Annotated in this window: 222 protein-coding genes, 1 tRNA gene and 2 pseudogenes (2 of these 225 only partly in view); 103 read left to right on the forward strand and 122 right to left on the reverse strand. The window is 45.5% G+C overall.

What is annotated here, in order from left to right:
- From trpS to ACOGW3_RS11490, 14 genes are all read right to left on the reverse strand, one after another.
- Positions 1–755 carry the 5' portion of a tryptophan--tRNA ligase gene (gene trpS, locus ACOGW3_RS11425; RefSeq protein ID WP_419903089.1) on the reverse strand. 274 nt of this gene lie to the left of the window's left edge, so only the first 755 of its 1029 coding nucleotides appear in the window; it begins with the start codon at positions 753–755; its stop codon lies beyond the left edge, outside the window.
- Positions 756–943: 188 nt separating this feature from the next.
- Complete coding sequence (locus ACOGW3_RS11430; protein WP_419903090.1) at positions 944–2593, reverse strand: amidohydrolase; 1650 nt, start codon at positions 2591–2593, stop codon at positions 944–946.
- An 86-nt stretch (positions 2594–2679) separates the two neighbouring features.
- Positions 2680–3612 (reverse strand): AraC family transcriptional regulator, encoded by a 933-nt coding sequence (locus ACOGW3_RS11435; protein ID WP_419903091.1) that lies wholly within the window; start codon positions 3610–3612, stop codon positions 2680–2682.
- Between the two features lie 195 nt (positions 3613–3807).
- A complete protein-coding gene (locus tag ACOGW3_RS11440; protein WP_419903092.1) occupies positions 3808–5286 on the reverse strand; it encodes a TIGR01777 family oxidoreductase in 1479 nt (492 codons plus the stop codon).
- Complete coding sequence (locus ACOGW3_RS11445) at positions 5270–5998, reverse strand: DUF4166 domain-containing protein (protein WP_419903093.1); 729 nt, start codon at positions 5996–5998, stop codon at positions 5270–5272. Before ACOGW3_RS11445 ends, ACOGW3_RS11440 begins: the two co-directional genes overlap by 17 nt.
- Positions 5999–6081: 83 nt before the next feature.
- Positions 6082–6606: a GbsR/MarR family transcriptional regulator gene (locus ACOGW3_RS11450; RefSeq protein WP_419903094.1), complete on the reverse strand. Its 525-nt coding sequence runs from the start codon at positions 6604–6606 to the stop codon at positions 6082–6084.
- Positions 6607–6766: 160 nt separating this feature from the next.
- Positions 6767–8476 (reverse strand): ABC transporter substrate-binding protein, encoded by a 1710-nt coding sequence (locus tag ACOGW3_RS11455; RefSeq protein ID WP_419903095.1) that lies wholly within the window; start codon positions 8474–8476, stop codon positions 6767–6769.
- 75 nt (positions 8477–8551) lie between these two features.
- The gene (locus ACOGW3_RS11460; protein ID WP_419903096.1) at positions 8552–8830 is read right to left on the reverse strand and encodes a DUF2160 domain-containing protein; all 279 of its coding nucleotides are present in this window, start codon (positions 8828–8830) and stop codon (positions 8552–8554) included.
- 12 nt (positions 8831–8842) lie between these two features.
- Positions 8843–9640 (reverse strand): carbohydrate ABC transporter permease, encoded by a 798-nt coding sequence (locus tag ACOGW3_RS11465; RefSeq protein ID WP_419903097.1) that lies wholly within the window; start codon positions 9638–9640, stop codon positions 8843–8845.
- Between the two features lie 3 nt (positions 9641–9643).
- Positions 9644–10513, reverse strand: a complete 870-nt coding sequence (locus ACOGW3_RS11470) for a carbohydrate ABC transporter permease (RefSeq protein ID WP_419903098.1) — start codon at positions 10511–10513, stop codon at positions 9644–9646.
- A gap of 2 nt (positions 10514–10515) precedes the next feature.
- Positions 10516–11595: an ABC transporter ATP-binding protein gene (locus tag ACOGW3_RS11475; RefSeq protein ID WP_419903099.1), complete on the reverse strand. Its 1080-nt coding sequence runs from the start codon at positions 11593–11595 to the stop codon at positions 10516–10518.
- Positions 11595–12689, reverse strand: coding sequence for an ABC transporter ATP-binding protein (locus tag ACOGW3_RS11480; RefSeq protein WP_419903100.1), 1095 nt, complete (start codon positions 12687–12689; stop codon positions 11595–11597). The genes ACOGW3_RS11475 and ACOGW3_RS11480 overlap by 1 nt, the downstream gene beginning before the upstream one ends.
- A gap of 51 nt (positions 12690–12740) precedes the next feature.
- Positions 12741–14258 (reverse strand): glycerol-3-phosphate dehydrogenase, encoded by a 1518-nt coding sequence (gene glpD / locus ACOGW3_RS11485; RefSeq protein WP_419903101.1) that lies wholly within the window; start codon positions 14256–14258, stop codon positions 12741–12743.
- A gap of 139 nt (positions 14259–14397) precedes the next feature.
- Positions 14398–15168, reverse strand: a complete 771-nt coding sequence (locus ACOGW3_RS11490) for a DeoR/GlpR family DNA-binding transcription regulator (RefSeq protein WP_419903102.1) — start codon at positions 15166–15168, stop codon at positions 14398–14400.
- 265 nt (positions 15169–15433) lie between these two features.
- Between ACOGW3_RS11490 and ACOGW3_RS11495 the strand changes: the two genes are divergently transcribed.
- Positions 15434–16033, forward strand: a complete 600-nt coding sequence (locus ACOGW3_RS11495) for a 2-hydroxychromene-2-carboxylate isomerase (protein WP_419903103.1) — start codon at positions 15434–15436, stop codon at positions 16031–16033.
- A gap of 104 nt (positions 16034–16137) precedes the next feature.
- Here ACOGW3_RS11495 and murJ read toward each other — a convergent pair whose 3' ends face one another.
- Positions 16138–17772 (reverse strand): murein biosynthesis integral membrane protein MurJ, encoded by a 1635-nt coding sequence (gene murJ / locus ACOGW3_RS11500; protein ID WP_419903104.1) that lies wholly within the window; start codon positions 17770–17772, stop codon positions 16138–16140.
- A gap of 208 nt (positions 17773–17980) precedes the next feature.
- Entirely contained in the window at positions 17981–18184 is a 204-nt protein-coding gene (locus tag ACOGW3_RS11505; protein WP_419904074.1) for a hypothetical protein, read from the reverse strand.
- Here ACOGW3_RS11505 and ACOGW3_RS11510 point away from each other — a divergent pair.
- Positions 18129–18656 carry a LysE family translocator gene (locus ACOGW3_RS11510; RefSeq protein WP_419904043.1) on the forward strand — a complete coding sequence of 176 codons (528 nt, stop codon included), beginning with the start codon at positions 18129–18131 and terminating at the stop codon, positions 18654–18656. The genes ACOGW3_RS11505 and ACOGW3_RS11510 overlap by 56 nt on opposite strands.
- Before the next feature lie 13 nt (positions 18657–18669).
- Here ACOGW3_RS11510 and ACOGW3_RS11515 read toward each other — a convergent pair whose 3' ends face one another.
- From ACOGW3_RS11515 to ACOGW3_RS11530, 4 genes are all read right to left on the reverse strand, one after another.
- Positions 18670–19221 carry a PAS domain-containing protein gene (locus ACOGW3_RS11515; protein WP_419903105.1) on the reverse strand — a complete coding sequence of 184 codons (552 nt, stop codon included), beginning with the start codon at positions 19219–19221 and terminating at the stop codon, positions 18670–18672.
- A 144-nt stretch (positions 19222–19365) separates the two neighbouring features.
- Positions 19366–22134, reverse strand: coding sequence for a [protein-PII] uridylyltransferase (locus ACOGW3_RS11520; RefSeq protein WP_419903106.1), 2769 nt, complete (start codon positions 22132–22134; stop codon positions 19366–19368).
- A gap of 200 nt (positions 22135–22334) precedes the next feature.
- Positions 22335–24980 (reverse strand): DNA mismatch repair protein MutS, encoded by a 2646-nt coding sequence (gene mutS / locus ACOGW3_RS11525; protein WP_419904044.1) that lies wholly within the window; start codon positions 24978–24980, stop codon positions 22335–22337.
- 238 nt (positions 24981–25218) lie between these two features.
- Positions 25219–26649 carry an ATP-binding protein gene (locus ACOGW3_RS11530; protein ID WP_419903107.1) on the reverse strand — a complete coding sequence of 477 codons (1431 nt, stop codon included), beginning with the start codon at positions 26647–26649 and terminating at the stop codon, positions 25219–25221.
- A gap of 390 nt (positions 26650–27039) precedes the next feature.
- Here ACOGW3_RS11530 and ACOGW3_RS11535 point away from each other — a divergent pair, with 390 nt between their 5' ends.
- The 9 genes from ACOGW3_RS11535 to ACOGW3_RS11575 all read left to right on the forward strand — a co-directional run bounded on the left by ACOGW3_RS11535 (position 27040) and on the right by ACOGW3_RS11575 (position 38584).
- Positions 27040–29331, forward strand: coding sequence for an NADP-dependent malic enzyme (locus ACOGW3_RS11535; protein WP_419903108.1), 2292 nt, complete (start codon positions 27040–27042; stop codon positions 29329–29331).
- Positions 29332–30274: 943 nt separating this feature from the next.
- Entirely contained in the window at positions 30275–30973 is a 699-nt protein-coding gene (locus tag ACOGW3_RS11540) for a sensor histidine kinase (RefSeq protein WP_419904045.1), read from the forward strand.
- Positions 30974–31317: 344 nt separating this feature from the next.
- Positions 31318–32349 carry a PstS family phosphate ABC transporter substrate-binding protein gene (locus ACOGW3_RS11545; protein ID WP_419903109.1) on the forward strand — a complete coding sequence of 344 codons (1032 nt, stop codon included), beginning with the start codon at positions 31318–31320 and terminating at the stop codon, positions 32347–32349.
- Positions 32350–32451: 102 nt separating this feature from the next.
- On the forward strand, positions 32452–33834 hold the full coding sequence (pstC, locus tag ACOGW3_RS11550) for a phosphate ABC transporter permease subunit PstC (protein WP_419903110.1): 1383 nt from the start codon (positions 32452–32454) through the stop codon (positions 33832–33834).
- Positions 33827–35113, forward strand: coding sequence for a phosphate ABC transporter permease PstA (gene pstA, locus ACOGW3_RS11555; protein ID WP_419903111.1), 1287 nt, complete (start codon positions 33827–33829; stop codon positions 35111–35113). The genes pstC and pstA overlap by 8 nt, the downstream gene beginning before the upstream one ends.
- Positions 35114–35143: 30 nt before the next feature.
- Positions 35144–35944: a phosphate ABC transporter ATP-binding protein PstB gene (gene pstB, locus ACOGW3_RS11560; RefSeq protein ID WP_419904046.1), complete on the forward strand. Its 801-nt coding sequence runs from the start codon at positions 35144–35146 to the stop codon at positions 35942–35944.
- An 11-nt stretch (positions 35945–35955) separates the two neighbouring features.
- Positions 35956–36696 carry a phosphate signaling complex protein PhoU gene (phoU, locus tag ACOGW3_RS11565; protein ID WP_419903112.1) on the forward strand — a complete coding sequence of 247 codons (741 nt, stop codon included), beginning with the start codon at positions 35956–35958 and terminating at the stop codon, positions 36694–36696.
- A gap of 25 nt (positions 36697–36721) precedes the next feature.
- A complete protein-coding gene (phoB, locus tag ACOGW3_RS11570; protein ID WP_419903113.1) occupies positions 36722–37417 on the forward strand; it encodes a phosphate regulon transcriptional regulator PhoB in 696 nt (231 codons plus the stop codon).
- 360 nt (positions 37418–37777) lie between these two features.
- Positions 37778–38584 carry a trypsin-like serine peptidase gene (locus ACOGW3_RS11575; RefSeq protein ID WP_419903114.1) on the forward strand — a complete coding sequence of 269 codons (807 nt, stop codon included), beginning with the start codon at positions 37778–37780 and terminating at the stop codon, positions 38582–38584.
- Positions 38585–38982: 398 nt separating this feature from the next.
- On the opposite strand, the gene ACOGW3_RS11580 is transcribed toward ACOGW3_RS11575, so the two are convergent.
- Positions 38983–39594 carry a hypothetical protein gene (locus ACOGW3_RS11580; RefSeq protein ID WP_419903115.1) on the reverse strand — a complete coding sequence of 204 codons (612 nt, stop codon included), beginning with the start codon at positions 39592–39594 and terminating at the stop codon, positions 38983–38985.
- Between the two features lie 464 nt (positions 39595–40058).
- Here ACOGW3_RS11580 and istA (ACOGW3_RS11585) point away from each other — a divergent pair, with 464 nt between their 5' ends.
- Positions 40059–41567 (forward strand): IS21 family transposase, encoded by a 1509-nt coding sequence (istA, locus tag ACOGW3_RS11585; protein WP_419901087.1) that lies wholly within the window; start codon positions 40059–40061, stop codon positions 41565–41567.
- Positions 41564–42376: an IS21-like element helper ATPase IstB gene (gene istB, locus ACOGW3_RS11590; protein ID WP_419901088.1), complete on the forward strand. Its 813-nt coding sequence runs from the start codon at positions 41564–41566 to the stop codon at positions 42374–42376. Before istA (ACOGW3_RS11585) ends, istB (ACOGW3_RS11590) begins: the two co-directional genes overlap by 4 nt.
- Before the next feature lie 207 nt (positions 42377–42583).
- Here istB (ACOGW3_RS11590) and ACOGW3_RS11595 read toward each other — a convergent pair whose 3' ends face one another.
- Positions 42584–43816 (reverse strand): ISL3 family transposase, encoded by a 1233-nt coding sequence (locus tag ACOGW3_RS11595; RefSeq protein ID WP_419901077.1) that lies wholly within the window; start codon positions 43814–43816, stop codon positions 42584–42586.
- Here ACOGW3_RS11595 and ACOGW3_RS11600 point away from each other — a divergent pair.
- Positions 43803–43997 carry a hypothetical protein gene (locus tag ACOGW3_RS11600; protein ID WP_419903116.1) on the forward strand — a complete coding sequence of 65 codons (195 nt, stop codon included), beginning with the start codon at positions 43803–43805 and terminating at the stop codon, positions 43995–43997. The genes ACOGW3_RS11595 and ACOGW3_RS11600 overlap by 14 nt on opposite strands.
- Positions 43939–44880: a tRNA dihydrouridine synthase gene (locus ACOGW3_RS11605; protein WP_419904047.1), complete on the forward strand. Its 942-nt coding sequence runs from the start codon at positions 43939–43941 to the stop codon at positions 44878–44880. The genes ACOGW3_RS11600 and ACOGW3_RS11605 overlap by 59 nt, the downstream gene beginning before the upstream one ends.
- On the opposite strand, the gene ACOGW3_RS11610 is transcribed toward ACOGW3_RS11605, so the two are convergent.
- Together ACOGW3_RS11610 and ACOGW3_RS11615 are read right to left on the reverse strand one after the other, a co-directional pair.
- Entirely contained in the window at positions 44877–46022 is a 1146-nt protein-coding gene (locus tag ACOGW3_RS11610) for an FAD-dependent monooxygenase (RefSeq protein WP_419903117.1), read from the reverse strand. The two genes, ACOGW3_RS11605 and ACOGW3_RS11610, sit on opposite strands and share 4 nt — an antisense overlap.
- Complete coding sequence (locus ACOGW3_RS11615) at positions 46023–47402, reverse strand: AmpG family muropeptide MFS transporter (protein ID WP_419903118.1); 1380 nt, start codon at positions 47400–47402, stop codon at positions 46023–46025.
- Between the two features lie 225 nt (positions 47403–47627).
- Between ACOGW3_RS11615 and ACOGW3_RS11620 the strand changes: the two genes are divergently transcribed.
- On the forward strand, positions 47628–47771 hold the full coding sequence (locus ACOGW3_RS11620) for a hypothetical protein (RefSeq protein WP_419903119.1): 144 nt from the start codon (positions 47628–47630) through the stop codon (positions 47769–47771).
- Between the two features lie 2 nt (positions 47772–47773).
- On the opposite strand, the gene ACOGW3_RS11625 is transcribed toward ACOGW3_RS11620, so the two are convergent.
- Positions 47774–49006, reverse strand: coding sequence for an ISL3 family transposase (locus tag ACOGW3_RS11625; RefSeq protein ID WP_419901077.1), 1233 nt, complete (start codon positions 49004–49006; stop codon positions 47774–47776).
- 102 nt (positions 49007–49108) lie between these two features.
- Between ACOGW3_RS11625 and ACOGW3_RS11630 the strand changes: the two genes are divergently transcribed.
- Complete coding sequence (locus ACOGW3_RS11630; RefSeq protein WP_419903120.1) at positions 49109–49507, forward strand: gamma-butyrobetaine hydroxylase-like domain-containing protein; 399 nt, start codon at positions 49109–49111, stop codon at positions 49505–49507.
- A gap of 27 nt (positions 49508–49534) precedes the next feature.
- On the opposite strand, the gene ACOGW3_RS11635 is transcribed toward ACOGW3_RS11630, so the two are convergent.
- The 3 genes from ACOGW3_RS11635 to ACOGW3_RS11645 form a co-directional block, all read right to left on the reverse strand.
- On the reverse strand, positions 49535–50110 hold the full coding sequence (locus tag ACOGW3_RS11635; RefSeq protein WP_419903121.1) for a TetR/AcrR family transcriptional regulator: 576 nt from the start codon (positions 50108–50110) through the stop codon (positions 49535–49537).
- An 84-nt stretch (positions 50111–50194) separates the two neighbouring features.
- The gene (locus ACOGW3_RS11640; RefSeq protein ID WP_419903122.1) at positions 50195–50842 is read right to left on the reverse strand and encodes a hypothetical protein; all 648 of its coding nucleotides are present in this window, start codon (positions 50840–50842) and stop codon (positions 50195–50197) included.
- 26 nt (positions 50843–50868) lie between these two features.
- Positions 50869–51018, reverse strand: a complete 150-nt coding sequence (locus ACOGW3_RS11645) for a hypothetical protein (RefSeq protein WP_419903123.1) — start codon at positions 51016–51018, stop codon at positions 50869–50871.
- Between ACOGW3_RS11645 and ACOGW3_RS11650 the strand changes: the two genes are divergently transcribed.
- Entirely contained in the window at positions 51005–52237 is a 1233-nt protein-coding gene (locus ACOGW3_RS11650) for an ISL3 family transposase (protein ID WP_419901077.1), read from the forward strand. The two genes, ACOGW3_RS11645 and ACOGW3_RS11650, sit on opposite strands and share 14 nt — an antisense overlap.
- Positions 52238–52239: 2 nt before the next feature.
- Here the strand turns inward: ACOGW3_RS11650 and ACOGW3_RS11655 are convergent, their stop codons facing one another.
- The 5 genes from ACOGW3_RS11655 to ACOGW3_RS11675 form a co-directional block, all read right to left on the reverse strand.
- Entirely contained in the window at positions 52240–52572 is a 333-nt protein-coding gene (locus ACOGW3_RS11655) for a fasciclin domain-containing protein (RefSeq protein WP_419903124.1), read from the reverse strand.
- Positions 52573–52664: 92 nt separating this feature from the next.
- Complete coding sequence (locus ACOGW3_RS11660; RefSeq protein ID WP_419903125.1) at positions 52665–53387, reverse strand: anti-sigma factor; 723 nt, start codon at positions 53385–53387, stop codon at positions 52665–52667.
- Between the two features lie 8 nt (positions 53388–53395).
- A complete protein-coding gene (locus tag ACOGW3_RS11665; protein ID WP_419903126.1) occupies positions 53396–53950 on the reverse strand; it encodes a sigma-70 family RNA polymerase sigma factor in 555 nt (184 codons plus the stop codon).
- 83 nt (positions 53951–54033) lie between these two features.
- Positions 54034–54468: an IS200/IS605 family transposase gene (gene tnpA / locus ACOGW3_RS11670; protein WP_419901154.1), complete on the reverse strand. Its 435-nt coding sequence runs from the start codon at positions 54466–54468 to the stop codon at positions 54034–54036.
- A gap of 206 nt (positions 54469–54674) precedes the next feature.
- On the reverse strand, positions 54675–55256 hold the full coding sequence (locus ACOGW3_RS11675) for a TetR/AcrR family transcriptional regulator (protein WP_419903127.1): 582 nt from the start codon (positions 55254–55256) through the stop codon (positions 54675–54677).
- Positions 55257–55446: 190 nt separating this feature from the next.
- Between ACOGW3_RS11675 and ACOGW3_RS11680 the strand changes: the two genes are divergently transcribed.
- On the forward strand, positions 55447–55806 hold the full coding sequence (locus tag ACOGW3_RS11680) for a hypothetical protein (protein ID WP_419903128.1): 360 nt from the start codon (positions 55447–55449) through the stop codon (positions 55804–55806).
- A 29-nt stretch (positions 55807–55835) separates the two neighbouring features.
- On the forward strand, positions 55836–57218 hold the full coding sequence (locus ACOGW3_RS11685) for a CoA transferase (protein WP_419903129.1): 1383 nt from the start codon (positions 55836–55838) through the stop codon (positions 57216–57218).
- A gap of 36 nt (positions 57219–57254) precedes the next feature.
- On the opposite strand, the gene ACOGW3_RS11690 is transcribed toward ACOGW3_RS11685, so the two are convergent.
- From ACOGW3_RS11690 to ACOGW3_RS11705, 4 genes are all read right to left on the reverse strand, one after another.
- Complete coding sequence (locus ACOGW3_RS11690) at positions 57255–59165, reverse strand: TRAP transporter permease (protein ID WP_419903130.1); 1911 nt, start codon at positions 59163–59165, stop codon at positions 57255–57257.
- A 93-nt stretch (positions 59166–59258) separates the two neighbouring features.
- Complete coding sequence (locus ACOGW3_RS11695; RefSeq protein WP_419903131.1) at positions 59259–60260, reverse strand: TAXI family TRAP transporter solute-binding subunit; 1002 nt, start codon at positions 60258–60260, stop codon at positions 59259–59261.
- A gap of 34 nt (positions 60261–60294) precedes the next feature.
- On the reverse strand, positions 60295–61485 hold the full coding sequence (locus tag ACOGW3_RS11700; RefSeq protein WP_419903132.1) for a CaiB/BaiF CoA transferase family protein: 1191 nt from the start codon (positions 61483–61485) through the stop codon (positions 60295–60297).
- Between the two features lie 23 nt (positions 61486–61508).
- Complete coding sequence (locus tag ACOGW3_RS11705) at positions 61509–62297, reverse strand: IclR family transcriptional regulator (protein WP_419903133.1); 789 nt, start codon at positions 62295–62297, stop codon at positions 61509–61511.
- Positions 62298–62518: 221 nt separating this feature from the next.
- Here ACOGW3_RS11705 and ACOGW3_RS11710 point away from each other — a divergent pair, with 221 nt between their 5' ends.
- Together ACOGW3_RS11710 and ACOGW3_RS11715 are read left to right on the forward strand one after the other, a co-directional pair.
- Positions 62519–63187, forward strand: a complete 669-nt coding sequence (locus ACOGW3_RS11710; RefSeq protein ID WP_419903134.1) for an adenylate/guanylate cyclase domain-containing protein — start codon at positions 62519–62521, stop codon at positions 63185–63187.
- 26 nt (positions 63188–63213) lie between these two features.
- Positions 63214–64200, forward strand: coding sequence for an isoaspartyl peptidase/L-asparaginase family protein (locus tag ACOGW3_RS11715; protein ID WP_419903135.1), 987 nt, complete (start codon positions 63214–63216; stop codon positions 64198–64200).
- A 4-nt stretch (positions 64201–64204) separates the two neighbouring features.
- Here ACOGW3_RS11715 and ACOGW3_RS11720 read toward each other — a convergent pair whose 3' ends face one another.
- A complete protein-coding gene (locus ACOGW3_RS11720; RefSeq protein ID WP_419903136.1) occupies positions 64205–65386 on the reverse strand; it encodes a JmjC domain-containing protein in 1182 nt (393 codons plus the stop codon).
- A 422-nt stretch (positions 65387–65808) separates the two neighbouring features.
- Between ACOGW3_RS11720 and ACOGW3_RS11725 the strand changes: the two genes are divergently transcribed.
- Positions 65809–68304 carry a methyl-accepting chemotaxis protein gene (locus ACOGW3_RS11725; RefSeq protein WP_419903137.1) on the forward strand — a complete coding sequence of 832 codons (2496 nt, stop codon included), beginning with the start codon at positions 65809–65811 and terminating at the stop codon, positions 68302–68304.
- A 246-nt stretch (positions 68305–68550) separates the two neighbouring features.
- Here ACOGW3_RS11725 and ACOGW3_RS11730 read toward each other — a convergent pair whose 3' ends face one another.
- Positions 68551–69783 carry an ISL3 family transposase gene (locus ACOGW3_RS11730; protein ID WP_419901077.1) on the reverse strand — a complete coding sequence of 411 codons (1233 nt, stop codon included), beginning with the start codon at positions 69781–69783 and terminating at the stop codon, positions 68551–68553.
- On the opposite strand from ACOGW3_RS11730, the gene ACOGW3_RS11735 reads away from it, so the two are divergent.
- The 9 genes from ACOGW3_RS11735 (at position 69770) to ACOGW3_RS11775 (ending at position 76523) form a co-directional block, all read left to right on the forward strand.
- Positions 69770–70000, forward strand: coding sequence for a hypothetical protein (locus tag ACOGW3_RS11735; protein WP_419903138.1), 231 nt, complete (start codon positions 69770–69772; stop codon positions 69998–70000). The genes ACOGW3_RS11730 and ACOGW3_RS11735 overlap by 14 nt on opposite strands.
- 13 nt (positions 70001–70013) lie before the next feature.
- Entirely contained in the window at positions 70014–70322 is a 309-nt protein-coding gene (locus tag ACOGW3_RS11740; RefSeq protein ID WP_419903139.1) for a hypothetical protein, read from the forward strand.
- A 204-nt stretch (positions 70323–70526) separates the two neighbouring features.
- On the forward strand, positions 70527–72104 hold the full coding sequence (locus ACOGW3_RS11745; RefSeq protein ID WP_419903140.1) for a SulP family inorganic anion transporter: 1578 nt from the start codon (positions 70527–70529) through the stop codon (positions 72102–72104).
- 145 nt (positions 72105–72249) lie between these two features.
- Entirely contained in the window at positions 72250–73095 is an 846-nt protein-coding gene (locus tag ACOGW3_RS11750) for a hypothetical protein (RefSeq protein ID WP_419903141.1), read from the forward strand.
- Between the two features lie 60 nt (positions 73096–73155).
- Positions 73156–73572, forward strand: coding sequence for a GFA family protein (locus tag ACOGW3_RS11755; protein ID WP_419903142.1), 417 nt, complete (start codon positions 73156–73158; stop codon positions 73570–73572).
- Positions 73573–73610: 38 nt separating this feature from the next.
- Complete coding sequence (locus ACOGW3_RS11760) at positions 73611–74060, forward strand: N-acetyltransferase family protein (protein ID WP_419903143.1); 450 nt, start codon at positions 73611–73613, stop codon at positions 74058–74060.
- An 11-nt stretch (positions 74061–74071) separates the two neighbouring features.
- Complete coding sequence (locus ACOGW3_RS11765) at positions 74072–74542, forward strand: DUF523 domain-containing protein (RefSeq protein ID WP_419903144.1); 471 nt, start codon at positions 74072–74074, stop codon at positions 74540–74542.
- 110 nt (positions 74543–74652) lie between these two features.
- A complete protein-coding gene (locus ACOGW3_RS11770) occupies positions 74653–74838 on the forward strand; it encodes a Flp family type IVb pilin (protein ID WP_419903145.1) in 186 nt (61 codons plus the stop codon).
- Between the two features lie 161 nt (positions 74839–74999).
- The gene (locus ACOGW3_RS11775) at positions 75000–76523 is read left to right on the forward strand and encodes a YifB family Mg chelatase-like AAA ATPase (protein WP_419903146.1); all 1524 of its coding nucleotides are present in this window, start codon (positions 75000–75002) and stop codon (positions 76521–76523) included.
- A 17-nt stretch (positions 76524–76540) separates the two neighbouring features.
- On the opposite strand, the gene ACOGW3_RS11780 is transcribed toward ACOGW3_RS11775, so the two are convergent.
- Positions 76541–76789, reverse strand: a complete 249-nt coding sequence (locus tag ACOGW3_RS11780) for a ParB N-terminal domain-containing protein (protein WP_419903147.1) — start codon at positions 76787–76789, stop codon at positions 76541–76543.
- Between the two features lie 384 nt (positions 76790–77173).
- Here ACOGW3_RS11780 and ACOGW3_RS11785 point away from each other — a divergent pair, with 384 nt between their 5' ends.
- Positions 77174–78730, forward strand: coding sequence for a PAS domain-containing sensor histidine kinase (locus ACOGW3_RS11785; protein ID WP_419903148.1), 1557 nt, complete (start codon positions 77174–77176; stop codon positions 78728–78730).
- A gap of 78 nt (positions 78731–78808) precedes the next feature.
- Here the strand turns inward: ACOGW3_RS11785 and ACOGW3_RS11790 are convergent, their stop codons facing one another.
- From ACOGW3_RS11790 to hisB, 7 genes are all read right to left on the reverse strand, one after another.
- Positions 78809–79165 (reverse strand): histidine triad nucleotide-binding protein, encoded by a 357-nt coding sequence (locus ACOGW3_RS11790; protein WP_419903149.1) that lies wholly within the window; start codon positions 79163–79165, stop codon positions 78809–78811.
- A gap of 97 nt (positions 79166–79262) precedes the next feature.
- Complete coding sequence (locus tag ACOGW3_RS11795) at positions 79263–79601, reverse strand: phosphoribosyl-ATP diphosphatase (protein WP_419903150.1); 339 nt, start codon at positions 79599–79601, stop codon at positions 79263–79265.
- 31 nt (positions 79602–79632) lie between these two features.
- Positions 79633–80394 carry an imidazole glycerol phosphate synthase subunit HisF gene (hisF, locus tag ACOGW3_RS11800; RefSeq protein WP_419903151.1) on the reverse strand — a complete coding sequence of 254 codons (762 nt, stop codon included), beginning with the start codon at positions 80392–80394 and terminating at the stop codon, positions 79633–79635.
- A 104-nt stretch (positions 80395–80498) separates the two neighbouring features.
- The gene (gene hisA / locus ACOGW3_RS11805) at positions 80499–81224 is read right to left on the reverse strand and encodes a 1-(5-phosphoribosyl)-5-[(5-phosphoribosylamino)methylideneamino]imidazole-4-carboxamide isomerase (RefSeq protein WP_419903152.1); all 726 of its coding nucleotides are present in this window, start codon (positions 81222–81224) and stop codon (positions 80499–80501) included.
- Positions 81225–81236: 12 nt separating this feature from the next.
- Positions 81237–81773: an N-acetyltransferase family protein gene (locus tag ACOGW3_RS11810; protein WP_419903153.1), complete on the reverse strand. Its 537-nt coding sequence runs from the start codon at positions 81771–81773 to the stop codon at positions 81237–81239.
- Between the two features lie 14 nt (positions 81774–81787).
- Positions 81788–82429 carry an imidazole glycerol phosphate synthase subunit HisH gene (hisH, locus tag ACOGW3_RS11815; RefSeq protein WP_419903154.1) on the reverse strand — a complete coding sequence of 214 codons (642 nt, stop codon included), beginning with the start codon at positions 82427–82429 and terminating at the stop codon, positions 81788–81790.
- A gap of 61 nt (positions 82430–82490) precedes the next feature.
- A complete protein-coding gene (gene hisB / locus ACOGW3_RS11820; protein WP_419903155.1) occupies positions 82491–83078 on the reverse strand; it encodes an imidazoleglycerol-phosphate dehydratase HisB in 588 nt (195 codons plus the stop codon).
- Between the two features lie 445 nt (positions 83079–83523).
- On the opposite strand from hisB, the gene hslV reads away from it, so the two are divergent.
- The 5 genes from hslV (at position 83524) to msrA (ending at position 86731) form a co-directional block, all read left to right on the forward strand.
- Positions 83524–84081, forward strand: a complete 558-nt coding sequence (gene hslV, locus ACOGW3_RS11825) for an ATP-dependent protease subunit HslV (protein ID WP_419903156.1) — start codon at positions 83524–83526, stop codon at positions 84079–84081.
- Positions 84081–85415 (forward strand): ATP-dependent protease ATPase subunit HslU, encoded by a 1335-nt coding sequence (gene hslU / locus ACOGW3_RS11830; RefSeq protein WP_419903157.1) that lies wholly within the window; start codon positions 84081–84083, stop codon positions 85413–85415. Before hslV ends, hslU begins: the two co-directional genes overlap by 1 nt.
- Before the next feature lie 21 nt (positions 85416–85436).
- Positions 85437–85610 carry a DUF1737 domain-containing protein gene (locus tag ACOGW3_RS11835; protein ID WP_419903158.1) on the forward strand — a complete coding sequence of 58 codons (174 nt, stop codon included), beginning with the start codon at positions 85437–85439 and terminating at the stop codon, positions 85608–85610.
- Between the two features lie 167 nt (positions 85611–85777).
- The gene (gene msrB, locus ACOGW3_RS11840; RefSeq protein ID WP_419903159.1) at positions 85778–86224 is read left to right on the forward strand and encodes a peptide-methionine (R)-S-oxide reductase MsrB; all 447 of its coding nucleotides are present in this window, start codon (positions 85778–85780) and stop codon (positions 86222–86224) included.
- Positions 86225–86731 (forward strand): peptide-methionine (S)-S-oxide reductase MsrA, encoded by a 507-nt coding sequence (msrA, locus tag ACOGW3_RS11845; protein WP_419903160.1) that lies wholly within the window; start codon positions 86225–86227, stop codon positions 86729–86731.
- Positions 86732–86841: 110 nt separating this feature from the next.
- Here the strand turns inward: msrA and ACOGW3_RS11850 are convergent, their stop codons facing one another.
- The 4 genes from ACOGW3_RS11850 to ACOGW3_RS11865 all read right to left on the reverse strand — a co-directional run bounded on the left by ACOGW3_RS11850 (position 86842) and on the right by ACOGW3_RS11865 (position 90164).
- Positions 86842–87231, reverse strand: a complete 390-nt coding sequence (locus tag ACOGW3_RS11850; protein ID WP_419903161.1) for a helix-turn-helix domain-containing protein — start codon at positions 87229–87231, stop codon at positions 86842–86844.
- Between the two features lie 56 nt (positions 87232–87287).
- A complete protein-coding gene (locus ACOGW3_RS11855) occupies positions 87288–87896 on the reverse strand; it encodes a Smr/MutS family protein (protein WP_419903162.1) in 609 nt (202 codons plus the stop codon).
- Between the two features lie 205 nt (positions 87897–88101).
- Positions 88102–89214 (reverse strand): murein transglycosylase A, encoded by a 1113-nt coding sequence (locus tag ACOGW3_RS11860; protein WP_419903163.1) that lies wholly within the window; start codon positions 89212–89214, stop codon positions 88102–88104.
- A 200-nt stretch (positions 89215–89414) separates the two neighbouring features.
- Positions 89415–90164 carry a Tim44/TimA family putative adaptor protein gene (locus ACOGW3_RS11865; RefSeq protein WP_419903164.1) on the reverse strand — a complete coding sequence of 250 codons (750 nt, stop codon included), beginning with the start codon at positions 90162–90164 and terminating at the stop codon, positions 89415–89417.
- A gap of 114 nt (positions 90165–90278) precedes the next feature.
- On the opposite strand from ACOGW3_RS11865, the gene ACOGW3_RS11870 reads away from it, so the two are divergent.
- Positions 90279–90794 (forward strand): FxsA family protein, encoded by a 516-nt coding sequence (locus ACOGW3_RS11870; RefSeq protein WP_419903165.1) that lies wholly within the window; start codon positions 90279–90281, stop codon positions 90792–90794.
- Between the two features lie 47 nt (positions 90795–90841).
- Here the strand turns inward: ACOGW3_RS11870 and ACOGW3_RS11875 are convergent, their stop codons facing one another.
- Genes ACOGW3_RS11875 through istA (ACOGW3_RS11890) form a run of 4 tightly spaced genes read right to left on the reverse strand, consistent with a single transcriptional unit; the run spans position 90842 to position 94523 of the window.
- Positions 90842–91432 (reverse strand): thioredoxin family protein, encoded by a 591-nt coding sequence (locus ACOGW3_RS11875; RefSeq protein WP_419903166.1) that lies wholly within the window; start codon positions 91430–91432, stop codon positions 90842–90844.
- 44 nt (positions 91433–91476) lie between these two features.
- The gene (locus ACOGW3_RS11880; RefSeq protein WP_419903167.1) at positions 91477–92145 is read right to left on the reverse strand and encodes a hypothetical protein; all 669 of its coding nucleotides are present in this window, start codon (positions 92143–92145) and stop codon (positions 91477–91479) included.
- 60 nt (positions 92146–92205) lie between these two features.
- Positions 92206–93018, reverse strand: coding sequence for an IS21-like element helper ATPase IstB (istB, locus tag ACOGW3_RS11885; RefSeq protein WP_419901088.1), 813 nt, complete (start codon positions 93016–93018; stop codon positions 92206–92208).
- On the reverse strand, positions 93015–94523 hold the full coding sequence (istA, locus tag ACOGW3_RS11890; protein ID WP_419901087.1) for an IS21 family transposase: 1509 nt from the start codon (positions 94521–94523) through the stop codon (positions 93015–93017). The genes istB (ACOGW3_RS11885) and istA (ACOGW3_RS11890) overlap by 4 nt, the downstream gene beginning before the upstream one ends.
- A gap of 526 nt (positions 94524–95049) precedes the next feature.
- Between istA (ACOGW3_RS11890) and ACOGW3_RS11895 the strand changes: the two genes are divergently transcribed.
- Positions 95050–95616, forward strand: coding sequence for a histidine phosphatase family protein (locus ACOGW3_RS11895; RefSeq protein ID WP_419903168.1), 567 nt, complete (start codon positions 95050–95052; stop codon positions 95614–95616).
- Positions 95617–95752: 136 nt separating this feature from the next.
- Complete coding sequence (secB, locus tag ACOGW3_RS11900; protein WP_419903169.1) at positions 95753–96253, forward strand: protein-export chaperone SecB; 501 nt, start codon at positions 95753–95755, stop codon at positions 96251–96253.
- Between the two features lie 73 nt (positions 96254–96326).
- Here the strand turns inward: secB and dnaQ are convergent, their stop codons facing one another.
- The 5 genes from dnaQ to ACOGW3_RS11925 are packed head-to-tail and all read right to left on the reverse strand — an operon-like array spanning position 96327 to position 100042.
- Positions 96327–97025: a DNA polymerase III subunit epsilon gene (dnaQ, locus tag ACOGW3_RS11905; protein WP_419903170.1), complete on the reverse strand. Its 699-nt coding sequence runs from the start codon at positions 97023–97025 to the stop codon at positions 96327–96329.
- Positions 97026–97048: 23 nt separating this feature from the next.
- Complete coding sequence (gene coaE / locus ACOGW3_RS11910) at positions 97049–97690, reverse strand: dephospho-CoA kinase (protein ID WP_419903171.1); 642 nt, start codon at positions 97688–97690, stop codon at positions 97049–97051.
- Positions 97691–97750: 60 nt separating this feature from the next.
- A complete protein-coding gene (locus ACOGW3_RS11915; protein WP_419903172.1) occupies positions 97751–98599 on the reverse strand; it encodes a shikimate dehydrogenase in 849 nt (282 codons plus the stop codon).
- Positions 98599–99228, reverse strand: coding sequence for a Maf family protein (locus ACOGW3_RS11920; protein WP_419903173.1), 630 nt, complete (start codon positions 99226–99228; stop codon positions 98599–98601). The genes ACOGW3_RS11915 and ACOGW3_RS11920 overlap by 1 nt, the downstream gene beginning before the upstream one ends.
- Positions 99221–100042 carry a pyruvate, water dikinase regulatory protein gene (locus ACOGW3_RS11925; protein ID WP_419903174.1) on the reverse strand — a complete coding sequence of 274 codons (822 nt, stop codon included), beginning with the start codon at positions 100040–100042 and terminating at the stop codon, positions 99221–99223. The genes ACOGW3_RS11920 and ACOGW3_RS11925 overlap by 8 nt, the downstream gene beginning before the upstream one ends.
- Positions 100043–100281: 239 nt before the next feature.
- On the opposite strand from ACOGW3_RS11925, the gene ACOGW3_RS11930 reads away from it, so the two are divergent.
- From ACOGW3_RS11930 to rho, 4 genes are all read left to right on the forward strand, one after another.
- Entirely contained in the window at positions 100282–101958 is a 1677-nt protein-coding gene (locus tag ACOGW3_RS11930) for a diguanylate cyclase (RefSeq protein ID WP_419903175.1), read from the forward strand.
- Positions 101959–102429: 471 nt separating this feature from the next.
- Entirely contained in the window at positions 102430–103461 is a 1032-nt protein-coding gene (hemE, locus tag ACOGW3_RS11935; RefSeq protein ID WP_419903176.1) for a uroporphyrinogen decarboxylase, read from the forward strand.
- Positions 103462–103481: 20 nt separating this feature from the next.
- Positions 103482–103925: a protoporphyrinogen oxidase HemJ gene (gene hemJ, locus ACOGW3_RS11940; protein ID WP_419903177.1), complete on the forward strand. Its 444-nt coding sequence runs from the start codon at positions 103482–103484 to the stop codon at positions 103923–103925.
- A gap of 264 nt (positions 103926–104189) precedes the next feature.
- Complete coding sequence (rho, locus tag ACOGW3_RS11945) at positions 104190–105446, forward strand: transcription termination factor Rho (protein WP_419903178.1); 1257 nt, start codon at positions 104190–104192, stop codon at positions 105444–105446.
- Between the two features lie 73 nt (positions 105447–105519).
- On the opposite strand, the gene ACOGW3_RS11950 is transcribed toward rho, so the two are convergent.
- Together ACOGW3_RS11950 and ACOGW3_RS11955 are read right to left on the reverse strand one after the other, a co-directional pair.
- Positions 105520–106503 carry a quinone oxidoreductase family protein gene (locus ACOGW3_RS11950; protein WP_419903179.1) on the reverse strand — a complete coding sequence of 328 codons (984 nt, stop codon included), beginning with the start codon at positions 106501–106503 and terminating at the stop codon, positions 105520–105522.
- Between the two features lie 69 nt (positions 106504–106572).
- Positions 106573–107076, reverse strand: coding sequence for a methylated-DNA--[protein]-cysteine S-methyltransferase (locus ACOGW3_RS11955; protein WP_419903180.1), 504 nt, complete (start codon positions 107074–107076; stop codon positions 106573–106575).
- A 153-nt stretch (positions 107077–107229) separates the two neighbouring features.
- Here ACOGW3_RS11955 and ACOGW3_RS11960 point away from each other — a divergent pair, with 153 nt between their 5' ends.
- From ACOGW3_RS11960 to ACOGW3_RS11995, 8 genes are all read left to right on the forward strand, one after another.
- A complete protein-coding gene (locus ACOGW3_RS11960) occupies positions 107230–107976 on the forward strand; it encodes a phosphatase PAP2 family protein (RefSeq protein WP_419903181.1) in 747 nt (248 codons plus the stop codon).
- A 128-nt stretch (positions 107977–108104) separates the two neighbouring features.
- A complete protein-coding gene (locus tag ACOGW3_RS11965) occupies positions 108105–108371 on the forward strand; it encodes a DUF6489 family protein (protein WP_419903182.1) in 267 nt (88 codons plus the stop codon).
- A gap of 112 nt (positions 108372–108483) precedes the next feature.
- Positions 108484–109830 carry a tRNA uridine-5-carboxymethylaminomethyl(34) synthesis GTPase MnmE gene (mnmE, locus tag ACOGW3_RS11970; protein WP_419903183.1) on the forward strand — a complete coding sequence of 449 codons (1347 nt, stop codon included), beginning with the start codon at positions 108484–108486 and terminating at the stop codon, positions 109828–109830.
- Between the two features lie 216 nt (positions 109831–110046).
- Positions 110047–110235 (forward strand): YqaE/Pmp3 family membrane protein, encoded by a 189-nt coding sequence (locus ACOGW3_RS11975; RefSeq protein ID WP_419903184.1) that lies wholly within the window; start codon positions 110047–110049, stop codon positions 110233–110235.
- A 97-nt stretch (positions 110236–110332) separates the two neighbouring features.
- The gene (mnmG, locus tag ACOGW3_RS11980) at positions 110333–112201 is read left to right on the forward strand and encodes a tRNA uridine-5-carboxymethylaminomethyl(34) synthesis enzyme MnmG (protein WP_419903185.1); all 1869 of its coding nucleotides are present in this window, start codon (positions 110333–110335) and stop codon (positions 112199–112201) included.
- The gene (gene rsmG / locus ACOGW3_RS11985) at positions 112191–112829 is read left to right on the forward strand and encodes a 16S rRNA (guanine(527)-N(7))-methyltransferase RsmG (RefSeq protein WP_419903186.1); all 639 of its coding nucleotides are present in this window, start codon (positions 112191–112193) and stop codon (positions 112827–112829) included. The genes mnmG and rsmG overlap by 11 nt, the downstream gene beginning before the upstream one ends.
- A gap of 10 nt (positions 112830–112839) precedes the next feature.
- Positions 112840–113682: a ParA family protein gene (locus tag ACOGW3_RS11990; RefSeq protein WP_419903187.1), complete on the forward strand. Its 843-nt coding sequence runs from the start codon at positions 112840–112842 to the stop codon at positions 113680–113682.
- A gap of 102 nt (positions 113683–113784) precedes the next feature.
- Complete coding sequence (locus tag ACOGW3_RS11995) at positions 113785–114714, forward strand: ParB/RepB/Spo0J family partition protein (RefSeq protein ID WP_419903188.1); 930 nt, start codon at positions 113785–113787, stop codon at positions 114712–114714.
- 3 nt (positions 114715–114717) lie between these two features.
- Here ACOGW3_RS11995 and holA read toward each other — a convergent pair whose 3' ends face one another.
- The 5 genes from holA to ACOGW3_RS12020 form a co-directional block, all read right to left on the reverse strand.
- Complete coding sequence (holA, locus tag ACOGW3_RS12000) at positions 114718–115749, reverse strand: DNA polymerase III subunit delta (RefSeq protein ID WP_419903189.1); 1032 nt, start codon at positions 115747–115749, stop codon at positions 114718–114720.
- 56 nt (positions 115750–115805) lie between these two features.
- A complete protein-coding gene (gene lptE / locus ACOGW3_RS12005; RefSeq protein WP_419903190.1) occupies positions 115806–116363 on the reverse strand; it encodes an LPS assembly lipoprotein LptE in 558 nt (185 codons plus the stop codon).
- Positions 116350–118911: a leucine--tRNA ligase gene (gene leuS / locus ACOGW3_RS12010; protein ID WP_419903191.1), complete on the reverse strand. Its 2562-nt coding sequence runs from the start codon at positions 118909–118911 to the stop codon at positions 116350–116352. Before leuS ends, lptE begins: the two co-directional genes overlap by 14 nt.
- A gap of 138 nt (positions 118912–119049) precedes the next feature.
- Positions 119050–119583 (reverse strand): DUF3576 domain-containing protein, encoded by a 534-nt coding sequence (locus ACOGW3_RS12015; RefSeq protein ID WP_419903192.1) that lies wholly within the window; start codon positions 119581–119583, stop codon positions 119050–119052.
- 123 nt (positions 119584–119706) lie between these two features.
- Positions 119707–120747, reverse strand: a complete 1041-nt coding sequence (locus ACOGW3_RS12020) for a porin (protein ID WP_419903193.1) — start codon at positions 120745–120747, stop codon at positions 119707–119709.
- Positions 120748–121192: 445 nt separating this feature from the next.
- On the opposite strand from ACOGW3_RS12020, the gene ACOGW3_RS12025 reads away from it, so the two are divergent.
- Both ACOGW3_RS12025 and ACOGW3_RS12030 read left to right on the forward strand, forming a co-directional pair.
- Positions 121193–122038 carry a sulfotransferase domain-containing protein gene (locus tag ACOGW3_RS12025; protein ID WP_419903194.1) on the forward strand — a complete coding sequence of 282 codons (846 nt, stop codon included), beginning with the start codon at positions 121193–121195 and terminating at the stop codon, positions 122036–122038.
- A gap of 26 nt (positions 122039–122064) precedes the next feature.
- Positions 122065–122742: a YggS family pyridoxal phosphate-dependent enzyme gene (locus tag ACOGW3_RS12030; protein ID WP_419903195.1), complete on the forward strand. Its 678-nt coding sequence runs from the start codon at positions 122065–122067 to the stop codon at positions 122740–122742.
- A gap of 46 nt (positions 122743–122788) precedes the next feature.
- Here the strand turns inward: ACOGW3_RS12030 and ACOGW3_RS12035 are convergent, their stop codons facing one another.
- The 6 genes from ACOGW3_RS12035 to istA (ACOGW3_RS12060) all read right to left on the reverse strand — a co-directional run bounded on the left by ACOGW3_RS12035 (position 122789) and on the right by istA (ACOGW3_RS12060) (position 129210).
- Positions 122789–123352 carry a hypothetical protein gene (locus tag ACOGW3_RS12035; protein WP_419903196.1) on the reverse strand — a complete coding sequence of 188 codons (564 nt, stop codon included), beginning with the start codon at positions 123350–123352 and terminating at the stop codon, positions 122789–122791.
- An 84-nt stretch (positions 123353–123436) separates the two neighbouring features.
- Complete coding sequence (locus ACOGW3_RS12040) at positions 123437–123967, reverse strand: L,D-transpeptidase family protein (protein ID WP_419903197.1); 531 nt, start codon at positions 123965–123967, stop codon at positions 123437–123439.
- An 80-nt stretch (positions 123968–124047) separates the two neighbouring features.
- A complete protein-coding gene (locus ACOGW3_RS12045; RefSeq protein ID WP_419903198.1) occupies positions 124048–125142 on the reverse strand; it encodes a hypothetical protein in 1095 nt (364 codons plus the stop codon).
- Between the two features lie 225 nt (positions 125143–125367).
- Positions 125368–126501, reverse strand: a complete 1134-nt coding sequence (gene ribA, locus ACOGW3_RS12050) for a GTP cyclohydrolase II RibA (RefSeq protein WP_419903199.1) — start codon at positions 126499–126501, stop codon at positions 125368–125370.
- A gap of 391 nt (positions 126502–126892) precedes the next feature.
- Entirely contained in the window at positions 126893–127705 is an 813-nt protein-coding gene (gene istB / locus ACOGW3_RS12055) for an IS21-like element helper ATPase IstB (protein ID WP_419901088.1), read from the reverse strand.
- Positions 127702–129210: an IS21 family transposase gene (istA, locus tag ACOGW3_RS12060; RefSeq protein ID WP_419901087.1), complete on the reverse strand. Its 1509-nt coding sequence runs from the start codon at positions 129208–129210 to the stop codon at positions 127702–127704. Before istA (ACOGW3_RS12060) ends, istB (ACOGW3_RS12055) begins: the two co-directional genes overlap by 4 nt.
- A gap of 496 nt (positions 129211–129706) precedes the next feature.
- Between istA (ACOGW3_RS12060) and ACOGW3_RS12065 the strand changes: the two genes are divergently transcribed.
- From ACOGW3_RS12065 to ACOGW3_RS12075, 3 genes are all read left to right on the forward strand, one after another.
- Complete coding sequence (locus ACOGW3_RS12065) at positions 129707–130402, forward strand: response regulator transcription factor (protein WP_419903200.1); 696 nt, start codon at positions 129707–129709, stop codon at positions 130400–130402.
- Positions 130403–130466: 64 nt separating this feature from the next.
- Positions 130467–131306 carry an MBL fold metallo-hydrolase gene (locus ACOGW3_RS12070; protein WP_419903201.1) on the forward strand — a complete coding sequence of 280 codons (840 nt, stop codon included), beginning with the start codon at positions 130467–130469 and terminating at the stop codon, positions 131304–131306.
- Positions 131307–131459: 153 nt separating this feature from the next.
- Positions 131460–132782, forward strand: coding sequence for an adenylate/guanylate cyclase domain-containing protein (locus ACOGW3_RS12075; RefSeq protein ID WP_419903202.1), 1323 nt, complete (start codon positions 131460–131462; stop codon positions 132780–132782).
- Positions 132783–132840: 58 nt separating this feature from the next.
- Here ACOGW3_RS12075 and ACOGW3_RS12080 read toward each other — a convergent pair whose 3' ends face one another.
- The 11 genes from ACOGW3_RS12080 to ACOGW3_RS12130 all read right to left on the reverse strand — a co-directional run bounded on the left by ACOGW3_RS12080 (position 132841) and on the right by ACOGW3_RS12130 (position 144575).
- The gene (locus ACOGW3_RS12080; protein WP_419903203.1) at positions 132841–134001 is read right to left on the reverse strand and encodes an ABC transporter permease; all 1161 of its coding nucleotides are present in this window, start codon (positions 133999–134001) and stop codon (positions 132841–132843) included.
- Entirely contained in the window at positions 133998–134996 is a 999-nt protein-coding gene (locus tag ACOGW3_RS12085) for an ABC transporter permease (protein ID WP_419903204.1), read from the reverse strand. The genes ACOGW3_RS12080 and ACOGW3_RS12085 overlap by 4 nt, the downstream gene beginning before the upstream one ends.
- A 2-nt stretch (positions 134997–134998) precedes the next feature.
- Positions 134999–136912 carry an ABC transporter ATP-binding protein gene (locus ACOGW3_RS12090; protein ID WP_419903205.1) on the reverse strand — a complete coding sequence of 638 codons (1914 nt, stop codon included), beginning with the start codon at positions 136910–136912 and terminating at the stop codon, positions 134999–135001.
- A 62-nt stretch (positions 136913–136974) separates the two neighbouring features.
- Positions 136975–137526, reverse strand: coding sequence for a hypothetical protein (locus tag ACOGW3_RS12095; protein WP_419903206.1), 552 nt, complete (start codon positions 137524–137526; stop codon positions 136975–136977).
- Positions 137519–138676 (reverse strand): glycosyltransferase family protein, encoded by a 1158-nt coding sequence (locus ACOGW3_RS12100; RefSeq protein WP_419903207.1) that lies wholly within the window; start codon positions 138674–138676, stop codon positions 137519–137521. Before ACOGW3_RS12100 ends, ACOGW3_RS12095 begins: the two co-directional genes overlap by 8 nt.
- Complete coding sequence (locus ACOGW3_RS12105) at positions 138666–139331, reverse strand: histidine phosphatase family protein (protein ID WP_419903208.1); 666 nt, start codon at positions 139329–139331, stop codon at positions 138666–138668. The genes ACOGW3_RS12100 and ACOGW3_RS12105 overlap by 11 nt, the downstream gene beginning before the upstream one ends.
- Positions 139328–140515, reverse strand: coding sequence for a glycosyltransferase family protein (locus tag ACOGW3_RS12110; RefSeq protein ID WP_419903209.1), 1188 nt, complete (start codon positions 140513–140515; stop codon positions 139328–139330). Before ACOGW3_RS12110 ends, ACOGW3_RS12105 begins: the two co-directional genes overlap by 4 nt.
- A 6-nt stretch (positions 140516–140521) precedes the next feature.
- A complete protein-coding gene (locus ACOGW3_RS12115) occupies positions 140522–141643 on the reverse strand; it encodes a glycosyltransferase family 4 protein (RefSeq protein ID WP_419903210.1) in 1122 nt (373 codons plus the stop codon).
- 79 nt (positions 141644–141722) lie between these two features.
- A complete protein-coding gene (locus ACOGW3_RS12120; protein WP_419903211.1) occupies positions 141723–142949 on the reverse strand; it encodes a glycosyltransferase family 4 protein in 1227 nt (408 codons plus the stop codon).
- A 98-nt stretch (positions 142950–143047) separates the two neighbouring features.
- On the reverse strand, positions 143048–144283 hold the full coding sequence (locus ACOGW3_RS12125) for a glycosyltransferase family protein (protein ID WP_419903212.1): 1236 nt from the start codon (positions 144281–144283) through the stop codon (positions 143048–143050).
- A gap of 145 nt (positions 144284–144428) precedes the next feature.
- Positions 144429–144575: a hypothetical protein gene (locus ACOGW3_RS12130; RefSeq protein WP_419903213.1), complete on the reverse strand. Its 147-nt coding sequence runs from the start codon at positions 144573–144575 to the stop codon at positions 144429–144431.
- Here ACOGW3_RS12130 and ACOGW3_RS12135 point away from each other — a divergent pair.
- The 3 genes from ACOGW3_RS12135 (at position 144562) to ACOGW3_RS12145 (ending at position 149313) form a co-directional block, all read left to right on the forward strand.
- A complete protein-coding gene (locus ACOGW3_RS12135; protein ID WP_419903214.1) occupies positions 144562–145794 on the forward strand; it encodes an ISL3 family transposase in 1233 nt (410 codons plus the stop codon). The genes ACOGW3_RS12130 and ACOGW3_RS12135 overlap by 14 nt on opposite strands.
- A gap of 314 nt (positions 145795–146108) precedes the next feature.
- On the forward strand, positions 146109–148826 hold the full coding sequence (locus ACOGW3_RS12140) for an ABC transporter transmembrane domain-containing protein (protein WP_419903215.1): 2718 nt from the start codon (positions 146109–146111) through the stop codon (positions 148824–148826).
- Positions 148827–148848: 22 nt separating this feature from the next.
- On the forward strand, positions 148849–149313 hold the full coding sequence (locus tag ACOGW3_RS12145; RefSeq protein WP_419903216.1) for a cyclic nucleotide-binding domain-containing protein: 465 nt from the start codon (positions 148849–148851) through the stop codon (positions 149311–149313).
- Positions 149314–149346: 33 nt separating this feature from the next.
- On the opposite strand, the gene xth is transcribed toward ACOGW3_RS12145, so the two are convergent.
- Both xth and ACOGW3_RS12155 read right to left on the reverse strand, forming a co-directional pair.
- Positions 149347–150144, reverse strand: coding sequence for an exodeoxyribonuclease III (gene xth / locus ACOGW3_RS12150; protein WP_419903217.1), 798 nt, complete (start codon positions 150142–150144; stop codon positions 149347–149349).
- Between the two features lie 517 nt (positions 150145–150661).
- Positions 150662–151432 (reverse strand): gamma-glutamyl-gamma-aminobutyrate hydrolase family protein, encoded by a 771-nt coding sequence (locus ACOGW3_RS12155; protein ID WP_419903218.1) that lies wholly within the window; start codon positions 151430–151432, stop codon positions 150662–150664.
- A 208-nt stretch (positions 151433–151640) separates the two neighbouring features.
- Between ACOGW3_RS12155 and ACOGW3_RS12160 the strand changes: the two genes are divergently transcribed.
- Complete coding sequence (locus tag ACOGW3_RS12160; protein ID WP_419903219.1) at positions 151641–152462, forward strand: sterol desaturase family protein; 822 nt, start codon at positions 151641–151643, stop codon at positions 152460–152462.
- Here ACOGW3_RS12160 and ACOGW3_RS12165 read toward each other — a convergent pair.
- From ACOGW3_RS12165 to amt, 4 genes are all read right to left on the reverse strand, one after another.
- Positions 152459–153145 carry a LolA family protein gene (locus ACOGW3_RS12165; RefSeq protein ID WP_419903220.1) on the reverse strand — a complete coding sequence of 229 codons (687 nt, stop codon included), beginning with the start codon at positions 153143–153145 and terminating at the stop codon, positions 152459–152461. The genes ACOGW3_RS12160 and ACOGW3_RS12165 overlap by 4 nt on opposite strands.
- A 105-nt stretch (positions 153146–153250) precedes the next feature.
- On the reverse strand, positions 153251–155629 hold the full coding sequence (locus ACOGW3_RS12170; RefSeq protein WP_419903221.1) for a DNA translocase FtsK: 2379 nt from the start codon (positions 155627–155629) through the stop codon (positions 153251–153253).
- On the reverse strand, positions 155629–156897 hold the full coding sequence (locus tag ACOGW3_RS12175) for an aminotransferase class I/II-fold pyridoxal phosphate-dependent enzyme (RefSeq protein WP_419903222.1): 1269 nt from the start codon (positions 156895–156897) through the stop codon (positions 155629–155631). The genes ACOGW3_RS12170 and ACOGW3_RS12175 overlap by 1 nt, the downstream gene beginning before the upstream one ends.
- Positions 156898–157218: 321 nt before the next feature.
- Positions 157219–158592, reverse strand: a complete 1374-nt coding sequence (gene amt, locus ACOGW3_RS12180) for an ammonium transporter (RefSeq protein ID WP_419903223.1) — start codon at positions 158590–158592, stop codon at positions 157219–157221.
- Between the two features lie 586 nt (positions 158593–159178).
- Between amt and ACOGW3_RS12185 the strand changes: the two genes are divergently transcribed.
- A complete protein-coding gene (locus ACOGW3_RS12185) occupies positions 159179–160429 on the forward strand; it encodes a UbiH/UbiF/VisC/COQ6 family ubiquinone biosynthesis hydroxylase (RefSeq protein WP_419903224.1) in 1251 nt (416 codons plus the stop codon).
- A gap of 168 nt (positions 160430–160597) precedes the next feature.
- Here ACOGW3_RS12185 and ACOGW3_RS12190 read toward each other — a convergent pair whose 3' ends face one another.
- On the reverse strand, positions 160598–161830 hold the full coding sequence (locus ACOGW3_RS12190; RefSeq protein ID WP_419901077.1) for an ISL3 family transposase: 1233 nt from the start codon (positions 161828–161830) through the stop codon (positions 160598–160600).
- On the opposite strand from ACOGW3_RS12190, the gene ACOGW3_RS12195 reads away from it, so the two are divergent.
- From ACOGW3_RS12195 to ACOGW3_RS12205, 3 genes are all read left to right on the forward strand, one after another.
- On the forward strand, positions 161817–162053 hold the full coding sequence (locus ACOGW3_RS12195; protein WP_419903225.1) for a hypothetical protein: 237 nt from the start codon (positions 161817–161819) through the stop codon (positions 162051–162053). The genes ACOGW3_RS12190 and ACOGW3_RS12195 overlap by 14 nt on opposite strands.
- Complete coding sequence (locus tag ACOGW3_RS12200; protein WP_419904048.1) at positions 161962–162177, forward strand: fasciclin domain-containing protein; 216 nt, start codon at positions 161962–161964, stop codon at positions 162175–162177. The genes ACOGW3_RS12195 and ACOGW3_RS12200 overlap by 92 nt, the downstream gene beginning before the upstream one ends.
- Positions 162178–162359: 182 nt before the next feature.
- A complete protein-coding gene (locus ACOGW3_RS12205; RefSeq protein WP_419903226.1) occupies positions 162360–162809 on the forward strand; it encodes a GFA family protein in 450 nt (149 codons plus the stop codon).
- 4 nt (positions 162810–162813) lie between these two features.
- On the opposite strand, the gene ACOGW3_RS12210 is transcribed toward ACOGW3_RS12205, so the two are convergent.
- Both ACOGW3_RS12210 and ACOGW3_RS12215 read right to left on the reverse strand, forming a co-directional pair.
- Positions 162814–163347, reverse strand: a complete 534-nt coding sequence (locus ACOGW3_RS12210; protein ID WP_419903227.1) for a cytochrome b — start codon at positions 163345–163347, stop codon at positions 162814–162816.
- A 138-nt stretch (positions 163348–163485) separates the two neighbouring features.
- Entirely contained in the window at positions 163486–164253 is a 768-nt protein-coding gene (locus ACOGW3_RS12215; RefSeq protein ID WP_419904049.1) for an isocitrate lyase/PEP mutase family protein, read from the reverse strand.
- Between the two features lie 140 nt (positions 164254–164393).
- Here ACOGW3_RS12215 and ACOGW3_RS12220 point away from each other — a divergent pair, with 140 nt between their 5' ends.
- Positions 164394–164945, forward strand: coding sequence for a bifunctional transcriptional activator/DNA repair enzyme AdaA (locus ACOGW3_RS12220; protein ID WP_419903228.1), 552 nt, complete (start codon positions 164394–164396; stop codon positions 164943–164945).
- A 14-nt stretch (positions 164946–164959) separates the two neighbouring features.
- Here ACOGW3_RS12220 and ACOGW3_RS12225 read toward each other — a convergent pair whose 3' ends face one another.
- Positions 164960–165562 (reverse strand): hypothetical protein, encoded by a 603-nt coding sequence (locus ACOGW3_RS12225; RefSeq protein WP_419903229.1) that lies wholly within the window; start codon positions 165560–165562, stop codon positions 164960–164962.
- 209 nt (positions 165563–165771) lie between these two features.
- Here ACOGW3_RS12225 and ACOGW3_RS12230 point away from each other — a divergent pair, with 209 nt between their 5' ends.
- Entirely contained in the window at positions 165772–166026 is a 255-nt protein-coding gene (locus ACOGW3_RS12230; protein WP_419903230.1) for a hypothetical protein, read from the forward strand.
- Between the two features lie 47 nt (positions 166027–166073).
- On the opposite strand, the gene ACOGW3_RS12235 is transcribed toward ACOGW3_RS12230, so the two are convergent.
- On the reverse strand, positions 166074–167306 hold the full coding sequence (locus ACOGW3_RS12235) for an ISL3 family transposase (RefSeq protein WP_419901077.1): 1233 nt from the start codon (positions 167304–167306) through the stop codon (positions 166074–166076).
- Here ACOGW3_RS12235 and ACOGW3_RS12240 point away from each other — a divergent pair.
- A complete protein-coding gene (locus tag ACOGW3_RS12240) occupies positions 167293–167424 on the forward strand; it encodes a hypothetical protein (RefSeq protein ID WP_419903231.1) in 132 nt (43 codons plus the stop codon). The two genes, ACOGW3_RS12235 and ACOGW3_RS12240, sit on opposite strands and share 14 nt — an antisense overlap.
- 91 nt (positions 167425–167515) lie before the next feature.
- Here ACOGW3_RS12240 and ACOGW3_RS12245 read toward each other — a convergent pair whose 3' ends face one another.
- Both ACOGW3_RS12245 and ACOGW3_RS12250 read right to left on the reverse strand, forming a co-directional pair.
- Positions 167516–167734, reverse strand: a complete 219-nt coding sequence (locus ACOGW3_RS12245) for a hypothetical protein (RefSeq protein ID WP_419903232.1) — start codon at positions 167732–167734, stop codon at positions 167516–167518.
- Between the two features lie 126 nt (positions 167735–167860).
- Positions 167861–168592: a helix-turn-helix domain-containing protein gene (locus ACOGW3_RS12250; protein ID WP_419903233.1), complete on the reverse strand. Its 732-nt coding sequence runs from the start codon at positions 168590–168592 to the stop codon at positions 167861–167863.
- 134 nt (positions 168593–168726) lie between these two features.
- Between ACOGW3_RS12250 and ACOGW3_RS12255 the strand changes: the two genes are divergently transcribed.
- Genes ACOGW3_RS12255 through ACOGW3_RS12265 form a run of 3 tightly spaced genes read left to right on the forward strand, consistent with a single transcriptional unit; the run spans position 168727 to position 171917 of the window.
- The gene (locus ACOGW3_RS12255; RefSeq protein WP_419903234.1) at positions 168727–170061 is read left to right on the forward strand and encodes a sterol desaturase family protein; all 1335 of its coding nucleotides are present in this window, start codon (positions 168727–168729) and stop codon (positions 170059–170061) included.
- Positions 170058–171698 carry a GH3 auxin-responsive promoter family protein gene (locus ACOGW3_RS12260; RefSeq protein WP_419903235.1) on the forward strand — a complete coding sequence of 547 codons (1641 nt, stop codon included), beginning with the start codon at positions 170058–170060 and terminating at the stop codon, positions 171696–171698. Before ACOGW3_RS12255 ends, ACOGW3_RS12260 begins: the two co-directional genes overlap by 4 nt.
- Entirely contained in the window at positions 171699–171917 is a 219-nt protein-coding gene (locus ACOGW3_RS12265) for a hypothetical protein (protein WP_419903236.1), read from the forward strand.
- 6 nt (positions 171918–171923) lie between these two features.
- Here ACOGW3_RS12265 and ACOGW3_RS12270 read toward each other — a convergent pair whose 3' ends face one another.
- Positions 171924–173156: an ISL3 family transposase gene (locus ACOGW3_RS12270; protein WP_419901077.1), complete on the reverse strand. Its 1233-nt coding sequence runs from the start codon at positions 173154–173156 to the stop codon at positions 171924–171926.
- Here ACOGW3_RS12270 and ACOGW3_RS12275 point away from each other — a divergent pair.
- The 4 genes from ACOGW3_RS12275 to ACOGW3_RS12290 all read left to right on the forward strand — a co-directional run bounded on the left by ACOGW3_RS12275 (position 173143) and on the right by ACOGW3_RS12290 (position 176515).
- Positions 173143–174153, forward strand: coding sequence for a mandelate racemase/muconate lactonizing enzyme family protein (locus ACOGW3_RS12275; protein ID WP_419903237.1), 1011 nt, complete (start codon positions 173143–173145; stop codon positions 174151–174153). The two genes, ACOGW3_RS12270 and ACOGW3_RS12275, sit on opposite strands and share 14 nt — an antisense overlap.
- Complete coding sequence (locus tag ACOGW3_RS12280) at positions 174150–175643, forward strand: CocE/NonD family hydrolase (protein ID WP_419903238.1); 1494 nt, start codon at positions 174150–174152, stop codon at positions 175641–175643. The genes ACOGW3_RS12275 and ACOGW3_RS12280 overlap by 4 nt, the downstream gene beginning before the upstream one ends.
- 95 nt (positions 175644–175738) lie before the next feature.
- On the forward strand, positions 175739–176173 hold the full coding sequence (gene tnpA / locus ACOGW3_RS12285; RefSeq protein ID WP_419901154.1) for an IS200/IS605 family transposase: 435 nt from the start codon (positions 175739–175741) through the stop codon (positions 176171–176173).
- Positions 176174–176251: 78 nt separating this feature from the next.
- On the forward strand, positions 176252–176515 hold the full coding sequence (locus ACOGW3_RS12290) for a CocE/NonD family hydrolase (protein WP_419903239.1): 264 nt from the start codon (positions 176252–176254) through the stop codon (positions 176513–176515).
- A gap of 278 nt (positions 176516–176793) precedes the next feature.
- Here the strand turns inward: ACOGW3_RS12290 and ACOGW3_RS12295 are convergent, their stop codons facing one another.
- Entirely contained in the window at positions 176794–178869 is a 2076-nt protein-coding gene (locus ACOGW3_RS12295; RefSeq protein WP_419903240.1) for a hypothetical protein, read from the reverse strand.
- A gap of 183 nt (positions 178870–179052) precedes the next feature.
- Here ACOGW3_RS12295 and ACOGW3_RS12300 point away from each other — a divergent pair, with 183 nt between their 5' ends.
- Positions 179053–179262 carry a hypothetical protein gene (locus ACOGW3_RS12300; RefSeq protein ID WP_419903241.1) on the forward strand — a complete coding sequence of 70 codons (210 nt, stop codon included), beginning with the start codon at positions 179053–179055 and terminating at the stop codon, positions 179260–179262.
- Between the two features lie 294 nt (positions 179263–179556).
- Here the strand turns inward: ACOGW3_RS12300 and ACOGW3_RS12305 are convergent.
- Positions 179557–179633: transfer RNA gene (locus ACOGW3_RS12305), tRNA-Arg, on the reverse strand.
- 442 nt (positions 179634–180075) lie between these two features.
- On the opposite strand from ACOGW3_RS12305, the pseudogene ACOGW3_RS12310 reads away from it, so the two are divergent.
- Positions 180076–180677 (forward strand): annotated as a pseudogene (locus tag ACOGW3_RS12310) (septation protein A).
- Positions 180678–180692: 15 nt separating this feature from the next.
- Here the strand turns inward: ACOGW3_RS12310 and ACOGW3_RS12315 are convergent.
- From ACOGW3_RS12315 to ACOGW3_RS12325, 3 genes are all read right to left on the reverse strand, one after another.
- On the reverse strand, positions 180693–181904 hold the full coding sequence (locus ACOGW3_RS12315) for a serine hydrolase domain-containing protein (protein WP_419903242.1): 1212 nt from the start codon (positions 181902–181904) through the stop codon (positions 180693–180695).
- Between the two features lie 60 nt (positions 181905–181964).
- Entirely contained in the window at positions 181965–183008 is a 1044-nt protein-coding gene (locus ACOGW3_RS12320; RefSeq protein ID WP_419903243.1) for an alpha/beta fold hydrolase, read from the reverse strand.
- 86 nt (positions 183009–183094) lie between these two features.
- Positions 183095–184042 (reverse strand): ABC transporter ATP-binding protein, encoded by a 948-nt coding sequence (locus ACOGW3_RS12325; protein WP_419903244.1) that lies wholly within the window; start codon positions 184040–184042, stop codon positions 183095–183097.
- A 283-nt stretch (positions 184043–184325) separates the two neighbouring features.
- Between ACOGW3_RS12325 and ACOGW3_RS12330 the strand changes: the two genes are divergently transcribed.
- From ACOGW3_RS12330 to ACOGW3_RS12345, 4 genes are all read left to right on the forward strand, one after another.
- Positions 184326–184505, forward strand: a complete 180-nt coding sequence (locus tag ACOGW3_RS12330; protein WP_419903245.1) for a zinc-finger domain-containing protein — start codon at positions 184326–184328, stop codon at positions 184503–184505.
- Positions 184506–184686: 181 nt separating this feature from the next.
- Positions 184687–185544 carry a DUF4344 domain-containing metallopeptidase gene (locus ACOGW3_RS12335; RefSeq protein ID WP_419903246.1) on the forward strand — a complete coding sequence of 286 codons (858 nt, stop codon included), beginning with the start codon at positions 184687–184689 and terminating at the stop codon, positions 185542–185544.
- Between the two features lie 163 nt (positions 185545–185707).
- Positions 185708–186238, forward strand: coding sequence for an RNA polymerase sigma factor (locus ACOGW3_RS12340; protein WP_419903247.1), 531 nt, complete (start codon positions 185708–185710; stop codon positions 186236–186238).
- 2 nt (positions 186239–186240) lie between these two features.
- The gene (locus ACOGW3_RS12345) at positions 186241–187014 is read left to right on the forward strand and encodes a hypothetical protein (RefSeq protein WP_419903248.1); all 774 of its coding nucleotides are present in this window, start codon (positions 186241–186243) and stop codon (positions 187012–187014) included.
- Positions 187015–187083: 69 nt separating this feature from the next.
- Here the strand turns inward: ACOGW3_RS12345 and ACOGW3_RS12350 are convergent, their stop codons facing one another.
- Together ACOGW3_RS12350 and ACOGW3_RS12355 are read right to left on the reverse strand one after the other, a co-directional pair.
- Entirely contained in the window at positions 187084–187434 is a 351-nt protein-coding gene (locus ACOGW3_RS12350) for a hypothetical protein (protein ID WP_419903249.1), read from the reverse strand.
- 108 nt (positions 187435–187542) lie between these two features.
- The gene (locus ACOGW3_RS12355) at positions 187543–188865 is read right to left on the reverse strand and encodes a molybdopterin-dependent oxidoreductase (protein WP_419903250.1); all 1323 of its coding nucleotides are present in this window, start codon (positions 188863–188865) and stop codon (positions 187543–187545) included.
- A gap of 223 nt (positions 188866–189088) precedes the next feature.
- On the opposite strand from ACOGW3_RS12355, the gene polA reads away from it, so the two are divergent.
- Complete coding sequence (gene polA, locus ACOGW3_RS12360; RefSeq protein WP_419903251.1) at positions 189089–191869, forward strand: DNA polymerase I; 2781 nt, start codon at positions 189089–189091, stop codon at positions 191867–191869.
- An 86-nt stretch (positions 191870–191955) separates the two neighbouring features.
- Here polA and ACOGW3_RS12365 read toward each other — a convergent pair whose 3' ends face one another.
- From ACOGW3_RS12365 to ACOGW3_RS12380, 4 genes and pseudogenes are all read right to left on the reverse strand, one after another.
- Positions 191956–192729 carry an HAD-IIA family hydrolase gene (locus ACOGW3_RS12365; protein WP_419903252.1) on the reverse strand — a complete coding sequence of 258 codons (774 nt, stop codon included), beginning with the start codon at positions 192727–192729 and terminating at the stop codon, positions 191956–191958.
- A 170-nt stretch (positions 192730–192899) separates the two neighbouring features.
- The gene (locus ACOGW3_RS12370) at positions 192900–193334 is read right to left on the reverse strand and encodes a hypothetical protein (RefSeq protein ID WP_419903253.1); all 435 of its coding nucleotides are present in this window, start codon (positions 193332–193334) and stop codon (positions 192900–192902) included.
- Positions 193335–193435: 101 nt separating this feature from the next.
- Positions 193436–193690, reverse strand: a complete 255-nt coding sequence (locus ACOGW3_RS12375) for a DUF2470 domain-containing protein (protein ID WP_419904050.1) — start codon at positions 193688–193690, stop codon at positions 193436–193438.
- Between the two features lie 45 nt (positions 193691–193735).
- Positions 193736–194017: pseudogene (locus ACOGW3_RS12380) on the reverse strand (heme iron utilization protein); the annotation flags it as partial.
- 403 nt (positions 194018–194420) lie between these two features.
- Here ACOGW3_RS12380 and ACOGW3_RS12385 point away from each other — a divergent pair.
- The 3 genes from ACOGW3_RS12385 to ACOGW3_RS12395 are packed head-to-tail and all read left to right on the forward strand — an operon-like array spanning position 194421 to position 197588.
- Positions 194421–194984 carry a recombinase family protein gene (locus tag ACOGW3_RS12385; protein WP_419901194.1) on the forward strand — a complete coding sequence of 188 codons (564 nt, stop codon included), beginning with the start codon at positions 194421–194423 and terminating at the stop codon, positions 194982–194984.
- 10 nt (positions 194985–194994) lie between these two features.
- A complete protein-coding gene (locus ACOGW3_RS12390) occupies positions 194995–196614 on the forward strand; it encodes an IS481 family transposase (protein WP_419902480.1) in 1620 nt (539 codons plus the stop codon).
- Between the two features lie 2 nt (positions 196615–196616).
- Positions 196617–197588, forward strand: coding sequence for an AAA family ATPase (locus tag ACOGW3_RS12395; protein ID WP_419901193.1), 972 nt, complete (start codon positions 196617–196619; stop codon positions 197586–197588).
- A gap of 125 nt (positions 197589–197713) precedes the next feature.
- Here ACOGW3_RS12395 and ACOGW3_RS12400 read toward each other — a convergent pair whose 3' ends face one another.
- Entirely contained in the window at positions 197714–197980 is a 267-nt protein-coding gene (locus ACOGW3_RS12400) for a hypothetical protein (RefSeq protein WP_419903254.1), read from the reverse strand.
- Between the two features lie 397 nt (positions 197981–198377).
- Between ACOGW3_RS12400 and ACOGW3_RS12405 the strand changes: the two genes are divergently transcribed.
- Positions 198378–198593 carry a cold-shock protein gene (locus ACOGW3_RS12405; protein WP_419903255.1) on the forward strand — a complete coding sequence of 72 codons (216 nt, stop codon included), beginning with the start codon at positions 198378–198380 and terminating at the stop codon, positions 198591–198593.
- A 339-nt stretch (positions 198594–198932) separates the two neighbouring features.
- Here the strand turns inward: ACOGW3_RS12405 and ACOGW3_RS12410 are convergent, their stop codons facing one another.
- Complete coding sequence (locus ACOGW3_RS12410) at positions 198933–199952, reverse strand: NAD(P)/FAD-dependent oxidoreductase (protein ID WP_419903256.1); 1020 nt, start codon at positions 199950–199952, stop codon at positions 198933–198935.
- A 417-nt stretch (positions 199953–200369) separates the two neighbouring features.
- On the opposite strand from ACOGW3_RS12410, the gene ACOGW3_RS12415 reads away from it, so the two are divergent.
- From ACOGW3_RS12415 to ptsP, 8 genes are all read left to right on the forward strand, one after another.
- Positions 200370–201068, forward strand: coding sequence for a response regulator transcription factor (locus ACOGW3_RS12415; protein WP_419903257.1), 699 nt, complete (start codon positions 200370–200372; stop codon positions 201066–201068).
- A 68-nt stretch (positions 201069–201136) separates the two neighbouring features.
- Positions 201137–201637: a hypothetical protein gene (locus tag ACOGW3_RS12420; protein WP_419903258.1), complete on the forward strand. Its 501-nt coding sequence runs from the start codon at positions 201137–201139 to the stop codon at positions 201635–201637.
- Positions 201638–201676: 39 nt separating this feature from the next.
- Positions 201677–203329: a stimulus-sensing domain-containing protein gene (locus ACOGW3_RS12425; RefSeq protein WP_419903259.1), complete on the forward strand. Its 1653-nt coding sequence runs from the start codon at positions 201677–201679 to the stop codon at positions 203327–203329.
- Positions 203330–203782 (forward strand): HPr kinase/phosphorylase, encoded by a 453-nt coding sequence (locus tag ACOGW3_RS12430; RefSeq protein ID WP_419903260.1) that lies wholly within the window; start codon positions 203330–203332, stop codon positions 203780–203782. It begins immediately after the preceding gene.
- Positions 203783–204091: 309 nt separating this feature from the next.
- Positions 204092–204991 (forward strand): RNase adapter RapZ, encoded by a 900-nt coding sequence (rapZ, locus tag ACOGW3_RS12435; RefSeq protein ID WP_419903261.1) that lies wholly within the window; start codon positions 204092–204094, stop codon positions 204989–204991.
- A gap of 140 nt (positions 204992–205131) precedes the next feature.
- Positions 205132–205524 carry a PTS sugar transporter subunit IIA gene (locus ACOGW3_RS12440; RefSeq protein WP_419903262.1) on the forward strand — a complete coding sequence of 131 codons (393 nt, stop codon included), beginning with the start codon at positions 205132–205134 and terminating at the stop codon, positions 205522–205524.
- Positions 205525–205584: 60 nt separating this feature from the next.
- The gene (locus ACOGW3_RS12445; RefSeq protein WP_419903263.1) at positions 205585–205851 is read left to right on the forward strand and encodes an HPr family phosphocarrier protein; all 267 of its coding nucleotides are present in this window, start codon (positions 205585–205587) and stop codon (positions 205849–205851) included.
- Between the two features lie 79 nt (positions 205852–205930).
- Complete coding sequence (gene ptsP / locus ACOGW3_RS12450) at positions 205931–207697, forward strand: phosphoenolpyruvate--protein phosphotransferase (protein ID WP_419903264.1); 1767 nt, start codon at positions 205931–205933, stop codon at positions 207695–207697.
- A 17-nt stretch (positions 207698–207714) separates the two neighbouring features.
- On the opposite strand, the gene ACOGW3_RS12455 is transcribed toward ptsP, so the two are convergent.
- Entirely contained in the window at positions 207715–208410 is a 696-nt protein-coding gene (locus ACOGW3_RS12455; protein ID WP_419903265.1) for an ureidoglycolate lyase, read from the reverse strand.
- A 129-nt stretch (positions 208411–208539) separates the two neighbouring features.
- Between ACOGW3_RS12455 and ACOGW3_RS12460 the strand changes: the two genes are divergently transcribed.
- The 8 genes from ACOGW3_RS12460 (at position 208540) to trxA (ending at position 221718) form a co-directional block, all read left to right on the forward strand.
- Complete coding sequence (locus ACOGW3_RS12460; protein ID WP_419903266.1) at positions 208540–209397, forward strand: LysR substrate-binding domain-containing protein; 858 nt, start codon at positions 208540–208542, stop codon at positions 209395–209397.
- Positions 209398–209567: 170 nt separating this feature from the next.
- Complete coding sequence (gene ahcY / locus ACOGW3_RS12465; RefSeq protein ID WP_419903267.1) at positions 209568–210863, forward strand: adenosylhomocysteinase; 1296 nt, start codon at positions 209568–209570, stop codon at positions 210861–210863.
- A gap of 188 nt (positions 210864–211051) precedes the next feature.
- Positions 211052–213496, forward strand: coding sequence for an ATP-binding protein (locus ACOGW3_RS12470; RefSeq protein ID WP_419903268.1), 2445 nt, complete (start codon positions 211052–211054; stop codon positions 213494–213496).
- A gap of 34 nt (positions 213497–213530) precedes the next feature.
- Positions 213531–214037: a tRNA (adenosine(37)-N6)-threonylcarbamoyltransferase complex ATPase subunit type 1 TsaE gene (gene tsaE / locus ACOGW3_RS12475; RefSeq protein ID WP_419903269.1), complete on the forward strand. Its 507-nt coding sequence runs from the start codon at positions 213531–213533 to the stop codon at positions 214035–214037.
- The gene (locus tag ACOGW3_RS12480) at positions 214038–214790 is read left to right on the forward strand and encodes a nucleotidyltransferase family protein (RefSeq protein ID WP_419903270.1); all 753 of its coding nucleotides are present in this window, start codon (positions 214038–214040) and stop codon (positions 214788–214790) included. It abuts the gene before it with no gap.
- A 14-nt stretch (positions 214791–214804) separates the two neighbouring features.
- Complete coding sequence (addB, locus tag ACOGW3_RS12485; protein ID WP_419903271.1) at positions 214805–217816, forward strand: double-strand break repair protein AddB; 3012 nt, start codon at positions 214805–214807, stop codon at positions 217814–217816.
- A complete protein-coding gene (addA, locus tag ACOGW3_RS12490) occupies positions 217813–221292 on the forward strand; it encodes a double-strand break repair helicase AddA (protein ID WP_419903272.1) in 3480 nt (1159 codons plus the stop codon). The genes addB and addA overlap by 4 nt, the downstream gene beginning before the upstream one ends.
- Before the next feature lie 102 nt (positions 221293–221394).
- Complete coding sequence (gene trxA / locus ACOGW3_RS12495) at positions 221395–221718, forward strand: thioredoxin TrxA (RefSeq protein ID WP_419903273.1); 324 nt, start codon at positions 221395–221397, stop codon at positions 221716–221718.
- Positions 221719–221869: 151 nt separating this feature from the next.
- Here the strand turns inward: trxA and ACOGW3_RS12500 are convergent, their stop codons facing one another.
- The 10 genes from ACOGW3_RS12500 to pyrF all read right to left on the reverse strand — a co-directional run.
- Positions 221870–222145: a 2-hydroxymuconate tautomerase gene (locus ACOGW3_RS12500; RefSeq protein ID WP_419903274.1), complete on the reverse strand. Its 276-nt coding sequence runs from the start codon at positions 222143–222145 to the stop codon at positions 221870–221872.
- 60 nt (positions 222146–222205) lie between these two features.
- A complete protein-coding gene (locus ACOGW3_RS12505) occupies positions 222206–223492 on the reverse strand; it encodes a bifunctional folylpolyglutamate synthase/dihydrofolate synthase (protein ID WP_419903275.1) in 1287 nt (428 codons plus the stop codon).
- A gap of 52 nt (positions 223493–223544) precedes the next feature.
- Positions 223545–224477, reverse strand: a complete 933-nt coding sequence (accD, locus tag ACOGW3_RS12510) for an acetyl-CoA carboxylase, carboxyltransferase subunit beta (RefSeq protein ID WP_419903276.1) — start codon at positions 224475–224477, stop codon at positions 223545–223547.
- A gap of 26 nt (positions 224478–224503) precedes the next feature.
- Complete coding sequence (gene trpA / locus ACOGW3_RS12515; RefSeq protein ID WP_419903277.1) at positions 224504–225334, reverse strand: tryptophan synthase subunit alpha; 831 nt, start codon at positions 225332–225334, stop codon at positions 224504–224506.
- Between the two features lie 14 nt (positions 225335–225348).
- A complete protein-coding gene (gene trpB, locus ACOGW3_RS12520) occupies positions 225349–226560 on the reverse strand; it encodes a tryptophan synthase subunit beta (RefSeq protein WP_419903278.1) in 1212 nt (403 codons plus the stop codon).
- Between the two features lie 87 nt (positions 226561–226647).
- The gene (locus tag ACOGW3_RS12525) at positions 226648–227553 is read right to left on the reverse strand and encodes a phosphatase PAP2 family protein (RefSeq protein WP_419903279.1); all 906 of its coding nucleotides are present in this window, start codon (positions 227551–227553) and stop codon (positions 226648–226650) included.
- Positions 227553–228200 (reverse strand): phosphoribosylanthranilate isomerase, encoded by a 648-nt coding sequence (locus tag ACOGW3_RS12530; RefSeq protein ID WP_419903280.1) that lies wholly within the window; start codon positions 228198–228200, stop codon positions 227553–227555. The genes ACOGW3_RS12525 and ACOGW3_RS12530 overlap by 1 nt, the downstream gene beginning before the upstream one ends.
- 77 nt (positions 228201–228277) lie before the next feature.
- Positions 228278–229216 carry a hypothetical protein gene (locus ACOGW3_RS12535; RefSeq protein ID WP_419903281.1) on the reverse strand — a complete coding sequence of 313 codons (939 nt, stop codon included), beginning with the start codon at positions 229214–229216 and terminating at the stop codon, positions 228278–228280.
- Between the two features lie 151 nt (positions 229217–229367).
- Positions 229368–230300 (reverse strand): hypothetical protein, encoded by a 933-nt coding sequence (locus ACOGW3_RS12540; RefSeq protein ID WP_419903282.1) that lies wholly within the window; start codon positions 230298–230300, stop codon positions 229368–229370.
- 26 nt (positions 230301–230326) lie between these two features.
- On the reverse strand, positions 230327–230686 hold the 3' portion of the coding sequence (pyrF, locus tag ACOGW3_RS12545) for an orotidine-5'-phosphate decarboxylase (RefSeq protein ID WP_419903283.1). The gene runs 351 nt beyond the window's last position; only the last 360 of its 711 coding nucleotides appear in the window; its start codon lies beyond the right edge, outside the window — the gene reads right to left on this strand; its stop codon occupies positions 230327–230329.

Consider the following 230686-nt stretch of genomic DNA (forward strand, 5'->3'; position numbering starts at 1 on the left):
GCTTCCGGGCGTTCTTTGCGAATCTCAGCAGGAAGAGCGCCATGTTCATCCAAAATATCCGCACCCGGAATCAGATGCTGATCACTGGTCGCTTTCCGAATTTTTTTGGCAACGGTATCAGCGTCATCCATCATGGTAATTCGACTGTAGTCAGAAGGGTCAGATTTACTCATCTTCTTACTGCCATCACGCAAGGACATGATTCTGGTTGCCGCCCCAAAGATCAATGGCTCAGGTACCGGGAACAAATCAACATTGAAATCATTGTTAAACTTGATCGCAATATCACGGGTGAGTTCAAGATGCTGCTTCTGGTCTTCGCCAACAGGTACGTGTGTCGCTTTATAAGCCAAAATGTCAGCGGCCATTAGGTTTGGATAAACGTATAGTCCTGTCGAAGCCTTTTCACGGTTCTTACCGGCTTTATCCTTGAACTGCGTCATGCGGTTGAGCCACCCAATCCGGGATACGCAGTTAAAAATCCAACCGAGTTCTGCGTGAGCAGATACCTGAGACTGATTGAAAATGATATGCTTTTTAGGGTCAACGCCGGCTGCAAGATAAGAGGCAACAACTTCACGTGTGTTATCAACTAATTGCTTTGGATCTTGCCAGACAGTAATGGCATGCATATCCACAACACAGAATATGCACTCATAATCGTCTTGCAGGCGCACAAAATTGCGAATAGCCCCAAGATAGTTACCAAGATGTAGGTTCCCTGTAGGCTGTACGCCCGAGAAGATACGCTTCATGGGAAAAGATCCGTTCAATAGCGATTTTATAGACAAAATTTTAGAGGTGGCTTTATCGCCCTTCAACCTCTCAGGGTCAAGGGAGGACAGGCATTGATAGTACGCCTCCGCTCCTCCCTGACCTCCCATTTCGCATTCCGACTTCCCCCTCTCGCAACCGAAAGCCCGAGCTGGAAGAAATTTAATGATTAATCAAACAAGCCCTTGGGGTCATATATTGCCTCCCCTTCAAGAAGCGTTACCGCTACATTAGTAGTGCCTATTTGGTTGACGGGAATGTTAAAAATATTGCGGTCCAGAACCACAAAGTCAGCGAGTTTTCCCTTCTCAATCGATCCGGTCTTGTCTTCGTGGTGCAATAGTTTGGCAACGTTGATGGTCATCAGCTCTATGACTGTAGCCACATCATCAAAACTACCGTTTCTCTGCGTTAAAACCGCTTCGATTTTCTTTAATGGAGATAGCTCTTCTGCGTCCCAATCACTGCTTAAAACCAAATCGACACCCGCTTCATATAGCCTACGAGCAGGCATGAGATGATTTGAACGGTTGCCGACAATCTCAGCGAGATAACGTTTGGTATCGGCATTGGTCGAACTTGGCGATAATTGGAAGTCCGTCACCACATCCAGCTCTTGAAACCTCGCGACATCCTTATCAGCAACAAGATAGAGATGGGTAATACGGTGCCGCATATCACTCTGGGAGTTTATATTCTTCGCATGCTGTAAAGCATCAAGCGCCAACCCGACACCGCGATCACCCGTGGCATGAAAGTGAAGTTGGAAACCAGAGGCTTCTAGTTCCGTAACATATTTGAACAGAGTTTCCTCATCGAAATAGAGAAAACCTTTTTTAAATTCACGTGGAAGATCCAAATCTCGCTCATAGGGCTGATAAAGTGCACCAGTCGCTTGAGACAAAATTCCATCAATATAGATCTTCGCCTGGTTAAAGCGTAAGAGGCTATCTTGATCATTCATATAGCGGCTTTGAAACTCTGATATCTGCTCTTCAAAAGGAAGGTCGGGATAAAGATATAGCGCATTGCTGGCCCTAACCGTAAGCTCATTTTCACGTTCGGCCCGGACCCAGGCCTCTTGGTGCCCTCTGGGCCAATACCCCCCGGCATCGCTGACGGTTGTAATGCCATTTTCAGCCAAAACATTCAGCGCACTAAGCAAACTTCTATAGGCAAACTCAATATTTTCTTTTGTTGGCGGGAGAGCTGCATTGCGTAGTTTTTGCTGGGCATTTTCAAAGACAACACCCGTTAAATCCCCACTATAGGGGTCTCGATCAATGATTCCGCCCGGCGGGTCGGCCTTCAAATCCAAATATCCCACCGCCTGCATGGCTTTTGAATTGGCCCAGGCCCCATGACCGAGGTTATCCAAAATCACGGCAGGGCGGTCCGGGATCAGCTGATCTAAAAGGGCCATCGGAGAATCAACCGTTTCCAGCAACTCTGGCATAGAAACACCTGCACCGAGAAACCAAGCTGCATTGCCTTGATCCTTTAGACAGTACCCGATCTCTTCACGGTAAGTATTCGCCGTTCCTTCTGCGGGCAGAAAACAGGCGGTTTCATTAATGCCTGCTTCAAGCGCATGAAGATGAGGATCCTGGAAACCGGGTAACAGCATACGCCCTCCGAGATCCACAATTTTATAGTTATCCTCGGCCAGATTTCTGAGTTTGTCTTCCTGACCGACTGCAGTTATCACCCCTTTATCGACCAGAATTGATTCAGCCCAGGGCATATTGGGATCTACAGTATAAATATTAGCGTTTACAATAAGATAACTATTATCAGATGCATTGCCCAGAGACGGCATGCCAAAAATCATTATCATCACAATAGTACTGATCTTAAACCTCACAGATCTTAGATAGTTATTGAACACTATTTTTTCGTATAGCTTCATGATCTTGCCACCAATGGAATGCGAATTTCGGTTAGGAGTTCATCTTCATTAACGTCCAGTGGATCGTTATGATATAGCTCTATGGCGGGCTGATCCGCGGCTTCGTGACCAGAATCTGGCATCCACCCCCCATAAATCCAGTCATATGCTACGCTCAAATTATCATAAGCACCGGTAAAATGGGCCACTGCGAATTGCCCCTCGGCAATTGATTGTTTTTTCATTTCGCCAACGTCACAAGACATGTCCGGTATCACGACCCCTGCGTCGGCTCTCAAATATTTGCTCTCTGTAATATTGGGGTCATCATGAGAGACCATAACAATTTCGGTTTCTTCGTGTAGTATATTGGCTTTCTCTGCAAGCTCGAACAGCTTATCAAAAACAGGTTCCATATCTTCATAGGCTCCCTGATGTTGAACATAGGCAATGTGCATTTTATCATGCGTTTCAATCTGAACATTTAATTTCACGGGTCTATCCTTATCATCCCACAAGCGATCAAATTGGAAATTCATCGCAGTGGTCCAAAGCCCTCTGGGCGCGGTATCAGGAAGGCAAAAACCACTTTCCTGTCGATAACGGCTGGGAGTAACACCAAATGTTTTTTTAAAAGCACGACTAAAAGATTCGAGGGTTTCAAACCCCGCATCAAATGCAGCCTCCGTTACTGATTGCTGAGAATAGAGCAAATCACTCGCTGCTCGCTCCAACCGCAATCGCTTCACGTGAACCGCAAGACTCTCTCCAACCATACCCCGAAAAATTCGATGAAAATGGTAGGGGGAGAAATTTGAGATGTTTGCCAATTGAGGCAAATCCAAATCTTGGTCAAGGTTCTGTCGAATATATGCCAATACGCGTTGAAGACGACGTTCGTAATCTTTTCTTGTCACGTTTTTAACGGATGTCACTGCTGTCATCGACATATATTTAGGTCACTCCTTTGCGTTAAAAGCACCCTAGATGATCGCATTTATAAAAACCTGACCATTTTTGCTAACTATAACACACCGTATTTTTCCCAATCAGCATTTCGATGAGGAGAAAACCCAAAGGGCAAAGCGAATGTTTTAAATCAACTTTGCCCTCTTCAATTAGGTCAAGGCCCCCATAATTAGGAACTATAAAGCCGCTCGTACTGACTGGTTTTGTTGTCTGGGAAACAGGTCCTTCAGTGCCAAATCAAGGGTTGGATACTGGAATCTGTATCCTAACTCAATCGCTCTTGATGGAGAAACCTTCTGCCCTTCGAGGAAAATTCCAGACATCTCCCCAAGCATTGATTTGAGGATAATTGCCGGGATAGAAAATAATACAGGTCGATGAAGCACCGTACCTAGCTCGGCTATAAAGTCCTGGTGTCTTAAAGCCCCTGGCGCCGTAGCGTTAATCACATCACCTGCATTAGAATTATTCAATGCAAAATCAATCAATCCAAGTACGTCCAGGATGTGTATCCAAGGCATCCACTGCTTACCATTTCCCATTATCGTTCCCAATCCGAAACGAACAGGCGTCGCCAAACTTGGCAAAGCGCCACCACCACTTCCGATTACAATGCCCAGACGTAATATGGATACTCTGACACCATGTTGTGTTGCCCCTTGCGCTTCATCTTCCCACTGCTGGCAAAACTCTGACATAAAGACCTGCTGTCCCTCACTGCTCTCATCCAATAAGCATTCACCACCATCGCCGTAATATCCCACAGCAGACGCGCTGACCAAAACCTTTGGTTTAGTCTCCAACCGCGCAATGAGAGAAATTAGGGAACGGGTCGTATCCATTCTACTGGAGACAATGCGTGTACGCCGGGTTTTGGTCCAAGGGAGGCCTATTACAGGTTCACCAGCCAAGTTAACGATGGCATCAATTTGTCTGTCATTAGGAATTTCATCTAACTTTTCGACCACATCGACATGGAAACCAAAAGCATCTCTTGCTTTCATTATATCTCTGGTGAGAACAATTATGTTTTCTCCACGGGAAAGCAGGTTTCTGACCAAGGCTTTACCTATAAATCCCGTGCCTCCGGTAACCAAAACAGTTTTGGAAACTCTTGTTTCTCCCACAGATATTGGGTCTCTTAAATGCTCTGCTACCTGCAAAGGCCCTAACTTTATAACGGCGTATAAATCTCTCATTCCCCAAAAGAAGACCCCGATACCATAAAGGGTCATCACCCAGGAAAGAATGCCGTAATCGGCGCCCTTAATAACACTTTCATCCAAACTCCACGCCCATAGAATTGGTAAGAACAAAATCAAAACAGCACCGTAGTTCATAGCAAGAACGGTATGTAGTACCCGTTCTAACGGTGGTAACTTCCGGGTCATGTCTTCTTCGATAAAGTCCCACAAGGTAATCCCGACCTCGACCAACAACAATACCATGACAACAATACCAAACAGTCCGTGCCACGTTGCCCAACCCAGCATGATAAAGAGGATGGCATAGATAAATTCTCTCGCGGTATGAAGCATCAACTCCTTTCGTGCACTCGGCTTGGAGGGAAGAGCTTCCGTTATTTCATGATGCCAAAAATTATCAAAAGCCCCCATAAGGCCCTGGACAACAAGCAAGCTAAGCACGAGTAGCATTTTTCATCTCCTCTTCTTTGAAATAACCATCCTGAAATGCAAGTTGACCGAGCAAGGGATGGCAAACCTTTAACATGAATTGGAACCAATTATTGCCAACATCCCGGTGAGTAACATGCAAGGTACCCGGACTGATTAAACGGGGCAGCGCGATACGACGACCAAAGATCTGGAGATAAAAACTTGTAGAGATGAAATGAAGCGCGCCGTCTTCCTCTATGAGTTTTAGCTTCATGCCAAAGTGTTTACCGAAACACTCAAGCAAGCCTTCCTTTTGACTAACCAGTTTTGTCGTACGTGCAATTTGGATTTTTTCCGGCGTAAAGTGGTAGTGGCGCTCCCATACCACTCCACCGTCACGTTCGGGATCGTCAAACGTTATTACATCACAAGGAATTTCACTGCCCCTGGACCAAGCCATCGGTGTACCAATCAAACGGGCCACCTGAGCCATCACCAGCCCAAGGGCTGTCGCTTCAACCTTGTCCATCTTACCTCGGTAGAGATGCGTGCTACCCAACTTAGCGTCACACCCAAAACGCTTGCGAATAGCGGGGCGTAATCTCAGCCAAGCGGCATCACCAAGTAATTCTCGAATATGGAGAGGGTCATCATCCTGATCGTCAAACTTGAAACGAGCGTGAGGACAAGAAGCTAAAAATGGGGCCCGTTTAACAGGAGAGGTTTTTCTATGCTGGTTAACATTTGGCATCTCAATTCCTCTATTTCTGTAATTTCTGTCCAAACAGAAATTAGTAAGCTTAAAATAAGGCGAATCCGACACCCGCCTTTAGATTATTTACCGACGAATTTTGCTACCTTTGCCCCCAGCATCATGATTTTTATCAACGTTTTTGTCGGTAATCGGCTTATTTGCTCATACCAGGTCGTCAAGTTAGTAATAAAATCAAGCATGTCTTGCATACGCTTGAGACTTTCAGCTGGGATGTCACTTTCTTCTGAACCATCAAGCACGCATTTACGCAATGTAGAGAGTGTCGGCGCAATTTCGCGTTGCTTCCGGGCATTGGCAATTGTCAGCAACATTTCCCATAGATCATGGGTTGCTTCGAAATGGTCTCTTCGATCGCCGAGAACATGATGGAGATGAATAAGCTCCCAGCCCTGAAGCTCTTTCAAACTCGTGCTGACATTGGATCTTGCAATGTTCAGAGTTTCGGAAATTTCCTCTGCATGCATTGGCCTAGCCGCTAAATACAACAGGGCATGGATCTGTGATACTGATCGGTTAACTCCCCACCGAGATCCCATTTCGCCCCAATGTAAGACGTATCGTTCCATTGTTGGTGTGAGCTTCATAATTCTTTTCCGTAATTTCTGTCATTACAGAAATAGAAGAAATTAATATCAAAGTCAAGCAAGGTACGAATTTGCTCTAAGCATAAAAAAAGGGCCGGAAGAAAAATCCTCCGACCCCCTACCTCACCCTTTATATTAAAGGGAAAAGCTTTTTAGTAGATTAGTTCCAGCTAGCAACTAGCTCATCATAATCAACAGTTTTACCCTGTGGCTTCTCGTTAGCCAATTTGGCTTTCGGAGAACCAGGCTGGTTCAGCCAGTAGCTGGCTTCTTTCTCTTCGTTCAACTTTGGACCACATGCGCCCTGAACGCCTGCGCGCTCGAGACGACCCAGAACTTTATCCTGAGCTGCTGCGAGTGAATCCATAGCTGCTTGAGGTGTTTTCGCACCAGAGCTGGCATCACCAATGTTCTGCCACCATAGCTGCGCAAGTTTCGGATAATCCGGAACGTTGATACCTGTTGGTGTCCACTGTAGACGTGCTGGTGAACGATAGAATTCGATCAAACCACCAAGTTTAGGTGCACGTTCTGTGAAGGAAGCGTGCTGGATGTCACTTTCACGAACGAAAGTAAGACCAACGTGACTTTTCTTCAGAGAAACAGTTTTAGCAACAGTGAACTGAGCGTAGAGCCAAGCAGCTTTACGACGATCAACCGGTGTGGATTTCATAAGAGTCCATGAACCAGCATCCTGATAACCAAGCTTCTGACCTTCTTCCCAATAAGGACCGTGTGGGGAAGGTGCCATACGCCATTTAGGTGAACCATCTTCGTTCACTACAGGAATGCCATCTTTAACCATGTCGGCTGTAAAGGCAGTGTACCAGAAGATTTGCTGAGCAATTGAACCCTGCGCAGGAACCGGGCCAGCTTCACCGAAGGTCATACCCGGTGCTGATGGAGGAGCATAGGCTTTCAACCAATCAACATATTTGGATACGGAGTAAACAGCAGCTGGGCCGTTTGTCGCGCCACCACGGGAAACAGAAGATCCAACTGGGCTACAGCCTTCCATACGAATACCCCATTCATCTACAGGGATACCGTTAGGAATGTTTTTGTCGCCTGCACCAGCCATGGAGAGCCATGCATCGGTGAAACGCCAGCCGAGTGATGGATCTTTTTTACCGTAATCCATGTGGCCATATACTGGCTTACCGTCGATTTCTTTCACGTCATTTGTGAAGAAGTCAGCGATATCTTCATAAGCAGACCAGTTAACCGGAACACCTAGATCGTAGCCATATTTAGCTTTAAATTTCGCTTTGATATCTGGATCAGAGAACCAGTCATAGCGGAACCAGTATAGGTTTGCGAACTGTTGATCAGGAAGCTGATAAAGCTTTCCGTCTGGGCCAGTTGTAAACGATGTACCAATGAAATCGCCAATGTCGAGATCAGGGTTACTTACATCAGAACCTTCACCCGCGATCCAGTCAGTAAGAGGAACAACCTGCTGGTAACGATAGTGCGTACCGATCAGATCAGAATCGTTGATGTAAGCATCATAGATGTTTTTACCGGACTGCATTTGTGTCTGCAGCTTTTCAACAACATCACCCTCACCGATCAGGTCATGATTAACCTTGATACCTGTGATTTCGTAGAACGCTTTAGCAAGAGTTTTTGATTCGTACTCATGCGTTGTAATGGTTTCGGAAACCACATTGATTTCCATGCCTTTGAAAGGCTCAGCGGCTTTTGCAAACCACTCCATTTCGTTCATTTGCTCAGCTTTAGACAGTGTCGAAGGCTGAAACTCGTTGTCGACCCAGTTTTTTGCAGCAGCTGAATCCGCTTGAGCTGCTCCTGCTGAGAGGACTAAAGCAACGGCTGTAAGCGCGCCACCAATATAACGGTACTTCATTATTATATCTCCCTGTTTATTTAATCAGTATACGAGAAGGATCTTCTCGCTACCCCACACATTGCCCTCTATGCCTCACACCCATCGAAAAACGATGAATGCATAGGCAGCACTTACGACGAGGGCCCACCAGAGCTGGATATCTAAAAAGAAAAGCCAGCCGAGGTGAATAAAAGCGCTACCAAGCAAAGTAATGAACAGTCGATCCCCGCGTGTGGTTGGAATATGAAGTATCCCAACCCGTTCTCTTTCCGGAAATTTGACTGCCAATACTGTCATCACAACAAGCGTTGTTGCGATAATGAGAAAGAAGATTGCCGTCGGCCAAGTCCAGGCCATCCAGTTCAATTCCATGATACGGACTCCTTATACCCGGCCTAGGGCAAAGCCCTTGGCGATGTAGTTACGAACAAAATAGATCACTAAAATTCCTGGAATGATGGTCAGGATACCCGCAGCAGCAAGTACTCCCCAATCAAGGCCTGATGCTGAAACCGTACGGGTCATCGTCGCAGAAATAGACTTTGCATCGACAGACGTCAGAGTTCTTGCAAGCAAAAGTTCAACCCACGAGAACATGAAGCAGAAGAACGCTGCGACCCCAATTCCAGAAGAAATCATCGGTGTGAAAATCCGCGTGAAGAAACGTGGGAATGAATAACCATCAATATAGGCTGTTTCATCAATTTCACGCGGCACGCCGGACATAAATCCTTCGAGGATCCACACCGCCAATGGAATGTTAAACAGACAGTGTGCCAATGCCACAGCTATGTGAGTATCAAAGAGACCCACGGATGAATAAAGCTGGAAGAACGGCAGAGCAAAGACTGCGGGTGGTGCCATACGGTTGGTAAGCAGCCAGAAAAACAGATGCTTGTCGCCCGTAAAGTTATAGCGGGAGAAAGCATAGGCTGCGGGGAGTGCCACCAAGAGAGTGATAATGGTGTTTAACACCACATAGATGGTGGAGTTTATATACCCGTTATACCAACTCGGATCCGTAAAGATGACAATGTAATTGGCAAATGTCAGATCCTGTGGCCACAAACTGAACGTACTCAGAATTTCTTCGTTTGTCTTCAACGACATGTTTAACAGCCAATAAATCGGCAATAACAAGAAGACAATGTAAAGAACGGTGACGAGAGCTTTGGTTTTCATAGCTTAGTTCTCCGCTCTGTCGAGATAGCTCATAACTGTAAAGAAAACCCAGCTGAAGAGCAGAATGATAAGGAAGTAGATCAGGGACATTGCTGCAGCAGGACCAAGATCAAACTGACCAATCGCCATCTGTACCAAATCAATCGAAAGGAACGTGGTGTCATTACCTGGACCACCGCCGGTTACGACAAACGGCTCGGTGTAGATCATGAAGCTGTCCATAAATCTCAGTAGAACTGCGATAAGAAGGACCCGGTTCATTTTCGGTAACTGAATATAGCGGAATGTTGCCCATTTGCTGGCGCCGTCAATTCTTGCGGCCTGATAATAAGCATCAGGAATTGACTGAAGACCGGCATAACAAAGCAAAACAACAAGCGACGTCCAGTGCCACACATCCATGACGACAAGGGTTACCCAAGCATCAATAGTATTTTGAGTGTAGTTGTAATCAATGCCAAGACCGTCGAGAACCGCACCAAGCAAGCCGATATCAATACGGCCAAAGATTTGCCAGATTGTACCGACCACATTCCATGGAATGAGGAGCGGTAAAGCCATGAGGATCAAACAGAAGGGTACCCAAAAGCCTTTGCGCGGCATTGCCAGCGCAATACCAATGCCAAGTGGTATCTCTATTGAAAGAATGATAAAAGAAAACAGGAACTGCCGTCCCATGGCGCCATGGAAACGATCAGAACGCAGTATTTCTCTAAACCACTCCAGACCTGCCCAAAAGAACTCATTGTTGCCAAAGGTATCTTGAAAGGCGTAGTTCACGACTGTCATCAAAGGGATAACAGCTGAGAATGCAACAATCAAAACCACGGGCAATACAAGCCACCAGGCGCGGTTGTCAGACCATTTATTCATGATCAGGCCTCCTCTACCAAATGGCTGTTGGCATACAAATTCACATGCGTCGGATCTACGATAAGCCGGGCCCCGTCTGCAGGGACTTCCTGGTCTTCATCGACCATGACTTTAAACTCGTGATCTTCCAATCGAACACTTGCCACTCTGAAACGGCCAAGATCTTCCACCTTTTGGATCGACACCGCAGGTCCATTACCATCGCGTGAAAGCGACAGGAATTCAGGACGAATACCAACTTCCAAAGAAGCATCTTCTGGCACCTTAGAGAAACCTTGCGCCATAGAGAAAGCGTGTCCAGCAACCATGGCTTTATCGCCATCGATATGACAAGGCACCACGTTCATACCCGGAGAACCGATAAAGTAACCCACAAATGTGTGTTTAGGGCGTTCAAACAATTCTTCAGGTGTCCCCATCTGGACCACCGCGCCGTCATACATAACCACGACTTTATCAGCAAAGGTCAGAGCCTCTGTCTGATCGTGCGTTACATACACCATGGTATAGTTAAAGCGCTTGTGAAGATGTTTAAGCTGAGAGCGCAATTGCCATTTAAGGTGCGGATCGATCACCGTCAAAGGCTCATCAAAAAGGATCGCCGACACATCAGCTCTCACCAGGCCACGACCTAGGGATATTTTTTGTTTTGCATCTGCGGTAAGACCACTGGCTTTATGCTTGAGGCTATCGCCGAGTTCAAGTAGCTCAGCGATTTCTCGAACACGTCCGTCAACTTCGCTTGCACCTACACCACGATTACGGAGCGGGAAGGCCAAATTGTCGTACACTGACATCGTGTCATAGACGACAGGAAACTGGAAAACCTGTGCAATATTACGGTCTTCAGTCGCTTTATTGGTGACAGCATTACCGTCAAACAGGATTTCGCCGTGTGTCGGTGTCAACAACCCTGAGATAATATTTAGTAGCGTGGTTTTACCACAGCCAGAAGGGCCGAGGAGCGCATAGGCACCACCGTCTTCCCACACATGATTTAACTCTTTAAGAGCAAAATCCTGAGCTTCTTGAACCTGAGGCATATAAGAATGCGCGAGGCCATTTAATTCAATTTTCGCCATTAGCCTTGCTCCCCACCTGATGACCAAGGGCCAGCCAGGAGCTTGCCTGAGGTATCAAAAACGAAGCACTTGGATGGCTCCAGATATACGTCGATATTACTATCGATATCAACTTCCCGAACACCATGGGTCAGGCTTACCCAACGATGATCAGCAAAATCAACGTGGACAAAACTTTCAGATCCTGTGATTTCTGTAACCGCAACACGCGTATTCAAAGGAATCATATTGTCACTATGCTTGCGCAGGTGTAGGTGATTGGGGCGGAAGCCCAATGTGTAGTCACCGTCTGATACCTTAGAGAGAACATCTGTTGCCGGCGCAGAGAATTTTTCTCCGTGACTGACAACACCTCCCCGAATTGATACGGGCAGCGTGTTCATCGGTGGATCAGAGAACACATCGGCGGTTAAAAGGTCGCCAGGATTACGATAGATGTCCAACGTAGATCCAAACTGGGTCACACGCCCTTCGTGCAAAGTGGCCGTATTTCCACCCAGAAGCAGGGCTTCAGTCGGTTCCGTTGTTGCATAAACAAACACCGCACCTGATTCTGCAAAGACGCGCGGAAGCTCTTCGCGTAATTCTTCACGTAGTTTGTAGTCCAGATTGGCCAAGGGCTCATCAAGAAGAACAAGATCAGCGCCTTTCACCAAAGCACGCGCCAAGGCCGTACGCTGCTGCTGACCACCGGATAGCTCCAGAGGTGTTCGATCAAGCATTGGTTCAAGCTTCATCATGGCAGCAGCTTCGCGAACTTTCCGATCTATTTCATCAGCAGGCGCACGCGCAATCCGCAAAGGAGAAGCAATGTTCTCATACACTGTCAAAGCCGGATAGTTGATAAACTGTTGATAGACCATAGCAACTTTACGATCCTGAACCCGGACCCCTGTTACATCCTGACCATCAAACAAGACACGGCCTTTGGTTGGCTTATCCAAGCCTGCCATCAATCGCATCAAACTGGTTTTGCCTGCGAGTGTCGGTCCTAAAAGAGTATTGAGCGTACCGCGCTCTAGGCTAAGATTAGCCTCAGCGATATGTACCTCGTCTCCGACCGTCCTCCAGACATTTTCAAGAGTTAACGTCATTCAAACCCCACACGAATTCAACTTTTGTTGATTCTGCTTATTAATTTTTATCTAACTGGCTTGTGCCAGTAATTTTGTTTCCGACGCCATCCATTCTGATAGCGCTTCCTTATCTGCTGCCTTAATTCGCAACCCTAATTTACTCCGTCTCCAAAGCACATCTTCCGCTTTCTGCGCCCATTCATGGATCATCAGATAACGCACTTCTATTTCATAGAGATCGGCTCCGAAATTCCGACCTAGATCTTTGGATGACTTAGAATTGCCAAGAAGAAGAGAGAAACGCGTACCATAACTGCGAATCAATCTTTCTGCATGGTTTTTCTCTATAAACGGGTATTCTTCTAGTAGTTTTGAAACTTGATCCGCGGCCTTGTCACAAGGGAAATCTCCCCCTGGGAGCGTAGCCCCTTCTGTCCAAGTTTCGCCCATCTCTGGGAAATATTTTGATAGCTTTTCCAACGCAGATTCTGCAAGCCGTCTGTAGGTCGTGATTTTTCCGCCGAAAATATTCAACGCAGGTGCGCCATCGAGTTCATCAACCTTAAGCACATAGTCGCGGGTCGCTTCTTGAGCTTGACTTGCGCCATCATCATAAAGCGGGCGAACACCTGAATAGGTATGAACAACCTGGTTGGAAGAGATCGAAGTCTTGAAATAGCTATTGGAAAGACGACAAAGATATTCGATTTCATCTTGAGAAATCGCTACATCTGCGGGATCTCCCTGGAAATCTTCATCCGTGGTACCGATGAGGGTAAAGTCTTTTTCATAAGGAATAGCAAAAACAATACGCTTGTCATCATTTTGAAAGATATAACAACGATCATGATCAAACAGTTTAGGCACCACAATATGGCTGCCTTTAACCATCCGTATGGAATGATGCGAGGAACTTTCCATTTCTTCGTTTAAAAATTTCGAAACCCACGGGCCGGAAGCATTAATCAGAACCTTGCCGTGGATTTCCTGTTTTTCGCCACTATCCCTGTTTTCACAGGTGAGGTTCCACATACCATCCTTAACCGTTGCGTCGACACAACGGGTACGGCAATGAATGTCTGCACCATTATCTCTGGCATCGATTGCGTTGAGAGCAACGAGACGCGCATCATCAACCCAGCAATCTGAATATTCAAACCCCTTTGTGAAACCCTCTTTTAAAGGATCTCCCGCAGCATCTTTTAATAAATTGAGGCCACTGCTTGCGGGTAGTTTTTTACGCCCGCCCAAATTGTCATAAAGGAAAAGGCCAATACGTATCAACCAACCGGGGCGTTGTGATTTGTTATGCGGAAGAACAAAACGTAGAGGCCATATAATGTGGGGCGCCATTGCCCAAAGGGTTTCGCGCTCAATCAGGGCTTCGCGTACTAACCGAAACTCATAATGTTCAAGATAGCGTAACCCACCATGGATCAACTTTGTACTGGCAGAACTAGTAGCACTTGCTAGATCGTTCTGCTCTACAACGCATACTGATAGTCCACGTCCGACAGCATCTCTTGCAATGCCGCATCCATTAACGCCACCACCAACGATGACAAGGTCATAAGTTTGACCGCCCACGATACCTCCTCGACGCAATGCTCATTTATGTAGCTGGCATTGCAATTTTCGAATCTTTCGAAACTGGTTTCCTTTTAGTTTCGGTTTGAACGCTATTCGAAGATTTGGAGGTTCGCAAGCGAAAATTTTTGTTACATTTTTATGACATCTCAGACTCAATGAGGCGAACCCCTTGATCTGAACAGATTTTACGAAGGTTTTCCGACTCTAAACGGTCTGTAACAAAAGTGTTTATTTGATTAAATTCCGCCACTCTTACGGGTGCGGTTCGTTTTAATTTCATCTGATCCGCACAAAGGATTACATGATGGGCATTCTCAATAATGGCTTGGGCTACCTTCGCTTCACGTAGGTCGAAATCAAGTAGCGTGCCATCTTCGTCTACGGCAGAGGTTCCAATAATAGCAAAATCAACTTTAAACTGCTTTATGAAATCCACAGCAGTTTCCCCGACAACCCCACCATCCGAACGACGAACCATCCCACCCGCGATAATGACATCAATCGAAGGTGCAGGCCGTAAAATATTGGCAACATTAATATTATTTGTAATAACCAGCAGATCCTTTTTTCGTAACAGACTTTGCGCGACTTCTTCAGTCGTGGTTCCAATGTTAATAAAAAGGGAACAGTTATCCGGCACCAAATCAGCCGCAGCAGAACCAATGCCGCGCTTCTCATCCTGGGCAATCATTCTTCTCGCATCATAGCGAAGGTTCTCAACACCCGCGGCGAATACAGCGCCGCCATGGATTCTTTTCAGGATTGCGCGGGCGCATATTTCATTGAGATCTTTACGAATTGTCTGGAGAGATACATCAAACTGAGCAGCCAATTCCTCGACTAAAACACGCCCCTCTTCACGAGCAAGCCCAACAATTTCCCGTTGCCTGGCATTAAGGGTATCCATCTCGATCTCTCCTGAATTCATTTATAATCTGTACCATTAAATTTAGTTTAAGCCCTACAAAACGAAAACGAAAGAGCAAAGCTTTCGCTTTTCGAAAATCGAAACAAAAAACCCCTCCCCAATAACAAAGGCTATTTCATCAAAGAGAGCAATAACCACTATCACGCAAAGATGATCATTTCGGACTGGACCAATGGATTATTCAAGTCGATGCTAAAAGCAGGTACTATATCTTCACCAACAACATTAGCTGCAGAGTATTCCCATGAGCAAAGTCATCGACTATTACCATTTCCTGCTTTCTCCCTGGAGCTATCTGGGGATCAAGCACTTCAATGAGGTAGTTACCAAACACGGAGCAACAGTGAATTACAAGCCCATTTCAGTGATGGATACTTTCGAAAATATGGGTGGTACTCCACCGGCAAAGCGTCACCCCTCTCGACAACGTTTTCGTATGGATGAGCTAAAGCGGTGGTCTTCTCACCTTGGGGTACCCATGAACTTTGAACCTACTTTTTGGCCTGCGGATCAAACCCTTGCAGCACAAATGGTACTTGCCGTTCAAGCCGCCAATGGTAACGCTGGTAAACTAAGCGACGCTCTATTAACCGCCGTCTGGGCAGAAGAACGTAACATTGCGGATGAAGAAACCCTTGCCTCCATTGCCAAAGAATGCGGTTTCGATGCAAACGCGCTTATCGCCCAAGCCCAAAGCGACGTTATAATAGAGGCATACAAAACTACCACTGCCGAAGCCCATGAACGCGATGTCTTTGGCTCACCTACCTATATATATAAGGGTGAAAATTTCTGGGGACAGGATCGTATAGATTTTCTGGATAGAGCATTAGCTGCTTCCTAACAGAAATCCTTATGTAAGGCAGAACGGTCCCAACATGAGGGGGCGTTCTGTTTGCGCCCCCTGTTCTTGCCTAGAAAATGTATCTGCATGATCTCTATCAGGCGCTAGTGGGATTTTTTTCTCCGAAACATATCTGAAAAGTCAGACGGGCGAACAGCTCCAAGCATTAATGTCAGCAAGGTATAGCTAAGCATACCACCACCAATAAGCACTGATAAAGCCGCAACCTTTTCATAAAGAACCCCATCAAACCAAGGATGTAGCCAGCGCATCCCGGACCATAAAGCCCCGCCCATTACAACGGAAGCTGCGAGTATCTTTGGCAAGCGCGAAACAAAACGGCCATCAAGTTTGATGTGCTCCTTACGAACCAATACAATCCATAACATTAAAACGTTCAACCATGAAGAAATCGCAGTAGCCAAAGCGATGCCAACGTGTTGCATAAACTGAAACAAAACAAGGCTTAAGCCAATATTGGCCAGAATTGAAACAACCGCCAATTTAAAGGGTGTAACAGTATCTTCACGTGCGTAAAAAGCTGGTTGTAGTATTTTCACAAGCACATAAGCGGGCAACCCTGATGCAAAGGCCATCAGAGCGAATGTCGTGGCTTCTGATGCTTCACGCGTAAATTTCCCATATTCAAACAACGTCACCACGATTGGCCACGGCATTACGACAAGAGCAACCGTTGCTGGCAACGTAAGAAGCAATGCCATTTCCATTCCACGGTTCATCGTCCGCATTGCGCCTGTGTGATCATCAGCTTTTAGTCTTCTTGCTAGTTCAGGAAGGAGAACAACACCAAAAGCGATACCAATCATACCCAACGGTAATTGATATACCCTTTCCGCATAATACAAAAACGATACCCCTGCCTCATGAAAGGTTGATATAGCAGTACCGATAACAACATTTATTTGCATCGCCCCTGCAGCAAGTACTCCCGGCACCATCCGGCGCATAAGTGTCTTCACATCACTAGTTAATCTAGGAAGACGCATTTTGATGCGAAGACCAGCGCGCTTTAATGCGATATATATCAAGAGTAATTGGCCAAAACCTGCCGCAGTTACGGTCCAAGACAAAGCTAAACCAGGGTCTTGAACTCTGGGAACAATACCAATCAAAGTGATAATAAAAAAAACATTGAGAAGAATTGGTGCTCCAGCGGCGGCGGCAAATCGCCCCAAGCTGTTTAACATTCCTGAAAATAAGGCAACAAGCACCATAAAAAACAAATACGGAAATGCAATAAACGTGAGAGGAACAGCGTATTCCAACTTGGAAATATACCCCTCTGGTATTGGCAGCGGGATCTCAATACCTTTAGGCTTAAGTTCTATCCACTCCATTGTCGCTAACGCTACCGCAGCGGAATCCTCAAAACCAGGTGCCAAGGCATAAGTTACCCAAGGCATTGCTGCCATGGCTGCTACAGTCAATACTGTCATAAAAGTAAACATGACCGCATGGGTCTGTTCTGCAAAGGTTTGGGCTGCTTCAGCCCCTTCAGCCTCTATTTTACCGGCATAAAGTGGAACAAAAGCGGCATTAAAAGCACCTTCAGCAAAGAGCCGTCTGAAAAGATTTGGTAACCTGAAAGCAACAAAGAACGCATCCGTAATGGGTCCTGCCCCAACGAATACAGCAATAGAGATATCCCGAACAAATCCGAGAATTCTACTAATACCGGTGAAGCCACTAACGGTTGCCAGATTTTTAACCAACGACATTCAGATTCCTCGCCCAAAAACCCATACAGGTAATTGGTCTGTTTTCCTTTATGGATACTATGTATATCCCCAAACAAACTAGCGACCTTTTTAGTGGAAGGTCCCTCTCTTGGGAAGAGAGTCTTATCCGATTGTCTTTTTAATCGTTGAGTAATTCATTAACAACACACAATTAATTTCCTCTTGAATCATCACTGATTGATATTTATCAACTTATCATCCGCATCAGAGTTAGATTTTTATTTATTCCTGAAAGTAATACCGTGCCTTTTGAAACCTGGTTGATTTTTGTCCTTACCACTTGCGTTGCATCCATGACGCCAGGGCCAAATATGTTGCTTTCGATGACAGTCGGCATGAACAAAGGTAAGCGTGCGGCAGCCGCCAGCTCACTTGGCGGCGTTTCAGCCATGTTGATCATGCTCTTTGCATCGGTAGCCGGACTGAGCGCAATTCTGGCAACATCTTCGCAGGCTTTCACTTTCATTAAGTGGGGCGGTGTCGCCTACCTTCTCTATCTTGGCATTAAGGCTTGGCACAGCCCAGCTATTGGGTTGAGTGACCCCAAAGATGGCACTGTCAAAAAATACAATTCAATTCAATTATTCCGCCAGGCTTTTATCGTCGGCATCAGTAACCCCAAAGCCATGATTTTCTTTGCTGCGTTCCTCCCCCAGTTCATAGATCCAGCCCTTCCCCAAGTCCCTCAACTGATCATCCTGTCAGGGAGCTTTACTGTTATCGAACTTTTTTGGCTGATGAGCTATGCGACCGGCGGCAATCAACTCGTTCCAATCCTAAAACGTTCAGGGAAAATTAAGCTGATAAACCGCATTAGTGGTGGAGCCTTGATTGGCGCAAGTGCCTTACTGGCAAGTAGATAGACGATCCCAAAGACTATCCGGCGAGTGGAACGCCAAATCCAATATCGATATAATCGCGTTGTTTGATTTTATAGTATTCAAGCTGCTTATCATATTTTTGATGCCATTCAATTTTCTCAATCAAATCATCTACGAATATAATCAGGGGATGACCATCTCTATTCGCACTTAACGGATAGCCCAGGGCCTCGGATATATGGGTTTGCCCCGATTGATAGCGCCCTTCAACCACGACCCTCATACCACACGGAAAAGATGCTGTTTTAAAGAGCTCATTGTAGGCTTCTTCTTTTCGGTCCTCGGAGACAAATTCCACGTAATCTCGCCCCGTAGGATCAAACCCCAATCGATCCACAACTCCTGTTCCAACCAACCGTAATATTGAGCGCCCAGGTGTCCCTAAATCATGCATTAGAATATGGGGTAAAATATCCTTTACAGCAGCCGGATCAAAATCCGATCTCTTTGGCACGGTTTGATCCGAGGAGTGTTTGATCTCCCACCAGTAATCATGAAGCCGTTGACAAAGCGAGCTATGAAAATCAAGCGAAACCCCCGTTTTCATCAAGATCTCATACATTAAGAATTAATACGGACACCCAGGATAAATAATCACAATAACACAAACGAATTATAACGATCACTCATACCAAAGCTAGCCTATCATTACCGATCAAAGTTACTCTTTGGTAAAACCTTGTTCAAACCTCTAAACTTTTAGTACCTCAAGCAATTTTTTCTGAACGCTTTTAACCTTCTGCTCGCTAGAGACCTTATCACCCAAGGCTGACTGAACGTAAAATACATCGACGGCCCTCACGCCATAAGTCGCAATTCGAGCTGAATGCACCAAAAGTCCCAACTTCGTAAAAGCTTGTGTAAGATGGTAGAGCAAACCAGGTCTATCCTGCCCATTGACTTCAATAACCGTATAGCTGGCACTCGCTTTGTTATCGATAAGAACACGAGGCTTTACCTTTAATGCTTTATGTACCCTGCTTGGTAATCTTGTCGGCAGGGTTTTCAGTAATTTTGCAGCTTTGAGCTCGCCTGTGAGTGACTTCTCAATTGCAGCTTCTATTGTTACAAGTCGCTCAGGTTCTTTGATCAGTCCTTTACTGTGCGCATCGGCAATATAAAAACTATCCAACGCCATACCATTGCGTAACGTATGAATAGTCGCCCCTTCAATTGATGCTCCTGATACGGCCAAAGCCCCCGCAACACGACTAAAGAGTCCGGGGTGATCTGCTGCATATATGGTCACTTCCGTTACCTGCCGGTAATGATCAACTCGAACATCTGCTGTATAAGGTGCCTTTTCTTTTTCCGCCTGGTTTATCAGCTCGGCATGGCGGCGTTGAGTTTCAGCATCGGTCGATATCCAATAAGAAACCGTCCCTCGCTCTAAATGTTTAGCAACTTCCTGGGGGGGCCAATGTGATAGAATTTTTGTTAACTCTTCCCAGGCCACCTGAACTCTACGCTCCTGGCCCTCTGCGGCTAGCCCACCCGACAAGAGCTCTTCTGTGCGCCAGTAGAGATCTCTGAGCAGAGCTGCTTTCCACGCATTCCAGACATTTGGACCAACCGCACGAATATCCGCAACAGTTAGGACCAACAACAGGCGGAGACGTTCTGGAGACTGCACAATTTCAGAGAAATCCTGAATGGTTTTGGGATCGTCAATGTCTCGAGAAAAAGCCGTTTCGCTCATCGTCAGATGATATCTTACCAGCCACGATACGGTTTCGGTTTCTTCGGGGGTCAAACCCATGCGAGGGCAGATTCTCAACGCGATTTTCGCCCCCTCTACGGAGTGATCACCCTTCCGTCCCTTGGCAATATCGTGCAAGAACACCGCAACATAAAGAACCTTACGAGAGAGCACTTTGTGAATGACTTCACTTGCAATAGGCGCCTCTTTCTTAAGCAGCCCCTTTTCAATTTGATGCAATATACCAACGGCAAATAACGTATGCTCATCAACCGTGTAGTGATGATACATGTTAAATTGCATCAGAGCCTCGACCTTACCAAAATCAGGTATTAAACGCGCGAGAACCCCTGATTCATTGAGTCGACGCAGAGCCTTTTCCGGATCCTTGGGAGAAGTCAGGATATTCAAAAATAAATGGCTAGCGGCCTCGCTTTCTCTAAGATCTTTTTTAATCAACCGTAAGCTCTGCGTTATTTTTCTCAGCGCTGCAGGGTGGATATCAAGATCGTGTTTTTGAGCAACATGAAATATACGCAACATCTCTATTGGTGACTTTTCAATAGAATCATCTGCCTTGAAAGTTAGGCGATCCCCCTCAAGCCTGAACTTTTCAACTGCGCGCCGGCGCTTGAGAAAGGGTAGAGGAAGACGGAACCCCGAACGGCGATTATGTTCGGCTTCAAGTGTGGCGCAGAAGATACGCGTCAAACCGCCGATTTCCTTAGCAACGATGAAGTAGTGCTTCATCATGCGCTCTACGCCTTTGGTCCCGGCGTGATCCGTATAGTGCATCCAATCTGCAAGTTCAGTCTGAACATCAAAGGAAATACGCTCTTCAGCCCGGTTCGTCAGATAGTGCAAAGCGCATCGTAGAGACCAGAGAAATGCCTGCGCCTTCGCAAATTGGCGTACTTCCTGTCGGGTAAAGACTCCCTTTTTAACAAGACTGGAAATATCGTCGACCTGATAGATAAACTTTGCGATCCAGAACAGAGTATGCAGGTCCCTTAGACCTCCTTTGCCCTCTTTAATATTGGGCTCGAGGATATACCGGGAGCCACCAACTTTCTTGTGTCGGTCACTCCGTTCAGTCAGTTTTTGCTCAATGAAAGAGGCACCATTACCAGATCGAACGACCCGGTCATAAGTTTTTCGTAGCTTCGTGAATAAAGCGACATCACCACAAAGATAACGTGCTTCTAGAATTGACGTATTAATTGTTAAATCAGATTGAGAGCTGCGGATGCACTCCTTGACGTTACGAACGGAGTGACCAACTTTAAAATTTAAATCCCAAAGAAAGTACAACATCGTTTCCACAACTTGCTCAGTCCTTGGTACTTTTTTGTATGGCAAGAGAAACAGCAGATCGACATCAGAATGGGGTGCGAGCTCTCCACGTCCATAGCCACCTACGGCAACGACCGTAAAGCTTTCCCCCTTTGAAGGGGCACCTGTAGGGAAGAGCTCTTCATCCACAAAGCGAAAAACAAGCTTTAAGATTTGATCGACAAGGAAACAGTTTGCCCGAACAACCATTGTCCCGGAAGCTTTCTCATCAAAGCGCTTGCGAACCTCCGCCCGGCCATTCTTCAAAGCGTCACGCAGCAGAGCAAGAACCTCGTTCCGCTTTACCAGGTCTTTCTTTTTTTGCGCGCTGATTTCAACTATTTTCTCTTCTAGTTCAGAAGCGGGAAAAATAGCGTTCTTATTCTTAACGTCTTGATCATAAGCGTAATCGAGAGATGTTATTGGCATGCATTCCTGCTTTTTCTGGAGCTCTTATTTTTCCCTAACTGAGTACCAACCCCGAACAAGATGCTCGAACATAATTGATGGTACTCAATTTTGACCTGATATTATCGTCTGGCTTTTGCTGAATTTTCACCCGTTTTCATAAGCTATACCAGTTTCTTTTAAGTCAGTATTCCAGGATTTTTATATTCCCAACCCTCTGTTCACTCCTCCATCTCTTTTAACTCGTAGAGTAATTCCAGCGCCTGGCGCGGAGATAAATCGTCCAAATTAACTTCTTTAAGCCGCAGATCGACCAAGGATGTTCCATTGGAACCCGTCTCGCTGACCGCATCAGAAGTTGGCAGATTAGCAAAGAGAGGTAAATCCTCTGCCAGGTGGGCCAAATTACCAGCCTGGCCATCCTTCTCCAGTGTTTCCAGCACCTGCTCAGCACGCGTGACAGCTTTGACAGGTAGTCCCGCTAATTTTGCAACGTGGATACCATAGGAACGATCCGCTGCTCCCGAAGTCACTTCGTGTAAGAACACGACCTCCCCCTGCCACTCTTTCACGCGCATTGAATGACAAGACATCGACGATAGCTTAGAGGTCAAACTGGTGAGTTCGTGATAATGGGTAGCAAAAAGTGCACGCGACTTATTCGCTTCATGCAAGTGTTCTACACAGGCCCACGCAATAGAAAGGCCATCATATGTCGCGGTTCCACGGCCAATTTCGTCAAGAATTACCAGTGATCTTTCCGTTGACTGATTAAGGATCACCGCAGTCTCGACCATCTCTACCATGAAAGTCGACCGCCCCCGCGCCAGATCATCCGCTGCGCCAACGCGACTGAACAGACGATCAACAGACCCGATATGGGCGGCTTCAGCTGGAACAAACGACCCCATTTGGGCAAGCACTGCAATCAAAGCATTTTGGCGTAAAAAGGTTGATTTACCCGCCATATTCGGACCCGTAATCAACCAAAGTCTCTGTCGGTCTTCCAGGGAACAGTTATTGGCCACAAAAGGACCTTCCGACGTCTTGGCAAGCGCTGCCTCAACGACCGGATGGCGTCCGCCAATAATATCGAAAGACAAACTGTCGTCTATTTTGGGCCGGTTCCAACGCTCTTCAATTGCAAGTTCAGCCAAAGACGAAGTCACATCTAATTCCGCAAGCGTCCGAGCAACCAGGGCAATGCCCTCTGCATGGCCTACAACCTCAGCAACAAGCTTTTCATAGAGTTCAAGCTCAATAGCCAAAGCCTTCCCTGCAGCACCGGATATCTTCTGCTCAAGATCAGAGAGCTCTACCGTTGTAAACCGCATGGCTGAGGCTAATGTTTGACGGTGGATAAACTCTGAATCAGCATCCGTATTGACCTTGGATGCATTCGTCGGGCTGACCTCGATAAAATAGCCAAGAACATTATTGTGTTTAACCTTAAGAGTACTAACCCCTGTTTTTGCCGCGTAGTCGGCCTGAAGACCTGCAATAAGCTTACGGCTATCATCACGTAACTGTTTAAATTCATCCAGCTCGGGAGCATAGCCGTTAGCAATAAACCCGCCATCCCTGGCCAGAAGCGGTAGCTCATCCAGCAAAGCAGATTTAAGCGTGGCACATAAAGAGTTGTGATCTCCCAAGTCCTCGAGGCACTTTGTAATACCCACAGGGATTTGATCCGGATGAGCGACAGATAGTAGTGATTTAAAGCGATCTGCTTCGCGTAAAGCGTCTCTAATTCCAGCCAGGTCTCTGGGGCCGCCTCGGCCAACGGTTAACCTTGAAAGGCCACGCTCGATATCTGGACACTGTCGAAGGCCCGCCCGCAAATCCATCCGACGTCCATCTTCTTGGATCAACCAGGACAGCATGTCCAATCGACCAGCGATATCACTGGGGTCTGTCAAAGGCGCAGCAAGGCGAGCCCCGAGCATACGGGCACCAGCACCTGTAACCGTCCGGTCAATCGTTGCCAACAAGCTGCCTTTACGCCCGCCTGTCATCGACTGGGTTAATTCCAGATTACGGCGGGTCGCCGCATCAATTTCCATCACCGCACCAGAGCGAACTCTTTTGGGTGACGAAAGGCGTGGCAGCTTTCCTTTTTGGGTTAATTCAACATAATCCAAAAGCGATCCCGCTGCCGACACTTCTGCACGAGAAAATTCTCCAAAAGCATCTAAAGCTTTAACAGAGAAAACTTCTTCAAGGCGGCGACGGGCATTTTCACTATCAAACCTTGATGATGGAAGCGGCGAAACAATGGAGCGCCATTCATTGATAACATCGGTTAATTCTTCACGGAGAAACAAGCGCTCGGGGAGAAGAAGTTCACCGGGGCTCAAACGGGCGAGAGCTGCGAGGAGTACGCCTGGTAAATTATCTGTGGTTGTTTGAATAGGTTGGGCATAAAAGTCACCCGTGGACATATCAAGCCAAGAGAGCCCATATTCGCCAGCAGCATCTGTCAAAGACGCAAGGTAATTGTGACTTCGGGCATCCAAGAGCTCGTCTTCGGTTATGGTCCCAGGGGTAACCAGACGAACAACACCTCTTTTAACAACAGATTTCGGCCCCCGTTTTTTTGCTTCGGCAGGATTTTCCATCTGCTCACAAATGGCAACTTTGAACCCTTTGCGTATCAATCTGGATAAATAACCATCCGCCGCGTGAAAAGGAACCCCGCACATAGGAATATCATCACCTTTGTGATGGCCACGTTTAGTAAGGGTTATATCCAAGGCTTCAGAGGCATCTACTGCATCTTGAAAAAACAATTCGTAAAAATCACCCATGCGATAAAATAAAAGAGAATCTGGATGATTTTCTTTTATTTCAAGATATTGCGCCATCATTGGCGTCACTTTTTCGACACCCTTTTTAGCTGGCTTGGCAGATTGGCTTACGGAAGATTCAGATTTATCGGTAATGCCTGAATCAGATTGAACCCGATCTTCTACTCGCGGGGAAATGGTCGTCGTTTCGGTCACAGAAAAGATATACTCTACAAAGAAAAAAGCTGGGAGTGGAAACTACCACAGTCGCAAACTCCAGCAAAGTAGCCTTACCCAATACGGCGATCTTTTTTTTGAGCTAATTTACGTTCAATTTAGAAATTTCTCTTGTCCGGTCCGCAGGGAAAACCATTGTAACTTTTGTTCCTCGATTTAATTCACTTTCGAGAATCAACTCTCCGTCGTGTAATTCCATAAATGTCTTGGAAAGCGGTAGCCCAAGCCCTGTCCCTTCGTGTTGACGAGTCAAATGGCTGTCCACCTGGATGAAGGGCTTCAATACTTCTGCAATTTTTTGTTCAGGGATACCGATACCATTATCCTCAATCGAAATCTCTATTTGAGACCTTTCATTGAGGCCTGCTGACAAAGTAATTTCACCACCTTCGGGAGTGAATTTGACCGAATTGCTCAATAAATTCAAAAGCAACTGACGCAAACGCGTATTATCTCCATAAAGATAAGGGCAATCTGGGGCTATATTAGATATCAAAGAAATGCGATTTCGTTCCGCACGACCACTGATAATCTTGAAACAAGAGGCTGTGATTTCCCCCAAATCTACTACTTCGTTCTGAAGGTTTAGTTCTCCAGCTTCAATCTTTGACATATCAAGAATATCATTAATGATTTCTAGAAGTAATGTACCGCTACTATAAATATCATCGGCATATTCACGGTATCTGGGCTCATCAATTTTCCCCAGCATCTCGTATTTAATCATTTCCGAAAAACCGAGGATGGCGTTTAGGGGGGTACGGAGCTCATGGCTCATATTCGCCAGAAAATAAGTTTTTGCTCTGTTGGCTGCTTCAAGCCCCTGGACATAGACAAGTTGCTGCTTTTCATGCTGCTCCAACTTATCAATCATACGGTTATAACCCTCTATTAAATCCCCAACTTCGTCAGTGGATTTAATGGGGATTTTGTGTCGAAGCTCTTTTTGGTCGAAGGTGGAAAAGCCTTGGTTCAACTCTTTCATCGGCTTAAGTAAAAACCGTCGAGTTGCGAATATAATGATGGTCATCAAACAAAGTACCAACAATATATTTTCAGGGATTTCTTCCAATAAACTGTTCAACAGTCTCGTTGATACATCTGTATGAGTAACAACAAGGACAAACTTACCGATTTTACGGTTTACGAAGGGGTCTTGGTAAACAATATCCAAGGTGAAGCTCTGAAGGTTTGTAGAAACATCACTTTCAAGTCCAGCATTTGAAATTAGGTTATCTTTTTCATCAAATACTTTGGCACTATGAACTTCTGAAAACTCCACAAGACTTTCAAGGTGAGATCCAATAGCTTCCAGATCGAAGTTCCAAAGATACCCCGAAACGACATTAGCCTGTGTTGTAGCAAGGTTTTGCCATTGCTCCGTGACCCGTTCCTGCTCCGCTTCATAATCCAAATAATTGTCGATAAACGCTTCAAACATGGAAACAAGAAAAACGGCTGGCACGATTAGATACAGCAGCTTGGCATTTATGGTTTTAACCGGTTTAAGCATCTAAATATTCACTAAATAGCCGTACCAACAGTGTCGAGGGATCTCACTCAGAACACTCTTCTTTAAATTGAGTATGCATAAGTCTAAGCAACTGAACACATAAAATCATAAAATCACGTTATTTTCCATGCTGTTCAATAAGTTCTTTCCACAAAATAATAGATACATCTTCTTTCACATTTTCTTAATTGTGCCCAATAAGAAATTACTCAGAATAATATAATTAGCCGTTAGGTTGTATATTCGGACATTTTTGAACAATTTCCCTTCCCAATCGGGTTATTGCAATGCAGTATAGCCACCAAGAACCGTTTAACAGGTTTATTTCATACCAATGACAGACCTAAATCACCCTGATGACGACAATTAATTAATAGCGGAGAGAAACCCGTGCCTAAGCACAATTCCCGGACTACTGACGCAGAAGCGCTGGATTTTCATGCCTCGGGACGTCCCGGTAAACTAGAAATCAAAGCAACCAAACCTCTCACGACTCAGAGAGATCTCTCGCTCGCCTACTCGCCCGGTGTCGCGGTCCCCTGTTTGGAAATCGCAAAAAACCCCTCAGCGGCTTATGACTACACAGCAAAAGGCAACCTCGTTGCTGTAATCTCAAACGGAACAGCCGTATTGGGACTGGGTAATCTTGGTGCCCTTGGATCCAAACCTGTAATGGAAGGTAAAGCTGTCCTCTTTAAACGCTTTGCCGATGTTGATGGAATTGACCTTGAAGTAGATACAGAAAACGTCGATGAATTTGTTAACTGCGTTCGTTTCCTTGGAAAAACCTTTGGCGGCATTAATCTGGAAGACATCAAAGCACCAGAGTGCTTCATCATCGAACAAAGACTTCAAGAGCTCCTGGATATCCCCGTATTCCATGACGACCAGCATGGAACGGCTATTATCGCCGCAGCAGGCCTGCTAAGTGCGTTAGATATAACGGGCAAAGATCTTAAAAACATCAAAATGGTCGTAAATGGTGCGGGATCAGCGGGCATTGCTTGCACAGAGCTCGTTAAAGCCCTGGGCGTCCCTCATGAAAACATTTTACTGTGTGACACTAAAGGCGTGATTTATCAGGGGCGTGCCGAAGGTATGAACCAATGGAAATCCGCCCACGCAGTACCAAGTGATGATCGCAGTCTTGCAGATGCTATGGCCAACGCTGATGTGGTCTTTGGCCTTTCTGTCAAAGGGGCTTTTACCACTGAGATGATTAAAAGCATGGCCCCAAATCCTATTATTTTTGCCATGGCCAATCCTGATCCAGAGATCACGCCTGAAGATGTAGCCAAAGTTCGCGATGATGCCATTGTGGCAACAGGACGGTCTGATTATCCCAATCAGGTCAACAACGTTCTCGGCTTCCCTTATATTTTCCGCGGTGCACTCGATGTCCGTGCCTCAAGCATCAACATGGAGATGAAGGTCGCAGCCGCCAAAGCTCTTGCGAATTTAGCGAAAGAGGATGTTCCAGATGAAGTTGGCAAGGCCTATGCTGGAAGACAACTAAGATATGGTCGCGACTATATTATTCCTGCACCATTTGATCCGCGCCTTGTAGCTGTTATTCCACGTGCCGTTGCTGAGGCTGCAATGGAAAGTGGTGTCGCGGGTAAAAATATCGAAGACCTTGATGCCTACGAACGGGAACTCTCTGCCCGTCTTGACCCTGCTGCAACAACCTTTATGCGCATCGCACAAAAAGTTCGCAGTCACCCTAAACGCGTCGTCTTTGCGGAAGGCGAAGAAGAATCTGCTATTAGAGCAGCGGTGGCGTTCCACAATGCGGGCTACGGCACCCCTCTTCTTGTTGGTCGCGAAGAAACCATCAAGAACACGATGAAAAATATTGGCATTAATGGTGATTTCATCGAAATCCATAACGCCACAATCTCAGAGCATCGTGAACGCTATACTGACTACATCTATAGCCGCCTACAACGTAAAGGTAAGCTATACCGAGATTGCCAACGTATGGTGAACCAAAATCGGAATATTTTTGCTTCCTGTCTGGTAACAGACGGCATTGCTGATGCTATGGTCACGGGCCTTACCCGGAGCTTCGCGGTTTCTCTTGATGACGCAATGCGCGCCATCAACTGTAAGCCAGGAAAGCGTGCCATGGGCATGTCGATGATGATTATCGATGGCAAAGCGATTTTTGTCGCCGATACCTCTGTGAACGAAGTCCCAAGTTCCGAACAGCTTGCAGACATTGCAATTCAAGCCTCTTCACATGTCCAGGCCATGGGGTACGAACCACGGGTCGCTTTCCTGAGTTTCTCTAACTTTGGAAATCCTACTCGAGAAACAACCACCCGCATAAGGCGTGCTGTCTCCGTTTTGGATACCATGAATGTGAACTTCGAATACGAAGGTGAAATGCAAGCCAACCTGGCTTTGGATTTCGACCTTCAAAAAAGACTGTTCCCCTTCTCTCGTTTAACTGGTCCAGCTAATATTCTTATTATGCCTGCACTACATTCTGCCAACATAACCACCAAACTTATTCAAAAAGCAGGTGGCAGTACCGCGGTGATCGGTCCGATGTTGGTTGGCTTGGAAAAGCCGGTTCAAATCGTTCCAATGGGGGCAACGGTTACCGATCTTGTTACCATGGCTGCCCTTGGCGCATACGAATCAGCAACGAATGAAATGGAAAAACCATACCTTTAAGTTAAAGTTTGGGGTTTATTCATTACACTCTTGTTAAAATAACAATGGCTTCTGGATTTGCATATCCAGAAGCCATTGAAATAAAACAATCTTTATCTACGTCTTCAAACTGTCATGAAGGCAGGCTAACTATAGCGTAATTGGCTGCACTTTTTTAGCCGCTCCTTGCAAACATACTCGGGTCATTATGCCAGTTCGACAGGATAAATATAATCGACTGTTCACGTCGTCACTCATCCTTGCTTCTCCAAGCATTGCAGTGCTTTTTGCTTTGGTTATCTTCCATTTGGTACCTTGGCAAGCGGCTGTTGTCGCGGGCTTATCCATCCTTATTGGCACAGGATACATATTAAGTAGTCACTACAATCACGTAGAACGCCTCAAAGAATACATCACCGCGCTTAGGCAACTGAAGGGCAAGGACTCCCTCCCCGAAACGCCATCAGCGGTAGGAAGTTTCCTCTACCCCGAATTAAACATAACTCTTTCGCATATGGCACAAGAGCGCCAACAGTATCGACGCCAACTAGAGGCCGTAACTGAAGGCAATGAAGCCATTCTAAGGTCTCTACCCGACCCCTTGATTATGCTCGGTAGCAAACGAAAGATTATCCGCGGCAACCCCGCAGCAGAAGCAATATTTGAAGACACCCTTACTGATAAAGAACTCTCTACGGTACTTCGCAACCCCTCCATTTTAGCTACCATTGATGAAATCGAACACAGCACTAAGGATATCTCTCGCTTTGTTGACTTCAAAATCCATGGAAGAGTCGAACGATATCTGCAAGCGCGTATTGCACGGATGACTGAACAAACTTGGGACGGCACAAAAATAATTGTCAGTTTACACGACCTGACCTCCGCGAAAAGAGTAGAACAAATGCGGGGCGATTTTGTCGCCAATGTCAGCCACGAGTTAAAAACTCCTCTCGCAAGTCTGATGGGCTTCATTGAAACTTTGAAAGGTCCTGCCAAGGACGATCCAGAGGCACAACAACGCTTCTTGAAGATCATGCAGGACCAAGCCGAAAGAATGTCCCATATTGTTTCGGACCTATTAAGCCTTTCAAAAATCGAGCTCTTAGAACATACGCCACCGACAAGCGTTACCGATCTGAGTGAGTCCATCACGAATATTATCGAAGGTTTGCATACCCAAATCGAAAATAAAGAAATCACCATCAGGCGGGATATGGATAAAGTCATTCCCGTCTTGGGTGACGATGAAGCCCTGACCCAGGTTTTTCAAAATCTTCTCGAGAATGCCATCAAGTACGGCCACAATGGCACAACTGTTACGATCCGCTGTAAAACATATGGACCTGGAAGCCAAGGAATGCGACGGCTGGGCAGGCCCTCTGTCGCAATCTCTGTCATTGACCAAGGCGATGGCATTGCCCGCGAACACCTACCACGCCTGACAGAGCGGTTTTACCGGGTAGATCCTGCAAGATCTCGGCAACTCGGTGGTACTGGGTTGGGGCTTGCGATTGTTAAACACATCGTAAATCGGCATCGCGGCGTTCTGACCATTGATAGCGAAGTCGGTAGGGGCTCTACTTTTACTGTTTATTTGCCTCAGGCTGTCATTACAGAAAATGAACCTGCACAGCTCGGATCTCAAAAGTTAGATTTTTAATAATACCGGGGCGAAACTTGGGTTATTTAACAAAACCTTCAAATTACAATTTTTAACCCATATCTCTGCATCAATTAAAACATTAAGGCATATATTGTTTAAAATCAGCATGTTAGTTTTCATAAATATCCAACTTTTCTCAGTTTTACCTTTTTTCTGTGTAACCAAATTGTAACACCAGAGTCACAGAAATATCGTCGTTGGTGGATATGTTTGCCCTCGTCGAATGATCGACAACGCATGAAACACTCTCGGCAATGAGGAAAAATTTTGCCCCATGAGAGCCTGTAAACCCAGGGAATGCGAATTGAGATTTATAAACGCTATAAAGCGGAGATACGAACGTGATCAAAAAAGTTCTCACTGCGACAGCACTTGCTGGAATGATGATGGCAGTAGCTGGCGCTGCTCAAGCACGCGACCAGATCCGCATCGTCGGTTCATCAACGGTTTTCCCATTCTCTACAACAGTGGCTGAAACCTTCGGTAAAACAACTGGCTTCAAAACTCCAGTTGTAGAAAGCACCGGTTCCGGTGGTGGTATGAAGCTTTTCTGTGCTGGTGTTGGTGTTGAACACCCAGACATTACAAACGCTTCTCGCCGTATTAAGGCTTCAGAATATGAAAAATGCACCAAAAATGGTGTGTCTATCACCGAAGTTAAAATCGGTTTTGACGGAATCGTTCTCTCTAACTCTAAAAAGAGCGATCGCCTGACCCTTACCAAAAAACAAATCTTCCTCGCACTTGCTAAGCAGGTTCCTGTTGACGGTAAAATGGTTGATAATCCATATCAGAAATGGAGCGATATCGACAAAAGCCTTCCAAACAGCAAAATTGAAGTTCTTGGCCCTCCGCCAACATCTGGTACTCGTGATGCCTTCGTTGAGCTCGCCATGGAAGGTGGTGCAAAGAAATTCGAAAACCTAAAAGCGCTACGTAAAGCTGACAAAAAAGCTTTCAAAGTAATAGCACACACAATCCGTGAAGATGGTGCTTATGTTGAAGCTGGCGAGAATGACAACCTGATCATTCAGAAACTAGAAGCCAACCCACAGGCACTTGGTATCTTTGGTTTCAGCTTCCTTGACCAGAATGCAGACAAAATCCAGGGTTCTATCGTTGAAGGCGCTGAGCCAACATTCGAAAACATCGCTGCTGGTGACTATGGCGTATCACGCTCACTCTATTTCTACGTTAAGAAAGAGCACGTCGGTTCCGTACCTGGTATCGAAGAGTTCGTAAAAGCTTTCACAAGCGAAGATGCTTGGGGTGATGAGGGTTATCTGGCTGACAAAGGCCTTATCCCGCTACCTGCTGCTGATCGTGAGCAAACTAAAAATTCTGCTCGTGGCCTTCAGTCACTAAGCATGTAAGTTTAAGTAGTTACAGGAATACTGGCGGCTTGATTACAAGTCGCCAGTTTCTTGTTTTTTTGTTACACATAAAAATGGTTTCCCTCACGGGTTTAGAAACAAATGGAACAGTTGGCTCTTTTCTTCGCTTTGCTCTTCCTCACAGTACTGGGATTTATCCTGGGAAAAGGGCGAGCGGTAGCGCTATCTGGTCGGACAGATCAACCTCTGCACTCTAGATTACCTTATTATGGGCTATATACCGCCTTATGGTGCGGATTACCAAGCCTCATAGTTATGGCTGGGTGGATGATCTTTGAACCCCAGATTGTCGAAATGCTGATCGCATCTCAGGTAAAAGATATCTATGCCACAATTTATCCTGATAAACTCGCTCTTTATATCAATGACGTTGTAAATTTGGCATCTGGCGGCATTCTCAGCCGGGAACCAGATGAGGCCTTGCTTTCTGCAGCAGAAAGTTACTCTCTTTATCGACAGATTAGTTATTTTGCCATGGCCGTCGTTGCCATCGCTTTATCTCTTCTGACCCTTTTTTCCAGTTTAAAGAAAATCAATCCCGACCTCAGGGCGCGTAATCAGGTCGAGAAAGTCATCTCTATTATCATGATGATTTCCTCCCTTATTGCCATTTTAACAACGGTTGGCATTGTCCTGTCCTTAATTTTTGAAACTCTTCGTTTCTTTGACAAGGTACCCTTTCTTGACTTCCTCCTTGGCACTCATTGGAGCCCTCAAACGGCTCTGCGAAGTGATCAAGTCGGGGGTTCTGGTTCTTTTGGGGCCATACCACTTTTCGCAGGAACAATGCTCATCACCTTCATTTGTATGGTTGTGGCTATTCCTGTCGGCCTTCTCTCGGCGATTTACATGTCCGAGTATGCCAGCAAAAGATTCAGAGCTTTTGCAAAACCTGTTCTCGAGATTCTCGCGGGAATCCCGACGGTTGTTTATGGTTTCTTCGCCGCTCTGACCGTCGCGCCCTTTTTCCGGGAAAGCGGGACGCTGCTTGGATTGAGTGTTTCTTCTGAATCGGCTCTGGCTGCGGGTATGGTCATGGGGATTATGATTATCCCGTTTATCTCTTCTCTCTCTGATGATGTCATGAACTCAGTCCCCCAATCCTTGAGGGATGCTTCTTACGCCATGGGCGCCACCAAGTCAGAAACTATCACCAAAGTCATTATGCCCGCGGCTCTTCCCGGCATTGTCGGTGCCGTGCTCCTCGCCATGAGTAGAGCTATTGGGGAAACGATGATTGTGGTAATGGCCGCTGGCCTTGCTGCGAATTTGACAGCTAATCCACTAGAAGCCGTAACAACCGTTACGGTACAAATTGTAACCCTACTGGTCGGTGATCAGGAATTTGATTCAGCAAAGACGCTTGCCGCTTTTGCCCTTGGGTTACTGCTCTTCATTGTTACCCTTGCTATGAACGTTGTAGCCCTAAGAGTGGTCCGTAAATATCGTGAAAAATATGATTGATAACACGTCACATCTAAAAATCGATCCAGCTCTGCTGAAACGTCGTAACGCTGCTGAAAAACGATTCCGTTTTTATGGTCTTGCTGCCGTAATGACAGCTGTATTCGTTCTGTGTTTATTGCTGACATCCATCATATCCAAAGGTTACACAGCCTTTGAACAAACCTATATCTTAATTGATGTTCGTTTAACGGCTGACACCATAGACCCCAAAGGTACGAACAGGGTCGAAGATCTGGCTGCTGCCAGTTACAAAGGGCTATTGCGAAACGCCCTTAGAGAGCAGTTTCCAGGTGTAGAGGGAAGACGGGAAAAGCGATCTCTTTACGGTATCGTTGGTACCGCAGCGGACTTTGATGTCAGAGATGCCGTTTTGGATAACCCAAAACTGGTTGGTACAACCGCAACAATTGCTGTCAAAGCATCCGATGATGTCGATAGTTACATCAAGGGATATATCTCTCGCGATGTGCCCGAGTCCAACCGCAAAGTGGATGATCGTGAACTCGCTTGGCTCGATACGCTAGAGGCAGATGACCGTATTATCAAAAAGTTTAATGTGGACTTTTTCTCTAATGGTGATTCCCGCGAGCCCGAAGAAGCAGGTATTCTAGGGGCCGTTATCGGTTCCATTTATACTCTGGGCATTACATTGGTTTTGTGTTTTCCAATCGGTGTTCTAACGGCAATTTACCTGGAAGAATTCGCTCCGACCAATAAATGGACGGATATGATTGAGATTAACATCAACAATCTTGCTGCGGTTCCCTCTATCGTTTTTGGCCTATTAGGTCTTGCGATTTTCTTGAATTTTATGGGTCTGCCAAGATCTGCCCCTTTAGTAGGGGGCATGGTTCTCGCTTTAATGACTTTGCCAACAATCATAATTGCATCACGTGCTGCGCTTAAGGCTGTTCCTCCTTCAATCCGAGAAGCTGCCCTGGGAATAGGTGCATCACGAATGCAAACCGTTTTCCACCACGTATTGCCACTGGCAATGCCGGGAATTCTCACCGGAACAATTCTGGGCATGGCTCAGGCTTTGGGTGAAACCGCGCCTCTTTTGATGATCGGTATGGTGGCCTTTATCGCCGACATCCCGGGATCAATGACCGATGCCGCAACAGTACTTCCGGTCCAGATCTACCTTTGGGCTGACAGTCCGGAACGTGGATTTGTCGAAAAAACATCCGCAGCCATTATGGTGCTGCTGGCTTTTCTCGTCGTTATGAACGCAATCGCAGTTATATTGCGTAAGCGTTTTGAACGTCGTTGGTAAGTTTTAAGGAAAATAGGAATGTCCTACGCCATGGATATGCAAACTTTTAACACCCAGAATGAAACCGCTACCTCAGAGCCAAAGATTACGGCCCGTGACGTGAACGTTTTTTACGGCCCTAGTCAGGCGTTGAAATCCATCCAACTGGATATCAGTGCAAATGAAGTTACCTCCCTGATCGGGCCTTCTGGGTGTGGTAAATCTACTTTTCTCCGGTGCTTAAACCGTATGAATGACGTGATTGAAAATTGCGTTGTTGAGGGTCGTATCAGTCTGGATGGAGTAGATATTTACAACTCCGGCCTAGATCCGGTACTTCTTCGTGCCCGGGTGGGTATGGTATTTCAGAAACCAAATCCCTTCCCTAAATCGATCTATGACAACATTGCCTACGGCCCCAAATTACATGGAACAGTGAGCAATAAAGACGAGCTAGATGAGCGGGTAGAAAAAAGCCTCCGTCGCGCTGGCCTTTGGGAAGAAGTCAAAGATCGCCTCGACAAGCCGGGTACCGGTCTGTCTGGCGGTCAGCAGCAACGGCTTTGCATTGCTCGGGCTATTGCCATCAATCCAGAGGTCATCCTTATGGATGAGCCTTGTTCAGCTTTGGATCCGATAGCAACAGCGAAAATTGAAGAATTGATCGACGAACTTCGTGAAAGATTTACGATTGTCATCGTTACGCACTCAATGCAACAGGCGGCTCGTGTTTCACAAAAAACAGCATTCTTCCATTTGGGAGAACTGGTTGAAGTCGGCGAAACAGACAAACTCTTCACAAGTCCCCAAGACGACCGCACCCAAGGGTATATTACTGGACGTTTTGGTTAAGGAATATGGATATGCCAGATACACAAGAACATATCGTCAGCTCTTTTGATAAAGAACTCCGTACCATACACGAGATTATCATTCGTATGGGCGGCATGGCTGAAAACCAATTATCTGAGGCCGTTGACGCCCTTGTGCAACGCGATAGTGCAAAGGCAGAACTTGTCAGAGCAGAAGACGCTAAAATTGATGCGCTTGAAGAAGAGTTGGAGTCTGCTGTCGTTCAATTAATCGCTCTTCGCCAACCCGTTGCAAATGACCTCCGAGCGGTTATTTCAGCCTTGAAGATCTCATCTGATCTCGAACGCATTGGTGATTACGCTAAAAATATCGCAAAACGTAGTATCGCGATCAATCAAATGCCGCCGCAAAAGTCGGTAACCAGTATTATGCGTATGTCACGCCTGGTTCAGGAAATTGTTAAGGACACCCTTGATGCCTTTTCGACCAGCGACAAGGACCGTGCAATTGATGTCTGGCACCGAGACGAAGAAGTCGATGAAATGTACACTTCTTTGTTCCGTGAGCTCCTCACTTACATGATGGAAGATCCGCGAAACATCAGCGCCTGTACCCACATGCTGTTTATTGCAAAAAACATCGAACGCATGGGTGACCATGCGACCAACATTGCCGAAACAATTTACTACCTATCGACAGGCGAACGCCTGGAAGGCAAACGCCCGAAAGGGGATAGAACCTCCTTTCAGGTACTCGCCCCCGATAGTGATGATGGCGAAATAGAGATATAATGTAATGGAAAAAAAGGACCTTTCCATGAAGCCCCTAGCTTTGATCATTGAAGATGAAATCGCACTGACAACCTTGCTCCGGTACAATCTGGAAAAAGAAGGTTTTCGTGTTAACGAAGCCCATGATGGCGAAGAAGCACTGCTCCGTGCAAAAGAAGAAGCCCCGGACCTAATCCTACTTGATTGGATGCTTCCCCTGCTTTCAGGCATTGAAGTTTGTCGTCAGCTCCGCCGGTTGCCCGAAACCAAAGGCGTTCCAATCATCATGTTAACAGCACGTGGTGAGGAGACAGACAAAATCAGAGGCCTGGATTCTGGTGCAGATGACTATATGACCAAGCCTTTCTCCCCAGCAGAACTCGTCGCCCGTATTCGTGCGATTATGCGTCGGAGCAAACCGGAAACCGTAACTGAGTCGCTGTCATTTGAAGACATCAATATGGACCTTGCAGCCTACAAAGTATATCGCGGCGAACGCGAAGTACACCTCGGCCCAACCGAGTTCAAACTTCTCCGTCACCTGATGCAAAACCCGGGTCGCGTCTTTAGCCGGGAACAACTTTTGGATTCAGTCTGGGGTCACGATGTTTATGTCGAACCGCGTACCGTTGATGTCCACATCCGGCGTCTGCGCAAAGTCTTGAACGAAGGCCCAGAGCTTGATCTCATCCGTACGGTACGTTCGGCAGGCTATTCCCTGGATCGGGCTCAAGCTGCCTAATATTTTCGATGAAATCTGATCAATGAGATCAGATCATTATAGTGATACATTAGGGCTACGGATTTCCGTGGCCCTTTTGTTGTCCGTAATTGTTTAGTAGCCGCGCAATGCAAGACACTCTATACCTAATAGTTATCAAGGATTTGTGTCCAAATAACCCACAAGATAATTCAGAAATGACCCAGGAGTGACAACATGAAGTGCAAACTTTATCTACCCCTAGTCTCCATGGTCATTACACTTGTAATTTCCGGCTGTAGCACCCAACCTCAGCAACCACCTCAGCCTTCACAACCAAGTCCTCCTAGTCCTGAGGCAACACCTCTTTCTGAAAGTCCCGGCTTTCTCACCGATAATAAAATGGCCCAACTTGAAGCAAGGGAATATCCTTGGAGTTCACTTGGCCGTCTTAATGTGGCAGGGCGCCACTTTTGCAACGGTGTTATGGTTGGTAAAAACAATCTGCTAGCCCCAGCGTCATGTCTTTATGACTTGGTCGAAGGCAGATGGTTTCAGCCTAAGGAAATGGTATTTGTCGCAGGTTATCAAAGGGATGATTCGACAATCTTTTCAACCGCTGACAGTTATCAGATTGCGCGGGGATTTGTTCCTCAAAACAAGAGTCTGAAATCCCTGTTGAACAATTGGGCGCTAATCCGGCTTTCTCTTCCCCTGGGGGATCACACGGGTTGGGTCGGTGTAAGAAATTCCGTTACCACCCAAGATTTGACGATGATGGCCGGCTATCGTCGCGGTTGGGAACACGTACAAGCCCTTTTTCCATTATGTAACCAATCCGATGTTCAAAAAAACAAGTGCCCGCAACGAAGTGATGGCCCCTTGAACCGCTATATTATTGAAGAGAACGGTCTTTCCCTGGCACCAAATCACCCAATCTCTCCTCAAACCTTTGCTCTGTGGAACTTGCCTGCGTCTCCCCAGTCACCCCGTAAATTTCAATATGTCTCCCCGCTCCCCCAAAATAGCGTAACCCGCCTATTGGTCGACCTGGGCTATCTCGAGAGCCCCTCATCAGAGATAAAATCCTCAACACGCGCAGCACAATATGAACTTGGATTTGAGCAAACCGGACAGGCCAATATAAGCACGCTTTACTTACTACTGAGAGAATTAAATAGAGTCCGTAATGGTAGACCGGTCTCATAAGACTGAGGCTTTGCTGTCATTTCAGGAAGCTTGTAGGTTTATTAGGTGGTGTTTGGATGAGTTAAGGAAACTATGTATTTTTAAAAATACGAATTTGAATTAGGGCACAAGGACTAAATACTTCAGTTTTTCATTTTATTACAGAAAAATATGCTTATATACTTAAGGAAGATGTACCGTAATTTTGGTTTAGTTTGGTCAGAATTATTGACTTTTCACCTGTTTTAAGGGTATACTTGACCTCGAAAACACCATTTTAGCTAAACTTAATTAGGAGATTTAAAATGCGTGGACCTAGAGACGAAGTTCTAATTAATAGTTAGCTTTTGAATTTTTTATACATTTTTTTAAATAATAGTTAAACTCCCTCCAGTGAAAAATTGGAGGGCGTTTTTCTATTAGTACCAAGTATATTTTTTATTATACCATTTTCGTAACTTATATTGAAATTTAAATAGTTTATAGCACAGCCTATGCTTCATATAGCACAATTTTAGCTTCTTATCTCCGTTGATATTAAGGTTCTCTAAGTGTAATACTAGCTCTTCACTTGCCTCTTGAAGCTTTTCATTACTATCGAGCAAAAAATCTAAAATTTGTTTTTTTCGAGTTTGATCTAAACTTTTATACTCTACGGATGAAATTGCGATTATATAGGCTGTAGACGCTTGATCAGCTTTTTTTAATTTCGTTATATACCGTATGGTCTCATTGGGAATTAAGTAAAGCTCATCTATGGCCTTTCTGAAAAGGTGATCTGGACTAGGATGGCTTGCAAGGAATGGACAATAATCCGGATCATTATCAATTTTTTGTTTTACGTTGTCATAATTACTGTTCTTGAGATGTTTTCTAACACCCTTACAGGCTTCAAACGTTTCTACGTAAATTGCACGTAATGTGTTTTTGGTTTTCTTATTCTCTCTCCACAAGTAAGCGCCCATCGCTCCTAGTGCGATAAGAGCGGTAACAGCAACACCAGCAAGTTTTATTACATCATCACTTTCCATTACCCCCCCTAAAATCCACTACTTATGATTGTTGTTGTTAAATAACATTAATTCATTAGCAGGTTACTATCTACTAAGTTTTTTTTATCTGGTAGATAATAACTGAAGGTTTGAGTTTGCTTAAATGCCTATACGCTTTCAGAGGCAGGATAGAATGGTAAATTAAGCATCACGCTCCTGAAATAAGTGGAGATATCACAGGAGCATAACGTCTGGAGACTTTAGCAGATGAAAATATAGACACTGCAGGCCTATAACCTCATTGGATTTTTGACTCACAAGCCTGTTCAGCGACAATAACCTTGGCCGGTTGCGACAACCACCTTGGCCGGTGGATCTGATCATTAAAAAGGGCGTGCCCGTTTGATAATCAGATCCACCGGCCAAGGCTTAATTTGGTGTTAGTTACAAGCTGCTGTGAGTTGATAAATTAGGAACCTCTAGATGTAATTGGAGGAACCTGTTTGCCGTATAAATTTATCACAGATGAACAACTGAGACTTTACATGACAGATAGAAAAACTCATGGTCAACGAACCGCCGCTGCCCGCGCAGGGTTTAGCGAACGCACGGCCCGCCGATTTGACGTTGATGCGACTTTACCGTCACAACGCAATATAAAGCGAGGGCGAACAGTTTCTGATCCGCTTGAAGATATCTGGGATAAGGACATCCTTCCCATTTTGGATAAAGACAACTCGGTCAAACCCATTACTTTGTTGCGCCACATACAGAGCCTCTATCCGCTCCGTTTTCCCGATGACCGTGTCAAGCGCACGTTAGAGCGCCGAGTTCGGGGATGGCGGGCTCTGAATGGCCCTGAAAAGGATATCATTTTCAGGCAAACACCTGAGCCGGGTTACATGGGCCAATCAGATTTCACGGATGCAGCCGACTTAAGTATTACCATTGCAGGAGATCCTTTGGTGCATCGGCTCTATCATTTTGTTCTGGTATATAGCCGATGGGAACATGTTGGGGTCGTACTTGGCGGTGAGAGTTTTACAGCCCTTGCGGAGAACTTACAAAATGCGCTTTGGTCCTTGGGGGGCGCTCCTGAAAACCACCGGACCGACAGCCTGTCTGCGGCCTTTCGGAATTTGAGCGTTGAGGAAAAGGAGGACATTACCAAACGTTATTCTGCTTTTGTTGAGCACTACGGTATGGAGGCCAGTCGAAATAACAGAGGGGAATCACACGAGAACGGTGCCATTGAATCTCACCACGGTCACCTTAAGACTGCGATAAAGCAGGCCCTGATTTTGCGTGGCAGTAATGACTTTGACACTTTGGATGAGTATCGGCGATTTTTGGACGAGCTGATTGCTAGACGGAACAAACATCGTGACCAAGATATCCAAACAGAGTTGAAATCTCTCAAGGCGTTACCTCCTCGGCGAACAACAGATTACACTGAAGTCGTGTCGAGAGTTACCAAAACAAGTGGTTTTTTAGTTAAGCAGGTTTTTTATAGCGCCCCTTCTCGCCTAATTGGTCAACGCTTGCGTGTCCATATTTACGATAACCGGATAGAAGCCTATCTAGGCAGCACTCATGTCGTCAGCCATTCTCGTGAGCGGGGGCACGGCAAAGGCCCCCGCATTCATGTTATCAATTATCATCACGTCATTCATGCTCTCAAACGTAAACCTCAGGCACTCGCCAATTCTATTTATCGTGACAGTATTTTTCCAAGAACCGAGTACTCCCTGGCCTGGACATTGTTTCAGAAAAAGTTGTCCCGCAGAGATGCGTGTCGTCAGATGGTTGGGATACTTTTCCTTGCGCACGAAGAGGCTTGTGAGGCCGAAGTCGCGCACCTGATTTCGAGAGAAATCAATGCAGGAAGGCTACCTTGCGCAAAAAAACTTAAGCTGAATATCACAAAAAAGAACACGGATTTACCTCCTGATATTCCCGTGGTTCAACCTTCATTATCAGTCTTTGATACTCTGTTGGAGGATCGGGCATGACAAACATTGAAGTGGATCAGCACAAGCTGCCTCTTATGCTAACTGACTTACGATTACCCAGCTTTCACAAACACTGGCAAGATATCGCAATCCAATCCGACAAGGAGGGCTGGTCAGCAGCCAGGTTCCTTGCCGTTTTGGCCGAATATGAATTGGCCGAAAGGGACACGCGACGCATTCAACGCCATCTCAACGCATCAAACCTGCTGGGCGGAAAAACTCTGGCCACTTTTAACTTCAAGCGGCTGCCTAACGTGAAAAAGGCGCAGGTCGAAGCCTTGTCTGCCGGTGACTGGATTGACGCAAGAGCAAATCTGATTGCCATTGGAAATTCAGGGGGAGGAAAAACTCATCTCCTATGCGCCGTAGGTTATGCTCTTATAGAGGCTGGATACCGTGTGCTCTATACGCAAACCAGTGATCTGGTGCAAAAACTCCAGGCTGCCAGACGTGAACTTATGCTCGAAAACGCCCTCGCAAAACTCGATAAATTTGATCTCATCATTCTCGATGATATTACCTATGCACAAAGGGATATATCTGAAACATCCGTGCTCTTTGAATTGATCGCCAGACGATATGAGTACCGAAGTATTGCAATTGCTGCCAATCAACCTTTTAGCGGATGGGACAATATTTTTCAAGATAAGGCCATGACCGTTGCAGCAATCGATCGTCTTGTTCACCACTCAACCATTCTTGAGATGAATATCGACAGCTACAGACAATGGGAAGCCGCCCAAAATCTCAAAAAAATGTTGCGGAAAACCACAAACAAAAAGGTGAAAAATATGCCTGAAGCATCGTAAATAAACGTCAGATCACAGCCGCATCAAAAGCGGCCAAGGTGGTTGACGCAACCGGACAAAGTGGTTGACGCTCTACACAAGCCTATAGAACGGTAAAAATCCACTCAGCTATCGGTCATCAAAGGGTAAGTAGCCATCAGAAAGGACCGATTCTTGTCAATTTTGAGAGTTCAATATTGTGGCACTTCTCCGCTTTGTTGAGTAGATTTAGGATTTCAAATAGAGCATAGATTGATTATCTGGAATGGATGATTGTCTAATTTTGAGTTTGAAGTATTCGGTATCCTTGATGCCTCTGGCTCGCTTACGGATCATTCCTATACTGACATTACCAGCCTCTATCCTGGCGCTTGTGAGCTTGTGTTTGGCGTAGTTGCAGATGCCCACACAATGTTTCCGTAGGGATTTCGCGAACTTTTTTAGATAGAGCATCTGTGACTGATCTGCTATCAGGCACCAACGTTCCAGTTGCTCCGCCATCGCCTCAAATGAAGCGGCACTCCACAGCAGCTGAAGCTGTTCTTTCAAGACGTAAAGTGCATTCAGGTTGCTATTGCTCTCCAGCAACCTTTGCAGCTTGTCACTTTGTTTTTCACTCAACTTATCCGCATTTTTGAGCAACAGATAATGTGTCCCTTTCATCAACTCTTTACCACTTGGATCGGCCTTTCTGAACTCAAGTCGACGCTGATTATGGATAGCTTTGCTGTAGTTTTTCATGACGTGGAAACGGTCAAATACTATGTCGGCCAACGGCAAGGACTCTCTGACAGCCTTTTGGTAGGCAGGCCCCATATCCATCGCTACGGCCTTTATTTTGCAGGCTGTATCTGGTTGCAGTTGTTTCAAAAACCTTGAAAAAACCTCGGCAGTTCGGCCTGCTTCAACCCAGATCAGATGACCGCCAACCATATCGTAGACCACCGTCATGTAGTCATGACCTTTCGCCCGGGCAACTTCATCTACACCAATATATTCCAAGCCAGTTAGCTCTGCAGGATCAAGCGTAGGGAGAGTTTCAATAAGGTATGCCCTGTCGATATTCTTGACCGTTTCCCATCGTATATCCAAATGTCTGGAAACCGCTTGAATAGACATATGCCGACATAATCCACTGATCAGTCGGCAAAATCGGTGAGTGAAACGGCACCCTTTATCAACAAAATCACACCCCTCAATGCGGCGTTCGCCCTTGTTAATATAAACCTGCGCCAGCTCAATCTCGACCACACAAGGATACCCAAAAAGGGGGATGTCGTTTACTTGTCGGCGGACATGCTGGTTGATGCTTCCCTTCTGGCCTGTAGCAGGGTCTATAGCCCTCCTACGCGCGTCTCGGCTGCAGTGAATGACAATCTTAACACCGCCGTCATCCAGTTTAATTTCATTTACACGTTGCCCTTTGAGGCCTAAAATATGCTGCGAGATGTTGATTGTCATATACCTGCTCTATGTAAAGTTATCAGAAACCATACATATCAACAGGTTACTTGGCGGTCGGCATCTTTTTCTACTCAACAAAGCGGAGAAGAGCCAATATTGTGACGTTAATCCTGGCCCCTATGGAGGGGCTCGTCGATGCTCAGATCCGCGAAATACTCACCGCCATAGGTGGGATTGATCGCTGTGTGACAGAGTTTATCCGGGTTAACGACCAAGTCCTGCCGCCAAAGATCTTTTATCGTTTCGCACCAGAGCTTCACAATAAGTGTCGCACCGCATCGGGCACTCCAGTCGCGATACAGCTTCTCGGCAGCAACCCATCTGTTTTGGCTGAAACGGCCCACCTTGCGGTTCAACTCGGCGCACCTGCAATTGATTTGAATTTTGGCTGCCCGTCGAAAACCGTCAACAGAAATAAGGGTGGATCTGTCCTCCTCAAAGAGCCGGAGCTTATTCACACCATTATAAAGGCCGTTAGAAGCGCCGTCCCTTCACACATCCCAGTAACGGCTAAGATGCGGTTGGGGTACGAAGACAAGTCTTTGGCTTTGGATAATGCCTGGGCGATACAGGATGCTGGCGCGACTGAGGTTTGTGTTCACGCCAGAACCAAAGTTGAAGGTTATAAACCTCCTGCTCACTGGGAATGGATTGCGCGTATCAGGGAAGCCGTGAAGATCAATGTCGTCGCCAATGGTGATATTGGCTCTCTAGAGGATTATCTCCGCTGCAGATCCATCAGTGGCTGCGATGACGTTATGATCGGGCGCGGTCTGATGGCTTTTCCAGATCTTGCATCAATCATTGCCAACCATCAAAGCGGCAAAGCAATAAACCCCATGACCTGGGAACGCTTGCTTCCGGTTATTCAGACGTTTTACCAAGAAACCAGCAAACAGCTGCCTCCCAAACACGGCCCGGGCCGCCTAAAACAGTGGCTTAAGTTTCTGAGGAATCAATACCCTGAAGCCCAAACCCTGTTTGATACCATCAGAGGCATAAAAGAACCGCAAGACATCGCCGATATTCTGGAGCCCCAGGCTTTGAAAAAAGCAGGCTAGAAGTCCTGGTCTATCAATGGCCGCCAGCCTGAAGCCAGGATCTTTGCCCCAGCAGCTTTCATCAGTTTATTTCGAAGGAAGATAAGGGTCCGGGCTTTAAGTCGGGCTAAACCCATACGTTTTAAGGATTGATGCTGTACCCATTGTGCTCTTTCTATCCTGCGTGTTTGATAAGCTGCCAATGCCTTTTCAATAGAGGACTTGGCATCTAGCTCTTCCGCAAGGACCAGGGCATCTTCCATGGCCATACTTGCTCCCTGAGCCATGGTCGGCAGCGTACCATGCGCCGCATCCCCGACAAGAACACAGGCCCCCTTCACCCACTCCGGAACCAGCATCTGCTGAAGCTGACCCGGCAGAACAGGTCCGTCCTGTTCCAACCTTTTGAGTATATGGGGAACTGCACCGCCAAATTCAGCAAACTCCCGTCGGATCACATCATTATTGACCGCTTCATTATTAAGGGAAGCATACTTGCCGTTAGGATCTGTAATCGAGGCAAAAACATAAGCTCTGCCAGAGCTTATCGGCATCAGAAGAAGAATCTTCCCCCGTCCCAGCATAAAGTGGGGCTCTGATAGGCCTTCGATTTCTGTTATCCAGCGCCAGCAGGTAATTCCGGCAGATTGGGGCTGTAGCTCAGACCCAAAGAGCATCCCACGTGTAGCTGAATTGATCCCATCTGCGGCAATGACGAGGTCATATTCGACGGTTTTACCGTCAGAGAACTCAACTTTAGAAAGAGAATCCGGTGAGCCCTCCTCTTGAGAAAGAGTTTTTATTTCTATACCGAAACGAACAGGAACATTACCTGCTTTTTCGACCAGTATTTTGTGAAAGGTATCACGTGAAATCGCCTGAAAGGCAGGCCAAGAACCATCGGAGAGATCTAAGCTAAAAAGCTTGCTATCCTTCTGATCGCAATAGCGAATTTCAGGAAAGGCAAAGGATTGGCTTTCCACGTCCGTCCGGATACCAAGCCGTTCCATCGGAACAACAGCGTTCCCCGGTAAATGCAGTCCAGCCCCACCAGAACGCCAGCTCGAAGCTTTCTCAATGATCTCGGCTTCTATGCCCTTCTGCTTAAGAGCTATAGCTGTAGAAAGTCCCGCGATACCACCGCCAACAATAAGAACCTGCACTTATTCACCAGCCTCTACTAATGATTTCTTTTTCTGCCGATACTGATAGTTCATCAGGAAAAGCACTAATAAAATGGCAGGAACACCCATCAGTGACGAGTAGGTGAAAAATGATACATACCCATAAGAATCAACAATTAAGCCTGAAAAACCAGCAAGAATTTTACCCGGTAAGGACATGAAAGAGCTAAACAACGCGTACTGCGTGGCCGCGAAAGAAGAGCTGGTTAAACTAGAAAGGTACGCAATAAGAACTGTTCCGGCAAAACCAGCAGTAAAATTATCTAGTGTTATCGTAACCACAAAAACGGGCATGCTGTTACCTGATATAGCCAGGTACGCAAATACAAGGTTAGTGGATGCAACAAGAATTGCGCCAAGCAATAGCATTCTCATGATACCAAACCTCATGACCATGGTACCGCCAACCACAGTACCAACGACAATCATCACAGCACCAAAAATCTTGGTTACATTGGCAATGTCACCAAGAGAGAACCCCAAATCGATGTAAAGGGGAATTGCCATAACACCCATGACAATATCGCTAATCCGATAGAGGCCAATCAGGACAAGAATTACAATCGCAATCCAACCTAGACGCCCTGAAAATTCTGAGAAGGGACGAATAACAGCCTTAAAAAACCACTCTGAAACCTGTCGGCTCTTACCATCAAGGTGAGAGAAACGTTCACTTACCTCTTTTTCCCATTCGAATTTGTTACTCTCTGCTTGAGGGTCATTTACTCTTTTTGGTTCCCGTATGATAAATACGGTAATAATCCCAACTGACATACAAGCAGCCATTACCTGATAAGTTAGAGACCAAGTAAAGTTTTCAGCAATGTGAAATGCACCAGCTCCAGCAACGATAACAGCTAAACGATATCCAAGCTGATATGTCGCTGCCATGGCACCTTGGTACTCACGATCCATGGCTTCTATTCGATAGGCATCAAGACTTATGTCCTGTGTTGCTGAAAAGAACGCGACCATAAACGTAAAAACGGATAATAAGAATAAGCTCTCAGCAGGGCTGGTTGATGACATACCCACTAAACCGCAGATTACTCCCACCTGAGCTAGTAACATCCACGAACGGCGTTTACCCAACTTATTTAATAATGGCAGTTGGATATGATCAACTATTGGCGCCCATAAGACCTTTATCGAATACGTTATACTTATCCATGCAAAGAAACCAATTTCAGTGCGCTCAACCCCGACGTCACGCAGCCAACCGCTGAGCGTACTAAACACGAGTAGAAATGGGAGGCCTGCTGAGAACCCAAGGAACAACATGCCAATAACCCGTGGTTTAAGATAAACCTCTACGGATTCTCTCCAGCTGTGTTTGCGTTTAACAACCTGCTCAGTCATAAATTCACGGTCCTTGAAGTACCCAGATATTAGATCTCTATTACGATAGATATAGAGCAGGCTAAAGTAATTAACAATTCAGACAATTATAAGTCACAGAGCATTAATCTATCTCTGTTGGTTTCTGAGCCAAGATTATTATTTTGCCTATTACGATCGAAGTCTCAGTGTTAAAGTTTTTACCAAGAAGTAAATAATCAAAAATACAAACAGGATTAAGCTCTCATGTCAGAAAATTCCAAAAAAATTGTCACCAAATATCCAACACCGCTAAGGGGCGAACTTACTTCTGACATGAAGCAGTTCTTTGATGACAACGGGGTTCTGGTTCTAGAGAATTTTGTGGCACTTCTCCGCTTTGTTGAGTAGATTTAGGATTTCAAATAGAGCATAGATTGATTATCTGGAATGGATGATTGTCTAATTTTGAGTTTGAAGTATTCGGTATCCTTGATGCCTCTGGCTCGCTTACGGATCATTCCTATACTGACATTACCAGCCTCTATCCTGGCGCTTGTGAGCTTGTGTTTGGCGTAGTTGCAGATGCCCACACAATGTTTCCGTAGGGATTTCGCGAACTTTTTTAGATAGAGCATCTGTGACTGATCTGCTATCAGGCACCAACGTTCCAGTTGCTCCGCCATCGCCTCAAATGAAGCGGCACTCCACAGCAGCTGAAGCTGTTCTTTCAAGACGTAAAGTGCATTCAGGTTGCTATTGCTCTCCAGCAACCTTTGCAGCTTGTCACTTTGTTTTTCACTCAACTTATCCGCATTTTTGAGCAACAGATAATGTGTCCCTTTCATCAACTCTTTACCACTTGGATCGGCCTTTCTGAACTCAAGTCGACGCTGATTATGGATAGCTTTGCTGTAGTTTTTCATGACGTGGAAACGGTCAAATACTATGTCGGCCAACGGCAAGGACTCTCTGACAGCCTTTTGGTAGGCAGGCCCCATATCCATCGCTACGGCCTTTATTTTGCAGGCTGTATCTGGTTGCAGTTGTTTCAAAAACCTTGAAAAAACCTCGGCAGTTCGGCCTGCTTCAACCCAGATCAGATGACCGCCAACCATATCGTAGACCACCGTCATGTAGTCATGACCTTTCGCCCGGGCAACTTCATCTACACCAATATATTCCAAGCCAGTTAGCTCTGCAGGATCAAGCGTAGGGAGAGTTTCAATAAGGTATGCCCTGTCGATATTCTTGACCGTTTCCCATCGTATATCCAAATGTCTGGAAACCGCTTGAATAGACATATGCCGACATAATCCACTGATCAGTCGGCAAAATCGGTGAGTGAAACGGCACCCTTTATCAACAAAATCACACCCCTCAATGCGGCGTTCGCCCTTGTTAATATAAACCTGCGCCAGCTCAATCTCGACCACACAAGGATACCCAAAAAGGGGGATGTCGTTTACTTGTCGGCGGACATGCTGGTTGATGCTTCCCTTCTGGCCTGTAGCAGGGTCTATAGCCCTCCTACGCGCGTCTCGGCTGCAGTGAATGACAATCTTAACACCGCCGTCATCCAGTTTAATTTCATTTACACGTTGCCCTTTGAGGCCTAAAATATGCTGCGAGATGTTGATTGTCATATACCTGCTCTATGTAAAGTTATCAGAAACCATACATATCAACAGGTTACTTGGCGGTCGGCATCTTTTTCTACTCAACAAAGCGGAGAAGAGCCAGAAAATATGACCCGTTCTATTAATGAAGATAATGCTCAGGAATTTAAAACAGAGCACTGGCCCACTGATATAAAATACAAATCAGAGGAAAGGGCGCTTCATATTTCATTTGATAATGGTGAAAATTTTGTTCTTCCTGCTGAGTATCTTCGTGTTGAGAGCCCATCTGCAGAAGTTCAAGGACACCACCCAAGCCAGAAGAAAGTGCTTTCGGGAAGACGTATGGTTGGCATCATGGGCATTGACCCCGTGGGAAATTACGCTGTTAAAATAACCTTCGACGATCTACACGATACCGGCATATTCTCATGGCAGTACCTTTATAAATTAGCTACCGAACGCGATGTTTTGTGGCAAAAATATTTGGCTGAACTTGAGTCTCGCGGCTTATCTCGCGATCCCTGATATTTTTAGGGGATACTCTTAAGCAACCTATTGAGCTGCCAACAACAGGGTTGCTGCTATTTTTTTTGCACGTATCGCCGCTTCTAAATCCCCACTGACCTGGGCAGTAACAATTGCCCCCTCTTTCAACAAGAGCAACTGTGAAGCCAGTTCTTCTGGCTCTTTAAAACCTGCTTCCTCCACGACTTTGCTATATTTCGCTAACAAAGATATTTTATGCCTTGATGCAACTTTGTGGGCTTCTTGCTCTAATCCAGAATACTCGGCCGCAGCGTTAATAAACATGCAGCCAGAGAATTTTTGCTCCGGAAAAGCCTCTCCCTTGAACCAGAGATCCAAGGCATCAAAAAGTCCCAGCAGCTGATCTCGCGCATTAGTATACTGAGCAATATAGTTAAATATCCACTCGCAAAAATTTTCATCGCGCCTCTCCAATGACGCAATAATCAAATCTTCTTTTGAAGGAAAATGCTTATAGAACGTCATCCGGGCAACGCCAGCGTCCGAAATTATCTGATCAACCCCAGTGGCGTGAAAACCCTGTCGGTAAAAGAGCTGCAAGGCAGTTTCGATCAATTGTTCTCGTTTTTTCGAACGGCGCACAACCTTACCTTTTCCTCTAAGCATTTAACCCCGTAATTGGAAATTACTCATTGGTAATCAACTCTATATTCCAATTTGGATATTCTAGTTTGGTGCTTTTATGACGATGACGGAAGGTTTGTTATTCAATTTTGCTAAAATTGTATCCCAATCCGCGCAGGTATATTGTTTGGAATTTAGCTTACATGCACCCACCGAGCTTATGCTTGAATAGGCCTGTATCATAGCTTCGTCAGTCACAGGCTTCGCACCTATTTCAAACTCAGGAACTCTGAATACACGCTGAATAAGGTAGGCTGCACTCTGACCGATTAGGGCCCTAAAGAGTGATACCTCACCACTGTTGCGAGTTAAATCACGGGTACAGTTAATCAACCGAAAACCTGTCAAAAAACCGTTAACCTGATCCTTCAACAAAGGAGTAGCGCCGCTAACTTCACAATTTTGTTTGTATATATCGGCCAGGCCATCGAGGAAAATGCTCACGTCACCCTCTGCCCATCCAGGAAAGACCTGTACAGTGATCATATCCGTCCAGTTCTCAACAGTTTGTCCCGGAGGAAGCCATTCAGCTGAGGTCTGTTGTGCTTCGGTCGCCCGCGGCAATGCCTGCCAGCCATCTGGAATAGCAGCCATAAAAAACTCACCATTCCCACCTTGCCCCACGGCATGATCACCAGCTGCACTTGCGGCTGAAATAGTAACAATTAATATCGTTACAGCAGCAATCACACCCTGAAACCAAGCCCGACACGACCTTACCAACTGCATTGACATCTCTCTAAAACAAAACAATTTCGGCTCTTCTCCGCTTTGTTGAGTAGAAAAAGATGCCGACCGCCAAGTAACCTGTTGATATGTATGGTTTCTGATAACTTTACATAGAGCAGGTATATGACAATCAACATCTCGCAGCATATTTTAGGCCTCAAAGGGCAACGTGTAAATGAAATTAAACTGGATGACGGCGGTGTTAAGATTGTCATTCACTGCAGCCGAGACGCGCGTAGGAGGGCTATAGACCCTGCTACAGGCCAGAAGGGAAGCATCAACCAGCATGTCCGCCGACAAGTAAACGACATCCCCCTTTTTGGGTATCCTTGTGTGGTCGAGATTGAGCTGGCGCAGGTTTATATTAACAAGGGCGAACGCCGCATTGAGGGGTGTGATTTTGTTGATAAAGGGTGCCGTTTCACTCACCGATTTTGCCGACTGATCAGTGGATTATGTCGGCATATGTCTATTCAAGCGGTTTCCAGACATTTGGATATACGATGGGAAACGGTCAAGAATATCGACAGGGCATACCTTATTGAAACTCTCCCTACGCTTGATCCTGCAGAGCTAACTGGCTTGGAATATATTGGTGTAGATGAAGTTGCCCGGGCGAAAGGTCATGACTACATGACGGTGGTCTACGATATGGTTGGCGGTCATCTGATCTGGGTTGAAGCAGGCCGAACTGCCGAGGTTTTTTCAAGGTTTTTGAAACAACTGCAACCAGATACAGCCTGCAAAATAAAGGCCGTAGCGATGGATATGGGGCCTGCCTACCAAAAGGCTGTCAGAGAGTCCTTGCCGTTGGCCGACATAGTATTTGACCGTTTCCACGTCATGAAAAACTACAGCAAAGCTATCCATAATCAGCGTCGACTTGAGTTCAGAAAGGCCGATCCAAGTGGTAAAGAGTTGATGAAAGGGACACATTATCTGTTGCTCAAAAATGCGGATAAGTTGAGTGAAAAACAAAGTGACAAGCTGCAAAGGTTGCTGGAGAGCAATAGCAACCTGAATGCACTTTACGTCTTGAAAGAACAGCTTCAGCTGCTGTGGAGTGCCGCTTCATTTGAGGCGATGGCGGAGCAACTGGAACGTTGGTGCCTGATAGCAGATCAGTCACAGATGCTCTATCTAAAAAAGTTCGCGAAATCCCTACGGAAACATTGTGTGGGCATCTGCAACTACGCCAAACACAAGCTCACAAGCGCCAGGATAGAGGCTGGTAATGTCAGTATAGGAATGATCCGTAAGCGAGCCAGAGGCATCAAGGATACCGAATACTTCAAACTCAAAATTAGACAATCATCCATTCCAGATAATCAATCTATGCTCTATTTGAAATCCTAAATCTACTCAACAAAGCGGAGAAGTGCCAAAATTTTGACCAGCTGGGCTTTGTTCTCTGGCTTAAGCAAGCTTTCAACCGTGCCTGCAGGAAGTGCATCAAAAGCTGCGTTCACAGGTGCAAACACGGTAAAGGGCCCCTTGCTTTGCAAGGTTTCGACAAGGCCTGCTGCTTTCACTGCTGCAACAAGAGTAGTGTGGTCTTTGGAATTAACCGCGTTTTCAATGATATTTTTTGAGGCATACATCGCCGCACCACCAACTTGTGGGTTGGCCATTGCGGATGTGCTGGCAACAACTGCTGCGGTCAGGGCGAGTAGGCGAATTGATTTCAACATCTAAGTTCTCCACTGTTTTTTCTTCCCACCAAACGTGAGACAAGGGAAGTAACGGGAGAGCTAAAAGATAAGTTTAAAACTTTTTGATTTTTTTAAATTTTCTTCACAATACCGACGGCTATTACAGCTCCCGTCGGCAACCCTGTCGTAGATCCACCCTCGGGTTCAAGGCTGACAGCTAGGGTAACGCCCTCGACAAATTTTGCCTGTAAAGATGCCGTAACGCGAAGCGCTTTATCCCCAACCCCACCAACAAGGCCAAGCGATTTTGGCGGATTATCACCTGAAATAATCCAGAGTTCGTAATCTTTGTCGGTTGGTTTGTCAGCAGAGAGCGTGCTGATCCGCAGAGTTTGTGTGTCCGTTTCATAGAGCGCTACAAATTGCTCTGTTCTGTTATCCGAAGAAAGCGACGCAACCAATGTCTGTCCCGCGGGTTGATTTAATGTCCACAATGAAATGAGTACAATGGCGATCAACCCAAACACAGCCCCAGCGCTGATCAAACGCCAAAAAGCGAGACTGTTCCAGATAGAACGGCTATTTTCGGGTTCAGGCCGATCAAACAAGTGTTTATCCAGGGCGACCTTAACAGATGCGGGTGGTGTCTGGGCTTCGTAAGCTTCATTCAGATCAATCAACCTGGCTTCCCAGTCAGAAACCAGCCTTGCAAAGGCCGGATCATTTTCAATGCGCAAAGCCAGAGAGGAACGCGCAGCCCGATCAAGAACACCCAGGACGTATTCTGCCGCAAGGGCATCGTCCTCGTCTCTTCCAGAGCCCATTCCAGGGTCTATGTTGGCCTTATCACTCATTCACGCTTCTACTCGCTTAAACATTCTTTTAACTTCAGAAGGCTACGCCGCAGCCAGGTTCTTACGGTATTTAATGGAACTTTATACCTGTCAGAAAGTTCTTGATAGGAATAACCCTCCAGATAAGCACCTCGCACAGCACTTGATTTAACTTCCTCCAGCCGATCAAGGCACTCGTTAATCTTTCTCCGTTCGGATCCGGCGATAACGTTCGCTTCCGGTGTCGGCGCCTTATCTGCCAGTTCTGCGATCTCTTCCATATCGGCGCTTACTGTTTTTTTGGCCGTATTTCTGGCGCGTATCCGGTCGATGGCGTGGTTTCGCGTAATGGCGATGAGCCAAGACATCGGACTGGCTTCCGATTGACTGAACCGATCTGCCCGCTGCCAAATCTTTACGTAGACTTCCTGGAGCACATCTTCAGCTTCAACCCGGTCCTTTAAGAGACGAAGCGCAACCCCAAAAAGTTTCGCTGATGTATTTTGATACAACAGATCAAAAGCCTGCCGATCGCCAAGTGCGACCCGCGCCAAAAGACCAGAGATATCATTTGGAGTTGGCAAAAAGAGTTAAATGACCCCCGGCAAAGCCGGGGGCTTAAGCGGGTGAGCCCCTTAAAGGGGCAAATTGGGAACCGCTAAAGCGGTTATGGATTGAATATATCCATTTGGTCAAAGTACTTATCACGCTCTTCTTGCGTTCTGATATACTCCCTCACCATCTGTTCATCGAGCCCTACAGTTGAGACGAAATATCCACGGGCCCAAAAATTTTCACCCTTGAAATTCCGTGCTTTATTTTTGAATTTTCGAGCTATGGCAATCGCGCTTTTTCCTTTTAGGTATCCAACGACTTTTGAAACAGCATGTTTGGGCGGTATGCTGATACACATGTGAATGTGATCCGGCATCAAATGGCCCTCCTCAATCTTACTTTCGCGATGCCCGGCCAGTTCATGGAAAATTTCACCAAGATACTGACGTAGGTTGCCATAGATAACTTTTTGCCTGCGTTTAGGGATGAAAACCACGTGGTATTTACAATCCCATCTCGTATGTGCAAGGCTTTTGTAATCTCTCATCGGCTAATTCCTTTGTTATTTTGGTCAATAAACAAAGAAATGTAAGACCGTGGGAACGGTCAAACCATTGAGAGTCCCCCGGCATAGCCGGGGGTTTACCGGATTAAATTATCCTGTATTGGTTTACTTGGAGGATTTAACCATACGGTTGAATAAAATCATTCAAGACACAATCAATTTTTAAAAGCAAATTAGAGTCTGATTGTCTATGATTTTTCAGCAGATAACTGCCCCAGTGCTATTTCTATGATTTGGTCTTTCACCATATTATCCGGGTCTCCAATTCCATAAATTGATAGCCCTTGATCCACGGTCAAAAGATACTCTGACATTGCTTTGGTGTTGGTCTTTTTTGTCAATTCTCCAACCTCAACAGCCGCATCCAGGTTGGTTTTGAAAAGTACTTTAGCTTCTTCTGTGAATTTTTTCACCAAAGTGAAAGCCCTATCGGACACAACGTGTTTTTCGGACAACGTATTTATGATGAAGCAACCATGATAGTCCGGGCTGTAATTTAAGGCATGAAAATAGGATTTTATATTTTGCATTCCCGAGGGTTGCTTGCCCAACAGATCTCGATAGCTGTCACGGGCACCGCTCAGATAACGCAGCAATGCTTCCTCAAACAATCCCTCCTTGCCACCAAATTCCTTATAAAGGCTGAATCGGTTTAACCCTGTGACTTCGACCAAAGAGCTCAGATGCGCCCCTTCAAAACCAACTCGCCAAAACAGCTCCATCGCCCGTTCCAGCACATCATCTCGATCATATGTTTTATTGCGTCCCATCTCTTACTTATAATGCCATTTTTTTTTGCTGACAATTTTTTTCACGTATCGTTCTGAAATTTTACTTGCGAAGTAATTCCGTCCCAAATATAAAACACCCATCGTTCTGTTATGCGTAATCAACACGCCTCAACGCTATTTGTTGAAACGAAGCCAGCACCGTAAACCCACATCAGAAAAAGAGATAATCATGAAAAATCATTTGATCGGCCTTATTCTTGGTCTCGTCATCGGAGTAATCGACTGCGGATTATTTGCCGCTTCTGGTATGCCCCTCACTCCCCCAGTCATTATATCTGCGCTCGTTTTTTGGACTGCTGTTGGTTGGGTAATTCATTCGGTTACAATACCTCTCCCCTCCATACTAAAAGGCTTAGTCGTCAGCTTATTTCTAAACACTCCCTGGATAATCGAGTTTGTCTTTGTTCAAGAATTATCGGATATGTTAATTCCCATGTTAAGCGTTGCGACAATATTTGGCGTATTGCTCGGTCTCACCTCTGGGATTATTAACAAAAAGAGTGATCGGGGTGTGGAAGCACCTATTTAGAATAGACAAAATATAGAGGCTGAACTGCAATGCGCGTCCTATTGAAGGAAATATTATCTGCCTTCCCTGGCATTGATATCACAAAAGAACAGCAAGGTATTTCAGTCTCAGGCCAAGGAGATTTGCCTTCATGGTTTGAAGCTACAGACTTGGCTTCAGCATCCATTGCATCAGCAGGACTGATGCTTTCAAGGTTTGCAGAACCGTTTTCCACTCAAACTCAGATGAAAGATGAGCTGATTCAGGTTGATCGACGTCTAGCATCTTTTTGGTTTGGCATGACCCTGCGGCCCACGGGTTGGGAACTGCCTCCGGCTTGGGATCCCATTGCCGGGGACTACAGAACAAAAGAAGGCTGGATCCGCCTTCACACCAATGCTCCTCTGCACCGCATCGCCGCTCTTTCCGTTCTCGGTCAGCATAATGACCGTGCGGCTTTGGAACCCATTGTTGCTAAGTGGGAAGCGAATGATTTGGAAGCTGCAATCGTCAATGCGAACGGCTGTGCGGCAACAATGCGAGACCTCGCATCTTGGGCTAGGCATCCACAGGGATTAGCGGTTTCGCAAGAACCTCTCATCATTTGGAAAGATCACGGTGAGGCAGAGCGGCAGCCCCACAATATAGACCCCAAGCGCCCCCTGTCCGGCATTAAAATACTCGATCTGACACGTGTTCTCGCTGGCCCTGTCGCCGGACGGTTTCTGGCTGCTTACGGCGCAGACGTTCTTCGTATTGATCCACCCGTTTGGGAAGAAGCAGGGATCATTCCGGAAGTAACCCTTGGCAAACGTTGCGCAGGCCTCAATCTAAAAGAAACTGAGGATCGTCTCATCTTTGAAACCCTGCTCGCCGATGCCGACGTCCTGCTCCATGGCTACCGCCCCGAGGCTTTGATTAATCTTGGGTATGATCGCAAAACTCTACGTAAAATAAACCCGGGCATTGTTGATGTATCCTTAAATGCCTATGGCTGGTCCGGACCCTGGTCCAATCGACGGGGGTTTGACAGCTTGGTGCAAATGAGCTCCGGCATTGCAGAATATGGTATGCACAAATCTAACGCAGACAAACCAGTTCCCCTCCCGGTTCAAGCCCTGGATCATGCAGCAGGTTATTTGTTGGCCAGCGCCGTACTCCATGCCCTAAAAGAAAACCAAACCTCAGGCAAAGTATTCTCTGCCCAACTGTCTCTGGCTCGCGTGGCGCACCTTCTCTCTCAAACCAAGCGCTCGACACTCAGTGAGGGATTGTCAGCTGAGACACGCACAGACATTGCCTCCAAAATAGAGGAAACCTCATGGGGTCCGGCGCTGCGTGTAAAATTCCCTCTGACCATAAAAGGGGTACCTTCGGCCTGGGATTACCCAGCCTCGACCCTTAGGTCATCTCCGCCGATTTGGATGGGATAGGATAATAACTTTAGGCTGCAGAGAGCTTTATATCTCTCAAATCATGACGACTTTCTCTGCAACAACCTGACGCTTTCGCCACTGGTTAACGACGAGCCAACCGAAGACACTAAGGCCTATGATAAAAAGCCCCGTATTCAAATTGACGGGTAAGACTTGTCGCATCATGCAGTACCCAAGAAGTGCAGCTGCAGATGTAAATGCCATCAATCGCTCTGTTATAGTCAACTTACTTAACACCACCCCATAAAGCGCGGCGGTCAAAGAAATAATTGCAATAACAATGGCAATCAATGAAGTGGCGGCATCAAACCATGTTTCTGAACGCAGAGTTAGAACGGGATTAAAGACGATGAGAAATGGGATAATAAATCCCGCGGTCGACAGTTTAAAAGCCTTAATAGAAGTTGAGAAATAATTTGCCCCAGAAATTCCAGCCGCGGCCAGCGCTCCTAAAGCGACCGGCGGCGTAACCGCTGATACAATGGCGTAATAGAAACAGAAGAAGTGCGCTGCCATAGGCGGAACGCCCAGCTTAATTAAAGTAGGCACCGCAACGATGGCAACCAGACTGTAGGCTGCGACAGGAGGAACGCCACACCCCAAAATTAGGGCGACAAACATGGTGAGTATCAACCCAATCACCATGGAACCTGCACTCAGCATCTCCACCAATCCAGCGATCTTAGCGCCCAGTCCAGTGGTGATTAGAGTTTGGGAAATAAGGCCGACAACACAGAGAGATATTCCGATTTGAGCCCCAACCACTGCACCATCTGATATGGTCTTCCAAACTTCTGACCAAGATGGTCTTCCCCCAGCACGAAGGGGACTCAGGATAAGAGCAGTTGCAATACCCCAGAAAGCCGCTTTACTGGGGCCATATCGCATCAACAGTAGAGCGGTAATGACGCCAACTGGGATCAAAAATAACGGTAGGCCGCGTAAAATAATGCCATAATCTGGCTTTTCTTTGGGCGCTTTAATACCTTCCGCCACCGAAACGAACTGAACCCCAATGATTACTGCGACATAAAACAGGATCGCAGGTAATAATCCGGCAAGCATAATATCCGCATAAGGGACACCGACAAAAAAGGCCATCAAGAATGCAGCAGCCCCCATAACAGGTGGCATTAACTGTCCGCCCGTAGAAGCGGTCGCTTCAATGGCCCCTGCCAACGCTGGTGAATAACCTGCACGTTTCATATAGGGGATGGTAAAGGCCCCTGTAATCGCGACATTGGCAACTGTTGCCCCGGTCAACATCCCGATCAATGAACTAGAAACCACTGCGGTTTGACCTGGGCCACCTTCCAATCGCCTTCCAGCAACTTTGCCAAGCTCGTATAAAAAGTCATTGATACGCAGAATGTTCATGATCGAACCAAAGACTACAAACAAGAAAATTTGGTTGGCTGAAATCCCTAAAAAAGTGCCGTAAACACCTGAAAGCCCAATCGAAAGATAAGAGATTACATAGTCGAAAGAGAATTCCTGGTGATGCAATGGCCCCGGTAGCAGATGGCCAAAAAAGAAATAGGCAACAAAGACCATTGCCACGATCGGCAGTGTCCAGCCCCATGCTAACCGAGTGCCTTCTATTGAGACAACAATCAAGGCGACACCAATCATCACATCGAGCGGCTCTGGAAAGCCTACCACTTCTTCCAGATGCTCAAGGTTAATGGCCACATAAGCTGTGAGCCCCAAGCCAACCACAAGTAACAGCAATTGAACCAGACGGGGCCAAAGGGTGTTCCGTTTACTGGCGAACCCGAGAAAAGTTAAAGAGAAAACCAGAGCCAAATGAATATTTTGATGTTCCAGACTACCCATTCTAAAAAGATAGATACTGGCCAGGTGATAGCCGACCATTGCCACCCCTAACAATAAAAAGGCTTTGTTGAGGATCTGCCCTAGCCGGTCGGATTGAACATCAGTCATGGCTCTGTTTCCTGAAAATACTTGAACTAAGTAGGATAAACGCTCTGACCTTTTCGTCAGTCAAAGCGTTTCAAAATGAACAACCGGTAGAAATTATGGAATGAGGCCAGCTTCTTGGTAAGCCCGCAAAGCTCCTGGGTGAATATCTTCAGCTTTCCAACCGTGAGCCAGTGAGCCTTTGGACATCAATTTCCCCAGAGCATGATATTCCTTAAATCCTTCGACCTGGTCGATGATCAACTTGGTCACCTCATAGGCCGATTGTTCATCCATTTCGGGATAGGCCACCCAGGCAATAGCATCAAAGAAGACTTCCGTCGGTTTATCCATTCCAGCGACAGCACCAGCTGGAACAGTAAGCGTTTTGATTGAAATGCCATTATCGATTACTTTTTGAACTGCTTCCTGCCCCCACGGAATGTGATAGAGGGTCTTGCCGGAGCCCACCAACTCTACGGTCTGCGGGCTTGGCGAAAAGGTTCCGGATATTGGATCCGCGTAACCTCCAATAATTGCAGCATCCACGGATCCATCAAGTAAAGCTTGGGCGGCCTGTTTTGTTCCAAGACGTTCAACGTTGATTTTACCTTTTAGGCCCCACCCCGTGTTGATTATCTGTTCGGGTTCAACTGTCCAAAGAATTTGGGGAGGCCTTCCAAGGGCAATGGTTTTTCCAATTAAATCCTGTGCTGTTCGGATTTCAGGGTCAAAAGTTGCAAGCCAGACAGAGCCCAAATTGTAGTTAGAAATTAGCTTTGCACTTGGGTATTTCTTCTTGAAAGGCTTAATACCCTCCGTCGTCAGATAATTGATACCCGTGGTAAAAGACATCATTGTCAGCTTTTTCAGGTCGGCCTCTTTATCCATCTTGCGGGCATTAAAAACCAATCCAGGAGTTTCTGAGGAACTTATCTCGACCGTTTTTGAATATTTTTTTGATAGCTGCTCAAGAGCATTCCCAAGCACATAGGACCCTGTTCCAAATGGACCGGTAATAAGATTTACTTTTGTCGCTTCAGCTGCACTAGCCGGCACGGCCGACAGCAAGCTCCATGAACATACAGCGGCGATCATGGTTACATATTTAAACTTCATCAGATTTCCTTCCTGTTGTCTGGCTTGTAGGGTGTTAAATCACCCCTTTTTCTTTGAGTTCTTCTAAACGTTCTTGTGTCATTCCCAGTAAACCACGAAAGACATCATCATTGTGTTGCCCCATAGTCGGCCCCGTAGAGCGGACATGTCCTGGTTCCAACTTCATTCTGGGATAAACTCCCTGCATCGCGACCTCGCCAAGTTCAGCATCCGGCACCCGAACAACAGCTTCCCGGGCTTTCATTTGGGGAGAGTTAATCACGTCTTGAATAGGGTTAACCTTGCTGACAGGGACATCACCCTCTTGCAAAATACACAGAGCGTCTTGCAAGGTATGCAGAGAGAACCATTCGGAAATAATTTCATCCAGTTCAGGCGCATTCTTCACTCGGTCAGGATTAGATGCGAAATTAGGATTATCAATCAAATCCGAGCGCCCAATAGCGTGGGCACAACGCTCAAATACCCGTTGGGTCGATGCGCTCAATGATACCCAATGATCATCTTGGCTTCTGTATATGTTACTTGGCCCTGCGTACTTGCTTCCGTTACCAAATCGTTCTCGTGATTCGCCCAACTGATCTTGTTCGATCACGGAAAATTCCAACAATCTAAACATCGATTCAACGAGGGAAACATCGACTTCTTCAATTCCTTCGCGTGCTCCTTTTGCACGCTGCAAACACCCGATCAATATACCAAAGGCCCCAAAAACCCCTGCCACAGCGTCAGAAATGGGATAGCCCAAATGCATGGGAGGGCCATCTGTTGGCCCGCACAGATAGGTAAAGCCTGAAAATGCCTCAGCAACACGAGCGAATCCCGGTTCGCCTGACATGGGTCCGGTCTGGCCAAAGCCGCTTACCCTGAGAACAATAAGCTCAGCATTGATTTCCTCGAGAACTTCAGAAGAAAACCCATACTTCGCCAGTGTGCCAGGGCGAAAATTTTCCACTAAGACATCAGCCCAGACCATTAATTCCTGAAACAATTCCCTACCTTCGGGGGTTCTGATATCAAGCGTGATACCTTTTTTATTTCTATTGGTAACTTTCCACCACAGAGGCGCTCCATCTTTATGGGGCGGGAGATGCCGTAAGCTATCACCAACGTGCGGCAACTCGACCTTGATAACTTCAGCCCCAAAATCACCAAGAAGAGCCGAGGCAAAAGGACCTGCGATAATCGTTGAAAGATCAACCACTTTGAGATCACTGAGTGGCATTGACATATCTCCTCCCCCTGACTTTATTTCGTGCTGCTTTTAAGTTCCCCAGAAATTGTCCCTGCCGTTTCCTGTACGACACGGATACAATTGGTAAGGTGCGTTCCTGTTGCCCGGGTTTTTGGCATTATAATGCTGAGGGAGGCGATGATATTTCCCTCACCATCATAAATAGGTGCGGCTGTCGCGGCTGCTCCGCTGATCCGTTCACCATGAGAAATCGCATAACCGTCTTTACAAATGCTGGTTAACTTGGTCGTTAACGGTTCGATTGAAGTAACCGAATTATCTGATGTGGGAACCAGGCCAGTCTCACTCACCAATTTATTCAATTCAGTTTCAGACATCTTTGCAATAAGGCACTGCCCAGCTGCACCGTTATAGACCGGTCCCCGAGAGGCAACCTCCAACACATAACGTACAGGTTGAGGACTTGGCATTGCGTGAACAACAACTTGGTCCCATTGCTCCCTTACAGACAAACAAATCGTTTCTCTCGTCTGCAACCGCGCTTTTTCCATAAATGCATGGGCGGTATCACGGAGACCATCCCCATCCAGTAACTTGCGTCCAAGAGCAATTAGCCCGTAAGAAACGCGGTAGCGAGATGCCTCTTTATCAAAAGCAAGAACGCCTTCAGTAACCAAAGTTGTCGCTAATCGGAAAACGGTAACCTTATTGAGATCCATCAGTTTTGTGAGCTCTGCCAAAGAAAGTGTTCTGTCCCCACCTGAAAAGCATCTCAGGACGGCCATCGCACGAGAAACCGTTTGTAAAGTTGATCCGCCAGTTGTATTTTCGCTCTTGCTCATCGTTTCACTATATGTAATGATGTTTTAATATAAGAAATGCTATCATTCCAATCTCACGAGAGTCAACAATTAACCGCGTACCGGTTGAATCCATAAGCATGGCCAGATCAGAATTTTGTGAATTACAGCTTTCCTCGTTTACTCTGATTATTTCAACTCTATTATGGCGCGCATAACTATGACGCAAAGAACGTCACAAAAAGAGTACGTGAGGAAAGAGTATGGCCGTCGACAAGGAACTATATGAGTTCCATTTTGGCTCGTTAGCTGGCTGGGAAGATTTTGATGAAAAGCTGGACCAGCCGATTGAAGACTGTTGCGTTATGGCCATGGATTTTTGCTCCTATAGCGCTTTTGTCCGAGAAACCAGCGACATCTCCCTCGCACATAAAATGCTCAGCTCTTTCTGCGATGGCTCAAGGGACATCTTAATTGAAAGCGGTGCCTTGGTTGACCGGGTACAAGGCGATGGCCTGCTTGCGGTCTGGGGAGTCCACGAGAAGGTTGATGCAGCAAAAGTACTTCAGGTTGCTGCAAATATTCATCTACTCGCAAAGAAAACGGCGCAAACTTGGCAAGACAGCATTGATCGCGTCATAGAAACTCAGGGGGCGAGAATTGGCCTTTCCTATGGGCCTGTTACTCTTCTTTCTTTGCCAACAGCGTATCCAGGGTTCAGTCTTCTAAGCGAGATCGTCAATCTGGCTGCCCGGCTAGAAGCACGTGCCGACCCTGGAACCGTTTTCATGACCAATCGCTTTGAAAACCTGTTACCTCTTGAGTATCAAAAAGCTTGCGAGGATCTTTCTGATGAAGATGGGCAACGTGGTTTAAAGTTAAAAAACGTTGGACGTGTCCAAGCTTTCAAGTGGGCCCCCGAAGACAGTTAACCCACGGAACCAAAATGGAGTATCAAATGTTAAAGCCATTTTTTATAACAATCTGTTTTGGGTCTCTGTTTTTAACGAATTTTCAAACCCAAGCCAAAGAACCGACAGAATACCTACAAACCCCCAGTTGTCGGGATGGCGAAAACTTTGCTCTCCATATCCACGGCGGCGTTACTTACCACAATCGACCCGAGCGAGATGAAACCCGAAAAGCCTATATCCACGATTTATTAGTCAGGGGTAAAGCCGCATTGGAACAAGGTGTTTCGGCCCTTGACGTCATCACCTTTACCTTGGCTTCCATGGAAAATTCTGGTGAATTCAATGCTGGCAGAGGATCAATACCAAACCAGGCCGGGTACCGTGAGATGGACGCTTCTGTAATGACCGGACATAACCTCGAAGCCGGTGCGGTAGCATCTGTCCATGATGTACAAAATCCCATTCAAGCGGCACGCTTCATCATGGAAGAAACCCAAAATGTCTTCTTTGTTGGATCTTCCGCCGATCAGTTTCTCAAAGGCAAATTAGCAAAAGCTGATTTTCCAACATCTCCCCCCTCGTATGCCTCAGTTGAAGATCTTTCCATAAAGTCACCACCACACGGCACAATCGGTGCCGTTGCTCTGGATTTATGCGGACACCTTGCGGCAGGAACATCAACAGGAGGATTTGGGTCAAAAATCCCGGGGCGCGTTGGTGACAGTCCCGTAATTGGGGCAGGTACATACGCAAATCAAGATGTGGGTGTGTCTGCAAGCGGTCACGGAGAATACTTCATCCGCTATGCAATCGCTTATGACCTCAGTGCGAAAATTCGTTATCGAGGTGACAATCTAAACCAAGCTGCACAGGGCGTCATACAGGATCTATCAAATGCCGGTGGCACTGGCGGTGTGATTACCGTAGACAAGGACGGATCTATTGCTTCTGCATTCAATACAAAGGGTTTTATCCGCGGTTATATCGGTTCCAGATACCCAGAACCGATCACAGCTTCAGTTGAAAATTAACCCCTTAGTCAGCAAATTCCAACGCACTGTGGTTATAAAGCTCTAACAAAAACTCAAGATATGCAGGCTCTGAAAATAGATCTGGATAGGTTTTTGAATTTACAACTTCTTCCTTCATGAATTTTTGCATGAGAGGAAAGAGGCGTTCATCCAAGGTAAAGCTTTGGCTATCAAATCCGAGGCAAAATCCGCCCGAGCTAGAAGTCGTAATCGCAAACTTCACATACTCTGGTTTCACCAGGCTAGCCCCTTCTTGAAGCTCGCCTTCAAACTCATCGTCATAAAGCATTTCTTCACGTTCAGAATAGCTTCCAAAATCTTCATGCGATGATTCAGTAAAGAACTCGACCAACCACTGAGTAAAATTATCTGAATTGAGATGAGCTTCAAAGGTTCCACGAATATCGCGTACCGCACCTGTACTCAATGCAAAACCTGAACTATCGGTACTAAGACCTGCCCCGACATAACGCTGATCCAGATCTTCAAACTCAGAGAGATACTGTGAATAACCACTAAATAAGTCCGAGACCTTTGGCCCAAGGAACCCAACGGAAAATGTTAATGCACTTTCAAGAGTAACGCCCTCATGAGCAAACTTTGGCGGCACATAGAGGACATCACCGCAAGTTAGATCAACTTCATCACCTTCAAAGTCTTTGTCGAGAACCTTGAGGTCTATTCCCTTAATATAAACCTCTTGCTCGATAGCACCTCGCCCAACTTTCCACCGGCGCTTGCCCTCTCCTTGGGTCAAGAACACATGATAGCTATCGATATGAGGGCCGACAGAGCCCCCTGTGGCAGAGAAGCTGACCATAATATCATCCATCAACCATCTTGGAGCAAAGTTAAAATGCCGCAGCAAGGTCGCTGTATCAGGATGAAACTGCTCAACATTCTGAATTAGCAAGCTCCAGTCCCGATCACCGATGGTTTCGTAATCTTCTTCGCTAAAAGGTCCAAAGCGACAGGTCCAATCTTGCTGATCTCCGGCCGTTTTCACGATCCGGGATTGAGGCGCGTCTTCCATGGAAAGCCCAGCAAGTTCATCAGCTGATATGAGGCTACCCATATCAGCTTCGGATATAGCTCCACGAACGACAAATGGTCGACGATTCCAATAAATCCCATAAAAATCAGTGGGCGTTGGCATGCTATCAAGTATGGCGAGCTTATTGGACATCAGTCTATCCGTAGTAAAAGCAGTTAATGAGTTTGGACACGGTTATTACATTGAAATTGTCAGGATAAAAGACTTTCGCAATAAATAGATCGATGAATAGATCGATTCTGGCTCTTTATCTTCACAAAATTCAAGACTACACACACCTTAAACGAGAACATTGTATATGAATACGCCCGCATTCATCACAATCAAGACTCCACTAAAAGTAGAAATTAAAATAATTTGATATTAATGCCAAGTATTTTACTCAGTTATTTTTTCTTCCAAATACAACATGTTAGTAGAAATTTTATCCAATCTCATGACTCCAAACCCCAACCATAGACTGCCATGTTAATCTTTCAATAATGCTATGGTTGCATAATTTTCAACTAGTTTTGGTGCTCGTACTCCCCCAACGCCACTGAATGGAGATGGTCATGTTAAAGCTGAGCCATTTTAAAATAGCTTATAGGTTGCCTGTATTTGTTGTGTTGATGGCAACAATGGTTGCAATCAGCCTCGGTACACTAAATTATTCACAAACCAGTTCTCTTGTTAGGCAAGAACTCGAAAAAGAGCTGGGAGCTACTTTAGAAAGCAGATCAGCAACGCTTAAATCCTATCTAAGTTCGATTGAGCAAGACCTAAAGACAGTGGCGACAAACCCCAATACTCTAACCGCCTTAAGATCTTACGAAAAAGGTTGGGCCGAACTGGGTGGCAATCAGCTATCAACACTGCACCAGCTCTATATCACAGATAATCCAAATCCTTTGGGCGAAAAAGAAAAGCTAGATGCTGCTTCTGACGGTTCGACCTACAGTCAGGCACATGCAACCTACCACCCATGGTTCAGGCAGTTCCTTAATGAACGGGGTTACTACGATATCTTCCTATTCAACTTGGAGGGAGATCTCGTATACACAGTTTTCAAAGAATTGGATTACGCAACAAACCTAGATACAGGAAAATATAATGCCACAGATCTTGGAAACGCCTATAGGGCCGCGACCACAGATCAACATACAGGCAATCTACATTTCTTTGATTTCAAGCCTTATGCACCCAGCAACGACCTTCCTGCGAGTTTCATTTCGACACTCATTACCGATGAGCAAGGTAAAGCCGCAGGCGTTCTTGTTTTTCAAATGCCAATTGATCGCTTGAATGCCATTCTTCAGGTGTATGATGGTATGGGCGAATTCGGAGAAACATACCTTGTTGGATCCGATAATTTGATGCGGAGCAATTCCCGCTTTTCCAACGAGACAACCATTCTTAGTCAAAATGTTCAAACCGATCCCGTAAATCAGGCCCTTAAAAACAAAACCGGCGTCCTAGAAGCCGAAAGTTATGCTGGTCACGCCTCTCTCGCAGCCTACAAACCTTTTGAATTCAATGGCACAAGATGGGCAATGGTCGCAGAAATATCTCAACATGAGTTTATCGAACCACTTCATGACATGCGCTTACAAATGGTTCTGGCAACTCTGGCGCTCGTGGTTGGCATTGTCATTGTCAGCTTATTGATGTCCAAAAGTATCACCCGACCAATTGGCGGTATAACTCTCGCTCTCAAAAAATTATCCGAAGGACAACTTGATACAGATATTGTCGGACTAGACCGAAAAGACGAAGTTGGCGATATGGCCCAGGCTGCACAAATCTTCAAAGAAAACATCGCTGAAAATGCAAGGTTGGTTGAAGATCGAGCGATCGAAGAAAAGCGAGCCGCAGACCGACAACTCAAACAATCTCTCGAAATGGCTGACCTTCTCGAAGAAAAAGTAATGGCAATCGTCTTAACTGTCGAAAGCTCTACAAACGATCTTCATCAAGCGCTTAATAGCCTCAATGATGGGGCACATCAAACAACATCATTGAGCGATTCTGCTCAAAGCACATCCGATGAAATGACTGGAAAAATGCAAACGATTGCTTCAGCTACGGAAGAACTCGCAGCATCAATTAAAGAAATTTCCAGCCAGGTTTCACACTCATCATCAGTTGCAACGCACGCCGTTGCGGAAGCCAAAAAATCAACGGAACAAGTTTCAGGACTTTCCGTGGCAGCGGATCAAATTGGTGAAATCATTGGTTTGATTGAGAACATTGCCGAACAAACCAATTTACTCGCTCTTAACGCCACAATAGAAGCCGCAAGAGCTGGCGATGCAGGCAAGGGTTTTGCTGTTGTTGCCAGTGAAGTTAAGGCACTTGCTAATCAAACTTCGCAAGCAACTGAACAAATAACCGCTCAGGTTAGCTCTATGCGAACTGCGACCGAAAAAGCGACAGAGGCCATCACAACAATTGCAGAAACAATTGAATCTGTGGAACAGGTCACCGAAACTATTTCCGCGTCGGTAGAACAGCAAGATGAAGCGACCCGAGAGATTGCACAAAATGTTCAAAATGCAGCTGTGGATTCAACTTCTGTCACCAATGATATAAGCACGATCAGTCAATCCGCGAAAACGGCTGGAACATCAACAGAGGATTCTTTCTATACGGCGAAAATCCTCAAAGAAAGTTCCCAGTCCTTAAAAGAAGAGGTAAACAAATACCTGATTCACCTAAGAGGATCCTCTTCTTCAACTGAAGAAAAAATAACAACGGATAAAAATATTTATCCTCATAACTCCAGTATTATTCTTCGCTACGATAACACCGAAGCAACTTACCAAATCAATGAGCTATCTCACAGAGGTGGCTCCATTGGAACAGGTAAAGATCTCGGCCTAACTGCCGGTAAAAAAATTGAGGTTGAACTGCCAAATATTGGGGTGTTTAAATCTCAAATAATTCGAACAAATCCCAATGAAGTGACAATCCAGTTCACTGGTAGCGATTCAAATACAAAAGACCTATTGCATGAAGCGCTAGATCAATCATCAAGCGGATCTTCTGAGAACCTATCAGAGGTTGCCTAACAATCTTTTATCAAAAACAACAAACATTCCCGGCTGATGCCGGGAATGTTTGTTGTTTTAGTTAGAACATTAGTTCCGAACACTATACTTTTCAGGCCAAATCTTAATTCGCTCAATTCCCTACCCACCCTCTGGCAAGAAAAGCGTAAATGTTGATCCTTTGCCCTTTGTGCTATCAACAAGTATCCCCCCTCCTTGTTTATCTGCGAACTCTTTACAGGCACTTCTCCGCTTTGTTGAGTAGATTTAGGATTTCAAATAGAGCATAGATTGATTATCTGGAATGGATGATTGTCTAATTTTGAGTTTGAAGTATTCGGTATCCTTGATGCCTCTGGCTCGCTTACGGATCATTCCTATACTGACATTACCAGCCTCTATCCTGGCGCTTGTGAGCTTGTGTTTGGCGTAGTTGCAGATGCCCACACAATGTTTCCGTAGGGATTTCGCGAACTTTTTTAGATAGAGCATCTGTGACTGATCTGCTATCAGGCACCAACGTTCCAGTTGCTCCGCCATCGCCTCAAATGAAGCGGCACTCCACAGCAGCTGAAGCTGTTCTTTCAAGACGTAAAGTGCATTCAGGTTGCTATTGCTCTCCAGCAACCTTTGCAGCTTGTCACTTTGTTTTTCACTCAACTTATCCGCATTTTTGAGCAACAGATAATGTGTCCCTTTCATCAACTCTTTACCACTTGGATCGGCCTTTCTGAACTCAAGTCGACGCTGATTATGGATAGCTTTGCTGTAGTTTTTCATGACGTGGAAACGGTCAAATACTATGTCGGCCAACGGCAAGGACTCTCTGACAGCCTTTTGGTAGGCAGGCCCCATATCCATCGCTACGGCCTTTATTTTGCAGGCTGTATCTGGTTGCAGTTGTTTCAAAAACCTTGAAAAAACCTCGGCAGTTCGGCCTGCTTCAACCCAGATCAGATGACCGCCAACCATATCGTAGACCACCGTCATGTAGTCATGACCTTTCGCCCGGGCAACTTCATCTACACCAATATATTCCAAGCCAGTTAGCTCTGCAGGATCAAGCGTAGGGAGAGTTTCAATAAGGTATGCCCTGTCGATATTCTTGACCGTTTCCCATCGTATATCCAAATGTCTGGAAACCGCTTGAATAGACATATGCCGACATAATCCACTGATCAGTCGGCAAAATCGGTGAGTGAAACGGCACCCTTTATCAACAAAATCACACCCCTCAATGCGGCGTTCGCCCTTGTTAATATAAACCTGCGCCAGCTCAATCTCGACCACACAAGGATACCCAAAAAGGGGGATGTCGTTTACTTGTCGGCGGACATGCTGGTTGATGCTTCCCTTCTGGCCTGTAGCAGGGTCTATAGCCCTCCTACGCGCGTCTCGGCTGCAGTGAATGACAATCTTAACACCGCCGTCATCCAGTTTAATTTCATTTACACGTTGCCCTTTGAGGCCTAAAATATGCTGCGAGATGTTGATTGTCATATACCTGCTCTATGTAAAGTTATCAGAAACCATACATATCAACAGGTTACTTGGCGGTCGGCATCTTTTTCTACTCAACAAAGCGGAGAAGAGCCAATTTTCCCTAATACGCTATCAATTTTATAAGTTAATCCATATGTTCATCTCAGCAATTTCAAAACGAATTTTTTCTGGTTTGTACTTGTGCCGCCCTTACTGCGTGCGATTGGCATACTGATTGGACTGATGAGGTGTATGAAGTTCATTCAATTGATGGTGTTGGAAACAGAACTCTTGCAAAAATTATTGAACCCGGAGCCACAATTGGTCGTGTAGGAGCTCAAGTCATTGCAATAGGCTTTAATGACAAATATCTAATCGCCAAAAGACTACATGAAGATAAGATTACCGTATCCTACTACATTGTAGATAAAACCAGAGACGGGATATATAAAAACGCTAGTGAGATTACTGAAGGGCCTTTCAACCAGGAAGCCTTTCAAAAGTTAAAGCAGGAAAGAAAACTGCCTGAATTCTCTGAACAATTTACACAATATTAGAACCGCACCACACACTGTATTTCCCTGTTATGTCCGTAAGGCATACCCGACACATTCGATTAGTTATTTTCTAAAGTAAATAAATTTGCTAGAAGCGCGCCAGAAACAGAATTGGCGGCTTATCCAAAAGGATCAAATCGCCCTATATTTTGATCGCTGCGAACATAATCGCGCGGTTTTAGCGAACGATCCGATCGGAATACCATGAAAGCCTACAATTTTTGTGACCACCGCAATATCAAAGCCGAGGTGCTCTCGGGACTGACCGTTGCTCTTGCTCTTGTCCCCGAAGCCGTTGCCTTTGCTTTCGTAGCTCAGGTTGATCCTCTGGTTGGTCTTTATGCTGCCTTTATCGTTGGCCTGATTACATCATTACTAGGTGGTCGCCCTGGTATGATTTCAGGTGCAACAGGTGCTCTGGCAGTTGTCATGGTATCTCTCGTCGTTCAACACGGTGTTCAATACCTCTTTGCAACAGTCGTCCTGATGGGGATCTTGCAAATACTGGCCGGGATCTTCCGCCTTGGTAAATTCATTCGTCTGGTTCCGTATCCAGTTATGCTTGGATTTGTGAACGGTCTTGCGATTGTTATCTTCCTCGCCCAACTTTCCCAGTTCACAGTTAATCCAACTGACCCGAACAGTGAATGGTTGAGCGGTTCCACACTCTACATCATGCTTGGTTTGGTCGCTTTGACTATGGCCATTAGTTTCCTTCTTCCACGGATTACAACCTTGGTACCTGCACCGCTTGCAGCCATCGTGGTCGTGTCAGCGGTGGTCATCGGATTTGGCTTGGATATCCCAACAGTTGGCAGCATGGCCTCAATTGGTGGTGGCCTACCCGAGTTCAGTATTCCAAGCGTGCCTTATAACCTGGAAACCCTCTACATTATCTTCCCATACGCCCTTATCCTGGCTGCAATTGGCCTGATTGAATCCCTGCTTACTCTGACATTGATTGATGAAATCACCGAAACCAAGGGTGGCACGTCTCAAGAGTGTATGGGGCAGGGCGTTGCAAACGTTGTTACCGGCTTCTTTGGTGGTATGGGTGGTTGTGCGATGATCGGTCAAAGCATGATCAACATCAAATCTGGAGGCAAAGCCCGTCTTTCTGGACTAACCGCCGCTGCATTTTTGTTGTTCTTTATCCTGTTTGCCTCTGACCTTATTGAACTAATTCCCTTGGCTGCACTTGTTGGTGTGATGTTTATGGTCGTGATCGGCACCTTTGAATGGTCCAGCTTCCGTATTCTACACCGCATCCCAAAATCAGATGCTTTTGTCCTCATTCTTGTTTCCGGCGTAACCGTATACAAGGATCTAGCCATTGCTGTTGTCGTCGGCGTTTTAGTCTCTTCACTTGTTTTTGTCTGGAATTCAGCCAAGCATATTTATGCTCGTGTTGGCACCTCAGACGACGGAAAAACAACCGTCTATGAAATCTCAGGACCACTTTTCTTTGGCTCCATCAGCTCCTTCCGTGATCTTTTCAATCCTGCGGACGATGCAGATGATGTTGTTGTCGATTTCAAAAACGCACGGGTATGGGATCATTCCGGCCTTGAAGCAATTGATGGTTTGGCTGAACGCTACACCCGTCGGGGTAAAACATTACACCTGCGCCATCTAAGCCCTGACTGTAGCCACCTTCTGGAAAAATCGGTCAGCATGGTCGAAGAAGACAAAGAAGGCGATCCTCATTACGGCGTTTTGGTCGACTATACCAAAATGTATCACGAAGATGATGAGATCGCAGAAAAGGCCGCACGCGTGTAAAGCAGCTGAATTTACTCAGTTATCGGTTATATAAAGGGAGCTTCGGCTCCCTTTTTTAATTCATCAAATAAAAAATCGTCGAACATCGTTGTGAAAGAGCTTAGGCTATAAGGACAGTCGAAACCGCTATAAGGTTTTCATACCTATGCAGGGTACGCACTTTAACAAAGAGAAATACGGCTCAATTACGCTATCCGTTACTTTGTTAACTCTTTTAATAATAACGATTTATTTGCAATCGATCATGACAGTAGAGCTATGGCCCTACGGTCTTATTGGACGATCTTTGTGCGTCGGGTTAGGTGTTATTCTATTTCTTAGGTTGATACCAAGGTTGATAGCGCCCAACCTTAAGGTTTCTCTCCTGATAATTTTTTGGGCTGGATTTATCACCCTTATTATCCACTTGGCTTTTATGGATCCTCCCCAAATTGTCCAATTCTTGACCGACCTCCAAGATGGCTTAGGACCTGAGTCTCTTCTCGTTTGTGCCTTGCTATATTTGCTCCTGCTTTCAGTCCCTTTCGTTCCCGGTATCGAAATTGGACTTCTTATTATGGCAGCCTTTGGCAAAGACGGCGTTATAAGCGTCTACTTCGCCACAATTGGAGGCCTCAGTCTGGCCTATTTTTTTGGTACTTCTTTTCCTCAATTATGGGAAAAGGCAGGGTTTATTAATTTTGATTCCTCTGCTTTCTCCAGAACAGATGAAGCACCTTTTTCCAATGATAAAGCCTCTATTCCGCTGGCCTTAAAGCTAATAAGATCAATATCCCCTTGGATAATAAGGTACCGATACCTCACCCTTGCCATTCTTATAAACCTACCTGGAAATGTCGTTTTTGGCGGTGGCGGGGGTATTTCATTTATCAGTGGAGCAAGCAGAAAATTTAAATGGTTCTGGTTTATGAGCACGCTTGTTCTGGCAACACTTCCGGTACCTCTCTTGGTATACTTTGGGTTTATGGAATTAGAGAAACTCATTGAATAGCAATTGATTCATCAATTATGAAATGACATGTTCTATATTTGTTCCAATTCGGAGAACGTTATGAGTGACCATGTTAAAAACCACACAGGTGGTTGTCTGTGTAAGAAAATTACTTACACAATCAGTTCCGATCTAAAAGGGGTCGTCGCTTGTCACTGCAAACAGTGCCGATTATGGTCAGGTCACGTATGGGCATCGACTGCCTGCCCAACTGATGCCCTTACCATTACCACTGGAAGCGAATACCTGAGCTGGTATGCTTCCTCCGATCACGCCCGGCGTGGTTTTTGTAAAAACTGTGGATCGTCGCTTTTCTGGTTACCGACTGAAAATGGAGACGAGGGCGACCACTATGCCATCGCTGCAGGATCCTTAAACGAACCGACCAAATTAGATACAGAACGCCATATTTTCTGTAAATTCAAAGGCGATTACTACACAATTGAAAGCGAAACACGCCAAGATGAAACTTACTAAATAAAAACCAGCCAATGTAATCGTAAAAGGCCGTGATTTTGAATTACCGCTTACTCCAACAATCTGACCGTTCCGCCATCCTTTCCATGGCAAAGGCTTACTATCAGGAATATGGTAACATTTATGGGCTTCCCAGAATAGAAATGGCGATCGATGCTTTACTCTCTGGCGAAGAATTTGCCAGACTATGGATAATTGAAGAATCAGAAACTGTTATCGGATATCTCTGCGTTACCTTTGGCTTTTCTCTTGAAACAGGGGGCCGAGAGTTTTTCATCGACGAAATCTATATAAAGCCAAAATACAGAAACAAGGGAGTAGGGAGCAAAGCTCTGGAGTTCGCCTGTGATCAGTCTATAACACTTGGGGCAAAGCGTATCGTTCTTGAGGTTGAAAAAACGAACTCTATGGCCAAAAGGTTATACAATAATCTTGGTTTCGAAGTACATGACCGTTACTTGATGTCCAAATTCCTTACTACTCAATAAAATGATCTTCAATGGCAATGCCTATAGTATCAAAAACGAAAATTCTCGTAAGCGCCTGCCTAATGGGACAACCTGTACGCTATGATGGGAAATATGCCTCCACTGGTCTAAAGCAGCTTGAACTATTGCAAAAGCAGGGACGTATTGTACTCCTTTGTCCAGAAACCGCTGCCGGTCTACCCATTCCCCGTCCTGCTGCAGAAATCAAAAAGGGTCGCGTGGTAACAAATGAAGACCAAGACATGACAGGGGCTTTTATCACAGGAGCCCAAAAAGCGCTCGATCTATGCTTAAGGAAAGGTATCAAAACAGCCATCCTCAAAGAAAACAGTCCCTCTTGCGGCAGCAAGTATATCTATGACGGGTCATTTTCTGGAACAAGAATAAGCGGAGAGGGTAAAGTCACAGAATTGTTAAGAGCCAATAATATCAAAGTATTTAGCGAGTACGAAATTGATATTGCTCTTAAAAGTATTTCCTAAATCACTACTTTTAACTAGGTAAAGTTAGGTCCATTTCTTGAATTTACATTGTATTTAGTATACATTTAGGCCTTCGTCCTTATAACTATGAGGAATGGGAGTCAACGTAAATGCTCAAATTTATCAAGGCCTTTGTCATTGATGACTCCGGTGCAACAGCCATAGAATATGCCTTAATTGCCGCCCTCGTTTCCATAGTTGCAATTGGCCCAATATCGACTTTAGGTGACTTACTTGTAACCATTTTTGGGACAATTGATTCAGGAGTCTCTATGGCTTCGGATGGCTCAATATAGGTAATAAATTTAAATTCCATAACTATGCCAATCGTTTTATAGATTTTTAAATACAGGCCCTCAATCCACTGAATCTATATCTCTTTATAATTTTCTTCTTTTACGTGTATGCATAACTGATACACTAGAGTTCTCTTTTTGTTCTCCAGGTAGTTATTTCTATGACCGTTCAAATAAATACCGTCTCTTTTCAAGGCATTGAAGTTCGAGATATTGAAGTTCAAGTTCAACTCTCGAATGGCTTGCCCGCCTTTAATATTGTCGGACTACCTGATAAAGCCGTTGCAGAGAGTCGTGAGCGGGTACGTGCAGCACTAACAGCTATCGGTCTCGCGCTCCCTCCCAAGAGAATAACCGTCAACCTGGCACCTGCAGATCTTCAGAAAGAAGGCAGCCATTTTGATCTCCCCATAGCAATGGGCATTCTCTCAGCAATGGAGATCATGCCAGTAAACGAATTGATGAATTATGTCGCTCTCGGTGAACTTGCCCTTGATGGCACGATCCGGGCCGTTAATGGCGTTCTACCAACCGCCCTTCAGGCCCATTCCACTGATAGAGGGATTATATGTCCTGCATGTCAGGGAGTGGAGGCAGCCTGGGTAAAGGAGCTTGATATTATTGCGCCGCCCAGTTTACTTGGCCTCGTCAATCATATCAACGGCAGACAAATCCTGTCATCGCCAAAACCCCTACTTAAAAATAATCCGGACGAACGAGCGAACTTTCCTGACCTTAAAGACGTCAAAGGTCAGGAGACCGCAAAGAGAGTTCTTGAAATAGCCGCAGCAGGATCACATCACCTCCTTTTCAATGGCCCTCCCGGCTCCGGAAAATCCATGCTGGCTTCAAGATTACCATCAATTCTTCCCAATCTTGAGCCAGAAGAAATTCTTGAAGTCAGCATGATCCATTCCTTGGCTGGTTTATTAAAAAACGGGCAATTACAGCACCTTCGCCCCTTTAGAGATCCACATCATTCTGCATCAGCACCTGCAATAGCAGGCGGCGGATCAAAGGCAAAACCAGGTGAAATATCACTGGCCCATCGCGGCGTTCTTTTTCTTGACGAACTTCCAGAATTTAACCGCAATGTATTAGAAACTCTAAGGCAACCCTTGGAAACTGGGCAAATATCAATAGCACGGGCAGAAGCGCATGTTACTTATCCTGCACGTGTGCAGATGGTTGCCGCTATGAATCCCTGTCGTTGTGGTGAAGTGGATCCCGTTACCCAAATATGTGCAAGAGGGCAACGGTGTAGCCTCCAGTATCAAGCGCGTATTTCAGCGCCATTATATGATCGTATTGATCTCTATTTAGATGTGCCTCCTGTCAGGGCAAAGGATCTGTCTCTCCCGTCACCTAAGGAAGGTAGTGCCGAAATAGCCGTAAGGGTCCAAGCAGCCAGAAACATCCAAACTAAACGCTTCTCTGCTTATCCAAAAGAAATTCGTCCCCACTCAAATGCTGAAGCCGAAGGAAAGATATTAGACGAAATTACTCAACTTGGAGATCAGGAACTCGGCTTAATGCAAAGAGCCGCTGACAAATTCCAACTATCAGCCAGAGCTTATCATCGTGTATTAAAAGTATCCCGCACAATCGCAGACTTAGAAGGAGTAGACGATATCGATGTTAAACATATTACCGAGGCTTTGCGTTATCGAAAAAGCAGGTCTTAATTACATCGTCGTAAATTCTAGCGTTGGATTGCGTTCATAATATAGCTTTTTATCGTCTCTTCGCCCAACGCTTTATGTGCTTCCAGACGATTAACTCCTCTTAAAAGAACATATCTATCCTTGCCCTTACGTACGCTTATTGGTCTCTCCTCAGCCTCTTCAATAATCTCTTCGGCAGCCAGATCAACCTTTGCGGCATCCAGCTCTTTCCGTCGATCAGTCGGTACATAAATATCTTCAATTTTTAAAATATGAACCTTAAGCAATAGATACTTTCCTTAACCCATAATTACTATTCCAACACTGTATCGATCCAACACGCCGTTTGGAACCATCGATTTTCTATTCTTAAAGTTTGAGTCCCCCTACTTTTTTAAAATCGTGGCAATCAGCGTAAAAACAAGAAACAGATTGAATATATCACCTTGATAAACAACTGTTTGGCTAATAAATGCCTGAAGCTTATTTTTTAAGAAATACGACTTATGGTTTATTAGATTCATTAATAAGAATCCTATTTCGATAGATTCACCATCACCAAGTATTTGAATTTATTATTCAAAAAAAATTTACTAAATATTACAACTTAAGTGTGCATATAATAGAGGACAACTTGTGCGTTTGTCCCGATATAATAAATAGGACTCGCAATGCTCGCAATTAATGATAGTAATCCTCTCTATAAGTCAGGCGATCGTGAAATAGATTCCTGTGAAAGTTTGGTAAACAACTGCCCCTATGGAATGTACCGCACTGATTTCGATGGATATTTTTCATCCGTAAACCCTGCCTATGCAAAGCTCTTTGGATTAGAAACTCCAGAGGAATTCTTTGAATATATACAATCACAAAACTGCCAGCTATATACCGACCTAGATCTCCGCCGTGATATCTACAATAAACTCCGCAAGGAAGATCATCTCAGTCATATTGTCTATCAAATATTCAAAGTAGATGGCACAACACAATGGGTCAGTGAAAATTGTGTCACCGTCCGTGATCGATACGGGTCCATCATTGCTTTTGAAGGCTATGTTGAACCCTTAGCCAAGCCATCTTATACAGAGCAAATCAACTTGGTACCTGAAGTCAGATTCAGGGCGATATTTGATCAAATTGAAAATATTGCCGTTCAAGGATATGACCAGAGAAGACGTGTTATTTATTGGAATAATGCCAGCACACAACTCTATGGCTATTCACAAGAAGAAGCGATGGGGAGTCTCCTGGAAGAGTTGATAATCCCCAATCACCTTCGGGATGAAACGATCAATGCACATAAACGCTGGTTGAACTTTAACCAGCCCATTCCCTCGGGTGAAATAACGCTAAAAAACAAGGAAGGGAGTTCCATCCCTGTCTATTCTAGCCATGTCATGCTTGTAAACTGTAATGGTGAGCATGAAATGTACTGCATAGATGTGGAACTGACGGAAATCAAAAAGGTTGAACGCGCTTTACGAATTGCCAAAGATCACGCAGAACGTGCCAGTCAGGCTAAAACAGCTTTTCTTTCCACTATGACCCACGAACTGAGAACACCTCTTAATGCCATTATTGGGTTCTCGGAGGTTATGGAACAAAAGCTCTTTGGCGATTTGGGTCACCCCAGATATCAGGAGTATGTCAACGATATCCATAGAAGTGGAAGTCATCTGTTAGGCGTGATCAATGACATTCTTGATCTTTCTATGATCGAAGCTGGAGAACTCAATCTGATCCCCACCAATGTTAACATCAGGTCAGCTATTGCACATTCCATTCAAATTGCGCAGAGGAAGGCCATTAGCACAGGAATATCATTACAGACGAATGTGCCTAAAGACTTCCCATCCATAAAAATTGATGAACGCAGTATAAAACAAATATTCCTAAACCTACTGTCAAACGCAATAAAATTCACGGGTTCACAGGGTATCGTCAATATCACTGCGCACTATTCGGATGATGATGGATTTCTTATTGAAATCGAGGACAATGGTATCGGTATGAGTGTCAGCGAAATAGAGGTTGCATTGCGCCCATTTGCTCAGGTCGATAATACTCTTGAGAGAAAGTACGAAGGAACAGGTTTGGGCCTTCCGCTTTCACGATCACTTACTGTGATAAATGGTGGCACTTTGAAGCTTCTCAGTAAACCTGGGATTGGAACCAATGCCATCCTTCATTTTCCAGCAGAAAAAGCCGTTATGGAAGAAAAATCCTGATTTTCAAATCCGATAATAGCAAAAATGGAAATGGGGCCTAGAAGGCCCCATTTCCATTTAAAACTGATAACTCTTCGACTAGTTAAAACACCCGCCGAGATCGTTACCACCCAGTAAATGCACGTGGTAATGTGGCACTTCCTGACGTGCATTTATTCCGTGATTAGAAATAACACGATAACCTGTTTCAACAATCCCCTTATCCCGTGCGATTTCTCCAATGGCGCGATTGAGAGCAACAATTTCGTCCTCAGAGGCATTTTGCGAGAAATCAGCGAATGATACATAAGCTCCTTTTGGGATAATCAAAACGTGTACAGGAGCTTTTTCAGCAATATCATTAAAGGCAAGCACGTGATCGTTCTCAAAGACCTTGGCACAAGGGATTTCATCGCGCAGAATTTTTGCGAAGATATTGTTTTGGTCATATGTCATGGTTCGAAATCCCTTGATGAAACGACACGTAAAATTAACGAGAAAGTATAGGGTAATTTAACTAGAGAGGATTAGGTAAGGTCAAGTAAGTTATAATTTAAGTCTTTGGACGTGAGGCTTTTTCAGCGATCCCAGACTTACCTTTACGTCCCTCGAGTTGCTTCCAGATTTCTTCCGGTTTCAAGTCGCGTTCCGCCCAAAGTACCATCAAGTGAAAAAGCAAATCAGCCGATTCCGCAGCAAGCTCTTCCTTTGAACCGCTAACACCCTCAATCACAGTTTCCACAGCCTCTTCCCCAACTTTTTGAGCTATTTTGCTCACCCCTTTAGAGAACAGATTAGCAGTATGGGAAACCGAAGGATCATCGCCCTTCCGACTTAGAATGACAGAATAAAGCTCGTCTAAGACCTCTGCCGACACCTTGGTCGTACTCATGACATAAACTCCGCCAACATCGAATTAACAGTTATACCAAACGCACAGGTACACCTGCCTGTGCCATATGTTCTTTTGCTTCAGCAATTGTATAGGTTCCAAAATGGAATATCGATGCAGCAAGAACGGCAGTTGCATGGCCCTCTTTTACTCCATCAACAAGGTGATCAAGGTTACCCACACCACCAGACGCAATAACCGGAATCCGAACTGCGTCCGCAATCGCCCGGGTCAAGGGAAGGTTATACCCTGACTTTGTTCCATCTCGATCCATAGAGGTCAGAAGAAGTTCACCCGCGCCATAACTTTCCATCTTTTGCGCCCATTCGACCGCATCAAGACCAGTTTCCTTGCGCCCACCGTGGGTAAAGATTTCATATTTTCCGGGGGACACTTGCTTGGCATCAATCGCAACGACAATACACTGGCTGCCGAACTTCTCACTGGCTTGTTTGACGAACTCGGGATTGGTAACCGCTGTTGTGTTAATTGAGACCTTGTCCGCGCCAGCAAGTAACAGGGCACGGATATCTTCCAGAGTCCGGATTCCGCCGCCAACCGTCAAAGGCATAAAACACTCTTCAGCCGTCTGAGAGACAACATCCAGCATGATATCGCGCTTTTCATGGCTCGCGGTTATATCAAGGAAGCATAGTTCATCAGCTCCAGCCTTATCATAGAGCCGGGCCTGTTCGACCGGATCGCCAGCATCGCGTAAACCAACAAAATTGACGCCCTTCACAACGCGGCCATCTTTGACATCAAGACAAGGAATTATACGTGCCTTAAGCATGTTATTCTCCAGGCCCCCTTAGGGACTATCTGCTATTTCTCAGGGCTTTTCAGCCCTCTATCAACAACCGAACAATATCTTCTGCACAAAAGCAGCCTGATATACTATCCTGCCGCTATCTTTAATGCTTCTTTTGGATCAATCCGTCCGTCATAAATCGAACGCCCGCAAATAACGCCTTCAATGCCTGCGTCTTCTACGGCTTTGAGCTGTTTAATGTCTTCAACCGAAGCTACCCCACCAGAAGCAATCACCGGGATGGAAATCTCGCGCGCCAGATTGGCCGTTGATTCAACATTACACCCTTGAAGCAGGCCGTCGCGGTCGATATCGGTATAGACAATGGCACTTACACCAGCATCCTCGAACTTTCGCGCTAAATCCGTTGCCTCAAGGTCACTGGTTTCGGCCCAACCCTCGGTGGCAACCATACCTCCGCGGGCATCAATACCCACGACAATCTTCCCTGGGAACACTTTACAGGCTTCGATAACAAGCGCGGGATTCTTAACTGCAACCGTTCCCAATATAACTCTGGAAACACCCGTTTCTAGCCACTGTTCGATCGTCTTAAGGTCTCTGATACCGCCCCCCAGTTGGGTCGGCATGGAAACCGTTTTTATGATATCTTCAACCACACTACGATTGACCGGGCGTCCCTCAAAAGCGCCGTTCAAATCAACCATGTGTAAAAATTCAAAACCAGCGTCTTCAAACTCTTTTGCTTGAGCTGCAGGGTTAGAGTTAAAAACAGTCGCAGTATCCATCTCTCCTTTGAGAAGACGAACTGCTTCACCATCCTTAAGATCAATTGCCGGAAATACAATCACGTCTTGCTACCCTCAGGAATTATTCAATAATTTGCTGTAATAATGACCGGCAACCCACTGGTCATTGACTTTTGCATAACTATGTTGCGTGCCCCAACGCGTAAACCCGATCTGTTCATAGACTCGGATTGCCTGCTTTTGAGTTTCACGAACATCAAGGTTCAGAACACTTAAACGATGTTCTCTAGCTGCCTGCTCTACTGCCTTTACCATCTTCAACGCCAACCCATGTCCACGGGCCCAGGGCGCGAGGAAAAAAGATGAAAGTTGTCCAGCATGAGATTGCGCCTCATTATTACGCGGCTGCATGTGTAACTGGGCAGAACCGCATATCGTACCATCCAGACGTGCCACAAAAATCTGCCGGCCAGGAATAAGCAGCGTTCCTCGCCAATGATTTTCCAGGACATCCCGCTCTGGCACGCGTAACCAACCAAACCCACCACCATCTTCAATAGCAGCTTCAGTCGCATCACACAGATCGTAAAGATCTGGGCCACGAAATTCTGTCAGTTCGGTCACCACCACAGTCGGGGCGAGATCAGGCATAGTCGGAGTAGGGGTCATGGTTTCCACTTTAGGAAATTAGCAAATAGTTTCAATCCAGCATCCTGAGATTTTTCAGGGTGAAACTGGGTACCAATCATGTTGTCTTTACCAACAACCGCAGAGATCTCATGCCCGTATTGAACCTCTGCGAGAACGTGCTCTTTGTTTTCAGGGACGTAGTGGTAGCTGTGAACAAAGTAGATATGTGTACCGTTCTCAAGACCGTCAAGAACAGGGTGATTTTTAATAATATTAAGTTCGTTCCAGCCCATGTGAGGAATTTTCAGGCTCTGGTCTTTCGGATCCATCTTGATTACTTCACCCGGGATCCAGTCCAAGCCGTCACAGTCTTTGTACTCACGGCCAACACTCGCCATAAGCTGCATTCCAACACAAACCCCCATAAAGGGCTTACCGTTTTGGATGACCTGTTCACGCAGAACCTCTATCATACCTGTCGTCGCATTAAGGCCACGCCAGCAGTCCGCAAATGCGCCAACGCCAGGTAAAACAATATGATTGGCCTTGCGGACGATTTCAGGATCACTTGTCACAATCACAGGTGTATTTAGGCCTGATTCTTTTGCGGCACGTTCAAAGGCTTTTGCTGCAGAACGTAAGTTACCCGAACCATAGTCGATGATCGCGAGCGTCATTTTAGGTACCTCATCAAGTTTTCTCTCATGATCTCAAGGATTCTTTACAGGAAATCCTGAATCAGAGCACACCTTTGGTCGAGGGAACTTCATCCGCTTTCCGCGGGTCGATTTCGATAGCTTCGCGAATGGCACGAGCCAACGCCTTAAAGCAGGCTTCGACAATATGGTGGTTATTAAACCCGTGAAGCTGATCAACGTGGAGAGTCATTCCAGCGTTAAAGGAAAAAGCCTGAAACCACTCTCGGAATAGCTCAGTATCCATATCCCCAATTTTATCGCGATCAAAGTTCACATTCCACACCAGGTATGGCCGGTTGGATAAATCCAGCGCCACGCGGCTCAAAGCTTCATCCATCGGTAAAAGGCAGGAACCGTAGCGTTTGATGCCCTTGCGATCACCCAATGCTTGTTTGAAAGCCTGCCCAAGAGCAATACCTGCATCCTCAGTCGTGTGGTGGAAATCGATATGCAAATCACCCTTCGCGCGCAAGGTAATGTCCATCAACGAGTGACGAGATAACTGTTCGATCATATGATCGAGAAATCCGACACCTGTCTGCACATCATACTTGCCGGTACCGTCCAGATTGATGGTCGCCGTAATTTGCGTTTCGTTGGTATTGCGTTCGATACTTGCCTGCCGCACGGGGTGTCCTTCCCAATGACTGATTCGTAGCCCTTAAAATAAGGTACTTAGACGATAGTTGTATAGACGACTGACTTTCTTCTTATTACGAGAAAAGTCGCGGCTTTTGTAGCAGGTCAGCCCGGTTCATGCCAGCGAGATTATCATTCAAAACCGCATTATATTACTTCAATGCATCCCCTATTACATACATGGCTACATACACGACTACATACATCGTAAAAGCGCTACTGGAATCTTTAACAAAATTCCTCAACAAGATACCGCGTCAGATCATTGTCATACACAATGGGACCTTGTATGAAATATCCCTAACACATTGATGACCTGAAATACTGTGATGCGAGTTCAAGAAATTTAATATTTATACCTTTAACAGCAGAAACATACTTTTCCGGTAAGATCATCCCTTGACGCGACGCAGTGAATGGACCATTTCAAAAACATGTCTGAAAACGATCCTATTAAATGGCGCGGCACGACAATCTTGTCGGTCCGCAAAGGTAACAAAGTGGTAATCGCCGGCGATGGCCAAGTTAGCCTGGGCAATACCGTTATCAAAGCAAATGCACGCAAAGTACGCCGTCTTGGAAAAGGCGATGTTATCGCCGGTTTCGCAGGCGCAACTGCAGATGCATTCACCCTTTTTGAACGCCTTGAGGCTAAATTGGAAACTTATCCAAGCCAATTGACACGCGCTTGTGTTGAGCTGGCCAAGGATTGGCGTACTGATCGCTACCTCCGAAGATTAGAGGCGATGATGGTTGTGGCTGATTCCACGACATCTTTGATCTTAACCGGAAACGGCGACGTTCTGGAGCCTGAAGATGGCTTAATGGGAATCGGCTCAGGTGGATCATTTGCTCTATCTGCCGCCAAGGCTCTCATCGACATTGAGGGACTTGAGGCAGAAGAAATTGCCCGCAAATCCCTCGGCATTGCAGCAGATATCTGCGTGTACACCAACACCAATTTGACCGTCGAAAGTATGGACGCCGAATAATGACAGAACATAATATTCAACACGCCAGCTCTTTCAGCCCACGGGAAATTGTATCCGAGCTGGACCGTTATATCGTTGGGCAAGATGAAGCTAAACGTGCCGTTGCGATTGCATTGCGTAACCGCTGGCGCCGCCAGCAACTTACCGATGAAATGCGCGAAGAAGTTCTGCCTAAAAACATTCTCATGATCGGCCCCACCGGTGTAGGGAAAACCGAAATCGCACGCCGTCTTGCCAAACTGGCGAACGCGCCTTTTCTAAAGGTTGAAGCAACCAAATTTACAGAAGTTGGGTATGTTGGTCGCGATGTAGAGCAGATTATTCGTGACCTCGTGGATGCGGCCATCTTGATTTCACGTGAAACACACCGAAAATCTGTCACTGCACAAGCTGAGCAAAATGCAGAAAATCGCGTGCTTGATGCCCTTGTTGGCGAAGGTGCCAGTGAGGAAACCCGGCAGAAATTCCGTAAAATGTTGCGCGAAGGTCAACTCAACGACAAAGAAATTGAAGTTGAAGTAACCGATAGCAGTGGTATGCAAATGCCGACCATGGATATTCCCGGCATGCCAGGCGCAAGCATGGGAATGCTCAACCTAGGTGATATTTTTGGCAAAGGCTTTGGCCAAAAGACCAAAAAGCGACGTATGAAAGTCGAAGATTCTTATGAACTTCTAATGGCGGAAGAAGGGGATAAACTTCTTGATGAAGAATCCCTTATTCACGATGCCATTCATAACGTTGAACAAAACGGTATCGTTTTCCTTGATGAAATTGACAAAATTACTATTCGTTCTGAACGCAGTGGTGGCGATGTCAGCAGGGAAGGTGTGCAACGTGATCTTCTCCCTCTTATTGAAGGAACAACCGTCAGCACCAAACACGGTGCGGTTAAAACAGATCACATCCTCTTTATCGCTTCAGGTGCTTTCCACCTTTCAAAGCCATCAGACATGCTGCCTGAATTACAAGGTCGTCTCCCGATCCGGGTAGAGTTAAACGCGCTAAGCCGGGATGATCTGAAACGAATTCTCTTGGAGCCTGAAAACAGCCTTATCAAGCAATACATCGCCTTGATGGGAACTGAAGATCTTACTCTTTCTTTCGAAGACACAGCGATTGATGCCTTGGCAGATCTTGCAGCGGATATAAATACATCGGTTGAGAACATTGGGGCTCGCCGTCTTCATACTGTACTCGAGAAGTTGCTTGAAGAGATCTCTTTCACAGCAACTGATCGCTCTGGTGAAAGTGTCGTTATATCAGCTGATGATGTCACTGAGCGGGTTTCAGGCCTTGCGAAAGACACTGATCTTTCCAAATTCATTCTTTAAAAATATGAATTGAGAATAACAATGAAACAACGCTATCGCTTCATCACAGGGAAAGATGATGACCAGTTTTGTCTTCGGATTTCCAAGGCCCTTGAAGATGGCTACAAACTATACGGCTCTCCATCATTAACATTCAATGGGACTGATGTTATTTGTGGCCAGGCAGTCGTTTGGCAAAACGAAAACGATAAATAGCTCTTTATTATTGAGGTTATTTGCTAAAGCAGGAGTTTCAGGACTCCTGCTTTTTTATTTTCCAGGCAAATCGCTCACGTAAAGTTTAACTCCTGGGCTATTGGTATTTACTCCCCTAGACCCCCATATTCCAGTAATCGAAATGGTGACAAGAGGATCTTGTAGCAATGAAGACTTATGCTGTGACAAAAGAAGCAATCGCGAAACTCACGCCCGAGCAGTTTCGAGTCACACAGGAAAATGGCACCGAACGTCCTTATACGGGCGAATACTACAAGAACAAAGAGGTTGGTATCTACGTGGATGTGGTGTCCGGTGAACCTTTGTTCGCTTCGTCTGACAAGTATGACAGTTTCTGTGGCTGGCCCAGTTTTACCAAACCTATTGTTAAAACCAACGTTGCCGAGTATCGAGATGCATCACTCGCTATGGAACGTGTGGAAGTACGCTCGAAACATGGTGACAGTCACTTGGGGCATGTCTTCACAGATGGGCCTGAAGATACAGGTGGACTTCGGTATTGCATCAATTCTGCTTCGTTAAAGTTCATTGCAAAAGAGCAGATGGAAGCAGAAGGTTATGGCGAGTATCTTGATCAAGTGGAGGATGTATAAATGACTGAAAAAGCTGTACTGGCAGGCGGCTGCTTCTGGGGAATGCAGGATCTTATTCGACAACTTCCAGGCGTCGAGAAAACCAGGGTTGGTTATACGGGCGGCGATGTAAAGAACGCGACTTACCGCGATCATGGCACCCACGCCGAAGGGATAGAAATCTTATTCGATCCGACAAAGACCTCCTATCGAGAAATTCTGGAGTTCTTTTTCCAAATTCATGATCCTTCCACACCAAACAGACAGGGAAATGACAGAGGAACGGCCTATCGCTCAGCTATCTATTACACCAATGATGAACAGCTTCAGGTAGCGAGAGATACCATTGCCGACGTGGATGCCAGCGGATTGTGGCCTGGTAAGGTCGTAACAGAAGTTGAGCTCGTCGGAGAATTTTGGGAAGCCGAAACAGAACATCAGGATTACTTGGTAAACCATCCCACTGGTTATACCTGTCACTTTCCAAGGCCGAACTGGAAATTACCTGTACGTGCTGTCGCAGAATAACCCTGGCCCGTTAAGTCGCCCTAAATGTAGGTGCTAATAGAAACAGGAGTTTTCGGACTCCTGTTTTTCAATATAAATGAGAGATCATTTCGATAAGAAAATGATTTTATCTAATCCGTCGATTTGGTTCGATCCAGATTGTCATCCCATTCAACGTTAATAATCTTCATCATAGCCTCTATCTGATCATCTGATAGCTCTGTAATCTGTTCCGCCAAACAGTTTGCCAGATAAGTGGCTTTTGGAGTTAAACCAGCCGTATTTACAGATACCTTTGGATCAGACCGTATAGCCAGTTCCTCTAGTTCTTCGGCATCATCCCATATTATGTTGAGGTACTGACATACTCTATGAACAAAGCGTCTGCTTGGCTGACCTCTATGGCCGTGCTCAACAGAAGACAGATAGGCTGAAGACACGCCTAAGCCTTTAGCCATTTCTTTAAGAGTAAGGTTTCGGTCCGCTCGTATTTCGCGGAGCTTGTGTCCAAAGGGTGTCATGAGAACATTATACAGTATAAACAGAGAGGTAGCGAGATTTGACTTTCGGACAGTCTCTATCTTTCCCGCCGCCTTTTCAAGAGCACATATAATGCACCACTCCCACCGTGATGGTGTTTTGCGTGACTGAACGCCAATATAGATCCCCGATTGGTCTCATCGTTCAACCAACGCGGAACCATCGTTTTCAACACCCCCTGAGATTGTGGGCCCGAGCCTTTACCTGTAATGATAAGAACATTACGTAAATTTCTTGCTCTACAATCGCGGATGAATGCTGCCAAGGAAGACATCGCCTGAACCTGAGTTTGACCATGGAGGTCCAAAATTGCCTCCATAGGCATCCTGCCTTTGATAAAGCGTTCTGCCTGCCTGCCATCCATGTTCTCAACTTGACCATGCGAAAGCGAGCTTAGGTTTTTCTTGAGAGATTCTGGGATGGGTCTAGATTTTGCTGGTGCAGACCGATAGGGCTTAAAGGGAATTTCAGCATCCCCATCAGAGATCTCTGCCTCAAACTTATCCGGATCAAAACTTGGTTGTGGAAGAACGCGGCCAAAGACAAAGTAATCCCGATTTTCCAATGGCTTCACAGACTTTGAGACCATGCGCCATAGATCGGGTTCACTCTTTGTAGGGGATTTTGATTTGTCTTTTTTAGCCACGTGTTTTCACAAAAATAATTGGGTAATCGTTTGGGGAAAAGTCTCGGCTTTCCCAATGCCATCATGCAAAATAGCAATACAACCGCCTTCACAACTGAAGCGGAGGTAATGAACTTCGCCCCTGATTGCAAGCCCCTTGTGGTGAGAAGCCTTGTTTAACCCTGTTTACTCTATCTGAAAACCTGATCTCGTGGGATGCTATTTATTATCCACTTACTTGATCATTTTGAGCCAAGGTCTTGGCCAAAATCTTAGGAAGCAAGAGATAATAGCGCCCCTTTTGTTTCATTTTACCCGCCTGAGCCAGTGCTGGTTCACCCGGTCCCCAGAAAAAATCACCCCGAACCGGTCCGCGTATGGCACTCCCGGTATCCTGGGCAACCATCAGGCGCTGTAAGGGCTTCTGGGTGCCTGGCCATGTTGTATCAAGCCAGAGAGGTACTCCCAATGGCATATGGCGGGGATCCACAGCAAGTGAACGGGCAGGGGTCAGGGCAATCCCCATAGCACCAATAGGACCTTCTCCCTTAATTTCCCGGAAAAAGATAAATCTCTTATTCCTTTGCATTATTTCATTGGCCCGCTCTGGGTTTTCACGCAGCCAAGTGCGAATGGCCTGCATTGAGACCTTATCTCTTGGGATAATTTCCTCATCAATTAGCGCCCGGCCAATGGCGTAAAATTTATGGCCGTTGTTACCTGCGTATCCCACTCGAACAACTTCACCATCAGGCAGCTTTACCCGGCCAGAACCTTGGACATGCAAAAAGAAAACATCGACGGGATCATCAGACCAAATAACCTCAAGGCCTTGATCGTTCAGAGCCCCGGATTCTATTTCTGTTCTTTCATGATAAGGCACAAGACGGTTGTTTTTTAACTGTCCAACCAGAGTTGTTCCCTTCAATTTTTCATCAAAATCACTCAGACGGACGGTTATCAGATCCTTTGGAACATCATAAAGCGGGTACTTGTAAGTCTCATCAGGCACTAAAGATCCCTTGAGTTCAGCTTCATAATAACCCGTGAACAGGCCTTCCTGATTTTCGTTATTTTTAACCTGATAGGGCGTGAAGTTTTCTTCCAGCCAGATTCCAAAATCCTTGTGGTTCTCGGATCGCTCCATAAAACCAGTCAGGGAATTACAAACGACTTTCCAATCCGCAGCGGTCCCGGCAAGAGAATCAGGTCCAACTCCTTTGTCATCCGGCCAACGTACATAGCGTTGGCAACTTTTCGATAACGCAGGAAAAGCCTCTATAACACGATCATCCTGCCAACCCGGCAGATCTGAAAATGACACCTGAGTAAGCGTCAATTTTTCTTCTACTTCTGTCGTAGGTACAGTTTTTTTTGCGACTTGATCACAAGAAAAAAGCAATACAGAAGATAGTAATACGAGACCAGAACGCACACCTAAGGTACGCGAAACTATAGACCTGACTTTAAAAGACAAAGGCAACCCCCCAGCCCAACCCAAGAAGTAGGACTGTCAAATAAGTTATCGATTGGCAAAGTCTAGTTGGGACTGCGGGTTTCCACCAGTAGCCAATTTGGGTTATTACTGCGGGTGTCACGAGAGAAGGTCCAAATATCAGTTACCTTGGCAACATGGTTGGCATCTCCATCCACAGTATTACCGTTGGTATCCCGGGTGACATTAACCTGCTCTGATACGAACTTCACAGTAACTACCACGTGGCGCCCAGACATTTCCGCTTCGATAATATCGGCATCAGAAATGCCAACCATCACAGTTTCATGTGTATAGTTTTGTGATTCTCTATCATCTATAGCAGACTTAAAGTCCCGGTAGACATCGTCAGCAAGAAGATCACGGAGCGTATTTTTGTCGCCAGATGCATAAGAGGTGATGACCATTTCAAAGGCCATGCCTGCACCCTTAACAAATTCAGAAGAATCAAAACTCCGGTCAGCCTCGTTAATGTCTGATAGGCCTTTTGCAAGGTCTGAATTTGCCGGGATAACTTCTTCGGCAATCTTACCACTGTGCATTGAACCTGTTTTGAACTCCTTGGCGGGAGCTTCAGAAACATCAGAGAATTTTGTATCTGCTTGATCACGTTGCCCGCGATTCGGCATGTTAACAACATTATCGTTTTCGCCCTGATCTTGCACAAAAGGATCGTGATCAGGTCTTTCTTCAAACCCCGTACGCTTGCCGAGGGTACTGCGTAGTCTTAAAACAAGAAAAACTGCAACAGCAGCGAGAAGAACAATTTCAAAAAAAGGGAAGCCGTTACCCATGGGTGATTTGTTCCAATAAATATTGATCTGCTACTAGTTAGAAGCCATTTTAGCTCCTATATTCATAGTCACTATATATACTTTAAATAAGCAAGTGCTTAAGAAAGAGCAAGTATGGGAATTATTTTCCTTTTTCTTTTTATCGGTATCCCTCTGTTGGAGATTGTCGTCTTAATAGAAGTCGGGGATCAAATTGGCCTGTGGAGTACCATTGGCTTAATTATCCTTACAGCTGTCATTGGCACATGGATGTTAAGATTCCAAGGTCTTGTAACACTTGCAAATGCCCAGAAACAACTCAATCAGGGAGCGGTTCCTGCCAAGGAAATCTTCGATGGTATCTGCCTGTTAGCCGCAGGGGCACTATTGCTCACCCCCGGATTTGTCACTGACAGCATTGGCTTTAGCCTTTTGATCCCTCCCGTTCGTGAAGTGTTACGCAATACACTGGGTAAAAAGATTGCAGCGGGAATACAGAATTCCCAGGCACATCAACAAGGATTTCATCCACAGGATAGAAATCAGCGGTCCCCCTTCACCAATGCTGGAGGCTGGAATAAAAACGATGATACCGTCATTGACGGGGAATTTCAGGATGTTACTGAAAATGATCACGACCGTTTAAAATAAGCTTTCCAAGCCTCGTAATAAGGGCAGCTTCATAGAGCTGCCCTGAATTATTTCCACTTAATGGAACAACCCATAGAGGCAATTTGATCTTTCGGGCCTTGGCCTGTTTCAACCACATTTAACATGGCTTCTAATAAATCACGCCTCGCATCTGGTACAACCCTGGCAGTCGAAGCATCCAATCGGCCGCGATATTGAAGACCGAGGCCTGCGTCAAATCCAAAAAAATCTGGCGTACAAACAGCGTCGTAAGCCTTGGCAACTTCTTGCGTCTCATCAATGAGGTAGGGGAAATTAAAGTCGTTTTCCTGACTGAAGACTTTCATGTTTTCGGGTGAATCAGATGGGTATCCCAGATAATCGTTAGACATCACCGCGGCAATTCCAATCCCTGCTGACTGCAATTTTTTGGCATCATCGACTAAGTTACCGACAATGGCCTTCACATAGGGACAATGGTTACAGATAAAGGCAATCAAAGTTCCATTGGGTCCTCTGATATCTTCAAGATTCCATATTTTTCCATCGACATCAGAAAGCGAAAACTTTGGCGCTTTCCACCCAAAATCACAAATCGGTGTTTCTAGAAGCATATTTTTTCCTGTAAAATGATTATCCTGTAAGGCTGAAAAAGACATTGTCCCCTAAAACCCAAATTTAACTTTATTAGTCTCATTACATTTTATTGATATTTATTGAGTAACCGAGCCAGGGTTCCCTTCTTTTGTAACCTGAAAATGGCTCGTTCGATTTCCGGAATCAAATCTTTTTGTGAAACATGTAAATAGGGGAACAGTTGCGTTTCACTAACCACTGCTGCTTCTTGAATACTGCTATCTTGGAATTTTTCTTTCAAAAGGTGACGGCTTACAATTCCTGGCCCCGCTAGATATGCTGAAATACGGTTTTTGATCAGCAGCTTAAAGGCGTGATCAGAATCCTTGATAACATAAGTTAGCTCAGGAGGAAGAGAAGATAATAATTGCTGTGCCTTTTTACTTCCCCGTAAGTACCCAAGAACGTATTTCTTTGAAAGGCTTTGCTTAATCATAGCTTCATAGGAAATGAAACTCTCAACAATTTCTGGATTTATAGCAAACACAACGTGCTGTACCGTATAATGAGATGCATTAACGACCATCACATTCGGAAACCCATTAACCTGTAGCCCCGAAATTCGGGCGGCCAGTCCATCTACCGACCCAGTATTGGCTAGAATTAAGGCTCTTTTTTTAGGTGCTTGCCTAACTTCAAAATTAATACCTGTTTCAATGCTTAATTCTTCATAAAACCCTTCAAGATATTGAGTAAAAATACCTTCGCCTTCGGGTGTCTGTAGAGCGTCAACCACTTTGTCCGGTTGCGTCAACCACCTTGGCCGCTTTTGATGCGGCTGTGATCTGACGTTTATTTACGATGCTTCAGGCATATTTTTCACCTTTTTGTTTGTGGTTTTCCGCAACATTTTTTTGAGATTTTGGGCGGCTTCCCATTGTCTGTAGCTGTCGATATTCATCTCAAGAATGGTTGAGTGGTGAACAAGACGATCGATTGCTGCAACGGTCATGGCCTTATCTTGAAAAATATTGTCCCATCCGCTAAAAGGTTGATTGGCAGCAATTGCAATACTTCGGTACTCATATCGTCTGGCGATCAATTCAAAGAGCACGGATGTTTCAGATATATCCCTTTGTGCATAGGTAATATCATCGAGAATGATGAGATCAAATTTATCGAGTTTTGCGAGGGCGTTTTCGAGCATAAGTTCACGTCTGGCAGCCTGGAGTTTTTGCACCAGATCACTGGTTTGCGTATAGAGCACACGGTATCCAGCCTCTATAAGAGCATAACCTACGGCGCATAGGAGATGAGTTTTTCCTCCCCCTGAATTTCCAATGGCAATCAGATTTGCTCTTGCGTCAATCCAGTCACCGGCAGACAAGGCTTCGACCTGCGCCTTTTTCACGTTAGGCAGCCGCTTGAAGTTAAAAGTGGCCAGAGTTTTTCCGCCCAGCAGGTTTGATGCGTTGAGATGGCGTTGAATGCGTCGCGTGTCCCTTTCGGCCAATTCATATTCGGCCAAAACGGCAAGGAACCTGGCTGCTGACCAGCCCTCCTTGTCGGATTGGATTGCGATATCTTGCCAGTGTTTGTGAAAGCTGGGTAATCGTAAGTCAGTTAGCATAAGAGGCAGCTTGTGCTGATCCACTTCAATGTTTGTCATGCCCGATCCTCCAACAGAGTATCAAAGACTGATAATGAAGGTTGAACCACGGGAATATCAGGAGGTAAATCCGTGTTCTTTTTTGTGATATTCAGCTTAAGTTTTTTTGCGCAAGGTAGCCTTCCTGCATTGATTTCTCTCGAAATCAGGTGCGCGACTTCGGCCTCACAAGCCTCTTCGTGCGCAAGGAAAAGTATCCCAACCATCTGACGACACGCATCTCTGCGGGACAACTTTTTCTGAAACAATGTCCAGGCCAGGGAGTACTCGGTTCTTGGAAAAATACTGTCACGATAAATAGAATTGGCGAGTGCCTGAGGTTTACGTTTGAGAGCATGAATGACGTGATGATAATTGATAACATGAATGCGGGGGCCTTTGCCGTGCCCCCGCTCACGAGAATGGCTGACGACATGAGTGCTGCCTAGATAGGCTTCTATCCGGTTATCGTAAATATGGACACGCAAGCGTTGACCAATTAGGCGAGAAGGGGCGCTATAAAAAACCTGCTTAACTAAAAAACCACTTGTTTTGGTAACTCTCGACACGACTTCAGTGTAATCTGTTGTTCGCCGAGGAGGTAACGCCTTGAGAGATTTCAACTCTGTTTGGATATCTTGGTCACGATGTTTGTTCCGTCTAGCAATCAGCTCGTCCAAAAATCGCCGATACTCATCCAAAGTGTCAAAGTCATTACTGCCACGCAAAATCAGGGCCTGCTTTATCGCAGTCTTAAGGTGACCGTGGTGAGATTCAATGGCACCGTTCTCGTGTGATTCCCCTCTGTTATTTCGACTGGCCTCCATACCGTAGTGCTCAACAAAAGCAGAATAACGTTTGGTAATGTCCTCCTTTTCCTCAACGCTCAAATTCCGAAAGGCCGCAGACAGGCTGTCGGTCCGGTGGTTTTCAGGAGCGCCCCCCAAGGACCAAAGCGCATTTTGTAAGTTCTCCGCAAGGGCTGTAAAACTCTCACCGCCAAGTACGACCCCAACATGTTCCCATCGGCTATATACCAGAACAAAATGATAGAGCCGATGCACCAAAGGATCTCCTGCAATGGTAATACTTAAGTCGGCTGCATCCGTGAAATCTGATTGGCCCATGTAACCCGGCTCAGGTGTTTGCCTGAAAATGATATCCTTTTCAGGGCCATTCAGAGCCCGCCATCCCCGAACTCGGCGCTCTAACGTGCGCTTGACACGGTCATCGGGAAAACGGAGCGGATAGAGGCTCTGTATGTGGCGCAACAAAGTAATGGGTTTGACCGAGTTGTCTTTATCCAAAATGGGAAGGATGTCCTTATCCCAGATATCTTCAAGCGGATCAGAAACTGTTCGCCCTCGCTTTATATTGCGTTGTGACGGTAAAGTCGCATCAACGTCAAATCGGCGGGCCGTGCGTTCGCTAAACCCTGCGCGGGCAGCGGCGGTTCGTTGACCATGAGTTTTTCTATCTGTCATGTAAAGTCTCAGTTGTTCATCTGTGATAAATTTATACGGCAAACAGGTTCCTCCAATTACATCTAGAGGTTCCTAATTTATCAACTCACAGCAGCTTGTAACTAACACCAAATTAAGCCTTGGCCGGTGGATCTGATTATCAAACGGGCACGCCCTTTTTAATGATCAGATCCACCGGCCAAGGTGGTTGTCGCAACCGGCCAAGGTTATTGTCGCTGAACAGGTGTCACCATTACCAGGTTTCGACTTGGTACTTCTTGAGAAAAAGATAGTGATGACAAACCAAATATCAGCATAAAAAACAAAACAACAAATGCATGACAGATGTATCGAATAAGACAGATCATAACGCTAATTGGCTTAATTATTTTCCAAAATATCTTCAAGATACTTCTTTGATTGATATTATCAGCCCTGTGTTAAAATATAAATAACTGTCTTTTCTCAATGCACAGCACGTCTTTACCGCTTTCAAAGTATTCCAATTTAAAACGAACAGTTTTCTTGTGTAGGCTAGATGTATAATCTCCATACAGGTCATTGAGCATCACCCGCATATTTAGGATTAATGATGTATTTTCTCAGACATGGGCAATCCCAGTTTAATGTTACCTACTCCAAGACCAAAATTGATCCAAACATTCCGGACCCGGAACTAATAGATATGGGACGCGACCAAATTCGGTCTTCAGCAGAGAAACTCAAGGGTAAAGAAATCACACACATTCTTGTAAGCCCCTATACAAGAACCCTACAAACGGCTGAAATTGTTGCAGATATTCTTAAACTCCCCATAAAAATAGAATCACTTGTCCATGAACACGCTTTTTTTTCCTGCGACATAGGGTCACCCGCTTCCAGGTTATCCCGATCTTGGCCACATCTTGATTTCAAAGGTTTAAACGAACAGTGGTGGCCTGATTTGAATGAGACAGAACATCAGGTAAAACTCCGGTGTCAGGAGTTTCAGCAAAAAATGTTGGCTCTTGGAGACTGGTCAAGAACTCTAGTGGTAAGTCATTGGGCCTTTATTCGCAGCATGACAGGCAAGGAAACCCTTAATGGCGAAATTCTCAATGTTGACTTGGCTGCATTAAAAATCAAAATGAATGACAATTATCTCAATGCCAAATAACCCCAAGGTTAACTGAAACTCACCCCATTTTTTATAACGACTCAGTCACAAAGAATTTAGGCTCTGACTTAATCGTTGGTTGTCCAGGCGTGTAAAGCGTGCTAGCCAAACAGGCAAACATTTAGGGAGCTTTTTTATGGCTGAAGAAAATACAGCCCAGCAACAGCCGCTGGTTATCAAGATGCAGTTCATCAAGGATCTATCTTTCGAGAACCCAAATTCTCCGATGATTTATCCAATGATGTCAGAAAAAGCACCTCAGCTTGACATCAACATCGACGTTAGCCCAACTCAACTATCTGATACAGCATATGAAGTTGTTCTCAATATCCGTGGTTCTGCCACTATTGACGACAAAACAGCCTTCATGGTTGAGCTCGATTACGGCGCGGTTGTTACCCTGGCAGAAGGCCTGGAAGCACAAATCGTTGAATTATTGTTGATGGTTGAAGCTCCACGTTATCTGTTCCCATTTGCACGTAATATCGTTGCTGACATCACACGTGACGGTGGATTCCCGCCATTGATTATGAACCCAATCGATTTTCATCAGATGTTCATGCAGCGCAAAAGCGAAGCTGCAGCAGCTGAAGCCAATACTGAAATGGCCAAAGACGATACTACAGCTGAAGCATAATAATTGTTTGCTGATAAGTTTTTATAAAAGGGCGGCTTTTGCTGCCCTTTTTATTTTCAGGAATATCCTGATCCTATTTTTTCCAAAGCGGATCGCTTAACAATTCAAGCATTGCCTCGTGAGCAGCAAGCTCTTCTTCAGGGACGATATGTGGGCGAGGTTCGCGTATAGCCTTTCCAGTCAGCGGTACAGGTCCTGTAGCCGAAGACCTCGCACCAGCTTGTTTTGCCCCTTTTTTATTCGCCCCGAGATCAAAGCCATGCTGTCTGCCCCCCCGGAGCTCGAGATAAACCTCTGCCAGCAATTCGCAATCGAGAAGAGCCCCGTGATAGGTACGTGACGAGTTATCAATCTCAAAACGGCGGCAAAGAGCATCCAGGTTTACAGGGGACCCAGGAAATAACTCACGTGCAATAATTACCGTATCAATTGGCTTGTTCTTAAGCGCTGGTTTTCCTGCCCACTTAAGCTCAGAATTGAGAAATTTCATATCAAAGGGGGCATTGTGAATTACCAGAGGATCTTCTCCGATAAATTCCAGGAACTCATCAACCACCTCGGGAAAGAGAGGCTTATCGGCCAAGAACTCAGAACTGATCCCGTGCACTTTAAAGGCGCCCTCAGGCATATCCCGTTCTGGATTGATATAAAGCTGCAGTGATTTTCCTGTGGGAAGGTTTTGATAGACCTCCAGACAGCCAATTTCCACGATACGGTGGCCTTCTTCAGGTTTAAAACCTGTTGTTTCTGTATCGAGAATGATTTCACGCATTAATTTTTATCCAGAAATTTAATTTAACGACGGTAAATTTTCGAAAGGTGAGGGGAAAAGCTGCGACGCTTTATATCACCTGAGCTTAAGACATCAACGAGCTCTTTAACCCGAAGGTAACTGTATCTCATTCCTTGATTAGACTTTATTACATAATCAGCAAGCGCTCTTTTTTCTGCATCAGGCGTTTGTTTGCTCAAAATTGAACGGTATTTACTCTCTGTCATTCCTTTTCGCGATAAAACTCTTTGATCCTGAAGAAATTCAGGACTGCTTACCACCAAGACGCCATCACAAAAGCGATAACCTTTTGTTTCAAATAATAAGGGGATGTCCAAAACGACGAGTTTTCTGCGTTGATGAGCGTATCGCGACAAAAAATGATACATTTTTTTTCTGACAAGCGGATGTAATATCGCCTCGAGCTCAGTTAATTTTGTTGGGTTACCAAAAACTTCATCCCCGAGCCTTTTTCTATCCACAGCACCGTTTATGACTACACTTGGGAACTTGGCCTGGATATCCCTAACAGCAGCGCCATTTTTGCTCATCAATTTATGAACCGTTGCATCAGCATCATGCACAGGAACGTGCAAACGCCGAAACATTTCTGCTGCAGTGCTTTTCCCCATGCCAATTGAACCAGTTAATCCAAGGACATACATCAGATTATCCCCCGAATGCAGCTAATGCTTTCGTAGTTTAGGCCTTCATATAAAGAGCCCTTACCCATTAAGGACAAATTCTCTCAACGCTGATGTGACTTCTGGCTTTTGAGAAAACCAGGCTTCAAAACCAGGACGCGCTTGGTGTAAAAGCATGCCCAGACCATCGACAATCGGATTACCGCGAGAGCGAGCCAATTCTAACAAAGGTGTAATAAGCGGGGCGTAAACAATATCGGTTACCACAGCATTGAGAGGTAAATCAGATAAATCCAATTCTAACGGCGGTTGCCCCGCCATACCAAGACTGGTTGTGTTAACCAAAAGATTTACATCAGAAAGAATTTCGCTGCGTTTTTCCCAATCGACGACCTGAATATTACCTTCATGGCCTATGGATAAATCTGCAGCCAACGCTTCCGACCTACTTTTAGTCCGATTGACCAACAGGATTTCGGGCACGCCAGCATCTTGAAGCGCGACAATGACACCTCTTGCTGCCCCACCAGCGCCAAGAACAACAACTTTAGCTGTTGAAAATTCTAGGTTCTCCGAATTTTGACGTAAGTTCTCAATGAAACCATAAGCATCAGTATTGGAGCCGTATGATCGTCCATTTTTAAAAACGATGGTATTTACCGCTCCAATCCGGAACGCAAGCGGGTCGACCTCATCACAGTATTTCAAAGCAGCTTCCTTATGGGGAACAGTAACATTAACCCCTTGAAATCCTGCATTTTTCAATCCGTTTAAGGAGTTCTCAAAATTATTAGATTCGATTGCAAGCGGAAGATAAGCACCATCTATTGCCAGTTTGTCTAACCAATATCCATGAAGCCTGGGGGATTTGGAATGAGAAATAGGCCAGCCAACAACACCTGCCAAACGTGCTTTACCAGTTAAAATCATCAGGCAATAATCCTGTTATCGCGTAAAAAAGTGAGAAGAGGGAGCAACGACAAGCCAAGGATTGTAAAGTAATCCCCCTGAATGCGACTAAAGAGCTGGGCCCCAAGACCCTCCAATTGATAGGCACCAACAGAGTAAAGAGCATCATCGCCAACAGCCTCAAGATAGGATTTTATAAAGCCGTCATCCAACTGCCGCATTGTCAAAGACGCGGTCTCATTGTGATGCCATAAGCGGTGGCCATTTTTTACCACGCAAACAGAACACTCCAAGGTGTGTATTTTACCGGACAAGGCTTTCAAATGTGCCGCGGCATGATCCATATCTTCCGGTTTATCAAACCAGATCCCATTACAATTGAGCATCTGATCTGCCCCGATAACTAAACAATCTGGGTTGGAAATAGAAACCTTGCGGGCCTTCAACTCGGCCAGAGTTTCAGCGACCTGAAGAGCCGTTGCACCTTCGTGTTTAAGAGAATCCTTAACCGCGGTCTCATCAATTGCAGCAGGTAAGGTTCCCGCAAGTCGAACCCCGGCATTGCGCAAGAGTTCCTGCCTCGCCTTACTCGCAGAAGCCAGAATAACGACTGTATCGATTAAATTATCCCTAGGGATAAAATCACTCATCCCCCATACCCATATGACGATGGTAATGTTTGATTATTGTGGCCGCAGTCTCTTCAATTGACCGACGGGTCACATCAATAATAGGCCATTGGTGCTCATTGCAGAGTTTACGCGCAATTTTCACTTCTTCCTTAATCGATTCAAGATGCACATAATCGGTCTCTTCCTCGTTCGAAATCATCTTTAATCGGCTGCGGCGAATTTGCATCAAGCTGGCCGGGTCCTTAGTCAAACCGACGACCAAAGGATTTGTCAGACTATCGAGTTCAGCAGGAAGAGGGCACCCTGGTACTACCGGGACGTTTGCCGCCTTAAAGCCACGGTTTGCAAGGTAGATACAGGTTGGCGTCTTTGAGGTTCGAGATACCCCCAGCAGCACTATTTCAGCATCATTAAGATTTTGCGGTAATTGCCCGTCATCATGGTTCAAGGCAAAATTCATCGCTTCAATTCGATTGAAATATTCAGTATCGAGAGTGTGCTGAAGACCGGGTTTTCCCGACATCTCAAGATTAAAATAACTGGCAAGAGCGTGAATAACCGGATCAAGTACGGGAATGGACGGCAATCCCAAACGTCGACATTCCCTAATTAATATTTCACGAAGCTCTTGATTAACAACAGTAAAGAGTACAGGTCCTGGTTTTTGGCGAATTTGAAGAAGCACTTTCTCCATCTGCACTTTGGTTCGAATTAAGCTCCAAACATGCTCTATGGGTTCTTCCACCTTAAACTGGACCATACAGGCCCGTGCTACCGAATTTATCGTTTCACCTGTTGAATCTGACACAAGGTGTAAATGGGACTGCGACATAATCTATTTCCGAACTCTCTGCCCTGGGCTGATCTTTGGAGACTATTCATACACATTAAGGCTTTGTCGGGAAACCTCCAGTTAGTCAAAACCACTCTATCCAAAAATTATCAATCTCTCAGCCAAAGATGCAATTTTTATATTATTTTAAACTTACTTAGTCATACTTTAGCGGCTCACACCAATTTCTGTTGTCGAACGCTGACGCTTAGTAACCGTGTATTCTTATGGAATTCAACATGGATAGAAAGCAATACAGTTATACTAACCTCGTAGGTTTTCCCCTTATTTGCCTTGTTTTTATTCTTGGAATTTCAGGATATTTTTTAAACCAAAATATCAACGAGTTATTAATCCGTTGGCACCAAGAAAAAATGGTCCTGACAATAGAGGGAATTAGTGAAGTATTTGACCATCAGGAAAACCACTTAGATAAAAGACAAGTCAGATCAATAGTAGAGCATTTCAATCATTTTTCAGGTAACCGTATTACGGTTATAGCCATAACAGGGGAAGTTATTGACGATTCTGCAGTCCCCGTTAATACCGCTCATAACATAAAAAGCCAATCGGATAGACCAGAAGTCATCGAAGCTCTCAAAGGACGTTTTGGCTTTAGTACCCACATAAGCTCAATCACAAAAAAAGAAATGAGTTATGTCGCTATATCTTCTGTCCTTAACGAAGATACAGTTGTGATTAGAGCCGCAAAATCCACTGAATCCATCTCTCATGAAAAAGATGAGATGTATCTCTTCGTTATTACGATTGTCTCGATAACCTTGGTTGGTGCCGGGATAATGGGGTTTTCGATAATCAAATATCTCAATAAGCAGGTTAATCACGAATATGAACATCTCGAAGAGAGAATTACAGTTCGAACAACACAGATAAATAGATTACAAGAGCTCGGTACAATGTTAAGCGCTTGTAATAATAAAGAAGAATCAATCGAGGTCATAGAGAAGCTCGTACCTCTTTTAATTCCAAAAATGTCGGGGGCCCTGGCCCTTTTTAACGCCTCCAGAGATTTACTAGAAATCAAAGCCGAGTGGGGAGAGGCCTGGTCGGGGCATAAAGTATATTCTGCAAACGAATGCTGGTCCTTAAGAACCGGACGGGAATACGAAACCGGGCAAAATACCTTTGGTATTCCTTGCAAGCATCTTGAGGGGCTAACGGGTCATTATTTTTGCATTCCTCTAATTGCACACGGTGAAACTCTCGGGGTTTTACACATAACCACCCAATCTGGGCGGTTATCAGATGAATGCAATGATTTGGTTTTTGCTATTGGTGAACAACTTGGTTTGGCCATTGCCAATATAAATTTACGGCGAAGCCTTAAGGAACAAGCAACCAAAGACGCTCTAACAGGCTTGTATAATCGTCGTTACCTAATGGATATATTAGCAAACGAAGTCTCAAGATCCGAAAGACATCACAAAGTCATCGGCGTCTTAATGATGGATCTCGACCATTTCAAACGTTTTAATGATACCTATGGTCATGATTGCGGTGATCTCGTTTTATCAAAACTCGGATCTACTATAAAAAAATGTTGCCGAGATCATGATATCTGTTGCCGATACGGTGGTGAAGAATTCACCGTTATCCTCATGGAATCTACGATCGATAATATGAATCTCGTCGCTGATCGTATTTGCGCGGCCGTTAGGTCAATGGAAATTATATACACTAACCAGTCTATTTCAGACTTATCTATATCCATTGGGATATCCGTATACCCCTATCACGGATCTACACCCGAACAACTCTTAAAAGAAGCCGACAAAGTCCTCTACCAGGTTAAAGAAGAGGGACGCGACGGATATAAGATCAAGGAAATTCCTTCTGAAAAACTCGAGAACCCAGAAGGAAACCTTTCCGAAAACACGGATGATGTTGCCCTATAGTCCTATTCTATTAGCCCTTTGAAAATCATTACACTTCCCTAACATACCCATGTGAATAAGCCTGGGGGTACTGGGTAAAACTTTGTGGATAACTATTCATTTTTTCCACAATCCGTTTTTTTACACACCTTGTCCCCCAAGCACTCCCTCGTCTTATGCGACAATTCGCGACAATACCCACACCTGTGTAAAACCTGTAAAAGGACTCCAGACACAAAGAAAGTTATCCCCGTGATTCACATAATTAAGTGAATTTTTGGACTCCATGACTCTCTGAGGAGTCGCTATTTTTGATCCACGTGAAGACTCACAGAAGATGTGAAAAACGAAATTGAGAGCTTGAAGGTTGCGGACAAGTTATGAATAACTAAACAATCCTCGTGATTCACAGGGATCTACAACAACAACAAATAATTACTAATACATAGTATATTAATAGAGATAACTTTTAACGCGAGGTTCGAAAAGATCGTGAAGACCGAAAACAAACTCATGATCCGTGCTCTAAAAGGCGAAAAAACGGAACGCACACCAATCTGGCTTATGCGCCAAGCAGGACGCTTTTTACCCGAATATCGAAAAACCAGAGCATCAGCGAATGGGTTCCTCGATCTTTGTTATAACCCTGATTTAGCTGTAGAAGTAACGCTTCAACCCATTAGGCGTTTTGGATTTGATGCTTCGATAATGTTCAGTGATATCCTGGTGATACCACATGCACTTGGTCAAAATGTGTGGTTTGAAGAAGGTGTTGGGCCAAAGCTTGAGCCTCTAAATTCCATTGAAGATCTTGATAGATTAAATATGGATAATCTTCATGAACATCTTGCCCCAATATATGAAACCCTTGGACGTTTAAAAGAAGAGCTACCCAAAGAAACAACTTTAATCGGATTTGCTGGTGCTCCTTGGACTGTAGCCAGTTATATGATCGAGGGTGGTTCTTCCAAAGATTATGCAAAAGCAAAAACCTGGGCTTTTTCCAGACCAGAAGAATTCGATAAAATTATCAATCTGGTAGTAGAAGCAACAACACGATATCTCATAAAACAAATTGAAAGCGGAGCTGAGACCGTTCAGATTTTTGATTCCTGGGCAGGTGTATGGCCAGAATTTGCTCTTCGCCGTTGGTGTTTGGAACCTTGCGAAAGAATTATAGCTGGAATCAAATCTGTTTATCCCGATGTCCCAGTTATTCTCTTTCCAAAGGGAGTAGGAAATAGCTATCCAATCTTTGCTAAAGAGAGCGGAGCAGATGGCCTAGGTTTGGATACAACTCTTTCTACGGCTTGGGCGAGAGATAACCTTCAACCGCATGTAACAGTCCAAGGAAACCTTGATCCGCTGCTTCTGGTTGCCGGTGGAGAGCTTCTCGATCGTTCAATCGAACAAATTCTATCAGATCTCAGTGATGGTCCCTTTATTTTCAACTTAGGTCATGGCATTGTCCCGCAAACGCCGATAGAACACGTCGAACATATGCTTAAGCTCGTCAGGGGCTGATTACCGTCAGGAAAAGAAAAATGGCTGGATTTTTGGGAGAGGGCTATCTCTGGATTAAAGCCCTGCATATCATTTCTGTCATCTCATGGATGGCTGGCTTGTTATATCTGCCAAGAATCTTTGTTTATCATACCCAGGTACCTGTGGGATCAGAGCGTTCAGAGATTTTTAAAGTGATGGAGCGGAAGCTTTTCCGTTTCATCATGACGCCTGCAATGGCCGCAAGTTGGATTTTTGGTATTTTGCTGGTTTTAGACGCTGAAGCTTATCGTGAAGGTTGGTTTCACGGTAAGTTTTTATTTCTTTTTCTCCTGATGGGTTTTCATGGCGCATCTTCCAAGTGGATGAAGGCTTTTCAGGCTGATAAGAACACCAAAAGTCAAAAATTTTATCGCTTTGCCAATGAAATTCCGACTTTGCTTATGATTCTTATCGTAATTTTTGTGATTGTTAAGCCGTTTTAATTATAGAATTATCTTTCAAAACCAAGATTTGTGAGAATTCTTTTACTTGACTTCCTTTTTGAGGTACTATAATTCACCCCGCTAACGAATGCGGGCCACTTCTTAAGTCCGTTGCCCTACCTTTAGAATATGTAGCATTAAAATTGATCTCTTAGGTGCGTCTGAATATCGGCGAGGCCTTTTACAATTCTTAACTTGTATGTTGCATTCTAAAAATCATCCCGTTCATTTTTTATTTCCGACTGAACCGAACCTTTCCATCATATGAACTTACAAGATCTCAAACTAAAAAGCCCCGCCGAGCTGCTAAAGCTTGCGGAAGAGCTTGAAATCGAGAACGCCAGCACCCTGCGTAAGCAGGACATGATGTTCGCCATCCTTAAACAAATGGCTGAGAACGATGTGCCAATATTTGGCTCTGGTGTTTTAGAAATTCTCCAAGATGGATTTGGCTTCTTACGAGCCCCAGAATCAAACTATCTACCTGGACCAGACGACATTTATGTCAGTCCAAGCCAGGTTCGTAGATTTGGTTTGCGAACCGGGGATACAGTTGAGGGGCAGATCCGCGCTCCTAAAGATGGGGAACGATATTTTGCTCTTCTCAAGGTTAACTCAATTAACTTTGATCAACCGGAATCTTCTCGTCACAGAATCAATTTTGATAACCTGACGCCGCTATATCCGGACGAAAAGCTCAAACTTGAATTAGATGATCCAACAACCAAAGATATGACCACACGTGTTATTGATCTGGTTACACCACTGGGTAAAGGTCAGCGTGCCTTGATCGTTGCGCCACCAAGAACTGGTAAAACGGTCTTGATGCAAAATATTGCGCACTCAATCGCGACCAATCATCCAGAAGTATTCCTTATTGTTCTCCTCATTGACGAACGTCCGGAAGAGGTGACTGACATGGCTCGCTCTGTGAAGGGTGAGGTGGTTAGTTCTACTTTTGATGAGCCTGCACACCGTCACGTACAGGTCACTGAGATGGTGCTAGAGAAGGCGAAACGTCTTGTTGAGCACAAAAAGGATGTTGTGATCCTTTTGGACTCTATCACGCGTCTAGCACGGGCTTACAACACCGTTGTACCAAGTTCAGGTAAAGTATTGACCGGTGGTGTTGATGCAAACGCTCTACAACGTCCTAAGCGCTTCTTTGGTGCTGCCAGGAACATCGAAGAGGGCGGCAGCCTGACGATCATCTCTACCGCTCTTATCGACACTGGTAGCCGTATGGACGAGGTTATCTTTGAAGAGTTTAAAGGTACGGGTAACTCAGAGATCGTTCTAGATCGTAAACTTTCTGATAAACGAACCTATCCTGCGATTGATATCAGTAAATCTGGTACACGTAAGGAAGAGCTTCTGGTCGAGAAAAATACCCTCGGGAAAATGTGGGTTCTACGTCGTATTCTTACCCCAATGGGTGTTACAGATTCCGTAGAGTTCCTGGTTGAGAAACTGAAAACTTCTAAAAATAACGAAGAGTTCTTTGATTCTATGAATCAGTAATCTTCATTAATTTTGCTATAAAAAAAGGGTCGCATTCAGCGGCCCTTTTTTGTTTCAATTGGTAAGAATAGCTTTAATGATCTGGAATTAAGATCGTTGATCCCGTAGTTTTTCGGGCCTCAAGGTCTTGATGTGCTTTTTGTATTTCAGATAGAGCATAGCTTTGTTTTACCTCGATCTTGATTGATCCAGATGAAACAGCATTAAATAGGGACGTTGCAGATGCCACCATGTCTTCATGGGTTCCGCAATAGTGCGCTAAACTTGGTCTTGTCAGGTACAGACCACCTTTTCCATTGAGGATGAGGGGCTCTATTGCTGGCACGGGTCCAGATGCATTACCAAAGGTGACCATCGTTCCCCTGACTTTGAGGCAGTCAAGCGATCCCATAAAAGTATCTTTACCGACGGAATCATATACGACGTTAACACCTTTTCCATCGGTAATATCTTTCACCTGATCAACAAAATCATCCGTTTTGTAGTTGATTGTATGATGACAGCCGTTTGATTTTGCCAAGGCTGCCTTTTCTTCTGAACCAACAGTTCCAATCACTGTTGCACCCAAGGAATTTAACCATTGGGTCGCTATGGATCCGACACCCCCCGCTGCTGCATGGAACAGCACAGTATCCCCGGGTTGGACACAGTAAGTTCTTCTTATCAAATATTCAGTTGTCATTCCCTGCAGCATCATGGATGCAGCGTGATTGTCTGAGATTCTTTCCGGGATTAAAATGACTTTATCAGCGGGAATAATTCTATGTTCAGCATAGGATCCTATCGGACCTGTACCATAGGCTACCCGGTCTCCGATGTGCAGATCTGTAACCCCAGGACCGATCTCTTCAATAACACCCGCAGCTTCAAGACCAATCCCAGAGGGAAGAGAAGCTTGCGGATAAAGGCCCGTACGGTGATATACATCGATAAAATTGAGACCAACAGCTGTTTGTTTAAGTCGAATTTGGCCTTCACCAGGAGCTCCAATATCGTGGTCTTCATATTTTAAGACATCAGCTCCACCATATTCATAAAATCGGACAGCTTTATTCATGCGATTATTAACTCCTACTAAAAAAGTTGAGAATTGTTTTTCCCAATTGTTATTTTTATTCTGAGATTATCACAAACCTGGCAGGCCAGGTTGTTTATCCTCAAACATTTCATAACCTTCTATCAAAAGTAATTCTTTTTTGGATGTGCTTCCCTGGCCTTTTTGGCCTCCAGAAAAACCACCTAAATTTTGGTTTCCAGCTATAACACGATGACAAGGAATAATGATTGGTATTGGATTTGCACCACAAGCACCACCAACTGCTCTAGCTACAGAAGTTACTTCACGTGCAATATCACCGTAAGTTTTTACTTTTCCATAAGGGATATCATAAAGAGCTTTCCAAACATTTTGTTGAAATTGGGTGCCCTTTGGATGGAGTGGTAGGTCATCAAAAGATGTTCTTTTACCTTCAAAATATTCCAAAATTTGTTCTTTTACCCGAAGAAGGAGAGGTGTTTCATCCTTATTTAAGGGAGTGGAACTATCGACCCAATTCAAGCTGACAAGCTTTTCATTATCCTCCGAAATATTTAATAGACCCTGTGGGGATAAAAATGTCAGTTGATACATATCTGTTCCTGATTGAAGTCGTCGTGGTGATAGGTCATTACTTATGATGATCGTATGTCAGATCAATATCAGTTTATCTCTTAGATACTGTTGAGTTAATAATTATGCCCTTAAAGATGATAATTATCATCTTCTTTGTAAGAAGGACGAAAAGTGGTAAGCGCTAAAAAAGACATTTCGAGTTGGAATTTTAAAAAGCTGGTGATCTGGAATGTCGTATTCATAGCTATTATTTTAAGTACTATCGGGAATGATTTTAAGACTCCCTGGGATGATACAATCTTTTTTGCCCTCAATGGATCTCTTCAAGAAGGCAGGGGGATATGGAACGGCTATTGGTCGATCACAAACAGCAGATTATTTGATACTTTCTGTGCTGTTTTTCTTGGAGCTGTTTGTCTTTTTTATCTTATAAAAAACCGTGAAAACGATTTAGCTGAGCGTTTCTCAAGGGTGATGTTGTTAGTGATTTCAGTTGTATTAATCATGGTGCTGATTTCACGTGGGTTTGAACACTATTATCACCAAAGCCCCTCTCAAGTTCTAAAACCCTTTGTAAATATTAATGATCTCGTGAGTTGGTTAGAGGTAAAAACCGGCACCAGAAAATCTTTTCCAAGTGACCACGCCGCTATTTCCTTTGTGACAGCAATACTTTCCTGGCGTTATTTTGGCCGTAAATATGGTATTTTACTTTCTGTCTTTGCTTTGATTAATGCTACTCCAAGAATGGTTGGTGGCGGTCATTGGTTTGGCGATGTCTGGATCGGGGGAATGCTGCTGGCTTGTATAATCGCCATCTGGATTATCTATAGCCCTTTGCTTCATTGGGTAAGGAGAGGTGTTCTAAAATTATTCCAGCTTAAAATAATTAAAAAATTTACAGCTAACCTTTCTTAAATTGATATCTGTCAATCAGAGTGTTTCACGGGAAACATTAACTATTGAAAGATTGTTTCTATACTGATCTTTAAAAATCTGAGATCCTATAAAAATTATCTTGTTTGGATATAAGTGGGAGTAATGAGTTGAAGTTTACAGTGGATGTAGATTGTACCCCTGAAGAAGCGCGCCGGTTTCTTGGTTTACCTGATGTGACTGCGCTTCAAGAAGAAGCAATGGCAGAAATTCGTCAAAAAATGATGGAAATGATTCAAACAAGCGATCCCGAAGCACTCATGAAATCCTGGATGCCGAGTTCTGTACCTGATTCAATGAAGGGTTTGGATCAAATGCAAAAGATGTTTTGGTCACAGTTTTCTCCTCAAAATACGAAGAGTAATGATAGTGATTAAGGCCTGACAGCTTATAAGCTATCAGCAGTACAGTTATGCGGTAATCAACTTTGACCTTGTTTGTCTGTACGCTTATTGTGTCGTACTCAAATGATTTCTGAGTGTAAAGAACATGGCGTCTGAGACAATTTATGCCTTATCTACAGCCCCTGGCCAAGCAGGTGTTGCTGTAATAAGAATTTCCGGTGCGAACTCTAAAGCTGTTTGGGCAAAGATGTCATCGCATCAGCCCGAACCACGTCTTGCAAGTTTGATTAAATTATCAGATCCCACTGATGGTTCTGAAATAGATCGTTGTCTTGGTCTATGGTTTCCAGGACCTGCCAGTTTTACCGGTGAAGATGTTGTTGAATTACACTTGCATGGTGGTAGAGCCGTTGTAACAGGCGCTATTGAAGCTCTCGCAAAAATACCAGGATTTAGGCCTGCTGAAGCAGGTGAATTTACCCGTCGTGCATTTAATAATGACAAGCTTGATCTGACTGAAGTTGAAGGTCTTTCCGACCTCATTGCAGCTGAAACAGAAGCCCAGCGCAAACAGGCCATTCGTCAGATGGACGGAGAACTCTCCCGTTTGATTGAAGGCTGGAGGGATCGTTTAGTACGCACGCTTGCTTACCTGGAAGCTGAAATTGACTTTCCAGACGAAGAGCTGGAAGAAGGAATTTCCGATCAGGTAAAGCACAATATAAAGTCTTTGATGGGTGAAGTTAATCAACATCTTGAAGACGGACACCGCGGAGAAAGACTAAGAGATGGTTTTTCCATTGCCATTGTCGGTCCACCAAACGCCGGAAAATCTTCTTTAATTAATGCATTAGCGAGACGTGAAGTCGCAATAGTATCTGATGTAGCGGGTACAACCCGTGACATTATAGAAGTACATTTGGATCTATCTGGCTATCCGGTCATGTTATCTGATACCGCAGGGCTACGTGACCTGGAATTACATACAACAGATGGTATTGAGCTCGAAGGTATCCGACGTGCAAAATCACATGCTGAATCAGCAGATCTTCTTTTGGCTGTTTTTGATATCAAGGATTACAATAATTTGGACCAGTCGACGTTAGACCTTCTCACTGATAGTCCAAGCCTTATTCTGTTAAATAAGTGTGATGATGCTGTTGTTACACCAGATTTAAAAATGGAAATAGAAACATTACATATTTCTGCTAAATCAGGTTATGGGATCGACAAACTTTTGGCACATCTCAATGATGCAGTAGTCGCCAATATGGGTATTACTGGTTCGTCTTCTAGTATTACCCGACAAAGACATCGATCGGCTTTGCAAGATACAACGGATGCCTTATCTCGATCCTTGACCATTGAACTCCCTGAGTTATGTGCCGAAGACCTAAGGTTGGCAACACGGCATTTGGGCCGTATTACCGGTAAAGTAGACGTAGAAGATCTTCTGGATGTCATTTTCCGCGATTTTTGCATTGGAAAATAATTGCTTTTAGCTTACATAAGGTACGTTCTTAAACTTTGAACGTTTGGTGTTTCACGTGAAACATAACCAAAGATAACATGAACTGAATAGATCTTAGTTTGAGGTTTAATAATTCAGTTTAAATGATCTGTAACCGTATGTTCGCAAAAAAATGCTCGAAACAGGTTACACCGATAATCGAAAACATGATCTCATTCGCAGGTAAGGGGAAATAGAATGCGCTTATTATTGGCTCTGTTAATTCCATGGCTTCAGTTTTTTACAATTGGAAAACCAATAGCTGGTATAATTTGTTTGATTTTACAAATTACATTGATCGGGTGGCCGATCGCTGCAATCTGGTCTGTATATGCTTTGAGCCAATACAAAACGGATCAAAAAATTAAAGATGCTCTTGGTGAGTAGAATGGGATTTGGGTCAACTGTTAGATATAGTTTACCAAAATTGTTTTGGTAGATGCTCCATTTGACTGAAATCGGATTGATTATAAAGTGATCTGTTATGCAAAAATATGACGTAATAGTTGTTGGTGGTGGACATGCGGGTACAGAGGCTGCTGCCTCTGCTGCGCGCACCGGTGCTCAAACGCTTTTGATTACCCATAAAAAAAGTACAATTGGTGTTATGTCTTGTAATCCCGCTATCGGGGGATTGGGCAAGGGACATCTCGTCAGAGAAATTGATGCTTTAGATGGTTTGATGGCAAAGGCCATTGATCGTGGTGGTATTCAATTTCGTGTACTTAATCGTAGTAAAGGACCTGCCGTTCGTGGGCCCAGAGCACAAGCAGATCGAAAACTTTATAAACAAGCCATTCAAGACCTCCTAGATGAGCAAGAAAATCTGACAATTTTAGAAGCTGCTGTAGAAGATCTAAAACTGGATGATGATAATTGTTGCTGTGGTGTTATCACGGCTAAGGGTGATGTTTATGATGCGGGAGCAGTTGTTTTAACAACCGGGACTTTCTTAAACGGGCTTATTCATCTTGGTAAAAAACAAGTTCCAGCAGGTAGAGTAGGGGATGAACCAGCAATCGGTTTATCACAGACATTAACCAGATTTGGTTTTGAACTTGGTCGTCTTAAAACAGGTACTCCGGCTCGGCTGGATACTAATACAATCGACTATTCATCTCTGGTGGAACAACCAGGGGATCAGCCACCTGAACCGTTTTCTTATATGACTTCTGAAATCACCCAAGATCAGGTGGCGTGTCATATAACCTATACCAATCCCGATACTCATCTGGTTATCAGTGATAACATTGATCAATCTCCGATGTATTCCGGCCAGATTGAAAGTAAGGGTCCTCGTTATTGTCCTTCTATCGAAGATAAGGTGGTTCGTTTCAAGGAGAAAGAACGACATCAAATATTCTTGGAGCCTGAAGGATTGGATGACATAAACGTTTATCCAAATGGTATTTCAACTTCGTTACCAGAAGATGTTCAGCAAGCTTTTTTAAAAACCATACCGGGACTGGAGAAAGCAAAAATTCTGCAACCTGGCTATGCCATCGAATATGATTATGTCGATCCCAGAGAACTTCGACCTACTCTTGAAACCCTTAAAATTCCAGGGCTGTATTTTGCTGGTCAAATTAACGGGACTACCGGCTATGAAGAAGCCGGTGCACAAGGGCTATTAGCGGGTGTAAATGCAGCTTTGAAATCATCAGGCTCTGATCGTGATTTTGTGTTGGATCGCGCTGATGCTTATATGGGGGTTATGATTGATGACTTGGTTAGTTTAGGGGTAACCGAACCCTACCGGATGTTTACCAGTAGAGCAGAATATAGGTTAAAACTAAGAGCTGATAATGCGGATCAAAGACTGACTGGATTAGGTCTAGAAATAGGATGCGTGGGTTCTGAAAGATCTTCTCATTTTAAAGATAAAATGAAGCAACTGTCATCAGCACGAGAGTTTGCAGAATCTCATAAGGCAACTCCTAATGAACTTATTGCTTATGGAATCAATGTTAATAGGGATGGACAAAGACGGAGTATCTTTGATCTATTAAGATATCCCGATGTGACAATTGATGTCTTAAGTAAAGTCTGGCCTGAACTTGAAAGCTTCAATCCGCTAATTGTCGAACAGTTAGAAATTGATGCCAGTTATGCTGGATACATTGAACGCCAAGATGCTGATATACGCGCTTTCAGGAAAGATGAAGCTCTCAAGTTACCAAACAATCTCGATTATGCATCGGTGCCTAGTCTTTCAAATGAAATCGTTCAAAAATTAAATCAGGCTCGACCCGATACACTAGGCGCTGCTTCTAGAATATCAGGGGTTACACCTGCAGCTCTTGTTTCCCTTCTCCGTTTCGTTAGACGATTAGATAAATATGATGTCGCATAATAACTTCTCTGTTGATGATTTTAAGCAGTTTATTGATGTTTCACGTGAAACAGAAGAAAAGCTAAATTGCTATGCCGCTCTCCTTATTAAGTGGAATAAAGCAATTAATCTAGTTGGCAGGGATACTATTCCCGATTTATGGCAACGCCATTTTCTGGACTCAGCCCAATTGGTTAAATATATCTCTAATTCAACGTCGAGAAATAAAAAGGTTGTTGTTGATTTTGGGAGTGGTGCAGGTTTTCCCTCATTAATTCTTGCTATTCTTGGTGTCGGGGAAGTACACGCTATGGAATCTGATTTGAAAAAATCTACATTCCTTCGCGAAGTTTCACGTGAAACAGATGCGGGTCTTATTGTTCACAATGATAGAATTGAGAAAATTAAACCCTTTCCTGTTGATGTCTTTACCGCACGAGCTTTTGCCCCGTTATATAAGATCCTGGAGTTTGCCCATCCCTTTATTGAGGCTTCTAGACCTGAAATTGATCCTGAATTTTTACTTTTAAAGGGGAGAAAGGTAGATCAGGAATTGACCGAAGCCGAGAAAAAGTGGACTATGAAGGTGTCGAGGTACAAGTCTCTGTCTGATCCGGATGCGACGATATTGAACCTCAAACTACTATAATTTGGGGGAATTGATCGTGTCACTACAAGATATCGACATAATTTCAAGTGCTAAACGATCACAAGCTAAGGTCTGGTCTATCGCTAATCAGAAGGGCGGGGTGGGGAAGACTACCACAACTGTTAACCTTGCAACGGCCTTGGCTGCTTGTAAGAAAAAGGTTCTGATTATTGATTTAGACCCCCAGGGAAATGCAAGTACGGGTCTTGGTGTCGAAGCGGATGCCCGGCAAAAAAGTATTTACCAGGTGATGATCGAAGGCATAGAGATAACAAGTGCTATTCGTCCAACTGATGTCCCTCGTATGAGTGTTATCTCATCAGGTGTTGAGTTATCCGGTGCGGAATTAGAGCTGGTTAATTTGCCTGAGAGGGAGTTCAAACTGGTCAATGCTATCGGGCCCCTGCTTGATAAATTTGATTACATCCTTATCGATTGTCCACCCGCACTTGGTCTTTTGACGTTGAATGCTTTGGTGGCTTCTGATGCGGTGTTGGTTCCACTTCAGACCGAATTTTATGCATTGGAAGGTTTGTCTCACCTTTTGCGTACTATAGATCGGGTGAAGAGGGGCCTCAACAGACGCCTGGTTATACAAGGTGTGGTCCTTACGATGTATGACAGACGTAATAATCTTTGCGAGATGGTTGCAGCTGATGTCAGGGCCTTTCTCGGTGAGAAAGTATTTAAAACCGTTATTCCAAGGAATGTACGTGTTTCAGAGGCTCCTTCTCACGGAAAACCAGTGCTCTTATATGATGTTGCCTGCGCTGGATCCCAAGCTTATATCAAACTTGCGGGTGAGATCTTGAGGAATGAACAGATTTCTCTTTCTGAAGTAGCCGTTGCCTAGTTTTAAATAGCATCATATTTATTAAATATATCGTTTTGGATACGTTAAAGTATCAATTTTATAGGGGATAAAATCCCCCCAGTTAATCGAGAGGGTAGAGTCTTGGGTGAACCACAGGATAAACGGACTAATTTAGGCCGCGGACTCGCTGCTCTGTTTGGTGATGAAGAGGAAGATTATGCGTCTTTGGATAAGGTGCGTTCTTCTAAGCAGGTTCCAATCGAGCATATTCATCCAAATTTAAATCAGCCTCGCCGCCATTTTGATGAAGAAGCGCTTACCACACTTGCAAACTCTATATTGCAGTCTGGGCTGTTGCAGCCCATTCTGGTACGTAGACACCCTGAACATTCAGCTGAATACGAAATTGTGGCTGGTGAACGACGGTGGCGTGCTTGCCAACAGGCTCAGTTACATGAAATTCCCGTTGTTATACGCGAATTAAACGACGCTGAAGTACTCCAAGTCGCAATTATAGAGAATGTACAACGGCAAGACCTTACCCCTATAGAAGAAGCCACCAGTTACCGCCGTCTTATGGATGAGTTTGGCCATAAACAAGATGATGTCGCCAAGATAATTGGGAAAAGCCGCAGTCACATTGCCAATATGTTACGGCTGCTAAGTTTGCCTATAGATGTTCAGGACTTGGTGGAAAAGGGGGATATTAGTGCTGGGCATGCGCGGGCACTTATTGGAACTGAAGATCCTATTGATCTTGCTCAACAAATTACAGCTAAAGATTTATCTGTTAGAGAAACGGAGCGTTTAGCTAAAGCACTGAAAAGCGAATTAGCTATTTCTCCTGAAGCGGAAGTCCAAAAACCTAAGTTAACCAGTAGTAAAATAAAACCGTCAACAGGAACTCAGAAAGATGCTGATACGCTTGCTCTTGAGCGGGACTTATCCAATATGCTGGGATTGAAAGTGACGATAGATTTTCATGGCCAAGGCGGGGCTTTGAGTATCTCTTATGATACTTTAGAGCAACTTGATAATGTGTTGCACAGGTTGACCCAACCTGTTGAATAAAATCTAACGTGATCTAGTCGGTGCTTTTGCTGTAATTTCCAACAGGGTACGTGAACAGAGCAGTTCAGCTGGTGAACCGGTTTTTTTACAATTAGCTTCGGTTTCCATCAACATGCCCAAAGCTGTGGATAAGGCCTTAGGAGACCATTTTCGTGCCTGGGCTTTAAAGGGTTCGGCTACTTTCCAAAAAAGTGGCGGGCGGAGTGTTCCTACAGCTTTATCCATTGGGACTCCCTGTGCAACCAAACCTGAAATCATATGAAGCTTTTGAAAATGCCTTGAAACAGCACGTAGTATGGTAACCGCATTTTGGCTCTCTTGTTGTGCCCGAAGCAAATGCTTTTCTAAATTTTGGATATTTCCCATCCCAACAGATATTGCAAGATCATCGAGAGTTAATGTAGCCATGTCACCGACACAGGCCATTGCATCCTCGAGTTCTATATTCCCGGAATTTTTTCCTTTGTAGAGGCATAATTTTTGTATCTCTCGCCGCGTTAAGCGTCTATCAGTACCAAGATTTGCAACGAGGAAGCTGAGAGCGTCGTTTGAAATAAAAAGACCTTCATTTTCAATGGTTTGGCGAATTACACCTGGGAGACTTTTTTCATCATCTTTGTAACAGGCAACTGCAGCAGCTAATTTATCAGCCTCAAATGTTTTTCTGAGTTTAGAACGAGCGGGTAGATCGCCGCCTTCAAAAATGATTAAGGCATCACCAACGGGGCTTTGTAGAAATTCTTTAATCAGGGGAGCAAGTGCATCCCCCGCACTCCTGATTTTTACGACCCGCCTTCCACCCATCATTGAAATGGCTGCAGCTTCGTCTGAAAGAAGGGCAGGTTGTTTTTTTAACTGGTCATTATCTAGATCGACAATTCGAAACGGATCAAGTGGATCATCGACCACAGACATTAAAAGATTTTTACTGCGTTCTTGAACCAGACCTTCATCAGGACCGTAAACAAGCACGGCTCTAATTAGTGAGTCAGGAGATTTGGAAAATACATCGGCCTTGGCTGGGGCTATTTTCAAAATTCAAGATCCAGTGAATAATTATATCTAAGTAGAAAAGATTATAAAAATTGGCGCTATTTATTAGCTTTTGTAAAATAGGCCCCGATTTGTAGTGATATGTCATCAGCAACTTGTCTTAACACACGCTTTCTAGCGGTATCTTCGGCAACAAGGTTGGTATAAGGATCATCCAGCTCATCAAAGCTGTTGGTAGATCTCGATTTTCCTGAAAATACCACCTTTTGGTCTGATAATCGAACCAATTGATATTCGGATAGGATCGTCAAATTTGTTCGTGAAGTCGTATTATCAAGCCGTACAGCAAGATCTTTTGTAGTCTCAGTTATTCTGTTCTTTAAGTTGTAAAGAGGCTGTCTGGGCTGTCCCAGAGGGTTCATTCTGTCTCTTAACATGTTGTGTAGAATCTGCCCGGGGCGATCAGGAAGAGCGTCTATTCTTATCGTTTGTAAGTACTGATTTGATGAATAACCCGATTCAGAATTTTTCTGATAGATCGGCTGAAACCCACATGCTGATAAGGTGATAAAGGCAAAAACGAGGCTTAATGAGACGAATAAACGTTTCATTTTGGACGTAGCAAGCACCTTTATTTCTTTCTTATATGACAACATTCACAATCCGATTTTTTACAACGATAATTTTACGAATTTCTTTTTCACCAATTGCACGTAGAACGGCTGCTTCTGCTGTTGCAGCTGCTTTTATATCATCTTCAGAGGCATCAATAGCCATCGTAATATTAGCTCTAAGCTTGCCATTAACCTGAACTGGTAAGGTAATTGTTTCATCAACAGTAAGCTTGTCATCGGCTGTAGGCCAAGCAACGTTTACGATCATTTCTGAATGGCCGAGGCGATTCCAGAGTTCTTCGGCAATATGAGGCATCATTGGTGAAATAATGCGGACCAATATCTCAAATGCTTCTCTTAGAGCCCAATTATCGTCGCTTGTTTGGGTTTTGAACTGAACGATATAGTTTGTTAGCTCATAGATTTTTGCAACAGCGGCATTGAACCTAAAGCTTTCAATATTTTCACTTATAGAAGCTATGGCTTTGTGGACCGTACGGCGCAGCTCAACTGCCTGATCCGATAAATTGCCGGGCATTGCGGAATTGGCTGCGGGCAATTGATCTAGTTGGGCATCAATTAGACGCCATAGGCGTTGTGTGAAACGCCAAGAGCCGTCAATGCCTGATTCTGTCCACTCCATGTCCCGGTCAGGAGGACTGTCTGAAAGCATGAAAAAGCGAGCTGTATCAGAACCATAGCTACCAATAATATCTGCTGGATCTATGGTATTCTTTTTGGATTTACTCATCTTGATGGATGGCCCGACATTAACGGAATCACCCGCTAAAGTTTTAAAGTCACCATCTGCATCTTTTTCGATTTCCTCAGGAGAAAGCCAGTTACCATCAGCATCCTGATAGGTCTCATGGCAAATCATCCCTTGAGTAAACAGTCCCTTAAAGGGCTCTTCCATACCGAGGTAACCACATTTTTTCAGACCACGGGTGAAGAAGCGGGAATATAGAAGATGAAGAACTGCGTGTTCAATTCCTCCAATGTACTGATCGACTGGTAACCAGTAATCAACGTCGTCACGTTCAAAGGCACCTTCAGCACGTGGACTGCAAAAGCGTGCGAAATACCATGAGGATTCCATAAAAGTATCAAAGGTATCGGTTTCGCGCTGGGCAGCTTTACCACAAGAAGGGCAAGTCGTGTGTTTCCAGGATGGGTGATGGGCTATGGGGTTACCGGGTTTGTCGAAAGAGACATCTTCTGGCAATTCAATTGGAAGATCCTGTTCTGCAACAGGTACAGCACCGCAGTCGTCACAATAGACAATCGGGATAGGACAACCCCAATAGCGTTGGCGAGAAACGCCCCAGTCTCTCAAACGGAACTGCACAGTCCCTTTGCCGTGTCCATTTTCTTCAAGGTGAGTAATGGCCGTCTTTATGGCAGTCTCACTATCCATACCATCTAGGAACTCTGAATTGATCATCTTGCCGTCGCCGGTATAGGCTTCATTACCAACGGTAAAGCTATCAATGTCTTCGTCATAAGGAAGAACAACTGGAGTAACTGTCAGATCATATTTTCTAGCGAAATCCAGATCGCGTTGATCGTGTGCAGGGCAGCCAAATATGGCGCCTGTGCCGTAATCCATAAGAACAAAATTGGCAACATAAATAGGTAGCTGGATAGAGGGATCGAGAGGGTGGATCACTTTTAATCCGGTATCGAAACCTTTTTTGTCAGCCTTTTCTATGGCTTCTTCACTGGTTCCCATTTTATTGCATTCGGCAATAAAAGCTTTGAGATCAGGGTTTTGAGCTGAAAGTTTATCGGCGAGGGGGTGATTTGCTGATACAGCACAGAATGAAGCCCCAAAAAGTGTATCCGGCCGCGTCGTGTAAACCTCTATACTTTCGTCAGAATCAGCTATTTGGAAGAAGACGCGTGCCCCCTCAGAACGGCCAATCCAATTGTGTTGCATTGTGCGGACTTTTTCCGGCCAACGATCAAGAGTTTCTAAACCCTCAAGAAGCTCATCGGCAAAATCAGTAATTTTGAAGAACCATTGACTGAGTTTACGCTTTTCAACTTCGGCACCTGAGCGCCAGCCTTTACCATCGATTACCTGCTCGTTGGCGAGCACGGTATGGTCTATGGGGTCCCAGTTTACCCAAGACTCCTTACGCTCAACCAGACCCGCTTTAAGGAAGTCCAGGAACATCTTTTGTTCATGTTTGTAGTATTGTGGATGACAAGTCGCTATTTCACGGTCCCAATCGATGGATAGACCCATGGATTGTAACTGTTCGCGCATCGCAGCAATATTTTCATAGGTCCACTTACCTGGATGGACACCGCGCGCCATTGCAGCGTTCTCAGCAGGGAGACCAAAGGCATCCCAACCCATGGGGTGCAAGACGTTAAAGCCTTTTGCTTTTTTGTAACGAGAGATGACATCGCCAATGGTGTAGTTCCGAACGTGGCCCATATGAATGCGTCCGGATGGGTATGGAAACATTTCCAAGACATAATACTTGGGTTTATCCGTGTTGGTTTCGACGGAAAAACAGCTGTTATCAACCCAGGCCTTTTGCCACTTGGTTTCAGTTTCCTTGACGTTATAGCGTGTCATAATTCTTCTTACTTTAGTGTGCCTTCTGAAAAGGCAGATGATTAGTCAAATAAAAAGGCCACAGGTTGATGTACATGCTCATCTGTGGCCTCAAGACTTTTGCTCAAGTATTAACTCAACTCGCCAGAGGAGTTAGATTTATTCACTCGAAGATATGCGGAGCTGTCGGGCTCTTGTCAGAATTGCATCTTCTAGTTCGGTATTTGTTTTAGGATCAACTTTAGAGTCAATCCAACTACCTGTTACATCACGTTTTTGTTTAAAGACAGATGCGCGGACGCCATCAGCGCGTAAATCACGCCCAAGGATAAAGACATTAACCTTAAAACGTTCTGCTTTGGTTTCTTCCGGGCTATACCAATCGGTAATAATCACCCCGCCAAAAGGATCAGCAGATGTCAAAGGTAGAAAAGCGATCGTATCAAGGGAAGCGCGCCAGAGGAAAGAGTTGACACCAATACCTGCACCACCATCTTGTGGCTTTGAATCATTTCCACCAAGTATATCAATACCTCCAGATCCACCTAAAAGCGATCCACCGGTTTTAGAGTATGCTTCATCTGTAGGATTATCAAAGATCAGATCAGATTCTTTGCCACCTTCACATGCTAATAAAAAGAGTGGGAAGAGGAGAATAAGAACAAAACGGTAAATGATGGTGTTATTGGCCATGCTTCTTTCCAGAGGTTACGGTACCTGCAAACAATTAACCTAGTTTTTAACGATAAGTACAGCAAAAAAAAAGGCCGACCCGTATAGGGTCGACCTTCTTTAAAACTTGCGTAGTTGTATCGATTAGAAGGATACAGCTAGACCAGTTGAAACGCTTGTGAAGTCACCAGCTTTGCCAGTTCCTTCGTAATCGCCAGCAGAACCAGAAACCCAAGTGTTCAGGCCTGGTGCGATTTCGTAAGTTACACCAACGGAGTAAGCTACGTTATCGTCGTCTGCACCACCAGCTGCATCTTCTTCGTAGTTACCGAAAGAAGCACCAGCAGTTACGCCCCAAGGGCCAGTTGAGTAACCAACACCAACGTCAAAAGTATCAGTTTCGAAGTTGTCTTCTTGGTCTTCATGAGAGTAAGCAACAGCTACTTTGAAACCAGCATAACCTACACGGATACCACCAGTTGCGCCCCAATAAGTCTGGTCGTCAGCACCGGATTGTCCAACTTCGTGAGTACCACCAGAAACACCAACGTCTACTGAGAAGTCGTTGAATGAGCCAGAGTAGTTCACGCCACCGTCAACGTGGTTGTTGAAGCCAGTTTCTGATTCAGAGATAGTTGAACCGTCATCTCCATCAGGAGCGAAAGAGATACCAGCTTTGAAACCGTTGAAATTTGGTGTGAAGTAAGTGATTTTTGTATCATCACCTGCATCAGAGAAACCAACAGAAGTACGACCATTGTGATCAGGAATACCTACGCCAGTGAAGTTGTTGAACATGCCGTATGTGAAGCCAACGGAAGTAGCGTTAACGTCAAGAGCATCGCCAGCGGAATCGTTGTCGCCAAGAACAACTTTACCGAAATCACCAGAAACCCAGATGTCGTTTTCATCTGTGTTTTCAGTTGAGTTCTGGTCAGTTTCTAGTTCGATGTGTAGACCGTATGTAAGGCCGTTATCAGCAGTAGTCTGAGCGTTCAAGTGAACTTCAGAGTTTGTGTTGAAATCCAAACCCTTGTTGGTAGCACCCTGGCCATCAGATTCCTGTGAGGAAGCGTGGAACTGTGTGAATGCGGACCATACGATTTCGCCGTCAGCAGCCATTGCTGGTGCTGCGAAGGCTGCGCCAGCTACGATAGCTGAACTAGCAAGCAGAACTTTTTTCATTATATTCGATCTCCAAAAAGAATAATCAGGCACCAAGGCCTTCAATCAATGTGTGTTTTTTTAACACCCGATTAAAAAGGATCGCAAGACTGGAATCTCTCATGTTGTTGTTTTTAAGTACTACTGTGACATTGATGCAACAAATTAAGCTGTTTCGGCGTAGAAGTTAACATAAAGTGCTAATTTTTAACGATTTGAGAAGCAAGCCTAAGGATTAAACATGTGTTTAAGATTTTTGAAATTGATCGAAAAACCCGATTTATATGCCTCAATACCAAGAATCCATGCGGTAACTTTATATCAATAGATTTAATAGAGAGGGATTGATCAGCTTGCAGCACCTTATTAGTCCTGATAATGATCACAACAATATATAGGGTGAACAGGTACATCAAAGTTTGCCTGTTTGTTCTTTTCTCAAGGCGTAATCTACTGGAGATTCTAAATGCCGGGCATTCTTTGGATCGCATCATATCCTAAATCAGGAAACACGTGGATGCGGATCTTCTTATCAAATCTAATATTGGATGCTAAAGAAGCGATCTCTCCCGATACTGCGAGTGAATTCTGTACCAGTGAGGCAAATAAACTCTGGCACTTACCCTTTTTGACGAAGGATTTGAAAGAAGGGGACCCAATCCCCGATGAATTCACGGCTCAAGAAATTGCTGATGTGAGAAGTTTAGCGCAAAAACGTGCAGTAGAATTAAACAAAAACCTAGTACTTTTTAAAACCCATAACTATCTGGGGGAACACCTGGGGAGTCCTTTGTGTTCTATGGAATACACCGCGGGCGCTATATATATTGTTCGAGATCCCAGGGATGTCGCAGTTTCTGCTTCGGATCATTTTGGATTATCCATCGATGATACCATTCAGCTTATGGCAGACACTAAAACAGTTAGTAAGCCTGATAAAGGTCAGGTCTACGAGGTCTATAATAGTTGGTCTAATCACGTAAAATCTTGGACACAGGTTTCTAACAAACGACTTATTGTTCTTCGTTATGAAGATATGCTGGCTGATCCGCATAAGGTTTTTGCATCACTGACAAAGAAGCTTGGCATTACTCATGATGAGGAACGTATTAAAAGAGCGGTTGAATTTTCTTCTTTTAAACAATTACAGGCACTTGAAGCTGAAGTTGGCTTTTATGAAAAGTCAAAAAAGAGTCAAAAGTTCTTCAGATCAGGAAAATCTGGTGGCTGGAAGGACATTTTAACCGATAAGCAGCGCTATCGGATTGAGAAAGACCATCGTGTGCAAATGAAGCGCTTTGACTACAAGTAAACTTAACACTAGGAGCTCGTGTTCTTTTGTCGATAGAAAAAAACATTTCTTCAAATTTATCAGTAATTCGTGACCAGATAGAAGATGCCCGACAAAGCAGTAACATGTCTTCAGAAGAAGTGTGTCTTGTTGCTGTCAGTAAAACCAAGCCTGTTGAAGCGGTTATGGAAGCCTATGAGGCTGGGCAACGGGTGTTTGGCGAAAATAAGGTACAAGAAGCTCAGGCTAAGTTTACGGATCTACGAGCAGAAAAAGATGATATTGAATTGCATCTTATCGGGCCGTTGCAAACAAACAAAGCCAAAGAAGCCATCCAGATTTTTGATGTTATTCAAACCCTGGATCGCCCAAAACTCGTGAAGGCTTTGGCAAAGGAAGTTGTTAAGCAGGATCGCCAGCCAAAATTTTATGTCCAGGTTAATACTGGCGAAGAAGAACAAAAAGCTGGAGTCTTACCAAAGGAATTACCTGAATTACTCGACCTTTGTAAGAGCGAAGGGATTATTGTTTCAGGTCTCATGTGTATCCCCCCGGTAGATGAAGAACCTTCTCTTCATTTTTCTTTTCTAAGAGAGTTAGCAATGAAAAATGGCTTAGGGGTAATTTCTATGGGAATGAGCAGTGACTTCGAACTCGCTGTACGTTTTGGGGCCACACATGTCAGAGTAGGCTCAAGTATTTTTGGTGAGCGAGATTACCCTTAAAGTTGTAGACGCTTAACATAAACTAATTATACAGCTGATTAATTTATCAGCCACAGTCAGATATTACCCAGCAGTCACTATCCCTGACCGGATTTTGGATAACCAAAAGCTCCCGACCCATATTGCCAATAGTTTGTAAAAACTCTTCACTATCGGGAAGAGATGTTACTCTTGCTCTGACGGCACTTAGGGTTTTTCCTCTTAAACAGAAGGCAGCAAGAACAACGCCGGTGCTTGGGGTGTTTTGCTTTAAATCGGTCGGTTTTTTTCGACACAATCCCGGTGCATGACCATCTTCAGTTACATTAAAAGCCCATTTCATCTGATATGGGTTTTGATTCTCTATCTGGGAAATGGGGACATAGCGCGCATTTAACCATTTAGGACCATACTTGTTCATGCCTTCTGAAACCCGGGTTTCGAAGTTTTTATTATTATCACTAATAAGAACATTGATCTTGATTGGTGATCCATTGGCTGCGAGGAGGGCATCTCCTTTAGAATAGGTTACGGTAAAAAAGGCGGGACGGATAAGGTCTCCGTTCGTTTGGCAGCCAAATAGAGCGATAGATATAAGCGAGAAAATAAGAAATTGTTTAATGTTGATCATAAAACACCCTCAATTTTTTATCCGACATATACCAAGAATAATAGATTTAAACCGTAGGGCAACTCACGACGATTAACGTGTATGTTACTCCTTAATAGAAACCTTGGGTTTATCATTAAGGAGAGAAAGAAGTTCCAGTAGATCTTTGCGTTCTAGCGCAACACATCCCTCTGTTGGTGTCAGACCCGGTTTCGCAATATGCAAGAAAACGGCTGACCCGCGACTTGGTATGACGGGATCAGTGTTGTGTTTAAGAATTGCGATAAGATCATAGGTGTTTTCTTGTTCGCGCCAGAGGTGTTCAAAACGTGAAGTATAGGGAATGATCACAGCCTGATTATAATAAGGATCTTCAGATTCATCACACCAGCCGTCTCTTTGGCAAAGAGGGTATATATCAAGATCTTTGTTGATCGTTGCGCGTTCTTCTAGGGAGATCGGGTCAGCTCTGTAGAGGACTTTAAGGATTTCCCAGGCACCCAAGGGTGTTTTACCATCGCCTTCGATCTTTTCCTTGGCAGCAATTGTACCATTCTTACCAATGGCACATGGCCAAGTTTTATCCCCGTAAGAGGCCTGCCATTCACCGTTAATATTTTGTACAATGATGTCCATATCCATACCCGTAAATCAGCTGGTCCGTTTCTGAATTTCGGCCAAACATACAGATTCACTCAGGCTTGTCGAGGGTTCTGTTATTGGGTCTGGAGTTCTTGATATTTATTCAGGCCATTGAGAAGGTTTTGGGTGAATTCGCTTTGGCTCAGTGGATCAATTTTAGGTTGTCGCTCTGGCGTATCAACGCTTGGCGGTGCAGTGTTAATGGATGGGTTTCTTGCAGGTAATGGTGCAGAAGTCTGCGCGATGATGACATTATTACCGGTGAGTGGGAACCACTTGCCTGGGCTCCCATGTTGCTGGTTTGCCTCTCCATTTTTTGTAGTCGCTACTTCTGCAACTTGAAGGGATTGGGACGCCAAGTCTTGATTCGTATTAGATCTTATTCTCCCGAGATCATTATAAATCGCTGCAAGAGCTGCCTGACCTTGTAATGGTTCTGTTGGTGAAGGAGAAGATTGTGCATCTAATAGGGTATTTTGCTTATCAGAAACTGTGGGATCTGAGTTGGTTAATGTAGGGGCTGGAGGAGCTACAGGCGGTAGTCGGGCAAAAATATCGGTTACATCAAGAGAGGCTGTTTCGATTGCTTCTGTGGATAGAGGAGAAGTTACCTGGCCGTTTGCAACACCACTTTCAGCTATTTGGACTGTATCATCAACTTCATCAGGGCTTAAGAAGGCTTCCATGATGTTCGCGCCAATGTCTTTTCCCGTTGTTTCCTCAACAATGGAGTTGGCAATAGCAGAAACGAATCCAGAGGGTCCCCCAAAGAGCATGCCTCCAAAAACCCGCGCTGTCGGTTTAAGCTCGTCCCCGGTAATTTCCCTATAGATTGTTGAAACAACAGGGATGTGTTGGAGGGGATTAATAATATCAAGAAAATCTAAAAATCCGAACTCCTGTTCGGCCTCTCCAACTGTTTCGTCTGGGGTTGTTTCACTGATGGCCTTTTCACTGGCTGAGGTTCTTACAGGTGGATTGGCTTTTTTTGCTGGCGTTTCTTTTGGTGAGCTTTGGGTTGATTCTAGGCTGCTCTTAAAACTGTTTTCTGGTTCAGGTTTCTTTTTAGCTAAGTCCAAATCAGGTGTAACAGGTGAGATTGAACTTACAGCTATACCGTTCACCGGAAAATTTGGTGTGGGCTGGTTAGCGTAAAGTTGATCCATCATGATACATATACCTATCGATTGCATGGATTAATATGCAAGCATTAGGCCAGTTCATAGCAGGTAGGCTTTATCGGGAAGTTTAAGGCTTTGAGAATTGATCTTAGGGCAGTAGCGGCAGAGTCTTCCCTTTTAAGAGGAAAAGCTTGCCGATTATCAGCTTTAGAAAAAAGCAGATTTAAAGAAAATTATTCAAATTCAACGATACTTACCGGAATTCAACGATAATTACAGGGTGTGTCCAAAGCGGGTGGCTTTAGTTTGAAGGTAAAATTCGTTATGGCCGTTGGATGGGAAATGATGTGGCACTGTTTGGGAAACATCGATGCCGCATTCGATCAGAGAGGTTACTTTTTCTGGGTTATTCGTAAGTAATCTCACTTCATCAATACCCAATTGTCGAAGCATCTCAGCAGCTGGAATATAGATGCGCTCATCTGGATTGAATCCAACGAGTTCATTGGCATCAGAAGTATCCGCGCCATGATCTTGGAGCTCGTAAGCTCGTAGTTTATTAATCAAACCAATGCCGCGACCTTCCTGGGAAAGGTAGAGTAGTATTCCGCCACCCTTTTCGTTCATCAGCTTAATTGCTCCGCGGAGTTGGTCTCCACAATCACAGCGCAGACTGCCCAATAGATCACCAGTGAAGCATTCTGAATGAAGTCGAACCAAAGTTGGTAAGCTGGGGTCTGGGTCGCCGATAACTAATGCAAGATGTTCGATACCACCTTCTTTCGGACGGAAGGCAATAACAGTTGTTTTTTCAGCTGTATCAAGAGGTACTTCAGCTGAGGCAACTCTCTTTAGACTATAGGCTGCAGTACTGCGATATCCTGCTATATCATCTGCCTGAACCGTAAGAAGGTTATGCGCTTTTGCGAGTCCTTCTGCGGAACCATCTGGTAAGTTGACGAAAAGAACCGCGGGTAGCAGGCATGAGAGCTTAGCTAAAAGAACAGAGTTTCGAGCAAGAATTTCAGGAACATCTGTTGTAAGGAAGTCATCGTGACGAAGGTTAATCCCCAGAGGGTCGTGAACAGGATCTGCCAGATAAGCAACAGCTTCAGAAGACATGCCATCGAGAGCAAAAGCAATAACCTCTGTGGTAGAAATCAGGGGTTTGGCTTCTTTTATACCAATCGCAGCAGCGCGCCGCGCAGTTAGTAATAAGCAGGGTTCAGCCTGAGCGATATGTCTTAAAGTATCATTTATATCAGCCGAAGCAGTTTCAGAGGCTTGAATAAGGGCGGCTTGTCCTTCAGGGCGTTGAACAATAACCGCTGCGCCACGCCGCAATTCGGCAATTGCACGTTCGACTGCGGGTAGGATCCTGGCGGCGTTTTCTTCTAGCGCTGGCACTTACTTGTTCTCTCGTCCGGCTTGATTCAAAGATATTATATCACTTGGTTGTGTGATACGCCTTTTATTTAGGAAACACAGTCCCGACATTCCAGTGAAATGAGATAAAAAGCTTCTGGTCATTATACCAAAGCATGATCATTGGAAAGTGTGAATTTACGAAGTAGGTCTGAGCTTTTGCGACAAGAAGCTAAATGGGGTTTATCATTGTGCTCAATTACCTAGGGTATCAGTCACTTTTTCAGTTTACTTTAATGTTGAAAAAATCATCTTTCCAGAATGGAAAATTGGAAAAGACGAGGAGGAACACGAAATGTAGAGCGTCAACCACTTTGTCCGGTTGCGTCAACCACCTTGGCCGCTTTTGATGCGGCTGTGATCTGACGTTTATTTACGATGCTTCAGGCATATTTTTCACCTTTTTGTTTGTGGTTTTCCGCAACATTTTTTTGAGATTTTGGGCGGCTTCCCATTGTCTGTAGCTGTCGATATTCATCTCAAGAATGGTTGAGTGGTGAACAAGACGATCGATTGCTGCAACGGTCATGGCCTTATCTTGAAAAATATTGTCCCATCCGCTAAAAGGTTGATTGGCAGCAATTGCAATACTTCGGTACTCATATCGTCTGGCGATCAATTCAAAGAGCACGGATGTTTCAGATATATCCCTTTGTGCATAGGTAATATCATCGAGAATGATGAGATCAAATTTATCGAGTTTTGCGAGGGCGTTTTCGAGCATAAGTTCACGTCTGGCAGCCTGGAGTTTTTGCACCAGATCACTGGTTTGCGTATAGAGCACACGGTATCCAGCCTCTATAAGAGCATAACCTACGGCGCATAGGAGATGAGTTTTTCCTCCCCCTGAATTTCCAATGGCAATCAGATTTGCTCTTGCGTCAATCCAGTCACCGGCAGACAAGGCTTCGACCTGCGCCTTTTTCACGTTAGGCAGCCGCTTGAAGTTAAAAGTGGCCAGAGTTTTTCCGCCCAGCAGGTTTGATGCGTTGAGATGGCGTTGAATGCGTCGCGTGTCCCTTTCGGCCAATTCATATTCGGCCAAAACGGCAAGGAACCTGGCTGCTGACCAGCCCTCCTTGTCGGATTGGATTGCGATATCTTGCCAGTGTTTGTGAAAGCTGGGTAATCGTAAGTCAGTTAGCATAAGAGGCAGCTTGTGCTGATCCACTTCAATGTTTGTCATGCCCGATCCTCCAACAGAGTATCAAAGACTGATAATGAAGGTTGAACCACGGGAATATCAGGAGGTAAATCCGTGTTCTTTTTTGTGATATTCAGCTTAAGTTTTTTTGCGCAAGGTAGCCTTCCTGCATTGATTTCTCTCGAAATCAGGTGCGCGACTTCGGCCTCACAAGCCTCTTCGTGCGCAAGGAAAAGTATCCCAACCATCTGACGACACGCATCTCTGCGGGACAACTTTTTCTGAAACAATGTCCAGGCCAGGGAGTACTCGGTTCTTGGAAAAATACTGTCACGATAAATAGAATTGGCGAGTGCCTGAGGTTTACGTTTGAGAGCATGAATGACGTGATGATAATTGATAACATGAATGCGGGGGCCTTTGCCGTGCCCCCGCTCACGAGAATGGCTGACGACATGAGTGCTGCCTAGATAGGCTTCTATCCGGTTATCGTAAATATGGACACGCAAGCGTTGACCAATTAGGCGAGAAGGGGCGCTATAAAAAACCTGCTTAACTAAAAAACCACTTGTTTTGGTAACTCTCGACACGACTTCAGTGTAATCTGTTGTTCGCCGAGGAGGTAACGCCTTGAGAGATTTCAACTCTGTTTGGATATCTTGGTCACGATGTTTGTTCCGTCTAGCAATCAGCTCGTCCAAAAATCGCCGATACTCATCCAAAGTGTCAAAGTCATTACTGCCACGCAAAATCAGGGCCTGCTTTATCGCAGTCTTAAGGTGACCGTGGTGAGATTCAATGGCACCGTTCTCGTGTGATTCCCCTCTGTTATTTCGACTGGCCTCCATACCGTAGTGCTCAACAAAAGCAGAATAACGTTTGGTAATGTCCTCCTTTTCCTCAACGCTCAAATTCCGAAAGGCCGCAGACAGGCTGTCGGTCCGGTGGTTTTCAGGAGCGCCCCCCAAGGACCAAAGCGCATTTTGTAAGTTCTCCGCAAGGGCTGTAAAACTCTCACCGCCAAGTACGACCCCAACATGTTCCCATCGGCTATATACCAGAACAAAATGATAGAGCCGATGCACCAAAGGATCTCCTGCAATGGTAATACTTAAGTCGGCTGCATCCGTGAAATCTGATTGGCCCATGTAACCCGGCTCAGGTGTTTGCCTGAAAATGATATCCTTTTCAGGGCCATTCAGAGCCCGCCATCCCCGAACTCGGCGCTCTAACGTGCGCTTGACACGGTCATCGGGAAAACGGAGCGGATAGAGGCTCTGTATGTGGCGCAACAAAGTAATGGGTTTGACCGAGTTGTCTTTATCCAAAATGGGAAGGATGTCCTTATCCCAGATATCTTCAAGCGGATCAGAAACTGTTCGCCCTCGCTTTATATTGCGTTGTGACGGTAAAGTCGCATCAACGTCAAATCGGCGGGCCGTGCGTTCGCTAAACCCTGCGCGGGCAGCGGCGGTTCGTTGACCATGAGTTTTTCTATCTGTCATGTAAAGTCTCAGTTGTTCATCTGTGATAAATTTATACGGCAAACAGGTTCCTCCAATTACATCTAGAGGTTCCTAATTTATCAACTCACAGCAGCTTGTAACTAACACCAAATTAAGCCTTGGCCGGTGGATCTGATTATCAAACGGGCACGCCCTTTTTAATGATCAGATCCACCGGCCAAGGTGGTTGTCGCAACCGGCCAAGGTTATTGTCGCTGAACAACGAAATTTTTATCGTAAACAATTTGCAGAGTTATTCTACATCAATGATATATTTTCCAGATATATAGTAAGATAGCAAAACTGTAATCGTTCTTAATTAAAGACTTTTCTCCTGGGAAATATCATTGATTTCAGAGGTGAACTTGAATGTGAATAAGGCCAGTGTTATCTAAATTGAACACGATCTGATTATTACATGTTAGATTGTATAAAATAATTGGAGATTTAAGCTCCGAAAAATAACCCGGAACTGACTTCGTATTTGACGGAGAAACTGACAGGGTAAATAACAGGGAACTGATAAGGGGCCTATGGGATGACGACTTCGACCGGCCGTAAGATTCTGCTTGTTGATGATGATGACGCGCTTCGTTCTTCATTAAGCGAACAATTACGTTTACATGAAGAATTTGAAACCACTGAAGCAATCAACGGTATGGAAGGCCTAGAGAAGGCTAAAGGCGACTATTTTGACGCAATATTATTGGACGTTGGATTGCCGGATATGGATGGCCGAGAAGTTTGCCGTCTCATGCGTCGTGCTGGTGTAAAGAGCCCGATCATTATGCTGACAGCGGCAGAATCAGATGCCGATACTATTTTAGGTCTTGATGCTGGCGCTAATGATTATATCACTAAACCATTTCGTCTTGGGGTATTGCTTGCACGTTTAAGAGCGCAGTTGCGTCAGCATGAACAGAGTGAAGATGCTGTTTTTACCATCGGACCCTATACTTTTCAGCCGAGCGGCAAAATTCTTATTGAGGGCGAAACTCAAAAGAAAATACGTCTGACTGAAAAAGAAACATCAATCCTTAAGTACTTGTACCGTAAAGGATCTCAGGTCGTTGGCCGGGATACTCTTCTAAACGAAGTTTGGGGTTATAACGCAGGCGTAACGACTCATACTCTTGAAACTCATGTCTATAGATTGAGACAAAAGATTGAAATTGACCCTTCGAATGCAAAGTTATTAGTAACGGAGACAGGCGGATATCGTCTGGTACCTTAGTGTAGAGAATGCATAAGGTGTTACTTATTGTTTGACTTGTAATGAAGTCGGGAGATTTTAGGGCGTGTCTGAAGAGAGTGATTTTACGGTAAAATTCTGGGGAGTGAGGGGGTCTATTCCTTGCCCAGAAGATAGCCATAGGCATTACGGCGGTAATACATCCTGTGTGGAAGTAAAGTGTGGAGATCACCACTTCATTTTTGATGCTGGTACAGGAATACGTTCTCTGGGACGCGACATTTGCTGTGGCGGTGATAAAAAACAGATAGATATCTTTTTCTCTCACACACACCATGATCATATTATGGGGATGCCCTTTTTTGGGCCGAATTTTTATCCAAAAAACAAAGTCAGACTTTGGGCTGGCCACCTTTTGGAACAAAACAGTAATCTTCACGAAATACTCTGCCGTTACATGGCGGAGCCACTTTTCCCGGTACCCCCTAAGGTTTTTGCTGCCAATGTAACTTTCCATGATTTTAATGGGGGGGAAACCTTAGAGCCCTATCCGGGGCTTAAAATTCGGACGGCACCGCTTAATCATCCTAACGGAGCGACAGGGTATCGTCTTGAGTATAAAGGAAAATCGTTCTGTTACGTGACCGATACTGAACACGTACCAGGTTGTCCTGATCGCCAAATCCTTGAGTTGGTCGAGGACGCTGATTGTATGGTCTATGACAGCAGCTATACCGATGAAGAATTCCCGAATTTTGTAGATTGGGGACATTCGACCTGGCAAGAAGGTGTGCGATTATGTGAAAAGGCTGGTGTGAAGCAGCTGGTCGCCTTCCATCATGATCCTTGTCACAATGACGAATTTTTGGATAAGCAGGCTGAAGCAGCGGAAAAGGCACGTCCAGGGACACTTTTTGCCAAAGAGGGAATGGAAATCTCTCTTTGAGATCAGGAATTATCTGACCAACATATTTTTGATGACGAAAATATAACTATTGATCACGGAAAACTGACAACTCTTTGATCTTTTGGGGTATAGAATAACGATAATATAACCTTATCTATGAGGTTATTCTATATTCGCTAGAGGTTATAAGAGATGAAGTGGTTTAGCTCGGTCAATGAAACTGCTTTGCCAGAGCGTGTTCTTAATGCAATTCATGATCAGGAAAATCAAACTGAACAGCTAATTGGCTGGATTCAATTGGCTGTCGTCTCCATTTTTGGGACGCTTTATCTATTATCGCCAAAGACTTTTAATGAAGAAGTTACTTTTGCGCCGGTCCCCTGGGCACTTGCTATATATTTAGGGTTAACGGTTATTCGTATAATCTGGTCATACAAATATCGTATGCCAGATTGGTCGCTGGCTTTATCGGCTTTATTCGATATGACCTTGCTGATGGTTTTAATTTGGAGCTTTCACATCCAATACAATCAGCCTCCGAGTTTTTATTTAAAGGTACCGACGCTTCTCTATGTATTTATTTTCATTGCTATTCGCGCGTTAAGATTCGAAGCCAAATTCGTTATCATTGCGGGTCTGTTTGCCGCTCTTGGCTGGGGATTGATGATACTTTACGTCGTAAAAGTTGATTCTATGGATAGCATGATTACCCGTAATTACGTGCAATACATGACTTCAAACTCAATTCTATTAGGGGCTGAGTTTGATAAGATCATCTCGATCATAATCGTAACCCTCATTCTTGCAGTCGCGCTTATTCGTGCAAGGAGGCTATTGATACACTCGGTATCAGAAAGGCAAGCGGCAGAGGAGCTTTCTCGCTTCTTTTCTCCAGAAGTGGCAGCAAAGATTGCCCAATCTAAAGATAAAATTATAGCTGGTAATGCCGAAAGACGGGAAGCCGCCATAATGAACCTAGATATGCGGGGTTTTACAAAGATGGCGTCTAGGGAAACAGCAGAAGTTGTTATGGGTACTCTTGCTGAGTACCAACAACTCTGTGTTCCGATTATTCAAAAGCATGGTGGCAGTATCGATAAGTTTATGGGCGATGGTATTATGGCAACCTTTGGGGCTTCCGAACCATCTCAAACCTATGCTGCTGACGCTTTACGGGCCATGGACGAGCTTATGGATGCCACCCATAACTGGCAGCTTTCCGAAGGAATGGAGGTACCCAAAGTAAATGGTTCCATAGCTGTTGGTTCAGTTCTTTTTGGGGCCGTTGGGGATGATACTCGCCTGGAATACACGGTCATTGGTGATGCAGTTAATCTTTCGGCAAAACTTGAAAAATATAACAAAGATGTCGGTGTACGGGCGCTTTCTGATGACATTGCTTATAAGAGAGCTTTTGAGCAAGGCTATGAGCCACAGAGGCAAGTAAAAATACTGGAAAAAAGCGAGGTAATGGGTATTGCACGACCAATCAATCTGGTTGTCTTAGCAGAATAATTAATTGGATACGGTAATGAATAACGGGATCAGCCCATGTGATCCCGTTACTGAAGGCTTATTTATAAGGGTCTGCAGCGTCCCGGAGACCATCTCCAAGGAAATTATAACAAAGCACAACCAATATCACTGGCTGTACAGGCAATAGAAGCCAAGGGTAGAGAACTACAGCACTGATGTTTTGTGCCTCGTTTAATAAAACTCCCCACGAAGTTATTGGTGCACGCAAACCTAGGCCTAGAAAAGATAAACTGGTTTCACCTAGAATCATCATCGGGATGGCGAGTGTGGCAGATGCGATCAAGTGGCTGCTAAATGAAGGTAACAAGTGTCGTCCAATAACACGCGAGTGGGAAGCTCCCATCAATTGAGCGGCTGTAGTAAAGTCCTCTTCGCGGAGGCTGAGTAATTTTGATCTGACTGCTCTTGCTAATCCTGGCCAGTCAAGAAGTCCGAGAATAATAGATATGCCAAAGAACACACCTAGAGGACTCCAGGTCACAGGCAATAGAGCCGAGAGGGTCATAAAGAGCGGTAAACTTGGGAAGGACTTAAGGATTTCAATAGCTCTGAGTACCAGGCTATCGACAAGGCCACCAAAATAACCCGCCATTCCTCCTAGAAATGTCCCCAATACAAAGCTAATAAAAACGCCAATTAAACCAATAGTGAGTGAAATCCTTGAGCCATAAATGATCCGGCTAAAGATATCTCGACCTAGGCGGTCTGTTCCCCACACAAAGAAAGTTCCGTTTTCTGAGGGACAAACAAAGTGGAAATCTCCACTAATTAAGCCCCAGAAATTGTATTCTTGATCACTGCGGCAGAAAAACCGAAGCTTTTCTATTTTTGTCGGGTTCGGAGTATACTCGCGCTTCAGGTTTTCCATATTGAGATTGTAGTCAAAGCCGTAGACAAAAGGCCCGACGAGTTCACCCTCGTGGAACATATGAACAACTTGAGGGGGAGCATAGATAAAATCGGTTTCCCTGTTGTGCAGACTGTATGGCGCGACCATTTCAGCAAGCAAAGCTACGCTATACATACAAAACAGAATGATACCTGAATAAACTGCAAGTTTGTGTTTTTTAAACTTCCACCACATTATCTGCCACTGTGAGGCAGTAAAATATCGTTCCTGTTGCGGCGTAAGTTTGGTAACCGAATAAGGGTCAAATGGAGCTTGATTTACATAGTGTTCCAAAGGTTTATCACTCATTTTACAGCTCCTCCACCCAGGCGAATTCTCGGATCGACAGCAGCTAGAATGAGATCGGAAATAAATACACCAATAACAACAAGAGAGGCTTCAATAATCAAAAATGAGCCAGCAAGATACATATCCTGACTTAAAAGAGAGTCTACTAACATTGGTCCCGTAGTCTCCAAGCCCATGACCACAGCGACGAGAACGGCTCCTGACAGGAGATCAGGTAGGATAGAACCGATGTCAGCAATAAAGGGATTAATCGCTAATCTTAGGGGGTATTTGATAAGTATTTTGAGTGGGGATTGTCCCTTAGCTTTGGCAGTTATGACGTATTGCTTTGAGAGCTCATCAAGAAGGTTTGCCCTTAAGCGACGTATCATGCCAGCTGTACCAGATGTGCCTATGACCACAACCGGGACCCAGAGGTGTTCTAAAACTGACAGAGCTTTTTCATAACTCCATGGTTGACCAATAAATTGATCATCCATGAGACCACCGATTGAGGTGCCAAACCATACATTCGCAAAATAAAGGAGTATGAGTGCAAGGAGAAAATTTGGTGTTGCTAGCCCAATAAACCCAACAAAACTAAATACATAATCTCCAACGGAGTACTGGTTAACAGCCGTATAAATACCGATAGGGAAGGACAGGACATAGGTAAATAGAGTTGCCGCAAGAGCCAGAATGATCGTAAGAGTTATGCGATCACCAATGACCTCGGTTACGGGAAGTTCATGCTCAAAAGAATAACCAAGATCTCCGGTTACTAATCCAGAAACCCAATTAAAATATTGAACATACATGGGCTTATCCAACCCATACTCTGTCCGGAGATATTCAATTTTCTCCTGGTCGACATTTTCCCCCTGAGACTGCATTTCCGCTATCTGGGTCTCCAGAAAATCCCCTGGTGGCAACTGGATAAGAACAAAAATAATTGCCGATATAATTAAAAGCGTCGGGATCATAGCGAGGATGCGGTTGACGATATAACCCAGCATATCTATGCGTCCTCCACTTCAAGATGTGACAATAATAATTGCTCTGAATTTTTGTCTACTCTCACAAAGTGACCGCCGCCAAGGTCAAACATTTCCATTTCATTCGCTTCATTAACCGTAAAGGGCGCTGGCCATTGCTCGGGTATAGATGCTTTGCTGGAAAGCAAATGCTGTAGGTCTAATGGCCGGTCTATATCTGGGTCTGGCACTGCAGAAAATAACGCGCGGGTATAGGGGTGAACAGGGTTCTTAAATAAGAGTTCCTTTGGGGCAGTTTCTACTAGACGCCCTCGACACATAACCATGATACGGTCGGCCACATAATCGATTACTGCCAGATTGTGGCTGATGAAGATATAAGTCAGCCCCAAAACCTCTTTTAATTCTTTCAAGAGGTTGAGAACCTGGGCCTGGATGGAGACATCCAGAGCCGAGACAGGTTCATCACATATTAATAGCTCGGGTTGAAGAGCCAGTGCACGTGCAATGCCGATGCGTTGGCGTTGTCCGCCCGAGAAAGAATGCGGGTATCGGTTAATATGCATGGGGGCGAGGCCAACAACGTCCATCAATCGCTCGACCATTTTCCGTCTTTCAATGGCGTCTTTCATGCCGTGGATGAGAAGAGGTTCACCAATGAGTTCCTGGACGGTCATGCGTGGATTAAGAGAGCTATAGGGGTCCTGAAACATAAACTGGACCCGTTCTCGGAAGTCAAACAGCTCTGACTTTTGCAGTGCGAGAACATCAATCGGGTTGTTTTCCTGATCTCTGAAAATAATGGATCCACTATCAGGAGAAAGTGCCCGCATTATAATTTTTGAAAGCGTTGTTTTTCCACAGCCACTTTCACCAACAAGGCCAAGACATTCACCGCGTTTTACATAGAAACTGATATCATCAACAGCTAAGACTTTTTCGTTAGTGGTCTTAGAAAAGAAACCACTTTTTCTAATCGAAAAAGATTTGTTGATGTTTTTGACTTCTAGAAGCGGTGGATCATCTTCTGTAATAACCCGGCGTTTACGCTTGGCTGTGAGAATAGGGTTATTTGCATCATGCGTGATTTCTCTTATCGGCTTTAGACGTTCCCCGGGTTTCATATCAAACCGCGGAACAGCGTTTAAAAGTGCCTTGAGATAAGGGTGGCTGGCATGTCGGAATATGTCTTCGACGGTGCCACTTTCCATTATCTCGCCGTGGTACATGACAACGACTTCATCTGCCATGTTGGTCACGACACCTAAATCGTGCGTGATCATAAGAACAGACATATCGAGTTCGATCTGTAAGTCCTTAATAAGTTTAAGGATTTGCGCCTGTATCGTTACATCCAGGGCAGTTGTTGGCTCGTCCGCGATAAGAAGGGCAGGGTGGCAAACCAAGGCCATTGCGATGACGGCACGTTGTCTCAGGCCGCCTGAGAGCTCAAAGGGATAGGTTTGCATTGCTCTGGCGGGATCGGGAAAGCCGACCATGCGCAACATATCTGATGCCATCTCAAGAGCTTGCGATGTGCTCATCGAGCGATGAAGCTCCAGCGCTTCACAGATTTGGTTACCCACAGTATGAACCGGCGAGAGCGATGTCATTGGCTCTTGGAAAACCATAGATATACGGCCACCACGAATATTGCGCATCTGCCTGCTGTCCGGGCGGATTTTAGCAATATCAAGTATTTGACCAGGGGTTTTGGGGTCTGCAAACAGGATTTGCCCGCCAGCTACCCGGGCAACTTTGGGCAGAATGCCCATAATTGCTTGGCTAACGACGGATTTCCCTGACCCAGACTCTCCGACGAGAGAGACTGTTTTTCCCTTAGGGACACGAAAAGAAACACCTTTTACGGCATTCAGGTCACCCTCTGGGAGTTTGAAGGCCACACGTAAGTCATTGACCTGTAGGAGATCGTTCACGAATTAACCCTAGCCCCACTGTTTAAACCCTGTTGGCCTGACCTCTTTATAACTTCCACGGGTTATATTCCCGCTGTGTGTGGGTCAGGCATTTCACTATCACCATCTGGATCCAGCCCGATATCTAGCATATTGCCTACGGTGCCTGGGTCAAGCGGGGCTTTGTATTCTTTAGCAGCTTGAGTTGCGCACCATACGAGATAGCGAAATCCATATAAGCTCGAATCAATAGTTATTTTCTCTTCTTGGGTTTTGAGAGTGAGGTGTAAAACACCTTTTGGTTTTTGGTCGCGATCTTTATCTTTTATTGGGCGTCCAAAATATCGTAACTCAATGTTATTAATTGATTTCCAGGAAATTTCTTTTTGTTTCCATGATGTAAATGACAGGCCCTCCTGATCAACTTTTACTAAAGATTTATGACGTTGATAGCTTTGAAGACCAAAGAAACTGAAGATGATTAAAATGGCCCCAAAAAAGAGTATAGAAATCAAATTATCAGAGCCGTAAATTACCCCACCCGCACCGATTAAAAGCCCAAACGAGGTTTTTGCGTAGTCCCAGTAAATATCAAACAGGGGATATCGAAGGGTATGAGAAACTATTTTATCCATGAGTATTCTTTTTCTTAATCAAATTTTTAATGATTGTGGCCGAGTTTTCAGCGCCATCCATATCAAGATTTATCTTGTTAACAGTATTCATTAATGAGCCATCAACCGCTTGGGCGAGGATCTGAGGGCAAAGATCTTTTTCTGATATAACCTTCAACACACCCAGGCTTTCCAGTTTTTCAGCCCGCGTCGTCTGTTCGCTTTGGGTATCAGATGCAAAAGGAACGACGATAGCTGGGGTAGAGGTTGTTAATATCTCTAGTATGGTGTTGTAGCCAGCCTGACTGATCGAAAGCTGTGACGCCTGGAGAAGGCTTTGGAAGTCAGGCCTATTGCGTTCAACCGTCAAGCCTTTCGGGGCTCTTTTCTCAATAACTCTAAAATCTTCTTCTGGCAGGTTGTTACCCAATAATAACCGCCAGGGAACATCCTTTAATTTGCTGATTTCCTTCGCCTGTATGACAGCTTCTGCGAGCGGTAAGGCAACGGCGCCACCGCCAGCAGACACCAAGACACCGTGGCGATCCGGTGAGTGCTGCTTTTCATTTTCACTGGTCGTGGTCTCAACAACATACCCTGTATAGCTAATCTTATCGGTAATGTGCTTTGCAAGAGGGAAGCTGCCTTCGAGGGGGATGAAAGACTGCACACCATGGACTAACACGTGGTCAATATCCTTTTGAACCCGGTCGATAATCCATTCCCCTTTCCCTGGGGTTTTGTGCGTTGTCAGAATATCTCTGACGGAAGTGATAACGGGAACCTGTTGTTTTTTGGCAAGTTCTATAAGCGGATCGAGTTCAAATCGCATTTGCCTTCTTCCAAAAGGAAACATCTCCAAAAGAAGGATTTTAGGATTAGAGCTTTTAAAAGCCTGTAGCAGCAGTTCTTTTCGCCCGTCTTTCCACGAATCATCAACGACCTGATTATCGATATCAATCAAAACCTTAAAGCTGTCATCAGCAGCGTGAAGAGGCGGGAGTTGAAGAACTTTGATATCACCCATATCCAAGTCAGGGACTGGGCGACCCCCTGTTACAAAGATAACCTTCAGGCCTTTTTTATCCAGAGCCTTAGCCAGTAATGAGGCCCTTCTGAGGTGCCCAATCCCAAGGAGATGCTGGACATAAAGAAAAACATCAACGCTCATTATTTTTCCCCATGCTGGCAGCAAGATCTTCTTTATTTGGGTACTTCGGTAAAGGGAAGTCTGGGGTTTGATCTATGAGTGATAAGTTCATGGTGGAAACTTCAATGTTGCCAGAGCGTGGAATTTTAAAAAGATGAGCGCAACTATCTTTTAGTTTTTGCGGTGGTTTGCCCAACATATTCCAACCGGATGCTTTGGCGTAAATGGCCCGCATGATGCCTTTATGTGCCACGCAAACAACGGATATATCCTTGTCTCTTAAGTCGTTCAATAAGGGTTCTAGGCGTTGTTGTACCTGCCTAGGACTTTCTCCACCTGGAGGCAAGAGGTCCAAACCCATGTCTTCCATAACCTGCAAATCAGAACCGAGAGTCTCGCGTAGTTCAGGAAGGCGTTTACCTTCCCAGTCCCCCCAAGACATTTCCATAAGCAGGGGTTCAATCGTAATTGATTGTTTACCTAGTATTTTAGCCGTTTGTTGAGCTCGCTTAAGAGGACTCACGTACCAGGGAACCCGGTGCCATTCCACTGGTAGAGACCACTGTCCAACTAAATTTTCTCCGTCAGGTGAAAGAGAAATATCAGACCGGCCCTGCATACGTTTTTCGGCGTTCCATTCGGTCGGGCCGTGGCGAAGAATAAGGATTTCACTCATACAGATTTGAACTCTTCAAGGCTCTTGCCGGAAAGTATGGCACTGAGAACATTTGCTGTTTTTTCTGCGCCATTGGTATCAAGGCTTGATGGGGGGCGTTGTTTGGTTTTGAGGGTTTGCTCAATGGCGTCAGCGAGTACTTGCCCGGTGAGATTTTCTTCGTCTACGTAAGTTAGGGCATTGCTTTCAGAGAGTAATTTGGCTCTGAGGGTTTGCTCCGTTTCCAACCCACCGGAATAGGGAACAATCACCCTGGGGCAGCCTGCACGCAGAACCTCCATAACGGTATTATAACCGCCTTGGCTTATGGAAAGGGCGCAGTTGGGAAGTAAAGAAGTAAAATCTGGTCTGGAGCGTTGGATGATTAACCTGTCTTCAGCAAGACGTTCGTACTCTTCAAAGGTTTTATCAGGCAAGTTGTGACCAATGAGAATACGCCAGACCTTGTCCTTTAGAGAACTTTTTCCTCTGGCGGATATCGCCGCCTTAACCAGGCGTTCACTAACCGCGCCTCCACCTGTTGAAACAAGAACCTCGTCTATTCCATCAGTCGGGTGTGGCGCCTCGTCGACCTTCTCATCCACGACATAGCCACTATAGAGAATTTTAGGAGATATATCTTTCGCGGGGTGAAAGGTTTTATCAAAGGGAATTAAATTGGGGTCACCGTGAATCAACACATTGTCAAAATGTTCCTCCACCCAATTTAGCATTTCAATTATGCGTTCTTGTTTTGGTGCTTTTACCAATATATCGCGAACAGAAGAAATTACTTTTGGGGGTTTCTCGCAGCTTTTTGCTGCTTCGAGCAGAGGCACGAGTTCAAATCGCATTTGCCGCCGGCCAAAGGGGAACATTTCAAGAAGAATTAAGCGAGGCTTGGTTTCTTGAAATATTTTCAGTAGCTGCTCGGATCGGTTTTGTTTAAATGTCTTATCGACAGGGCGGCCATTTTGATCAAGAAGTTCAGTAAAATAAATACCGTCCGCCCGCACAGGATCAAGCTGGTAAAAGGCGGCTGTACCTGTATCTAAACCGGGAACTGCCATGCCCCCAGAAACAAAGGCTACGTTTAGGCCCGCACGCTCCATTGCACGTGTTAAAGTCGCGGCTCGACGCTGGTGACCAATACCCAGTAAATGCTGTACATAAAACAGTACATCTATGTGTTTTGTTTGACTCATTGTGTCCTATGACGTGCTGTTATTCTTGCCGTAGTCAAGAAGGGGTAATCCCGGTTTTATATAATCTTTTCTCGATGCCGCGAGAATTTGATCAAGTCTATATCCTGCATTTTCAAGGCTGTGGACTGCCTTTACTTTTTCTGCAGCAGCCTGCCCCATCGCTCTTCTTCTTACGGGCGCAGAAAGCAGAGTTCTTAAGGCAGCAGCAAAGGCAACTGAATCCCCGGGGGATGTTAAAATGCCAGTTTCTCCATCTGTTACAACGGCAGGAACCCCCCCTGTATTCCCTGCAATAATGGGAAGTCCTCCTGCTTGAGCTTCAAGGAAAGCAAGACCATAAGCTTCATTTATCGCCGGCCAAGTATAGATATCGCAAGCGGGTATGGTATGGGCCAGTTGTTGCGAAGAGAGCTCCCCTGTAAAAAACACCTTGTTGGGAGACGCCCATCTATAAGCTGCTTCTACTTCATCTCTGGCTTTTCCATCCCCGACAATAAGAAGCTGCCATTGCAGATCAGGCAACCCTCTTAAAGCATTGGCAAGTACGCGATAAGACGCAAGCTTATCCCCTTCACGCATCATTGCGATGCAAAGAAGCCATTGTTTGTTAGGATCCAAATTATATTTATCTACAAGCTCTCGCCGATGCTGGGACCAGTTATCACGCGCTGATATAATCTCATCTGCGACGATAAAGGGTGGGAGTAACCAGTTGCGTAAATTGGGGGGAAGACAGTGGCTATCGTGGGGGTTTAAACTGATTACGCATTCAGCCTGATCAAGGGCATCTACCACAGCTCTATGACTAAGGTCCCAAGGACCTCCGGCACGTTTGTTTGCAACAGAAGCTTCGATCGCGACGTAGGGAATATCCAATTCCCGGCAAACAATAGGACCGATCCAATCCGGGGCTTTGTAATAAAGGTGATAGGTCAGCCACAGCTCTGGCTGCTCACTTTTGGGGCGTAATTTTATGCGGCGGAGGTACCGACGTGCGATTTTCTCCCCAATGTTTTTAAGTCTACGCTGTCTCTCTGGGTTACCGACTGCGTCCCGACTTCGTAGCTGGGAAGCTAATTCAATTGTATGACCTTGAGTTTTCAGCGCTTGAATCACTAATCTGGCCATATAACGATCGCCAGAAGGGGTGTTATGCCGGGGAGATTTTAATGGTGCATAAAAAGCAATACGCATCCCGGCAGCCCAATCAGCTGGCCATAAAGCGGGTGATGAGCTGGTCAATTCCCCGTTTCATGGAAAAGTCGTTTCTAACACGCGTTGCGCCGGCCTGACCTATTTTATGTCGTAAACTAGGATCTGTAATGAGACGTTCCAAAGCAACACAAAGCTCTCTTGGGTTTTGTGGGGGAACCAGTAATCCAGTTTCACCATCAATGATCAACTCTGGAATGGCAGAAATACTGGTGGATAAACAGGCGACAGCCTGGCTCTGCGCTTCCATGAGAACATTGGGCATACCGTCGCGATCGCCATCTTCGGTAATACGACTGGCTAGAACAAATAAATCAGCTTTTCTATATTGCTCAAGAACGACTTCCTGGGGTTGCGCGCCCATCCATGTGATTTTATCTGCCAACCCCATGGTTTCAGATTGTTTTTTAAGATCTTTGCTTAGAGTGCCACCACCGATATGAACAAAATGCCAGTGCAATGTTTTTGGGAGTAGGGCGAGGGCTTGCAAAAGATCATCGTATCCTTTTTTCGCAACGGCTCTACCTACAGATATTAACGTTACCTGTTGATTAGATGTGCTTCCATCTCGATGAACTTGATCATTGCTCACTTCATTGAACCGATCGAAATCGAGTCCATGATAAACCAGATCAACACGGTTATTATCGGGCGAAAGACTGCTGAGATAATCAACATTTACCTTTGTACAAGTCGCGAGCCACTTAATATCTGAAAGCTTCTCTCGCAACTCCCACTCAGGGGTCGTCCAGATGTCTTTGGCATGGGCAGAGCCACACCAGGGCAAATCTCGCATAAAGGCAGCATAACGCGTTACTGACGATGGGGTGTGTAAAAAGTGTGCATACAACCAATCGACTTCCTGCGGCAATTCTGCGGCAAGAACACAAGCTTGTGCGAACCTTCTAATACGGTTTGGCGTCTTGTCTCTTTTTAGGTCTTTGAAAAAAGTAGATCTTGATTTTTTATAACCAGAGAGCTTTCTTGCTTTCCACCAGCTCTTCAGAACGCGAAGCGGTTCTTGATAAATATACTCAGGAAGATATCGAACTGGTGCTTTGATTTCATTGTGAATTGGGTGGGTAGAGCTATCTGTTGGGTGCCTTAGTGAAACAAGTGACAATTCCAGGCCACGCTTTTCTAATGCCAGAAGCTCCTGGGCTATAAAAGTTTCTGATAGGCGTGGGTAGCCTTTTAGAATAACGGTGACTTTTTTACTCATACCGTTTGATATTATTTCCGTTGTTATCGTTGATTGCTATTCAAATAGTTGAAGCAATCATCTGAAATTATATAAATTATATGCCCTAATTAGGCCTCTTATGTCTCAGAGCCTGTTTTTTTGGATAAGGCTGGTTCTTCACACTCAATTGACTTGATGAGATTCTGTTTGGCCTTGAAGCATTTATTGGCAAGTTTGATGACATTATCTTGCCCATCAAGTAATCCGGGAACAACAACGCTTGACGGCAAACTCTGTTGAGGGAGGTTTCGTAATGCTGTTGCCATTGTTTGAGGATCTCTCTGGCCAGTATTTTCCAGCATTTTAACCAGACCGAGTTCCTGAGCTCGACTGGCGCGAATATATTGTTCCATCCGCGGAACAGTTCTTGGAATAATCAGCGCTCTTTTGTCATAGGAGAGAATTTCACAAAAAGTATTATATCCCCCCATACCGACAATACCGATGGCGCGATCAACAAGGCTTTCAAACTGCGCGTTAAAGGTTATTGCCTCGACGTTATCTAATTTGCTGGCTCGAACCTGGAAGTCATGCTGTAACTCACTGTTCATAAAGGGGCCAAGAGCAAATAGCGCGGGATAAGGAAGATCGGGATCGCTTTCGTAAGCGGATAGTACCCAGTCGATGATATCTTCACCGTCTCCGCCGCCGCCAACCGTCACGAGCAGATAAGGGGTATCCTCGTCTATTTTTTCAAGCACGGGCATAGGGGCATCATGAGCACCAGTTCTTTGTAAGTAACCAGTATAGGTCATCTTTCTTTGAACTGAAGGCGGAAGGTCGATACCTTCTAAAGGATCACAAATTTGGGGTAAGCCATACACCCAGATATCATCATAATAATCTGTTAAGGCAGGGACGGTATTTTTACGTTCCCATTCTGTCGATAAGAGCTCAGGATCATCCATGACATCGCGTAATCCCAATACGCATTGAGTGCCGCGGCTCTTCATCAGGCGGAGGGTATCTTCGACTTCACCACGAAGACCTAGAGGCTCTTTATCAACAATGAACAGATCTGGATCATAAAATTCAGCTGTGTGCATAATGATAGAAGAGCGAATTGCCAGGGTCTGCTCTATGTCTATATGTAAGTTGAGAGAGGTATAATCTCCATCTCTCAGCTTAATTACACCAGGGATTCGAACAAAATCTACCCGAGCTTTAAATCCAAACGAACCTATGATTGGGGATCCGGATAGTATGAGCACGGATAAGTGTTTGTTTTCTTGAACCAGAGTATGCGCGATTTCGCGACAGCGCCGTAAATGACCCAAGCCAAAGCTGTCGTGGCTATAGATCAGAACGCGCATGCCTTTGTGCTCTAGGCTGTCAGCTAAATGATCGCTGTCTTGTGTGATTGGTCTACTCCCCCTCGATAATCGAGGTGACTATGCCACATTTCATTCCCAGGACCCAAGAAAGAATGTGCTGATCGTAACATTTCAGTGTTGTTTTTTAAGAAAATAACTTCAAAAAAGCATGAAGTAAAAATTGGCTCTTCTCCGCTTTGTTGAGTAGAAAAAGATGCCGACCGCCAAGTAACCTGTTGATATGTATGGTTTCTGATAACTTTACATAGAGCAGGTATATGACAATCAACATCTCGCAGCATATTTTAGGCCTCAAAGGGCAACGTGTAAATGAAATTAAACTGGATGACGGCGGTGTTAAGATTGTCATTCACTGCAGCCGAGACGCGCGTAGGAGGGCTATAGACCCTGCTACAGGCCAGAAGGGAAGCATCAACCAGCATGTCCGCCGACAAGTAAACGACATCCCCCTTTTTGGGTATCCTTGTGTGGTCGAGATTGAGCTGGCGCAGGTTTATATTAACAAGGGCGAACGCCGCATTGAGGGGTGTGATTTTGTTGATAAAGGGTGCCGTTTCACTCACCGATTTTGCCGACTGATCAGTGGATTATGTCGGCATATGTCTATTCAAGCGGTTTCCAGACATTTGGATATACGATGGGAAACGGTCAAGAATATCGACAGGGCATACCTTATTGAAACTCTCCCTACGCTTGATCCTGCAGAGCTAACTGGCTTGGAATATATTGGTGTAGATGAAGTTGCCCGGGCGAAAGGTCATGACTACATGACGGTGGTCTACGATATGGTTGGCGGTCATCTGATCTGGGTTGAAGCAGGCCGAACTGCCGAGGTTTTTTCAAGGTTTTTGAAACAAATGCAACCAGATACAGCCTGCAAAATAAAGGCCGTAGCGATGGATATGGGGCCTGCCTACCAAAAGGCTGTCAGAGAGTCCTTGCCGTTGGCCGACATAGTATTTGACCGTTTCCACGTCATGAAAAACTACAGCAAAGCTATCCATAATCAGCGTCGACTTGAGTTCAGAAAGGCCGATCCAAGTGGTAAAGAGTTGATGAAAGGGACACATTATCTGTTGCTCAAAAATGCGGATAAGTTGAGTGAAAAACAAAGTGACAAGCTGCAAAGGTTGCTGGAGAGCAATAGCAACCTGAATGCACTTTACGTCTTGAAAGAACAGCTTCAGCTGCTGTGGAGTGCCGCTTCATTTGAGGCGATGGCGGAGCAACTGGAACGTTGGTGCCTGATAGCAGATCAGTCACAGATGCTCTATCTAAAAAAGTTCGCGAAATCCCTACGGAAACATTGTGTGGGCATCTGCAACTACGCCAAACACAAGCTCACAAGCGCCAGGATAGAGGCTGGTAATGTCAGTATAGGAATGATCCGTAAGCGAGCCAGAGGCATCAAGGATACCGAATACTTCAAACTCAAAATTAGACAATCATCCATTCCAGATAATCAATCTATGCTCTATTTGAAATCCTAAATCTACTCAACAAAGCGGAGAAGTGCCTAAAAATTTAAATGGTCCATTTTCATGCTTAAGGCGAAAAACGATTTATACTGCTTACCTATCGTTAATTGACAAATTAGCACAACATTTTGGTGTAAACATCACACAAGAAATGACAAAGAGTTTACCTGTGCCCGTTTACCTATTTAATTTCATTCATTAGGCTAGAAAAACTAAAACCCAGACTGTTATTTCTTCTTTGTCCATCACAATAGTCTTGATACTGTTCTTTTCAGAGTTTACCTGCCTTATAAATTAAGAGCGATAGTGGGGGAATTTAAGCCGTAATGGAACCGCAACTTTTTAAGTACATTTGGAAGCACAGCAAGAAAGATCAGATAAAAATTCTCTTTCTGGTTTTGGTGTCCATGCCGTTCTATTTCCTCTCTCTTGATTTACCCAAAAGTATTATCAATAAGGCGGTAAATTCAGAAAACTTTGCTGGGTTTAATTCAACGCTACCCTTTATGCGTTTTGAGTTACCTTTTGGCGAAGAAATATATGGAACAACGATCGTCCTCTTTGAAGGCTTTGATTTAACCCAGCTGGCACTTTTACTCGCTCTTTGCCTTTCATTTCTTGGTTTAGTTCTTGTAAACGGTCTTTTTAAATTTGTAATCAATACCTTAAAAGGGCGCCTTGGCGAAAGAATGCTGCGTCGGCTTCGTTACGAATTGGCTGATCGCATTCTCCGCTTTCCCATCATGCATAGTCGTCGGGTAAAACAAGCCGAAGTTGCGACCATGATTAAGGATGAGGTTGAACCACTTGGTGGCTTTATAGGGGATGCAATTGTAACTCCCTTCTTTCTTGGGGGGCAGGCACTAACAGCGATGATCTTTATCATGGTGCAGAGCTTTTGGCTTGGCACTGTGGCCATGAGCATCGTTTTGGTTCAGGCCTTTGTGATACCCAAGTTACGAAAACGAATACTTACTCTTGGGCGTCAACGGCAAGTAACCGCAAGGGCTTTGGCCGGGCGGATAAGTGAACTTGTCGGGGGTGCTGTAGAAATTCAATCTCATGACACCAGCAATTATGAAAGAGCTGAGATTTCTCACCGGTTGGGTAAGATTTTTAAAATTCGCTATGAAATTTTTCAAAGAAAATTCTTCGTAAAGTTTTTAAATAACCTCTTAGCTCAAATAACCCCCTTCATCTTTTATTTAGGGGGTGGTTACCTTGTTATTACAGGGCAATTCGAAATAGGAACCCTGGTTGCTGTGCTGGCCGCCTATAAAGACTTACCTCCGCCGGTAAAAGATCTGATTAACTGGGACCAACAACGTAATGATGTTCAGATAAAGTATGAACAGGTGGTCGAACAATTCCAGCCAATGGGTATGATTGAATCTACGCAACAAACTCTTACAGAAGGTAATAACGAAGTTCTAAGTGGTGATGTCGTTGCCAGTAGCCTTACTCTTATTGATGAGAGTGAGAACAAGCTGCTTGATGGGGTAAGTTTTTCCTTTGGAGTTAATCAGAGTGTTGCAGTTGTTGGTAATGCAAGCAGTGGTAAAGAATATTTAGGGTTACTGTTGGCCAATCTGGTAAAATCAACCAGTGGCTCCATCAGGGTCAGTGATAGATCTTTGGATCAGTTACCTTCTGCAATCACTGGGCGTCGCCTGTCTTATGTTGGTCAGGATGCCTATCTATTTCCATTGTCGGTTATGGATAACCTTTTCTATGGCCTACGGAATTGGATGATCAGTGATTCTCCCCATAACCCAGCCTCAAGCGATGAGGCTATTCGGGATAGACAAGAAGCCGCACGAACAGGGAATACAATTCTTAATCCTATGGGGGAGTGGGTCGATTACAAAAGTGCTGGTATTGACGATCCTGTGCAGCTGGTTCCCCGTGTCACAGAAGTTCTTAGAAGTGTTGATTTAGAGGAAGATGTATATCGGTTCGGTTTAAGTGGTAACGTTGATATCGAAAACCGCCCGGACATCGCAGAATCTATCCTTGGTGCTCGTGAAGCCCTCAAAGATCACTTGAAATCGATTGGTGCTGAAGATCTTGTTATCGCTTTTGACCCCGAGAGCTATAATAAGAATGCAACTTTACGCGAGAATCTTCTCTTTGGTACGCCCCGTAATAGTGATTATGCAGGTGATAGCCTGTTAGGGATGCCAATCCTGAGGGAGGCGGTTTCCGAAGCTGAACTTCGAGATTCAATCTACAATATGGGCCTTTCTATTGCCCGGACCATGGTTGAACTCTTTACAGGCTTACCGCCCACTCACCCCTTCTTTGAGCAATTCAGTTTTATTTCAGCAGATGATCTTCCTGATTTTGATAAGATCGTGAAGCGGGCTGATAAGAGTAGTTTTTCTGATATTTCAGTATCTGATCGAGAGGCATTGATGCATTTGCCTTTTGATTATGTAGAAGCGAGGCATCGTCTCGGCCTTGTAACCGAAGAAGTTGAGGCTAAAATTCTGACAGCCCGTAAACTTCTGGCAGAAAAGCTGGAGGAAAGAGATCCTGAAGCTGTCGAGTTTTATGATCCGGAGAGTTTTAACTCTGCTGCGAGTCTCCAGGATAACATTCTTTTTGGACGTTTGGCCTATGGCCGTGCCGAAGCGGGAGAGACCATTGGGCGGGTGATGACAGAGCTCTTGGATGATCTTGGTCTTCGGTCCGACGTCATCGAGGTTGGGTTGAGCTATAATGTTGGTGTTGGGGGCAATAGATTAAGTGCTGTTCAAAGACAAAAGCTGGCCGTAGCGCGATCTTTGATCAAGAAACCAGATCTACTCATTGTCAATGAGGCGGCCGCGGTGATGGATTCCCAAAGTCAGAACAAACTTGTTCCCTCCATAATGGAAGCCCAGGGCGAGCAAGGTATCGTATGGACATTACAACGCGCTGAACTATCGCGGCACTTTCAGTATATAATTGTGATGCAAAATGGCAGGATCGTCGAGAGCGGCACCTATAACGAGTTAAATGTTGAAGGCAAAGTACTTAGTAGCCTGATCGCAGCGGAATAATCGGTAAGGGAAGAAATTTAAAATGTCGATTGAGCAAGAAGTAGAAGCCTTAAAGAATATTCCTCTATTCGCGAATATTGACCCTTCACGGTTAAAGCTGATGGCGTTTGCCAGTGAGCGTTTGATTTATAAAGAGGGGCAAGAGCTTTTCCATCAGGGTGACGCTGGCGATGCGGCTTATATATTTATTGACGGAGATGCTGACGTCATCGTTGATACAGATGATGGACCTCTGGTTGTTGCGACTTTCGGGAAAAATGAGTTTGTTGGTGAGATCGCAATTCTTTGCGATGTGCCGCGTACGGCTACTATTAAAGCCAAGACGGAACTGATTACTTTAAAAATAACCAAGGAACTCTTTTTTAATATGGTTATGGATTTCCCGGAAATGGGTGTGGAGGTTATGCGTGTGCTTGCTCACCGCGTTGACAAAACCACAAGCCAATTGACAGAGGCTCGTAATGCCCTGGCTGATAAATCCTCATAATACTTTTAGTAAGGGCTTTTAACTGCACTTTATTCAAAGATTTAAGTCGACGATGTTGGGGACGTGATCTGATGGTTTCTCCCATCCACGGGTATCTTTGATTACTTCAAAATGCTCGAGAGAAGACTTAAGGCTTTTTGTCGTGAGAATGTGATCTAACCGCCAGCCGTAGTTTTTGGCAAAGGCAGGTTTATACCGATATCCCCACCAGGAATATAGGGGTTGATCTTCTGGGACAAAGTGCCTGCCTACGTCAGTAAGTTCCCCCGCAACCTTTAATTTGGCCATGAGCTCACACTCCAAAGGAGTATGACCAACTGATTTTTGAATTTTTTTGTGATTCCAGACATCGTTTTCGAGCGGAGCGACGTTTAAATCGCCAACCAGTACAATATTTTTATTCTTTATTGCTGAATCCGATACCCAGTCCGTCATTTCTTTAAGGAACTGTAGTTTGTGAGCAAATTTGTCATTTTGTTCCGGATCCGGAACGGCGCCCCCTGAAGGAACATAAAAATTATGGACTTCCACGTCATTATCTAGAGTCACAGATAAATGCCTGCAATCATCTTTATCACACCAAATTTTACGATCATGTGATTTAACTTCTTTCCTGCACAGGATGGCAACCCCGTTGTAACTTTTCTGGCCATGGAATAAAACAGTTTCATATCCCATTGATTTAATATCGTTTTCTGGAAATTCAGAATTTTGTACTTTGGTTTCTTGTAAACACAATACGTCGGGCTTATGACTTTCAGTGAAGTCTTTTAGGTGACCTAAGCGTAGGCGTACAGAGTTGATATTCCAAGTGGCAATACGTAAGGACATTTATTTATTCCATATTCGAAACAAATTTATTCCGCATTCGAAATAAATATCTATAAAATGTTTCGGGATAGTAATGATTTTTGAGATGGCTTTTGAATCTAGTATAGCAAGATAGGATCTTAAATTAGATCTAACTATAACAGAACAAAAGGCAAAAGAAAGAAAGGAACACCCGATTGGGGGGATAACCAGGTGTTCCCGCTTCTTCGCAGAGTTTCAAGAAACTAGAGGGGGGATTCCAGTTTCTTTAAACGTCGCCAGGAGTGAGGTAGGAGGCGACGTGATTCTAAGATAAGCCATCTAGGGAGGATTTCAATGTGCCTGTGGATAAAAATGACTTGATAGGCATATATTCATAGTATTTGGAAAAATATTGGAAAATATTCTTAAAAACCGATAGCAATATTAACAAAATGTTGCGTTCCCTATAGGGACTCCAGAGGAACCAAGGGCTTTCTTTTTTCGGCTGAGAATCATAGGAGAAAAACTGTGATAAAATCGAGGCCTAAATGACTTATCAAACTTGCGTACGGCTAAGTGCCCGATTGGTAACGGCGGCTCCAAAAGCACTAAATATACCCCGGGATACCGGGTTGTCTTGGGATTTGTATTCCGGGTGCCACTGTACCCCTAACACAAAGGAAGGTTGTAGTGGCATAGAGATTGCCTCAACGGTTCCATCATCTGCTTGGGCATCTATCGTGAGGCCTTCACCGACTTTTTTTACCGCCTGATAGTGAAGTGAGTTAACTGAAACTTGATCGGTTTTCAGAATTTTGAAGAGCTCGCCTTCAGGATTAAGCTGAATATTGTGGCTTGGACCATAATCAATATCCATTTCATTTGTATCAGGGCTGCTATGATCCATACGCCCTGAAACGTTCTTAATCTGGGAGTAAAGAGATCCACCCATAGCGACATTGAGTTCTTGAAAACCACGACAAATGGCGAGTAAAGGCACTTCTTGTTTAAGGGCCTCGTGGATAATGGCAAAAGTGGTTTGATCCCTCATTTGATCATAGGGTTCGGCATCGGGAGTTGGCCGGGTCTGGTATAGCTCAGGAAATACATTGCTGTTACTACCCGTCAGCATAATGCCATCCAGGTTCGAAATCAGATTTGGGATATCAAGTAAATTACCTAAAGCCGGTATAATAACAGGCATAGATTGGGCAGAAAGGGATACTGCACGCAAATATTTATCATCAACAGAGTGATAGGGCTTTGGGGTATCGCCTTTGTGGAGACAGGCTGAAACGCCAACGATAGGTAATGATCTTGAAGTCATCGTGTATTTACCAAAGAAGAAATGAGGTGTTTAAATCTGAGCAAAGGATGTTAGCCTTTCTTTTCATACGTGCAAGCCTTGATCTTATATTGAGTATCTGTGTCTCAAAATTCCGTGATTTACTATAGAGTTGCTTTTGTTTCCACATATCTTGCACCATATTTCTCAGAGGGAAGTTGGTATAGTAAATGGACAGCGGATAAAATAAATGGAAGACCTTACAGAGCAACTCTTAGCCTACAAAGGTGTTGTTGTTTTCACATGGATAGCGCTTCTGTTTATTTCCGAGCGTTTAAATCCTGCTGTTCTCGCTGACGAAATAACAGATAATCATACCGTAGATGCGAATAGGGGATTGGCTCGGATTTTCCCCATGCGAGTCCAGAAAAACATTGGCCTATGGATTTGTAATATAATCCTTTCACCCTTGATTATTATTCAAATTACCATCTGGGCAACTGAGAACTCACTTGATTGGCGTCCGGATTATATGAACGGATGGTCTAGTCTTGTTATTGATGTGCTGATAATGGATTTTTTGATTTATTGGTGGCACCGCCTTAACCATGAAATACCATTTCTTTGGCGGTTTCATGAAGTTCATCATCTTGATGATACCCTGGATACTACCTCGGCCTTACGTTTTCATTTCGGTGAAATTCTCTTATCTGCCATTGCTCGGGCTGGCATCGTTATCATTCTAGATGTTTCTTTTGCCTCAATCATAGTGTTTGAGACCTGTGTTCTGATTGCAACGGTGTTTCATCACTCCAACATCAAGTTCAAAAGAAATATTGAAAAATTATTGGGGTATATTTTTATAACGCCTGGAATTCATTGGATCCATCACCACGCGATAAGGGCTGATACGGATAGCAATTACGGTACAATTTTCAGTTGTTGGGATCCCCTTTTTAATACAAGAAGCAAAAATACAAGAAAATTGGGGATGCGTATCGGGGTCGAAGGTGTACGAGATAAGGGATTTATCGCGTTATTACTTCGACCCTTTCGTCTGAGAAAGAATTAATCAGCGAGATTTTTTTTCTGTAAATCCAGATCGTCGGTTTTGAAAACATCCTCATTGATTGCCCCGTCATAGGTAGGATCAATAAGGGAAACCTGTGTGGTTATTCCCTGGGCGTCTACGACTTCCCATTTTCTAAGAGACAGAGGATTATCACTGAAAAGCAGGGTCATCTGAGTCCCATCTGACTCTCCCTCAGCACGGAGTTCTAGTTGCACGGTTGAATTCGATTCCTGAGCTCTCAAAATATGAATGTCTTTGTGAAGTTCGACTTTCTCTCTGATCAGAAACCACAGAGGCGTTTTCCAGAGGGGGAGATATGTTGATTGTTTTAGCTTCTTATCGAAGTAAAGCAGGGTAACGCCGTTGGCAATCATGACAATTGGAACGGGATCGTCATATTCAAATCTCATCCGGCCTGGGCGTTGAATATAGAGGTTTCCTTCAGAGAGGCTGCCATTACTTGATACTTGTATAAAGCGTGCTGATACGGATGTCAGATCGTTAAGATAACCTTCTACGCGCCTGACAATTGCAACTTCATCGGGTGATAAGCCAGAAAAAGCTGCCGTTTCATCATTACTGGAAGCGGCCTGAGCATCTGTGTTGGCATAAAACAAAGGAGAGGTTGTTACAAATCCCAGTAATGCGAGACCAAATGCGAGCTTACGAAATGTACAACCCAAATTTTTATCCTTAAATATATCAAGCATAGCTTACTAACTTTATATCAAACTACTCAATAATAACGGCAGTTTTGTGATTGAAACGAGGATAGCAGAAAACAGTAATTATTCGTCCCGACTTGGGACCAAAACTTCTCTTTTCCCAACGTGGTTGGCAGAGGAAATGACTCCTTCATCCTCCATGCGCTCGATGATGGTTGCAGCTCTGTTGTAACCAATTTGCAGCCGCCGTTGTACATAGCTGGTAGAGGCTTTTCGACTTTTTATGACCTCTGCAACAGCTCTGTCATAGAGTTCATCAGCTTTACTACCGTTGCCACCACTGCTCGATGGGCCTGCGCTGTCAAAATCTGGGCTATCATCATCTTCTGTGGTAACTGATTCGACATAATTCGGCTGGGCTTGGTGTTTGAGCCACTTAACTACTTCTTCGACTTCCTCGTCGGTGACGAGGGGTCCGTGAACACGCGTAATGCGCCCGCCCTGACCCATGTGAAGCATATCTCCCCGCCCAAGCAACTGTTCCGCACCTTGTTCTCCTAGAATGGTTCGGCTGTCGATCTTGGAGGTAACGTTAAAGCTGATACGAGTTGGGAAATTGGCCTTGATTGTGCCTGTGATAACGTCAACTGAAGGGCGTTGGGTTGCCATCATAATGTGAATGCCTGCTGCACGCGCCATTTGGGCAAGCCGTTGAATTGTTGCTTCAATATCTTTACCTGCGACTAACATCAGGTCTGCCATCTCGTCTACAACGACGACGATGTAGGGAAGTGCGCTCATATCGAAGGGTTGTTCTTCATTGATCGGCTGTCCAGTTTCAGGATCAAAACCGGTTTGTACCTTTCGTGTCAGGACTTCGCCATTTTTGCGGGCTTCTTCCATCCGCGAATTGTAGCCATCAATGTTACGTACCCCAAGACGGGACATAGCCCGATAGCGATCTTCCATCTCGCGAACTGTCCACTTCAGGGCGACCACAGCCTTTTTGGGCTCTGTTACAACGGGGGCAAGAAGATGGGGGATGTTGTCGTAAACAGATAGTTCCAGCATTTTGGGGTCAATCATGATGAATTTACATTCATCAGGGGTAAATCTATAGAGCAATGACAAGATCATCGCATTGACCGCAACTGATTTACCAGAACCGGTGGTACCGGCAATCAGTAGGTGAGGCATCTGGGCAAGATCGACAATTGAAGGTAACCCCCCGATATCCTTTCCAAGGATAATAGGCAGTTTACCTTTGTCCTTATCATAGTCGGTAGAGCCCATAAGCTCTTGGAGATAAACGGTTTGTCTTTTACTGTTCGGTAATTCGATACCGATGGTTGTTGAACCTGGAACGACTGCTACACGGACAGAGATGGCTGACATTGACCTTGCGACATCATCAGCAAGGCCGACAACCCGGCTGGTCTTCGTGCCTGGTGCAGGCTCAAGTTCGTACCGGGTAACGACAGGGCCGGGCCGAATCGTAACAATCTCTCCCTTCACACCAAAATCGTCGAGAACGGTTTCGAGTAACCGTGCGGTTTTCTCGAGCGCATCTTTGCTCATATTCTCTTTGCTGGCGTCAGCGGGAGGGTCACTGAGAATGGATATGGGAGGGAGCTCATATTCCCCATCGTTATTATTGAGGTCTAGGCGCCCCTGATCTTCTGCTTTGGCGCGTTTACTTTGTTTGGTCGATGTTACCGTTGTTTCAACTCTGGAACTTAGTTTTTGTTCCTCTTCAAGTACGGGTTCAATTCGATCTTTTGTCGCCCGTTTGCGTATGGCCTTGTTTCGCTTGGTTCTTATGCTGGGTTCATCGTCAAGATCATCAGTTTTAAAGGGATTGTCGATATTGAAAATTTTTCCAATTTTCTTGGAAGAAGTTATGCCAAACATAAGCCCTTTACCGATTTTTCTCCATTCATCTCGGTTAAGAGCAACGGCATAGAGGAACGCTGGTATGGTCGGTAGCAATGCAATGAGAGCAATAGCCCAATGAGGAAGAGGGGTATGGATTTGTATTTGGCCTAAAATAACCTGGCCTAACGCTCCGCCTAAACTGTCAGGTTGGCCTTTTCCCAGCCAGCCCTCTACACCGGGAAGGGCTGTAAGGGTGAGAGACAGGCCGATCACCACTATTGGAAAAGCGAGGGCTCTTGCCCAAGGTTTTGAGAGGGAGTGATCTTTCAGGCAGCGCCAGCACCATCCGGTCAGAATGATGGGGAGGCAATAAACAGATAGGCCAAAAAATGTTAAGGCAAAGCCTGATATTTCGGCGCCAATTATCCCGAGTAAGTTTGTTACGGGCCCATCGACGGCTCTGTTAAAGCCAGGATCATTTGGCTCAAACGAAAGAAAGGCTAGAACGAAAGCAACCGCAAGAATAAGTAAGCACGCGCCAGTTAGCTCGATCGTACGGCGTCGAAAAAATGTTCCTGTACCCTCTGGAAGGAGTTGAACGCCTCCAGTTTTTGCCGAGCGAGCCATCAGGCAGTATCTCCTTTTTCACCATGAGCACCCAGGGTTGGGATAAATTGACTAAGGATTTCTTTTATCCTTTTAAGGGCGATGGCCATATATTCAGCGTCATAAACCAGAGCCAGGCGAATATAGCGATCTCCCGGTGTGACACCTGTTTCGTCCATGTGGCTCATGTAAGCACCGGGCATCACGCGAATGCCAGCTTCTTGCCAAAGCTTGCTCGTCACCTCAACGCCATTGCCAACATCTAACCAAAGGCAAAACCCGCCTGCCGGAATTTCAACAGGTACAGAGTTTCCCAATATTTCTTGAGCAAGTCTAAAGTTTTCCTGATAGCGGGCACGGTTTTCAATGACATGGTCTTCATCCTGCCACAACCGAGTACCGGCGTTTTGGACTGGAATCGGGACCCCGGCACCACCCACCTGACAGGTTGTGTTGATCATTGATATCCATTTGTCGTCCCCGGCAATAAAGCCACATCTCAAGCCCGCAGCGCTGGAGCGTTTGGATAACGAATGAAATATAAGAATATTCGACAGATCGCCGCCCAGATCGGATGCCGTTTCAATCGCAGAATGGGGCGGACTTCCTGTATAGATTTCCGCGTAACACTCATCAAAAGCAACCACGAAGTCATATTTTCGGGCAAGTGCAATGAGGTCGCGAACTTTTTGTGGGTCCGCGACTGCTCCCTCAGGGTTCGAAGGGCTGCAAAGTACACAAAGGGCTGTGCGTTGGAGAATTTCCTCCGGAACTTGGGTGTAATCAGGGAGGTAGCCGCTTTCACGTGTTGCGTTTACGGTTACAACTTCTGCTCCTGCAGCAGCTGCTGCACCCGTATAAACATGATAACAGGGATTGGGCGTCAAGAAGACAGGGGCATCCTCACCTTGCTTTGGGTTTGGAAGAACCGTGAGTGCTGTCATAAACAAGCCTTCACGCGTCCCAGGTACGCCGAGAAGATGTTTGGATGGGTCGACCATTCCTTTGGGAAGATTGTAACGCTTTTCCATCCAGCTAGTACAAGCCTCAAGGTAATCCGGCGTTCCTTTTGATAAGGGGTAGCGGGACCAGTCTGCAGCGGCTTTGGTTATTTCTTCAGCGACGAAAGCTGGCGGTTGGGACTGAGGTTCACCGATAGAGAGGTTTATGGGGGCGCCATCCTTCAGCGGAGATTTCCCTGGCGGTGTCGCGCCTAATAAGTCGCGAAGTCTTGTAAAAGGATGGAATTCCTGAAGTTTCTGACGATCGACAAAATGGCGCGTGATCACAGTAGCTATTAACCTCTAACTCTAATGCCGGGCTCGGCGAGAACAAACTGAAACGTTATGATTGTTCTTAAATACCAATTCGGGCGGGAGCGTGGCTAGGAAAATAAATGATATTTTCAAATGAACACAAAAAAACATCTAAAAAAACCGCCTGCTGCGGGGGGCAACAGGCGGTAAGTTAAGACCCTGCTAGGAAAGAGCTCGGATAGCGGTCTGCAGGGCCTAAAGAAAAAGCGTCTTTAAAAAAAGGTGGTGAAAACTCTTTGGTGGGTTCACACAAAACGGTAAACCCACCCTTTTCAGCTGGGAGGCTAAATTTAATCAAACGAGTTTTTGAGATCCGCGACCAAATTCAGGGTAAGCTTCCAGTCCAAGTTCGCTTACATCCAGACCGTTGTATTCTTCTTCTTCGGTAATCCGAATACCAACAGTAGCTTTGAGAGCAAACCAAACGATAACGCTGCAAACAATGGTAAAGGCGCCAATTGCGAAGACCCCCGTAAGCTGAGATACGATATCTCCTGACCCAAAGATACCAACCGCAAGCGTGCCCCAGATGCCAGCACAAAGGTGAACCGGGATTGCGCCGACGACATCATCGATTTTCAAGCTATCGAGAAGGGGAACGGCGAAGACCACGATTGCGCCACCGATGCCGCCAATGATAACGGCCATGTAGGCGTGGGACACGTCCGGTCCAGCTGTAATAGCGACAAGACCAGCAAGTGCGCCGTTCAGTGCCATTGTTAAGTCGATTTTCTTGTAGAGGATCTGTGTCAGTGACATCGCAACAACAACGCCTGCAGAAGCAGCAATGTTCGTATTAACAAAAACAATAGCCATAGCGACGGCATCAGCAGCAGAACCCAGAGCAAGTTGAGAGCCGCCGTTGAAGCCAAACCATCCCATCCAAAGAATAAAAGTACCGAGTGTTGCAAGGGGTAGATTAGATCCTGGAATTGGCTTCACACGGCCATCTGCAGCATATTTCCCTTTACGTGGGCCGAGGATGATGGCGCCTGTTAAGGCCGCCCAGCCACCGACGGAATGCACAATACTCGATCCTGCAAAGTCACTAAAGCCAAGGGCAGATAACCAGCCGCCACCCCAGCTCCAGGATGCCTGGATTGGATAAATAATGCCTGTCAAAATGCAAATGAAAGCCATGAAGGGCCAAAATTTAATGCGCTCGGCCAATGTGCCTGAAACGATAGAAGCCGTTGCCGCGACAAAAACCATCTGGAAGAACCAGTCTGACATCACAGAATAGCCATTGGATGTAACAGCAGTGATCAGTTCTTCAGTGGTGGCATCAGCCGAAAGAAGTGCAACTTCTGCTTCACTTGAATCGTACAAGAAGGAGAAGGTGCCAATAAATCCACCTTCTGATACGCCTGTATAAAGTAGGTTGTAACCGACCAGATAGAACATCAGTCCTGCGATTGAATAGAGCGCTATATTCTTAAGGCATATAGCGGCGGTGTTTTTACTGCGGACCAATCCTGCTTCGAGCATTGCAAAGCCGGCGGCCATCCACATAACCAGAACGCCGTTTACGAGAAATGAGAATGTGTTGAATACAAATGCGGTTTCTTCGGTTACCGCAGCCTGTGCAGGCATAGTGAAAAACATCAGAGCAACTGAAGAGGCGCCTAAGGCAGCAACTTTTTTGCTGGGATTGAGAAAGCTGGACATTGTTTTTTCCATTTTTTGCGTTCTGGGACTGCTTAGTTAAATCCAAGAAACGTGCCAACTTTTATAATTTATTATAATTTAATAAAAACAATGAGATAGGTGTTGTATATGGCAATGTTTTGTGATGTTTGATTGTGCAGCGCACATATTATATGCCTAATTAATAATCATCAATGGTCATGTGATTAAATTTTAACCACTACTAAAGAGGCTTCATATTTACTGATTAAAGTAGAGCGGTGCTTCATAGAAACTAACCAATTAACAGGAATCGCTTTTTGGGTTCCGGGATTATAGTTAGTACTCCTGACCCTCCCATAAAAGCGTGGGGCCGTATGAATCGTCTCAAGCCCAAAAATTACTTTCAATTCCGGATAGGTAATTGGGGATCGTATATTTGAATTGTTACCGGTGGCCCATCAAATTTTGGTGAAATTGCCGCAGGTTCACATTTGCGGACGGTAATCTTTTGGCAAAGAGGTTAATCCCTTTTATATAAGAGAGAAGCCTTTGAAATTGATAAATGACTTTTATCGAGAGACTCGTTGGCCAAACCGATACATTAGCAAAGAGACCGGCTCAAAACATGGCTGAAAAAGATACATCTGTTGAAGTTCTGATTGTTGGTGGGGGACTTGTCGGGCTTACCCTTGGTGTTGCTATTGCAGGGGCGGGGCTCGAAGTAGCGGTGGTGGACCGCGAACAACCTTCCACACAAAAGGCTTCACCGTTCGACGGTCGATCATCGGCTATTGCGCTGGGCTCTCAGCGGGTATTCGATCAGGTCGGCCTTTGGGGCGGGATGTCATGGGCGGCAGAAGCAATTCGTTTTATTGAAATTACTGATGGCCAGATTGACCGGGGCGCGTCTCCGTTATCAATGTCCTATGATTTTAGCGAAGTCGGAGATATGCCGATGGGTTGGATTGTTGAAAATCGTGCGATACGGCTCTCAACCCATGCCAAAGCTGCAGAACTAAGTACCTTGCATCATTTGGCTCCTCATACTGTGGCAGAGCTTGAAAGAGATAAAAAGGGCGTTAGAGCCCAACTGGAAGACGGCACAAAAATTAAAGCACGTCTTGTCATCGGTGCTGACGGGCGAGGATCTCAACTACGTAAAAGTGCTGGTATTAAGGTTGCGGAAACCGATTACCAGCAGAACGGCATTGTCTGTACCGTCGTACACGAAAAGCCCCACAACGGTATTGCGTTTGAGCATTTCTTACCCTCAGGGCCCTTTGCACTTCTTCCCTTACCAGATAGTGAAGAGGGGATTCATAGATCCTCTCTGGTTTGGTCAGAAAAGAGAGAGCTTGTGGATGGCTATATTGCCATGAGTAATGAAGATTTTGCCAACGAACTGCACCGTCGTTTTGGAGAGGGTCTCGGGGAATTTTCCGTCACAGATATGCGTTGGTCTTATCCTCTGAGTTCGCTGCATGCCGAACGTTACATTGATACGCGTCTGGCTTTGGTTGGGGATGCTGCTCACGGTATGCACCCCATAGCTGGCCAGGGATTGAATCTCGGCCTTAGGGATGTTGCAGCTCTGGCGGAAGTGATCGTTGATGCGCGTAGAGTTGGTCTGGATATTGGATCTCCGCAGGTGCTGGAAGATTATGCCAAGTGGCGCCGTTTCGATAATGTACTCTTGCTAGGAGCTATGGATGGATTGGTGAAGCTCTTTTCCAACGATTTAGCTCCTGTAAGGGTCGCGAGAGATATTGGCTTGGCCACTATCGATAAAATTCCCCCGGTCAAGCGGTTTTTTATGAAACACGCCATGGGAATCGTTGGTGATCTCCCTCGTTTGATGCAGGGTAAAAGTCTTTAGAGTTTGTTCATTAACCTAAACGATAAACACAGCTGTGAGAGTGTCGAGATTCTGTTCTTAAGAACACTTAGGACATAAAGTTGCCTGAGTTCACCTCTAACATTGAGCCGTGTTATGTAATAGGTGTGGTGTTGAAATTGTGGCTCTTCTCCGCTTTGTTGAGTAGATTTAGGATTTCAAATAGAGCATAGATTGATTATCTGGAATGGATGATTGTCTAATTTTGAGTTTGAAGTATTCGGTATCCTTGATGCCTCTGGCTCGCTTACGGATCATTCCTATACTGACATTACCAGCCTCTATCCTGGCGCTTGTGAGCTTGTGTTTGGCGTAGTTGCAGATGCCCACACAATGTTTCCGTAGGGATTTCGCGAACTTTTTTAGATAGAGCATCTGTGACTGATCTGCTATCAGGCACCAACGTTCCAGTTGCTCCGCCATCGCCTCAAATGAAGCGGCACTCCACAGCAGCTGAAGCTGTTCTTTCAAGACGTAAAGTGCATTCAGGTTGCTATTGCTCTCCAGCAACCTTTGCAGCTTGTCACTTTGTTTTTCACTCAACTTATCCGCATTTTTGAGCAACAGATAATGCGTCCCTTTCATCAACTCTTTACCACTTGGATCGGCCTTTCTGAACTCAAGTCGACGCTGATTATGGATAGCTTTGCTGTAGTTTTTCATGACGTGGAAACGGTCAAATACTATGTCGGCCAACGGCAAGGACTCTCTGACAGCCTTTTGGTAGGCAGGCCCCATATCCATCGCTACGGCCTTTATTTTGCAGGCTGTATCTGGTTGCAGTTGTTTCAAAAACCTTGAAAAAACCTCGGCAGTTCGGCCTGCTTCAACCCAGATCAGATGACCGCCAACCATATCGTAGACCACCGTCATGTAGTCATGACCTTTCGCCCGGGCAACTTCATCTACACCAATATATTCCAAGCCAGTTAGCTCTGCAGGATCAAGCGTAGGGAGAGTTTCAATAAGGTATGCCCTGTCGATATTCTTGACCGTTTCCCATCGTATATCCAAATGTCTGGAAACCGCTTGAATAGACATATGCCGACATAATCCACTGATCAGTCGGCAAAATCGGTGAGTGAAACGGCACCCTTTATCAACAAAATCACACCCCTCAATGCGGCGTTCGCCCTTGTTAATATAAACCTGCGCCAGCTCAATCTCGACCACACAAGGATACCCAAAAAGGGGGATGTCGTTTACTTGTCGGCGGACATGCTGGTTGATGCTTCCCTTCTGGCCTGTAGCAGGGTCTATAGCCCTCCTACGCGCGTCTCGGCTGCAGTGAATGACAATCTTAACACCGCCGTCATCCAGTTTAATTTCATTTACACGTTGCCCTTTGAGGCCTAAAATATGCTGCGAGATGTTGATTGTCATATACCTGCTCTATGTAAAGTTATCAGAAACCATACATATCAACAGGTTACTTGGCGGTCGGCATCTTTTTCTACTCAACAAAGCGGAGAAGAGCCAAAATTTTGACCTGTCATGTGGTGGCCGCCGATGCCATGTCCGGTGCGATCAAAAAAATGATCAAGGACGATGGTGGCGAACACATTATCAAAACCGTTGGCGGTTGCGAGTTTACCGCGATGTATAAAAAAGGCGGTGTAATCTCGATCAAGGATGGCCAAAACGCGATAGCTCACGTCACCATCGCAGATGTCGATCAGTCCAATGGTGTGATCCATGTGATTGATAAAGTACTACTTCCTAAATCCTAATAAGATAACGAAAATTACACCCGGCTATAAAATCCGGCGTAAGAATTGAGCGATCAATCCTGCGCCGGATTATTGTTAAGCTCTTATTCAATCCAGAAAATGGATTAATAGAAATTAGTGCAATATTCAGGCATATTATCCTCAGCGATAAATAAGTAAGTACTCTACCGGGGAGAAGAATGATGAGTGACTATCCTGATAAAGCGACTGGTGGCTGTCATTGCGGTGCCATTCGATACACAGTCACACAGACACCTGAATATGTGGCTGTCTGTCACTGTGAATCGTGCCGCAAAACGACCGGCGCGCCTGCGGTTGTTTATGCCGTATATCCTGATAGCTGCGTACAGTTCTTGCAGGGAAGCCGCAAAGTTTATGAATCGTCGCCAGATATAAATAGAACATTTTGTGGTGATTGCGGTACTCCGCTTTCGTATGAGGCGGAATGGCAGGGAGAGAGGCTTATTGGGTTTTTTATTGGCACCTTGGACGAGCCTGATCTCTTTCCGCCAAAAAAACATGTCTTTCACGAGCAACGCATTGGCTGGTTTGAAATTTCCGATCAGCTCCCCCGTTACTTTGAGCTTCCAAAAGCAGGTCGGGAACCTGATCAAATTGGTCCGGTTATATAAATACCTAGCGTCCGCCGGTAATCGATTTGAACATGCGTTGGGCAATACCATCCTTGTCTATGAAGGCGTGTTTGGCAGCCCCGATGAGATGCAGGCCGAGCAGCGGTAAAAACAAGGTTCCGGCAACATCGTGTATTTTTTCAAGAACTTGATGGAGGCCAGGATACCCTCCGATTGGCGAAGGAATATCGATCACCCCGAGAAAATCAACAGGCGCGCCCAGGGACCAGGGCAGAAAATAGCCAGTGAGCACTACCAAAACCAACGATACCAAAAATCCCCAGATAACGATTTGAGACGCGATGTTGTAAATAAGTGCCTGGTTGGGTTTATGCGTTGTGCCCTGGCTGACACGGTACCAAACCCGCCATAGCAAGAACAAACCTGCCGCCGCGCCAACACTGTCGTGGATGAAGCGGCCCGTGCTACCGGATGCCGCTTCATGGGTCACAAATAGACTGAAGACAATGATTGCTGTCAACCAGTGGATCACTATTGATAGCCTCGAATAGCCATCTTTACTAAAGACATCAGTCATATTTGAGGGGCCCCTGCTCTATCGCTTCGTTATCATTCATGATCAGTTGTCATGATTTTACGTAGGTTGAGCCTCTTTAACGTTACTGCCTTGGTAAATCTGTCGCCCGGTAAGAGTTTTTGTGAAAATAATCCCTACTTAAGCGTAAACCTTACGGCATTCCTCTTCGAGTAGCTTCATCGCTGCTTGATAGGGGCCGGGGCCGTAGCTGATACGGGACACGCCTGACTTGGTGAGTTCATCGATTGTCGGACAGCCCGGCATAACCATGATATTGATCGGAAGGGGACAAGTGCTGCAAAGCTCTTCGATCAAATCAGCATCGATGAGGCCGGGCACAAAAAGCCCATCAGCACCGGCAGCGTGGTAAGCCTTGGCCCGAGGGACAACCTGTGCAAACAGTTCTGCCTTATTGCTATCCGGACTGGCCTGAAGGAACACATCGGTACGGGCGTTGATAAAGGCCGGGATATCGAGTGTATCTGCAGCGGTACGTGCAGCCTTGATCCGATTGGATTGCTGTTCGATGCTAAAAAGACCTGATCCGGCTATTTTCTGGTCTTCGAGGTTGAAACCAACGGCACCGTTCTTGAGCGCGAGGTTTACGGTTTGTCCGACGTCTTCTGGTGCTTTGCCGTAACCCGCTTCAATATCCATGCTCACCGGGAGATCGACGCATTCGCTAATACGTTCGATGTTGCCAAGTGCCAGTTCAAGCGGCAGTTGTTCGCCGTCTTCAAACCCGAAAGCGGACGCCACAGACCAACTGCCCGTGGCAATGGCCTTGGCTCCAGAACTGGCGGCCACTTTCGCACTGCCTGCATCCCAAATGTTCTGTAAAATAAGCGGGTCGCCTTTTTTATGAAGCGTGTGGAGTATCTGTGCTTTGCTGTGTGAAGAGGTCATAAATTTGGTCCTGTCGGTTGTCGGCTGGTGTATCTTTTCCTGTGCCTTCTTAGCCGTTTGAATTTCCATTGGCTGGTCGGAAACGGACGTGGTCATTTATTCCGCATTACAAAGTCGGACTAATTTTGTAAATTTGTAACATGTTAGATTTTGACGAATGTAATGAAGCCCGCCTGATACGAGACCCGGCCTATGACGGGGTGTTCTTTGTCGGGGTGTTCACAACCCATATCTATTGCCGGCCCGTATGTCCGGCGCGGCTGCCGCTGACTAAAAACGTGAAGTTTTTCGAGACCGCTCCGGCTGCGGAGGCCGCAGGGCTACGCCCGTGCCTACGCTGCCGCCCTGAAACTGCCCCCTTCAGCCCCGCTTGGGAAGGATCAAAATCAACCGTTAATCGGGCCTTGAAGCTGATTAACGAAGGCGCATTGGACGAGGGGTCTGTGATTGAGCTGGCAGACCGCCTCGGCATCGGCTCCCGACACCTCACCCGCCTGTTCAGTAAACACTTCGGGGCCAGCCCCCTGCAAGCCGCCCAAACCTATCGCATCCAACGCGCCAAACGCCTGCTCAATGACACCGATCTTTCCATGACAGATATTGCCTTTGCTTCTGGTTTTGGTAGCTTGAGGCGATTTAATGCGGTGTTCTCAGAGCTCTATGGCAGGCCGCCTTCAGCGATACGTCGGTGATTCATAGTTTGGGCTCATCTGCATTTGAGGGTCTGAAGAGAAGAGCTACGTTCGGTTCCCGAGATGACGGTGTGAACCGCACCAAAGGCGTCTCTGTAAGCTGGCATTGAGCGATCCATAAATAGCTGCGTAGCTCCTGTTATCTCATTTTTCTTTAGTATCGAGACCATTTCAAAACCGACAGCGATTATTTCATCTCCCTTCTCAGAGATTTCTTTAAACCGAAGTGCTGTCTGGTCATCAAATTTCAGGCGTTTTGTTCCTTTCACAACGGACTTCATCTCGATCTCGACTTTGTCCATTGTCTTTCCCAATAGTCCCAGAGGGCCATAGAAACCACCATCATCCCCACTCATCGGAATACCTGTTTGAACTTCTAAAATCGCGTGTGTTTGTGCGTGCATTAGGGTGTTGAGGAATACTTCCATCATCCGGAAAGTGCTGACTATTTTAACGTGTTTGTTAAAGGATTTTGGGCTGCAGTTAGTTGTTGTTGCCTGAGAAAGTGCAGGGAAAGGTGTGATGAAGACGCAAAAGGCTGTTACCAGGAAAATACGACCAAGTCGTCTGATCTGTCCTATTCTTTTGGATAAGATGGTGAAAGAAGTAGTCAACATGTTCTGACCTCATAGGAAGATAAGGAAATGAAACTAAAGTTGTGAGCACTTGCTTGAAGCCTTCAAACTACACGAAAATTCAAATTATTGGTAATTAGTTGTCTTTATGGTTTTAAGCTTTTTGAATTATTAAAAGAAAAATTGAACTATTTTGTAATCGATAACGACTGATAAATAACAACACCAATATCATTCGAGGAAGTCGAGTTATGAAATTTAAATTTAAAAGTGCTCTTTGTGTAATTTGCCTGTCGTTTATGTCAGCTGCTATGATGTCGACGGCGTTTTCTGCTTCTAATCAACATATTAAACTGGAAGGTATTGAGGGAGAAAGTGAGGATTGCGCCCTAACAAATAGCCCTAAGAGTACAAAAAATACTACTGGTACTATCAAAGCTTCCCGAAACAGCTCTGCCACTCAGAAGAAATTGATAAACCAACAGAAATCAAGGTATTGTAAATAGCTGTTGGCGAATAACTTGTCGGCACTTCTCCGCTTTGTTGAGTAGATTTAGGATTTCAAATAGAGCATAGATTGATTATCTGGAATGGATGATTGTCTAATTTTGAGTTTGAAGTATTCGGTATCCTTGATGCCTCTGGCTCGCTTACGGATCATTCCTATACTGACATTACCAGCCTCTATCCTGGCGCTTGTGAGCTTGTGTTTGGCGTAGTTGCAGATGCCCACACAATGTTTCCGTAGGGATTTCGCGAACTTTTTTAGATAGAGCATCTGTGACTGATCTGCTATCAGGCACCAACGTTCCAGTTGCTCCGCCATCGCCTCAAATGAAGCGGCACTCCACAGCAGCTGAAGCTGTTCTTTCAAGACGTAAAGTGCATTCAGGTTGCTATTGCTCTCCAGCAACCTTTGCAGCTTGTCACTTTGTTTTTCACTCAACTTATCCGCATTTTTGAGCAACAGATAATGTGTCCCTTTCATCAACTCTTTACCACTTGGATCGGCCTTTCTGAACTCAAGTCGACGCTGATTATGGATAGCTTTGCTGTAGTTTTTCATGACGTGGAAACGGTCAAATACTATGTCGGCCAACGGCAAGGACTCTCTGACAGCCTTTTGGTAGGCAGGCCCCATATCCATCGCTACGGCCTTTATTTTGCAGGCTGTATCTGGTTGCAGTTGTTTCAAAAACCTTGAAAAAACCTCGGCAGTTCGGCCTGCTTCAACCCAGATCAGATGACCGCCAACCATATCGTAGACCACCGTCATGTAGTCATGACCTTTCGCCCGGGCAACTTCATCTACACCAATATATTCCAAGCCAGTTAGCTCTGCAGGATCAAGCGTAGGGAGAGTTTCAATAAGGTATGCCCTGTCGATATTCTTGACCGTTTCCCATCGTATATCCAAATGTCTGGAAACCGCTTGAATAGACATATGCCGACATAATCCACTGATCAGTCGGCAAAATCGGTGAGTGAAACGGCACCCTTTATCAACAAAATCACACCCCTCAATGCGGCGTTCGCCCTTGTTAATATAAACCTGCGCCAGCTCAATCTCGACCACACAAGGATACCCAAAAAGGGGGATGTCGTTTACTTGTCGGCGGACATGCTGGTTGATGCTTCCCTTCTGGCCTGTAGCAGGGTCTATAGCCCTCCTACGCGCGTCTCGGCTGCAGTGAATGACAATCTTAACACCGCCGTCATCCAGTTTAATTTCATTTACACGTTGCCCTTTGAGGCCTAAAATATGCTGCGAGATGTTGATTGTCATATACCTGCTCTATGTAAAGTTATCAGAAACCATACATATCAACAGGTTACTTGGCGGTCGGCATCTTTTTCTACTCAACAAAGCGGAGAAGAGCCAACTTGTCATCGTTTTACAGTGACGCAAAGCTTTGCATCAAGGCAATTTAGGTCTGAATTCCTGACGTCTGGAAGCCCTCGTAGCTCATGACATTTCTACGGGGTGTTTTGTATTTATTTAGCCTTAGCTTCTTTTTCAGCAGCTAATCTCAACGCTCTCAACCGGTCGGTTTTGTCCTGTATTTTTTTCTCTCTTGCTTCTTTTTCTTTGATGAGTTTGGTGTCCAAGTTTTTACCTGGGCTACGATCTTTAAACTCGTTGTCATTACCGCGCTCAATAGAAGCGATCATTTTGTCATCGGCATTGTTTGGTCGTGTCGATCCTGATCCCATTACGCTATCTTTCTGCTATATGTTGCTTACCAAGTGTAAGAGCAATTTCTAGCTTACTTGTAAACCAACCTTTAGAAAAGTCGGTTGGGTGAGCTAGTGAAGATATATATGTTGTTATTCGCGATGTTATCTTCGGTAAGGTTCGAACATGCTGAAATGCCAGCCTCGTTTGGCGACAACCAAAGTGGTGCCTTCTCTTTCTGACATAGGCAAGTGTGATGCATCGTGGCTTAACTCGTTAAACTCGGTAACCAGGCGTGACATGGCGCGCTCTATGGTCTCTTTTGCGGAAGAGGCCAACATTCCGTTCAAGCAGATAAGGGTACTGCCTTCTTCGTCAAAGTTTGAGTTTAAAAACTCGGTCGCGATATTCTTTAGGAAAAAACCTTGTATAGGGCCGTTCACTCGCCAGGAAAAATCAGAAGGCACCAGTAGTTTGATGCGATTGTTCTGCTGTAGTTCGATAAGGCCTAATCGATCCAGCACAAGCAGATAGCCGATGCATTCCGGTTTCGATATTTGATAATGTGTTGTAATTTCAGCAAGCGTCCATCGGTTTAACACCATGACGGTGATGATCAACAGCAAGGGATCGGACACGATTTCTCGCTCTTGCTGATCGGTTAGCTGAGTTATTTTTAATTGTGCTCGACGTTGAGCCTCAAATAAGTCGCTAATATCCAGCCCCATTGCATCGAGAATTTTTTCCAACCGTTTTAGCGTGAAATTATTGACTGAGAACTGCCTTTTGATACTCGCTTCTGAAAGGCCCAGGATGGCCGCAACATCTTTATATGTTTTGCCGTTCTGTTTCAGGAGTACTTTTAAGGTGCTGATAAGTGTGTCTGTCTCGCTCATATCACATTAGGTATCATATATTGATACCTAATGTCACTATATAGCAACTTTCTGATTGAATGTTGAGTAAATCGCCACCCTCTGCCTTTATTGAAGTCGTCCATAGCGGTTTATTACGGGTAGAGGTCTGACGAATGAGATCATTTCATTTTATGTTTTTGTTGGCATTAACTGGCCTGTTCGTTTTACGGGTAGTTACACAACTTGTTCAGTCTTTTGCCCCGGTTTCTTTTCTACCACCATTCTCAGAATGGCACGGGGCTGTTTTACCCTACCCTTGGCTCTTGAGCGCTCAGGTGATTATCATCACCCTGTTGGTAATTGCTCTTTGTCGGATCAAAGCGGATTTGATTACTCCAAACCGCTGGAAGTATTACGCCTGCTTTTCTTTGGGGGGGCTTTATTTTGCGACTATGACATTTAGGTTAATTGCCGGGTTTACGATTTTTTCGAGCCAGCCATGGTTTTCAAAACACCTTCCGGCTTTTTTTCACCTTGTTCTGGCAAGCTGCATTTTACTGATCGGTCACTATTTATACAAAAAGCTTAAGGAAGGTCGTCTCTACTTTGAGGGGCCATCGCCTATCTCGAGACTAGTGGCGGTCAGCTCTTATCCGGGGATCATGCTGTTCTGTTTTGCTCTTTATGGCGCGGCTACGGTGGCAGGGCTTAATGTGACTATAGCGTCCTATGCATCGGTTTTAACGGGCGCGATACTCATTACTCTGCATGAGTATCTGTTCCCTTTCCGCGAGGATTGGCGCCCGAGTAGCAAAGAAATCGGCACAGATAGCCTGTTCATGATTATTGTGCAGGTCGTGCTGCCCTATTTCCTCTCCATAACCCTTGTCGTTATGGTTTCCGGTTACTTCAAGGATTTTGGGTTTACTGTTGAATGGTTTTGGCCACATGAATACCCCTTGATTGTACAAGCCGGATTGATGTTGCTGGTCGCAGACTTCCCCAGATATTGGATGCACCGGGCTTGTCATAACCATTCATTCCCGTGGCGTTTCCATGCGGTCCACCATGCGCCAAAACGACTTTACTGGATGAATGTTGGGCGCTTCCATCCGATTGAGAAAGCGGCTCAATTCTGTGTTGATGCGCTGCCATTTACTTTGCTGGGCCTTTCAAGTGATGTTCTCGCTGCCTACTTCGTATTTTATGCGATTAATGGATTTTTTCAGCATTCCAACGGACGGATTTATTTGGGGCCATTGAATTATATTGTCAGCGGACCCGAGCTCCATCGCTGGCATCATTCCCGTAAAATTTCCGAATCAAACAATAATTATGGCAACAATCTCATCATATGGGATCTGATTTTTGGCACACACTATCTACCCAAAGATCGGTTGGTTGGTGAGCTTGGATTGATCAACCGCGATTATCCCACAGGCTTTGGTGCGAAACTGAAATCCCCCTTTGTCAACGGACTGGATAAGGTAAAACAATGCCAAAAATGAGTTTTGTCTTTAACTTGCTTATTCATCTGAAAATGGTTTTGGTTCGCTACTTAAGCTGGGCGCCTTTAATGAGGCAGTCCCGTGCGCCCAGAACTGTACAGGAAAAATTACTCCTGGCGATCCTTAAAAAGAACAGAAATACAGAATTCGGCAAGGCGCATAAATTTTCATCCATTAAAACCTATGCCGAGTATAAGCGGCTGGTGTCGGTTAAGTTCTACGAAGATTTACGACCTCTTATCGAAAAACAGGAGCGTAAAAATACACCGAGTTTGAATGCTTCCCAACCGATCATGTATGCGCAAACCAGCGGGACCACAGGGCGGTCAAAATTTATCCCGATATTGCGAAAGACGGTTTCACAATATCGTCGTAGCCAGCATTGTGTTGCTTATGCTGAATATTTGGGAATCCCCGGTGTCTTCGATGGAAAAATACTGGCGATAGTCAGTCCGGCAGTGGAGGGAAGTCTCGACACGGGTACGCCCTATGGATCTATGTCCGGTTTGATCTATCAATCTATGCCTAAATTCGTAAATGAAAAATATGTTGTCCCGCCGCAAATTTTTGAGATTAAGGATAGTGATCTCAAATACTTTCTGATCACAGCCTTTGCCCTGTCTGAAAAGAATATCACCCTGATTGCAACGGCCAACCCATCAACTCTATTGAAAATCGCCGAGATTCTAAAAAATCGATTTAATGATTTGGTAGAGGTAATTGCCGAGGGCAATCGCTATGGCCTGAAACCCAATCCCATACGAGCAAGGGAATTAAGAGCGACATCAATCTTTGGTGATTTAACAAACCCTTTAGTGGGGAGCGTAAGTTTTGAGAATATTTGGCCTAATTTAAAGTCAGTAACGACTTGGACGGGGGGTAACTGTGCAATTCAGATTCCGAACGTCAAAAAGCTGCTGAAACAATCTACCAAGATTGTTGAAATGGGCTATTTATCAAGTGAATTTCGCGGCAGCATTACTGTTGATGTGTTGAATAATAAATCGATCCCGACAATCCATGAAAACTTCTTTGAGTTTGTCGAGCGCGACCAGTGGGGCGAGGATGACCCGGATTTCTTAACTGTGGATATGCTTGGGGAAGGTCAGCAATATTATGTGGTTGTGACGACCCAGAACGGCCTGTTTCGATACTTCATCAATGACATTGTTGAGGTCGATGGTTGGTTCAACAATACGCCGACCATTCGCTTCGTTCAAAAGGGCAGGGGCGTTACAAATCTGACCGGTGAAAAACTTTACGAAAACCATGTTCTGGAGGCTATCCGAAAATTGAAAATTGAACGTTCGTTGGACTTTAATTTTTTCATGATGTTGGGCTGTCCAGACAAAATCAAATATCAACTGTTTATTGAAGAAGACCCTGAAAGTGAGCTGGATACCGATATTGTATTGTCTCTGGAAAGATATCTCAGCGAGATAAATATCGAATTTAAAGCCAAACGCGAAAGTGGTCGTCTGAAGAAAACTTCGGTTGTTTTCTTAAAAGAAGGCACGGCGGAAGCTTATCGAAACCATTGCATTGCCGAAGGTCAGAGTGAAGGCCAATTCAAATTGTTACACCTGCAAGAGGTGAAAGATTGCAGTTTTAACTTTGACCAGCATAGGTGCAAATAGATGACAATTGACCTCATAACAATCGAAGAAATTGAAATCCCCTTCAAACAATCTTTCAGCCATGCATCGGCGACCAGAAAGGTAACTGAGGCGGTATTGGTTAAAGCCCACTCAAAACAAGGTCATACCGGTTATGGAGAAGGGTGTCCGCGAAAATATGTAACCGGAGAAACCACAGCTTCAGTACAGCAGTTTTTTGGCACTTCTCCGCTTTGTTGAGTAGATTTAGGATTTCAAATAGAGCATAGATTGATTATCTGGAATGGATGATTGTCTAATTTTGAGTTTGAAGTATTCGGTATCCTTGATGCCTCTGGCTCGCTTACGGATCATTCCTATACTGACATTACCAGCCTCTATCCTGGCGCTTGTGAGCTTGTGTTTGGCGTAGTTGCAGATGCCCACACAATGTTTCCGTAGGGATTTCGCGAACTTTTTTAGATAGAGCATCTGTGACTGATCTGCTATCAGGCACCAACGTTCCAGTTGCTCCGCCATCGCCTCAAATGAAGCGGCACTCCACAGCAGCTGAAGCTGTTCTTTCAAGACGTAAAGTGCATTCAGGTTGCTATTGCTCTCCAGCAACCTTTGCAGCTTGTCACTTTGTTTTTCACTCAACTTATCCGCATTTTTGAGCAACAGATAATGTGTCCCTTTCATCAACTCTTTACCACTTGGATCGGCCTTTCTGAACTCAAGTCGACGCTGATTATGGATAGCTTTGCTGTAGTTTTTCATGACGTGGAAACGGTCAAATACTATGTCGGCCAACGGCAAGGACTCTCTGACAGCCTTTTGGTAGGCAGGCCCCATATCCATCGCTACGGCCTTTATTTTGCAGGCTGTATCTGGTTGCAGTTGTTTCAAAAACCTTGAAAAAACCTCGGCAGTTCGGCCTGCTTCAACCCAGATCAGATGACCGCCAACCATATCGTAGACCACCGTCATGTAGTCATGACCTTTCGCCCGGGCAACTTCATCTACACCAATATATTCCAAGCCAGTTAGCTCTGCAGGATCAAGCGTAGGGAGAGTTTCAATAAGGTATGCCCTGTCGATATTCTTGACCGTTTCCCATCGTATATCCAAATGTCTGGAAACCGCTTGAATAGACATATGCCGACATAATCCACTGATCAGTCGGCAAAATCGGTGAGTGAAACGGCACCCTTTATCAACAAAATCACACCCCTCAATGCGGCGTTCGCCCTTGTTAATATAAACCTGCGCCAGCTCAATCTCGACCACACAAGGATACCCAAAAAGGGGGATGTCGTTTACTTGTCGGCGGACATGCTGGTTGATGCTTCCCTTCTGGCCTGTAGCAGGGTCTATAGCCCTCCTACGCGCGTCTCGGCTGCAGTGAATGACAATCTTAACACCGCCGTCATCCAGTTTAATTTCATTTACACGTTGCCCTTTGAGGCCTAAAATATGCTGCGAGATGTTGATTGTCATATACCTGCTCTATGTAAAGTTATCAGAAACCATACATATCAACAGGTTACTTGGCGGTCGGCATCTTTTTCTACTCAACAAAGCGGAGAAGAGCCAGTTTTTTCAACGCCATCAAAACGAGTTTTTAGAGATCACCTGCCTGGATCAGTTGAAATCCTGGGTGATGTCCAATTTCAAAGCCATCGATGAGAATCCCGCGGCTTGGTGTGCGATCGAGCTGGCAATTCTGGATATGCTCGCTCAGGACAGGCACCAGACCGTAGAGAAGTTGCTATCAAGACCGCCATTGCTGGAAGAGTTTCAATATACGGCCGTATTGGGTTGTAACGGGCTTGAGGCCTTTGCGAAGCAATTGGAGCAATACCGTCAATCGGGTTTCCAGGCATTTAAAGTCAAGGTTTCAGGAAACTTGAATGAGGATAAAGCAACAATAGCCCTCTTTAAAAGCTTGGGGCAGAAGATCGTCGTCCGGCTTGACGGTAATAACATTTGGGAGCAACCAAAACAGGCTGTCGCGTATATTTCGGCCCTGGAATATCCATTCTCAGCATTGGAGGAGCCTCTCAAACCTGGCGATTATGCCGGGTGTGAAGTCATTTATAATGCGCTGGGTATTCCGATAATCCTGGATGAAAGTTTCTTGCGGGTAGAGCAGTTCGATCATTTGGAAGGTAATCTCGAACCATGGGTTATTAACCTGCGCCTATCGAAAATGGGTGGGGTTTTGAGGTCCCTGTTAATCGCAGAAAAGGCCGAGGCACTAAATATCCCCATTGTTGTTGGGGCCCAAGTCGGTGAAACCAGTATCTTGACCAGAGCCGCTCTAACGGTTGCCAGCGCTTATTCTAATGTTGTCATCGCTCAAGAAGGGGCTTTTGGAACACATTTATTGGAGAGAGATGTTGTGGCTTCGCCGATCATGTTTGGTGCGTCAGGAAAGTTGGAAAGAGGACACCGCTTCAACCGTGATGGTTTTGGATTGGAGTTTTCGTTATGAAGCAACTAAAACGCCTAGCATCGGTACTTATTATCTTCGTCCTTTCAGGCTGCGCCTCGGGAATTGATTTCATCGCCAATCGTACTTTCTTGCCCAATGAAGGGATCCGTGAGGCCACCCATGAGGTGTGGACAGAACGCCGAGCTGGCTTCACGACCAAAGATGGCATTCGGTTGCTCGCTGATATCCATCACCCCCAAGGGTTGGAGAAGACGCCGACGGTCCTGGTACGAATTCCCTTCACCAAAACCTACTTTAATGTTTTGCGTTCGGACGTTATCGGCCGTTACTGGGCAAGTCGAGGTTATACTGTCGTCATTCAAGGCACCCGTGGGCGTTATGAATCTGACGGGGAATTTTATCCACTGATCCACGAACGGAATGACGGACTGGAAACTCTGGACTGGCTTGAAAAACAGCCCTGGTTTGATGGGCGACTGGCAATGTGGGGCGGCTCAGCCTTTGGGCACACTCAGTGGTCAATATCCGACCAGAAACAAACGGGTGCAGATGCCTATTTTATACAAATTGCGAGCACTGATTTTCGACAGATGTTCTTTCCGGGAAATGCCTTCTCATTGGAAAGTGCGCTTTATTGGACGGTTAGAAGCCGGGGTGAACGTGACCGCGACGTTAGCTACGATGACTTAGAGGGTAGTTTCTCAGTTTTACCTCTGATTGAAGCTGATAACATGGCCATTGGGGATACCCCTTTCTATGATGACTGGCTTTTGAATAAACAGAACGAAGTTTATTGGCAACAGATCGACGGCAACAAAAGAGCCGTAGATGTACAAGCACCTGTTCTGTTGTTAGGCGGTTGGTTCGATCCTTTTCTGCCAACACAGCTGAATGATTTCGAAGAAATAACAAGCCAGGCAAATAAAAAGATTTCTGACGAAACACGTTTGATCATTGGGCCCTGGGGGCATGCCGCCAATGTTGATTTGCCGGGGGCCGAGGATGATATCCCCTATCGGGCAGCCAGCGTCGCGCCAAGCATTCCCTGGTTTGACCATCACCTTGGGGTCACAGATGCGCCATTGGATATGGCGCGGGTGAAAATTTTTGTCATGGGTATCAATCAATGGCGGGATGAAAATGAATGGCCGCTTGCCAGAACCCGCTACGGTTCTTTGTTCCTTCATAGTGATGGAAATGCCGGTTCTTTACAGGGCGATGGTCTGCTTACGCTTGATCCGCCAGTGAGCAAAGAAGTGGCCGATGAATATAGGTATGATCCCCTCGCATCAACGCCGACAGCGGGAGGAGCTATGCTAGGGGATCGAGCGGGAGTGAAAATACAAAATGGCATTGAAAATCGTGAGGATGTCTTAGTCTATTCAACAAAGAAATTAACGAAATCAGTCGAGGTGACAGGGCCTGTCAAAGCTGTGCTTTACGTTTCAACCGATGCTGTTTCCACGGATTTTACGGTGAAGTTGGTTGATGTTCACCCAAACGGAACGGCTTATAATTTAATCCGGTAAACCCCCGGCTATGCCGGGGGACTCTCAATGGTTTGACCGTTCCCACGGTCTTACATTTCTTTGTTTATTGACCAAAATAACAAAGGAATTAGCCGATGAGAGATTACAAAAGCCTTGCACATACGAGATGGGATTGTAAATACCACGTGGTTTTCATCCCTAAACGCAGGCAAAAAGTTATCTATGGCAACCTACGTCAGTATCTTGGTGAAATTTTCCATGAACTGGCCGGGCATCGCGAAAGTAAGATTGAGGAGGGCCATTTGATGCCGGATCACATTCACATGTGTATCAGCATACCGCCCAAACATGCTGTTTCAAAAGTCGTTGGATACCTAAAAGGAAAAAGCGCGATTGCCATAGCTCGAAAATTCAAAAATAAAGCACGGAATTTCAAGGGTGAAAATTTTTGGGCCCGTGGATATTTCGTCTCAACTGTAGGGCTCGATGAACAGATGGTGAGGGAGTATATCAGAACGCAAGAAGAGCGTGATAAGTACTTTGACCAAATGGATATATTCAATCCATAACCGCTTTAGCGGTTCCCAATTTGCCCCTTTAAGGGGCTCACCCGCTTAAGCCCCCGGCTTTGCCGGGGGTCATTTAACTTGTCGGATGGGATTTTACGCCGCAGCTATCCTGAACAAAACCAACCCACAAAAATAGAAATTGAACTTTGGCCGACTAGTAACGTTTTCCGAAAAGGCCATCAAATTCGTATAGAAGTATCCAGCAGTAATTTCCCGCGGTACGACAGAAATCTCAATACGGGTGATTTATCGCCAACAGCTGTAGAAACAAAAATTGCGCATCAGATTATCCACCACTCCAAGCAGTTCCCCTCACATATCGTGTTGCCGTTTATCCCGTAAATAGAGCCAATTTAAGCTTTGTTTTGATCTGTGGCGGCGCATTGGACGAGGACTATGTTTGCAATGTCATCAGGAACCATACCGTTCATTTGATTGACGTAAGTGATTTTTGTTTGAGAAATTTACATGACTAAATCGTCTTATGTTCGTAAAAATAATTGTAGATATTTTCTAGGAACATAAGACGATTTATCTTTATTCAATTTGTTCCTTTGCGTGAAAAGAAAGTAATCAATTAGCTAATGGTTTGATGGGTGATACTGCAGATTGTCCTAGTATTAATTACTAGCCAATGTCGTATCGATTTTCATCAGACCTCCTAGGCGAGCGAGAATTCCCCCACTATCATGTTCCGCTGCGGTGGTTGAGGGTTGCCGACGGCAGGGTCGTGATTTTACTTCCTTTTTAATTAACTGGACGTGTTTTTCTAAGGGATCTAAAAAGTATACACCAGTTACCTTTGGCAGGTCATTGCCAAACGAATTCTCAAATCGTAATAGGACCATGGCGAACCCAGTAAGTCCAATTTCTGTACCCGGTTCGGTGCTAATTAGATCATCATAAATCCCCACCATATTGAAATTTGACCAGCCGAAATATTTGTCAGACCTTGAAAATCCATCGCTATCCTGATCCTTAATTTTAACGTTAAGGAAACATCCAAATTGACCCACTAAGGAAGAAGCGCTGTCGACAAATTTTTCCCTGCTTAGTGTTTTGCCCGAGCCAAGATCATTCATAGATTTAGGTCGTTTCGATAAAACACGAAATTCGATACTATCACTGATCCAATTAAAATCCTTAATAGCTCGATCCGAAGGACTGATCTGGAAAGTTCGAGTAAATCGATTCCCGATCTGTGTTATTTTCTGAGAATCTGTGAGGGGAGGAAAATCAAATTTAAACTCTTTTAGTTTTTTCTCAATGGTATCTTTTCGTTGAGAAAGAGTAGAATAGTTTACACCAGTTGCAAGATACAGTTCTTTCATCAAAGATAAGTAGTCTGTTAAGCATGTTTGTGCGTAATAAGCGTGAAGTATATTTATTTCAGCTAATCTTTTTGCAACGATTTCTTTTCGCCTAGCTTGCTCATCCAACTGTTCTTCGCGTGGTTCATCGTTGGTCAGTTCCAGTGGTTTTGGCAATCCCAATAGCGATGGGAAATTGATGGATTTCCTGAAAACAGCAGGATAACTCTGTTCCGCAAATACAGAGAGAACAGTGGCTCTATCAATCTTCGCAAGTTTGAATTTATGCTTCAACCTGGATTCCACAACAGAACACTTTGTGTGGAAAGTATTGCTAGCGCCTTTAGTTTTATAGTGTGCTAGTCCATTCTTGTGCTTTAATACAAGTTCTTCAAGACTCACCGAGGCGTTGTCTATCTTGACTTCGGTTTTGGGAAGGTCATCCAATTTCAGTGTGGAAAAATTTGGATAACCTTTTGGTTTTTTGGGTTTACCAAAGACAGATGGTGTCACCTCGAATTGTAATTCGACAAATCCGACCGTCCTTTTTGTGCCGACGATCTTGTTATCTGTATTCCTGATGAGATAGTTTAGTTCGAAATAACGACGAGTTTTTTGATCCCAATTTTTGTTTTTAGTGTTTATCTGAAAACTTTGGGGCTTAATGCTAATCTCCGCATCGCTCAGATAATTATCAACAAGTTCGCCGATGCGTTTGAGACTACCATCCACCGCTGTAAGTTCAGCTAGATCGAATACATGATCAAGAGGCGCATGTTTGAATAAATCACCGAGATTATCACTGATGTCATCAATGCCACTTTCAATTTTTTTACCATTGAACCAAATGACATTTACTGGGATAGCATCTAGATCCCATGGCTGGTGGCGCGTCAATTGGTAATTTTGTTCATCAACGTAACAGTGGATGCCGGAGCCCTTTTCTGGGTCTATCATTACGAAGTAATGTCCTAACTTTACACGACTCCGTATGTTGGCATTATTAATAAGGTCCTCTTTAGAAATTGGATCGCCAACATAAATACCTGCAAACCCAGAAATTTTTTTTTGTTCCAGATCTTTGACTTTTCTCTTACATGATTTGGAAGGTGATATGGGATTTGTAGCAAGAGAGTTAATGTAGGTTGGTAACTCGGGATGGTTAACGGGTAAAAACCGCATTTTTAAGGAGTAATAGCCTTCACCATCATTTGCATTTTGAAGAAAGGCTGTTTTGCCATCGGTTGAATTCTGGACAGATAGCTTCGTGTTGTCATTGATTATTGGTTCGGCATATTCAAAAACAACTGTATTACAGCTACTTAACGTAATTATGAAAAAAGATGTAGCTAGAGTGCTCCAAACTCGCCTAGTAAAACTTCCCACCTCCGTCCCCTCCCCAATAGGTTCATTTTGTAAAATTATACCCTCATTAATTGATTTTTATCAATAATTTTATAGTAACGCGTTCAGGGTGTATTCAGACAGCTACTTATTATTAATCTTTCTTTAAGTGAGGGAGGTCATCAATTTATGCCCAACGTAGGCAATTACCTCAGTAGTTGAATTATGGGGGAATTTGGCCAGCAAGAGGATAAATATGTTAAATCATCTACATGCGAGAGAAGAGCACCAGTGACATATTCGGTGGCCATGAAACATGAGCTTGATGATGATTTATTGAAGGAAGTCGTGGTGGAAATTACGAATAACCTTCCAGCCATTACAACGGTGGACTGGCTGGAAGAAGCCAGTTTAAGGACTAAACGGTGCAACTAGATTTCTAAAATCTTGCGCTGATATAAGTATCAATCGAACATTGTAACAAATGGGGTTGAACTCGTTATGGAACAGGTAAATGTTTTGACTAATTCTTAGAGTGTCAACGCTGCCTAAACGCAGCGATATTAGTGCTTGTATTACAATTCCTGTAGTTTTTATAAGATTTGTCTGTGCGGATATGTTCCGCTATTATCATTAATTCTTGCAGTCAATATTAGGTTTTGTCGGTATTTAAGTCGCACTGATGGTAGATTTTTTTTGGTGATCTGCGCTCTATCTTCTTGAAAATAATGGTGCACCCGTCGCGATTCGAACGCGAGACCTCTGCCTTCGGAGGGCAGCGCTCTATCCAGCTGAGCTACGGGTGCACAAAGAGCGGTCAATGGGCGGACATTACTGTAAGCCTTGGCGCAGGTAAAGAGGCAAAATGACCTTGGCGCATTTCTCTTGAGCGGCCCATTGAGGCATGGAATCAATGCCAAAGTTACGGAAATTTCATTCACTTGTTATAATGTTGTCCGGTAATATTGGGGTATTACCTTGGTATTTCCGGGTGTCACACTATATAGCAACTGTTGCTGCGAATATGGTAGGAATAGCGCCCGTATATCAGTTGCTGTATATGTTTCCCTGGGGCAATTGGCGCTTTTTCCTTGAACACCGGGTGTTCTTTGTGGCTTGTTATCCGGCACGTTTTGTATGAAGTGGCTTGGGATTGTCCAGGCAATTGTTGCGTTAATCTGTTTTCAGCTCATTTAAGGGCTGGGAACTCAAGGGAGTTAAAGTATGTCACGTCAAAAACCGAGTTGGATGGGACCCGCGATCGAATATGGTCCTATTGCTGTTTTTTTCGCGATTTACTATGGCTATGACAGGTTCGTCGAAGCTTACCCAATAGAACTACTGCTCGAGACCAAATCGTTTATTGCGGCGACGGCGGCCCTGATGGTGGCGACGATTATCGGTATTGGCTTTTCGCTTTTTTATGATGGGAAAGTACCTAAGGTTCCCTTGTTCACGGCGATTGTTGTGATGGTTTTTGGCGGGTTGACGGTCTATTTTGACGACGAGAGCTTTTACAAGATGAAGCCGACGATCGTTCAGGTGGCCTTTGCCATTATTTTACTGGGTGGCCTGTTTATCTTTAAGCGCCCTTTGATCAAACCGCTAATGCAAAATCCTGGAACATGACAGACGAGGGGTGGAATATTCTGACCTTCCGTTTTGGGCTGTATTTTATTGTTATGGCGGTTCTCAACGAGATCGTTTGGCGGACCCAGTCCAATGACTTCTGGGTGAACTTTAAAGTATTCGGCTCCATGGGGCTGATGGTGCTGTTTATCTTCAGCCAGTACCCCATTATTCAAAAATATCATCTGCAAGAAGAAGACACCGATCAGGTTAAAGGCTAACCCTCTCCTGATTTGTTAAAGTAGGGCTGCATGTACCAGGGCTTTGAGCTCTGGTCGGTTTGAATAGGTGCTCGATGGTACGAGTTGGGTGAAGAAGATTACGTTCATCTGTTTCACCGGATCCATCCACCAGAAGGTACTGGCCATTCCGCCCCAACCAAAATCACCGATGGAGCCCGGGGTGCGCTGTCGTGCTGGGTCAAGGACCACGGAGCCACCCAGGCCAAAGCCCACGCCATCCATAGGGGTTTCAGCAAACGAGCTTGGCCCCATGGAGGCGATGTCGCCTGGCAGGTGATTGCTGCGCATGAAATCAACCGTTTTGGAAGAAACCAGCTTGTGGCCGTTTAATGTGCCGCCGAGGCGGATCATCTCGGCAAACTTCAGGTAATCATCTAGGGTGGAGACAAGCCCGCCTCCCCCGGAAAAGATAGTATTTTGTCCAGGTTGATAGCGATCCGACAAACCGGGGTCCATTGGCGTTAGGGGGTTGTCGTTGGTATAAAGGTAACAACCTGCAAAGCGTGATTGCTTGTTTTCTGGGACCGTAAAACCGGTGTCCGTCATGACCAGAGGGGTAAATATCTGCTCTTGAAGGAATTGATCGAGAGGTTGCCCCGATAGGACCTCGATCAAGCGCCCGATAATATCGATACCGACGGAATATTCCCAACGACTACCGGGTGCAAAGGCCAAGGGAATCTGAGCGAGCCGTTTCACCCGCTGTTCAAGTGTGTCTGATCCCGGGCCAAAATCCAGTTTCTGCCGGGCATAGGCCTCTGCGAGCAAGCCTTCATTAAAGCTATAACTAAGCCCGCTGGTGTGGGTCAGGATCTGGTGAATGGTCGGCGGTGGGCAGGGGGTCGTTTGCTCAATGGAGGTCGCACCTTCAACCAGGGTCGTGCAGGTGGCGAATTCGGGAAGAAAGCGATCAATGGTGGTGTCGAGATGAAATAGTCCGCGCTCCATCAGCATCATCAAAGCCAGGGTGGTAATGGGTTTGGTCATGGAATAAATGCGCACGATGGTGTCACGTTCGTAGGGCGTATTTTGTTCGATAGAGCGCAGGCCAACCGTAGAAAAATGTGCGATCTCGCCGCGTTTCGCAATCATGACTGAAGCCCCGGGGAATTTGTTTTCATCCACGTAGCGTTGCATCCATTGATCAATACGACCTAGTCGGTCTGCGTCAAAACCCAACCGTGCTGCATTGTTTTGAAATTCCATCTTCAAGTTCCCCTAAAACCAGAATGTTATGTCCGGGATTATATTGCCAGTAGTGGGTTGTTAGTTTTTCGCCTGAGTAATTTCTTCATCTATTAAAGCGCGTTGCGCATTTTTGTCTGCACCAGAAGGTAGAGGCGCTTGTGTATCCCTGACCCATTGTTGAATATCGGTGAGGACAGTTTCGGCCTGGAGATCACGCAACAGCATGTGCCAGCCATTTTGGTAAAGTGCTGCGCGTTGCGGGCCGTCAATACCATTGGGAAGGCTTTTCCAGACGTCTCGTGTCGGCTCCCACGGGACGACTTCGTCTTTCTCGCCATAGAGTAAGAGGGAGGGAAGGGTCAGGCTTTTGGACGAGCCGTAGGCTGCATCCATTAGATCGGTGAGACCGTAAACACTGTCGATCCGCGTGCTTTTGATCACGAGAGGGTCTCTGCCCAGACCTATCAACATAGGGATGTTGTCAGAAGCCTGAATCTTGAGGCCACTGCCGGTAAAACTGGCCCAGGGTGTGGTATGCGCAACCAGCCAAAGCGAAGCGCGTTGATAAAAGGGCATGGTTTGTCTGGCCCAAACCGCTGGGGCAGAGAGGATAACGCCATCTGTGTCGAGGGGTTGTTCTTCTTGAAGGGCAGCCATAACGACAGCACCGCCCATACTGATACCAACGGTATAAAGAGACGTGTTGGGGTGACGGTTTCGGAGTAACTTTAACGCAGCACGCAGATCCGCTGTCATCTGCTCGTGACCGCCCCACAGGCCAGGGTGAGGCGCAGCGCCAAATCCGCGTTGGTCATAGGCGTAGGTTGCAATGCCAGATTTAGCCCAAAAACTTCCTGAGCTTTCAAAGGCGTTGGAATAGTCATTAAATCCATGCAGCCCGAGAAGGATGATTTCCGGTTTGCCTTCAGGCAGCCAACTTCGCAACGGAAGAGAAAGGCCGTCGTCTGTAATAAGACTATCGCCGCTAAGAGCGGCAGCACCCACTTGATCTCCAAGGGGGGCCAGACGGGGCGCACATGCTCCCAAAAAACCTAGTAAGGCAATGGTTAAGACCAAAGCCAGACGAGATTTGTGTGCTAATAAACCGGAAAAGATCTTCATTCACAAAACCTTATGTTGTCCGGTGTAATTATTACGCTCTCAACGCAGAGAGGCAAGCCATACGGTTATTACTCTTGCCTTCACTCTTACTTTTCCTGGTCGTGTGCGCCGCGGGTTAACTGTAGGAAGATATCTTCAAGATCGCCCTGGTCTGTCGTGATGTCTGCAATCGAAAGTTTTGCATCATTCGCGGCTCTCAGGATTTCAGCAAGCTGGCCATCATCAGATTTGTAGGTGAAAGTGAGCTGGCGTGCTGATTTCTGCTCAACATGAAAGCGGGTAAAGCTGTTGGGTAACTGATCGAGGTCCTCTGCCAGGGACAAGGTTAGTGTTTTGCTTTCAATCCGTGCCAACAGTGCTTCGGTGGTGTCGCAGGCAATGACCTGGCCATGGTTGATAATCGCGATTTCATCACAGAGTTCTTCTGCTTCTTCGAGGTAGTGCGTGGTCAGAAGAATAGTGGTGCCGCGTTTGTTGAGTTCGCGAACATAGGCCCAAAGTTGTTGCCGCAGTTCAATGTCGACACCTGCCGTTGGTTCATCGAGAACCAGAACAGGGGGACTGTGAACCATGGCCTTACCGACCATAAGCCGTCGTTTCATGCCACCGGAAAGACTTCTGGTATAGGTCTTGGCTTTATCTGATAGCCCCATGACCTCAAGAATCTCTTCGCTGCGGCGCTCGCTTTTTGGCACACCGTAAAGACCCGCTTGAAGTTCCAGCAGTTCTAGCGGGGTGAAGAAGGGATCGAAGTTCAGCTCTTGTGGAACAACGCCGATAGACATGCGCGCCGGGCGCATTTCTTCTTTTATGTCGTGGCCCCAGATCTTTGCTGAACCACTTGTTTTGTTTACAAGACCAGCGAGAATGTTGATCAAGGTGGATTTCCCGGCACCGTTAGGCCCAAGTAGGCCAAAAATACTTCCACGGGGAATTTTAAGATCAACAGAGCTGAGGGCCCGTTTTTCACTGGCATTTCCTGCTGCCTGGTAAACTTTGGTCAGGCCTTCAAGTTCAACGGCGTAAGCTGGCATGCCAGGGATATCCTTCTGCATTTGCGCGGCAGTTTTTTTACTGGGCGAAGCGGGGGCGTAACTGTGGTCGTCAGGCATAATTTTATAAGTACTATTCAGTTTGCCAAAAAATGAGCCAGATACCAGAAAAAGGGGCTGGAAAATTTCCGGGCTGGACGGTAAAAGAAATTCAGCATCATTACATAGTGACTATTGTCTCAATAATAAAGACCCACAAAGTGGAACTTTGGGAAACTTGTAAAAGTTATTCAACTGTTTCCGGGTAAAAAGTCAGGAAAGCGTCATGGCCGTAAACGAAACCGAAGAGGTTGAAACCACTGTTGTAGCTTGTGATGGCGGAAGTGGCCCCAACGGCCATCCCCTTGTCTATCTCAACATGGAAGGCAAGAACGAGATTTCCTGCCCCTATTGCAGTAAACATTTTGTTCTTAAAGAAGGGGCAAGTGGCGCAGGTGCGCACTAAATCTGTTTGCTCAAATTGGGCACTATGAAACTATATTCGTGTATTTAAAAAGCCTCATACAATTCTGTATGGGGCTTTTTTGTTTTTTAACCTCATGGTGTATAAGTAATCGAAGGTAAAATTTAAGGTATCAGTGATGAAGTGTAGGGCCGAAATTTTGAAAAATATTGGGCGAAGGGGCGTGAAATATCTCTTTGTCGTAGGTGTTATGTTCGGCCTATCCAGTTTTGATGTCCCGGTTAATTGGAGTGTCCGGACCCATTTGGGTGTTACATCAGCTTCGGCTCAGGATGAGAGCGAGATAACAGCCCAGGAATTTATCGCCGGAAACATTCTTCTGACCCTTTATCACGAAACCGGACATGCCCTGGTTTCAATTTATGATTTACCTGTCCTCGGCAGTGAAGAAGACGCTGTTGATGTATTCTCGATCATTGCTTTAACTGAAGAGCTTAATCAGGGTGATTTGAGTCCTGATCGCGAAATCAAGCTGGATAATTATCTGTTCTCAACGGCCCTTTACTGGTTGTCCATGAGTGAACAGGAAGACCTGGAAGACGCAGATATTATCAGTGAACACTCCCTGGATTCAGAGCGTTTTATTCAACACCTCTGTATGGTGTACGGCTCCGATCTGGATTTTTATCAAGACTTGCCCCAAGATTTTGGGGTGGAAGATCTGGTAACGGAAGATTGTGAAGGACTTTATCAATATAAAACCGACGCTTGGTACAAGGTGCTCAATGCCCACTGGCTCGGGGATCGCATCCGAGTGAAACGCATCGTTGTTATCGAAGATACGCCGGACCCAAGTTATAAAGGATACCGACAGTGGCTGCATGTGCACGGCATTCTCGATGAATTTGTCGATTTTGTAGAGGAATCGTTCCACCTTCCTAAAAAGATAACCCTACGACTTAAATCCTGTGGACAGGCAAATGCTTTTTGGGATCCTCAGGCGTTGGAGATTGTTCTCTGTGATGAGCAGATCGCGGAATACAGCCACGTATATGAGCAACTCTTGGAAAATGATAGTTAGAGAAATATCCCCCGGTTTGAAAATGCTTCCGAGTTTTTTGAATCTTGAGAGATCAATGTTATAATGCATCCGTATTTCGAAATACGTCTTTAAGGCGTTGGAAATATCACGTGCAATATGAAAAGAGACGGAAATACCGTTCTTGAAAAGGTCAGGATAACTGGTGCTACGTTCTTTTTTTGGTAGTCGCAGACGTATTGAAAAACTTATCCCTGACTTGAAGGCCTACGCGGTTGCCCTTTGTGGTGATCGTGATCAGGCAGATGATCTTGTCCAAGAAGCTATTGCACGAGCACTGGAAGCTGATAAGGGGCTGAAATCAGCAGATGATTTGCGACCCTGGTTATTTAGAGTGCTCCGTAATTACTTTTTCGACGAACAAAGAAAAAAATCTGTCCGCAGGGAATATTTTACCCAAGAAAAACGTTGGGTAAGTGAGACGGGTGAACAGGCCCTTGATCCTGAGGATATACTGGCAATTAGAGCTGCCTATGACACCTTATCTGCGGATCATAGGGAAGTACTGGCACTGATAGATATTTTGGGGATGCGTTATCAGGAAGTGGCGGATTTACTGGAGATTTCTTCCGGTACCGTAATGAGTAGAATAAGCCGTGGGAGACAGGCGCTATTGAATAAGCTGGATGAGCCAACACAAGACAACATTGTACCGTTTTCTCGGGAGAGCAAGTAGTTATGTCCGATAAGGAAGTCCCGGATTGGGAAACATTAAATGCTTATGTGGACGGAGAACTTACGCCTGAAAAGGAAGCGTGGGTGAAGGAAGCCTGTAAGGACAATCCGAATATTACGTCCGAGATTGCCCGCTTGGTCATTTTGAAAAAGGCTCTCGCAAATAAACCTGCTCCTGTAAGGCGGAGCTGGGCTTATGATGTTCATAAATGGAAAGTTGTTGGCGGCGTATCTGTTATGGCAGTTATGCTTATCGTATTTATCGGCATGTCGTTACTTGGTGGTTACGCGCCATCATCTTTTCAGAATTGGGCGTTGGAAAAGCATGAAAACCTGTCTGAACGCAGCTTTGTCGTGACGGATCTCAATCATAATCCATTGATAGCAGCTTCGGTCAGTGGATCACTACAGGCGCCCGATTTAACCGGAAGTAAGCTCTATCTGGTCGATCTGACTGTTCAGCCGTTTGGCGAAAAAGACGGGATCGTCATGCACTATCGTGGTTTGCAGGGATGTCGGGTTAGTTTCCTCCTTGCCCCTAAGGGAATGGGGAACGAGGGGATAAAGGAAGCGGCATTACTTCAGGGTAAAGTGGTTTCGGATTTTTGGGATGGATCGCGTTTTAGTTTTGGCCTGTTGGCAACGGGTATGGATGAAAAGCGCTTCCATTCGATTTCGTCTTATCTCAAGCTTAATGGCGAAAGAAACCTTCCGGTTACAAAAGAAGATCAACACGTAATGCGTCAGGTTTATGAAGTATCCAAATCCTGCGCTTGATTCTTAATCAACAAGACGAAAAAAAGCTGGCCGAGGTAATCTGGCCAGCTTTTTTTATGTTAGGTAAGCTTATTTATTGTTGGGAAAGTTGGGACGGTCTTCGCTGTAGTGCTTTGCTAGATAATCCAGAATAAGCGACAGGTCCGGCTCATCTATTTCGCTCATACCCTGCTCTTCTACCATCCATTCAAGGGTTTCATCCCAGCCCTCTCGGTTCATGCCCTGTTGCTGAACGATCCGTGTAGAATGACAGGCAGAACAATATATCAGGACTTCTTCTTGTCCTGCACCTGGGGCGAGGCCCTCGGTTTCATCTTCTTCGGCTTCTTGGGCGTAGCTATGTGTTGCCAAAGAAAAAGTTAGTGCGAGTGCCAGCAGCAATGAGCCTGCGGCACAGCCAAACTGTGACGATCTTTTCATTATTAATTATCCGTGGTGTTAAATTGCCCATGTTACAAATGGGCACCCTTGGAGAACATGATAGCCCTCCAAGGGGTAACGCATCAATGTAAGGGATCTTTTCCCCTATTAGGAAACTCTGACAGCGATGCGGTGCATCGTGTTGTTCAGATAACCTTTGGGGTTCCAGTTGATCGCGTGAGGCTGGCTGTCGCCTTCTGAATCCGTGGCTTTAGCCCATATTTCGTAATAACCACTTTGTGGGAAGGAGATTTGGGTCGACCAGTTTTGCCAGGCACCAGTATTAACGGCTTTATCCAATTTGACTTCTTCCCAAGTCGCGCCAAAGTCGATAGAGACTTGAAGGGTTGTAATATCCCGATCTCCAGACCAGGCATGACCGCGAACAGTCAGCTCTTTATCTGCGGTTTCAATACCTGTTTCAGGGAAGGTAATAAGAGACTTAACCGGCATCCGTTCAATGATGACAAAGTCTTTTTTCTCGACCTTTTCGCCTGCTTCTACCGGATGGTTTGGAACGCGGTATGCTTTACCTGTCATTTTCGGACCATCGTGAACCTGATCACGCAACCAGATCCGGGTTAGCCATTTCTGCGAACAAGAGCCAGGCCAGCCTGGAACGACCAGACGCAATGGCGCACCGTTCATCGGGTGGATCGGCTCACCATTTTGCTCAAAGGCAATCAGGATGTTTGGATCCATGGCTTTGGCGATTGGGACGCCACGAGAAATCGGGAGTTTATCTGGATCACCTGATAGGTGAGAATCAGCACCTTCATGAGCGGTGTAAACTACATTGCTTTTCACACCCGCGGCTTCAAGCACATCTTTCAAGCGAACACCCGTCCACTCAGAACAGGCTACAGCGCCAAGAGACCACTGGTTACCTTTGGCCGGTGGATTGAAATAAGAACGCCCGTTGCCGCCACATTCTATGACGAGGGACAAGGTGACCACTTCAAATTTGCTTTTGAGGTCGGCGATCGACAGCTTCATTGGTTTGTCGACCAAGCCGTCAATGGTTAGGGTCCAGGTGTCGGCATCCATTTCTTCCGGTGGGATGCCATTGTTACGAATGAAATGACGGTTCACTGGAGTGATTGCATCGTCAAGTAAATGAGGTGGCGTTTCAGCATTAACCGGGCGGTCATTTAGAACTGTGAGGCCGTCTTTGCCTTCGATGAGTCCGCTGGTGTCCGCAAGGGCAACAGGAACAAGCCCTGAAGGCATGTTCTTGCTGAACGGAATTGCAGCACCGAGCATAGCGCCCATGGTGGCGAGGCCAGCTCCTTTTAGAAAGCCACGGCGATTTTGATCAGGGACCCGACCAAAAATCTTGTAATCCGCTGCCGCGGGATCAGATTTGTAGAGGTCAAATAGCTTTGGAATACCAGATGATTTTGTCTGATTCTTCGATGGTTTTTCAGTCATGTTTTCCCCATGTCGTCAGTTTTTTTGAATTCTTATTTTTATCGTGATTGTTAGATGAACGTGTGGGCAGGCTTTTTTATTCCATCGGGGATGCAAAAAAGTTGATAGGGATAGTCGGAATTAATTGACTGCTTATCTTCGTCGCTCAAAATTTCTTAAAAAATCAGTGAAATTTACGTCTTCTTCCTCGACTTAACAGAGCGGCTTCGGCATTCTGTGCCGCATGACTGAAAACGCACCTTACAAGCATCTCTATCTCGTCGACGGCTCTGGTTATATTTTCCGGGCTTTCTTTGGTATTCCTCCCATGCGGCGTCCCGACGGCACCCCGGTAAATGCCGTATTTGGCTTTACCAATATGCTGTTGAAGTTACGCGATGACATGGAGGCCGACGGTATTGCGGTTATCTTTGATGCCGGGCGTGCAAGTTTTCGAAATGAATTCTATGAGGAATATAAAGCTCATAGGCCGGAGGCACCCGAAGACCTCGTGCCTCAGTTTGCTCTGATTAGAGAAGCGACTGATGCCTTGAACCTGCCACAGGTTGAAATGAAGGGCTATGAGGCCGACGATTTGATTGCAACCTATGCTCGGCAAGCCAAAGAGCAAGGGATCGAAGTTACGATCGTTTCTTCCGATAAAGATCTTATGCAGTTGGTCGAACCCGGCATTTCCATGTTGGATCCGATGAAGAATAAAACCATTGGACCGGATGAAGTCTTTGAAAAATTTGGTGTGAAGCCGGATCGGGTAATTGACGTTCAGGCTCTTGCTGGCGATTCCGTCGATAACGTTCCGGGTGTTCCCGGTATTGGTATCAAAACAGCGGCTCAGTTGATCAATGAATACGGTGATCTTGAGGCCCTATTGGAACGCGCAGGCGAAATTAAACAGCCAAAGCGTAGAGAAAAGTTACAGGAAAATGCTGAACTAGCGCGTATCAGCAAACGCTTGGTCGAGCTGAAGCAAGATGTGCCGGTTGAAGTTCCTCTCGAAGGATTTGCGGCACGTGAACCTGAGATGGAAGTCTTGCGTCCCTTCCTTGAGGTCAACGCCTTCAGATCCCTGCTGGCGAAGATGTCGAAACGTTTTGGTGACGCGCCATTGGAAGTTTCTAATGATTCCGAGGCGACAAATGCTGATCCTGAATATGAATTGGTTCAGGATGAAAAGGATCTGGTCCGTTGGATAGCCCAAGCCAAACACTATGGATCTGTTGCAGTAGATACAGAAACCACGTCTTTGGATGCGATGAAGGCAAACCTCGTCGGGGTTAGTCTTTCTACAGGTGGCAATAAGGCTTGTTACATTCCGCTGGATCACATTGCCATTTCTGAAGACAGTGACGGCGGGCTTGATCTCCTCGGGGGTTCTGCAGATCGTCCAAAACAGATTCCTAAAGCACGCGCGCTTGAGCTTTTAAAGCCATTATTAGAAGATCCATCGGTTCTGAAAATTGGCCAGAATATTAAATACGATTCTGTCATTTTTGCCCAAGAAGGACTTTCAGTTTCGCCCATCGATGACACGATGTTGCTTTCGTATGTCCTCGAAGGTGGTATGCATGGTCATGGCATGGACGAGCTTGCAGAGCTGCATCTTGATTATACCACAATCAAGTTCAAGGAAGTTGCGGGTACGGGTAAATCGCAGGTTACTTTTGATAAGGTTCCCCTGGATAAAGCACTTGATTATGCCGCTGAAGACGCTCTCATCACCTATCGTTTGCATGCAGCGCTGAAGCCACGTTTGGTACCTGAAAAAATGGTCACGGTTTATGAGACCATCGAACGCCCGTTGGTCAAAGTCCTGGCTGATATGGAACAACGCGGTATCAAGGCTGATCGTCCTTTTCTCCACCGTTTGTCTAATAATTTTGCCCAACGCCTTGTTGATTTACAAAGCGAAATTCACGAGATCGCAGGAGAACCCTTTACCATTGGTTCGCCAAAGCAATTGGGTGAAGTCCTGTTTGAGAAAATGGGCATCCCTGGTGGTAAAAAAGGCAAGAGTGGCTCTTACAGCACAGGAGCAGATATCCTTGAAGGACTGGCCGCTGAAGGTCATGTTTTACCAACGAAGGTTCTTGAATGGCGCCAATTGGCAAAGTTGAAGAGCACTTATACAGACGCACTTCAAGAACAGATCAACTCAAAGACTGGCAGGGTGCACACATCCTACGCTCAGGCGGTTGCCTCAACCGGGCGCTTGTCTTCATCTGATCCAAATCTGCAGAACATCCCTGTGCGAACTGAAGAGGGCCGCAAGATCAGAGATGCTTTTATCGCTGAAGATGGCTTCAAGTTGCTTTCCGTCGATTATTCCCAAGTCGAATTACGGTTGATCGCCGAAATCGCCGAAGAAGATGCATTGCGGCAGGCCTTTACTGAGGGGCAGGATATTCATGCCATAACAGCTCATCAGGTATTTGGTACGCCAATCGAAGGCATGGATCCGATGATCCGGCGACAGGCCAAAGCAATCAATTTTGGTATCATTTATGGTCAGTCAGCTTTTGGCTTGGCTGCAAGCCTGGGTATTTCACGTAAAGACGCCAAAGATTATATTGATGCTTATTTTGCCCGCTTCCCTGGTATCAAGCGCTATATGGAAGAAACCAAGGCTTTTGCTCACGAACATGGCTTTGTGAAAACCCTCTTTGGTCGCCATATCCATCTGCCATCGATCAACGAAAAGAACCCGATGCGAAAGAACTTTGGTGAACGTGCGGCGATCAATGCCCCTATCCAGGGGACGGCTGCTGATATCATCAAACGTGCGATGATCAGAATGCCTGGTGCCCTTGAAAATGCAAACCTCAAAGCACAGATGCTCTTACAAGTTCATGATGAACTTATTTTTGAAGTACCTGATGCGGAGGTCGAAGAAACTTCAGCTGTTGTTCGTAATGTGATGGAAACAGCATGTGATCCGGTTCTTAAGCTCTCCATCCCCCTAACGGCTGACGCTGGAGTTGGTCGCAGTTGGGGCGAAGCGCACTAACGCTGTGGCAAAGAAGAAACAAAAAAACCGGGTTCATTACGAACCCGGTTTTTTTCAAGATAATACTTATCCAAGACTTTTAGCTTTTAGATAAAGAACAATTTTTCTAAATCCTGATAATCTTCTGTAATCCATGTGGGTTTAAACTCGGCATTTTCTCCGTCTTCTCGGTTGGCAACGCCGGTAAGTATAAGAATGGATTTCATACCAGATTTGTGGCCTGCAAGAATATCAGTGAAAATGTTGTCACCGATAATGGCACACTCGGAAGCTTCCTTTCCGAGGCGTTTCAAGGCTGCATCCATGATCGGTTTCTCTGGCTTACCAAAAATTTCAGGCTCTTTTTCAGTTGCCGCCTGAACGGCCGCGACTATGGGGCCAGCCTCGGGAAGAATACCGTCCTCAACTGTTATAAGGCGATCTGTGTTGGTGGCAATAAAACGCGCGCCACCGTCAATTAAACGAAGAGCCTTGCCCAGCTTTTCGTAGTTAATGCCGCGATCATAACTTACGATAACCGCATCGGTATCGCGGGATCCATCAGTAATTACAATTCCAGCTTCCTCTAGGGTAGAGGTTAAACCTTCTTCTCCTAGGCAATAGGCACGGGTTCCCTTTTCTAATTCCATTGCTACGGCTTGTGCTGAAGTTAGGACGTCGTCCTGAGTACAGGGAATTCCCATAGAGTTAAGTTGTTCGGCGACCTCTTCTGGGCGGCGGTTACCACGGTTGGTAACAAAAAGAAAAGGAATGCCACGTTCTTTGAGTATCGCGATGAAATCGCTGGCCCCTGGTATGGCGTCTGTCCCACGATAGACGGTACCATCGAGATCGAAAAGAAGAGCGGAAATATCGTTCATTAAAATACCTACTGGAAAATACCTACTGGGTTTTGAAATTGTGGTGTAGTTAACAGATTATATCCCGTACGGGCCAGACTTATTGCGACCAGACTTATTACGAAATGAAAAAGCCCGACCTTACGGTCGGGCTTTTAATATTGGTTATGCGGTCAATTTTGGAGATCGAATCACATAATTTCTTTACTAAATTTAGGGTCGGTTCCCAAATGTTTCAAGAGGGGTACGTATTCATCCTTACGCAGGTACATAATGATAAGACCAGAAAACCATACACCAACGGCCTGCATAAAGAGTTGGCCACCATCATTATAAGGATCAATCCCTAAGGGGGTGAAGGTATGGAAGAAAATTGCACCTGACATCAAGGCAAAAGAAAGTAACCCGCCCAAAGATTGTAACCGCGGGATAAAAAGCAGAATACAAGCCAGTAGTTCCGCGCCGCCGGTCAGATACCGGCCATGGGGTTCGAACCAGGCAAGACCGCTCCAATCTTCCAATACTTGAAAGAGGTGGCTTCCCTTTGCGAACTTAAAAGGTAAATAGCGTAAAAATACATAGGCCATAAAAATAGCCAGCAAATATGGCAGCACTTTCTTGATCATAGACATTTGTAATTCCCCATAGTCTGTGTTCCTAGGGAGCATATGTCCTTTCTTGTGATCAAGCACCAGTAACATTTTTGACAGCAGGGCGTTATCTCTGTTTAGAGAGAAGCCGCTCTTGCCGCTTTTGTCTGGGATACCAAAGCATTTCGGGCGTCATTGGCATCGCACACCAACTGATCGAAATTACACCTTGCGTGCGCGTGACCGTTATGGAGATCCCAACCCTCAGGATCGATGCCGGTCATCCGCCATTTGGCCGGCTCCAGTCTTAAAAGCTTTTCAGTTATGGTGTTTATGGCATCCATATGATCGTTGTTCATGTGTTCGACGATAGATAGTTCTGCGTCTTGCAAGCCAAGATAATCAGCACAGTCTAGTTTGAGCTCTGTATCTGGGACCCAGATGGCTTTGGCAAATCCACCAATCAGATGGGCTGCCTCGATGTTATAGCGATAGAGGCTAAAATCTTGGAAGCCAGCATAGAGTTTAGAAGCGGGGTGACGCGTAAGAAATCGCTGTAATATACGATCATCGCTTACCTTGCTCATTGTTCCAACCAGGGTAACTCTTCCTCCAGCGAGGGGATCTCTATATCCAGCTGTGCCATCGAACAGCATACCTGCCTTGGCATTAGCGGCTATATTTTGGCTGTGGTCTGCTAAATCAGAGAGGAGCATATAGGGGGTAGCTGTAAGGGCCTGAAATCATCCGGGCTTGGGCTTGAAATCATCGGAAATTTGGACCCGAATTAAATGAAACTATAAATTAGTCTCGGCTCGAATTAAGTGATAATGAACCCGAATTAAATGAAACTGAGCTTGAAATCATAAAGTTCGGCCCACTTTAAGTGATACTATAATTTTTCCCAAATTTCATATTTTTTCTACCACGTTATTAGACTTGTTAATGACTTCATTTGTGCCTGGTTCTACATATTGTATGGTCAAGAAAAGGAAGGTTTTCTAGCCCTTGAGTGGTGGTCAGGCCCCTTTATTGATAATCCACAAAAATTTAGTCAATGTACTAAGACTAGCAATCAATGTATAAGTAATAGCCTCTTTTACGGTTTCTCGGACAATATTGATGTTAGTTGGCTATTCGCGCGTTTCAACCGATGATCAAAATCTTGATTTACAACGGGATGCTCTTCATGCCTGTGGCTGTGAAAAATTCTTTGAAGACACCTTAAGCGGTGCCAAAGCTGATCGCCCAGGTTTAAAGGAAGCACTCAAACAACTCCGTGATGGAGATACTCTCGTTGTCTGGCGGCTTGATCGTCTTGGGCGAACTCTCAAAGACCTTATCATTCGTGCAGAAGAGCTCCGTGAACGCGGGATTGGTCTCAAAAGCTTGCAAGAATCAATTGATACCAATTCAAGCGGCGGTGAACTGGTATTTCATATGTTTGGCGCTCTTGCCCAATTTGAGCGAGCGCTGATCAGAGAACGCACGCACGCAGGTTTACAGGCAGCCCGGGCAAGAGGTCGAATGGGTGGTCGTCCAAAATTGCTGGCGACCAAGCAACGCCAACATGCCGTCAGTCTCTACAAATCCCGAGACCACACTGTCAAAGAGATATGTGAGCTAATGGGGATATCCAAACAAACGCTTTACACCTATGTCGAGGAATTTTCCGATGGGCCGTAAAGGAACCCTTCTGCCAGCGGAAACTTTATTGTCTCTACGAGCCAAGCTGGCGTCTTTGCCATTAAGATCTCCGCAGCGTCAAGAAGAGGTTACTCGAATTGCAAAGTTATTTGATGTTAGTTCTGTAACAGTTTATCGAGCGCTCAAGGCATTGAATCAACCAAAAGGACTAAGTCGATCTGATAGAGGGCATACGAGAAAAATAGATGAGGCTGACAAACTACGGTACTGCGAGATTATCGCTGCCTTAAAGATTAGGACAAGTAATAAACAGGGACGTCATATCTCGACAGGCAGGGCTATTGAAATACTGGAAAAATTTGGGGTAGAAACACCAACTGGACATATTAAGACTGAGAAAGGGCTCTTAACGAAATCAACTGTAAATCGTTGGATGAGTGAACTTGGTTATGACCATGCCAGAATGGTCCGTGCTCCTGCAGCTGTCAGGTTTGAAGCCAAACAATCCAATGAACTCTGGCAGTTCGATATTAGTTATTCTGATCTCAAACATATCAAGCAACCTGAGTGGATTAATCCCGACAAAGGACAACCAACCCTTCTACTATTCAGCGTCGTTGATGACCGGAGTGGTGTCGCCTATCAGGAATATCACTGTGTATATGGCGAAGATGCTGAGACAGCATTACTGTTTTTGTACAATGCCATGGCCCCAAAGGAAGACACGCCGTTTCAAGGCATTCCAAAAATGATCTACATGGATAATGGTCCCGTTGCAAAGAGCCTTGTTTTCCAGAACATGATGGAGCGGTTGGGCGTTGACTGGAAAACGCATCTACCGGCTGGATCTGACGGACGACGAACAACGGCCCGCTCAAAAGGCAAGGTTGAGCGTCCGTTCAGGACAGTCAAGGAAGCCCACGAAACTTTATATCATTTTCACAAGCCGGAAACCGAGGCAGAGGCCAACCTCTGGCTTGTGAATTATATCAAGAGATATAATGAAAAGGATCATCGCCGGGAACCTCACAGCAGGATTGAAGACTGGCTTTCAAATTTACCAAAAACCGGGATCCGGGAAATGTGTTCCTGGCAACGTTATTGTGTGTTTGCCAGGGAGCCGGAACACCGGAAGGTTGGGATTGATGCTCACATAACAATAAGAGGTACTTCCTATGAAGTGGACCCTGGCCTTTCAGGAGAAGAGGTTACTCTCTGGTGGGGGCTTTTTGATCATGAGCTCTATGTTGAATGGGAAGAGAAGCATTATGGTCCCTACCGACCGTCAGGAGGTCCAATACCTCTCCATCGTTACAGAAAGCACGCCCGCTCTGCCCGGGACAAACGAGCAAACACTGTCGCCTCTCTCGCTGAAAATATAACGATCCCGAGAGCTGCCCTTAGTGGATTACAGCTGGAAACCCTGCCTGCTGAGATTATCCAGTTTCCTAAAATCACATTTCAGGATCCGGATCCGTGGGGGGAGATTACGTTCTCCAATACACTTAGTGCTCGTAGAGGGATTGCGGATCAACTCGGAAAGCCACTTGCTGAATTGTCGCCAGAAGACCTCACATTCATTACAGATCTTTTAGAGAATACTTTAGACAAGAAAACGATTAAAGACCTTGTTTATAAGAGGTTTATCCGCAGAGCAAAGGGAGACTAAAATTGTTAACGGCTCAGGTTATGGAACGCTTTAGTATTATCCAGGACTGGTCTCTGGCCGGATATTACGAGACATCTCGGTTAAAACAGCTACAGGATGATATTCGGGTAGCTTTACTTTCCGGGAAATTAATATCCGTCACCGGGCCAATTGGAACGGGTAAGACGACGATGATCAACAGGTTACGAAAAGAGATCAAAACAGATAAGAAAATTATCGTTGCCCGAAGCCTGTCCGTTGAAAGAAATCGTGTTACTCTCCCCTCTCTTTTAACAGCACTTTTCCTTGATGTTTCAGGTAAACTGGATTTTAAAATTCCAGGACCTGAAAATAGGGAACGAGTACTGCTGGAACTGATCTGCAAAAGAAAAAAGCCGGTTGTTCTCTTTATTGATGAAGCTCACGACCTTCATGGGAACACACTTAACGGTTTGAAACGGCTCATGGAAATTTTGAATGAAGAACCAGCCGTTTTCTCGATCGTGCTGGTTGGCCATCCCAGACTACAAAACAATCTAAAGCGTCCGACTATGGAAGAGATCGGCAATCGGACTATCAAATTTGACTTTAGTGGTATTGGAGATGAGAGGCCTCAGTTTTTGGACTGGTTACTCGAACAATGCCTCACTAAAGAGACAAAGCTCGATCAGGTTATCTCTGAAGACGCACGGGAATTTATGGCTGAACATCTGGCAACACCTCTCCAGTTCAGCGAACACCTGAACAGGTCTTTTATAAATGCTTTCAGAGTTGGTGAGCCAACGGTGACAAAAGAAATTGTTGAAGAAATAATTTCACCAGGATTTCAGGACCTTGATGCCAGGCTTGCAAGAATGGGCTACACGCCAAAGGATTTGGCAGTACAATTTGAAACGAGTCTTCCTATTATGAGGGCATTTCTCAAAAGTAAGTTGGGCCCTGAAAGAACAGACGAGCTTGCTTCTGAGATGCGCAATGCTGGCTTGCCTGTATAACTACATTTGAGGCAATAATTATAGTTTCACTTAAAGTGGGCCGAACTTTATGATTTCAAGCTCAGTTTCATTTAATTCGGGTTCATTATCACTTAATTCGAGCCGAGACTAATTTATAGTTTCATTTAATTCGGGTCCAAATTTCCGATGATTTCAAGCCCAAGCCCGGATGATTTCAGGCCCTTACAGGTAGCATCATGATCAAGGCAGACAAGTGAAAGAGAGGCATAGGGGTAATTTTCTTCAATACCCTCTACATGTCCCCCGGGTGCATTGGCCTCCTTTAGATTGGGTTTAAGTTCTGTCGCAAGGTAAGCTTTTGTTGCCCACCGCATTAAGTTTCGGGCATTACCCGCTTCGCTTAAATGAGGGGCATGTTTGATTTTTGTCATTTCAGGAACCTTACGTACTTTTAATTATCGCGATGTTTATGTCAGCTTCATTTATGCGAAGACGAGTGTAAAGTCTGTAGGTTGTCGCAGGTGATGAAATTTTTGCTTTATTACCGACGAAATGAACTAATTTTTAGTGTAATATAAAATAATTATAGATTTTCCTAAATTTTATACTGGTAATTGACAACCTATTATTGATATTAACCATATTGAAGAATATGCTTTGAGTGGACACAGGATCTGTTTTCATGAGTTTGATCAAAATGTGATGATCTGTATGGGTGAAAATTAGCATCTAAAGTTCAATATTTCCTGAGCGGAAATATGGCATTAAAAAATTACAATAAGCGGTGCGCCGAAAGGCGTACCGCTTATTTTTTTTAGGGAGAGAACCTTGACGCAAAAGGGGGTTGTTCGTTGGTTTAGTAGCCAAAAGGGCTACGGCTTTATCACACCGCATGTCGGTGGTGAAGATGCCTTCGTTCATTTTACTGCTGTACAAAAATCAGGTTTGGAGGGGCTCGTTGAAGGCCAGCAGGTCGAGTACGAGTTGGTTGAAAGCAGAAAAGGACGCCTGACGGCAGATAATCTCAGGTTGGTAGTCGGGTGAGCGAAAAGAAACTTCGCGGTTTGTAGATGGTTGTACTTTCCTGTTAACGGTGAAGGAGCGATAAAGTTTCACACTGTCCTGGGGGAAACGGGACTGCAATCGATGGCAACTAATATACATTTCCAATAAGCAATAAGAGCAGTTAATTGTAAAAGCCACTGCCTACAGATAATTCATCTTATGATGTATATTACAACGTTGTCATATATCACTTTTGATATATTGAGCGAAAAGACGCCCCTGTTTTAACATTCATTCCTCAAAGTAGAATGTTCAATCAATGTGAAATACCGGTCTCCAAAATTTGAAGACCGGTATTTTTTGGCCAAAATAACTTATTCACTCACCAGGTACGCCTTGAGACGTGGAGTACTGGAAGTGCAATTCGTGATCTGGGAATACGAGGGGATGAATGGCGTGGGCGGCCATAGCGGCTTCGGAAAAGCCACAGAGAATGAGTTTAAGTTTGTTTTCGTAAGTGGCGACATCGCCGATGGCAAAAATGCCCGGCTTTTGGGTTTCGCATGTGGCCGGGTTAACAACAACGTGGCTGCGTTCAAGTTCAAATCCCCAGTCAGCCATCGGGCCAAGATCTGTTGCGAGGCCATAGAAGGGAAGCAGTATATCTGCCTCTAATGACCGTTCGTTGCCTTTGAGGTCCTTGACGATGACAGCATCCAGTTTTCCATCAGTACCTTCTAGGCCATGAAGTTGATAAGGCACCACCATTTCAATCTTGCCCATCTCAGCCAGTGCTCGCATCCGGGCAACGGATTCTGGGGCGGCACGAAATTTGTCGCGTCTATGAACAACGTAAACTTTTTTGGCCACTTCAGGTAAAGACATGGCCCAGTCGACGGCGCTGTCGCCGCCGCCGGCAATAACGACTGTTTTGTCACGGAAGGATTCTCTGCGCTTTACTAGGTAGAAGACCGAGCTTCCTTCGAAGTTTTCAAGACCTTCTAAAGGAGGGCGATTGGGGCCGAAAGCACCTGCCCCAGCTGCGATAATGACAGCTTTGCAATCAATCGCGGTACCTTTGCTTGTCGTTACCGTCCAGCCATTATCACTTGATTCTTCAAGGCCCGAGACCTGTTGGTCGAGATGATACACCGGATCAAAAGGCGCTGCTTGTTGCTCTAAATGCTCAATAAGTTCTGCAGCAGCTACAGTTGGGAAGCCCGGAATATCATAGATCGGTTTTTCCGGGTAGAGCGCTGTGCATTGACCGCCAGTAGCCTCCAGTGCGTCAATAACGTGTGTTTTCATCCCCAACATACCACATTGGAAAACAGCAAACAGTCCTGTAGGGCCTGCCCCGATGATGACAACATCTGTCTGATGGCTGCTTTTCGTCACTAAGATTATTCCTTTGCCGGGCAGTTTTAGACAAATCGACCTGTTTACTGGTGTCGGTCGACTTGAAATATCAGCCCGGTTTGTTGGTTTCAATAGGTGCGCATCTCAGTCGGCATTGTATTTGAGCTTTGAGGTGTTTCAATAGCAGAAAAACGGCGGAATTGTACTTTTATGTGGAATATTCGATCATTTAAGAGGGAATGCAGGCCTAAAACGTTGCTTAGTTAAGGGTGAGGCACTTAAATTCTTCTGTGTGTGGCTATACCCCATAAGTGCCCATTCAGGAACAAAATGCTGCCATAGTCACTCTCCACATTGCTTATTGTGACAGGATACTTACTATTTAATTCGCTAAAGCGAAACAAGGGAGCCGCCCCGGACAAAGGCACGGACCCTGAACTTAAAATGAGGAATGGCATGGAAGGCAATATTGTACTGGTTGATGACGACCGAAATATTTTAACGTCGGTTTCAATCGCTCTGGAGTCTGAAGGCTTTAAGGTGCGGACATATACGGATGGCTCTGAAGCCTTGCGTGGTATGTCATCGAACCCTGCTGACCTTGCCGTACTGGATATTAAAATGCCGCGTATGGACGGTATGGAGCTGCTTCGTCGGATTAGAGATAACAACGCGATCCCGGTGATTTTTCTGACGTCAAAGGATGATGAGATTGACGAAGTCCTTGGACTTCGTATGGGCGCTGACGACTATATTACAAAGCCGTTTTCTCAAAGATTACTTGTTGAGAGAATCAGGGCTCTATTGCGTCGTGAAAAAGCTAATCAGGATGCCAGCGAGGGCAAGGAAGGCGAAAAACCAATCCAACGTGGAGATATGATGTTGGATGCGTCTCGGCACCTCTGCACCTGGAAGGGCAAACACGTAAATCTTACCGTAACAGAGTTCTTGATTTTGAAGGCCTTAGCGCAACGCCCGGGTCACGTGAAAAACCGCGACCAGTTGATGGATGCTGCCTATGGTGACGCGGTTTATGTGGATGACCGGACAATTGATAGTCACATCAAGAGGCTTCGCAAAAAATTCAAAGAAACGGATGATGACTTTGGCCAAATAGAGACACTGTATGGAGTTGGTTACCGTTATAGAGAGTAAACATAGGATCAAGAGTTTATCGGGAAAATATACCCGAAAAGTATGGAAACCTTACCGGAGGGCTCTTGATGGATACTATTGAACGCGTTGTTTTTGTTGTGGGGATGAGCCTCGTCATTATAGGTCTCGTGGTGTTGTTTGAGGATGCACAAGGGCACCCAAACAAGTATCCAGTTCAACAAAGTACTGCTCTATTAACTGTGCCAACCGATTCCAGGCTATTAGGTCCTGAACTGCCTGACTATGACATTATTCTCTTTAATCGCGGGGGGGAGGGTATAGATCAGTTGGATCGTTCTTTGAGCCAAAGGCAGGAAAAAGCGATTCGGCTTGGATTATCTCATAGCGAAAGTAGTGAATACTGCGATTTACAGGGCAAAAGACCCGATCTCGTCTTTTGGGGCCAACGGGGGGATCAGGAACATCCCGATAGCCTATCCGTTTACTCGAAAGAAAGATTGTTATATCTGGGAAACTATCTTGAAGCTTGGAAGGTTCAAGCACAGGGTGGACTTCTTGTTTGTTATCGTTTGACTGAGCAGACTACAAAGCTGTTGAGGTCACTGTAAGGGACTGAGAAACAATGGCCAATCATATTGGGGGATATCTTGGCTGAGCAAAGCCAAAAGCAACAAGCTGAGATCGCTCAAACGGTCAAAAAGCATCGAAAAGGACGCAAGCGTGGCTGGCGGTCCTCCCTTACACATAAAATTTTGTTGATCAACAGCCTGGTTCTTCTGATCCCGGTCGTTGGACTGATGCACCTTGAGCAATACCGCCTTAGTCTTATCGCCACTGAACTGGATGCTTTATCGATACAGGGGCGGGCTTTTTCTTTGAGCCTGGGATCAACAGCAGTGGTGGCAAGTCAGGTAGGAGATGAAAAGCTTGTCCCAGAACTCACCCGGAGTTTGATGCGGGCGATGTTGAACGATATTGGTGTCCGCGCCCGAATTTTCTCAACTAGTGGGGAGATGTTGGCCGATAGCCTTTACCTTGCAGGAGTAGGTGGTCCGGTCGAAGTCGGAGAACTGCCGGTACCTGGCGGGGGCGGTATGATGGATCGGATCATCAGGTTTTATGAAGATATTATCAATTGGCTTCCCGGCCATGATGACTGGCCGCTCTATAGAGAAGCGCAGAACCAAAGCGCAGAAGATTACACCGAAGTTTTGATTGCCTTGAACGGTGAACCCGCAGGGATGGTCAGAACAGACACATCCGGTCGCCTGGTCTTATCCATGGCTGTTCCCGTGCAACGGTATCGTCAAGTCCTCGGTGCCTTGATGCTATCTAAGGACGCCGAAGTTGTTTCGAAAGCGGTACAAGATCGCCGAAGAGATATCTTGGCAGTCTGTGGATTGGCGCTTGGTGTTACTGTGTTACTTTCACTTTACCTCGCGGGTATTATTGGTCGCCCGCTTAGGCGTCTTGCTAACGCTGCAGATTATGTTCGCTACGGCAAGGGCAGGCAGTATGAAATTCCGGATTTTACCCACCGGCGCGATGAGATCGGTGATTTGTCGGGAGCCCTAAGGGCCATGACAGAAGCTCTTTGGTCTCGTATGGATGCGATTGAGGGCTTTGCTGCGGATGTTGCCCACGAGATTAAAAATCCCCTGACATCCCTGCGTTCAGCTGTGGAGACGGTTGCAAGGGTAAGCGACCCGGATCAGCAAAAGCAATTGTTGTCTATTATCCTTGATGATGTGCAAAGACTGGATCGATTGATCAGTGATATTTCAGATGCCTCGCGCCTGGATGCCGAACTTTCACGTGCGGACATGGAAGAGGTCGATGTTGCGAAATTATTAGAGGCGCTGGTCGAAATACAACGTGTGAACGAAGATGGCCCAACCTTTGAAGTCATTGTTGATGATGAGAAAGATTATCTTATCCCGGGATTAGAAGGTCGCCTTGGACAAGTCCTCCGGAACCTTATGGCAAATGCGCAAACCTTTAGTCCTGAGAGTGGGAAAATTACCCTCAAGGCTCAGAGACAGGAAGATCGTGTCGTTATCACCGTCGATGATGAAGGTCCGGGTATTTTGCCTGGGAAGCTGGATGCCATTTTTGACCGTTTTTATACAGAGCGTCCGCAAGATGAAAAGTTTGGTACTCATTCCGGATTAGGATTGAGTATTTCCAAGCAGATTATTGAGGCGCATAATGGAACCATCAAAGCTGAAAACCAGAAGAGTCCTGAAGGAGACATTCTTGGCGCCCGGTTTGTAATATCTCTTCCCACAGGGCAAGGATAGATGTCAGACACCTTACTAATGCATTGTACGAGTATCGCCTTTCAAAAAGAAGGTTGGTTGAGTGTTGCTTTGCTACGGGGAGATCCTGGGAGCGGTAAATCAGATCTTGCCTTGCGCGCGATCGATCTGGGGCGAGCAGAATTGGTATCTGATGATCAGACTCTTTTAACCCGACATGGTCGAGACATTCTGGCATCCCCACCGCCGTCCATCGCCGGAAAGCTTGAAGTAAGGGGCCTTGGCTTAGTTACCTTTTCCTGCTGTTCAGATGTGCCCGTAGGGCTCGTAGTTGACCTGATCCCTCGCGACCAAGTTGAACGGCTCCCAAATCCCGAGTTTGAAGAAATTCTTGGCGTATCCATTCCAAAATTAAAGCTACACAGTTTCGATATGTCGGCTGTCGCAAAGCTGTTACTTGCCATAACGCGTCCAGAAGGCGATATAGTTAGATAACTTATACCAACGGTTCTTAATCTTGACCCATCCAGACGTATTTTCAAGGTTTTCGGCCAGGAGTATAGACTGCTGCGATGCGGAGTATCTCAAGGTCTGTACGACGCTGCCCGTAAACCTTGAAAATATGCCGTTTCGGTCGCGTATTCGTCCCTCCGACGGGCGTCAAAAAGCTTTGACGATACACCGTATCGCCTACAACTTTCTTCCTACTCGGGGGGACGAATACGCGATCTGGATGAGCTAAGATTAAGAACCGTTGGTATTATTGTTCTTTTGAACTGTTATCGGGAAACAAGGCCGCCATTTATGCCAGAGAATAAGTCCAATAATTTATCAAATCCTCTCAGGGTCGTTTTTGTTACAGGGATGTCGGGTGCAGGACGTTCCACTGCAATGAAGGTGCTGGAGGACCATGGATTTGAGGCGATTGACAATTTGCCACTGGACCTTCTTGATGTCGTGATTGGTGAAAAACCACGTCGTCGACCTCTTGCCGTAGGTATCGATATCCGGTCGCGTAATTTCTCCGCCCCTCCCCTTCTTGAACACATAGCTGAACTAAATAACCGTCCCGAGCTTGATGTCTCACTCGTTTTCTTGGACTGCTCAGTTGATGTTCTTGAAAGGCGATTTAAAGAAACCCGACGACGCCACCCTCTTGCCGAAGACCGTCCACTAAAAGATGGTATCCTAGCCGAGCGAAGACTTGTTGCACCGCTTCAAGCCAGAGCGGATTATGCAATTGATAGTTCGGATACAACATCAGCCGATTTTCGGCAAAATCTAACAGGTTTATTGGGGTTGGAAGAAAGCGGGGTCATGACCATTCAGGTTATGTCATTCTCCTATCGTTTTGGTGTGCCAAGGGAAGCCGATTTGATGTTTGACGTCCGTTTCTTGCGCAATCCGCACTATGATCCGAACTTAAGGTGCCTTTCCGGCCGCGATAAAGAAGTGGCTGATTATATTGGTGAAGACTCCGGCTTTGAGGGCTTTGTAACCAATCTAAAGAATCTGATTCTTCCTCTTCTTCCAAGGTACCAACAAGAGGGGAAAAATTACTTGACGATTGCAATCGGATGTACCGGGGGTCGGCACCGTTCGGTCGCTTTAACAGAATGGCTGGCCAAGCTGTTAGAGACAAAGTGGCCGCATATTATTACAACCCATAGAGATATGAACAAGGAGCCTGACCGTTATAAATAGGTCGATTTCCTTTTTAAACTCTCTATTGGTGATGCGACTCTGTAAAAAATGTTCCAACAATGGGCTTCGCCTTGTAAGGAACCCAGGAATGCTGGTAGTTTTCCCTTAACAAAAGGAAAGCGCCTGCGGAAAGGGAAGGCATGATAGGGATGGTTCTGGTTACTCACGGTAACCTGGCGATCGAATTCGTTTCGGCATTGGAACATGTCGTTGGCGAACAAAGTCACATTGCAACAGTATGTATTGGTCCTGAAGACGATATGGAGCAAAGACGCAAGGAAATCATCGCTTCTGTTAAGGAAGTAGAGGATGGAGAGGGCGTGGTTATTTTGACTGACATGTTTGGGGGAACACCCTCTAACTTGGCGATCTCCATAATGGACCAGGCAAATGTTGAAGTTGTCGCTGGGGTTAATCTTCCGCTACTGATCAAGCTGGCTGGATTACGTGGGTGTAACCCAATGAAAAAAGCCGTTCTTGAAGCACAAGAAGCTGGACGAAAGTACATACACGTCGCTTCAGAATTGCTTTGAGATTAATAGGTAACCTAAAAATAGGTACAAGAGCCGCGAAAAGTAGGCGGGGGATATCAGTTGCTCACCAAGACAGTTACGATTTTAAATAAAAGAGGGCTACACGCTCGAGCATCTGCAAAGTTCGTTAAGCTAGCAGAATCTTTTGAAGCAGAGATAACCGTCCGTAAGGATGATACCGCCGTTTCTGGTTGTTCAATCATGGGGTTGATGATGCTTGCCGCAGCGACAGGCAGTGAAGTTGAATTAACGGCGGTAGGGCCTGCTGCTGATAATGCAATGTTGGCTTTAGAAGAGCTCGTCGCCAATAAATTTGATGAAGATTAAGCTTTCTTGATTGCCGAGATTTCAGGTCGCATGGCCAAACATATGGCAAGATAAAGTCTAAATTAGAGTAGGAAACGCCGTGACGAAAAAGTTAGGCGAAAGAATTTTTGAGGGACTTGCTGTCTCACCAGGGGTTGTGATTGGGCCAGCTTATCTAAGCGAGTCCAGTGATATTCAAATCCTTGAGTACCGCGTGCCTACTTCTAAGGTATCAAGTGAACTGGTTCGTCTCGGCGACGCTGTTGAAAAGGCTCAAAATCAGGTTTTAAAGCTACACGGACAATCTCAGGATTTTCATGGTGCTGCCGGTGAAGAGCTAGGCTATCTACTTGATGCTCATTTGCAGATGCTTAAAAGTTCCAGCCTGATTGGGGGAATTGAGGCGCGAATAAAAACGGGCCAAAAGAATGCTGAAGCAGCCGTTATGGCTGAAGTCGGACAAATTGCTCGTAAATTTGCGTCAATGGAAGATCCCTATCTGCGAACTAAATCGCAAGAGGTTCGCGAAGTTGGTCATAGGATTGTTCGCAACCTGACAAAAACGGTTACGGATTCCTATTCTGGGCTTACACGCAATTCAGTAATTTTGTCAGAAGAGATCACGCCTGCTGACACAGCCATGATGGATCCCACACAAATTGGGGGGTTTGCAACGGTGCTCGGTGGCCCTGAAGGGCATACGGCTATTATGGCGCGCTCCCTTGGATTGCCGGCTGTATTGGGCGTTCCAGGCCTGCTTGCGAGTGTGGAGACGGGCGAAACCATTATTGTTGATGGGACGAATGGTCGGGTTATCGTTAATCCCAGTGACGCCAGGATTAAAGACTATAAACTTCGTCAGAAAGATATTGAACGCGAAGTTCGAGCCCTGGCCCAACTCCGTGATATCGCTGCCGTTACAAAAGATGATCAACGTGTGGGATTGCAAGCTAACGTAGAGCTGCCTCGCGAAACAGGGCAAGCGGTGGCCAATGGTGCCGAAGGTGTTGGTTTGCTTCGTACCGAGTTTCTTTTCATGAACCGGGAAGAGCTTCCGACAGAGCAAGAGCAATATGAAGCCCTGGCTGAAATAATCGACGGGATGTCTGGTCGCCCTGTCACGGTTCGGACCCTTGATGCCGGTGGGGAAAAGCTTGTTTCTGCCTTGGGAACATCGCCAACTGATTCTCAAAACCCGGCTCTGGGGCTGCGGGCGATTAGACTTTCTCTGAAACATCGGGACCTGCTGCAAACTCAGTTGCGCGCGATTTTGCGGGCGAGTGCACATGGTCCGCTACGTATTCTGTTGCCCATGGTTACGACCCCGGGTGAGGTGAGAGAAGTTCGTAAGGTATTAACAGAGGTTGCCACGGGATTAAAAAAGCAGGACGTACGGATCGCAGACCCTTTACCGCCGTTGGGCATCATGATCGAAGTTCCAGGTGCAGCTTTGGCGGCAGATGGTTTGGCGAAAGTGGCTGATTTTTTTGCCATAGGAACCAACGATTTGACGATGTACACCCTGGCGATCGACCGGGCAGAAGAACAGGTTGCCTATCTGTATAATCCACTGCATCCCGCTGTCCTGAAGCTGATATCCATAACGGTAGAAGCCGCTAGGCGCGCTCATATTCCGGTGTCTGTCTGTGGAGAGGTCGCGGGTGACGTCAATTACTTACCGCTTCTCTTAGGTTTGGGTGTTCGGGATCTTTCCATGAGCTCCAATGCACTTCCGCGGGTTAAAAATCGTATTCTGAAACTGAATATGGAAGAAGTGGCAAGGCGTGCAGAAGCGATCATGACCCAGTCTGACCCGAGCAGAATTGCGACCATGCTTGAGGACTATAATGAACGTTATGCCAGCTAGGATATGGCATAACGCTCTTAAGTGAATTCTGGCGTGAGCGGAACTTTTACAAACACCCCAAATTCTTTGGTGAAATCACAGCTTACACTGGCATGAACGGCGCCTTGTTTGTCATAGAAGCGTGACTTTTCAGAGAGGGGTGTGATGGCTTCGTGCCAAATACCTGGATGAATGCAAATGCCAAAGCTGCCATCACAGTAAAAAGCGACCCAATCCTCCGGTTTCATGTCATCACCTGTTTTTGCCAAGGCTGCAATAAATGGCTTGTTATCAAGCGGGTAGAACAGTTGAGCCCCATCGGGGTGATAATTGGCGTGCCAGATTAGAAGCTGAGAACGGTCTGGGTTTTGAGTGTCTTTTGAAGCTTTCCCGGGCAATTCAGACCAACCAAGAATGTAGCGATCATTTACGGCCATATTCTCACCAAACAGGATATCGCCTTCCCACCAAAACTCAAAAATACCCTCTAGGTGTCCGCCTTCATCACCCGTACCTTTATCTATCGGACGCCATCCCTGTGCGGGCCACTGTGTTATTTCAACAGGGTGGTTCATGTAATCTGTAACAATGGTGCCAAATCCCTCCAGGTTTTCTTTGGTTGCCTTTACCAAAGGGATCTCGAAAAGAGGGAGATCATCCGGAACAGGAGGGTTCATATAGTCGAAGCTTTTTCTTTCAGGTTTCTTCATTTCTTGTGTGCTAGACGGGCTCATTGGTCGTTCCTGCTTATCAGTAATTTATTTGCAGCTTGCATAAATCAAATTATAAAAACAAATTAAATTCAGTGCTGATTAAATTAAAAAAAATTAACGGGACGCATTGCCCCGTTGTCAGGAGAATTTATGAGACATAGTCAGCTTCGGGCTTTTGATGCTGTTGCGAGAGAGGGGAGTTTCTCAAGGGCGGCATTATTGCTCAACCTGACACCCCCAGCGGTAACGATTCAGGTTAAAACTCTTGAAGAAACCTATGGACTTACGTTGTTTAAACGCAGTGGAGGCAAGGCAACTTTGACAGCCGACGGCCAGGATTTATACGATAAAACCCGGCGGTTCTTTATTGAAGAAGAAGAGATCCGTGACCACTTGTCGGCTTCTTCTGCCCTTGATGTCGGCCATTTGAAAATCTCTGCAGATGGGCCTCATGTTGCTCTGAATATTATTTCTCTATTTCGGACAAATTACCCAGGCATCAAGTTATCGGTCAGCCTTGGCAACGCAGAATCTGTCCGAGAGGATGTCCTGGCTCAACGGGCTGATGTGGGGATAACTGCGAATTGTCGTGGTGATGATAGGCTTGTAATCGATGAACTTTCAGTACAGTCCATGGTCGCTTTGGTTCACAAAGATCATCCTTTGTCGGGGGAACTTGAAATTGGCCTCAGTGAATTGAAAGACGAACAGCTGATTTTAAGAGAAAGAGGCTCTAACACTCGCCGCGTCTTAGATAAGGAAATGAAGCAGCTTGGTCTCGGATACGGAAATGTTCTCGAGCTTGGTAGTCGTGAAGCTGTCCGTGAAGCTGTCGCTGTGGGCTTGGGAATTGGTTTTTTATTTGAGCACGAGATTCTTGGCGATGATCGAACCCGGGCTATCTTTCTTAAAGAATTGCGCGATAGTAACCGGGATATGGTTGTCTGCCTGAAAAGCCAATTAAAAAGGCGGGCCGTGGAAGCTTTTGTTGCAATCGCACGTACTTAGAAAAAAATCTGTCATAATGTTGAGAGATCCACACTTCTTTGGTCTCTATATCACTCGGGCTTTTGAGTGGAAAATTGTTGCCATTTGATCAGAAGGCTGTTATTTATCGCGTCAAATTAACACATAAAGATTTCTTTATGTCACATGACTCGATTTGGAAAGCCACGTAAATGACTGAATTTACAGATTACAAAGTTGCGGATATGTCTCTGGCAGACTGGGGACGCAAGGAAATCACTATTGCTGAAACCGAAATGCCTGGCCTTATGGCTTTGCGTGAAGAGTTCGGCGCAAGCAAGCCACTTGCGGGTGCACGGATCGTTGGTTGTCTCCACATGACAATTCAGACCGCTGTTCTGATTGAAACTCTTATCGATTTGGGTGCCTCAATTCGTTGGTCTTCATGCAACATCTTTTCTACTCAGGATCAGGCTGCTGCTGCTATGGCTGCTGCGGGCATTCCTATTTTCGCTTGGAAAGGCGAAACTGAAGAAGAATTTATCTGGTGCATCGAACAGACTGTAGAAGGTCCTGACGGTTGGAAGCCTAACCTGATTCTTGATGACGGTGGTGATCTTACTGTTCTTATCCACGAGAACCACCCTGAACTCCTCGAAGATATTCGCGGCCTATCAGAAGAAACGACAACTGGTGTTCACCGTCTTTACGAGATGGCGAAAAAAGGAACTCTTAAAGTTCCTGCAATCAACGTGAACGATTCAGTGACCAAGTCCAAGTTCGATAATCTATACGGTTGTCGTGAATCCCTGGTCGACGGTATCAAGCGCGCAACCGACGTAATGGTCGCGGGTAAAGTTGCCGTTGTTGGTGGTTTTGGTGACGTTGGTAAAGGTTCTGCTGCTTCCCTTCGTACTCAGGGTGCACGTGTTCTTATTACTGAAATCGATCCAATCTGTGCATTGCAGGCCGCTATGGAAGGTTACGAAGTAACAACCATGGAAGATGCAGCGCCACTCGGTGATATCTTCGTTACAACAACTGGTAATAAAGACATCATTACCATCGATCACATGCGCGCAATGAAAGATCGTGCGATCGTTTGTAACATCGGTCACTTTGATTCAGAAATTCAGATCGCCGCACTTCGTAACTTCCCTTGGCACAATGTTAAGGATCAGGTTGATGAAGTTGAATTCCCTGATGGCAAGCGTTTGATCATCCTGGCTGAAGGCCGTTTGGTAAACCTAGGCTGTGCAACGGGTCACCCAAGCTTTGTGATGTCAGCTTCTTTCACGAACCAGGTTCTTGCTCAGATCGAACTTTGGGAAAATTCAGCTAACTACAAAAACGAAGTTTACGTTCTTCCGAAGTCTTTGGATGAAAAAGTAGCGATGCTTCACCTTGAAAAACTTGGTGTTAAATTGACCAAGCTTAGCAAAGAGCAAGCAGAATATATTGATGTTCCTGTTGATGGACCTTTCAAGCAAGATCATTACCGTTACTAAGATATGTTCTGGGGTTTTAGCCTCCAGTAACTGACGATTGCGGGGCGCAGATGATATCTGTGCCCCGCAATGCGTTTCAACGTCTTGTTCCATCAACATAAAATCATTACACTTAGGCTGGATTTCCTGACAACCTTCAGGACATATTATTCTGAACGGTTTTTTCTGTACTTCTTGAGGGGAACGCGGTGACGTCACTTTCGGCCTATTTGCCGGGTCTGTTTCTTGCTCTGATTATCCTTGTTGGCTCAGGGGTACTTGTATTTGCATACCGCCTTCGCTGGCGCCTAACTCAACAAAAACTTCATGAGTTACAGGCGAAATCATCTTTGGATCGTGCGGCAGTGCTGGCGGCTCCTCTGGGGTGTGTTACTTTTTCGCACAAAGACCAGAAGGCCAGAGCCAGTGCGGGAATGGTTCGTGAATTTGGCTTGGATAAAGGCGAGATAGATTTCAATGCTATTTCCATTATATTCCAGCGTGGGGGGACCAAGCCAAATACATTGATAGAGGCTGTTCAGTCACTGAGAGAGCTTGGAAAGTCATTTTCACTGACGCTTACTGGTAAAGGCAGGACCTACCGAATTACCGGTGAACGTATTGAGTTGTCAGCTGAATTGCCGCCTGTTGCAGATGTTGTTTGGTTTCATGATGTCAGTGATTTGGAGAAAAAAGCCAACAGTGCTCTAGAAGGGTCACGTCATATAACATGGCTACTTGATAATTTACCTGTGCCAGTATGGATGCGGGATGATCAACTATCTCTTACTTATTGCAATCAAGCCTATGCAAAGGCTGTGGATTCAAGCCCTTCAGAAGTCCTGGAACGCAATATGGAGTTAATGGACCGCTCCAAAGTTTCCCAGGCACACAATCTGGCGAAAAAAGCGCTTGAAACAGAAAATCTTGTTCGTGAAAAACACCATGCAATTATTTCTGGTGAAAGACGGTTATTGGAGGTTTGTGAGAAAGCTCTGGATAATAATAACCTCTTGGGATTTGCGGTTGATCAAACTGGACTTGAAGAAGCTGAAGGCGAGCTCAATCGCCATGTTGAAGCTCATGCTCAGGTCCTGGAAAATCTTGGCATTGCGATTTCAATTTTTGGATCTGATGAACGTCTAACCTTCTTTAATTCGGCTTATGCCAACTTGTTTAATCTAAACGAGGACTTTCTTCGCTCGGAACCGCATTTAAGTGAAATCCTGGATACGATGAGGGAGAACAGAAGGCTTCCTGAATATGCGAATTTCCCTGAGTTTAAACAGCAACGCTTGAGAGAGTATCGCACTATGATCGAACCGGTAGAGGAACTTCTGCACCTTACCGATGGCACGACTTTGCGATCTATTGCGACGGCTCACCCCTTTGGCGGGGTCATCGAAACAGTAGAAGATGTTACCGATAGCCTTGCGTTAGAAAGATCTTATAACACCCTTACGGCTGTTCAACGTGAAACCCTTAATAAGCTATACGAAGCTGTGGTTGTTTACGGCGCTGATGGACGACTAAAGCTTTTTAATCCAAACTTTGCTGAGATCTGGAAGCTGTCCGAAGAATTCTTAAACAGTGAGCCGCACGTACGCGACGTTGTTTCGAAAAGCAGAGATCTCTTCGACCTCAATGACGAAGATTGGGAAAAACAGCGAGAGGTCATGGTGGCAAGGGTCTGTGAACCAGAAGGACGTTCCGGGCGTAAAGTTAGAGCAGACGGGGTTGTTCTCGATTGGGCTCAGGTGATGCTTCCGGATGGGGCATCGCTCCTGACTTTCCTTGACGTAACTGATTCCTTTACGGTTGAGCGCGCGCTTATTGACAAAAATGAAGCTCTTGAGACTGCTGACCGGCTTAAGACTGCCTTTATCGCGAATGTTTCTTATGAATTGCGTACACCCTTGAACGCCATCGTTGGATTTGCTGAAATTCTCGAGAACGAGTTTTTCGGTGAATTGAATGATCGGCAAAAAGAATATAGCCAGGCGATTGTTGAATCTTCACAACGTCTGATGACCCTTATTAACGACATTCTTGATCTTGCAACAATTGAAGCCGGTTACCTTCATCTTGATTTGGCGGAAATCAAGGTCGATCACATGCTTCAACACCTCCACACGATTGGTCACGAGCGAGCAAGGCACCGTAATATTGAAGTAGATATTATCTGTAACGAGAGTATCGGTTCTGTTGTCGTTGATGAGCGACGGCTTACACAGGCTCTTTATAATTTATTGCTCAATGCCATGAAATTCTCTCCCGAGGGCGGGAAAGTCATTGTTGAGGCCAGCAAGGATGATGAATTACGAATTGCAATATCTGATAAAGGTGTTGGAATTAGTAAAGAAGATGAAGACCGTGTTTTTGAGAAGTTTGAACGTGGTGAGGGGCATGCCAAACAAGCGGGAGCTGGCCTTGGCTTGTCCTTGGTAAAAAGCCTTGTCGAATTGCACGGGGGGTGGGTGGAAATTGAGTCCGAGGTTGGCCAAGGAACAACTGTAACCTGTCATATCCCGTTACTGGACAAGGACGGTTTGGAAACCCCGGAAAAGACGAGTGATATCCGAAGTGTTGTCACAGAAGTAATCAATCAGATTGCCGAAGAAAAGACAGAACAAGACAGCACTGCAGAGAGTTAAATACAGAAAGAAATATGGGTAAGGTGAGATTGTTGTGACAGGTGATAAACTACTCGGCGAAGTTGATATCGCCGATGAAGAGGCTACACGACGTTTTGCGAGCCGCTTAGCACCTTACTTGGTATCTGGGGATGTACTGGCTCTGGAAGGTGACCTTGGAGCTGGTAAGACGGCCTTTTCACGTGCCTTGATTAATGCTCTTCCTTCTGGCCCAGGTCAGGTGGAGAAAGAAGAAGTTCCCAGCCCCACTTTTACGCTGGTGCAGATCTATGATCGAGCTGACTTACAGGTATGGCACTTTGATCTATATCGGCTGGAAGATCCTGAAGAAGCCTATGAACTCGATATTGAGGAGGCCTTTGTTGAGGGGATTTCTCTTATTGAGTGGCCGGATAAGCTGGGGTTTCTAATGCCGTCTGATCGACTGTTGGTGAATTTAAAGTACGGGAAGAACGATGCTTCCCGAGTACTCTCGTTTGTTGGAAATGCCAAGTGGCACGAACGATTGAATTCATTCTTAAATACCTATGACCCTTCATAGATGGAACATCAACGCGTGGATAATGTGAAAATATCGACAGCAATGGTTCTTGCCGCCGGGTTCGGTAAGCGCATGCGGCCGATTACGAATGACTTACCGAAGCCTTTGGTCCCTGTTATGGGTAAGCCAATGTTGGAAACGATAATTGACAAACTAAGGGCGTCTGGTTTTGATCGCATTGTTGTTAACGCCTTCTATTTAAAAGAACAAATACGTGATTTTTTAGCATCTAAAAATGATAACGCCCTTATTTATTCTGAAGAAGATACCATTCTGGAAACGGGGGGAGGAGTAACCTTCGCGCTTTCAAAACTGGGCGATAATCCCTTTGTGGTCGTAAATGGGGATGTCTGCTGGTTGGATGGCGTAGAGCCAGCTTTGGAGCGACTTGTTGCTCATTGGGATGCGAACACGATGGATGCATTGCTCCTGCTCCACCCTACAGCCAACGCTATAGGGTATGAAGGGTGTGGGGATTTTACAATGAATCAAGCTGGATATTTAAGCCGCCGTGGTGACGGTGATAGTGCGCCGTATGTCTATGCGGGTATTCAAATATTACACCCTAAACTTTTCCATGATGCCCCAGAGGGCTCTTTTTCTTTAAATCATATTTTCGACAAGGCTTTAGCCGACAATCGATTGTGTGGATTGGAGCATGATGGTGAGTGGTTCCACGTTGGAACTCCAGAAGGGTTAAAAGAAGTCGAAGGTATTTTACAAACGAGAGTGCTGCCTTCTCAAGCTAGCTGATTGCAGGGTTATCTATGGCGAGACAAATTTATACCATTCCCTCCAATGCTTCTTTTGCAGATGCCCTGGCCCAGGGAATACTCGATCAATGGGGAGCAGATCCACTAGGACTATCCCGGGTGATGGTCCTCTTACCCACCCGTCGCGCCTGTCGGTCTTTACAGCATGCATTTCTACGTGCTTCAGACGGTAAAGCCCTGATGCTTCCCAGGTTACTTCCATTAGGTGATCTTGACCCGGATGAGCTTTTGATATCGGCTTCTGATGTGGCTGTTGGGCAAGGTTTGGAATTGGATTTACCTCCGGTTTTGTCCTCTTTGAGGCGACAGCTACTTCTTAGTCAGCTGGTTTTGAAATGGTCAGCAACTCAGGCAAAATTGCATGGCAGTGAAGTTATTCCGGAAGACCAGGCAGTACGATTAGCGGGCGAATTAGGCCGTTTTCTGGATCAGGTACAAACTGAAGGTCTTAATTTCTCTGAATTGAGTTCTCTGGTGCCAGAGGATTATGCCGAACACTGGCAAATTACCCTTGAATTCCTTGAGATATTGACAAAAATTTGGCCAGCAGTTGAGGAGGCTACGGGGGGAATAGGACCTGCGGAACGCCGCCGCCGACTTCTCGAGGGACAAGCTGAATTTTGGCGGAATTGTCCTCCTGAATTTCCGGTTATCGTAGCGGGATCTACGGGCTCTATTCCAGCAGCAGCTGAGCTGATCGGTGTCATATCAAATCTGCCTTCAGGGCAGGTAATATTGCCCGGCGTTGATTTCCAGGCCGTCGACGAAACATGGAATGATTTTCTAAGAGATAGCTCTCATCCTCAACATGGACTTTCAACATTGCTGGCGCGATTAGAAGTATCCCGCGAAGACATTAAGCTCTGGCCATGTGGTCAAGAGGGAAGAGCACCGGATGAGCGGGTTGAATTGATACAAACGGCAATGAGGCCGGCACAATCAACCACGGAATGGCAAGGATATATAGAAAGAACCAGCCCCGAGGATTTCAAAAAAGCACTCAAGGGTGTAACGCGGATAGACTGTCCCGGGCCCGGAGAAGAGGCGCTGTCCATAGCACTTATATTGCGGTCAGTTCTGGAAAGTCCGAGTAAAACTGCCGCGCTTATTACGCCCGACAGGGATCTGGCTCGACGCGTTACTGCTGAGATGGAACGTTGGAGTGTTAGAATAGACGATTCCGCAGGGTCGCCGTTACCAGAAGCAGCCCCGGCGGTTTTCCTGCGGCTTACAGCAGAAATGATGGTGTCAGGTCTGACACCCATTTCCTTGCTTTCGGCATTAAAACACCCCTTGTGTGCCGGGGGCATGGCACCTGGTATCTTTAATCGTATTCTCAGGCGTTTGGAAATAACAGTGTTGAGAGGCGTAAGACCAGCACCAGGATTTGCAGGGCTACTTGCTGCCTTGGATCCAGAAAAAGATGAAGAGCTCTATCTTTTTATTGAAAAAATAGCCGAGGCGGCTAACGCTTTTTCAGAGATAATTGGGCAGGGGGCAAAATCCTTTAGGGCTCTTTTAGAAGCCCATGTTGCCTTTGCAGAGGCTCTGGCGGCGATACACGAACAAGACGGACCTGAAAGGTTGTGGGCGGGTGATGATGGTACCGCGACAGCCGAGTTCATCGCAGACCTGAGAGAAGCCGCCGGAGATGCGCCTGAGGTCTCAGCACGTCGTTACCCTGAATTGATTGCTGCCTTAATGGTTGGAATGGCCGTCAGGGCACCGTTCGGCGCTCACCCGAGATTGAGTATTCTTGGCGCGATTGAAGCACGACTTCAGCATTCAGATGTTGTCATCCTGGGCGGGCTTAATGAAGGCAGTTGGCCCGCAGAGGTAAAGCCTGGACCTTGGATGAGCAGGCCAATGCGCAAGGATTTTGGCCTTCCTCAGCCAGAGCAGCAGGTCGGGCTATCAGCCCAGGATTTTGTTCAGGCTTTTTGCGCACCAGAAGTATTTCTCACCCGCTCTGAAAAGGTGGAAGGTGCACCAACGGTTCCCTCTCGCTGGCTACTTCGTATAGAGGCATTACTTGAAGGTCGCGGCCTAAAAGGCTTAATTCAAAATGATGCTGCGAAATGGCTCTTCTGGGCTGAAGAGAAAGATCTGCCGTCAGAACGCATACCCGTTAAACCTCCCGCGCCAACTCCGCCGGTATCGGCACGCCCCCGCAATTTATCTGTCACGCGCATAGAAACCTGGATGCGCGATCCCTATGCGCTTTATGCCCAGAAAATTCTATCTTTAAGAAAACTGGATCCACTGGATGCGGACCCTTCCGGTGCAGACAAAGGAAGTCTGATTCATGAAGCCCTGGAAATTTTCTTGAAACGCTATCCGGATACCCTGCCGGATGATGGGGAAGAACAGTTGATCGCCATTGGGGAAGAGGTTTTTTCCGCTGTTCGGGACCGGCCGGGAATCTGGGCCTTCTGGTGGCCTCGGTTTCAACGCATCGCAAAATGGTTTGTGGAAGAAGAACGAGCACGCAGAAAGTTGGTTTTCAAATCCCATGTTGAGGTAACCGGGAAACTTGTTCTAAACGGACCCGCTGGTGACTTTACGCTAACGGCAAAAGCAGATCGTATCGATGAGTTAGCGGCTGGAGGACTGGCGATCCTTGATTATAAAACCGGGACGGTACCGAGCGCTAAAAATGTATTGCAGGGGATATCGCCTCAATTGCCACTTGAAGCCGCGATCGCGGCCGAAGGGGGCTTTGGTATTTTACCGGATGAAGTGAAAGATCTGCTTTATTGGCGATTGACTGGCGGAGACCCTGCAGGCGAAGAGAAAAATGCGCTTGGTCAGCGCGGGGCGAAAGAAGGTGCCGGTGAAATATCAAAGGTCGCCTTGGAGGGACTTTTGGATCTTATCGCAGAGTTTGATTATCAAGAGACCCCATATTCTGCCCGGCCCCGTCCCAAGCAAGCTTTGGTCTATAACGACTTTGAGCATCTGGCGAGAGTCAAAGAATGGGCAAGTAGTGGTGAGGGCGAAGTATGAGCATCACTATTGAGCAGATTCTTGATAAAGCGACCCGTGAGCAACGTCAGGCTGCAGATCCCAACACCTCCGTATGGGTCGGGGCATCAGCGGGGGCTGGTAAGACAAAAGTCCTTACGGACCGCATACTCAATTTATTACTCAGTGGGTCAGAGCCGGGAAAAATCCTGGCACTGACCTTTACCAAGGCGGCAGCGGCCGAGATGGCTAACCGTCTGTCAGGGAAGTTGGCGCGTTGGTCCACGATACCTGAGGATAAATTAAACGAGGAACTTTTATACCTGCTTGGACGATCCGCGGGGGCCGATGAAATAAAGACCGCAAGACGGTTATTTGCCCGCGTTTTGGATACGCCGGGTGGCATGAAAATCCAAACTATCCATGCTTTCTGCCAATCTTTATTGGGCCGCTTCCCACTTGAAGCTGGTGTCGCGCCAAATTTCCAGATTTTGGATGATCGCTCAGCTGTTGAGTTGTTGTATCGCTCTCGCGAAGATGTCCTCGCAGGGCGTGGAGGGTTAAGTGAGCTTGAGGTTTCCCAAGCACTGGATTGCCTTACGGCCTATACCCAGGAACAAACCTTTGCCCCGCTGGTTCATGAGATCATTCGTGAAAGAGGGCGTATCGCCCTGCTTTTAAAAGATCATGGTGATCTTTCTGGCCTGAAAGCAGCTATCTATCAGGTGTTGGATGCGCCTGTCGATGCTGATATCAACACTATTCTTGAAGCGGCATGCCAGGATAACGTCGTTGATATGATCAACCTGGGACAGGCTGCGGACGCCTTGTTACAGGGGGCAAAATCGGACCAGGAACGGGGTCGTATTCTTAAAAGCTGGATAGAATCGGAGCCCAATATTAGAGGCGAGAACTATGGGATATACCGTGGTGTCTTTTTTACTCAGTCCGGGGATATTCGCAGTCGTCTAGCAACCAAAGGTGCCCTTGCCGTTCTTCCTGAATTACCGGACATTCTGATCGGTGAAGCTGAACGCCTGATCCGACTTAGCGAGAAGCTCAATGCGATTGGTGTGGCAAAAGCAACATCGGCTCTCTTAACCCTCGGTGTATCCATTCTCGCCCGCTATGAGAGATATAAAGAAGCCAGAGCCTTTCTCGATTATGATGATCTTATTTTAAAAGCGCGTGACCTCTTACGAGGGGAAAGGGCCGTGGCGTGGGTTTTGTTTAAACTCGATGGCGGTTTAAACCACGTGCTTATTGATGAAGCCCAGGATACCAATCCCGAGCAGTGGGAAGTTGTTGCGTCGCTTTGCAATGAGTTCTTTGATGGCGATGGGGCACGGGATGATGTGCGGACGATCTTTGCCGTTGGAGATGTTAAACAGTCGATCTATTCATTTCAGCGGGCAGATCCTACAAAGTTTGAGGAAATGCGTCGTCACTTTGAAGACCGTGTCTCAATTGCACAACAAGCCTGGCAGCGAATTAGCCTGGACGTTTCCTTCCGCTCTACCCCTTCAGTCCTATCTGTGGTGGATCAGGTGTTTGCCTCTGCAGTCGCCGCGGATGGGGTATCTTTTGAGGAAGGAGCCTTGCAGCATCAACCCGTGAGATTGGGGCAGGCTGGAAGAGTAGAGCTTTGGCCACTTATGGCAAGCGAAGGCCAAGTGGAAGACACGCCTTGGACACTCCCTCTCGCCCAAGAAGCTGAAATGGAATCCAGATCTCGTTTGGCGACGGTTCTGGCACGAAGGATACACTATTGGACACTCTCGAATGAAGGTGAGCTAGATCCGGTCTGCCAGCTCACAGCAAAAGGGCGACGGATTGCCCCGGGAGATATCCTTGTTTTAGTCAGGCGTAGGAACGCCTTTGTTGAGGAGTTGGTCAGGGAGTTAAAAACACTTGGTGTTCCGGTTTCCGGTGTTGATCGTATGGTCCTTACCGATCAAATGGCGGTTATGGATCTGATCGCCCTCGGCCGGTTTCTGCTTCTTCCTGATGATGACTTAACCTTGGCGACTGTTCTAAAGGGTCCCTTGGTTGGGTTGGATGAAGATCAGTTGTTTGAACTTGCATACAAGCGCAAGGGAAGCCTCTGGTCTGTACTCCGGGATAAATCGCGGAGCAATGATGCTTTTTCTAAGGCTGCTGGTTATCTCAACGGCTTGCTGGCACGTGCTGATTATACCCCTCCCTTTGAACTGCTATCCCATATTTTAGGACCTCTTGAGGGTCGTAAAAAATTACTGGCTCGCTTAGGTCCGGATGCACGCGATCCCATTGAAGAGTTCCTTTCTCTTTCCCTGGTATATGAGCGGGAAGAAACCCCTTCTTTAGAAGGCTTCCTGCACTGGTTGGAAGCTGGAGATCAAGAGATCAAGCGTGACCTTGAACAAGGAGGTGGTGCCGTGAGGATCATGACGGTGCATGGATCAAAGGGCCTCCAGGCACCGGTAGTGTTACTTCCCGATACCACGCAGATACCTCAGGCCGATCGGGGTGTGGTATGGCTGAAAGATAAAAACAACATACCTGTGTGGTCTCCGCGGACGGCAATGAACACACAGGTCATTTCATCGGCACGTGATCAACTGCGCAAAGACGGTCTCAGAGAATACAGACGCCTTCTCTATGTGGCTTTGACCCGGGCAGAGGATCGTCTCGTAATCTGTGGCTGGACGGGGCAACGAGAACCCTCGGATGACAGTTGGTACGCCTTAGCCAAATCAGCATTGTCAGAAACAGCCAAAGAAACTGAATTTACTTTTCCTGAAGACCCGAGTGGTCTTTGGAGCGCATCAGGTTGGGTGCAGGAGAACGCGCAAGAAGCTGAAATTGTAAGTCGGGAAGAAGAAGCCGTAGAAGCGAAGCCGCTTGAAAGTTTTCCTGCCTGGGCGAGTTGTGACCCGGATAATGAGCCTGTACCTCCGAAACCCTTGGCTCCTTCAAGGGCGAAGGATGATGAGCCTCCGGTACGCTCGCCTCTTGGGAAAGATGACAGCTCTCGTTATCGCCGGGGGCGTTTGATCCACAGATTACTGCAAAGCCTTCCCGACCAACCTGAAGATAACTGGCCCGAGGTTGGGAGGCGCTTTCTGGCTTCTCCGTTACATGAGTTAAAACCTGATCAGGTGGAAAGTTTACTTGAGGAGACCCTATCCGTTCTCAAACACCCAGATTACCGAGACTTATTTGGCGCCAATAGTCAGGCAGAAGTCCCAGTTGTGGGGCTTGTTAAAAGAGATGGGGATGTGGAAGTAATCTCTGGCCAGGTCGATCGTTTGGTTATTTCAGGCAATAAGGTAAAAATAATTGATTACAAAACCAACCGACCTCCGCCCCATTCTGTAGATAAAGTTCATCGGGCCTATTTACGTCAAATGGCGGCCTACAGGACTGTTTTACGGCAGATTTATCCAAATTTTGAGATCGAAGCACACTTACTTTGGACCGATGATGCACGTCTTATGTATCTACCTGATGATATTCTTTCGCAATATGAACCTTGACGTCGGGGGACCTGCATCCCTACATTCATCCTGACGCTGTAATGTGAAGCTGGAAATGTTTTCTAGTACATTGCACATAAACAAAATGGCAAGAGGTACAACATGTCAACGATCGCAATCAGCGATGCTTCATTTGAAGCAGATGTTCTTAAAGCTGAAGCTCCCGTTCTCGTAGATTTCTGGGCTGAATGGTGTGGTCCTTGTAAAATGATTGCGCCTGCTCTTGATGAGCTGGCAGCAGAAATGGGTGGTTCACTTACCATTGCGAAACTGAACATTGATGAAAACTCAATGACACCACAGCAATATGGTGTGCGTGGAATTCCAACGCTTCTACTCTTTAAGGGTGGGGAAGTTGTTGCAACGAAAGTTGGCGCTATTGCCAAAGGCCAATTGAAAGAGTGGATTAACACTTCGCTTTCTTAAGTTGGTATTTTTCTATGAAAAAGCCTCGCTGCTCAGCGGGGCTTTTTTTATGGGCAGGACCGTGAATATTAGGATTTGAAATTACAAAATGTCACACAGTCGAGTGCGTTTTTATGATAATTTATAGGCGGTTGCGAGCTGCATCAAAAAATTAATGGTGTATTTTGTCTGTGCATAAAATGCCACCAGCACCCCAATTTTCTTTGTTCACATCGTCAATGACGACATAGACAGCTTCCCTATTGCAACCTGTGATCCGGGCCGTTTCCTCTGTCAATTGTTTGACTAGAGCACGTTTTTGCTCGAGGGAACGACCTTGAAACATCTCTACACGGATGATCGGCATGGTCTCGTCCTCTTTCTGAGTGAAATAAGGATAATCCAAAACCGCCTTAAAAGCTACAGAAACTCCCGTTTCTATAAACAAATATGAAAATGAATCCTCTTCTCATAGAGTTAAGGATTATTATCTCAGACGCGAGAAGCTTTAATTGCTTTCAGAGAGAATATGGCCAGCCAAATAGAGGGAACCGCAAATTAGAATTCGTCCGGGTTTTTCTTGGGCGAGGATCTCTTCTACGGCCTGTTCTGCTGAAGGACAGGCAATGGCTGTAAAGCCTGCTTCGTTGGCATGGCCTGCAGCGTCTTCTGCACTGAGAGAGGCGGGCTCAAAAGGAATCTCTATAGCGCGTAGGCTAGACCCCAAAGGAGCCAAAGGTCGGAGATAGTCGGAAGCTGCCTTCGTGTTCAGCATGCCATAGACGATGTGAACAGGTTTGTCCTGCCAAGTCTCCAGGATTTTTGCAAGCGCAAGACCAGCTGATTCGTTGTGACCTCCATCCAGCCAAAGCTCCCAAGGGTTACTTGGGAGTAAGTCAGGAAGGCGTCCAGAGTTTAGCTTTTGCATTCTCCCGGGCCACGCAGCCTGGGTAAGGCCAATTTTAATTTTATCTTCAGCGAGAGAAAACTGGCTGGCCAGAATATCCGTAGCGGCAATGGCTAGGGCGGCGTTCTCAACTTGGTGTGCACCGAGCAGGTTTGGCCGCGGGTATTGTATGGTGCCGTTACGGCCTGTAAAGAGGAAGCTATCCTCTTCAACCTCAATCGACCAGTCACGGCCTTCTATATAAAGCTCAGTGCCAATTTCTTTTGCACGGGCTTCTATGACCGCGAGGACTTCGTTTGTCTGTTTGCCGACAACACAGGGAACACCCGGTTTTAGAATCCCGGCTTTTTCTGCTGCTATTCCCTCAATCGCATCGCCCAGAAACTGAGTGTGATCTACGGAAATGGGCGTAATAGCCGTTAGTGCGGGTTGTGCAACAACATTGGTGGCATCCAAACGACCGCCAAGACCAGTTTCAAGCAAAAGCGCATCAGCAGGTACACGGCTATAAGCGATCAATGCAGCGACGGTGGTCACTTCAAAGAAGGTTATGGACTCAGGACCATTGACCTTCTCACATTCTTCCAGCAAAGAAACCAAATCATCTTCGCTGATCAGCTCTCCTGCGAGGCGAATGCGCTCATGAAATTTTACCAGGTGCGGAGATGTGTAGAGGTGAACTCTTTTGTCGTGTGCCTCAAGGATCGCCCGAACATATGCGAGAAAAGAACCCTTACCATTTGTTCCTGCAACATGGATCACAGGGGGTAATTTTTCTTCGGGGTGATCAAAAAGTGCCAACAGCCGTTCAACACGTCCGAGAGAAAGGTCAATGATCTTCGGGTGCAAGAGGCTTAGGCGCTCAAGCACAACATCGCTACGGCGCATGGTCATTTATCTTTACCTGGTTTTTAAAGCCACAAATACTTCTGGTGATCTATCAGGCGTCTACGTCTACTGGCGTATCTGATATTTCCCCATCTACTTTTTCAAGGTTTTCTGGCAGCGGTAATACGTCAGCAGCAGGTCCCTTTTGAGTTAGCAGGTTGAATACACGAATCAGTGTCTCACGCATGTCATGGCGATGAACCACCATGTCCACCATCCCATGTTCCAGCAGGTATTCAGCAGTTTGGAACCCTTCAGGAAGCTTTTCACGGATCGTTTCTTCGATTACTCGCTTACCAGCAAAGCCGATGTTGGCCTGCGGTTCTGCAATCGCGATATCACCTAGCATGGCAAAGGAAGCTGACACGCCACCTGTGGTTGGATCTGTAAGCAGGACAACGTAAGGAAGCCCGGCATCTTTGACCATATCAACGGCGATGATGGAACGCGGCATCTGCATAAGGGATAGGATGCCCTCTTGCATACGTGCGCCACCAGAGGCTGGAATGACCAGAAGAGGCGCTTTTTGCAAGACAGCTAAGCGTGCGGCAGTAAGAAGGCCTTCACCAACGGCCGTTCCCATGGAACCACCCATATAGGAGAAGTTGAACACCGCTACTACCGTTTGCATCCCGCCCATGGTGCCACGTGCAACAAGGATAGCTTCCTTGTCTTCATTTTTGGCATTGGCGTCTTTTATCCGGTCTGTATAACGCTTCAAATCTTTAAATTTGAGGGGGTCAGTAATGGTTTTTGGCAGTTCAACCAAGGTAAACTCACCATCATCGAAGAGGGTCTCAAGGCGTTTACGCGCCGAAATCCGCATGTGGTGGCCACTATAGGGACAAACCCAAAGGTTCTTTTCCAGCTCTTTCTTGAAAATCATCTGCCCAGTCGCAGGTGACTTCACCCAGAGATCGTCTGGGGTGTCTTTCTGTACTAGTGCACGGATTTTCGGGCGAACGTAGTTGGAAATCCAGTTCATTCTAATCTGCCTTGTTGGTCAAATATCTACGTGCGGGCGCCACGTACACCTTCGGAAAGTGTACGTACGTATTCCAGCACAGCTTGGCTGAGACCCGGTTTCGGCCGGTTGTTCTCATCCAGATTATCTTTTAGTTTATCAATAATTGCCGAGCCTACAACTGAAGCATCAGCAACTTGTGCAACACTTGCTGCCTGTTCCGGAGTTCGGATACCAAAACCAACTGCTACAGGCAGATCGGTTTCAGCTTTTATACGAGCAACAGAGTCTCTGATGTTGTCTTGTGATGCAGCGGCAGTGCCCGTGATCCCAAGAATGGACACGTAATATACAAATCCACTGGTGTTGTTAAGTACTTTCGGCAATCTTTCACCAACTGTTGTTGGTGTGGTCAAGCGAATGAAGTGTAATCCCTGCTCAAGAGCTGGAATACAGAACTCGTCATCGTGCTCGGGAGGAAGGTCGACGATAATAAAACCGTCGACACCAACTTCTTTGCAATCTTTCAAGAATGCATCAACGCCGTATATGTAGATAGGGTTGTAATATCCCATCAGGATAATAGGTGTGTCCTGGTTATCTTCGCGAAAAGATCTGACAAGCTCAAGTGTCTTTTTTAGTGTCATACCCTGATGCAGAGCACGAAGGCTGGAAGCCTGGATCGCGGGACCATCTGCCATCGGATCCGAAAAGGGCATGCCGAGTTCAATTACATCAGCACCTGCAGCTGGCAGGCCTTTTACAATTTCAAGACTGGTTTCTAAATCAGGATCGCCTGCGGTTAAAAATGTAACAAATCCACCACGACCTTCGGCTTTAAGATCGGCAAAACGTTTTTCTAGTCTGGTTTGGCTCATTTGCTGTTCCCCACTCAAATCGATACGCCGAGAGCGTCGGCAACAGTAAATATGTCTTTATCTCCGCGACCACAAAGGTTCATCAGAAGGATTTTGTCTTTATCCATCTTAGGTGCAACTTTAAGCACGTGTGCCAAGGCATGGGCGGGCTCAAGAGCCGGAATGATACCTTCGATTTTTGATAGCAGCTGGAAAGCCTCTAGCGCTTCAGTATCGGTTGCGGAGGCGTAATTAACCCGGCCGATATCGTGGAGCCATGAATGCTCTGGTCCAATGCCCGGATAGTCCAAGCCTGCAGAAATTGAGTGTGCATCCAGAATTTGGCCATCGTCGTCTTGCAACAAGAATGTCCGGTTGCCGTGAAGAACACCAGGTTTTCCCCCGGTTAGTGAGGCTGCGTGTTTATCCGTTGATACGCCGTGGCCGGCAGCTTCGACACCTGTAATGGCGACATCTTTGTCATCAAGGAACGGGTGGAATAGTCCAATGGCGTTGGAACCGCCACCGATACAGGCGACGAGTTGATCTGGAAGGCGTCCTTCGGCTTCAAGCATTTGCTCTTTGGCTTCGCGGCCAATGATCGATTGAAAGTCGCGAACCATCACCGGATAAGGGTGCGGTCCAGCAGCTGTTCCAATGATATAGAAGGTTTCTTCGACGTTTGCGACCCAATCACGCAAGGCATCGTTCATGGCATCTTTCAAAGTGCCAGTCCCGCTTTCAACAGAAATAACTTCTGCGCCGAGGAGCTTCATACGGAATACATTTGGTGCTTGGCGCGCGATATCGGTCGCGCCCATATAAACAACACAAGGTAGATCGAACAGAGCACAAAAGGTTGCTGTTGCAACGCCGTGCTGCCCGGCGCCCGTTTCTGCGATGATACGTTTTTTGCCCATGCGCTTAGCCAAAAGAATCTGGCCGAGAACATTATTGGCTTTGTGTGATCCTGTGTGATTGAGTTCATCACGTTTGAAGTAGATTTTTGCACCACCACATTTTTCGGTTAGACGCTCTGCAAAATAGAGCGGACTTGGACGACCAACATAGTGTTTGGCGTAGTAGTCGTAATCTTTCTGAAAAGAAGGATCAGCCTTGGCTGCGTTGTATGCTTTTTCTACCTCGAGGATAAGAGGCATAAGTGTTTCGGCAACAAAACGTCCGCCAAAGATACCAAAATGTCCGCGTTCGTCCGGACCGTTCATGTAGGAATTGGGTGTTTTCATATCTACTCTACAACCTTATTCGATCACTGAGATCAACCTTGGGCGGACTTTGCCTGAAAACCTGTGTTCCTGCAAGGGATGCAGGGCTCAGATCTTCAATATTTTGAAAATACGCGGCGCTCCGTAACTACACCATAGTCCTGCTGTAACACCCGTAATAAATGTAAGGATAAGAATAAGGTCGAGACCTTTACCCGGTGCGATCTCTAGCAGTAATACAATGGGCGGTAGACCTATCAGGGGGCGCAGTGCCAGCTTGAGCTTTTTTATGGATTTGGGCGGGTGGTTACCATCAAGCAGGGCAAGACCAAGTAACCAGCCAAACATCAGCCCTGGAACAATGACGACATTGTCTGCCTTTACGGGTTTGATGGAATGGCCGGCATTGCGGATCCACTCATCGAGAACGGTCTGTTCTGCGGCAATACTCGCGGCAAACAATCCTATAACCATTAGAAGGATTGAAAAAAGAAAAGACCCGATAATGCGTTTTTGTTTAGTGGATTGATGCCACCACTTTGTGGCTGGTTTTTCCAGCAAGATGATCGCGATGAGTAATCCGACACCGATTGTCCAACCCGTATAAACCTGAGCGGGGCTGTGTACGTTACCAACGATCCGAGTCCACCCTGTGATGACAACGATAAGTGCCGCCAACCCATATGCCCAGTAACGCCGAGACGATTTGGCAAGGAGACCATAAAATACCGGTGGTGTTTGTGCATGGCCAGAGGGCATGCCGTAAGACGTACTTTTTTCAATGGCCGTAAGTCCAGGCTCCACCCAATAGGGGCGCGGCTGGTGAATTGCCATTTTTAACATCTGTTGTATCGAACTCGATAGGCAAAGAGCAAACCACAGGCGTGTCCCCAGACGCGGGCAGATGATCCAGTATATGCAAACAGTCGCGACCAGGAACAGTTGGATTTCACCAAAATGCGAAAGCGCGTTGATAAATCCGGGTGATAACATTTCCAAAAGAGCTTCTGGCATTAGACATTTTTCGCCAGAGAAGCGAAAAGGGCAATTTTATCAGCTGACTTTACACCGGGTTCATCTTCTACACCTGATGAAACATCAACTGCAGGTGCTCCAGATATATTTATGGCTTCTTTGATGTTGTCACAGGTGAGGCCGCCGGCAAGCATCCATGGGCGGCTCCAGCTTTTCCCGGAAAGCAACCGCCAGTCAAATGAAACGGCATTGCCACCCGGTAGAGCATTTTTTAGTCCCTTCGGCGGCTTGGCATCAAAAAGGAGTCGATCAGCGATCTCTTCAAACGGGGGTATGTTCTCGAAGTCTTTTTTATCGGATATTTTGACAACCTTCATCACCTCTAAGCCAAAAGTACGCTTTATTTCTGCCACGCGCTCAAGGGGCTCCCCGCCATGAAGTTGTAGTATGTCCAGCGGAATTTGAGCGAGAATTTGTCTGATTTCGTCATCACTAGCATCAACAAGCAGGCCAACCTTTTTTACGCCAGGCTTCACTTGTCGCGTAAGGGCGCTTGCTTGCTCGATGCTGACATGACGCGGGCTTTTGGGAAAGAAGACAAACCCCAGGTAATCGGCGCCAGATAGTTGCGCTGATTGGAGTGCTTCATGGCTGTTTATACCGCAAATTTTGACTTCTGTTCCCAAGGTAATGTCCACCCATGTATTAAATCTTATCTATACCTAACTCAGATTGTGTTTAGGACCAAGCCTAAGAAGTTTGGTTATGAAAAACGATCAGCTATTTCATCATCCTGTTGCCATCCTGTATTCTTCCGAAAACAGTAATTATGCATGTTGAAAAAGGGGATATAAGAGACCATTGAGATCATAATAATAACGAAATACATCGGGATAATTGATGCCAAAAATAATGGGGAGGTTAGGATCTCCATTGGGTTCTCGGACTGCGCCAATGATTCAGCTGAAAAATCAAACAATGTGAACATTCCGCCCAGTATCGAAAATGCCAGTGAAATTAGAATGTTAAAACCGAACATGATGACTATGAAAATTAGGCTCAAAATAAAAAAGGAGATAAAAAGGCGTAACCATTGATTCTTTGTGTGTTCCCAACTGGAGAGGAAGCTGTATGGCTGGCCGAGTGCTGCTGCTGGAAAAACATACGAGAATCTAAGGAATAGCACCGAAATTAATACGGCTAATACAATCGTTATAAGTACAGACAAAATTGCGGGCGTAAAAAACAGTAACGACGATACTGCAAGGTTAAAAATAAGCATGAGTATATTGAGTGCGATGCTCAATAGAAGTCCCTTGCCGAGTATTACTAAATGCCTTGTTTTCAAATTGAAAATTAGGGTCGAGGTAAATGAGGTTTCCCCTTTGTGGAGGAAACGTATCCAAGCGGTGTAAAACTGGATTGAAATTAAACCCGAAATCAAAAAGACCGCAAATATGCTTAATCCCATAGATAGGGTGAAATCAGGTTGTGTTGAACCTTGATTGGCTAGGAACGTAGAGACGTAATTCGAGATATAATAGAAGGCCAGGGCAAAAATTAACGTGAATGATAATGCAGGCAGTACTGTAAATTTGAAGGCAGTTTTTATGTTTGAGAAAAGTGGTGAAAAAGCTTCACTAATTGCTTCTCCAATAGTAATTGAACTCTCTGTTTGGTGTATATCTGATTGTATTGACAAATTATCCCCCTGTAAAAACACTGCAGGTAGCGAGCGTGCAGTGGTGAGGGGCAAAGATATTCAAGTATTAAGGTGGGTTGCAACTATTAATACTAATTTTTGTGCCATATGCATTTTATGCGAACATTTAAAAGCTTAAAAATCGCTCCAGTTAATCTTCCTTTTCTGAACTCTCCGCGTTTGTCCCAGTATGTTTTTGGGTATCTTCATGAGTATCTTCGTCGGCATCTTCATCCGAAATGTCCTCTGCGGGCACCCAGCCTGTGCAGCCTTTAAAGGCAATTGAGAGCATGGAAATTACGGCTGCAGTTGGCAGGTAGGTAAGTGCCAAAAAGACAGCATATATAATCGAAAATGCCCCTAAATTTTCGTTGAAGTAGGCTGCTAGTTGTTCGGCTACGAGTTCAATATTTTCTTCGCTACCTGGTGTCAGAGCGAACTCTGGGAGAAGGCTGTTCCCCACGAGGGCTATGATGAAGAAGATTACGGTAAAGAAGGGGATAGTCAGTAGAAAGAAAGCGCCGAGTAACCTCCAGCCCTGTTTTTCAGTATGCTTCCAGCTATCTTTGAGTGAATATTTTTCTCCAACAGCATTCGCGGGAAGTACAAAAGAAACTCTCGCGATAACATAGAGAGTTGCTATGAAGATGGCCAAGTTTAGGAAAGGTCCAAGGGGAGGCATTGCGGACTGCACTATAGAAATCGGGATGCTGCCGATCAAAGTGATCCCGAAATAAATCGCAAGAAGCAGTATGATATGGAACAAGAAACCCCAGTGGTTTTGGCCCCATGCGGTGATAGATGTCGTTTCTGTTTGCTGCAAATCGAGTAGGGTACGGCGATGCCAGGCTACAGCAAACAGTGTATGGGGAACATAAGATAGAATACCAAACAGCAAGCTTAGAGATGGACTGTCTAATGTTTGAATGGAAAGTGCTGTGATTAGCGCAGACAGAAAGAAGGGGAACAGGGCCATTTGCACCAATGCTGGGAGATTGCCTGTTATGGTCTTCAACGCAATCAGACAAACTGTTTTGATTGGTAAATCTCTAACGGATTGTTCTGGAGGTAAACTTGATACCATAGCCCTGTAGATTCCTAACTCTTAACTTACGCTTCTAATTCTTCGACGATACGACGTGCTGCAGCAACGGGATCATCTGCCCCAGTAATCGGGCGACCAATTACGAGGTAGTCAGCTCCTGCTGCAACAGCGTCTCTTGGTGTCATGATCCGCTTTTGATCTCCCGCAGCAGCCCAGGTGGGGCGAATGCCTGGGACGACCAGTTTAAAGTCTGGCCCACAAGCTTCCCGTAAGAGTTCAATCTCCAAAGAAGAGCAGACAACACCGTCCATCCCGCTTTCTTGGGCGAGCAAGGCCAGTCGTTTGACCTGTTCAGCGGCAGGGCCTTTTTGGCCGACATCATCAAGATCCTGATCATCCAGGCTGGTGAGGACGGTTACGGCGAG

The sequence above is a fragment of the Kiloniella sp. genome (genome assembly GCF_965205715.1).
Classification (GTDB): domain Bacteria; phylum Pseudomonadota; class Alphaproteobacteria; order Kiloniellales; family Kiloniellaceae; genus Kiloniella.

Coding starts and splice junctions, on each gene's coding strand:
- ACOGW3_RS11430 (WP_419903090.1), bottom strand. CDS start 2,593: ATGCCGTCTCTGGGCAATGCATCTGATAATAGTTATCTTATTGTAAAC.
- ACOGW3_RS11435 (WP_419903091.1), bottom strand. CDS start 3,612: ATGTCGATGACAGCAGTGACATCCGTTAAAAACGTGACAAGAAAAGAT.
- ACOGW3_RS11440 (WP_419903092.1), bottom strand. CDS start 5,286: ATGCTACTCGTGCTTAGCTTGCTTGTTGTCCAGGGCCTTATGGGGGCT.
- ACOGW3_RS11445 (WP_419903093.1), bottom strand. CDS start 5,998: ATGCCAAATGTTAACCAGCATAGAAAAACCTCTCCTGTTAAACGGGCC.
- ACOGW3_RS11450 (WP_419903094.1), bottom strand. CDS start 6,606: ATGAAGCTCACACCAACAATGGAACGATACGTCTTACATTGGGGCGAA.
- ACOGW3_RS11455 (WP_419903095.1), bottom strand. CDS start 8,476: ATGAAGTACCGTTATATTGGTGGCGCGCTTACAGCCGTTGCTTTAGTC.
- ACOGW3_RS11460 (WP_419903096.1), bottom strand. CDS start 8,830: ATGGAATTGAACTGGATGGCCTGGACTTGGCCGACGGCAATCTTCTTT.
- ACOGW3_RS11465 (WP_419903097.1), bottom strand. CDS start 9,640: ATGAAAACCAAAGCTCTCGTCACCGTTCTTTACATTGTCTTCTTGTTA.
- ACOGW3_RS11470 (WP_419903098.1), bottom strand. CDS start 10,513: ATGAATAAATGGTCTGACAACCGCGCCTGGTGGCTTGTATTGCCCGTG.
- ACOGW3_RS11475 (WP_419903099.1), bottom strand. CDS start 11,595: ATGGCGAAAATTGAATTAAATGGCCTCGCGCATTCTTATATGCCTCAG.
- ACOGW3_RS11480 (WP_419903100.1), bottom strand. CDS start 12,689: ATGACGTTAACTCTTGAAAATGTCTGGAGGACGGTCGGAGACGAGGTA.
- ACOGW3_RS11490 (WP_419903102.1), bottom strand. CDS start 15,168: ATGGATACCCTTAATGCCAGGCAACGGGAAATTGTTGGGCTTGCTCGT.
- ACOGW3_RS11495 (WP_419903103.1), top strand. CDS start 15,434: ATGAGCAAAGTCATCGACTATTACCATTTCCTGCTTTCTCCCTGGAGC.
- murJ (WP_419903104.1), bottom strand. CDS start 17,772: ATGTCGTTGGTTAAAAATCTGGCAACCGTTAGTGGCTTCACCGGTATT.
- ACOGW3_RS11510 (WP_419904043.1), top strand. CDS start 18,129: ATGAACAAAGGTAAGCGTGCGGCAGCCGCCAGCTCACTTGGCGGCGTT.
- ACOGW3_RS11505 (WP_419904074.1), bottom strand. CDS start 18,184: ATGGCTGAAACGCCGCCAAGTGAGCTGGCGGCTGCCGCACGCTTACCT.
- ACOGW3_RS11515 (WP_419903105.1), bottom strand. CDS start 19,221: ATGAAAACGGGGGTTTCGCTTGATTTTCATAGCTCGCTTTGTCAACGG.
- ACOGW3_RS11520 (WP_419903106.1), bottom strand. CDS start 22,134: ATGCCAATAACATCTCTCGATTACGCTTATGATCAAGACGTTAAGAAT.
- mutS (WP_419904044.1), bottom strand. CDS start 24,980: ATGATGGCGCAATATCTTGAAATAAAAGAAAATCATCCAGATTCTCTT.
- ACOGW3_RS11530 (WP_419903107.1), bottom strand. CDS start 26,649: ATGCTTAAACCGGTTAAAACCATAAATGCCAAGCTGCTGTATCTAATC.
- ACOGW3_RS11540 (WP_419904045.1), top strand. CDS start 30,275: ATGGGCTTCATTGAAACTTTGAAAGGTCCTGCCAAGGACGATCCAGAG.
- pstC (WP_419903110.1), top strand. CDS start 32,452: ATGGAACAGTTGGCTCTTTTCTTCGCTTTGCTCTTCCTCACAGTACTG.
- pstA (WP_419903111.1), top strand. CDS start 33,827: ATGATTGATAACACGTCACATCTAAAAATCGATCCAGCTCTGCTGAAA.
- pstB (WP_419904046.1), top strand. CDS start 35,144: ATGGATATGCAAACTTTTAACACCCAGAATGAAACCGCTACCTCAGAG.
- phoU (WP_419903112.1), top strand. CDS start 35,956: ATGCCAGATACACAAGAACATATCGTCAGCTCTTTTGATAAAGAACTC.
- phoB (WP_419903113.1), top strand. CDS start 36,722: ATGAAGCCCCTAGCTTTGATCATTGAAGATGAAATCGCACTGACAACC.
- ACOGW3_RS11575 (WP_419903114.1), top strand. CDS start 37,778: ATGGCCCAACTTGAAGCAAGGGAATATCCTTGGAGTTCACTTGGCCGT.
- ACOGW3_RS11580 (WP_419903115.1), bottom strand. CDS start 39,594: ATGGAAAGTGATGATGTAATAAAACTTGCTGGTGTTGCTGTTACCGCT.
- istB (WP_419901088.1), top strand. CDS start 41,564: ATGACAAACATTGAAGTGGATCAGCACAAGCTGCCTCTTATGCTAACT.
- ACOGW3_RS11600 (WP_419903116.1), top strand. CDS start 43,803: ATGTTGATTGTCATATACCTGCTCTATGTAAAGTTATCAGAAACCATA.
- ACOGW3_RS11595 (WP_419901077.1), bottom strand. CDS start 43,816: ATGACAATCAACATCTCGCAGCATATTTTAGGCCTCAAAGGGCAACGT.
- ACOGW3_RS11605 (WP_419904047.1), top strand. CDS start 43,939: ATGGAGGGGCTCGTCGATGCTCAGATCCGCGAAATACTCACCGCCATA.
- ACOGW3_RS11615 (WP_419903118.1), bottom strand. CDS start 47,402: ATGACTGAGCAGGTTGTTAAACGCAAACACAGCTGGAGAGAATCCGTA.
- ACOGW3_RS11620 (WP_419903119.1), top strand. CDS start 47,628: ATGTCAGAAAATTCCAAAAAAATTGTCACCAAATATCCAACACCGCTA.
- ACOGW3_RS11625 (WP_419901077.1), bottom strand. CDS start 49,006: ATGACAATCAACATCTCGCAGCATATTTTAGGCCTCAAAGGGCAACGT.
- ACOGW3_RS11630 (WP_419903120.1), top strand. CDS start 49,109: ATGACCCGTTCTATTAATGAAGATAATGCTCAGGAATTTAAAACAGAG.
- ACOGW3_RS11650 (WP_419901077.1), top strand. CDS start 51,005: ATGACAATCAACATCTCGCAGCATATTTTAGGCCTCAAAGGGCAACGT.
- ACOGW3_RS11645 (WP_419903123.1), bottom strand. CDS start 51,018: ATGTTGATTGTCATATACCTGCTCTATGTAAAGTTATCAGAAACCATA.
- ACOGW3_RS11655 (WP_419903124.1), bottom strand. CDS start 52,572: ATGTTGAAATCAATTCGCCTACTCGCCCTGACCGCAGCAGTTGTTGCC.
- ACOGW3_RS11660 (WP_419903125.1), bottom strand. CDS start 53,387: ATGAGTGATAAGGCCAACATAGACCCTGGAATGGGCTCTGGAAGAGAC.
- tnpA (WP_419901154.1), bottom strand. CDS start 54,468: ATGAGAGATTACAAAAGCCTTGCACATACGAGATGGGATTGTAAATAC.
- ACOGW3_RS11675 (WP_419903127.1), bottom strand. CDS start 55,256: ATGGGACGCAATAAAACATATGATCGAGATGATGTGCTGGAACGGGCG.
- ACOGW3_RS11680 (WP_419903128.1), top strand. CDS start 55,447: ATGAAAAATCATTTGATCGGCCTTATTCTTGGTCTCGTCATCGGAGTA.
- ACOGW3_RS11685 (WP_419903129.1), top strand. CDS start 55,836: ATGCGCGTCCTATTGAAGGAAATATTATCTGCCTTCCCTGGCATTGAT.
- ACOGW3_RS11690 (WP_419903130.1), bottom strand. CDS start 59,165: ATGACTGATGTTCAATCCGACCGGCTAGGGCAGATCCTCAACAAAGCC.
- ACOGW3_RS11695 (WP_419903131.1), bottom strand. CDS start 60,260: ATGAAGTTTAAATATGTAACCATGATCGCCGCTGTATGTTCATGGAGC.
- ACOGW3_RS11700 (WP_419903132.1), bottom strand. CDS start 61,485: ATGCCACTCAGTGATCTCAAAGTGGTTGATCTTTCAACGATTATCGCA.
- ACOGW3_RS11705 (WP_419903133.1), bottom strand. CDS start 62,297: ATGAGCAAGAGCGAAAATACAACTGGCGGATCAACTTTACAAACGGTT.
- ACOGW3_RS11710 (WP_419903134.1), top strand. CDS start 62,519: ATGGCCGTCGACAAGGAACTATATGAGTTCCATTTTGGCTCGTTAGCT.
- ACOGW3_RS11715 (WP_419903135.1), top strand. CDS start 63,214: ATGTTAAAGCCATTTTTTATAACAATCTGTTTTGGGTCTCTGTTTTTA.
- ACOGW3_RS11720 (WP_419903136.1), bottom strand. CDS start 65,386: ATGTCCAATAAGCTCGCCATACTTGATAGCATGCCAACGCCCACTGAT.
- ACOGW3_RS11725 (WP_419903137.1), top strand. CDS start 65,809: ATGTTAAAGCTGAGCCATTTTAAAATAGCTTATAGGTTGCCTGTATTT.
- ACOGW3_RS11735 (WP_419903138.1), top strand. CDS start 69,770: ATGTTGATTGTCATATACCTGCTCTATGTAAAGTTATCAGAAACCATA.
- ACOGW3_RS11730 (WP_419901077.1), bottom strand. CDS start 69,783: ATGACAATCAACATCTCGCAGCATATTTTAGGCCTCAAAGGGCAACGT.
- ACOGW3_RS11745 (WP_419903140.1), top strand. CDS start 70,527: ATGAAAGCCTACAATTTTTGTGACCACCGCAATATCAAAGCCGAGGTG.
- ACOGW3_RS11750 (WP_419903141.1), top strand. CDS start 72,250: ATGCAGGGTACGCACTTTAACAAAGAGAAATACGGCTCAATTACGCTA.
- ACOGW3_RS11755 (WP_419903142.1), top strand. CDS start 73,156: ATGAGTGACCATGTTAAAAACCACACAGGTGGTTGTCTGTGTAAGAAA.
- ACOGW3_RS11765 (WP_419903144.1), top strand. CDS start 74,072: ATGGCAATGCCTATAGTATCAAAAACGAAAATTCTCGTAAGCGCCTGC.
- ACOGW3_RS11770 (WP_419903145.1), top strand. CDS start 74,653: ATGCTCAAATTTATCAAGGCCTTTGTCATTGATGACTCCGGTGCAACA.
- ACOGW3_RS11775 (WP_419903146.1), top strand. CDS start 75,000: ATGACCGTTCAAATAAATACCGTCTCTTTTCAAGGCATTGAAGTTCGA.
- ACOGW3_RS11785 (WP_419903148.1), top strand. CDS start 77,174: ATGCTCGCAATTAATGATAGTAATCCTCTCTATAAGTCAGGCGATCGT.
- ACOGW3_RS11790 (WP_419903149.1), bottom strand. CDS start 79,165: ATGACATATGACCAAAACAATATCTTCGCAAAAATTCTGCGCGATGAA.
- ACOGW3_RS11795 (WP_419903150.1), bottom strand. CDS start 79,601: ATGAGTACGACCAAGGTGTCGGCAGAGGTCTTAGACGAGCTTTATTCT.
- hisF (WP_419903151.1), bottom strand. CDS start 80,394: ATGCTTAAGGCACGTATAATTCCTTGTCTTGATGTCAAAGATGGCCGC.
- ACOGW3_RS11810 (WP_419903153.1), bottom strand. CDS start 81,773: ATGCCTGATCTCGCCCCGACTGTGGTGGTGACCGAACTGACAGAATTT.
- hisH (WP_419903154.1), bottom strand. CDS start 82,429: ATGACGCTCGCGATCATCGACTATGGTTCGGGTAACTTACGTTCTGCA.
- hslV (WP_419903156.1), top strand. CDS start 83,524: ATGTCTGAAAACGATCCTATTAAATGGCGCGGCACGACAATCTTGTCG.
- hslU (WP_419903157.1), top strand. CDS start 84,081: ATGACAGAACATAATATTCAACACGCCAGCTCTTTCAGCCCACGGGAA.
- ACOGW3_RS11835 (WP_419903158.1), top strand. CDS start 85,437: ATGAAACAACGCTATCGCTTCATCACAGGGAAAGATGATGACCAGTTT.
- msrB (WP_419903159.1), top strand. CDS start 85,778: ATGAAGACTTATGCTGTGACAAAAGAAGCAATCGCGAAACTCACGCCC.
- msrA (WP_419903160.1), top strand. CDS start 86,225: ATGACTGAAAAAGCTGTACTGGCAGGCGGCTGCTTCTGGGGAATGCAG.
- ACOGW3_RS11850 (WP_419903161.1), bottom strand. CDS start 87,231: ATGACACCCTTTGGACACAAGCTCCGCGAAATACGAGCGGACCGAAAC.
- ACOGW3_RS11865 (WP_419903164.1), bottom strand. CDS start 90,164: ATGGGTAACGGCTTCCCTTTTTTTGAAATTGTTCTTCTCGCTGCTGTT.
- ACOGW3_RS11870 (WP_419903165.1), top strand. CDS start 90,279: ATGGGAATTATTTTCCTTTTTCTTTTTATCGGTATCCCTCTGTTGGAG.
- ACOGW3_RS11875 (WP_419903166.1), bottom strand. CDS start 91,432: ATGTCTTTTTCAGCCTTACAGGATAATCATTTTACAGGAAAAAATATG.
- istB (WP_419901088.1), bottom strand. CDS start 93,018: ATGACAAACATTGAAGTGGATCAGCACAAGCTGCCTCTTATGCTAACT.
- ACOGW3_RS11895 (WP_419903168.1), top strand. CDS start 95,050: ATGATGTATTTTCTCAGACATGGGCAATCCCAGTTTAATGTTACCTAC.
- secB (WP_419903169.1), top strand. CDS start 95,753: ATGGCTGAAGAAAATACAGCCCAGCAACAGCCGCTGGTTATCAAGATG.
- dnaQ (WP_419903170.1), bottom strand. CDS start 97,025: ATGCGTGAAATCATTCTCGATACAGAAACAACAGGTTTTAAACCTGAA.
- coaE (WP_419903171.1), bottom strand. CDS start 97,690: ATGTATGTCCTTGGATTAACTGGTTCAATTGGCATGGGGAAAAGCACT.
- ACOGW3_RS11915 (WP_419903172.1), bottom strand. CDS start 98,599: ATGATTTTAACTGGTAAAGCACGTTTGGCAGGTGTTGTTGGCTGGCCT.
- ACOGW3_RS11920 (WP_419903173.1), bottom strand. CDS start 99,228: ATGAGTGATTTTATCCCTAGGGATAATTTAATCGATACAGTCGTTATT.
- ACOGW3_RS11925 (WP_419903174.1), bottom strand. CDS start 100,042: ATGTCGCAGTCCCATTTACACCTTGTGTCAGATTCAACAGGTGAAACG.
- ACOGW3_RS11930 (WP_419903175.1), top strand. CDS start 100,282: ATGGATAGAAAGCAATACAGTTATACTAACCTCGTAGGTTTTCCCCTT.
- hemJ (WP_419903177.1), top strand. CDS start 103,482: ATGGCTGGATTTTTGGGAGAGGGCTATCTCTGGATTAAAGCCCTGCAT.
- rho (WP_419903178.1), top strand. CDS start 104,190: ATGAACTTACAAGATCTCAAACTAAAAAGCCCCGCCGAGCTGCTAAAG.
- ACOGW3_RS11950 (WP_419903179.1), bottom strand. CDS start 106,503: ATGAATAAAGCTGTCCGATTTTATGAATATGGTGGAGCTGATGTCTTA.
- ACOGW3_RS11955 (WP_419903180.1), bottom strand. CDS start 107,076: ATGTATCAACTGACATTTTTATCCCCACAGGGTCTATTAAATATTTCG.
- mnmE (WP_419903183.1), top strand. CDS start 108,484: ATGGCGTCTGAGACAATTTATGCCTTATCTACAGCCCCTGGCCAAGCA.
- ACOGW3_RS11975 (WP_419903184.1), top strand. CDS start 110,047: ATGCGCTTATTATTGGCTCTGTTAATTCCATGGCTTCAGTTTTTTACA.
- mnmG (WP_419903185.1), top strand. CDS start 110,333: ATGCAAAAATATGACGTAATAGTTGTTGGTGGTGGACATGCGGGTACA.
- rsmG (WP_419903186.1), top strand. CDS start 112,191: ATGTCGCATAATAACTTCTCTGTTGATGATTTTAAGCAGTTTATTGAT.
- lptE (WP_419903190.1), bottom strand. CDS start 116,363: ATGTTGTCATATAAGAAAGAAATAAAGGTGCTTGCTACGTCCAAAATG.
- leuS (WP_419903191.1), bottom strand. CDS start 118,911: ATGACACGCTATAACGTCAAGGAAACTGAAACCAAGTGGCAAAAGGCC.
- ACOGW3_RS12015 (WP_419903192.1), bottom strand. CDS start 119,583: ATGGCCAATAACACCATCATTTACCGTTTTGTTCTTATTCTCCTCTTC.
- ACOGW3_RS12020 (WP_419903193.1), bottom strand. CDS start 120,747: ATGAAAAAAGTTCTGCTTGCTAGTTCAGCTATCGTAGCTGGCGCAGCC.
- ACOGW3_RS12025 (WP_419903194.1), top strand. CDS start 121,193: ATGCCGGGCATTCTTTGGATCGCATCATATCCTAAATCAGGAAACACG.
- ACOGW3_RS12035 (WP_419903196.1), bottom strand. CDS start 123,352: ATGATCAACATTAAACAATTTCTTATTTTCTCGCTTATATCTATCGCT.
- ACOGW3_RS12040 (WP_419903197.1), bottom strand. CDS start 123,967: ATGGACATCATTGTACAAAATATTAACGGTGAATGGCAGGCCTCTTAC.
- ACOGW3_RS12045 (WP_419903198.1), bottom strand. CDS start 125,142: ATGATGGATCAACTTTACGCTAACCAGCCCACACCAAATTTTCCGGTG.
- istB (WP_419901088.1), bottom strand. CDS start 127,705: ATGACAAACATTGAAGTGGATCAGCACAAGCTGCCTCTTATGCTAACT.
- ACOGW3_RS12065 (WP_419903200.1), top strand. CDS start 129,707: ATGACGACTTCGACCGGCCGTAAGATTCTGCTTGTTGATGATGATGAC.
- ACOGW3_RS12075 (WP_419903202.1), top strand. CDS start 131,460: ATGAAGTGGTTTAGCTCGGTCAATGAAACTGCTTTGCCAGAGCGTGTT.
- ACOGW3_RS12080 (WP_419903203.1), bottom strand. CDS start 134,001: ATGAGTGATAAACCTTTGGAACACTATGTAAATCAAGCTCCATTTGAC.
- ACOGW3_RS12085 (WP_419903204.1), bottom strand. CDS start 134,996: ATGCTGGGTTATATCGTCAACCGCATCCTCGCTATGATCCCGACGCTT.
- ACOGW3_RS12095 (WP_419903206.1), bottom strand. CDS start 137,526: ATGGATAAAATAGTTTCTCATACCCTTCGATATCCCCTGTTTGATATT.
- ACOGW3_RS12100 (WP_419903207.1), bottom strand. CDS start 138,676: ATGAGCGTTGATGTTTTTCTTTATGTCCAGCATCTCCTTGGGATTGGG.
- ACOGW3_RS12105 (WP_419903208.1), bottom strand. CDS start 139,331: ATGAGTGAAATCCTTATTCTTCGCCACGGCCCGACCGAATGGAACGCC.
- ACOGW3_RS12110 (WP_419903209.1), bottom strand. CDS start 140,515: ATGAGTCAAACAAAACACATAGATGTACTGTTTTATGTACAGCATTTA.
- ACOGW3_RS12115 (WP_419903210.1), bottom strand. CDS start 141,643: ATGGCCAGATTAGTGATTCAAGCGCTGAAAACTCAAGGTCATACAATT.
- ACOGW3_RS12120 (WP_419903211.1), bottom strand. CDS start 142,949: ATGAGTAAAAAAGTCACCGTTATTCTAAAAGGCTACCCACGCCTATCA.
- ACOGW3_RS12125 (WP_419903212.1), bottom strand. CDS start 144,283: ATGCGCGTTCTGATCTATAGCCACGACAGCTTTGGCTTGGGTCATTTA.
- ACOGW3_RS12135 (WP_419903214.1), top strand. CDS start 144,562: ATGACAATCAACATCTCGCAGCATATTTTAGGCCTCAAAGGGCAACGT.
- ACOGW3_RS12130 (WP_419903213.1), bottom strand. CDS start 144,575: ATGTTGATTGTCATATACCTGCTCTATGTAAAGTTATCAGAAACCATA.
- ACOGW3_RS12140 (WP_419903215.1), top strand. CDS start 146,109: ATGGAACCGCAACTTTTTAAGTACATTTGGAAGCACAGCAAGAAAGAT.
- ACOGW3_RS12145 (WP_419903216.1), top strand. CDS start 148,849: ATGTCGATTGAGCAAGAAGTAGAAGCCTTAAAGAATATTCCTCTATTC.
- xth (WP_419903217.1), bottom strand. CDS start 150,144: ATGTCCTTACGTATTGCCACTTGGAATATCAACTCTGTACGCCTACGC.
- ACOGW3_RS12155 (WP_419903218.1), bottom strand. CDS start 151,432: ATGACTTCAAGATCATTACCTATCGTTGGCGTTTCAGCCTGTCTCCAC.
- ACOGW3_RS12160 (WP_419903219.1), top strand. CDS start 151,641: ATGGAAGACCTTACAGAGCAACTCTTAGCCTACAAAGGTGTTGTTGTT.
- ACOGW3_RS12170 (WP_419903221.1), bottom strand. CDS start 155,629: ATGGCTCGCTCGGCAAAAACTGGAGGCGTTCAACTCCTTCCAGAGGGT.
- amt (WP_419903223.1), bottom strand. CDS start 158,592: ATGTCCAGCTTTCTCAATCCCAGCAAAAAAGTTGCTGCCTTAGGCGCC.
- ACOGW3_RS12185 (WP_419903224.1), top strand. CDS start 159,179: ATGGCTGAAAAAGATACATCTGTTGAAGTTCTGATTGTTGGTGGGGGA.
- ACOGW3_RS12195 (WP_419903225.1), top strand. CDS start 161,817: ATGTTGATTGTCATATACCTGCTCTATGTAAAGTTATCAGAAACCATA.
- ACOGW3_RS12190 (WP_419901077.1), bottom strand. CDS start 161,830: ATGACAATCAACATCTCGCAGCATATTTTAGGCCTCAAAGGGCAACGT.
- ACOGW3_RS12200 (WP_419904048.1), top strand. CDS start 161,962: ATGTCCGGTGCGATCAAAAAAATGATCAAGGACGATGGTGGCGAACAC.
- ACOGW3_RS12205 (WP_419903226.1), top strand. CDS start 162,360: ATGAGTGACTATCCTGATAAAGCGACTGGTGGCTGTCATTGCGGTGCC.
- ACOGW3_RS12210 (WP_419903227.1), bottom strand. CDS start 163,347: ATGACTGATGTCTTTAGTAAAGATGGCTATTCGAGGCTATCAATAGTG.
- ACOGW3_RS12215 (WP_419904049.1), bottom strand. CDS start 164,253: ATGACCTCTTCACACAGCAAAGCACAGATACTCCACACGCTTCATAAA.
- ACOGW3_RS12220 (WP_419903228.1), top strand. CDS start 164,394: ATGTTAGATTTTGACGAATGTAATGAAGCCCGCCTGATACGAGACCCG.
- ACOGW3_RS12225 (WP_419903229.1), bottom strand. CDS start 165,562: ATGTTGACTACTTCTTTCACCATCTTATCCAAAAGAATAGGACAGATC.
- ACOGW3_RS12230 (WP_419903230.1), top strand. CDS start 165,772: ATGAAATTTAAATTTAAAAGTGCTCTTTGTGTAATTTGCCTGTCGTTT.
- ACOGW3_RS12240 (WP_419903231.1), top strand. CDS start 167,293: ATGTTGATTGTCATATACCTGCTCTATGTAAAGTTATCAGAAACCATA.
- ACOGW3_RS12235 (WP_419901077.1), bottom strand. CDS start 167,306: ATGACAATCAACATCTCGCAGCATATTTTAGGCCTCAAAGGGCAACGT.
- ACOGW3_RS12245 (WP_419903232.1), bottom strand. CDS start 167,734: ATGGGATCAGGATCGACACGACCAAACAATGCCGATGACAAAATGATC.
- ACOGW3_RS12250 (WP_419903233.1), bottom strand. CDS start 168,592: ATGAGCGAGACAGACACACTTATCAGCACCTTAAAAGTACTCCTGAAA.
- ACOGW3_RS12255 (WP_419903234.1), top strand. CDS start 168,727: ATGAGATCATTTCATTTTATGTTTTTGTTGGCATTAACTGGCCTGTTC.
- ACOGW3_RS12260 (WP_419903235.1), top strand. CDS start 170,058: ATGAGTTTTGTCTTTAACTTGCTTATTCATCTGAAAATGGTTTTGGTT.
- ACOGW3_RS12265 (WP_419903236.1), top strand. CDS start 171,699: ATGACAATTGACCTCATAACAATCGAAGAAATTGAAATCCCCTTCAAA.
- ACOGW3_RS12275 (WP_419903237.1), top strand. CDS start 173,143: ATGTTGATTGTCATATACCTGCTCTATGTAAAGTTATCAGAAACCATA.
- ACOGW3_RS12270 (WP_419901077.1), bottom strand. CDS start 173,156: ATGACAATCAACATCTCGCAGCATATTTTAGGCCTCAAAGGGCAACGT.
- ACOGW3_RS12280 (WP_419903238.1), top strand. CDS start 174,150: ATGAAGCAACTAAAACGCCTAGCATCGGTACTTATTATCTTCGTCCTT.
- tnpA (WP_419901154.1), top strand. CDS start 175,739: ATGAGAGATTACAAAAGCCTTGCACATACGAGATGGGATTGTAAATAC.
- ACOGW3_RS12300 (WP_419903241.1), top strand. CDS start 179,053: ATGGGGGAATTTGGCCAGCAAGAGGATAAATATGTTAAATCATCTACA.
- ACOGW3_RS12315 (WP_419903242.1), bottom strand. CDS start 181,904: ATGGAATTTCAAAACAATGCAGCACGGTTGGGTTTTGACGCAGACCGA.
- ACOGW3_RS12320 (WP_419903243.1), bottom strand. CDS start 183,008: ATGAAGATCTTTTCCGGTTTATTAGCACACAAATCTCGTCTGGCTTTG.
- ACOGW3_RS12325 (WP_419903244.1), bottom strand. CDS start 184,042: ATGCCAGCTTACGCCGTTGAACTTGAAGGCCTGACCAAAGTTTACCAG.
- ACOGW3_RS12330 (WP_419903245.1), top strand. CDS start 184,326: ATGGCCGTAAACGAAACCGAAGAGGTTGAAACCACTGTTGTAGCTTGT.
- ACOGW3_RS12345 (WP_419903248.1), top strand. CDS start 186,241: ATGTCCGATAAGGAAGTCCCGGATTGGGAAACATTAAATGCTTATGTG.
- ACOGW3_RS12350 (WP_419903249.1), bottom strand. CDS start 187,434: ATGAAAAGATCGTCACAGTTTGGCTGTGCCGCAGGCTCATTGCTGCTG.
- ACOGW3_RS12355 (WP_419903250.1), bottom strand. CDS start 188,865: ATGACTGAAAAACCATCGAAGAATCAGACAAAATCATCTGGTATTCCA.
- polA (WP_419903251.1), top strand. CDS start 189,089: ATGACTGAAAACGCACCTTACAAGCATCTCTATCTCGTCGACGGCTCT.
- ACOGW3_RS12365 (WP_419903252.1), bottom strand. CDS start 192,729: ATGAACGATATTTCCGCTCTTCTTTTCGATCTCGATGGTACCGTCTAT.
- ACOGW3_RS12370 (WP_419903253.1), bottom strand. CDS start 193,334: ATGATCAAGAAAGTGCTGCCATATTTGCTGGCTATTTTTATGGCCTAT.
- ACOGW3_RS12385 (WP_419901194.1), top strand. CDS start 194,421: ATGTTAGTTGGCTATTCGCGCGTTTCAACCGATGATCAAAATCTTGAT.
- ACOGW3_RS12400 (WP_419903254.1), bottom strand. CDS start 197,980: ATGACAAAAATCAAACATGCCCCTCATTTAAGCGAAGCGGGTAATGCC.
- ACOGW3_RS12415 (WP_419903257.1), top strand. CDS start 200,370: ATGGAAGGCAATATTGTACTGGTTGATGACGACCGAAATATTTTAACG.
- ACOGW3_RS12420 (WP_419903258.1), top strand. CDS start 201,137: ATGGATACTATTGAACGCGTTGTTTTTGTTGTGGGGATGAGCCTCGTC.
- ACOGW3_RS12430 (WP_419903260.1), top strand. CDS start 203,330: ATGTCAGACACCTTACTAATGCATTGTACGAGTATCGCCTTTCAAAAA.
- rapZ (WP_419903261.1), top strand. CDS start 204,092: ATGCCAGAGAATAAGTCCAATAATTTATCAAATCCTCTCAGGGTCGTT.
- ACOGW3_RS12440 (WP_419903262.1), top strand. CDS start 205,132: ATGATAGGGATGGTTCTGGTTACTCACGGTAACCTGGCGATCGAATTC.
- ACOGW3_RS12455 (WP_419903265.1), bottom strand. CDS start 208,410: ATGAGCCCGTCTAGCACACAAGAAATGAAGAAACCTGAAAGAAAAAGC.
- ACOGW3_RS12460 (WP_419903266.1), top strand. CDS start 208,540: ATGAGACATAGTCAGCTTCGGGCTTTTGATGCTGTTGCGAGAGAGGGG.
- ahcY (WP_419903267.1), top strand. CDS start 209,568: ATGACTGAATTTACAGATTACAAAGTTGCGGATATGTCTCTGGCAGAC.
- ACOGW3_RS12480 (WP_419903270.1), top strand. CDS start 214,038: ATGGAACATCAACGCGTGGATAATGTGAAAATATCGACAGCAATGGTT.
- addB (WP_419903271.1), top strand. CDS start 214,805: ATGGCGAGACAAATTTATACCATTCCCTCCAATGCTTCTTTTGCAGAT.
- addA (WP_419903272.1), top strand. CDS start 217,813: ATGAGCATCACTATTGAGCAGATTCTTGATAAAGCGACCCGTGAGCAA.
- trxA (WP_419903273.1), top strand. CDS start 221,395: ATGTCAACGATCGCAATCAGCGATGCTTCATTTGAAGCAGATGTTCTT.
- ACOGW3_RS12505 (WP_419903275.1), bottom strand. CDS start 223,492: ATGCGCCGTAGCGATGTTGTGCTTGAGCGCCTAAGCCTCTTGCACCCG.
- accD (WP_419903276.1), bottom strand. CDS start 224,477: ATGAACTGGATTTCCAACTACGTTCGCCCGAAAATCCGTGCACTAGTA.
- trpA (WP_419903277.1), bottom strand. CDS start 225,334: ATGAGCCAAACCAGACTAGAAAAACGTTTTGCCGATCTTAAAGCCGAA.
- trpB (WP_419903278.1), bottom strand. CDS start 226,560: ATGAAAACACCCAATTCCTACATGAACGGTCCGGACGAACGCGGACAT.
- ACOGW3_RS12525 (WP_419903279.1), bottom strand. CDS start 227,553: ATGCCAGAAGCTCTTTTGGAAATGTTATCACCCGGATTTATCAACGCG.
- ACOGW3_RS12540 (WP_419903282.1), bottom strand. CDS start 230,300: ATGGTATCAAGTTTACCTCCAGAACAATCCGTTAGAGATTTACCAATC.